188 protein-coding genes, 3 pseudogenes, 3 riboswitches and 2 other annotated features (1 of these 196 cut by a window edge) are annotated in these 230,686 nt (G+C 27.7%); of the genes and pseudogenes, 25 read left to right on the top strand and 166 right to left on the bottom strand.

Annotated elements, in window-relative coordinates:
• The 4 genes from BN6774_RS07315 to BN6774_RS07300 form a co-directional block, all read right to left on the bottom strand.
• Positions 1 to 189, bottom strand: the beginning of a protein-coding gene (locus tag BN6774_RS07315) for an LLM class flavin-dependent oxidoreductase (RefSeq protein ID WP_084766937.1). 813 nt of this gene lie to the left of the window's left edge; the window shows 189 of its 1,002 coding nt (coding positions 1-189); it begins with the start codon at positions 187 to 189; its stop codon lies off the left edge, out of view.
• Between the two features lie 107 nt (positions 190 to 296).
• A complete protein-coding gene (locus tag BN6774_RS07310) occupies positions 297 to 1,268 on the bottom strand; it encodes an ROK family protein (RefSeq protein ID WP_066896519.1) in 972 nt (323 codons plus the stop codon).
• A gap of 215 nt (positions 1,269 to 1,483) precedes the next feature.
• Positions 1,484 to 3,478 (bottom strand): ABC transporter permease, encoded by a 1,995-nt coding sequence (locus BN6774_RS07305; RefSeq protein WP_066891930.1) that lies wholly within the window; start codon positions 3,476 to 3,478, stop codon positions 1,484 to 1,486.
• The gene (locus BN6774_RS07300) at positions 3,468 to 4,238 is read right to left on the bottom strand and encodes an ABC transporter ATP-binding protein (RefSeq protein WP_066891927.1); all 771 of its coding nucleotides are present in this window, start codon (positions 4,236 to 4,238) and stop codon (positions 3,468 to 3,470) included. The genes BN6774_RS07305 and BN6774_RS07300 overlap by 11 nt, the downstream gene beginning before the upstream one ends.
• A 299-nt stretch (positions 4,239 to 4,537) precedes the next feature.
• On the opposite strand from BN6774_RS07300, the gene BN6774_RS07295 reads away from it, so the two are divergent.
• Both BN6774_RS07295 and BN6774_RS07290 read left to right on the top strand, forming a co-directional pair.
• Positions 4,538 to 5,359: a hypothetical protein gene (locus tag BN6774_RS07295; RefSeq protein ID WP_066891924.1), complete on the top strand. Its 822-nt coding sequence runs from the start codon at positions 4,538 to 4,540 to the stop codon at positions 5,357 to 5,359.
• Between the two features lie 274 nt (positions 5,360 to 5,633).
• Positions 5,634 to 6,374 (top strand): metalloprotease family protein, encoded by a 741-nt coding sequence (locus tag BN6774_RS07290; protein WP_066891920.1) that lies wholly within the window; start codon positions 5,634 to 5,636, stop codon positions 6,372 to 6,374.
• A 137-nt stretch (positions 6,375 to 6,511) separates the two neighbouring features.
• Here the strand turns inward: BN6774_RS07290 and BN6774_RS07285 are convergent, their stop codons facing one another.
• From BN6774_RS07285 to BN6774_RS07245, 10 genes are all read right to left on the bottom strand, one after another.
• Positions 6,512 to 7,501 carry a DUF4179 domain-containing protein gene (locus tag BN6774_RS07285; RefSeq protein ID WP_066891917.1) on the bottom strand — a complete coding sequence of 330 codons (990 nt, stop codon included), beginning with the start codon at positions 7,499 to 7,501 and terminating at the stop codon, positions 6,512 to 6,514.
• The gene (locus BN6774_RS07280) at positions 7,494 to 8,060 is read right to left on the bottom strand and encodes a sigma-70 family RNA polymerase sigma factor (protein WP_066891915.1); all 567 of its coding nucleotides are present in this window, start codon (positions 8,058 to 8,060) and stop codon (positions 7,494 to 7,496) included. Before BN6774_RS07280 ends, BN6774_RS07285 begins: the two co-directional genes overlap by 8 nt.
• 219 nt (positions 8,061 to 8,279) lie before the next feature.
• The gene (locus tag BN6774_RS07275; RefSeq protein WP_066891912.1) at positions 8,280 to 9,299 is read right to left on the bottom strand and encodes a sensor histidine kinase; all 1,020 of its coding nucleotides are present in this window, start codon (positions 9,297 to 9,299) and stop codon (positions 8,280 to 8,282) included.
• Complete coding sequence (locus BN6774_RS07270; protein WP_066891909.1) at positions 9,296 to 9,970, bottom strand: response regulator transcription factor; 675 nt, start codon at positions 9,968 to 9,970, stop codon at positions 9,296 to 9,298. Before BN6774_RS07270 ends, BN6774_RS07275 begins: the two co-directional genes overlap by 4 nt.
• A gap of 144 nt (positions 9,971 to 10,114) precedes the next feature.
• Entirely contained in the window at positions 10,115 to 10,633 is a 519-nt protein-coding gene (locus tag BN6774_RS07265) for a transcription elongation factor GreAB (RefSeq protein ID WP_066891906.1), read from the bottom strand.
• Between the two features lie 50 nt (positions 10,634 to 10,683).
• Positions 10,684 to 10,815, bottom strand: a complete 132-nt coding sequence (locus tag BN6774_RS18945; RefSeq protein WP_268873158.1) for a hypothetical protein — start codon at positions 10,813 to 10,815, stop codon at positions 10,684 to 10,686.
• Between the two features lie 17 nt (positions 10,816 to 10,832).
• Entirely contained in the window at positions 10,833 to 11,639 is an 807-nt protein-coding gene (locus BN6774_RS07260; RefSeq protein WP_066891903.1) for a class I SAM-dependent methyltransferase, read from the bottom strand.
• A 156-nt stretch (positions 11,640 to 11,795) separates the two neighbouring features.
• Complete coding sequence (locus tag BN6774_RS07255) at positions 11,796 to 12,248, bottom strand: hypothetical protein (protein WP_066891900.1); 453 nt, start codon at positions 12,246 to 12,248, stop codon at positions 11,796 to 11,798.
• A 29-nt stretch (positions 12,249 to 12,277) separates the two neighbouring features.
• The gene (locus tag BN6774_RS07250; RefSeq protein ID WP_207644569.1) at positions 12,278 to 12,781 is read right to left on the bottom strand and encodes a GNAT family N-acetyltransferase; all 504 of its coding nucleotides are present in this window, start codon (positions 12,779 to 12,781) and stop codon (positions 12,278 to 12,280) included.
• 74 nt (positions 12,782 to 12,855) lie between these two features.
• A complete protein-coding gene (locus BN6774_RS07245) occupies positions 12,856 to 13,047 on the bottom strand; it encodes a hypothetical protein (RefSeq protein WP_066891897.1) in 192 nt (63 codons plus the stop codon).
• Positions 13,048 to 13,392: 345 nt separating this feature from the next.
• On the opposite strand from BN6774_RS07245, the gene BN6774_RS18940 reads away from it, so the two are divergent.
• On the top strand, positions 13,393 to 13,524 hold the full coding sequence (locus BN6774_RS18940) for a hypothetical protein (RefSeq protein ID WP_268873131.1): 132 nt from the start codon (positions 13,393 to 13,395) through the stop codon (positions 13,522 to 13,524).
• Positions 13,525 to 13,573: 49 nt separating this feature from the next.
• Here the strand turns inward: BN6774_RS18940 and BN6774_RS07240 are convergent, their stop codons facing one another.
• Positions 13,574 to 14,338, bottom strand: coding sequence for a hypothetical protein (locus tag BN6774_RS07240; protein ID WP_066891892.1), 765 nt, complete (start codon positions 14,336 to 14,338; stop codon positions 13,574 to 13,576).
• A 352-nt stretch (positions 14,339 to 14,690) separates the two neighbouring features.
• On the opposite strand from BN6774_RS07240, the gene BN6774_RS07235 reads away from it, so the two are divergent.
• The gene (locus BN6774_RS07235) at positions 14,691 to 15,104 is read left to right on the top strand and encodes an EamA family transporter (RefSeq protein ID WP_066896513.1); all 414 of its coding nucleotides are present in this window, start codon (positions 14,691 to 14,693) and stop codon (positions 15,102 to 15,104) included.
• A gap of 44 nt (positions 15,105 to 15,148) precedes the next feature.
• Here the strand turns inward: BN6774_RS07235 and BN6774_RS07230 are convergent, their stop codons facing one another.
• The 6 genes from BN6774_RS07230 to BN6774_RS07205 form a co-directional block, all read right to left on the bottom strand.
• Positions 15,149 to 15,556 (bottom strand): secondary thiamine-phosphate synthase enzyme YjbQ, encoded by a 408-nt coding sequence (locus BN6774_RS07230; protein WP_084766935.1) that lies wholly within the window; start codon positions 15,554 to 15,556, stop codon positions 15,149 to 15,151.
• Positions 15,557 to 15,579: 23 nt separating this feature from the next.
• Positions 15,580 to 15,792: a hypothetical protein gene (locus BN6774_RS07225; protein WP_066891888.1), complete on the bottom strand. Its 213-nt coding sequence runs from the start codon at positions 15,790 to 15,792 to the stop codon at positions 15,580 to 15,582.
• Between the two features lie 30 nt (positions 15,793 to 15,822).
• On the bottom strand, positions 15,823 to 17,973 hold the full coding sequence (locus BN6774_RS07220; RefSeq protein WP_066891885.1) for a YhgE/Pip domain-containing protein: 2,151 nt from the start codon (positions 17,971 to 17,973) through the stop codon (positions 15,823 to 15,825).
• Positions 17,974 to 17,985: 12 nt separating this feature from the next.
• Positions 17,986 to 20,136 carry a YhgE/Pip domain-containing protein gene (locus BN6774_RS07215; protein WP_066891882.1) on the bottom strand — a complete coding sequence of 717 codons (2,151 nt, stop codon included), beginning with the start codon at positions 20,134 to 20,136 and terminating at the stop codon, positions 17,986 to 17,988.
• Positions 20,137 to 20,254: 118 nt separating this feature from the next.
• Complete coding sequence (locus BN6774_RS07210; RefSeq protein WP_066891879.1) at positions 20,255 to 21,454, bottom strand: sensor histidine kinase; 1,200 nt, start codon at positions 21,452 to 21,454, stop codon at positions 20,255 to 20,257.
• Between the two features lie 2 nt (positions 21,455 to 21,456).
• Positions 21,457 to 22,128: a response regulator transcription factor gene (locus tag BN6774_RS07205; RefSeq protein WP_066891876.1), complete on the bottom strand. Its 672-nt coding sequence runs from the start codon at positions 22,126 to 22,128 to the stop codon at positions 21,457 to 21,459.
• Between the two features lie 356 nt (positions 22,129 to 22,484).
• Between BN6774_RS07205 and BN6774_RS07200 the strand changes: the two genes are divergently transcribed.
• The 3 genes from BN6774_RS07200 to BN6774_RS07190 are packed head-to-tail and all read left to right on the top strand — an operon-like array spanning position 22,485 to position 26,152.
• Positions 22,485 to 23,168 carry a polyphosphate polymerase domain-containing protein gene (locus tag BN6774_RS07200; protein ID WP_066891873.1) on the top strand — a complete coding sequence of 228 codons (684 nt, stop codon included), beginning with the start codon at positions 22,485 to 22,487 and terminating at the stop codon, positions 23,166 to 23,168.
• A gap of 23 nt (positions 23,169 to 23,191) precedes the next feature.
• Positions 23,192 to 23,866, top strand: a complete 675-nt coding sequence (locus BN6774_RS07195; protein WP_066891870.1) for a DUF4956 domain-containing protein — start codon at positions 23,192 to 23,194, stop codon at positions 23,864 to 23,866.
• A 21-nt stretch (positions 23,867 to 23,887) separates the two neighbouring features.
• Complete coding sequence (locus BN6774_RS07190) at positions 23,888 to 26,152, top strand: CotH kinase family protein (RefSeq protein ID WP_084766933.1); 2,265 nt, start codon at positions 23,888 to 23,890, stop codon at positions 26,150 to 26,152.
• A 29-nt stretch (positions 26,153 to 26,181) separates the two neighbouring features.
• Here BN6774_RS07190 and BN6774_RS07185 read toward each other — a convergent pair whose 3' ends face one another.
• From BN6774_RS07185 to trpS, 4 genes are all read right to left on the bottom strand, one after another.
• The gene (locus BN6774_RS07185; protein ID WP_066891867.1) at positions 26,182 to 26,928 is read right to left on the bottom strand and encodes an ABC transporter permease; all 747 of its coding nucleotides are present in this window, start codon (positions 26,926 to 26,928) and stop codon (positions 26,182 to 26,184) included.
• Positions 26,921 to 27,619 (bottom strand): ABC transporter ATP-binding protein, encoded by a 699-nt coding sequence (locus BN6774_RS07180; protein ID WP_066891865.1) that lies wholly within the window; start codon positions 27,617 to 27,619, stop codon positions 26,921 to 26,923. Before BN6774_RS07180 ends, BN6774_RS07185 begins: the two co-directional genes overlap by 8 nt.
• A 1-nt stretch (position 27,620) precedes the next feature.
• Positions 27,621 to 28,547 (bottom strand): ABC transporter substrate-binding protein, encoded by a 927-nt coding sequence (locus tag BN6774_RS07175; RefSeq protein ID WP_066891862.1) that lies wholly within the window; start codon positions 28,545 to 28,547, stop codon positions 27,621 to 27,623.
• Between the two features lie 76 nt (positions 28,548 to 28,623).
• Complete coding sequence (gene trpS, locus BN6774_RS07170; protein WP_066891860.1) at positions 28,624 to 29,640, bottom strand: tryptophan--tRNA ligase; 1,017 nt, start codon at positions 29,638 to 29,640, stop codon at positions 28,624 to 28,626.
• Between the two features lie 47 nt (positions 29,641 to 29,687).
• Positions 29,688 to 29,936, bottom strand: a binding site (T-box leader).
• Between the two features lie 227 nt (positions 29,937 to 30,163).
• Between trpS and BN6774_RS07165 the strand changes: the two genes are divergently transcribed.
• Positions 30,164 to 31,276: a DEAD/DEAH box helicase gene (locus tag BN6774_RS07165; protein ID WP_066891857.1), complete on the top strand. Its 1,113-nt coding sequence runs from the start codon at positions 30,164 to 30,166 to the stop codon at positions 31,274 to 31,276.
• Between the two features lie 214 nt (positions 31,277 to 31,490).
• On the opposite strand, the pseudogene BN6774_RS07160 reads toward BN6774_RS07165, so the two are convergent.
• From BN6774_RS07160 to mgtA, 8 genes and pseudogenes are all read right to left on the bottom strand, one after another.
• Positions 31,491 to 33,749, bottom strand: a pseudogene (locus BN6774_RS07160) (glycogen/starch/alpha-glucan phosphorylase).
• A 318-nt stretch (positions 33,750 to 34,067) separates the two neighbouring features.
• On the bottom strand, positions 34,068 to 34,874 hold the full coding sequence (locus BN6774_RS07155) for a nitroreductase family protein (protein WP_066891851.1): 807 nt from the start codon (positions 34,872 to 34,874) through the stop codon (positions 34,068 to 34,070).
• Between the two features lie 125 nt (positions 34,875 to 34,999).
• Positions 35,000 to 35,713 carry a Crp/Fnr family transcriptional regulator gene (locus tag BN6774_RS07150; protein WP_066891848.1) on the bottom strand — a complete coding sequence of 238 codons (714 nt, stop codon included), beginning with the start codon at positions 35,711 to 35,713 and terminating at the stop codon, positions 35,000 to 35,002.
• A 134-nt stretch (positions 35,714 to 35,847) separates the two neighbouring features.
• Positions 35,848 to 36,654 carry a DUF438 domain-containing protein gene (locus BN6774_RS07145; protein WP_066891845.1) on the bottom strand — a complete coding sequence of 269 codons (807 nt, stop codon included), beginning with the start codon at positions 36,652 to 36,654 and terminating at the stop codon, positions 35,848 to 35,850.
• 19 nt (positions 36,655 to 36,673) lie between these two features.
• Positions 36,674 to 37,372, bottom strand: coding sequence for an iron-sulfur cluster repair di-iron protein (gene ric, locus BN6774_RS07140; protein ID WP_066891842.1), 699 nt, complete (start codon positions 37,370 to 37,372; stop codon positions 36,674 to 36,676).
• A 200-nt stretch (positions 37,373 to 37,572) separates the two neighbouring features.
• On the bottom strand, positions 37,573 to 38,595 hold the full coding sequence (locus tag BN6774_RS07135) for an ROK family protein (protein ID WP_066891839.1): 1,023 nt from the start codon (positions 38,593 to 38,595) through the stop codon (positions 37,573 to 37,575).
• Between the two features lie 2 nt (positions 38,596 to 38,597).
• Entirely contained in the window at positions 38,598 to 39,227 is a 630-nt protein-coding gene (locus tag BN6774_RS07130; protein WP_066891836.1) for an HAD family hydrolase, read from the bottom strand.
• 142 nt (positions 39,228 to 39,369) lie between these two features.
• Positions 39,370 to 42,060 (bottom strand): magnesium-translocating P-type ATPase, encoded by a 2,691-nt coding sequence (mgtA, locus tag BN6774_RS07125; RefSeq protein ID WP_066891833.1) that lies wholly within the window; start codon positions 42,058 to 42,060, stop codon positions 39,370 to 39,372.
• A 315-nt stretch (positions 42,061 to 42,375) separates the two neighbouring features.
• A riboswitch (M-box (ykoK) riboswitch) is annotated at positions 42,376 to 42,533 on the bottom strand.
• Between the two features lie 136 nt (positions 42,534 to 42,669).
• On the opposite strand from mgtA, the gene BN6774_RS07120 reads away from it, so the two are divergent.
• The gene (locus tag BN6774_RS07120) at positions 42,670 to 43,620 is read left to right on the top strand and encodes an alpha/beta hydrolase (protein WP_066891830.1); all 951 of its coding nucleotides are present in this window, start codon (positions 42,670 to 42,672) and stop codon (positions 43,618 to 43,620) included.
• A gap of 61 nt (positions 43,621 to 43,681) precedes the next feature.
• Here the strand turns inward: BN6774_RS07120 and BN6774_RS07115 are convergent, their stop codons facing one another.
• The gene (locus BN6774_RS07115) at positions 43,682 to 44,242 is read right to left on the bottom strand and encodes a beta-class carbonic anhydrase (protein WP_066891826.1); all 561 of its coding nucleotides are present in this window, start codon (positions 44,240 to 44,242) and stop codon (positions 43,682 to 43,684) included.
• Between the two features lie 237 nt (positions 44,243 to 44,479).
• Here BN6774_RS07115 and BN6774_RS07110 point away from each other — a divergent pair, with 237 nt between their 5' ends.
• Both BN6774_RS07110 and BN6774_RS07105 read left to right on the top strand, forming a co-directional pair.
• A complete protein-coding gene (locus BN6774_RS07110) occupies positions 44,480 to 44,788 on the top strand; it encodes a hypothetical protein (RefSeq protein ID WP_066891823.1) in 309 nt (102 codons plus the stop codon).
• 211 nt (positions 44,789 to 44,999) lie between these two features.
• Positions 45,000 to 45,518, top strand: a complete 519-nt coding sequence (locus BN6774_RS07105; protein WP_066891820.1) for a DUF5698 domain-containing protein — start codon at positions 45,000 to 45,002, stop codon at positions 45,516 to 45,518.
• 93 nt (positions 45,519 to 45,611) lie between these two features.
• Here the strand turns inward: BN6774_RS07105 and BN6774_RS07100 are convergent, their stop codons facing one another.
• The 8 genes from BN6774_RS07100 to BN6774_RS07065 all read right to left on the bottom strand — a co-directional run bounded on the left by BN6774_RS07100 (position 45,612) and on the right by BN6774_RS07065 (position 55,313).
• Positions 45,612 to 46,124 carry a hypothetical protein gene (locus tag BN6774_RS07100; RefSeq protein ID WP_066891817.1) on the bottom strand — a complete coding sequence of 171 codons (513 nt, stop codon included), beginning with the start codon at positions 46,122 to 46,124 and terminating at the stop codon, positions 45,612 to 45,614.
• A gap of 75 nt (positions 46,125 to 46,199) precedes the next feature.
• Positions 46,200 to 47,984 carry an ABC transporter ATP-binding protein gene (locus tag BN6774_RS07095; protein WP_066891814.1) on the bottom strand — a complete coding sequence of 595 codons (1,785 nt, stop codon included), beginning with the start codon at positions 47,982 to 47,984 and terminating at the stop codon, positions 46,200 to 46,202.
• On the bottom strand, positions 47,984 to 49,711 hold the full coding sequence (locus tag BN6774_RS07090; RefSeq protein WP_066891811.1) for an ABC transporter ATP-binding protein: 1,728 nt from the start codon (positions 49,709 to 49,711) through the stop codon (positions 47,984 to 47,986). Before BN6774_RS07090 ends, BN6774_RS07095 begins: the two co-directional genes overlap by 1 nt.
• A gap of 190 nt (positions 49,712 to 49,901) precedes the next feature.
• Positions 49,902 to 50,408 carry a GNAT family N-acetyltransferase gene (locus BN6774_RS07085; protein ID WP_066891808.1) on the bottom strand — a complete coding sequence of 169 codons (507 nt, stop codon included), beginning with the start codon at positions 50,406 to 50,408 and terminating at the stop codon, positions 49,902 to 49,904.
• Positions 50,409 to 50,509: 101 nt separating this feature from the next.
• Positions 50,510 to 51,514: a sugar kinase gene (locus BN6774_RS07080; RefSeq protein WP_066896507.1), complete on the bottom strand. Its 1,005-nt coding sequence runs from the start codon at positions 51,512 to 51,514 to the stop codon at positions 50,510 to 50,512.
• Between the two features lies 1 nt (position 51,515).
• Positions 51,516 to 52,163: a bifunctional 4-hydroxy-2-oxoglutarate aldolase/2-dehydro-3-deoxy-phosphogluconate aldolase gene (locus BN6774_RS07075; RefSeq protein ID WP_066891805.1), complete on the bottom strand. Its 648-nt coding sequence runs from the start codon at positions 52,161 to 52,163 to the stop codon at positions 51,516 to 51,518.
• 24 nt (positions 52,164 to 52,187) lie between these two features.
• Positions 52,188 to 53,903: a dihydroxy-acid dehydratase gene (gene ilvD, locus BN6774_RS07070; protein WP_066891802.1), complete on the bottom strand. Its 1,716-nt coding sequence runs from the start codon at positions 53,901 to 53,903 to the stop codon at positions 52,188 to 52,190.
• 78 nt (positions 53,904 to 53,981) lie between these two features.
• The gene (locus tag BN6774_RS07065; RefSeq protein ID WP_066891799.1) at positions 53,982 to 55,313 is read right to left on the bottom strand and encodes a 6-phospho-alpha-glucosidase; all 1,332 of its coding nucleotides are present in this window, start codon (positions 55,311 to 55,313) and stop codon (positions 53,982 to 53,984) included.
• Between the two features lie 266 nt (positions 55,314 to 55,579).
• Here BN6774_RS07065 and BN6774_RS07060 point away from each other — a divergent pair, with 266 nt between their 5' ends.
• A complete protein-coding gene (locus BN6774_RS07060; RefSeq protein ID WP_235829591.1) occupies positions 55,580 to 55,759 on the top strand; it encodes a hypothetical protein in 180 nt (59 codons plus the stop codon).
• Between the two features lie 15 nt (positions 55,760 to 55,774).
• Here the strand turns inward: BN6774_RS07060 and BN6774_RS07055 are convergent, their stop codons facing one another.
• The 3 genes from BN6774_RS07055 to BN6774_RS07045 form a co-directional block, all read right to left on the bottom strand.
• Entirely contained in the window at positions 55,775 to 57,355 is a 1,581-nt protein-coding gene (locus tag BN6774_RS07055) for a PTS transporter subunit EIIC (protein WP_066891793.1), read from the bottom strand.
• A gap of 125 nt (positions 57,356 to 57,480) precedes the next feature.
• Positions 57,481 to 58,233, bottom strand: coding sequence for a MurR/RpiR family transcriptional regulator (locus BN6774_RS07050; RefSeq protein ID WP_066891790.1), 753 nt, complete (start codon positions 58,231 to 58,233; stop codon positions 57,481 to 57,483).
• 89 nt (positions 58,234 to 58,322) lie between these two features.
• Positions 58,323 to 58,784: a YdeI/OmpD-associated family protein gene (locus BN6774_RS07045; RefSeq protein ID WP_066891787.1), complete on the bottom strand. Its 462-nt coding sequence runs from the start codon at positions 58,782 to 58,784 to the stop codon at positions 58,323 to 58,325.
• A 92-nt stretch (positions 58,785 to 58,876) separates the two neighbouring features.
• On the opposite strand from BN6774_RS07045, the gene BN6774_RS07040 reads away from it, so the two are divergent.
• The gene (locus tag BN6774_RS07040; RefSeq protein ID WP_066891784.1) at positions 58,877 to 59,674 is read left to right on the top strand and encodes a choline/ethanolamine kinase family protein; all 798 of its coding nucleotides are present in this window, start codon (positions 58,877 to 58,879) and stop codon (positions 59,672 to 59,674) included.
• Positions 59,675 to 59,690: 16 nt separating this feature from the next.
• Here BN6774_RS07040 and BN6774_RS07035 read toward each other — a convergent pair whose 3' ends face one another.
• The 3 genes from BN6774_RS07035 to BN6774_RS07025 form a co-directional block, all read right to left on the bottom strand.
• Positions 59,691 to 60,197 carry a GNAT family N-acetyltransferase gene (locus BN6774_RS07035; RefSeq protein ID WP_066891781.1) on the bottom strand — a complete coding sequence of 169 codons (507 nt, stop codon included), beginning with the start codon at positions 60,195 to 60,197 and terminating at the stop codon, positions 59,691 to 59,693.
• 213 nt (positions 60,198 to 60,410) lie between these two features.
• The gene (locus BN6774_RS07030) at positions 60,411 to 61,121 is read right to left on the bottom strand and encodes a gamma-glutamyl-gamma-aminobutyrate hydrolase family protein (RefSeq protein ID WP_066891778.1); all 711 of its coding nucleotides are present in this window, start codon (positions 61,119 to 61,121) and stop codon (positions 60,411 to 60,413) included.
• Positions 61,122 to 61,269: 148 nt separating this feature from the next.
• Complete coding sequence (locus tag BN6774_RS07025) at positions 61,270 to 61,650, bottom strand: SHOCT domain-containing protein (protein ID WP_066891775.1); 381 nt, start codon at positions 61,648 to 61,650, stop codon at positions 61,270 to 61,272.
• Between the two features lie 143 nt (positions 61,651 to 61,793).
• On the opposite strand from BN6774_RS07025, the gene BN6774_RS07020 reads away from it, so the two are divergent.
• A complete protein-coding gene (locus tag BN6774_RS07020) occupies positions 61,794 to 62,219 on the top strand; it encodes a hypothetical protein (RefSeq protein ID WP_066891772.1) in 426 nt (141 codons plus the stop codon).
• A 34-nt stretch (positions 62,220 to 62,253) separates the two neighbouring features.
• Here BN6774_RS07020 and BN6774_RS07015 read toward each other — a convergent pair whose 3' ends face one another.
• From BN6774_RS07015 to BN6774_RS07005, 3 genes are all read right to left on the bottom strand, one after another.
• A complete protein-coding gene (locus tag BN6774_RS07015) occupies positions 62,254 to 64,443 on the bottom strand; it encodes an alpha-galactosidase (RefSeq protein WP_066891769.1) in 2,190 nt (729 codons plus the stop codon).
• Positions 64,444 to 64,637: 194 nt separating this feature from the next.
• Entirely contained in the window at positions 64,638 to 65,486 is an 849-nt protein-coding gene (locus BN6774_RS07010) for a DegV family protein (RefSeq protein WP_066891766.1), read from the bottom strand.
• Positions 65,487 to 65,615: 129 nt separating this feature from the next.
• The gene (locus BN6774_RS07005) at positions 65,616 to 66,068 is read right to left on the bottom strand and encodes a L,D-transpeptidase (protein WP_066896504.1); all 453 of its coding nucleotides are present in this window, start codon (positions 66,066 to 66,068) and stop codon (positions 65,616 to 65,618) included.
• 179 nt (positions 66,069 to 66,247) lie between these two features.
• Here BN6774_RS07005 and BN6774_RS07000 point away from each other — a divergent pair, with 179 nt between their 5' ends.
• Together BN6774_RS07000 and BN6774_RS06995 are read left to right on the top strand one after the other, a co-directional pair.
• Complete coding sequence (locus BN6774_RS07000) at positions 66,248 to 66,871, top strand: YeeE/YedE thiosulfate transporter family protein (RefSeq protein WP_066891763.1); 624 nt, start codon at positions 66,248 to 66,250, stop codon at positions 66,869 to 66,871.
• Positions 66,872 to 66,873: 2 nt separating this feature from the next.
• Positions 66,874 to 67,446: a YeeE/YedE family protein gene (locus BN6774_RS06995; RefSeq protein WP_066891760.1), complete on the top strand. Its 573-nt coding sequence runs from the start codon at positions 66,874 to 66,876 to the stop codon at positions 67,444 to 67,446.
• 46 nt (positions 67,447 to 67,492) lie between these two features.
• Here the strand turns inward: BN6774_RS06995 and BN6774_RS06990 are convergent, their stop codons facing one another.
• Positions 67,493 to 71,626 (bottom strand): SpaA isopeptide-forming pilin-related protein, encoded by a 4,134-nt coding sequence (locus BN6774_RS06990; protein ID WP_066891757.1) that lies wholly within the window; start codon positions 71,624 to 71,626, stop codon positions 67,493 to 67,495.
• A gap of 106 nt (positions 71,627 to 71,732) precedes the next feature.
• A complete protein-coding gene (locus BN6774_RS06985) occupies positions 71,733 to 72,854 on the bottom strand; it encodes a response regulator (protein ID WP_066891755.1) in 1,122 nt (373 codons plus the stop codon).
• A gap of 431 nt (positions 72,855 to 73,285) precedes the next feature.
• Between BN6774_RS06985 and BN6774_RS06980 the strand changes: the two genes are divergently transcribed.
• Positions 73,286 to 73,837, top strand: coding sequence for a 50S ribosomal protein L25 (locus tag BN6774_RS06980; protein ID WP_066891752.1), 552 nt, complete (start codon positions 73,286 to 73,288; stop codon positions 73,835 to 73,837).
• Between the two features lie 191 nt (positions 73,838 to 74,028).
• Here BN6774_RS06980 and BN6774_RS06975 read toward each other — a convergent pair whose 3' ends face one another.
• From BN6774_RS06975 to BN6774_RS06825, 31 genes are all read right to left on the bottom strand, one after another.
• Positions 74,029 to 75,255 (bottom strand): 6-phosphofructokinase, encoded by a 1,227-nt coding sequence (locus tag BN6774_RS06975; protein ID WP_066891750.1) that lies wholly within the window; start codon positions 75,253 to 75,255, stop codon positions 74,029 to 74,031.
• Positions 75,256 to 75,287: 32 nt separating this feature from the next.
• The gene (locus BN6774_RS06970) at positions 75,288 to 75,941 is read right to left on the bottom strand and encodes a bifunctional 4-hydroxy-2-oxoglutarate aldolase/2-dehydro-3-deoxy-phosphogluconate aldolase (protein WP_066891747.1); all 654 of its coding nucleotides are present in this window, start codon (positions 75,939 to 75,941) and stop codon (positions 75,288 to 75,290) included.
• A gap of 27 nt (positions 75,942 to 75,968) precedes the next feature.
• A complete protein-coding gene (locus BN6774_RS06965; RefSeq protein ID WP_066891744.1) occupies positions 75,969 to 77,015 on the bottom strand; it encodes a PTS fructose transporter subunit IIC in 1,047 nt (348 codons plus the stop codon).
• 17 nt (positions 77,016 to 77,032) lie between these two features.
• A complete protein-coding gene (locus tag BN6774_RS06960; RefSeq protein ID WP_066891741.1) occupies positions 77,033 to 77,341 on the bottom strand; it encodes a PTS fructose transporter subunit IIB in 309 nt (102 codons plus the stop codon).
• A gap of 12 nt (positions 77,342 to 77,353) precedes the next feature.
• Positions 77,354 to 77,812 (bottom strand): PTS sugar transporter subunit IIA, encoded by a 459-nt coding sequence (locus tag BN6774_RS06955; protein WP_066891738.1) that lies wholly within the window; start codon positions 77,810 to 77,812, stop codon positions 77,354 to 77,356.
• Between the two features lie 2 nt (positions 77,813 to 77,814).
• Positions 77,815 to 79,788, bottom strand: a complete 1,974-nt coding sequence (locus BN6774_RS06950) for a BglG family transcription antiterminator (RefSeq protein ID WP_084766928.1) — start codon at positions 79,786 to 79,788, stop codon at positions 77,815 to 77,817.
• Between the two features lie 186 nt (positions 79,789 to 79,974).
• Positions 79,975 to 81,414 (bottom strand): 6-phospho-beta-glucosidase, encoded by a 1,440-nt coding sequence (gene ascB / locus BN6774_RS06945; RefSeq protein ID WP_066891735.1) that lies wholly within the window; start codon positions 81,412 to 81,414, stop codon positions 79,975 to 79,977.
• Between the two features lie 165 nt (positions 81,415 to 81,579).
• Positions 81,580 to 83,445 carry a beta-glucoside-specific PTS transporter subunit IIABC gene (locus tag BN6774_RS06940; RefSeq protein WP_066891732.1) on the bottom strand — a complete coding sequence of 622 codons (1,866 nt, stop codon included), beginning with the start codon at positions 83,443 to 83,445 and terminating at the stop codon, positions 81,580 to 81,582.
• A gap of 301 nt (positions 83,446 to 83,746) precedes the next feature.
• Positions 83,747 to 84,583, bottom strand: coding sequence for a BglG family transcription antiterminator LicT (gene licT / locus BN6774_RS06935; RefSeq protein WP_066891729.1), 837 nt, complete (start codon positions 84,581 to 84,583; stop codon positions 83,747 to 83,749).
• Positions 84,584 to 84,817: 234 nt separating this feature from the next.
• Positions 84,818 to 85,453, bottom strand: a complete 636-nt coding sequence (locus BN6774_RS06930) for a YczE/YyaS/YitT family protein (RefSeq protein WP_066891726.1) — start codon at positions 85,451 to 85,453, stop codon at positions 84,818 to 84,820.
• A gap of 221 nt (positions 85,454 to 85,674) precedes the next feature.
• On the bottom strand, positions 85,675 to 86,388 hold the full coding sequence (locus BN6774_RS06925) for a DsbA family oxidoreductase (RefSeq protein WP_066891723.1): 714 nt from the start codon (positions 86,386 to 86,388) through the stop codon (positions 85,675 to 85,677).
• A gap of 13 nt (positions 86,389 to 86,401) precedes the next feature.
• Complete coding sequence (locus tag BN6774_RS06920; RefSeq protein ID WP_066891720.1) at positions 86,402 to 87,499, bottom strand: hypothetical protein; 1,098 nt, start codon at positions 87,497 to 87,499, stop codon at positions 86,402 to 86,404.
• A 150-nt stretch (positions 87,500 to 87,649) separates the two neighbouring features.
• Positions 87,650 to 88,189 carry a 6-phospho-3-hexuloisomerase gene (gene hxlB / locus BN6774_RS06915; protein ID WP_066891716.1) on the bottom strand — a complete coding sequence of 180 codons (540 nt, stop codon included), beginning with the start codon at positions 88,187 to 88,189 and terminating at the stop codon, positions 87,650 to 87,652.
• A complete protein-coding gene (locus tag BN6774_RS06910; protein WP_066891712.1) occupies positions 88,189 to 88,815 on the bottom strand; it encodes an orotidine 5'-phosphate decarboxylase / HUMPS family protein in 627 nt (208 codons plus the stop codon). The genes hxlB and BN6774_RS06910 overlap by 1 nt, the downstream gene beginning before the upstream one ends.
• Position 88,816: 1 nt before the next feature.
• Positions 88,817 to 89,755, bottom strand: a complete 939-nt coding sequence (locus tag BN6774_RS06905) for a sugar kinase (RefSeq protein WP_066891710.1) — start codon at positions 89,753 to 89,755, stop codon at positions 88,817 to 88,819.
• A 1-nt stretch (position 89,756) separates the two neighbouring features.
• Positions 89,757 to 90,413, bottom strand: a complete 657-nt coding sequence (locus BN6774_RS06900) for a hypothetical protein (protein WP_066891707.1) — start codon at positions 90,411 to 90,413, stop codon at positions 89,757 to 89,759.
• A complete protein-coding gene (locus BN6774_RS06895) occupies positions 90,410 to 92,539 on the bottom strand; it encodes a hydantoinase/oxoprolinase family protein (RefSeq protein WP_066891704.1) in 2,130 nt (709 codons plus the stop codon). Before BN6774_RS06895 ends, BN6774_RS06900 begins: the two co-directional genes overlap by 4 nt.
• 58 nt (positions 92,540 to 92,597) lie before the next feature.
• Positions 92,598 to 93,887: a citrate transporter gene (locus BN6774_RS06890; RefSeq protein ID WP_066891700.1), complete on the bottom strand. Its 1,290-nt coding sequence runs from the start codon at positions 93,885 to 93,887 to the stop codon at positions 92,598 to 92,600.
• 107 nt (positions 93,888 to 93,994) lie between these two features.
• On the bottom strand, positions 93,995 to 94,732 hold the full coding sequence (locus tag BN6774_RS06885; RefSeq protein WP_066891695.1) for a sugar phosphate isomerase/epimerase family protein: 738 nt from the start codon (positions 94,730 to 94,732) through the stop codon (positions 93,995 to 93,997).
• A 13-nt stretch (positions 94,733 to 94,745) separates the two neighbouring features.
• Positions 94,746 to 95,375 (bottom strand): bifunctional 4-hydroxy-2-oxoglutarate aldolase/2-dehydro-3-deoxy-phosphogluconate aldolase, encoded by a 630-nt coding sequence (locus tag BN6774_RS06880; protein ID WP_235829590.1) that lies wholly within the window; start codon positions 95,373 to 95,375, stop codon positions 94,746 to 94,748.
• 11 nt (positions 95,376 to 95,386) lie between these two features.
• Positions 95,387 to 96,424, bottom strand: coding sequence for a LacI family DNA-binding transcriptional regulator (locus BN6774_RS06875; RefSeq protein ID WP_066891689.1), 1,038 nt, complete (start codon positions 96,422 to 96,424; stop codon positions 95,387 to 95,389).
• Positions 96,425 to 96,827: 403 nt separating this feature from the next.
• Positions 96,828 to 97,565, bottom strand: coding sequence for a sugar phosphate isomerase/epimerase family protein (locus BN6774_RS06870; RefSeq protein WP_066891685.1), 738 nt, complete (start codon positions 97,563 to 97,565; stop codon positions 96,828 to 96,830).
• Positions 97,566 to 97,723: 158 nt separating this feature from the next.
• On the bottom strand, positions 97,724 to 98,347 hold the full coding sequence (locus BN6774_RS06865; RefSeq protein ID WP_106404264.1) for a DUF47 domain-containing protein: 624 nt from the start codon (positions 98,345 to 98,347) through the stop codon (positions 97,724 to 97,726).
• A gap of 26 nt (positions 98,348 to 98,373) precedes the next feature.
• The gene (locus BN6774_RS06860; RefSeq protein ID WP_066891683.1) at positions 98,374 to 99,426 is read right to left on the bottom strand and encodes an inorganic phosphate transporter; all 1,053 of its coding nucleotides are present in this window, start codon (positions 99,424 to 99,426) and stop codon (positions 98,374 to 98,376) included.
• 173 nt (positions 99,427 to 99,599) lie between these two features.
• Positions 99,600 to 99,803, bottom strand: a complete 204-nt coding sequence (locus BN6774_RS06855; protein WP_066891680.1) for a heavy-metal-associated domain-containing protein — start codon at positions 99,801 to 99,803, stop codon at positions 99,600 to 99,602.
• Between the two features lie 51 nt (positions 99,804 to 99,854).
• The gene (locus BN6774_RS06850; RefSeq protein WP_066896495.1) at positions 99,855 to 101,444 is read right to left on the bottom strand and encodes a family 20 glycosylhydrolase; all 1,590 of its coding nucleotides are present in this window, start codon (positions 101,442 to 101,444) and stop codon (positions 99,855 to 99,857) included.
• Between the two features lie 357 nt (positions 101,445 to 101,801).
• Positions 101,802 to 104,084 (bottom strand): xanthine dehydrogenase family protein molybdopterin-binding subunit, encoded by a 2,283-nt coding sequence (locus tag BN6774_RS06845; RefSeq protein WP_066891678.1) that lies wholly within the window; start codon positions 104,082 to 104,084, stop codon positions 101,802 to 101,804.
• A gap of 4 nt (positions 104,085 to 104,088) precedes the next feature.
• Positions 104,089 to 104,547 carry a (2Fe-2S)-binding protein gene (locus tag BN6774_RS06840; RefSeq protein WP_066891674.1) on the bottom strand — a complete coding sequence of 153 codons (459 nt, stop codon included), beginning with the start codon at positions 104,545 to 104,547 and terminating at the stop codon, positions 104,089 to 104,091.
• Complete coding sequence (locus BN6774_RS06835) at positions 104,537 to 105,334, bottom strand: FAD binding domain-containing protein (RefSeq protein WP_353960927.1); 798 nt, start codon at positions 105,332 to 105,334, stop codon at positions 104,537 to 104,539. Before BN6774_RS06835 ends, BN6774_RS06840 begins: the two co-directional genes overlap by 11 nt.
• 44 nt (positions 105,335 to 105,378) lie before the next feature.
• Entirely contained in the window at positions 105,379 to 106,719 is a 1,341-nt protein-coding gene (locus BN6774_RS06830) for a uracil-xanthine permease family protein (protein ID WP_066891668.1), read from the bottom strand.
• A gap of 170 nt (positions 106,720 to 106,889) precedes the next feature.
• Positions 106,890 to 106,989: riboswitch (purine riboswitch) on the bottom strand.
• Positions 106,990 to 107,099: 110 nt separating this feature from the next.
• A complete protein-coding gene (locus BN6774_RS06825) occupies positions 107,100 to 108,614 on the bottom strand; it encodes a bifunctional metallophosphatase/5'-nucleotidase (protein WP_066891665.1) in 1,515 nt (504 codons plus the stop codon).
• Positions 108,615 to 108,867: 253 nt separating this feature from the next.
• On the opposite strand from BN6774_RS06825, the gene BN6774_RS06820 reads away from it, so the two are divergent.
• Positions 108,868 to 109,281: a (deoxy)nucleoside triphosphate pyrophosphohydrolase gene (locus tag BN6774_RS06820; RefSeq protein WP_066891662.1), complete on the top strand. Its 414-nt coding sequence runs from the start codon at positions 108,868 to 108,870 to the stop codon at positions 109,279 to 109,281.
• 12 nt (positions 109,282 to 109,293) lie between these two features.
• Here the strand turns inward: BN6774_RS06820 and BN6774_RS06815 are convergent, their stop codons facing one another.
• From BN6774_RS06815 to BN6774_RS06795, 5 genes are all read right to left on the bottom strand, one after another.
• Positions 109,294 to 109,902 (bottom strand): sugar O-acetyltransferase, encoded by a 609-nt coding sequence (locus BN6774_RS06815; RefSeq protein WP_066891658.1) that lies wholly within the window; start codon positions 109,900 to 109,902, stop codon positions 109,294 to 109,296.
• A 32-nt stretch (positions 109,903 to 109,934) separates the two neighbouring features.
• Complete coding sequence (locus tag BN6774_RS06810; RefSeq protein WP_066891655.1) at positions 109,935 to 110,597, bottom strand: HAD family hydrolase; 663 nt, start codon at positions 110,595 to 110,597, stop codon at positions 109,935 to 109,937.
• A gap of 81 nt (positions 110,598 to 110,678) precedes the next feature.
• Positions 110,679 to 111,560 carry a Cof-type HAD-IIB family hydrolase gene (locus BN6774_RS06805; RefSeq protein WP_066891652.1) on the bottom strand — a complete coding sequence of 294 codons (882 nt, stop codon included), beginning with the start codon at positions 111,558 to 111,560 and terminating at the stop codon, positions 110,679 to 110,681.
• 73 nt (positions 111,561 to 111,633) lie between these two features.
• On the bottom strand, positions 111,634 to 112,605 hold the full coding sequence (locus tag BN6774_RS06800; RefSeq protein WP_066891649.1) for a Gfo/Idh/MocA family protein: 972 nt from the start codon (positions 112,603 to 112,605) through the stop codon (positions 111,634 to 111,636).
• A 212-nt stretch (positions 112,606 to 112,817) separates the two neighbouring features.
• Positions 112,818 to 114,038 carry an amidohydrolase gene (locus tag BN6774_RS06795; RefSeq protein WP_066891646.1) on the bottom strand — a complete coding sequence of 407 codons (1,221 nt, stop codon included), beginning with the start codon at positions 114,036 to 114,038 and terminating at the stop codon, positions 112,818 to 112,820.
• A gap of 281 nt (positions 114,039 to 114,319) precedes the next feature.
• Between BN6774_RS06795 and BN6774_RS06790 the strand changes: the two genes are divergently transcribed.
• Positions 114,320 to 116,617 carry an EAL domain-containing protein gene (locus BN6774_RS06790; protein ID WP_066891643.1) on the top strand — a complete coding sequence of 766 codons (2,298 nt, stop codon included), beginning with the start codon at positions 114,320 to 114,322 and terminating at the stop codon, positions 116,615 to 116,617.
• 145 nt (positions 116,618 to 116,762) lie between these two features.
• Here the strand turns inward: BN6774_RS06790 and BN6774_RS06785 are convergent, their stop codons facing one another.
• The 20 genes from BN6774_RS06785 to BN6774_RS06695 form a co-directional block, all read right to left on the bottom strand.
• The gene (locus BN6774_RS06785; protein ID WP_235829589.1) at positions 116,763 to 118,562 is read right to left on the bottom strand and encodes a peptidoglycan-binding protein; all 1,800 of its coding nucleotides are present in this window, start codon (positions 118,560 to 118,562) and stop codon (positions 116,763 to 116,765) included.
• A 154-nt stretch (positions 118,563 to 118,716) separates the two neighbouring features.
• Complete coding sequence (gene treR, locus BN6774_RS06780; protein WP_066891640.1) at positions 118,717 to 119,427, bottom strand: trehalose operon repressor; 711 nt, start codon at positions 119,425 to 119,427, stop codon at positions 118,717 to 118,719.
• A gap of 34 nt (positions 119,428 to 119,461) precedes the next feature.
• Positions 119,462 to 121,126 (bottom strand): alpha,alpha-phosphotrehalase, encoded by a 1,665-nt coding sequence (gene treC / locus BN6774_RS06775; protein WP_066891637.1) that lies wholly within the window; start codon positions 121,124 to 121,126, stop codon positions 119,462 to 119,464.
• 74 nt (positions 121,127 to 121,200) lie between these two features.
• Positions 121,201 to 122,610 carry a PTS system trehalose-specific EIIBC component gene (gene treP, locus BN6774_RS06770; protein ID WP_066891634.1) on the bottom strand — a complete coding sequence of 470 codons (1,410 nt, stop codon included), beginning with the start codon at positions 122,608 to 122,610 and terminating at the stop codon, positions 121,201 to 121,203.
• A 250-nt stretch (positions 122,611 to 122,860) separates the two neighbouring features.
• A complete protein-coding gene (locus BN6774_RS06765) occupies positions 122,861 to 123,880 on the bottom strand; it encodes a glycoside hydrolase family 130 protein (protein WP_066891631.1) in 1,020 nt (339 codons plus the stop codon).
• A gap of 33 nt (positions 123,881 to 123,913) precedes the next feature.
• Positions 123,914 to 124,999, bottom strand: a complete 1,086-nt coding sequence (locus BN6774_RS06760; RefSeq protein ID WP_066891629.1) for an SGNH/GDSL hydrolase family protein — start codon at positions 124,997 to 124,999, stop codon at positions 123,914 to 123,916.
• 11 nt (positions 125,000 to 125,010) lie between these two features.
• A complete protein-coding gene (locus tag BN6774_RS06755) occupies positions 125,011 to 126,129 on the bottom strand; it encodes an SGNH/GDSL hydrolase family protein (protein WP_066891626.1) in 1,119 nt (372 codons plus the stop codon).
• A 195-nt stretch (positions 126,130 to 126,324) separates the two neighbouring features.
• A complete protein-coding gene (locus BN6774_RS06750; protein WP_066896489.1) occupies positions 126,325 to 128,244 on the bottom strand; it encodes an OPT family oligopeptide transporter in 1,920 nt (639 codons plus the stop codon).
• A 188-nt stretch (positions 128,245 to 128,432) separates the two neighbouring features.
• Positions 128,433 to 128,606 (bottom strand): hypothetical protein, encoded by a 174-nt coding sequence (locus tag BN6774_RS18495; protein WP_159426821.1) that lies wholly within the window; start codon positions 128,604 to 128,606, stop codon positions 128,433 to 128,435.
• A 144-nt stretch (positions 128,607 to 128,750) separates the two neighbouring features.
• Positions 128,751 to 129,302 (bottom strand): nitroreductase family protein, encoded by a 552-nt coding sequence (locus BN6774_RS06745; protein ID WP_066891623.1) that lies wholly within the window; start codon positions 129,300 to 129,302, stop codon positions 128,751 to 128,753.
• A gap of 211 nt (positions 129,303 to 129,513) precedes the next feature.
• The gene (locus BN6774_RS06740; protein WP_066891620.1) at positions 129,514 to 130,062 is read right to left on the bottom strand and encodes a TetR/AcrR family transcriptional regulator; all 549 of its coding nucleotides are present in this window, start codon (positions 130,060 to 130,062) and stop codon (positions 129,514 to 129,516) included.
• Complete coding sequence (locus BN6774_RS06735) at positions 130,052 to 131,233, bottom strand: MFS transporter (protein WP_066891617.1); 1,182 nt, start codon at positions 131,231 to 131,233, stop codon at positions 130,052 to 130,054. The genes BN6774_RS06740 and BN6774_RS06735 overlap by 11 nt, the downstream gene beginning before the upstream one ends.
• 184 nt (positions 131,234 to 131,417) lie before the next feature.
• On the bottom strand, positions 131,418 to 132,608 hold the full coding sequence (locus tag BN6774_RS06730) for a phosphoribosyltransferase domain-containing protein (RefSeq protein WP_066891615.1): 1,191 nt from the start codon (positions 132,606 to 132,608) through the stop codon (positions 131,418 to 131,420).
• Positions 132,598 to 133,695, bottom strand: a complete 1,098-nt coding sequence (locus BN6774_RS06725; protein ID WP_066891612.1) for an HpcH/HpaI aldolase/citrate lyase family protein — start codon at positions 133,693 to 133,695, stop codon at positions 132,598 to 132,600. The genes BN6774_RS06730 and BN6774_RS06725 overlap by 11 nt, the downstream gene beginning before the upstream one ends.
• A gap of 147 nt (positions 133,696 to 133,842) precedes the next feature.
• Entirely contained in the window at positions 133,843 to 134,802 is a 960-nt protein-coding gene (locus BN6774_RS06720; protein WP_066891609.1) for a tRNA dihydrouridine synthase, read from the bottom strand.
• 129 nt (positions 134,803 to 134,931) lie between these two features.
• Positions 134,932 to 136,410 carry a methyl-accepting chemotaxis protein gene (locus tag BN6774_RS06715; RefSeq protein ID WP_066891606.1) on the bottom strand — a complete coding sequence of 493 codons (1,479 nt, stop codon included), beginning with the start codon at positions 136,408 to 136,410 and terminating at the stop codon, positions 134,932 to 134,934.
• Between the two features lie 108 nt (positions 136,411 to 136,518).
• On the bottom strand, positions 136,519 to 137,961 hold the full coding sequence (locus tag BN6774_RS06710) for a DUF1254 domain-containing protein (RefSeq protein WP_066891603.1): 1,443 nt from the start codon (positions 137,959 to 137,961) through the stop codon (positions 136,519 to 136,521).
• 244 nt (positions 137,962 to 138,205) lie between these two features.
• Entirely contained in the window at positions 138,206 to 138,796 is a 591-nt protein-coding gene (locus tag BN6774_RS06705; protein ID WP_066891600.1) for an ECF transporter S component, read from the bottom strand.
• Positions 138,797 to 138,911: 115 nt separating this feature from the next.
• A complete protein-coding gene (locus BN6774_RS06700) occupies positions 138,912 to 140,582 on the bottom strand; it encodes a hypothetical protein (RefSeq protein WP_066891597.1) in 1,671 nt (556 codons plus the stop codon).
• 155 nt (positions 140,583 to 140,737) lie between these two features.
• A complete protein-coding gene (locus BN6774_RS06695; RefSeq protein WP_066891594.1) occupies positions 140,738 to 142,081 on the bottom strand; it encodes a dicarboxylate/amino acid:cation symporter in 1,344 nt (447 codons plus the stop codon).
• A gap of 503 nt (positions 142,082 to 142,584) precedes the next feature.
• On the opposite strand from BN6774_RS06695, the gene BN6774_RS06690 reads away from it, so the two are divergent.
• Positions 142,585 to 144,444 carry a glycosyltransferase gene (locus BN6774_RS06690; protein ID WP_066891591.1) on the top strand — a complete coding sequence of 620 codons (1,860 nt, stop codon included), beginning with the start codon at positions 142,585 to 142,587 and terminating at the stop codon, positions 144,442 to 144,444.
• A gap of 122 nt (positions 144,445 to 144,566) precedes the next feature.
• On the opposite strand, the gene BN6774_RS06685 is transcribed toward BN6774_RS06690, so the two are convergent.
• The 10 genes from BN6774_RS06685 to BN6774_RS06640 all read right to left on the bottom strand — a co-directional run bounded on the left by BN6774_RS06685 (position 144,567) and on the right by BN6774_RS06640 (position 161,026).
• Entirely contained in the window at positions 144,567 to 145,448 is an 882-nt protein-coding gene (locus BN6774_RS06685) for an ROK family protein (protein WP_066891588.1), read from the bottom strand.
• Between the two features lie 26 nt (positions 145,449 to 145,474).
• Positions 145,475 to 146,413 (bottom strand): type I phosphomannose isomerase catalytic subunit, encoded by a 939-nt coding sequence (locus tag BN6774_RS06680; RefSeq protein WP_066891584.1) that lies wholly within the window; start codon positions 146,411 to 146,413, stop codon positions 145,475 to 145,477.
• Between the two features lie 29 nt (positions 146,414 to 146,442).
• On the bottom strand, positions 146,443 to 147,840 hold the full coding sequence (locus BN6774_RS06675) for a glycoside hydrolase family 1 protein (RefSeq protein WP_066891581.1): 1,398 nt from the start codon (positions 147,838 to 147,840) through the stop codon (positions 146,443 to 146,445).
• A 17-nt stretch (positions 147,841 to 147,857) separates the two neighbouring features.
• Positions 147,858 to 149,711, bottom strand: a complete 1,854-nt coding sequence (locus BN6774_RS06670) for a beta-N-acetylhexosaminidase (protein ID WP_066891577.1) — start codon at positions 149,709 to 149,711, stop codon at positions 147,858 to 147,860.
• Positions 149,712 to 149,743: 32 nt separating this feature from the next.
• Complete coding sequence (locus BN6774_RS06665) at positions 149,744 to 152,149, bottom strand: FN3 associated domain-containing protein (RefSeq protein ID WP_084766925.1); 2,406 nt, start codon at positions 152,147 to 152,149, stop codon at positions 149,744 to 149,746.
• A gap of 121 nt (positions 152,150 to 152,270) precedes the next feature.
• On the bottom strand, positions 152,271 to 155,402 hold the full coding sequence (locus tag BN6774_RS06660; protein ID WP_066891574.1) for an alpha-mannosidase: 3,132 nt from the start codon (positions 155,400 to 155,402) through the stop codon (positions 152,271 to 152,273).
• 62 nt (positions 155,403 to 155,464) lie between these two features.
• Entirely contained in the window at positions 155,465 to 156,433 is a 969-nt protein-coding gene (locus BN6774_RS06655; protein ID WP_066891571.1) for a carbohydrate ABC transporter permease, read from the bottom strand.
• 18 nt (positions 156,434 to 156,451) lie between these two features.
• Entirely contained in the window at positions 156,452 to 157,411 is a 960-nt protein-coding gene (locus tag BN6774_RS06650; RefSeq protein WP_066891568.1) for an ABC transporter permease, read from the bottom strand.
• 360 nt (positions 157,412 to 157,771) lie between these two features.
• Positions 157,772 to 159,292, bottom strand: coding sequence for a response regulator transcription factor (locus BN6774_RS06645; RefSeq protein WP_066891566.1), 1,521 nt, complete (start codon positions 159,290 to 159,292; stop codon positions 157,772 to 157,774).
• Positions 159,293 to 159,295: 3 nt separating this feature from the next.
• A complete protein-coding gene (locus BN6774_RS06640) occupies positions 159,296 to 161,026 on the bottom strand; it encodes a sensor histidine kinase (protein ID WP_066891563.1) in 1,731 nt (576 codons plus the stop codon).
• Between the two features lie 197 nt (positions 161,027 to 161,223).
• Between BN6774_RS06640 and BN6774_RS06635 the strand changes: the two genes are divergently transcribed.
• The gene (locus BN6774_RS06635; RefSeq protein WP_066891562.1) at positions 161,224 to 161,913 is read left to right on the top strand and encodes a DUF624 domain-containing protein; all 690 of its coding nucleotides are present in this window, start codon (positions 161,224 to 161,226) and stop codon (positions 161,911 to 161,913) included.
• Between the two features lie 147 nt (positions 161,914 to 162,060).
• Entirely contained in the window at positions 162,061 to 163,359 is a 1,299-nt protein-coding gene (locus tag BN6774_RS06630) for a glycoside hydrolase family 125 protein (protein ID WP_066891559.1), read from the top strand.
• A gap of 80 nt (positions 163,360 to 163,439) precedes the next feature.
• Here BN6774_RS06630 and BN6774_RS06625 read toward each other — a convergent pair whose 3' ends face one another.
• Positions 163,440 to 165,209 (bottom strand): ABC transporter ATP-binding protein, encoded by a 1,770-nt coding sequence (locus BN6774_RS06625; RefSeq protein WP_066891557.1) that lies wholly within the window; start codon positions 165,207 to 165,209, stop codon positions 163,440 to 163,442.
• A 1-nt stretch (position 165,210) separates the two neighbouring features.
• Complete coding sequence (locus BN6774_RS06620) at positions 165,211 to 166,953, bottom strand: ABC transporter ATP-binding protein (protein ID WP_066891554.1); 1,743 nt, start codon at positions 166,951 to 166,953, stop codon at positions 165,211 to 165,213.
• A gap of 227 nt (positions 166,954 to 167,180) precedes the next feature.
• On the opposite strand from BN6774_RS06620, the gene BN6774_RS06615 reads away from it, so the two are divergent.
• The gene (locus BN6774_RS06615; protein ID WP_066891551.1) at positions 167,181 to 168,029 is read left to right on the top strand and encodes an AraC family transcriptional regulator; all 849 of its coding nucleotides are present in this window, start codon (positions 167,181 to 167,183) and stop codon (positions 168,027 to 168,029) included.
• A gap of 96 nt (positions 168,030 to 168,125) precedes the next feature.
• On the opposite strand, the gene BN6774_RS06610 is transcribed toward BN6774_RS06615, so the two are convergent.
• The gene (locus BN6774_RS06610; protein ID WP_066891548.1) at positions 168,126 to 169,025 is read right to left on the bottom strand and encodes an ROK family protein; all 900 of its coding nucleotides are present in this window, start codon (positions 169,023 to 169,025) and stop codon (positions 168,126 to 168,128) included.
• Between the two features lie 150 nt (positions 169,026 to 169,175).
• Positions 169,176 to 170,624, bottom strand: a complete 1,449-nt coding sequence (locus BN6774_RS06605; protein WP_066891546.1) for an ABC transporter substrate-binding protein — start codon at positions 170,622 to 170,624, stop codon at positions 169,176 to 169,178.
• Between the two features lie 302 nt (positions 170,625 to 170,926).
• Between BN6774_RS06605 and BN6774_RS06600 the strand changes: the two genes are divergently transcribed.
• Positions 170,927 to 173,752, top strand: a complete 2,826-nt coding sequence (locus tag BN6774_RS06600; protein WP_066891543.1) for an endo-beta-N-acetylglucosaminidase — start codon at positions 170,927 to 170,929, stop codon at positions 173,750 to 173,752.
• 92 nt (positions 173,753 to 173,844) lie between these two features.
• On the opposite strand, the gene BN6774_RS06595 is transcribed toward BN6774_RS06600, so the two are convergent.
• The 17 genes from BN6774_RS06595 to BN6774_RS06515 form a co-directional block, all read right to left on the bottom strand.
• Complete coding sequence (locus tag BN6774_RS06595; RefSeq protein WP_066891540.1) at positions 173,845 to 174,795, bottom strand: flavodoxin family protein; 951 nt, start codon at positions 174,793 to 174,795, stop codon at positions 173,845 to 173,847.
• A gap of 38 nt (positions 174,796 to 174,833) precedes the next feature.
• Positions 174,834 to 176,834, bottom strand: coding sequence for an oxidoreductase (locus BN6774_RS06590; RefSeq protein WP_066891537.1), 2,001 nt, complete (start codon positions 176,832 to 176,834; stop codon positions 174,834 to 174,836).
• Between the two features lie 55 nt (positions 176,835 to 176,889).
• On the bottom strand, positions 176,890 to 177,711 hold the full coding sequence (locus BN6774_RS06585) for a DAPG hydrolase family protein (RefSeq protein WP_066891534.1): 822 nt from the start codon (positions 177,709 to 177,711) through the stop codon (positions 176,890 to 176,892).
• A gap of 249 nt (positions 177,712 to 177,960) precedes the next feature.
• Positions 177,961 to 178,869 carry a LysR substrate-binding domain-containing protein gene (locus BN6774_RS06580; protein WP_066891530.1) on the bottom strand — a complete coding sequence of 303 codons (909 nt, stop codon included), beginning with the start codon at positions 178,867 to 178,869 and terminating at the stop codon, positions 177,961 to 177,963.
• 231 nt (positions 178,870 to 179,100) lie between these two features.
• Positions 179,101 to 180,474, bottom strand: a complete 1,374-nt coding sequence (locus BN6774_RS06575; RefSeq protein WP_066891527.1) for a bifunctional metallophosphatase/5'-nucleotidase — start codon at positions 180,472 to 180,474, stop codon at positions 179,101 to 179,103.
• A 121-nt stretch (positions 180,475 to 180,595) separates the two neighbouring features.
• Positions 180,596 to 181,573 carry a diaminopimelate dehydrogenase gene (locus tag BN6774_RS06570; protein ID WP_066891524.1) on the bottom strand — a complete coding sequence of 326 codons (978 nt, stop codon included), beginning with the start codon at positions 181,571 to 181,573 and terminating at the stop codon, positions 180,596 to 180,598.
• A 150-nt stretch (positions 181,574 to 181,723) separates the two neighbouring features.
• The gene (locus tag BN6774_RS06565; protein WP_066891521.1) at positions 181,724 to 182,311 is read right to left on the bottom strand and encodes a DUF1919 domain-containing protein; all 588 of its coding nucleotides are present in this window, start codon (positions 182,309 to 182,311) and stop codon (positions 181,724 to 181,726) included.
• A gap of 51 nt (positions 182,312 to 182,362) precedes the next feature.
• Positions 182,363 to 182,665: a hypothetical protein gene (locus tag BN6774_RS06560; protein WP_066891518.1), complete on the bottom strand. Its 303-nt coding sequence runs from the start codon at positions 182,663 to 182,665 to the stop codon at positions 182,363 to 182,365.
• Between the two features lie 156 nt (positions 182,666 to 182,821).
• The gene (locus BN6774_RS06555) at positions 182,822 to 183,985 is read right to left on the bottom strand and encodes a DUF7852 domain-containing protein (RefSeq protein ID WP_066891515.1); all 1,164 of its coding nucleotides are present in this window, start codon (positions 183,983 to 183,985) and stop codon (positions 182,822 to 182,824) included.
• A gap of 133 nt (positions 183,986 to 184,118) precedes the next feature.
• Positions 184,119 to 184,889: a CsxC family protein gene (locus tag BN6774_RS06550; RefSeq protein ID WP_066891512.1), complete on the bottom strand. Its 771-nt coding sequence runs from the start codon at positions 184,887 to 184,889 to the stop codon at positions 184,119 to 184,121.
• Between the two features lie 198 nt (positions 184,890 to 185,087).
• A complete protein-coding gene (locus BN6774_RS06545; RefSeq protein WP_066891509.1) occupies positions 185,088 to 185,858 on the bottom strand; it encodes a CsxC family protein in 771 nt (256 codons plus the stop codon).
• Positions 185,859 to 186,153: 295 nt separating this feature from the next.
• Positions 186,154 to 192,480: an NPCBM/NEW2 domain-containing protein gene (locus BN6774_RS06540; RefSeq protein WP_066891506.1), complete on the bottom strand. Its 6,327-nt coding sequence runs from the start codon at positions 192,478 to 192,480 to the stop codon at positions 186,154 to 186,156.
• Between the two features lie 163 nt (positions 192,481 to 192,643).
• Positions 192,644 to 192,727, bottom strand: a riboswitch (cyclic di-GMP riboswitch).
• A 292-nt stretch (positions 192,728 to 193,019) separates the two neighbouring features.
• Positions 193,020 to 194,429, bottom strand: coding sequence for a PTS transporter subunit EIIC (locus BN6774_RS06535; RefSeq protein WP_066891503.1), 1,410 nt, complete (start codon positions 194,427 to 194,429; stop codon positions 193,020 to 193,022).
• 4 nt (positions 194,430 to 194,433) lie between these two features.
• A complete protein-coding gene (locus BN6774_RS06530) occupies positions 194,434 to 196,116 on the bottom strand; it encodes a glycoside hydrolase family 13 protein (RefSeq protein WP_066891501.1) in 1,683 nt (560 codons plus the stop codon).
• A gap of 15 nt (positions 196,117 to 196,131) precedes the next feature.
• Positions 196,132 to 196,977 (bottom strand): Cof-type HAD-IIB family hydrolase, encoded by an 846-nt coding sequence (locus tag BN6774_RS06525; protein ID WP_066891498.1) that lies wholly within the window; start codon positions 196,975 to 196,977, stop codon positions 196,132 to 196,134.
• A gap of 154 nt (positions 196,978 to 197,131) precedes the next feature.
• Positions 197,132 to 197,881, bottom strand: coding sequence for a MurR/RpiR family transcriptional regulator (locus tag BN6774_RS06520; protein WP_407922091.1), 750 nt, complete (start codon positions 197,879 to 197,881; stop codon positions 197,132 to 197,134).
• Entirely contained in the window at positions 197,878 to 198,639 is a 762-nt protein-coding gene (locus BN6774_RS06515) for a MurR/RpiR family transcriptional regulator (protein ID WP_066891492.1), read from the bottom strand. Before BN6774_RS06515 ends, BN6774_RS06520 begins: the two co-directional genes overlap by 4 nt.
• A gap of 345 nt (positions 198,640 to 198,984) precedes the next feature.
• Here BN6774_RS06515 and BN6774_RS06510 point away from each other — a divergent pair, with 345 nt between their 5' ends.
• Entirely contained in the window at positions 198,985 to 199,431 is a 447-nt protein-coding gene (locus tag BN6774_RS06510) for a hypothetical protein (RefSeq protein WP_066891488.1), read from the top strand.
• A gap of 128 nt (positions 199,432 to 199,559) precedes the next feature.
• Here BN6774_RS06510 and BN6774_RS06505 read toward each other — a convergent pair whose 3' ends face one another.
• The 26 genes and pseudogenes from BN6774_RS06505 to BN6774_RS06390 all read right to left on the bottom strand — a co-directional run.
• The gene (locus BN6774_RS06505; RefSeq protein WP_066891485.1) at positions 199,560 to 200,984 is read right to left on the bottom strand and encodes a 6-phospho-beta-glucosidase; all 1,425 of its coding nucleotides are present in this window, start codon (positions 200,982 to 200,984) and stop codon (positions 199,560 to 199,562) included.
• A gap of 60 nt (positions 200,985 to 201,044) precedes the next feature.
• Positions 201,045 to 202,973: a beta-glucoside-specific PTS transporter subunit IIABC gene (locus BN6774_RS06500; RefSeq protein ID WP_066891482.1), complete on the bottom strand. Its 1,929-nt coding sequence runs from the start codon at positions 202,971 to 202,973 to the stop codon at positions 201,045 to 201,047.
• A gap of 126 nt (positions 202,974 to 203,099) precedes the next feature.
• Positions 203,100 to 203,942 (bottom strand): BglG family transcription antiterminator LicT, encoded by an 843-nt coding sequence (gene licT / locus BN6774_RS06495; protein WP_066891479.1) that lies wholly within the window; start codon positions 203,940 to 203,942, stop codon positions 203,100 to 203,102.
• Positions 203,943 to 204,273: 331 nt separating this feature from the next.
• Positions 204,274 to 204,960 carry a Dph6-related ATP pyrophosphatase gene (locus BN6774_RS06490; protein ID WP_066891476.1) on the bottom strand — a complete coding sequence of 229 codons (687 nt, stop codon included), beginning with the start codon at positions 204,958 to 204,960 and terminating at the stop codon, positions 204,274 to 204,276.
• A gap of 21 nt (positions 204,961 to 204,981) precedes the next feature.
• Positions 204,982 to 206,124 (bottom strand): toxic anion resistance protein, encoded by a 1,143-nt coding sequence (locus BN6774_RS06485; RefSeq protein ID WP_066891474.1) that lies wholly within the window; start codon positions 206,122 to 206,124, stop codon positions 204,982 to 204,984.
• A gap of 27 nt (positions 206,125 to 206,151) precedes the next feature.
• Positions 206,152 to 207,312, bottom strand: coding sequence for a 5-bromo-4-chloroindolyl phosphate hydrolysis family protein (locus BN6774_RS06480; RefSeq protein ID WP_066891470.1), 1,161 nt, complete (start codon positions 207,310 to 207,312; stop codon positions 206,152 to 206,154).
• Positions 207,313 to 207,703: 391 nt separating this feature from the next.
• Complete coding sequence (locus BN6774_RS06475) at positions 207,704 to 213,382, bottom strand: beta-N-acetylglucosaminidase domain-containing protein (RefSeq protein ID WP_066891467.1); 5,679 nt, start codon at positions 213,380 to 213,382, stop codon at positions 207,704 to 207,706.
• Between the two features lie 668 nt (positions 213,383 to 214,050).
• Positions 214,051 to 214,898 (bottom strand): annotated as a pseudogene (locus BN6774_RS19120) (IS30 family transposase); the annotation flags it as partial.
• Positions 214,899 to 215,203: 305 nt separating this feature from the next.
• Positions 215,204 to 215,473, bottom strand: a complete 270-nt coding sequence (locus BN6774_RS18730) for a hypothetical protein (RefSeq protein WP_066891460.1) — start codon at positions 215,471 to 215,473, stop codon at positions 215,204 to 215,206.
• 236 nt (positions 215,474 to 215,709) lie between these two features.
• On the bottom strand, positions 215,710 to 216,618 hold the full coding sequence (locus BN6774_RS06460) for a PLP-dependent cysteine synthase family protein (protein ID WP_066891457.1): 909 nt from the start codon (positions 216,616 to 216,618) through the stop codon (positions 215,710 to 215,712).
• Positions 216,602 to 217,054 (bottom strand): S-ribosylhomocysteine lyase, encoded by a 453-nt coding sequence (locus BN6774_RS06455; RefSeq protein WP_066891454.1) that lies wholly within the window; start codon positions 217,052 to 217,054, stop codon positions 216,602 to 216,604. Before BN6774_RS06455 ends, BN6774_RS06460 begins: the two co-directional genes overlap by 17 nt.
• A 1-nt stretch (position 217,055) precedes the next feature.
• Positions 217,056 to 218,198, bottom strand: a complete 1,143-nt coding sequence (locus tag BN6774_RS06450; protein WP_066891451.1) for a trans-sulfuration enzyme family protein — start codon at positions 218,196 to 218,198, stop codon at positions 217,056 to 217,058.
• 17 nt (positions 218,199 to 218,215) lie between these two features.
• Positions 218,216 to 218,842, bottom strand: a complete 627-nt coding sequence (locus BN6774_RS06445; RefSeq protein ID WP_066891448.1) for a class I SAM-dependent methyltransferase — start codon at positions 218,840 to 218,842, stop codon at positions 218,216 to 218,218.
• Between the two features lie 99 nt (positions 218,843 to 218,941).
• Positions 218,942 to 219,200 (bottom strand) — a binding site (T-box leader).
• Positions 219,201 to 219,367: 167 nt separating this feature from the next.
• Positions 219,368 to 219,769: a hypothetical protein gene (locus BN6774_RS06440; RefSeq protein WP_066891445.1), complete on the bottom strand. Its 402-nt coding sequence runs from the start codon at positions 219,767 to 219,769 to the stop codon at positions 219,368 to 219,370.
• Positions 219,770 to 219,867: 98 nt separating this feature from the next.
• Positions 219,868 to 221,007 (bottom strand): glycerate kinase family protein, encoded by a 1,140-nt coding sequence (locus BN6774_RS06435; RefSeq protein ID WP_066891442.1) that lies wholly within the window; start codon positions 221,005 to 221,007, stop codon positions 219,868 to 219,870.
• A gap of 74 nt (positions 221,008 to 221,081) precedes the next feature.
• Complete coding sequence (locus BN6774_RS06430) at positions 221,082 to 222,344, bottom strand: GntP family permease (protein ID WP_066891439.1); 1,263 nt, start codon at positions 222,342 to 222,344, stop codon at positions 221,082 to 221,084.
• A gap of 108 nt (positions 222,345 to 222,452) precedes the next feature.
• Positions 222,453 to 223,517, bottom strand: coding sequence for a CdaR family transcriptional regulator (locus tag BN6774_RS06425; RefSeq protein WP_066891436.1), 1,065 nt, complete (start codon positions 223,515 to 223,517; stop codon positions 222,453 to 222,455).
• A gap of 163 nt (positions 223,518 to 223,680) precedes the next feature.
• A pseudogene (locus BN6774_RS18125) lies at positions 223,681 to 223,890 on the bottom strand (DUF3427 domain-containing protein); the annotation flags it as partial.
• Positions 223,891 to 223,948: 58 nt separating this feature from the next.
• Positions 223,949 to 224,800: a DegV family protein gene (locus tag BN6774_RS06420; protein WP_066891433.1), complete on the bottom strand. Its 852-nt coding sequence runs from the start codon at positions 224,798 to 224,800 to the stop codon at positions 223,949 to 223,951.
• A 291-nt stretch (positions 224,801 to 225,091) separates the two neighbouring features.
• Positions 225,092 to 225,229: a hypothetical protein gene (locus tag BN6774_RS18490; RefSeq protein WP_159426820.1), complete on the bottom strand. Its 138-nt coding sequence runs from the start codon at positions 225,227 to 225,229 to the stop codon at positions 225,092 to 225,094.
• A 96-nt stretch (positions 225,230 to 225,325) separates the two neighbouring features.
• Positions 225,326 to 225,949: a hypothetical protein gene (locus BN6774_RS06415; protein ID WP_066891430.1), complete on the bottom strand. Its 624-nt coding sequence runs from the start codon at positions 225,947 to 225,949 to the stop codon at positions 225,326 to 225,328.
• A gap of 113 nt (positions 225,950 to 226,062) precedes the next feature.
• Complete coding sequence (locus BN6774_RS18305) at positions 226,063 to 226,314, bottom strand: hypothetical protein (RefSeq protein WP_066891394.1); 252 nt, start codon at positions 226,312 to 226,314, stop codon at positions 226,063 to 226,065.
• Between the two features lie 309 nt (positions 226,315 to 226,623).
• On the bottom strand, positions 226,624 to 227,109 hold the full coding sequence (locus BN6774_RS06405) for a hypothetical protein (protein WP_066891392.1): 486 nt from the start codon (positions 227,107 to 227,109) through the stop codon (positions 226,624 to 226,626).
• Between the two features lie 10 nt (positions 227,110 to 227,119).
• Positions 227,120 to 227,665 carry a hypothetical protein gene (locus tag BN6774_RS06400; protein ID WP_235829588.1) on the bottom strand — a complete coding sequence of 182 codons (546 nt, stop codon included), beginning with the start codon at positions 227,663 to 227,665 and terminating at the stop codon, positions 227,120 to 227,122.
• 623 nt (positions 227,666 to 228,288) lie between these two features.
• Entirely contained in the window at positions 228,289 to 228,735 is a 447-nt protein-coding gene (locus tag BN6774_RS06395) for a hypothetical protein (protein ID WP_066891389.1), read from the bottom strand.
• 16 nt (positions 228,736 to 228,751) lie between these two features.
• Positions 228,752 to 230,686, bottom strand: a 1,935-nt coding sequence (locus tag BN6774_RS06390) for a T7SS effector LXG polymorphic toxin (RefSeq protein ID WP_207644568.1), incomplete at its 5' end; no start/stop codon positions are given.

The following is a 230,686-nucleotide window of genomic DNA, read 5'->3' as shown; positions in this document are numbered from 1 at the left end:
GCTAGAAATAAGAATTTCTGGACTTGATCCTGCTAGGCTTTTTGTATCATGATGCTCTGATACCCAAAATCTATGATATCCAAGTTTTTCTAACTCTTGTGCAAGAACTATACTATTATTTAATGCTTCTGTAGAAGTTGAACCTTCTCTTATCGGAGATTGATCTAAAGCACTTAATTTAATATTCAAATCTACATACCTCCTTTGAATATTTATTTTAAATTCTTATTATAAACTATAACTCTTTGATAAATATTTTCAAGTATCAATTTTAACTACAAATAGTATATTATTAGTTATTCATCCCCAATAATATTTTTTGCATAAATTGCAGCCCCTAGAATTCCAGAGGCATCCCCTAATAAAGAGGTTACAATTTCACAAGCATTTTTAGATATTTGTAGAGCCTTTCTCTCCACAATTTCTCTTGCAGACTTTAATAATCTTTCCCCAGCTAGAGATACACCACCACCTATTATTATACATTCAGGGTTATATAAATTTATTATATTTACAAGAGCATATCCTAATACTTCTCCAGTTTCATGCAAAGTATTTATTGCTACTGCATCACCTTTATCAAAAGCTTCTGAAACCATTTTGGCTGTAATTTTATTATAGTCACCATTTATCCAATCATATATAACGCTTTGTTCTCCATCTTGCATTTTTTCCCTTAAAGTTCTTAATATCCCAATAGCAGAAACATATCTACCTAAACAGCCAGAGCTCCCACAACGGCATTCACGCCCTGACCGATACATATTCATATGACCAATTTCTCCAATACTTCCTGTAGCCCCGTATAACACTTTACCATCTACAATAACCCCAGAACCTAATCCAGTACCTAAAGTTATTAAAACAACATTTCTTTTACCTTTACCTGCTCCGAAATACCATTCTCCATATAAATTCATACGAACATCATTATCAATAAATGTAGGAATTCTCAATTTACTTTCAAACCACTCTGAGACATGAACATTTTCCCATTTAGGAAAGTTTGGAGAAAATTTTGATATCCCAGTTTTATTATCTAATAATCCAGGAACTCCGATTCCAATACAGAGTATTTCGCTTGCATTAATATTTGTAATGCTAAATAACTCTTGAATGCTTTCTAAAATTCTTAATAGAACAATTTCTGAACCTTTTTCTGCCTGTGTACTCATACGATATTCTGCTACTTTTTCAAAATTACTTGTAAATATAGAAGACTTAATATTTGTTCCACCTAAATCAATACCAATTAAATACTTTCTCATATTAAATATCTCCTTCATTTCCTTTTTACCATATAATAATTGCAAAATTTTCCTCATATTAAAATTATACGTATTCTTTATATTTATACATAATACATTCATTTATTTACTTAAAAAAAATTAATTATATCCATTAAAATTAATTCTGAGCCTTCTATTTTTTATATTCTTAAAAAAATACCGTATATTCTTATTGAATAATACGGTATTTAAATCTAAATTAAATTATTTATATTTTTCTTAGCTCCAAAGTAAGTAGCAATAAAATAGCCTCCATAAATTATAATTAATACGAATAAAGCAATTAAGATATTTTTCATAATGCTTATACTACCAAATAAAGTTATAATTCTCTTTGAAAATTCTAATCCTGCTATTGAATGTATTAAAGCTAATGATAAAGGCATTAAGAAATATATTGCTATTTGAGTTAATAAAGACTTATTAATAATCTTTTCATCTACCCCTATCTTCTTTAATAAGTTATACCTTGAAATGTTATCTGTAGATTCCGATAGTTGTTGTAATGCTAATACAGCTGCTGAAACAATTAAGAAAATTCCTCCCATATATATTCCTAAGTAAGATATTATAGCCCCAGTACTAGTAGAACTTGCAATTAATTCTTCTTTTGTAATAGAGTATAGTATATTATCCTTTCCCTTTATAGCCTCTTCTCTAATGCTATTTAGTTTTTCATTAATAATAATTCCATTATCTTCATTATAATTAAAGTTTAAAAATGATGTCCACGGAGTAAGTCCACTAACAATATTATCTTTTACTATTACAGTACAAAGATTACTTTTCATCATTTGGTTATAAGCTACTACTTCTATAGTCTTATTAATACCTGGCTTTAAAATATTGCCATTAATATTAATTTCTCTATTATCCTCTAACACATTATTTAGTGGATTTATTAAACTATCTATATCTGAGAACAAAGCATATTCTCCGTCATTTAATGTTATAGGACTCTTATTAACCATTTCTAATATTTCATTAAACTTTGTTAATGGAATAATTTGAACTTCGGCATCTGTTGCAATAGGATATAAATCTTTTGAATTATTAATATCTTTTTCAGATAATAAATCACTATATTTAAGATCTCCCTTATAATTTATATAGCTTACATAGTTCTTTGAATAATCTCTAATATCAATATTTCTATTACTTAAATATTCTTCTATATCCTCTCCCTCAAAGCTCCAAATTGTCTCATCATATTGAGTTAGGTCTTTTAATTCAGCATTTATAGCACTATTAATTCCAAGTCCTCCTGCAAGCATACATATCCCTACAAATAATGATAAGCATATAAAGGACATCGAAACAAATACAGTATTTATTTTGCTATTAATTTGTCTTAAAACAAACATATTTAAGTCCTTTAAATAAAACTTCTTATTTGATTGAACTAGCTTCAATAAGAATCCTGACAATGAAAAGAAAAATAAAAATGTCCCCATAATTCCAAGCAAAATACTTGGTCCATTTACGTTAATACCAATTGTTGAAGCTCCTTTGTCTAGTACAATATAATAAGCTGAGCCAAGCATTATTAAACTTACTATAAATACAACTACAGAAACCCAAACATTTCTTACTTTTATAGTTTCATTTTTCTTTGAAGAATTTAATAAATCTATTAATTGAATTTTTCTAATAGATATTGAATTAAACATAAGAACTAATATATATATAATTCCAAAAGATTTAAAAGTTTTTATCATTGCATTATATGAAAAAACAAACTTAAACTTAAGGAAGTTAACTTGAAACATCTTTGCAGTTAATACTGATAATCCTTGAGATAAAACAATGCCTATTCCTAAACCAACTGCTAAAGATATTACCCCTACTAATAAGGTTTCAAAAAATATAATTGTAGATAAATTACCTTTATCCATACCTAAGGTCATATATATTCCAAATTCTTTTTTTCTTCTCTTTATTAAATAATTATTTGCATAAACAATTAAAAAGGCTAATACAAAGGATACAAATATTGATGCATATCCCATTATTGAATCTACTTGCTCAAATGCAGCAGCTTGAACTTCATTTAATTCAAGCATAATACTTTGAGATTGTATTGAGTTAAATGTATAAAATATACAAACACCAAAAACTAATGTTAAGAAATAAATTGCATAATCTTTAAAACTTCTTTTTAAATTTCTAAAAGCTAACTTAGAATACATTATTTTGGTCACCTCCAAGAAGCGTAATCACTTCAATTATCTTATCGAAGAATTCCTTTCTTGAATCATTTCCTCTTACTAATTCATTAAATATCCTGCCATCTTTAATAAACAAAATTCTTCTTGCATAACTAGCTGAAAAGGCATCATGAGTAACCATCATAATAGTTGCATTTAAGTTTTTATTTAAGTCTTCCATACTTTCAAGTAGCATTTTTGCTGCTTTAGAATCTAAAGCCCCTGTTGGCTCATCTGCTAAAATTAATGAAGGTTTGGTTATAATTGCTCTTGCTGATGCAACTCTTTGCTTTTGTCCACCGGACATCTCATAAGGATATTTATTTAAAACCTCTTCTATATTTAGTTTTTTAGCTATATCTTTAACTCTTTTATCTATTTCCTTATGATTAACTTTCATTATAGTTAATGCAAGAGCTATATTTTCATAAGCTGTTAATGTATCTAGCAAGTTAAAATCTTGAAATATAAATCCAAGTTCTTCTCTTCTAAATTTTGATATTTTTTTAGAATTTAATTTTGTAATATCATTTCCAGAAATATAAATATGTCCACTACTTACTTTATCAATAGTTGATATACAATTTAAAAGTGTAGTTTTACCACTTCCTGAAGCACCCATTACTCCAACAAACTCTCCTTCTTCTACAGTGAAGCTTATATTGTCTATAGCCTTAGTTACATTTCCTTTTCTACCATAGTACTTTTCTATATTATCTACTTTTAGTATTTCCTTTCCCATAATTACTCCTCCTATTTCTTACTATAGGACTATTGTATTGTTATTTTTATCTTACATCCATTGAATTATATAACATAAACCTTACAGTTTTGTAATATAAGATATTTCCATTTGTTTATAATTATAATGCTTGCTTTAAATAAATAAAAGGAACCATTACTTTCTTTAATAAAATTTATATTTAATCTAAAATTTACTAGTTATAGTAGATTTATTTTAATATTGCATTAAAATAAATCTAGGAGTATCTTTTTAATAGACCTAATATACTACTTTAAAAAGGAGATGTGATATATACAATGAATAAAAGGCTAACTTTAAAATTAATATTATTATTATCTTTATCACTTATCTCATGTGGGAAAAAAGATATTATTTCTAAATCTAATAATGAAACTCAAGATACTAACCATCCTGAATTATTTAGTGTTGCAGGAGAAGGACTTAATAAAGTACCTGGAATTTGTGAATATTCTTTACATGAAATTAATATTACTCCAATAATTAAACCTTCAATTATTACTAAAAACTCTTCCTACTATGATGTGGAAACTGCTGATAATATTTATATAGATGTAATTCTTGATGTATATAGTTTGGATAATGAAGCTAAACTGGCTGACGATATAATAACTACAAAAATAAAAATCAAAAATAATGAGTATTCTTGTTTTTCTCTTGTAGAGAGTACTGATGGATTAGATTTAGAAAAATATGCTTCAATAAACCCACTAGAAACAAGAAAAATTCATTACGTAGCCGAAATACCTATAGCCGACTCCACTACTGGTGAATTAGAGATTATATTAACTATAAACGGAAAGGATTTTAGTAATAAATTTAGTTTAGACAGTCTTCAAAGTTCACTAAAAGAAAATACACAACAAAACACTCAACCAGACGTAAAACAAGGCTTAACTGAAGAAGAATACTATATGATAATAAAAGAAGCTAAACAACGTCAACAGGATTATATTGATTCTATTGATGACCCTAAAGTTAAACAATCAGTACAAACCTCATATTCTGCTGCTATTGCAGAATCAACAGCATTATATATAAAATATCCAGAAGATACTGATACTATAGATGCAGCTCTAAAGAGAGTTCTTAATGATTAATATAAAAAAGGTACTATTTCGTAACTTAGGCTATGAAATAGTACCTTCTTCATCATGTCTTAATTGTATATTATTTAAACATCTTTAGTTAGATTTTTTATAATGATCCTTTTCGTAAAATCAATCATAAGTATCATCCCCTAAATTTTATATTATACAAAGTTATATAACATAAAATTACCTGATTTCATTAAAAAATTGGACTAAAATATAATATTGTTATAAAATTTAATTTGACAATTAATTCAATTTATAATAAGGAAGTGATTAGTTTATGAAAACTGAAAATATATTATTAAAGACGTTAGTAGATTTATCCTGGTTTATTGGTGTTATAGTTATAATTGGACTAATACTTGGTTTTTTAAGAAATAAATCTATGAATAACTACCAACAAAAGTTTGGTAGAAAAGCTATTTATATTACAGGTATCCTTGGAGTTCCAATTCATGAACTTAGCCACCTTATTATAGCTAAAATCTTTGGACATAAAATTAAAGAAGTTAAGTTCTTTCGAGCTAATAATGGAGATGGAACTTTAGGCTATGTTAATCACTCATATAATCCTAAGAATATATATCATCAAATCGGAAACTTCTTTATAGGTATAGCACCTATTCTATGTGGAAGCTTACTAATAATTCTGCTACTTAAAATATTTATTCCAACTTCTTTAGAATCTACAAATGATTTATTAAGTATTAATGGTTTATTTATATTTTTAAAAAATATATTTTCATTATCAAATTTTAAAAGACCAGAATTTTATTTATTTTTATATATAGTATTTAGTATATGCTCTCATATTTCTTTAAGTAAAGCAGATATTAAAGGAGCATCTATAGGTATTATATTTATCTTCTTAATATTATTGATATTTAATATACTTAATTTAAACTTATTATCTTATTTAAATATGATTAAATATAATTTACTTTTAACTAATGTATTAATAACTTCAGTAATATTTTCCTCACTAAATCTATTAATTAGCTTTTTATTAAAGAAAATTTAGTTAAAAAATACCGTATATTCACCTCTGTAATATTACGGTATTTTATTTATTGCTTATCTCTATGATTTTTATTAGTATTATCTACGTAATATTATCTTTATTCTTCCATTAATTTCATTAACTCTTCGTTAATAAAATCATTTTATATTAACTTCCTTTTCAAGTAATAACTCACCTTTAGAAGAATTGCAGTAGATACTAATTATTAATTCATTACCTTCCAAATTAATATTATTAAATACAGTTTCAGATGAGGTTTCACCCCACTTTCCTTCTTTTGGATTAATGGTATTTCCATATTTATCAGCAACTCTTACATCATATGAACCAGGGTCTGTTCCATCTTGATGCAAAGTTGTTACATTTAATTCAAAAGGAGTTATAATAACCTCTCCAATACCAAATCCATCATTATTAGTAGAGTTTATTTCAATCTTCTTAGATAAGTTTTCTTCTCTATTTATTTTAGCTTTAAATCCCCAATCTCCTACTCTCATCAATTCAGCTCTATCATCACCAACCTTAGGAAAACATCTAAATAAGTTGATTAATATTTCAAACTCAAAAGACTCTGGTATTGGAGTTTTTAATGAACTTAAATTGTATTTTTGCACACCTTTAAATGTATTATCATCTGTAAAAATACCTATAAGACCAGATAGCCCTGAGTAATCTGGCTTCTCATCTGTGAAACTTAACTTTTCATTGTGTTCATATAAGAGTTGTTTTTCATTAATTTCTATTTCTTTTGTTTTAAAAGGAGTATCACTTTTTACAATATATGATGCATATAAATATTTACCATCAAATATAACATCTTCTAGTGTTACCTCAACACCATTATTCTTTATTGATTCATTTACAGTTGCATAATTAACACCTTTCCCACCATTGATTAATCTATCCTGCAACTGCTCAAATAATTTTTCTAATGGTGGTATTACACTTGCAATAGTTGGCTTAGTGACTCCTAAGATAATAAAACAAGTTAATCCAGCCACTATTATCGTTGAAATCTTCTTAGTTCTTTTTTTATTTTTCAATTTATATGCATTTTTAAATGAATCTTCTATAAATCCATCTATATTTTTAGGTATTTTTATATTATTAAAACCTTTTTTATTCATTTAAATAATCCTCCTTTAATATCTTCTTTAATGAAGCTTTTGCTCTAGTAAGATATGTTTTAACTGTATTTTCAGGAAGATTCATTATTTCAGAAATATCCTTAATCTTCATATCATTGAAATACTTCATTATTATTACAGTTTTATAATTATCTTTAAGCAAATCAACTGCATTATATAAATCTATTTTTTCTTCTACGGAAATACCTACAATATATTCTATAACATTATGTTCTTCTCTTAATTGTTCCGTTTTAGAATTTCTTCTGTTCATATCAATAGCTACGTTTATTAATACTCTAGTTATCCAAGTTTTAAAATAACTTGGATTTTTTAGTTTATGAATACTAAAAACTCCTTTTACTATTGTTTCTTGCAGTATTTCTAACGCCTTTTCCTCATCTTTTACATACATATATGCTATTTTATATAAATCAACTTTATATTTTTTAAAAATGCAAATAAAAGAGTTCTTCTCTCCATTTATAGCTTTTTTTACAAGCATATTTTCATCAAAAATAGTGGTTACATTATTCTTTACATTTAGAATATTATCCATATTTCCCTCCTTAGCATTGATGCTTTCACTTATTAGACTTTTCAAAACTCATAAATGTTTCAAAATTTTTACTTTTATTTATATTCAATAAATAATTTTCTTGTAATCACTAGTGATATAAATATGTATTTCTAAGGACAATAAAAAAATAGAGCCGGATGGCTCCATTTATTTGTTATTACGTTACCAGTTCCTATTTTATTATGTATCTTTAAATTCTTATTCAAATATCATCATTTTATTTATGGGAAATATTATTGCTATTCTTGTTCCTTTATTAATTTCTGATTCTACATTAATTCCTAATCCAAGTTTTTGCGTTAATTTTTTGCATAGATATAATCCAATTCCTGTAGACTTTCCAAATCTACGTCCATTTTCACCTGTATATCCTTTTTCAAAAGCTTTAATTACATCCTTTTCATTCATTCCAATTCCATTATCCTCTATATAAAGAACTATATTTTCCCCAATATTTCTTGTATAGAATTTAATTTTATTTTCTAGCTTTTTATTATCAACATACTTAATTGAGTTAGATATTATTTGATTTATAATAAATTCTAACCACTTATTATCTGTATAAACTATTTTTTCCGTATCTAAGATTTCAATTTTAATTTTTTTCTCAATTAATACCTTGGAGTTTCTTCTTATTACTTTATTTACTACTGATTTTAAATCAAGCTCCTTAATAATATAGTCTTTTTCTAAGGTATTGCTTCTTGCATAAAACAATGCCTGCTCAATATAGCTTTCAACCTTACTTAGATCTTCTCCAATGCTTTCAGTTAATTCTGATTTATTATTTTCTATTAAGAGCTTACTACTTGCAATTGGTGTCTTTATCTCATGAACCCAAAGCTCAATATATTCCCTATACTCTTTATTGTTTATTCTTAGATAAGAGATATCGTCTTTCATAGATTTAGTTGTTTCATTAATAATATAGTATAAAATTTTACTTTCTAAAAAACTTCCCTCATCAATTACATCAGAAATTAAGTATTTTTTATCTAAAGCCCCTAAATTATTAATTAATTCATTATAATATTTTTTTCTATTAAAATAATCATAAATATGATAAATTAAGATGCCTATGAAATTTATTAAAAATATAAATACAATTGCATAAAAATCTACTTTTAAAGCTAAGAGTAAAATTGAAGTAAATACTAATATCATTAAGCTAATAATTATAAATAATATTCTTTCTTTTAAAAAATCCATCAACTTCATATTAGAATATAACCTTGCCCTCTCTTAGTTTTCAGAAAATCTACTGCACCTATTTCTTCCAATTTTTTTCTAAGTCTATTGATATTTACAGTTAATGTATTGTCATCAATAAAATCATCTGACTCCCATAATGACTCTATAATTTCATTTCTAGATACTATCTTTTCTTTGTTTTTCATAAGTACATATAAAATTTTACTTTCATTTTTACTTAATTCTATTTTATTTCTATTATAATCTACTTCACTTTTAGATAAGTTAAGTTGAAGATTCTTGTATTCGAGAATTTCTGATTCATGATTATTATAAGTTCTTCTTAATAATGATGATATCCTTGCTAAAAGAATTTGTGTATTATAAGGTTTTGTTATAAAATCATCAGCTCCTAAATTCATACTCATAAGCTCATCAACTTCACTATCTCTACTAGTCACCACTATTATAGGTACTGAACTTATCTTCCTTATTTCTCTACAAATATAATACCCATCAAAATAAGGTAAGTTAATGTCTAATAAAATTAAATGATATTTTTCCCGTAAAACTTCATCTATAATATGTTCAAAATCTAATGAATATGTGGTTTCATAACCATATCTATTTAGAAATGTACATAATTCATTTCTTATTTTATTGTCATCTTCTATAATGAAAATCTTTTTTGTATCCATTTTCCCACCTTCTAAAGCTTTATTTTATTAAATTATATAATACTTTTTAATACTTTCAAAATCTAATTATGAATATCAATATTTCACAAAATAATAAACAAAAATACCGCATTTAATTATTAATAATACGGTATTTATATAAATTTAAATTTTACTTATTTCCGAAATGGTAGTAAAAACCCTAGAGTATACATCTTTAATATTTTTTTCATTCTTTATGTCATTATATAATCCATATCCATAAGTTTTAAAAGTTTCATCGCCATTAAATACTAATCCAGTAATATAATATTTAGAATTACCATTAGGAATATCTTCATATGATAAATTTTCAATAGTATATGGAATATGGCCCTTTTCATTTTCTATAAAAAAGAATGGGATACTAGCATTTTTATAAATATTAATATATTTTTTATTAGCTGCTTCTTCTAAATTGTCCTTAGTAATAAAAATAGCATCATACTTTTCTAAAGTATCGTTACTTTGCATATCTGAAAACCCTATTTCTTTAAACTCTATATTATTTTCTCTTATCTTAGGTATTTCCCCTATAATTGCAATACTCAAAGGTTTACCATTATATTCTTTTAAATTTATAGAATTACACCCTATAAGTCCAAAAAAGCTTGCTATAATTAATAAAGCTATAGTTTTTTTCATATATTCCCTCCATCCTTATAGATATATTTTTACTTATATTTTAATAAATCCTAGGAGTTTTTATTTATATAAATTTTTAAAGCTTTTATTGCAAGTATCAGTACATATATTCCTAATCCTAAAATTGTAACTAAAATTGCAATATTTATGATTGACCACATAGATATAAATAACATTTTCATAACACATCTCCTTTTATTTACTTTACTCCAATTCTCATATGGTAGCAGAAGTCTATTTCAAATTTTTTTTCTCTAAAAATATCATTAATTTTCTCTTTAAAAGATTTTAAATAAGGATTGATTTCTTCTATATTTGATTTAATTATAGCTTGTAACCCGCCTTGACTTAACGCAATTGAAATAAATCTATTAGCATCACACATTTCTATATTTGAAAATACTATTTCTCTCACATATCTAAACTTATTACTATTTTTTATATTCATCAGATGATCTTCTTTATCCCATTTGATAGATTTACTTTTTAACTCTAGATTCATTGATTCAATTTTATTTACCTTTTTAAAAAGCTTATTGTATTCAAGTTCAGCCTCCCAATTAAATACTGGTGGCCAATCACAATCATAGATTGCAAAAACTCCTCCACTTTTTAATATCCTTGCCACTTCATTAAGAGTAGTTTCTGGATTCATCCAGTGAAATGATTGAGAGCATGTAACAACATCTACAGAATCACTCTCTAAACCAGTATCATCTGAAAAAGCAGAAATAAATTTTACATTCTTTAAATTCTCCAATTTTTTCATTGCTACTTTAATCATATCTGCACTTGGTTCTATCCCAATAACATTCTCACATATATCATTCCAAATTATTGTAGAGAGTCCAGTTCCGCATCCTATATCTACAACAAAATCAGGATTCTTTTGTAAATATTTTATTATTATTTCTTTAGCCTTTTTAGGACACTTAGGTCGTGCACCATCATATATATCAGCAAATCCAAGAAATCTATCTGCGTTAATCTGTAAATTTTCTTTCATAAATACACTCTCCCCTAAAAGTTTTTCGACTAATCTACTATTTAACAAACTTATTGTAACATATTTTCCATTATAATCCTATTTAAAGCCCCAAAAAATACTGCATATCATATTTTAATACGCAGCATATAAGTTGCTCTTATTTTATATTGTTTATTAAAATCTCGAATTATCATAATTATATGAAATACTTGTACCTACTACTACATCTTCAATTTTATTGATAATTATCCAATCATCCATATTACTTTGACGATCAAATTCTAAAGGAGTTATCTCTTCTAAATCTTCAAACTCTACTAAACACAAACACTTTTTATGCCATCTTTGCTTTTGCTTTTCTGTTAATTGTAGTTTATTATTATTATTTTCAATATTTTGAGTTATTTCTTCATCATTTAACTTAACGAAGTTTTGAACATCAGATACTACTGCTTTAGCAGTTATTCTCTTAGACCCTTTTTCCATAAAATATAACATCTCATCCTTAAATACCCTGCTATGTGGAATTTTTCTACCGGCTGCTCCCCTAATAACCATAGTTTTGCTTCCATCTAAAATTTTTGATAATTCCTTAGTTTTATCATCGCAATAAACCAAATGTACCATTCTCTCTACCCTTTTTTTAAAAATTATTTTTACAATTCTCTACAATACATAACCTCAATAGCATCACAGAATTTTTTCGATTTATCATTTAAAACAAACCTATGATTTTCATAAAATTTACGAGCCCTATTATTTTCTTTAAATACCCATAACATTACTTTTTTAAATCCAGCTTGTTTTATTTCATTCAATATATACTCCATCATCATTGAACCATATCCCTTTCCCCAGTTAGAAGATAAACTATGTATACAGATTATTTCTGCATAATCCTTAAATTCATCATCTCTACACTTATCCCAATACGCTATACAATGTGGATTCCCATCAATAGATAAAATAAACCCATTTCCAATATTTTCACTAAGTATCATGCTATACATTTCTTTTGCCCTATTAATATCTGCATATTTTTTCATATCTTCATGAGATATAATTGTACTAAATGCTTCCCTCCATGCTTCTGTTTGTATATGAGCTAATATATTTTCATCCCCTATTTTCACCTTACGTATATTAATATTATTCTTCACCTATATTCTCCTTATAAACTTTTTTTTATTATTATACTATTTGGTCTCCAAATTTCTACTCTTATATTTACTACTTAATTTCTTATATAAGCCTCATAGATACAAATACCAAATCCTGTTATTAATAACAAAGTTAATGTAACTATAATAACACTTGTTATATCTGTTGATAATGTCCAATATCCTATTGATGCAGTAATAGGAAATAATAGTAAACCTAGTAGTCCCCCAATAAAAAGTAAACAACCAAAGATAAACTTTTTCATATATTCCCCCCCTTGCATATATACTTTTATCAATTATGCTAATGAAAAAAGAATAGAATTAAATATATTATAAGCCAAAAGTGATGATTGCTATTAATAATATAAATGGTAATATAAATTTTTTCAATTTCATTACTTTCACCCTAAATTAATAAATATATTTTTAAAGTATTCATATTACTTCTCTTTAGCAACAATGTAGCCTTTTATAACTAACTTGTAATATTATACAATTATAACTTAATTATGCACTAAATAATCTGCTATGAAAAGTTAAATACTTAAATATTTTTTTATAATTGGGACAGTCTAAATATTGATATCTATATTAAGGAGGAATTCTAAATGAAAACTAATGGATCTAAAAATAATATTAATCCAAATTCACCAAAATATAATGAGAAAATACGTAATAAAGCCATAGAAAAAACTCCTACTGGAGAAAATGAACCTTCTGTAAATACTACTTATAAATAAAAGTAAAAGTATAAAATACCGTTTATATAATAAACGGTATTTTATACTTTTACCCTATTAATCTACTTACCATTTCATTGGCTCCCTGTGCTATTGGTACTATATTTTTAACAAAGGAAATTGTAGTATTAATACTTGTAAATAGACTTAAAATCCTTTTAATATTTTCTCTAAATCCCCTATTCTTAGAGGCTTCTTCGCAAACTTTTTTATTAAGCATTATACTCCCTAATCCTTGTTCAATAGAAAACTTCAATCCATCTATACCATATATCTTATATTCATCTATTTTATAATATAAATCTCTAAGTACATTGTTAAGAAATGATTTTAGATCTTCATTTATTTCTAATTCTATTAATTCTTCTATTAAAATTTCTATCTTATCTTTAAATTTAATTAGATTTTCTTCCTCAATATTTCTATATTGATTACATACATCTAAGGCTAAAGCTAATCCATTAATAGATATCAATATTTCCTTTGTAATTATAATATCTAATTTGTGTATATCATCTTCTAACCCTATTGCCATAATTCTTTTTTCAAAATTAGTCAAAGATATAATAAGCTCTTCCTTTGAACTACTTTCAACTTTGCTAATTTGTTTTTTTATATTTTCTATTATTTCAATAATTTGAAGTATAGCTTTAAATATTTTTTCATCATCATTTATATCTATATCAAGCACTCGAGCAAGAACTGATGCTACAGATCTAAATCTACCTTGCTTGTTAGTATGATTAATACAAAACTCTTTTGATTCACTTAAAATTTCGTATAGTCTAACTGCCGGATTAGTTGATAATACCATACTATCCCCTCCATAATATTTGTTACAGTTATTCCCTCTATACTATAAGTTTGTCTCGTACTTTTTTTATATATTTTTTTATTAATTAAATATTATTACATTATAAATAATATTTAATTCTATCTTTAATATATATAATGCTTAAAATATATAATATATGCATATTTTTTTGATTTATTAAAATAAAATTTTAGTTTCTACTATAATAATACTTAGTTGACATCTATAACTCCAAAATTTTCCTCACCTTTTCTAATTCTTAACTATATTATATAATAATATTAAAATTACACTATATAGATGGAGGATATTTATATTGTTAGAAAAATTTAAATTAAAAGGAGTTATTCATATGTGGGTTATCTACGCTTTATTATCAGCTTTTTTTGCTGCCTTTACTTCTATTTTAGCTAAAATAGGTATTGAAAACATAAATTCAAATCTTGCTACTGCAATACGTACTGTTGTTGTTTTAGTAATGGCATGGGGAATTGTATTAATAAATGGTAGTATAAATCAAATTAGCAATATAAGCCAAAAAAGTTGGTTATTTTTAATTTTATCAGGTATTGCTACAGGACTTTCTTGGTTATTTTACTATAAAGCCTTGCAAATTGGAGAAGCTTCTAAAGTAGTTCCTATAGACAAATTTAGTGTTGTTATAACTATGATTTTAGCCTTCGTTATATTAAAAGAAGCAGCTAGCGTAAAAACAGTTATAGGTGGCATATTCATTACTATTGGAACATTTATAATGATTCTATAAAAAAACTCAGCTAAAGCTGAGTTTTTTTATTATCAATTATTAAACTATCCTTCTACTATTTTAACATAAAAGCTTCTTTTTCTAGGTCCATCAAATTCACAGAAATATATATCTTGCCATCTTCCAAGAATCAACTTCCCTTCATTTATTATCAAACTTTGTGAAGCTCCCATAGTCGAAGACTTCATATGAGCATGGGAGTTTCCTTCAAAATGTCTATAATTTTTATCATGTGTAGGATATACATTTTCAAATCCATAGACCAAATCTCTAACCACATCTGGATCTGCATTTTCATTTATAGTAATTCCTGCTGTTGTATGAGGACAATAAATTACTGCTATTCCATCCTTAACTCCTGAATTTCTAATATCTTCTTTTATTATTTCTGTAATATTAATCATTGTTTGTCTATCATTTATAGATAGACTATGTTTAAATGGCTTTAACACCACTTCACCACCTTATAACTTATTTAACTTTCTACAACATTCTTTATTATATCTCTTATTTCAGTTAATGATAAGTCTAAAGTTTCAATGCCTCCAATATCACATTCAGCTGTACTCTTTATACTATTTAATATTCTTGCATATAATTGTTTCTTATTATCAAATTTTTCATTATCTTCAACTATATATTTATAAATTAACTTTGCTTCTTTTTCTATATACTCTCTCTCACTCATAAATATTCTCCATTATCTTATTTTATATATTTATAAATCTGATTCCTCAAATTTATGCTCCATAAAGTGAGTTATCTTATGCAATGGTTTCTTTAAAACTGAAAGAATACCAAAAATCATACAGTAAATTAATAATGCTCTAACACTTATCCACACATTATTCCAAACTGGCCCTGATATAGCTTCTCTAAAACTATTTATTGAATAAGTAAATGGCCAAAGTGGATATAAAATACCAAATATCTCTGGGTTTGTTTGAATAGGATATATTCCTCCTGCACCTGCTATTTGAAATACCATTATTATAACAGCTATAGCCTTCCCCACATTACCTAAAATAGAAACTAAAGTGAATATTATTATTGTAAAAGTAATTGAAGTTAACATTGCTAGTCCAAATAATAAAGGCACATTATAGACAGGGACCTTAAGAAGTAACCAATCTCCCAAAACTATTATAAATGATTGAATTAAACTTATGCTTAAAAACAATAACATTTTCCCAAAATGCCTTTGAATCATATTAGGTTGCTTTCCTTCATCAAAGTCCTCACAATTTGTTGTAAGTAATGCCCCAGCTAAAAGAGCTCCTACCCAAATTGCTAAAACTGAATAGAATGGAGTAAGTCCTACACCAAATATTCCTTCCCCGTACACATCAACTTGTTTAACATTTATAGGTGATGATATAAAATCAGCTATTTCACTAGAATCTTTTGTAAGTAACTCTATTATTTGATTTAAACTATCATCATTTAAATTTTCTAACTTTGAATCCAGATCTGAAATATTTTTTTGAATATCAGCTATCTTATTACTTAGCTCCTCTGCATCTTCAATAGCTTCATTACTTGATGCAATTCCATAGTTCGCCAATGCATTTAATTGAGGAACTATTATTTTTGAAGTTTCAAGTATAGAGTTTAAGGCATCTAAATTATTAGAATATTCATCTGAAATGTTACTAATAACATTACTGCTGTTTTTATAGTAGTTATTTGAAATAGTAACAATATTATTCATTACTTCATCATTAACCTTAATTATTGCATCTATTTTTTTAGTTAATTCTTCATCTACTGTACCATTATTCACTAATTTTTTTAGTTCAATAATAGAATCTTTTTGATTGTATAAAATATCATTTAATTTACTTAATTCATCTACTAATTTATTTAGATTTTCATTATTTAAATGTTCATTAATTTCATTTATTTCTTTAATTGATATATCAACTATGCTTTGCATTTCATTTATATAGTTGTAAGCTTCATCTAAATTTTTATTTATTTCATCTTTAGTTGCAGATGATAACTTAATATTTGTTAATGAATTATCTATTTTTTTAGATAAAGATTGAAGTTCTATTATATTACTATTTATATCATTATTTATAGTATTTAAATTGTTCTTATTTTCATTTACCAAAGTTTTACTTGAGCTTGCTGCTTTTTGTAAATCATTTATTTGCTCAGTAATAATAGGTAAATCATTCTTTATACTATAAATATATTCTTTTAAACTCTCTGAATTTTCAGCTGAAGTATTAATAAAATCTTGTATACTTGCTAAATCCGTTTTTGCTGTAGTAACTACATCTTTTATAGCTAATACCTTTGAACGATTATTATCTAAATGTAATCCTAACTTATTTAGCTCATTAAAGGCTTCCTCATTTACTGTTTCTACAAAATTTAATTTTATTTCCTTTGTTAATTTATCCTTAGCCACATTAGTTATTTTTGTTGCTATTGCATTTGCTTTTTCATTTACCTTATATATTATATTGGGCTTTTTAGGATTACTAGTTGTTAAACTTACTAACCCATTTGAGAAATTTTGTGGTATTTCTATTATTGCATAATATGTTCCTTGATTTAAAGCATTATTTGCTTGCCATTCATCTATTATTTCCCACTTTATAGACTTATTTTCTTTTAAATTTTCTATAACCTGGTCTCCTACATTTATTTCCTTTGAATTTACTACTGCTCCTTCATCTTTATTTACTACCGCAACCGGTAAATTGCCTGTATTAGCATATGGATCCCAACATGCTAATATATTTATCCAAGCATATAAAGAAGGAATAATACAAAGACCTATAACTATAATTAGTGCTGCATAATTTTTTTTAATTTTAAATAAATCTCTTTTAAATATTTTAAATAACATCTTCATAATATAACCTCACTATTCTCCTATTCCAGACTCGTGGAATTTCTTCTCAAATCTTTTTACTACGCTCTTTAATCTTGGCTTAAATACAAAGCCTAACATTACATATAGAATTGAGAATAGTACTAAAATACTTATATCTAAAATCACACTACTTATAAGCGGACCTGCAATGGCTTCTCTAAATCCACCTACAGCATAAGTAAATGGGAAAAATGGTTGTAAAATTCTAAATATAAGTGGATCTACTTGTATTGGATAACTCCCACCACAACCAGCTAATTGAACTATCATAAAAACAATATTTATAGCTTTTCCAACATTTCCAAGTAAAGATACATTTGTAAAAATAATTATAGAAAATGTTACAGCTGATAGCACTGAAAAAATCACCATTAAAACTGGAGACACAGAATATACTTTTAATAAAAGTATATTTCCTAAAGCTATTATAAGACCTTGTATTGCTGCTAATAATACAAAAGTAAACATCTTTCCAAAATGCTTTTCTCTTATATTTGGCTCATCTCCCCAATCAATTTTAGGAGTTTCAGTTTTTAATATTGAAGTTAGTATTAACCCTCCAACCCATATTGCTAAAACAGAATATATAGGAGCCATAGCTGAACCATAATTAGGTACGGAATATACCTCTACTTCTTTAATATTAAATGGATCTGCAATAAAATTTGAAATTAAATCTGGATTACTTTGTAATATTGCAAGAATACTCTTTAAGTCCTCATTATTTACCTTAGATAATTCTTCACCTAAGCTTTTAATATCCTCTCTATAGTATTCTAATTCTTCTAAAAGATTTCCCGATACCTGAGATGCAAGTCCACTTCCTTGCTCTGCTGTATTTAATAAATTTGTTATACCATCAACAGATTTTTGAGAATGATCCAAAAGCTCATATGCTTTTTTAGTGGCATTTATCAAATTATTATTTATATCATTTAAAATAGGAATTGTTCCACTTTCAAAGCTATTTTGAAGATTTTCAATATTATTAGAAATATGTTTTAAATTTTCCTTTAGCTCATTTATTACTTCCTCATTTTCTTTATTTTCGTTAGAATAATTATTCCAAATTGATTCAATTAAACTTTCTTGCTTACTAATATCACTTTGCAATACTTTTAAATCAGAAATATTATTCGCTATATTTTCATTTGGCTTTTCTTTATTTACAGATTCTAAGTAATTTATATTAGAAGTTGTTGAATTATTTATAAAAGTCAATGTGTTTTTAGCCTCACTGATTTGACTATTAATTTCAACATTACTTTTGTTATCCTTTAAACTGTCTAAAATTGATATAATTTTGTCCACACTAATTTTACTTTGACTTAAATTTTCATTTAATATAGAAACTGAATTAGTAAAACTATCAGTTGTAGACTTTATTAAATTTTCTGCATTTTTGATTATGGACTCATCTGTAGACATTCCGCTTGTTAATAATGGTAATGTTGATTTAACTTCCTTTAAATAATTATTTAGATTTCCAGAATTTGAATTTACTCCATCTAAAATATCTATAACAGAATCTATTTCTTTAGATGCAGTTATTACGAGATCCTTAAGCTTTATAATGTCAACTTTATTTTTATCAATTTTTTCTTCATAACCATCAATTTTATCAAAAACCTTTTTATTTACAGTTTCAATAAAATTTGATGTAACTTCATCAATTAAGGTCTCTTCTGCAACACCTGCTATTTTTCCTGCAACAGGATTTGCCTTAGTATCTAATTTATAAATTATCTCAGCCTTCTTACTCCTGTCCGTTGTTATACTAACTAAATCTTCAGAAAAGCTTTCTGGAATTTCTATAGATGCAAAATAAGTACCATCTACTACTCCAGAATCGGCATTCTCTTTACTTACAAATTTCCATCCTATATTTTTATTGTTTTTAAGTTCCTCAATAATCTCTTGTCCAACATTTAGTTCTTCTCCCAAAACTTCTGTGCCTTTATCACTATTAACAACTGCTATAGGAATTGTACTTGTATTTCCATATGGATCCCAACATGCCTTTATATTTACCCAAGCATATAAGGCTGGTATAACACATACACCAGCCACAATGATTAAGGCTATTGGATTTTTTACAATACTTTTTAAATCTCTCTTGAATACCTTGATTATATTTTTCATACTGCCTCTTTCCTTTTGCTACTTATACTTTTACATTTTGACTGACTAGTACAATTTTAACTCCACAGTATAAAAAATTCAACAAAGATTATTAATTATTTTAGCCTTTAAAAAGCTATTAAATATTAAATTCTATTATAAACGTAGTATCTTTCCCAATATTGCTTTCCGCATATATTTTCCCTTTATGACTATCTACTATTGATTTAGCTATAGATAATCCAAGACCATATCCTCCTGTTTCTCTTGCTCTTGATGAGTCCACTCTATAAAATCTTTCAAATATTTTTTCTAAATCTTCTTTTTTAATTCCTTCTCCTGTATTTTTAATCTTAAGCTTTATTTTATTTTTTTCCTGTTGTAAATTAACATTAATCTTGCCACTTTTATTAGTATACTTAATAGCATTATCTAATAATATTATAACTACCTTTTTTATACTCTCCTTATCACCCTTTAATGAAACATTTTCTGAAATATTAGATTCTAATTCTATTCTATTCTCAAAAATAACAGCTTCAAAGGTTAATAAAATACTGTTTAATAATTTACTTAAATCAAAATCTTTAAATTCTTGAAGTTCTCTATTTGTATCAAGCTTTGCTAATGATAGCATTTCATCTAATAATTCTGTCATTCTTCCTATTTGATTATTAATATAATTAAGCCACTTACTTTGACTTTCCACAGTGGCCCCTTTATTAGATAATACTAATGAAGTATTGGTTCTTATAATGGCAAGTGGGGTTTTAAGTTCATGAGAAGCATCTGCTATAAATTGTTTTTGCTTTTCAAAAGTTTCCTTTATTGGCTTTATAGTTTTATTAGTTAAATAAATACTTATTAAAAGCAATAAAATAAGACTTATACTTCCAATAAATATAAATACCTTTAGAAGATTATTTAATACATCTATTTGTGGTTGCCTACTCATAAGCACTATTTTTAATCCTTTTGCAGTATATTCCTTTAAATACCCATAACTACTTCCCTCTAACTTAACTTTATCATATTTTTTTCCATTCTTTATTATTTCATATATAGTATCTTTAAGTACATCTTCATCAACTTCCATAAAGGTTGTAACTTTTGCAATATTATAATCAGAATCTAAATCAATACTTATACTACTACTCATCATTGGTAAATCTGGTGCTGGTTTTTTTTGATTATATATAATCCCCCGTAATTCGTGTTCTAAGTCTCTATCCATACTTATAGTCGTAAAAATATATATACTTCCAAAAATCAGTATAAAAACTACTGTTAATAAAGACATATTTATTAATATAAATTTTTTCTTTAACTTATCAAACAAAGTTAATCCTCCATTCTATAACCGACACCTCTTATTGTAACTATATTTACCTTTGATTTTAAATAAGATAATTTTTTTCTAATAAAAGAAATGTAAACCTCTATATTGTTATATTCTACTTCTGAATCAAACCCCCAAAGTTTAGTTATTAAATCATCTTTACTAACTACACATTTAGGTCTTTCCATAAAATATTTGATAATTTCAAACTCCTTTAATGTTAATCTAATACTTTCATCATTTACATCTAAATCATAAGTATTTATATTTAAACGTATGTCTCCATAAGTTAATATGTTATCATTAACAACAGTTCCTTTTCTTCTAGTTATGGACCTAAGCCTTGCTAGTAGCTCTTCAACTGCGAAAGGTTTAGTTAAATAATCATCTGCTCCTAAATCTAATCCAACAACTCTATCTTCTATTTGACTTTTTGCAGTCAGCATTATTACAGGAGTTAAAATTCCTTCTTTTCTTATCTTTTTTAATAAACTTAATCCATCTAGTTTAGGTAACATTATATCTAAAATTATAACATCATATATTCCTGTTAATGCATAATCAAGTCCATCTTCCCCATCGTAGACAGAATCAACAAAATATTTATTTTTAGTTAGTATTTGAAATAAAGCCTCTGAAAGCTCTTTCTCATCTTCAATTAAAAGTAGTTTCATTTAATTACCTCCATATAAACTATCTGAAACTGTTAATAAAACAGCCTAATAAAAAGATATAAAATTATTAATTAATAAAATTCTATCATAGAAACCTTAAAATAGAATTAAATTTAAAACAAAAATTAGAATAATAATCATTAAAATTACTCTACCCTTTATTAACTATATCTATTTTTCCATATATATTTTTGTATTGATGTAGTTTCCTTTATATTTTTACCAAAATTATTATCGCCAAATCTTAGCATTAAATTGTTTCACTTTTATGTCAGTTATAAAATTTAATTTTTTAAATTTAAGACTAATTTAAGCTTAATGAATTAATATTACTTTCGAACAGGAGGTGATAATTTATGGTAAAACCTAGACATGAAATAAAAGTTTTTATTACTCTATCTGACTATATATCTATAAAAAATAGATTGAAAAATTTCGCAACTCTAGATAAAAATGCAGGAGATAGTGGTATTTATCATATAAGAAGTTTATACTTTGATAATTTTAATGACAAAGCTCTAATGGAAAAAATAAGTGGTTTTAATAATAGAGAAAAATTTAGAATTAGATTTTATAATCACAATCACTCTTTTATTAGACTTGAAAAAAAAAGTAAATTAAATGGATTATGTTATAAATCTTCTGCTCCATTAACTAAAGAAGAATGTCAAAAAATATTAAATGGAGATATTAATTTTTTAAAAGATTCTAACAAAGATGTACTTAAAGAATTTTATTGTAAGTTAAAATATCAATGTCTTAAACCTAAAACTATAGTTGACTATACTAGAGAAGCCTATATATTTAATGCTGGAAATGTAAGGATAACAGTTGATCGTAATATAAAAAGTGGTTTATATTCTACGAATATATTTGATCCAAACTTACCAACATTAGGCTTAGTAAATGATAATCCTATAATTTTAGAAATTAAATATGATAATTTTCTCCCTGATATTATTAGGGATCTTGTACAAACCAATACACGTAGGCAAACTGCTGTTTCAAAATATGCAGCTTGTAGATTATTTACAGTATAATTTATATTTTGGAGGTAACAAAAATGACTTTTAATGATATTTTTAAATCTAGTTTTTTAGAAAAAACAACATCTTTTAATATGCTCGATATGGTTATTGCTCTTGCACTTGCTTTTGCAATAGGATTATTTATTTTCTTAGTTTATAAAAAAACTTTCAGAGGAGTTATGTATTCTGAAAATTTTGGTGTATCACTACTTGCAATGACTTTAGTTACAACTCTTATAATCTTAGCTGTAACTTCAAACGTTGTATTATCTCTTGGTATGGTTGGTGCTTTATCTATAGTAAGATTTAGATCTGCTGTTAAAGAACCTCTAGATATTGCTTTTGTTTTTTGGTCAGTTAGTATTGGTATAGTTCTTGGTGCTGGACTTATTCCTCTTGCTGTATTTGGATCTGTATTTATAGGAATTATAATGCTTGTATTTGTTAATAAGAAAAGTACAGATAATCCTTATATTTTAGTAATAAACTGTGAAGATGAACATAGTGAAAATTTAGTAATGAACAATATTAACAAATCAGTAAAGAAACATGTTATTAAATCAAAAACTGTATCAGGTAGTAATGGTATAGAGCTTACTGTTGAAATAAAATTAAAAGAAATGTCAACTAAATTTGTAAATGAAATTAATAAATTAGAAGGAGTTAATAATGTTGTTTTAGTAAGCTACAATGGTGACTATATGAGTTAACCCTTAAGGTGGTGTTATGAAATGATTTCAAATAAATATATAAATGCTATTATAGCTACAATAACAGCTATAGCTATACTTTTTACTTCTTTATTTTATATAAAATCTAAAAATATAACTATTAGCAATGCTACTTCTTCTAGTAACTTTAACTATGTTGATACTGTTTTCGATAAAGAAAACATAACTGAAATAGATATAGAAGTTGACGAGGATAATTGGAATTATCTTTTAGAAAATGCTACAGATGAAGAATATATAAACTCTAATATAACTGTAAACGGAACAAAATATTATAATGTAGGTATTAGAGCAAAAGGAAATTCAAGCCTTTCTACAGTTGCAAGTGACGACACTACTGATAGATTTAGCTTCAAAGTAAAATTTGATGAATATGTTGATGGACAAACAATGGATGGCTTAAGTAAAATAGCCTTAAATAATATTATTTCTGATGCTACTTATATGAAAGAATATCTATCTTATGACTTACTAGATAAAATGGGTGTTCCAACTCCAGCCTTTGCATTTACTAATATAACTCTTAATGGAGAAGAATGGGGATTATATTTTGCAGTTGAAGTAATTGAAGAAGAATTTATCGAAAGAAATTATGGTTCTTTATCAGGAAACCTATATAAACCTGAAGGTAATGAAATAGGTGGAAAGAAAGATAATAATGAAAATATGAAACCTAATATGGGTGAGATACCTAATGGAGATAATATTAATCCTCCTAATATGGGCAACATGCCTTCTGGAGATAACACTACTCCTCCTAATATAGGTAATATGCCTAATGGAGATAATGCTAATCCTCCTGACATGGGCAATATTCCTAATGGAGATAATGCTAATCCTCCTGACATAGGAAATATGCCTAATAGCGATAATACTAATCCTCCTGATATTAGTAATATAACTAATAACGATAATGCTAATACAAATGATAGCCAAACAAATAACAATACTCAAGAAAATCAAGCTAATAATAATGGCTTTAGAGGTGGTATGATGGGTGGAGGCGGAGGAATGGGTTCCTCCAACGGTGGAAGTTTAGTGTATACCGATGATAATAAAGAATCCTACTCAGATATATTTGATAATAATATATTTAAAACAACTACTGATTCAGATAAAGAAAAAGTTATTGAAATGATTAAAAATCTTAATGAAGGAACTAACTTAGAAGAATACCTTAATGTAGATGAGATCCTTAGATATTTTGCAGTAAATACTTTCCTTGTAAATTTAGATAGCTATGCTTCTAATATGAAACATAATTATTATCTTTATGAACGAGATGGTGTTTTTGAAATACTTCCTTGGGACTACAACCTATCCTTTGGAGGATTTACTATAGGAAGTGCTAGTAACGCTATAAACTTCCCGATAGATAGTCCTGTTACAGATACTACTGGAAATAGTCCTTTAATAGAAAAATTATTAGAAGTTGATGAATACAAAGAAACTTATCATAAATATCTTCAAGAAATTGTTGATTACGTTAATGATGGAACTTATGAAAATACAATTAATTCAGTAAATTCTCTTATATCTGAATATGTAAAAAATGATGCTACAGCATTCTATACTTATGAAGAATATGAAGCTTCACTTCCTGAATTAATAAACTTTGGAATTAATAGAGCAAAAAGTATAGCTGCCCAACTTGATGGAAGTCAACCTTCGACTAGCTATGGAACTATTGAAACTACTGTTAATCTAACAGCAATGGGTAGCCAAGGCGGTGGTGCTAGGGATAAAAATATGAATATGCAAAAGCCTAATGATATAAACAATATGGATGCACCTACTAGCTCTAGTATGGAAACTAGTGCAGATAATAATGGTGAAATTAATAATATAATTAATAATAATGAAGGTCCAATTCAACCTCCTAATAATAACAATCAGGAAGATAATCTACAGCAAAATCCCATGCAAAGACCTGCTAATAATAACAATGTAGATACAAATACTAGTGCTAGTATAGAAAATAGTACAAATAATAATGAAGAAATGCAAAATCCTAATACTAGTAATCAAGAATCTAATACACAACAAAATCAAATGCAAAAACCTAATAATGATAGTACAGTTAATACTAATCAAGCTAATATAGATAATAAACAAGAAAGACCTACTAATATCAATGATTTTTCTAATAATCAAATAAATATTAAAGGAAAAATATTTGAATTTTGCGGATACTTAGGCGTTATGTTATTCGGTATAGTTTTTGCACTTCTATTTAAAAGAAGAAAATTTAAATCTATAAAATAAAAGATTGGGACTGCTTTTAGCAGCCCCAATTATATCCATGAACATATTTTTTTCTCTAAAATATCTATAATCTTAAAAATTATCAATGACATTATACTAAGTGCAAGTACTCCAGCAAACATACCTTTATAATCAACCATAGCCCAAGAATTCATTATAAAATACCCAATTCCATATTTAGTTGCATAATTCTCACTAAAGAATAAAGCAGATATAGCAATACCAATACTTACTCTTAGTGCTGAAAATACTTTGGGTAAAATACTAGGCAATATAACCTTTGTTATTGTATCAAATTTATTAAATTTCATAACTTTCGCCGATATTAATATATCTTTATCTATTTCCTTTACTGCATCTCTTGTAACTATTAAAATTTGAAATACTATGATTGTTACCATAAGTATTATTTTTGATTTATCTCCTATACCAAACATAACCATAAAAATTGGAAGAAAGGCTATTTTAGGTATTGGATATAATAAATATATAGCAGGTGAAATTATTTTATCTACTAGGTTACTTCTTCCTAAAATAATTCCAATAGGAATACCTATTACTAATGAAATTAATATTGACCCTAGTATTCTATATAAACTATATAAAATATGATATAAAAAATCATTTTGTAATAATCTAACAAGCTCTATTATTGACATTTTAGGAGTAGGTACCATATTTGTTCCAATTATAGCACTTAAAATATACCATAATATTAATACTATAATTACTCCATAAAAGCTTTTTAATACTTTGATAAATATATTTTTAATCATAAAGCTTACCTCTTACTTCATTACATATCTCTATATATTCTTTTTTCATTCTAATATTCTTATCACCAAAATACTTATTAGAAATAATACTCTTTATATTTCCATCTTTCATAACTATTATTTCTTCGCCTAAAAATACAGCTTCTTCAATATTATGAGTTACTAAGATCATTGTAATTTTCTTTTTATTTTTTATATCTAAAAGTAGTTCTTGAATTTTCTCCTTATTAATTGAGTCTAAAGCTGATGTTGCTTCGTCTAACAATAAAATTTCTGGATTACTTATAATAGTTCTAGCTATTGCAACTCTTTGCTTCTGACCACCACTAAGTTCTTTAGGATATTTATTCTTAACCTCATTAAGATCTAATTCTTCAATTATATTATTTACTAATTTATTTTTTTCTTCTTTTGTAAGACTACTTTTATTTAAACCTAATAGTATGTTCTTATATACATTAAACCAATTAAAAAGCCCCAAATTTTGTAGTATTAGCGATGATTCCCCTTCTATTTCTAACTTCCCTTCATAATTAGAAATAATCCCTGCCATAGTATATAGCAGGGTTGTTTTTCCACATCCAGATTTACCTATAATAGCATAAGATTTTCCCTTTTCTATAGATAAATTTAAGTTTTCTATAGCAGTTTCATCCTTATATCTTACAGTTAAATTTTTAATTTTTATCATATTATTTTACAAACTGTCCTTCTAATAAATCTGCTGCTTTAACATTTAAATCTTTATTTAATGTTTTTTCAGTCCAGTCTATTATACTTTGTAAATATTCATCACTTGGAAGGGCAGTTTTTTTATATGTTGGTAAAACCATTATATCTTTAACATCAGGATTAGTGTTTGGTATTTTTTCTATTAGTATCTCCTTAGCAATTTCAGGATTCTTATTTATTTCATCTACAGCCTTATTGTATGCTTCATGGAATGCTTTTATTGTATTTGGCTTTTCAGATATAGCTTTACCTGTGAATACTAAACAATCTGGCGAATATTCATCATCCATTCCATAAATATTTTTAGTTAATCCTTGTAATTCCCCATTTGAAGCTACAGGTTCTGGGAATAAACTCATATCAACATCACCACTTTTTAAAGCAGCAAGTCTTGCAGGTATTTCATTAATAAATACCTTTTCTACATTATAGTCTTGTCCTAACCACTTATCTATTAAATAATTAGAAACGCTAACTTCCATCATTCCTACTTTAATATCTTTCTTTTCAGTAGCACCCTCATTTGCTAAAACTGGGAACATTCCATCTGTCATAGTTGTAGCTTTTATATCAAAGCCACCGTTTACATTTGTTGCAACTGCTATAAAATCTGTCATCGCACCATCTATTGAATAGCTTTGAAGAGCGCTTTGTCTATTTTGTGCATTGTTATAAATTTCTATTTCAACATTTATTCCTGCATCTTTAAAATATCCATTTTTCTCTGCAATAAGAATTGGAGCCGTATCAACAGCAGGCATTAAGCCTATTTTAAGTGTTGGATCTTCCTTAATTTCATCTACTTTATCTTTATTACCACAGCCAATCAAAAAAACTGAAAATATTGATAATAAAATTAATGATAATTTTTTATTTACAAATTTCATTTGTTAAACCTCCTACAATCTTTTCCTTTCTAATTATATTTAGTTACTACCTATTTTTCAACTATAAATACATATTTTAGTTAAAATAATTTATTCCTATAGCATTTCTAACTTCATCTAATGTATTAGTAGCTATATTTCTTGCTATTAGACTTCCTTCCCTTAATATTTCATATAGATAATCTTTATTTTTTTCAAAGTCATTGCGTCTTACTCTTATAGGTTTAAGTTCAGCTTGCAATATTTCATTTAAATATTTCTTTATTTTTACGTCTCCTAAGCCACCCCTTTTATAATGTTCCTTCATTTCATTTAACAGTATCTTATCTTTACAAAAAATTTCTAAATAAGTAAACACAACATTTCCTTCAATATTTCCTGGATCTTCAACTCTTATATGATTAGGATCAGTGTACATACTCATAATTTTCTTTCTTATTGTATCTTCATCATCTGATAAATAAATTGTGTTTCCTAATGATTTACTCATCTTACTTTTTCCATCTATTCCTGGAAGCCTTGCTGAAATTCCCTCTGGAATAATCGCTTTTGGCTCAATTAATATATTAGTCTTATAAATACTATTAAAACTTCTAACAATTTCCCTTGTTTGTTCTATCATAGGAAGTTGATCTTCTCCAACTGGAACTAACTCTGCTTTAAATGCTGTTATATCAGCAGCTTGACTAACTGGATAAATTAAAAACCCTGCTGGGATACTATTTTCAAATCCTCTTTCTTTAATTTCGTTTTTTACTGTTGGATTTCTCTCTAATCTAGATAAAGAAACTAAATTTAAATAATGCATAGTCAGCTCATTAAGCTCTGGTATTTGAGATTGAATAAATATATTAGATTTTTTAGGATCTATTCCTACCGCTAAATAATCTAATAAAACTTCTAATAAACTATTTCTAATTTTTTCTGGATTCCTTGCATTATCTGTTAATGCTTGAGTATCAGCAATCATTATATTCATATCGTAATCATTTGTATCTTGTAGTTTAACCCTATTAATCAAAGAACCTACATAATGCCCTATATGAAGTTTTCCTGTTGGCCTATCTCCTGTTAAAATAACTTCTTTTTTCATATTTAATCCTCCTGCTACTACATAAAATAAAAAACTTCGCCCTAAATTAATAGGACGAAGTATAATATCCGTGATACCACCTAAATTGCATAACCTTAAAGTTACACCACTCATTTTCAAGTACAAACATACTCTATCTGCTATAAGGTGCAGCCCACCATATCAGATACTTTCTTTCAAGTTCTCCTTATTCCTCTAAGATCCATTCATTAAACTTCTTCTTGCTAAGATCTCACCATTCTTAACTCTCTTTAATGAAGCTTTATTTAACTACTCCTTCTTTTCATAGGATTTCTAGTATTTACTTTTATTAATATCTTATTCCTGTATTTTATTTATGTCAATACACACTTAAATAAAAAATATAAATAAATATAAAATTTATGTTGCTATTTCTTAATTTTAATGTTATTCTATTTAAGCAGTTGGTACGTAAGTGCTAATTACTTGAGGAGCTTGGGTTGTCTTTCGCCGGATACCAAGCTCCTCTCTATTTATATGGATTTAAAGAAAGGACAAATTTATGAATTTTATAGATTTAAAAGTAAATGAAAAAATAATTAACTTATTAAATAAAAACGGAATAAATTCTCCTACAGAAGTACAAGAAGAAGTTATTCCTAAAATTATTAACAAAAATGATTTAATAGTAAAATCTAAAACTGGTTCTGGTAAAACTTTATCTTTTTTACTTCCTATTTTACAAAGCATAAATCCTAACTCTAAAAATACAGAGGTGTTAATCTTATCTCCTACTAGAGAATTAGCTATTCAAATTAGTGATGAAGCAAGTAAATATAACATAAACACTTTAGGGATATTAGCTGCCTATGGCGGTAAAGATATTGGTGCTCAACTAAAGAAACTTAATAAAGGCATTAATATAATAATTGCAACTCCAGGAAGACTATTAGATCATTTAGAGAGAAAAAGTATAAATCTAAACAAGGTTACTACAGTTGTTATAGATGAGGCAGATCAAATGCTTTTAATGGGCTTTAAAAATGAAATAGAAAAAATAATGTCTTATGCTTCTAAAAAGGTTCAAACTCTTTGCTTTTCTGCTACAATAGATTCTAAAGTGAAAAAATTAGCTTATAGATATATGGCTAATCCAGCTATTATTGATATTACAGAAAATGAAGAATCAGAAATTCCTAATATTAAACAAGAAGTTGTTAAAACTACTGATAGATGGAAGGTTGATGCTTTATGTAAAATTATAGAAGAAGATAATCCATTTATGGCTATAATTTTCTGTAGAACTAAAAGACGTGCTGATGAATTAGAAATTAAGCTTGCAGCTAAAGGTATTCATGCTTCAAAAATACATAGTGATGTTCCTCAAAATAAAAGAGAAAAAATCATGAAATCTTTTAGAAATTGTGATATACAATTTTTAATAGCAACAGATGTAGCTTCAAGAGGTATTGATGTTACAGGAGTTACCCATATATATAATTACGATGCTCCTGAAAATGTTGAAAGCTATATACATAGAATAGGAAGAACAGCTCGTGCTGGTGACAGTGGCTATACTTGCCTTATTACAGACCCTAAGAATTATGATATTTTAGAAGAAATCGAAGAATACTTAAAATTTAAAATTCCAGAAAGAGAAGTTAAGTTTAAATAGAAAAAGAAGATAAATGTTATACTCCTTGTTCCGTTGTAAGCTCCAAGTCGCCATCATATAACATTTATCTTCTTTCTTACTAATTCTATTTATTAAATAAACTTAATTTACATTTATTCCAAGCTTCTTTTATTCAAAAATCCGAAGGATTTTTTTCCTTGATTCTACATTCTTAATTATTCATTTTACATTATAAAAATGCTTGCATTTTTATCTATAGTTTCCAAATATCATTATTATATTCTTCAATAGTTCTATCTGATGAGAAGAATCCTGCTTTAGCAATATTAATTAAAACTTTTTTGTTCCAAGTATCTCTATCTTCATAATCCTTAAATACTAGTTCTTTAGTCTTAATATAGTCTTCTAAATCTAATAATGTCATAAACCAATCTTTATTAATTAACTCTTTATGAAGCCTGGATAAATTTTCTTTATCCCCAACAGCTATCATTTTATCACTTACAATAAAGTCAACCAACTCTTTAATTTCTGGCTTTTCATAATACTCTTTAGAAACGTAGTCTGCTTTCTTATAATGCTCAATAACTTCTTCACTTGACTCACCAAAAATATAAATATTATCATCTCCAACTAGTTCATGTATTTCAACATTTGCTCCATCTTCAGTACCTAAAGTTAATGCACCATTAAGCATAAACTTCATATTTCCTGTTCCTGAAGCTTCTTTTGAAGCTAATGAAATTTGTTCTGAAACATCACAAGCTGGAATTAATTTTGAAGCTTTAGTTACATTATAATTCTCAATCATTACAACCTTTAAATACTCATTTACTTCTGGGTCATTTTCTATTATTTCTTGTAAACATAAGATAGTATGAATTATATCTTGAGCAATTATATAGGCTGGTGCTGCCTTAGCACCAAATATCATTGTAATTGGTCTTTCAGGAATATTTCCATTTTTAATATCTAAATACTTATGAATTATATATAATACATTCATTTGTTGTCTTTTATATTCATGAAGTCTTTTAATTTGTATATCAAATATAGAATTTTCATCGATATCTATACCTTGAGTGTCTTTTAAATATTTCTTTAGTTCAACTTTATTATTCTTTTTAATTTTTTCAATTTTATTTAATACTTCTTTATTATCAATATATTTTAATAAACTTTCTAACTTTGTAGCATCATTTTTATAATCTTCTCCAATTAATTCAGTTATATAATTTGAAAGTTCATTATTACAATGAATTAACCATCTTCTAAAAGTTATTCCATTAGTTTTATTATTAAATTTTTCTGGATATATATCATAGAATGGTTTAAGTTCTTCATTTTTTAATATTTCAGTATGAAGTGCAGCAACTCCATTTACACTAAATCCGTAGTGAATGTCCATATGAGCCATATGCACTCTAGAATCTTCATCTATAATTTGCACTTTTTCATCACTATATTTATTCTTTATTCTATTATCTAATTCTCTTATTATTGGCATTAATTGAGGCACAACTTGATTTAAATATTCTATCGGCCATTTTTCTAAGGCTTCAGCTAATATAGTATGATTCGTATAAGCACATGTTTTTGTTACTATTTCTATAGCTTCATCCATTCCTATTCCTCTTTGTCCTAAAAGTCTTATTAATTCAGGAATAACCATAGATGGATGTGTATCATTTATTTGTATTACAACATGATCATACAACTTATGAAGATCATATCCATTTTCTTCAGCTTCTAGTAATATTAATTGTGCTGCATTACTTACCATAAAATATTGTTGATAAATTCTTAATAGATGCCCAGCCTTATCACTATCATCTGGATATAAGAATAAAGTTAAGTTTTTCTTTATTTCTTCCTTATCAAAGTTAATTCCATCTTTAACTAAAGTCTCATCTATTGTATCTATATCAAATAAGTGAAGCTTATTTCATCCTTTATTATATCCAGTAACATCTATATCATATAAGCTTGATACTACTTTAAATCCACCAAATAAAATCTCAAATTTTATATCTGTTTTATTTAACCAACTATTACTAGTTATCCAAGGATTTTTAATTGCCTTTTGCTTATTATCCTCAAATACTTGTCTAAATAAACCAAAATGATAGTTTAAACCTATTCCATCACCATTTAATCCTAGAGTTGCAATTGAATCTAAGAAACAAGCAGCAAGTCTTCCAAGACCTCCATTTCCTAACGACGGCTCTAATTCTATTTCTTCAATTTCCATAAGTTCTTTTCCATTTTCTAATAAAACTTTTTTAACCTCTTCATATAATCCTAGATTAATTAAGTTATTAGATAACAATTTTCCAATTAAAAATTCTGCAGAAATATAATAAAGTTTCTTTTTTCCCTTATTCTCTCCTTTGCTCTTAATCGAATCCTTTGTTAATTCTAATAAAGCTAAATAGATTTCTTCATTACTTGCTTCTTTTAATGTCTTTCCAAATCTCTTATCTAGAATTTTTGATAAAATTTCTTGTACCATCTTTCTATCCCACCCTTAAATTAATTTATTTAATAATAATATTATTATTTGTTAACGTTATTAGTTACTCAGTCAATTAAATCCTTTACAAGTATAATATTATCAATTTTAAATAAAAGAATTTGTTTATTTATATTTTTATTTGTATATTCTTCATATATAATTATAAAATAAAACATAGATTGTATTATTTACTTCGTTGATTCTACAAGTCTCAATAATATAATCTATGTTTTTCAATACTAAAGGTAATGATTTCTCTTATCCCTGAATTTTAAAATATCACGTTATAAACTTATTCTTATTATATATACATTACTATTTTGTAATCCAACTAACTACATATTTATATTTAGTTTTTAAATTAGGATTTTTAAATTCAAATTTCCCATTTATTCCTTTTTCCTTAAAATATAAATCCAGATGACAAAGTGCAATTCCTATGTCTATTCTATTCATTTTTCTTTTTCCACTATTATATATATGAAAACTGTTACTATCTCTAACTATCCTCCAAGGTTGACTATTCATTGATGATGGTGCAATCCTTACCATTTCTAAAGCTTCACTATATTTATCAGCTTCTCTATTTAGGCTTTTATCAAAATCTTTATGAAAAAATAATTCATTAAAAGACTTTCTAATATTCCTATGCTCCTTAATAAAGGATCCAATAAATGATTTTTCATTTCCTTCGTATCCAATTGGAGATATTACAGGTAAAATTTCATCCTCTCTTAAGTTAATTGTCTTTTCGAAACTACTTTTACTAAATGTTCCTCCAAGCCATACAGTACCAAGTCCTAAAGAAGTACAATATAAAATTGCTTTTTCAAAGGTGTATCCTAATGCCTCTAAGGCAAAATTCTTATCTTCGCATACTCCTATTAAATAATAGCTAGCCCCATTAATTACTCCATAAGTTCCTAATCTAACTACACCATCATACTTTTCTTTCTTTACTAATCTTATTCTCATCTTTACATTAAAAGGATTATCTAATTCATGTATGTAACTTTCTATTTTATCTATAATCTCTTCTGATAGAGAATCTTCCTTATAACTTCTTACTGAATATCTACTTTTTATAATTTCTGTTATTGACCTAACACATAAGCTATTCACTACTAATACCTTCCCCCCTATACTGAAATTCCAAATATTCTCATTTAATTTTAACATTTTAAATTTTAAATATCTATTGTATAAAGGTTAAAAGTTATTAACAATATATTGTGTAATTTATAGATTTAAATTATTTCTTCCTCTAATAATCTTAAGTTTTTTATTTTTATCTTTTTAGTTCCTATAATTTCAATTATATTTTTATGCTCCAAATAGCTTAATTTTCTACTTAATGTTTCTCTGGCTATCCCACAATAATTTGCCATTCCCTCTCTATTTAAAGGCAAATCTATTTCAATTTCTCCATTTTTTTCTTTTCCATACTTTTCACTAAATTCAATTAACATATAGCATATTCTTGATTCTGGATTATTATTTGATAAATTTTTACTCAAATTTTCTACTACTATAAGCCTCTTATTTAATTCAGCTAAGATCTTTAAAGCTATTTCAGGATTTGAATATAATATTTCCTTTAAATCCTTTCTTGATATAGTACATAAGTCTGTATCCTTAACTGCAATAGCAGAAACATTACTTTCTTGTGTTTCACCTAATATATTGCTCTCTCCAAGAAAGTCTCCTACTGATAATATATTTATAATCTGCTCTTTTCCATCAATTGTAGACTTACTTATCTTAATCATACCTTCGCTAATAATAAACAACTTAGATACCTTATCTCCCTCTATAAACAAGCTCTCTCCCTTTTTTATAGACAAATGCTTTCTAATAGAAATTATTCTATCTAATTCATCTTCAGATAAAGATTCAAATATAGGCACTTCTCTGGCATATAATCTACTTGCACATCTTTCACAACAGCAATCACAATTCAAAATATTCCCTCCTTACTAATAAATTTTATTTATATTATACTACAATAAAATTTATTAGTGTTTAAAAGGACCTATCTTACCTAAACAAAAAAACTCCCCAAGGAGTTTTTAAATTATTTTTTTATTATTAACTTCTATTTACATTCTTCCGGTGTAAAATCACAATATCCTATTTTATCACATTTTTCTTTTATATTACTCCAATTATTTTTATCATCTATACTTTCTAAAGCAGTTGGATATAATATATAGTTTTCCTTGTAAATATGATCTCTCAATTCAAAGCAAATGTCATTTGAAAGCTTTGAAAGCTTTTCCTTATATTCATTAAAATCTATATTTTCAACACTTTCTCCTAAATCTCTTAGTGACCTCTTTTTCTTTCTTAAATCCTCATGTTCAAGCCTCATTATTCTTGTAGGTCCTGTTATCCCCCTAATTTCTAATTCAGGAAATAATGCATCCTCTTCCCTTTTATGGTGTGGCTCTGCTGATAATAAGCTGTTTGCTAATTTAACTATTTCTTTAAATTCTTCTCTATTTTTATCATATGCTTCCATATTTATTATATTCTTTGTTGTTAAATCTAATTTATCTAAAAAGCCTAATATTAATTCATGTTCCTTTATCAATGTATGAAGAACGTGTCCTTCACTTATTTTTCCTTGTAATTTTTCTAATTCTCCCTTTAAAATTAACATATGAATTTCGCATAAATGTCTAAGCTCACTTGGATCCATTCCCTCTTCTACTAAGCTTTGCTCTGCCATAGAAAGTTCAAGAGGACTTATTGACCTAACTAATTTCAAGCCTTTTTTCTTTAAGTCATCTGTTAATCCTTTTTCATTAAGATTTCTTAATAGCTCAGTTAACTCTTTAATTTTATCTTCCTTAACTTCTCTATTTATACCATTATCTAAAATAAATCTCTTCTTTTCCATTAAATCATCCTCCACATTATTAAAATCTCTTAAATAAAATATTATTTTCCTTATGAATATGAATAAATAAGTCTTCTTCTAATTCATGCATTTTCATATAAACTAATTTAAAGCTTGTACACGCCCACTCTGGCAATTTATAATCCTCTGTTATATTTGCTAATTCTTTCAATATATCTCCAGCAGCTTCATGCTCTCCTATAAAACTTTGAATTTCTTTTTTTAAAGTTTCTTTTCCATTATTATTTTTAGTGCTTTCAAGTTCTATAATTTTAGGAAATAAAATTCTTTCTTCTTTAATTAAGTGTTCTTCTAATTCACATTTTAGTTCTCCAAAAAGCTTATGAATTTTTGTTAAAAGCTCTGGATCATGATAATAATGAACTTTAAAGATTTTTACCAATAATGGATCAATTTCTTTTAATAATTGAAATGTCTTTGAATGGTGAGTATTTATGATATGCTCTATAAGTTTTTCTGAAGCTTCTACATTCCAATCGATATAATCAGAATTATCTATAATAAATTTTTCATATTCCTTATTTACTTCTTCTATAAATTTATCCACATTTATTCCTTTTTCTATTAATGCTAATTCTATATTTTTAGATCCACCACAGCAATAATCTAATTGCATATCATTGAATTTTTCTACAATAGCAGGATAAATCACAACAATTTCACCTAAACTTAAATTTCTATTTATTTTATTATTCATATTAAAACCTCCAACCTTTTTCTAACTTGTCTATGATCAAATTATATACATATTTAAAATATAAAAATGTGACTACAATCAAAATTTGAAAATAAAAAAGCTATGACTTAATTAATTGTCATAGCTTAAATTTATTAAAAAGTACTTTGGTAACGCTAGAAATAACTATTACGCCCTCTGTACTAATAATAACCTAATATTTAATTTTTAATCAGCTTAACCTCTTTATTTATTAAGCATAAAGCTTTTTCCTTTATGCCTTCTAAAGAATAATTACCTTCATTTTCTTTTACTAATATCTTTGTCTTTATTTTAAATTCTCTATTATATCTATTTATAATTTCATCTCTTAAATTATATCTAAAACTACTCCCGCCTAAAACCACAACACTCGGATTAATAACAGCTGAAATTGTTTTAATAGTATTTATAATTGTGCTACAATACTCATATTCTTTTAAACTATTAAGTATTTTTACATTTAGATAAGTGTCCTCAACTGGTATAAATCCAATTTCTCCTGCATATCCATTGTCACCCTTTATAACATTTCCATTTACTATTATTCCAGAACCTACTCCTAATGAAGAAAAGCTTATATATACTAAACTTATAGGTCCACAATTATTTTTTTCTATATAATCATTATAAAATGCTATTGCAGCAGAGTTTATATCATTTTCTATTACTATTGGAATATTAAATTTTTCTTTAATTAGTTTTTTTATTTTAATTTCTTTCCATTCTTCCATTCTAATTCCTGTTAAGTATCCATCTTCTGTAATAACTCCAGGAACACTAATTCCAATGCCTTCTATATTATGATGAACTTTATATAAATTATCGATAGCTTTTATAATTACAGAAATATTATTTAATGAATTTATAATTATATTATCTTCTTCTATTACTTCTCCTAAAGTGTTTACAACTCTATAAATTATTTTATTTTCTTCTATTGAAATAGCTATTAAATATCTTTTGTTAGGGTTAACTTCATATCTTTCAGCCCTTCTCCCTCCACTAGATATATCTAGCCCTACAGATAATATTTCATTCATATCTAATAAATCAGTAAGAATTGCTCTTACCGTTGTATGACTTAAACCTGTATCATTAGAAATTTCTCCTCTAGTTGCACTACCTCTAGTTCTTATTGATTTCATAATTAGAGATGTATTAACATTCTTAAGTTCCGTTGGCTTTCCTGTAATTTGCCTCATGATTAAAGATCTATCTCCTTTAAAATATCTTTAGGCTCATTAAAATTAAAATCTGCATCTATACCTTCTAAACTATCAGCTCCCCATATTGCAAGTCCAAAATCCATCCCTGCAGCTTTAGTTGCCTTAAAGTCAAATATTGTATCTCCAATATAAATACATTCCTTTGGAGGAATATCTAGTATTTCAGTTACTTTTAATAATGGATCTGGATATGGTTTATGCCTTTCTGTATCTTCTGCTAAAACCTTACATTTAATATATTTATTTAATCCAGTAGGGTTGAAATCTATTTCATACTGTTTTCTCATCTTTGAGCTTGCTACAGCACATATAATTCCTTTTGAACTTAAAGTCTTTATAACTTCATAAATATCTTCATATAAGGTAGCTCCCTCTTCAAAGCTATTTACATACTCAACCCATTTATTATAAGCTTTTTCTATATCCTTAAATCCTAATTCTTCTATAGTTCTTTTTCCTGCATAGGCTTTATATTTTAGCAAATCATTATATGCTATTTCAAATCCTAATTCTTCTCTAACTAATCTTTGCAAAGGAATAAGATTCATTCTTTCAGTATTTAAAATTGTTCCATCAATATCAAATATTATACATTTATATCTTCTCATAATATTTCTCCTATACCCATTATACTTTTGAAAGTTTATTTCAAAAGTATAATAACATATCTAAATAAAATAATCAATATTATAATTATTTATTCTAAAAAAGAAAAGTTCTAGCTAATTAAGCTAAAACTTTTCTTAAATCCTATAATAATTCTCCATATCTATTTATAAATCTCTTTTTTAAAATCGTTACTAAAGACATATATAAAATAATAATTGTAACTAAGCATATAAAATAAACTAAAGGCATTGCTACCATTTGTAATGTTTTTCCTAAGGCAGTATATGGTATAACTGTTCCAACTATTATTCCTAAAGTAGTTAAAGAAGTTAATTGCCAAGATGCTCTACTTTTAATAAATGGGATTTCCGGTGTTCTAATCATATGAATCACAAGAGTTTGAGACCATAGAGATTCAACAAACCATCCTGCATGGAATAGTCCTATAAAGCCTATTTGTTGTATTTCATTTAAGCTATGAAACTGTCCTCCAAATACAAATGGACAAATAAAGAAATACATTAATATAAATGTTATAACATCAAATACTGAGCTTGTAGGTCCCATCCAAAGCATGAATTTACTTATAGAACTTGCATCCCATTTACGTGGCTCTTTAAGATATTCTTCATCAACATTATCCCATGGAATAGTTATACAAGAAATATCGTAAATTAAATTTAGCATTAATAATTGTATTGGTAGCATTGGTATAAATGGTAGAAATATACTTGCTATTAATACTGAAAATATATTTCCAAAATTAGAACTTGCTGTCATTTTAATATATTTAATAATATTAGCGTAAATTTTTCTTCCTTCAATTACACCATCTTCTAATACCATAAGATCTTTTTCTAATAAAATTATATCTGCTGACTCCTTTGCAATATCAACAGCTGTATCTACTGATATGCCAACATCAGCTTCTGTCATTGCAGCTGCATCATTTATTCCATCCCCCATAAATCCTACAGTATGACCATTTGCTCTTAATGCAGAAACAACTTTAGTCTTTTGGATAGGTGATAGTTTTGCAAATACATTTGTTTCTTCAACTGCTTCTCTTAATAACTCGTCATCCATTTCTTCTATATCAGAACCTAGTAATAAATTATTGACCTTGATTCCAACTTGCTTACAAACAGCCGCAGTAACCTTATCATTATCACCAGTTAGAATTTTTACATTTACTCCATACTCATTTAATATATTAATTGCACTAGCAGTACTTTCCTTTGGTGGATCTAAGAATGCTAAGAATCCCATTAAAACCATATCTTTTTCATCCTTTGCTGAAAGTTCATCAGCTCTTGGAGGATTATTTTTTTGAGATATACCTAATATTCTCATACCTTGACTATTATACTTAGAAACTCTCTCTAAAATTTCATTTCTAATTTCTTCTGTAATAACCTTTATTTCTCCGTAATACTCTACATGAGTAGATACTTCTAACATTTCTTCAATAGCGCCTTTGGTAATAAGTTGAGTTTTCCCATCTTTACTTTCAACTACAACACTCATACGACGACGGCTAAAGTCAAAAGGTATTTCATCAACCTTCTTATAATCTCTCCATAGTTCTATCATATCACTTTCATTTGCATGGTTTATTATTGCTATATCCATTAAGTTTTTAAGCCCTGTTTGATGATAGCTATTAAGAAAAGCATGTCTTAATACTCTGCTATCATCTTTTCCATGAATATTTAATGAATACTCTAAAACTACTTTATCTTGAGTAATGGTTCCAGTTTTATCTGTACAAAGAATATCCATAGCACCAAAATTTTGTATCGCACTTAAATCCTTAACTATTACTTTTTTCTTTGACATGGATACTGCTCCCTTAGCAAGGTTTGCAGAAACTATCATTGGTAACATTTCAGGAGTTAATCCTACTGCTACTGATACTGCAAATAAAAATGCTTCCATCCAGTCACCCTTAGTAAATCCATTCATAAATAAAACTACTGGAACCATAACTAGCATAAGTCTTATTAATACCCAAGAAACTGAGTTTATTCCTTTTTCAAAACTAGTTATTACCTTTTTATTTGATAAATCTTTTGCTATGCCACCAAAAATTGTATTATCTCCAACATTAATTGCAATAGCTATTGCAGAACCACTAATAACATTACTTCCCATAAAAGCTAAATTTTCTAACTCTAATGGATTTTTACAATCAGTCAATAATGGTGAACTTATTTTTTCTACTGGTTCACTTTCACCAGTTAAAGATGATTGACTTATAAATAAATCCTTAGATTTTAATATTCTAACATCAGCGGGTATCATATCTCCCGCTGCTAAATGAATTATATCTCCAACTACTATTTCATTTATTGGAATCTCTTTATTTCCTTCCTCAAGCCTAGAAACACTTATAGTAGTCTCAACCATTTCACCTAACTTTTCAGCAGCTTTATTAGACTTTGTTTCTTGAACAAATCTTAGTACACCGCTAACCAAAACCATAGATGTAACTATAATTACTGATGTTCCATCCTGATTTCCTGGTTCAGCCATAATAATATCAGTAATAAACGAAATTATTGCTAATATTAATAAAATTATAGTAAAGGGATTGATAAATGCTTCTATTAATCTTTTTATTATAGAATCACCTTTTTTATGAGTAATTTCATTTCTCCCATACTCTTCCCTCATTAATTCTACTTTACTTTCTTCATAACCTGAGTAGCTATTATTGTATTTCTTTAAAACCTCTTTTTCCTTTAGTTTTGAAACAACTACTAAGTTATTAGATGATTGGTTATTTCTTACTTCCCCTGTAATCACTTTTTTAAATAATTTCTTTTTCATAAGTCTTACCTCCTATTTTAAATAATTTTAGATGTAAGACATAAATCCAAAAGAAGTATTATAATAAATATTTAATTTTAACTAGTGAGAGGAATGGAATCCTCCCTTTTAAATAATCTTATATTTTCTCCCAAAGGATTTATGACCTTACTACTCCCCTCTTCCATTCCTCTTCACCTCCTAAAATCAAATTTTTTAATAATGGATATTGGGAATAAAAAAACCTTACCAAATAAATGGTAAGGTGAATTAACTTATAAATTATATTATAAAAATATAACAAAAAAGTTTGCGCAAAATATAAAGTAAATAATTTACTTTATTCTCGTTCAAGCTTCAATTTCACAAGGCGATGAAATTGCATTAGTCTATGCCTTGGATTCGACATAGACTGCTAACCTTCTCATAGTGTCTCCACTATTTTGCGGCAGCAACCCTTATCCTTGTGGTAACCTCACCTACCGAAATATTTAATTCTTACTACACTTACATCATATGCACAATATTATAAATTGTCAAGGTTTTTACAAATTTCATTCAATATTGTTATCTTAATTTATTAGTGTTAAAATTATTCTTAATATATATTATTAATTAAGGTGATGTTATATGAACAAGAAAAAAGCTATATTAATTTCTACTGGAGTTTTAGGAACTCTATCCCTTGGAGCTCTAAGTATTATAGGTAATTATTTTTATAATTTAGCTCTTAATCCTAGTACTTCTAAAGAATCTATATTTGGATCTAAAAAAGACGCCGAATCTACTAGTGGAGAGTTAATTAATGAGGATTTAAATTGGCTTTTAAATTACTCTAAATATTCTAATGTACACATTAAATCCTTTGATAACTTAAAGCTTCATGGATATAAAATATTAAATCACGATTCTAATAATACATGGGTTATAACAGTCCATGGATATACAAGTAAAGGAACTGATATGAGTAGTTATGCTAGAAAATTTTATGATATGGGCTATAATGTATTAATTCCTGACTTAAGAGCGCATGGTAAAAGTGAAGGAAGTTCTATTGGCATGGGCTGGATAGATAGATTAGATGTTTTAATGTGGATAGACCTTATCCTCAAGGAAAATAAAAATGCTAAAATTATACTTCATGGAGTATCTATGGGAGCTGCAACTGTAAGTATGGTTTCTGGAGAAATCTTACCTACTAATGTTAAAGCAATAATAGCTGACTGTGGTTATACCTCTGTTTGGGATCAATTTTCTCACAAGTTAAAAGCCATGTATTCATTACATGATTTTCCTATAATGAATGCATCTTCTGTTATTGCTAAATTTAAAGCTGGTTATGGACTAAGAGAAGCTTCTTCCTTAAATCAGGTTGCAAAATCTAAAACTCCTATTTTATTTATCCATGGAGATCAAGATGATTTTGTTCCATATAAAATGATGGATTCTCTATATAATGCTACTAAATGTGAAAAAGAAAAATTAACTATTAAAAATGCAGGACATGCAAAAGCTTCAAAGGTAGATCCTAATCTTTATTGGACAACAATTAATACTTTTATAAATAAATACTTAACTTAAGGGATTGATTAACCCAACCCCTTAAGTTTATACTTTTATATTTAATTACACTTTTAATCCTTTATTTATATCCATTGATTATTAAATCTAATTTTCCAGTCTCAGGATCTATTGCTAATCCATGCACCGTAATATCCTTTGGTATTAAAGGATGCTTCTTTATTGTATTCACACTATCTTCTATAGATTTTTCTACTGAATCAAATCCATGAAGCCAATTTTTAATATCTATTCCTCCATTTTCAAGAATTTCTATTGTTTCTAAAGGAATTCCTCTACCTATTATTTTTTCTATTAATTTATCAGTACTTAAATTACACATCCCACAGCTATGATGTCCAATAACAAATATTTCATCTACATCAAATTCATATATAGCAACGACGATACTCCTAATTACACTACCAAAAGGATGCATAATTGCAGCTCCTGCATTTTTTACTATTTTAACATCGCCATTTTTTATATTTAAAGCTTTAGGTAATAAATCTGTAAGTCTTGTATCCATACATGATAAAATTAATATTTTTTTATCTGGTTCTTTAGATGTTTTGTATATTTCATAACCCTTGTTCTCAACAAATTTTTTATTAAATTCTAGTATTTCATCTAATTTGCTCATTAGCTTCCCCCTTTATTTTAAATATTTATTTTTTATATTCTACAACATAATTGTAGAATTTCATATATTTATTATGTTTATTATTTGTATAATTATAGTTTTAAAAACTAACTAAAAATAATTCTCTAGCTTTTATTTGAATTATATATTATTATATAAACAACTATAAAAGAAGATTATATACAATATAAGATTTATAGTTTTCTAAATAATAAAACATATTTTAAGGTGGTAATTATGGAAACTTATGCAATAACATTTTATTTAAACGAACATTCTCATTCATGTGGATGTGAAAATCATGATCATGAACATCATCACCATCATCGTGATGATTATGATATAGTTTCAACTATAAAATCTCTTGGATCTTGGGCTAACTTTATGCCTGATAGTTATTTAGTTAAAACTGATATTTCAGCTAAAGATATATCAGAAAAAATCAAAGTATTTCTAGAAACTGGTGATTTACTATTTGTAACTAAAGTTTGTAAAGATGATGTCGCTTCATTAACTCCAGGGGTAGTTGAATGGATTAATTCCTAATAACAAGGAGGCTGCTTTTAGTAGCCTCTTTGTTATTTTACTAATGATTCTTTTAAAAATATTAATTTTATAATACTTACGCAATTCTTTAAATTTTAGTATTATCTAACTTATTATCTTGAATTCTATTCTTTACTGTATATAATTAGGATTTCCTAATATGCAAATTCTAGTTAATTCAACTATAATTATTCAAAAAGGAGGGATCAATTTGCTAAATGCATTAGCTATTTTTATTTTACAATTGATTTATGTTCCACTTCTAACATTAAGAACTACTTTTGTTGTTAAAGGTAAAAAAGTTCAAGCATCTATGGTTGCCTTTTTAGAGGCTATAATTTACATAGTTAGTCTAGGAATTGTATTTTCTGACTTGAAGAATTTTTTAAATATAGGCGCTTACATTTTAGGTTATGGAATTGGTATCTATCTTGGAGGTAGAATCGAAGAAAAACTTGCAATTGGATATAGATCAATTCATGTAAATTTAACACAATATAATTCTGAGTTAGTAAGTAAACTAAGAGAGCTTAAATTTGGAGTAACTACATATGAAGGTGAGGGGATGAATAAAGAAAAAAGATACAAGCTTGAAATAGTTTCTCATAGAAGTAGAGAAAATGAAGTTATATCTTTAATTCAATCCTTTGAAAAAAATGCCTTTATAGTTTCTTATGAACCTACTCAATTTAAGGGTGGATATATTACTAAGCAATTTAAAAAACTATAAAAAATACCTTATCTTTATATTATTACATATAACTTTATTAGTAACTTATTAATGCATAAAAATAGCCATATAGAATACATCCTATGGCTATTTTTAAAGTTCTAAATTATTTCTACTTGTTATTACTGCTAAGAATGTAAATAAACTTGCTAAAAAGGATCTCCAAGCAACTAATACTTCTTTATTGTTCATATCATTTATGTTATCACATTTAATTTCTTGTAAAAGAGTATAGTTTAAAGTTAAAAAAACTCCAGTTCCATATAAAAATAGAGTATTAATTATTTTAGGGAAATCAGTTGTATCTATGAAGTTACCTTCAAAATTTGTATTATATAATTCATCCAAAACCTGTGCCTTTAAGCTATTGACATAATAAAAATTTAAAAATGTAGCAAAAAGTATTACAGCTACTGTATCTATACTTAAATTTAAAATTCCTAATTCCTTTAGTAATTCTTCTCTGGTTTGTTGCCCTTCAGTTGTTGCTCCTTCTTCTACTTCTTCAATAATAGGTTCATTATTATCTACAATAGGCTCTTTATTTCTGTATGCTTTTCTTCCTCCAAATAAGTCTGCTGCTTTACGCCTTCTTTTTTTAGCCAAAAATACCCCACCTTAAAGACATAGTATAATATAAACTATGCATTTCCTTTTTGTGGGGTACTAAATTATAAATATTTAATTTACTTCCTCTTTATCTGCAAACTGGCTATTATATAGATTTTCATAAAAACCACCTTGCTTCATTAATTCTTCATGAGTTCCTTGTTCAATAATATTTCCATCATTAATAACTAAAATTAAATCTGCACTCTTTATAGTTGAAAGTCTATGAGCTATAACAAAGCTTGTTCTTCCCTTCATTATATTTCTCATGGCTTTTTGAAGTAGCAATTCTAATCTAGTATCTACAGAGCTTGTAGCTTCATCTAAAATTAATATAGCTGGATCCTTTAAAATTGCTCTAGCTATAGTTAAAAGTTGTTTCTCACCTTGAGATATATTTGATGCTTCTTCATTTAAGAACATATTATATCCTTCAGGTAGAGTTTTTATGAAATGATGAACATTGGCTATCTTCGCTGCCTCTATTATTTCTTCTTTAGTTGCACCAAATCTACCATATTCGATATTATCATAAATAGTTCCATTATATAGCCAAGTATCTTGTAAAACCATACCAAATATAGAACGTAGATCTTCACGTTTCATATCCCTTATGTCTACACCATCTATTTTTATTGATCCACCTTTAATTTCATAAAATCTCATTAAGAGATTAATTAATGTAGTTTTTCCAGCTCCAGTTGGTCCAACTATTGCAACCATTTGACCACTTTTAACTTCTGCACTTAAGTCTTCTATTAAAATTTTATCATCGCTATACCCAAATTTTACATGTTCAAAACTAACATTTCCTTTTGGATTTTCTAATTTAATAGGATTTTCTGAATCCTTAGTTTCTTCTTCCTCATCTAAGAATTCAAATACTCTATGTGCTGCTGCTACTGCAGATTGAATTGCAGAAGATAATTGAGTTACTTGTGATAAAGGTTGATTTATTTGCCAAATATAACGAATAAAAGCTTGGAGATTACCCACTGTAATACCACCACCGATTGCAATTATAGCTCCAGTAACACCTACAAAAGCTATTCCTAAATAACTCACAAGTCCTACTAAAGGAGACATTATACTTGATATAAATTGAGCCTTAAATCCTGTAGCCCTTAATTCTTCATTAGCTTCCATAAAGTCCTTTATAGAATCTTCTTCTTTACCATATAATTTTATTTCATTAAACCCAGTGTACATTTCTTGTACTCTACCATTAAGTTTACCTAGAGCTTTTTGCTGACTATTAAATAAACTTTGAGATTTATTTACAATTATTTTAGTAATCAATATACTTAAAGGAATGATTAATGTAGCCATTATTGCTAACTTAAAGTTAATAGAATACATCATTATTAATGCTAAACTTAATGATAAAATTGCATTTACAACTTGAACAAAACTTTGTTGTAAAGCATTTGAAATAGTATCTACGTCATTAGTAATTCTACTTAATACATCTCCATAGCTGTTACTATCAAAATATCTTATAGGAAGCTTACTTATTTTTCTTTGAACTGCATTTCTTATATCTTTCATTGTGTTTTGAATTGCATTAGTTAATAAAAAGCTAGCTATAAAAGTGGATCCTGTACTACCTATATAAACAAAGAATAATAATATTAGCACCTTTATTATATAATTAAAATTTACAGTGGCTCCTGTAATTCCTTTTACTATTGCTTCAAAATCTTTAGTTAATTGTGTAATTATAAGTCCTTCTGTTCTTGGTGCTATAGCTGTAAAAACAGCAGCTGAAATTATGAATAAAATTGCACCAAAAAATGACCATTTATATTTTTTAACAAAAGGAGAGATTTTATTTATTACTGCTTTAAATTTATTCATTATGCTAACTCCTCCTCTGTCAATTGTGATAATGCAATTTCATGGTATATTTCACAAGTCTTTAGTAATTCCTTATGCTTACCAATACCTACTACTTCACCTTCATTTAAGACTATTATTTTATCAGCATCCATTATTGATCCAATTCTTTGAGCTACTATTAATACTACTGACTCTTTAGTTTCAGATTTAAGTTTCTTTCTTAATATAGCATCTGTTTTAAAATCTAATGCTGAAAAACTATCATCAAATATATATATTTCTGGTTTTCTAACTAAGGCTCTAGCAATTGAAAGTCTTTGTTTTTGTCCACCAGATACATTTGAGCCACCTTCACTTATTGGTTCATCAAACTTTCTAGGTTTACGAGAAATAAAGTCATAAGCCTGTGCAACTTTAGCTGAGTATTCTACCTCTCCAGTCTCAGCATTTTTTTTACCAAATCTAATATTAGTAGCAATACTACCTGTAAATAAAAGAGTCTTTTGTGGAATAAATCCTATCTTCTTTCTTAATGCTTTTAGGTCATAGTCTCTAACATCTACTCCATCAATTTTTATACTTCCTTTTGTTACGTCATAAAATCTTGGTATTAAATTAATTAATGTACTTTTACCACTACCAGTACTTCCTATAAAAGCAATAGTTTCACCCTTCTTAGCCTTGAAAGAGATATCTTTAAGAACAGGTGCTTCTCCATTTGGATAAGTAAATGTTACATTATCAAATTCTACAACACCCTTAATTTCTGTTTCTTTCACTCCATTTTCTGGACTTTTTATTATTGGTTCTTCATCTAGAATCTCTTTAATTCTATTTGCAGATACTTGTGCCTTTGGATACATTACAAAGACTAATGAAAATAGCATAATAGAAAACATTGCATGGAATAGATATTCTATAAATGCAACTAATTGACCAACTTGAAGAGTTCCTACATTAATCATCTTACTTGATACCCAGAATATTGCTATTATAGCCATATTAAGTAAGAAAAAGAAGGTTGGTTGTGAAACTGCCATAAGCTTGTTTAATTTTTTAGATACATCAGCATATAGCTCATTAGTTTCATCGAATCTTTCTGCCTCATGTTTATCATTTCCAAATGCTCTAATAACCCTTATTCCTGTTAAATTTTCTCTAGAAATTCTATTTAATTTATCTAATCTTTTTTGTAATTTTTCAGATAAAGGCTCTGAAGTTTTTGCAATTATAAGAACCCCAATAATTATAAATGGAATTACTATAGCTAATACTAAAGATAATGAAGGACTAGTCCTTAATATCATTATTAAACTTACAGTAAACATTACTGGAGTAAGTAACGCTGTTCTTAAAAGTGTATTAGTAAATTGTAAAAGAACAAAAGCATCATTTGTAGTTCTGGTTATCATTGAAGATACTCCAAACTTATCATACTCTGTATGAGAAAACTCTTGAGCTTTTTTAAATATATCATTCCTCATGTCCCTAGTAATTCCTGTTGAAATTCTAGATGAGCAATATCCTAATAATATAGTTCCAAGAACACCTATTATAGAAATAAGGGCTATAACTAATCCCATTCTTTTAATATAATTAACATCATTATTAATTATTCCAGTATCTATAACCTTGGCCATAATAGTAGGTATTCCAAGTTCTACTAAAGCAAAACCAAATACAGATATTACATTTAAGATAAGAATTAACTTATAATTTTTTAAATATTTTAGTATTAATTTCATTGCTGTATTTCCTTTCTTAAATTTATATATACTAAAAATAAAATAATTCAATTAATATTATTTTAATTTTATTATTCCATCTTATTTTATTTCACATACAAAATATCTCAATATTTTATCATAATTCAAAAGAAAAATCCACAGCATTTACTATGGATTAATATTTATTATTATATAATAATATTATATTTTATAAAAGTTCTTTTTCAAAAGCTATTCTCTTGCTTCCATCTTCTAAATAAATTACACCACAATGCTCATATTTGTTTTTTAATAATAATCCTTGCATTGCTTTATTATCTTCATGAGTATCTATTTTTATATTTTTTATATTTTTCAATAAACATATTTTTTCTGCTTCTTTTAGAATCTCACTGCCAACACTTTTAATTTCCTCTACTTTAGCTACAGCTATTCTATGAATAACAGCATATTTACCATTTGATATCCATTTACCTTCATAAATATTATCATATGTTTTTTCTCCTCTAAATGAAAGTGCAGTTGTACCTATAATTTCATTATTATATTCTAATACGAAACTTTCACCATTATCAATATCTTTTAATATGACATCTTCATTTGGATATCCATTTTGCCATTGATCAACATTGCTATTTTTTAAAGATATTTTTCCTTCATTAATTATATCCATAATTCTATTTACATCTTCTTTTTTTGTAATTCTTAAAACCATCTCTTTACTCCTTTTAGAAAATTATCTAAATAGTATTATACAATAAATAATAAGAAACCATAAAGATATTTTTCATTATGGTTTCTTACTCCTTTAATTATTTATCTACCTACCCTACTTACACCATTATTCATTATATTTTCAATGTCTTCTATACTTACTAAATTAGCATCACCATAAATACTATGCTTCAATACTGATGCTACTACAGAAAACTCACTTATATATTCAGATGACTTATTAGCTATAATTCCATATAGTATTCCTGAAGTTAGAGCATCTCCCCCTCCAATTCTATCTACTATATCATCTATTTCATATATTTTTGAAGAATGTAGTTTTCCTTCTTTATAGTAATTCGATTGAAGAGTATTTACTGATGCAGATTTAATTTCTCTAATAGAAGAATAAATATGTTTTATATTGGTATATTTTTTAGTTATCTCATCATAATAATATTCTAACTTTTTATATTTATCCTCTAAATCACATCTCATATTTAATATATTTTCAGCATCAAGTATTCCTGCTGATAATATATTCACATATGGCAAAATCATTTTGGTAGCATTGCTAGCTTCTTCTAAACTCCACATCTTTGCTCTATAATTTGAATCATAACTGACTAAAATATTATTTTTTTTACAATGCTCAAGTATCTTAAATGTTAACTTTCTGACCTCTTCTGATATTGCTAATGTTATCCCGGAAAAATGTAATATATCAATATCTCTTAACGCTTCTTCAATTTCTATTTCTTCACTACAAATTGAAGAAAAAACTGAATTTTTTCTATCATATATTACTTTAGAATTTCTATTTCCACTCCCTACTTCTAAAAAATATATTGGAGTTCTACCTTCCCCTCTTATAATATAATTAGTATCGATAGATTTTGATTTTAAATATGATAACATTCCATCACCAAAGCTATCTTCAGAAATTTTAGTTATCATCCTTGTTTCAACTCCAAAGTTAGATAAAGATACTAGTACATTAGTTTCCCCGCCACCAAAATTCAAATTAAATTCATTACTATTTGAAATTAAAACTCCTTTTTTAGTAGCTAATCTAAGTAATACTTCTCCAAACGCAGCAATCTTCATACTACTTACTCCTTGCTTCATTAAATTTATTAACATATTCTTTACAAACTAATGATATTTCGTTAAATTTCCCCTCTTCTCCTAACTTATTCAATTCTCCACCTATACCTACTATTTCTGCTCCTGCTTTTGACCAATCACTTATATTTTCTAAATTTACTCCTCCAGTCACCATTATACTCACATGTGGAAGTGGTGCTTTAACTGAAGATATATATCCTTTTCCAAATGCATTTCCTGGGAATAATTTAATTATATCTACTCCACTTTCGTAAGCAGATACTATTTCGTTTATAGTCATAACTCCAGGTATGTATGGTATATTATATCTATTACAAAGCCTTGCTGTTTCTTGATTAAAAGATGGAGAAACTATATATTGTGCTCCTGCCAATATAGCCATTCTAGCAGTTTCAGCATCTAATACTGTTCCAGCTCCAATTACTATATCTTCATAGTTTATATACCTATCTGAAAGTTCTTTAATAATTTCATTAGCAAATTTATTGGTATATGTTATCTCTATAGCTCTAACTCCACCATTAATACAACTCTCTGTTATTTTTATTCCTATTTCCTTAGTTGTACCACGAACAACTGCAACTACTCCACATTTATATAATGCTTCTAATACTTTCATCTTAACCATTCTAGTTCCTCCTTATTATTTTAATTATTCCATATATCCACCCTTCATTGGTGATACAGCTCTATCTGAAAAAATCTTTAATATTCCTGATTCATATTTATTTTTTCTTGGTTTCCACATTTTTTTACGTTCAATTAGAATCTTATCAATTTCCTCAAGACTTAATTTTATTCCATTAACACCTACCAATTGTAGTATTCTATTTTCAATATCTATTTCTATTAAATCATTTTCATTAACTAATGCTATAGGGCCTCCAACTGCTGCTTCTGGAGATACATGGCCTATTGCAGGTCCTCTTGAAGCTCCAGAAAATCTTCCATCAGTAATAAGCGCAATACTTGCTGACAACTCTTTATCTGAAGAAATTGCTTCTGTTGTATAAAACATTTCTGGCATTCCACTTCCCTTTGGCCCTTCGTATCTTATAAAAACTGCATCTCCTGGTTTTATATTTTTTGAAAGTATTGCTTCTATTGCATCTTCTTCACTATCAAAAGGTCTAGCTCGTAATATTGCATTGTGCATTTCCTTTGGCACAGCTGAATGTTTTACTACAGCACCATCTGGAGCAATATTTCCCTTCAATATAGCAATAGCACCATTTTTCCCTATTGGTTTATCAATAGATTTAATAATTTCTTCTTTTCTAATCCCAAGCTTTTCTAAGTATTGATTACATCTTCTATAAAACCCATTTTTCTTTAATTCATTTAAATTCTCACCTAATGTCTTTCCAGTTACAGTCATTACATCTAAGTGCAATAATTCTTTAACCTCTTCCATTATAGCTGGTACACCACCAGCATAATAAAAATATTCAGCTGGCCACTTTCCAGCTGGTCTTATATTTAGTAAATATGGTGAAACCTTATGTATTCTATCAAAAGTTTCCTCATCAATTTCTATTCCAAATTCATGTGCTATAGCAGGAATATGTAGTAATGAATTGCTTGATCCCGATATGGCAGCATGTATAACTATAGCATTTTCAAACGATTTTTTTGTTACTATATCTCTTGCTTTTAAATTATTTTTTGCTAACTCTATTATTTTTTTTCCTGCTTCAACTGAAACTTCCTCTAACTCTTTACAAGTTGCTGGCATTAATGCACTTCCTGGAAGCATTAAACCTAAAGCTTCAGCCATAACTTGCATAGTTGCTGCCGTTCCCATAAAAGAACAAGCTCCACATGATGGACATGCATTATGTTTATAGTATGTTAACTCCTCTTCACTAATTTCCCCACGTCTTTGCATTGCACTATAAGCCCCTATTTGTTCTAGAGTTAAAAGATTAGGACCTGCTTCCATAACTCCTCCAGTAACAATAATAGCTGGTATATTTATTCTTCCTATAGCCATTAAATGCGCTGGAACAGCTTTATCACAACTTGATATAAAAACTCCTCCATCAAAAGGAGTTGCATTAGCATGTATTTCTATAAGCGAAGCAATAGTATCTCTAGATGCTAATGAATAATTTATTCCATCATGTCCTTGTGCCATACCATCACATATATCTGTTGCAAAATATCTAGCTGCCTTTCCACCCTTTTCATTTACTCCAATAACGGCATTGTTGGCAAACTTTAAAAGATGTGCACTACCTGGATGGCTATCCCCAAAAGTACTTTCTATTATAATTTGAGGTTTAGATAAATCTTCAACAGACCATCCCATTCCTCTGCGTAGCGGGTCCATTTCTGGAGCTATTTCCCTTACTCTCTGACTAATCATTCTACCATCTCCAATACTTCTCAATTAAAGCATAGCTCGGATAATGGAAATCCATATTCCGAGCTATCTTATATAATATTATTTTAATTCTGGCCAATACTCTCTATTTGCCTCTATTAAATCATCTAAAATTTCCTTAGCAACTTTTGCACTTGGAACTGTTTTTGATAAAGTTAAAGCTTGCCATAACTTTTGATAGCTTCCTTCTATCCATGCTTCAACAACTAACTTTTCTACAGCTACTTGCTGCTCCATTAATCCTTTTTCAAATCTTGGAATACTCCCTTGAACTAAAGGTTCAGGCCCATTGCTTCCAACTATACATGGAACTTCTACCATTGCTGTTGGGTCAAAATTTTCAATAGCTCCTTTATTTTCTACTATACACAACATTCTTTCATGAGTGTTGTATGCTATTGCTCTAGCTAAATCAACTATAAATGTTGCATGAGCATCTATATGAAATTCTCCACCTTTAGCGGTACCAGCTTTTATTATATTTCTAGCAGCTTCAAATACGTTTTTTTCTCTTCCATTCATAACTTCATTTGCTCTAGTGTAATCTTTGTTAGAATGTTCCACTACATAATCTGGATATAAATAATACTTTAAGTATGTGTTTGGTAAGAAATTTGGATCTAATGCAATTAAATCTTTTGCCTTCTTATGAGTTTCTTGCCAACTTGGTTCTGTATGCTGAGTATCTACTTCTATTTGATTTAAATATCCATTTTCAGCAACATATTCTCTTAGTTTTGGCATTAAATCATTTCCTTGCTTATCTCTAACACTTGTCCACCAGCCAAAGTGATTTAATCCAAAATAATTCACTTCTAAATCTGCTGGTGTTAAGCCGACTATTTGAGACATACGACGTAATGTTCCTACAGGCATATCACAAATATTTAATACCTTTGATTTTGGCTTTAATACACGACACGCTTCTGCAACTATTGCTGCTGGATTTGAATAATTTAACATCCAACAATTAGGTGAATATTTTTCCATCATTTCTATCAATTCTAACATTCCACCTATAGAACGCATTCCATATGCTATCCCTCCTGGACCACAAGTTTCCTGTCCTACAACACCATGCTTTAATGGTATTTTTTCATCCTTTTCACGCATTTCATACTTACCAACTCTTATATGTGCCATACAAAAATCAACATCTGTAAATGCTTCTTCAGGATCTGTTGTATATAAAAACTCCACTTCTGGATAGCTTTCTTTTAATAATATTTTAAGGGCTTCCCCAATTACCTCTTGTCGTTCTTTATCATTATCATATAATTTTAACTTACGTAATGGAAAACGATGTGCATTATCTAAAAGCATCATTACTATTCCTGGCGTAAATGTGCTTCCTCCTCCTGCTATTACTACAGAAAATTTTCTATTATCCATATTACTTTCCACCTTTCATTATTTCCATATATAAAAATTAGTTTATATATATTTGAATTTTTTGTTATTTTTATTCCTTACAAGCACATTATAAAACAGTAAAATACCATGGTAAACAATTTCGAAACTCAAAGAAACAGGTTACCTCATGTTGTAACCTGTTCCTCATATATATCCTATATTAGTCCATTATTTTAACTAAATTTCCATCTAAAAAAATCTTATGATATAATTAAATAAATATATAAATGGGGGGTAGTTATGTCTTGGAAGTAATTGCAATATTAATATTGGCTGGACTATTTATATTTAATATTGTATTTTATATTCCTTATCTACTTAAAAAACAAGAAGAAAAACTTTCTCTACATTTTCAAGAAATCCAAATGAGACTTAATAGACTTGATAAATCAATTCAAGAAACAAAAAATAGGAGTGAAAATTAATCACTCCTATTTTTATTAATTTGCTTCTATTCCAAGAAATTCATCAACGCTTTTTCTAACTCCGTTAACTTTTAATCCATATACTACTTGAACGTTCTCACCCTTTATAATAACCCCATTTGCTTGTGTTTCATTCTTTAATAGATTTTCATTAACTAGTGATGAATCCTTTACTATTAATCTTAATCTTGTATAACAATTATCAACTTTTACTATATTATCTGCTCCACCTAAACCTTCTACTATTATAGGAGCCATTCCATCATTTCCTTTGATATCTTTTGACGCTGCCTTTGCCTTGTAATCGCTTTTTGTATACAGTTTAGTATCTCCATCTTCTTCTCTTCCTGGAGTTCTTAACTTAAATTTAGTTATAACAAATCTGAATATTACATAATAAACAACGAACTGTCCTAATCCAACTAAAATATACATTGGCCAGCCTGTCTTTTCTATTCCTAATGGTAAGTTATATAGTAAGAAATCTATTAACCCATTTGGACCTATTGCAGTAACTCCTAGTATATTTAATACAACCATACCTAATCCACTTAATAAACCATGTATCACAAATAATACTGGCGCTGCAAACATAAATGAAAATTCAATTGGTTCCGTAACACCTGCTAATATAGATGTAACAGCTGCTGGTATTAATATAGCTTTTATCTTAGTTTTATTTTGTGGTAATGCTGTATGGTACATTGCTAAACATGCACCTATTAAACCAAACATTTTAGAAAGTCCTCTAGCATCCCAAATTACTGATGCTGAAAGTTTAGCTATTGTTGGATCTGCCATTTCTGCAAAGTATATGTTTCTAGCTCCTTCAAAAACTTGTCCCCCAATCTCTGCAACCCCACCTAAAGAACTATATAAAAATGGTGTATAAACTAAGTGATGCAATCCTGTTGGAATTAGTAATCTTTCTAATGCTCCATATGTGAATATACCAAAATTTCCCGAGCCTTGTATAAACTCCCCAAGACTATTAATTACGCTTTGTACTGGTGGCCATACGTAGCTAAATAATATTGCTAACCCAACAGTAACAGGTATTAGTATTATAAATACTAATCTAGAACCACCATATATTTGGAAAGCTCCGTCAAATTCTTTCTCACAAAATTTATTATGAATATACGCAACAACAATACCTAATATAATACCTAAAAATACCCCCATATCAAGGATTTGAACCCCTAAAACTGTTGTCTGTCCACTTCCCCTTAAAGCATCTGCTGGTGCTAACTTTTCCGTTAAAGTTAAAAATATATTCATTGCATTTATAAATACTAAAAATACTAAAAGTGAAGTAAAACCTGCTTCTGCCTTTTTCTTCTTTGCAAGACCAACTGATAAACCTACACAAAATATAATGCCTAAATTAGTTAATATTGAAACTAATGATCCTGATAGCATCTTTCCAAGTCCATATACTAAATCATTTTTAAGAAATGGTAAGTACTCTGCTAACCTTGCATTTGTTAATATATTACCAATAGCTATTATTATACCTGCTATTGGCAATATTAAAACTGGTACAAACATTCCTTTAGAAAAGTCTTGCAACTTTGTCATTATCTTTTCCTTCATTATTATCTCCTCCATCGTTTCCCAGAAATCATTTACATTTTCATTATAATTAGCCTTTATATTTCTGTATATAGATTTTGTCTTCAAAAAAACGTGTTACCCAATTAGATAACACGTTACTTAGATTAATTGTTTTTTTGCCTATAATATTCATATATTAATAGCTCAACTAAAACTAATACTTTTGGAAAGAAAGTATTAGGCATTAAATTTCTATCGTCTAACTTATTTGTATCATCAATTTTAAAGCTTATATCAGCAAGCCTACTTATACTATTTTCTCTTTCGTTTGTAAAAGATACTACTTCTATTCCATATTCCTTTGCTGTTTTTACTTTATTTAAAACCATAGGAGTTTCTCCAGATTTTGAAATTACTATAATTGAACTTATATAATCTAAATTATTTTCAAAGACACCTATAGAATCTGTTCCATTAGATAAAATACATCTTTTCCCCATTACCAAAAGCTTTTTATTAATATATTCTGCAACTATTCCAGAAAAACCATTAGCATATATAAATATAAACTTATGATCATCTTTAAATAATATATCAATAAACCTATCAATACTCTCTTTACTATTTTCTTTTAAAAGACTATCCATATTTAAACTATCTACAAATCCTCGTTCATTTAAAGTATCTCCTAATTCATTTCTCTTTAAAGTAGCTAAATTATACTGCATTTCTAAAAATCCAGAATAGCCCAACTTTTTGGAAAGCCTCATAATTGTTGATGTAGAAGTAAAATTATTTTTAGCTATACCTCTTACTCCCAGTTTATTTACTTCATCTATATTATCCACTATATAATTTAATACTTTTATTTCTATCTCTGTAAGGCCTTTATTTTCTATAAACTTTGATAAATCCATTCTCTATATTCCTCCATTATTATAAGAAGATTATACAGTAATTAGTTAAAATTTTCACTCTTTTATTCTATCTATAGTTTCCTAAGTTATTAAATCTTTATATTTAATTCTAGTTTTTCTATAGCTTCTTCCTGCCTTTTTATTTTTGTTTCCTCTTTTTTAGCTGAAGTTATCCACTGAAAATACTTTCTTTTTTGAGAGTAAGATAAACTCTCGTAAAATTTATATGCATCATTATTTTTTATAAGCTTTTCTTTAAATTCTTTTGGAAGTTCTACTATTCTCTCATCTTCATCTTTTTCTATCTCTACACTTATAATATCACCATAGCTTTTTCCAATTTTATTTCTTATCTCTTTTGTTATACCTATCATATAACATGGTAAGCCCATTTTTACTATGGACCCCCTATAATCTATATTATCAAACTTCACTCTTACCTTTACTCTTTTTGAACCAAACTCCTTTTCAACATCTAACGGCACTTCTATATATGTAGCATCTTTATCTTTATGTTTTTTTATTTCAGCCTTAAAATTATATTTTTTCATGTATATCTCCTATTTTATTTAAGTATTAATTTATTTTATTATTATCTATTATATCTGATATAATAGATAATAATAAATACGTAGGTGAATTTATGAATAAAAAATTTAAGAAAATCCCTCTAATGAGAATTGGCGGTTTAAATAATTCTAATTATTTAGTTAAAATACAAGATGAAAAATATGTTTTAAGAATTCCTAGTAAAGATAATAAAAATAACTTTCACAATGAAAATGAAATATTAAATTTAATTAAACCTTTAAATATTTCCCCAGAAATAATTTATCATAACAAAGATAATGGAATATTATTAAGTAAATATATTGAAAGTAACAAATTTGATATTAATTTTTATAATTCAACTAATTTCGTTAATTTAATAGTTCATAGACTAAATATACTTCATAAACAAAAAAGTAATAACTACTTTAATCCTTTTAAAGAGATTTATGATAATATAAATTTCTTAAAAAGTATAAATTTCGCTTTTAATCATGACATAAATATATTAGTGAAAAAATTAAAAGACCTTGAAAAAGATTTGAACAAAAAAATTCATTATGGTCTGTGCCATAATGATTTAAATACTTCTAATATTTTATATTGCAGTAATTTAGTTTATCTAATAGATTTTGAATTTTCAGGAATGGGTGATGTTTTTTTTGATCTTGCAACCATATCATGGTTTCTAAAAGATAAGCTTCAAGATGAGCTAATTAAATCATACTTTGGCTATTGTAATATTGAGTTAAAAAATAAATTGAAAAATTATCTATTTGTGGTGAAATTATGGAATGCCACGTGGAGTTACGTAAAATCAATAAATAGTAAGTCAAGTTATGATTATAAACTTGGTGGAAATATAATATTAGACGATTTAATTAAATATTAAATCGTCTAATTATTTATTAAGCTGCTTTCTTTATAAAAGAGCTTATATCTATATGAAATTCAATTTCATTATCTAATTTTTTTACTTCTTTAAATCCAATTCCCTTAAATAAATTTTGGGATCTTTTATTAACCTTTTTTATTTTTGCAACTACACTACTAGCTCTCATTTCAAAGAAAGCAACTTTTAATGCCTCTATAACGGCATTATGACCAATTCCTATTCCCCATAGATCCTTTTCACCAACTGCAATTACAATTTCTACAAACTCGCCTTTAGGAACTAATCTCAAAAAGCCTATTGTTCCATATAGATTCTTTATAGTAAAAAATCTACAATTATTATTAAATAGATGAGTCAATATAGGCATATTTATCCTATTTACAACACTCATTAAATTTTTTTGTACGTTAGCTTCCTCATTTAAAAAACTAATTATTTCCTTATCACTAAGCCAATGACATATTTTTTCCGCATCAGCTCTATAAACCTCCTGACTCAGGATAACATTACTAATTTCCACAAAGAACACTCCTTAGTTAATATATTATAAAACAACACTCCTATATTAACTCCATTACTAATATAAGTAAAAATCAGTATTCTTTATTAAATAAGTTTATCTCATTTTTCTTAACTTTTCATCATTTTTCCAATGATTTTATACATTGTTTATATTTCCCATTTTTAGTTTTTTATTTACATTTAAAGTTATTAAAAGTATTTTTTTGTAAATTTATTTACAACTATTTATAAAGGCTTCAATTATTTTAAATTGCTCATTGTAATTTTTATATAATAATTCAGGATGCCATTGTACACCTAAAACAAATTTCTTATCCTCTAGATATATACTTTCTATAATATTATCTTCTGTTATTCCAGCTATCTTGATATTTGATGCTGTCCTTTTTATAGCTTGATGATGCATACTATTTACCATTATCTCTTCTTTTTTAATTATATTATATAGCATAGAATCTTGAATAATATTAACTTTATGAACTGGATTAGTATAAGGCTTTTCTTGCCTATGAATACTACCTTTCCCGTTATTTTTCTCTATACTTATATCTTGAAATAAGTTACCTCCTAAATACGAATTTAACAGCTGAAATCCTCTACAGATAGCTAATATAGGCTTGTCTACTTTCAGTATCTTCTGAATTAAAATTCTCTCCATAGTATCTCTATCATCATTAACCTCTCCACAATGCTCTAATTTTTTATCATTATAAATTTTAGGATTTATATCTTGCCCACCAGTTAATAAAAAACCATCAAATCTTTTAACTAAATTCTCTATATCTTCTTTATCATCTATTAATGGTAAAATAACTGGAGTTCCCCCTGAATCTATAATTGCATCTAAATACTCCTGTAGCATCCAAATACTTTCTTTTTCATCATCATATAATGCAGTTACTGCTATAATTGGTTTCTTCATAAAATCTCTTCTCCTTTATAAAGTAATTATTTAATATATTATGAAATAACTATATTTATATTTCAAGTGTCTTAATATAAATAAAAAGAAACTCAACTTAAGTTGAATTTCTTTTTATTTTTCCTCATTAAATTAGAATTTATAAAAATTATTTTATATTATTTAATATTTCAACTCTTTTGATTTCATATTCAGTATCTGTTATAATTCCATCATCTTTTAATGCCTTTAATTTTCTAAGCTTTTCCTCAAAGTCCATTTCTTTTTCATATAATCTTTCTGTACTTTTCAAAATACTATCATCATAATCATCTTCTATATATATTTCTTCAGTTGGTATTCCTTTGCTTCCAAAAGCATTCACTCCATTAGTTATAGTAATAACTATGGCAATTATAGTCCATAAGAGGCCAAAAGCCCCTGCATCAGGTATTATAACAAAAATACCTATTCCAACAAATATTAGTCCTACTATAAATCCTGGTATAGACGCTTGCTTACTAGGTTTCACCTTAATATTTCTTCTCATATAAATTCCCTCCAATAATATTAAGTATATTCTATCATTTTCTATATAATAATTAAATCTAATATTACTAAATATAAGTCTTTAACAATACAAGTTAGTTTATCATATACTATTTTGAAAGATTCTAAGGAGGTTATATTACCTTGGAAACAAATGAATTTATTAATTGTATTGAGGAATATATAAAAAATTTAGATTTAAGTGTTGCAGATTTAGAAGCCCTTGGTGCCTCCTTAAATGCGCTTGGATATTTAATAATCTATTATGGTGCTAGAACAGAAACTTGTGATTTAATTACTAACAACGAAGTAGATATAACACCTGCTAAATTACTATTACTAGGACAAGTAATTATAGTAGTTGGATACTTAATTTTATGGTTAGCTAGTACTAAAAGGTTTTATTCTATTAAACTTAAAGTTGATTATTTAGAAAGACTTAGATGGTTATCTTCATATAAAAAACTTGAAAGATCTTATATAATAAGCTCTTTTGCAAACTTTTTAAGACTTGAAGCATTCTATGAAATCTTTATAGAAAGAAATTTAAATGTTAATAAAGATGAGTAATCCACCAATATAATTATATTGGTGGATTACTTTTCTATACCTCTTTTAAATATATAATTTTGCCTTTAAAATCTCCATATAAACTAGTTAAGTTTATTCCTGCATTCATTAATGCTGATCCTGATAAGACTTCTTCCGTTTCTATATTTTTATATAATTTACTTTTTTCTAAGCCTTTCAGCTTTATTCTTCTACTATGGTAATTAGGTCTTCCAAGAACTTGAATACAAGTAACTAAAACTTCATCCTTTTCCTTAGAAACCACTTGCCAAGCATCAAACTCGTTGTTCTCCGAATAATTTTCTAATCTATAATAATCTCCTCTTCTAATTAGATCATTATATTTATGATACATTTCTACTTGTTTAGGAATCATTTTTCTATCTTCTTCAGGTATTCTAGTTACATCTAATTCATATCCAAAAGTACCTGCTAATGCCACATATCCTCTAGTTTCAAATGGAGTTGTTCTTCCTACTGTATGATTAGGACAATCACTTACATGAGCCCCTATTGTTGATAAAGGATATACCATTGAAGTGCCTTCTTGAATTTTTAATCTTTCAATAGCATCTGTATCGTCAGAACACCAAATTTGAGGACTATAATAAAGCATTCCTGGATCAAATCTAGCCCCTCCACCTGAGCAATTTTCTAGTAATATATCTGGAAAATCCTTTGTTAATTTATCCATCATATAGTAAACACCTAAAACATATCTATGGAATAACTCCCCCTGATGTTCTTTATCTAATAAATAACTACCTAAATCACTTAACTGCCTATTCATATCCCACTTAATGTATTTTATATTTGCACTTGATATAACATTTTTTATTTCCTTATAAATATGGTCAACTATCTCTTTTCGAGAAAAATCTAAAACATATTGTTCCCTACATAATGCTGGTTTTCTACCTGGAATTTGTATGCACCAGTCTGGATGTTTTTTGAAAAGCTGTGATTCTTCTGATATCATTTCTGGTTCGATCCATATTCCAAAATCCATTCCAAGCTTATTTACTTCATCTACTAAATATTTTAACCCTCCACTTATCTTTTCTTCATTAATAAACCAATCTCCTAGTGATGAATTGTCAGCATTACGTTTTCCAAACCATCCATCATCCATAACAAGCATTTCTATTCCTAAAGAGGATGCTTCCTTTGCTATATCTATAAGTTTGCTAGTATTAAAATCAAAATAAGTAGCTTCCCAATTATTAATTAATATTGGTCTCTTTTTATCCTTATACTCTCCTCTTATTAAATTATTTCTGTATAAATCATGGAAGGTTCTGGTCATTTTACCTGTCCCTTCATTTGAATATACCATAACTACTTCAGGTGCTATAAATTCTTCATTTTTATTTAAAATCCATCTAAAATCTTCTGGATTTATTCCCATTACCACTCTAGTTGTATCAAATTGACATCCTTCAGCCTGTGCAATAAAATTTCCAGAGTAAACAAAATTAAAGCCGTACACATTACCATAATCATCTGTCGCGTTTTTATCTACTAAAGCTATAAAGGGATTATGCTGATGACTTGATTCACCTCTTATGCTAGATACCCCTTGCTTCCCATAGCCTATTGCCTTTCTTTGAATATGTCTCTCTCTTGCCCATGAACCATTTAATGTAATCATGTCATAATCTACTCCCTCCAGAGTAACGCAAGTTGATAAAACCTTTTCTAATATTATATTATCTTCACCTAAATTTTTAACTTTTACACTTCTAGTAATTACATCTAAATTTTCAAAAACAGTATAAATAAGTATAACTTCTATGTTTAAAAAACTATCTATACAATTTATTTCAAGACTTGTACACTCCTCTTCATTGCCATAAGTAGAAGGTAAATCTTTAATTTCTTTTTTTCCTTTGTAAATCTCATGAGATTTATACTGAAGTTTAATATATGAATGTCCATTTTTATCTAATATTTTTATAGCAGATTCTCTGTAATCACCAATTCCATGATTGGAATATTCAAAAGGAAAACTATCATAAAAAGGCACTCTATCTCTATTATTTTTAGATGGTACAAATGGAGCTTCATAAATTCTCATCAAATAGTTTAAATCATCATCTGTAACTTTTTCTCCGAAATAGACATGCCCTAAAAAATTTTCATCATCAACAATTGCTATTATATAAGATGTATTTTTCGCATCTAACTTAAAACTTCTATTTTTCTCAATAAATCTAATTCCCATTGTTCTTCCTCCAAATTTGATTTTGTGAAATTCACCTTCATTATACTATCTTAATTTTATATTTTAAATGTTTTCATAACCTTTATTATAACTTACTATATTTTGCATAGATATTAATTATTATATTTATAAAAAAGCACAGTATTTTTGTTTTTACCAAAAATACTATGCTCTAATTTCTTATATATTAAGTTTTAATCTAATAACTCATGTTTTTTTATACTTTGTATAGCTACACAGCCTGGACCACCTTGAGTTATAAATGCAGGTCCCAATTCCTTTATCTCAACTTCTACATCCATTTCTTCTAAAATAATATTCTTTGCTTCTGTAGCTAATTCTAAATTTAAAGCATGAGAAACATAAATTTTATATTTACTATCAATGTTATTTTCTATTAAATGCTCTGTTATCTTTTTAATAGCTTTTTTAAAGGTACGTTTAGCTGTAAACTTAGTTAAAGATTTACTATCATCTGAAAGTGCCATAACAGGTACTAATTTTATTGCACTACCAATTTTTCCAACTAATGATGATATTCTTCCTCCCCTTACTAAAAAGTCAAAGTCATGAGGAATTAAAAAAGATTCAGATGTTTCAATATATTTTTCTATTTCTTTAATTATTTCATCTTTACTATAGCCATTATCAACTAACTTAACTGCCAAATCTACTAAATATCTTTGAGGTCCACATAATGTTCTAGAATTAATTACCTCTATTCTATCAGGATTGCTATCCATATTCTTTGCCATACATGCAGAGCTATAGGTTCCTGATAAGCCATCAGCCATAGAAATATTTATAATTTCGTCTTCAGGATATTTGTTATATAAGTCAATTACCTGTCCAATTGGAGGCTGAGAAGACTTAGGCACATGCCCCTTATTTATTAAGTCAATAAACTCTTCTGAACATATTTCTTCATATTCCATGTAAGTTCTATCATTAATTGTAACAACTAGTGGTGAAATATCTACCTTATTCGCTTGTCCTTCTTTAATTGAATAAAGGGTAGATGAATCTGATATAATTTTAATCATCTTTTGTCTCCAATTCATAATTTATAATTTGCTAAATAATTAATTCACTCTTTCAGATTATCATTGTAACACCTTTAGGTCAATAGATTTTTTGTAAACATTTAAGCAATTAATATTTACATAAATATTTTAACTAATAAAAACCTTAGTACCTTCTAAAATATTATCATATATCCATTTTGCATTGGTTTTATCCAGTCTAATACATCCATCAGATAAAGCCATTCCAAGCCTTCCATCTCTAATACTTCCATCTAAATTATATAGAATTGAATGAAATAAATAATTACCTTTAAACTGGGTGTAATACCAACATTTATAGCCTTTCTCAACTCCAAAATAAAGCCCCTTAATTCCTATCGTAAAATTCCCTTTAGGTGTAGGTGTAGATTTTTTTCCTATTGTGCAAAGATAGCTATGCAATAATGTCCAATTATTTTTTGATCCCATAAAAATATTAACCTTAAAGTTTCTTAAATCAACCCAAATAAAATACTTAGTATTACTTGTAAAGCTACTTGAATTAACATACTTTGTAGCATTTTCTATATAATTTTTATCTCCTCTAAGCTTCCCCAACATCTTATTAAAAATTTTCAATTTAAATACCTCTATATATTTATTTATAAGTTATACTATGCATTAAGAAGTAAAATTTCTAAAAAAATTCACTTTTATATCACTATGTGATTAAGTTACATACAAATATTTCTTTCCATTATATATTTATATCAAGAAATAAATTTCAGGAGGAAATATAAATGAAAAATAAAAAATGGTTATTAGGAGCTTTGATTTTAGGTTTTTCCTTTTTCATATCAGTCTTTTTAGTAAAACCTATAGGAGTATCAACTCAATTTTCTGTATTATCAGGTATAATTCATAGTTCAATTGATAAAGATGTTATAAAAGAAGATCCTACAAGAGAAAGTGGTTATATAAGCTCAAATAAATATTATGATAAATCTGAAGGTAAACTAGCAAAATCAATTAAAAACCCAATAAATTATGATTTTATATTTGTTTTAGCTATACCTTTAGGAGGATATTTAGGGTACACATTGTTAAAGAAGAAAAATTTAATACAAACCTCTGAATTTGAAGATGAAGAATTTCAAAGTTGTCCTGTTGAAGAAAACAAGTCAACTTCTACATGTAGTACAGGAGAAAAATGTTTTGTTAAAAAATATGGTCCTAGTTTCTTAGGTGGAGCAATACTATTATTTGGTGCAAGGCTTGCGGATGGATGTACTAGTGGACATATGATGAGTGGAATGATGCAAGGAAGTGTAAGTGGATATATATTTGCTATTTCTGTATTTGCAACTGCAATTCCAACTGCAATTATTTTAAATAAAATAAGAACTAATAAAAGGAGGGCTTAACTATGGAAATTATATTAGCAATATTATTAGGTGGATTTTTTGGATTTGCTCTTTCCCTAGCAAAAGCTACTAATTTTAATAAAATACTTAAAATGTTACGATTAGAAGATTTATCTCTTGCCAAAATAATACTTTTTGCAATAGGGTTTTCAAGTGTACTATTATCTCTATCTAATGCTTTAGGAATCTTTGATATATCTAATTTAAGTGTAAAAACTATGAATCTTGGAGTAATATTAGGAGGACTTTTATTTGGATTTGCCTTTGGCTCAATTGGGACATGCCCTGGAACTTGCCTTGGAGCTATTACTAATAAGAATACTCTAAAGAAAGCATTAGCTGCAGTTTTAGGTGGATTATTTGGTGCATTCTTATTCTCACTTTCATATGCTCCTTTAGAAGAAATGGGAGTGTTCGATAGTCTAAACCTTGGTAAGATGACATTATTTAATTTATCTGAAAAATTCCCATCAGTATTTGATTTTGGTTTTACTGGATTATTCTTGGTAGGTATATTATTTATGATAGCAGCATACTTTTTACCAATGTCTATTTTAAAAACTGAAGAAAGATAATATAACAAAAAGCTTTTGCATAACACTATGCAAAAGCTTTTATTTTTTATTTATTTAACTTTAATTTCTTCTTAAATAATAATCCACTTCCTACTACTATTAATGCTAATCCAACTAATATAAATAGTCTTAAATCAAATACATCCCCTGTTGAAGGAAGATCACCCTTACCTAAACTATTATTGCTATCTATATTACCATTGTCTACATCCTCTTTTATCTTCACATTCTTGAAAGTAAATACTTGAGTCTTTGATGAATCTATAATAACCTCCACTTCAATATAATCTTTTATATAGCCCTCTGGAGCTTTAGTTTCTTTTAAAAGATACTTACCATAATCAACATCTTCAAATCTTACTAATCCATTTTCATCACTAATTGATTTTGATATTTCCTTACCTTCTTTGTTATATAGAGTAAACTCTGCTCCCTTTAGTGGATTTCCATCTTCATCAACTTTTTTAATTTCTATTGTTCCTTTTATTCTAGTATTTTCAACTTCATATAAATATACTAAATTATTTTCTTTAACACTTACTTCGATTTTTTCATCACTACCAATATAACCTTCTGGAGTTTTGGTTTCTTTAATATAATACTCCCCATATACTATATCTTTAAATAATGCTATTCCATCTTCATTAGTTACTGAAGTTTCAATAACTTCATCATCATTATTATAAAGAGTAAATTCTGCTCCAGTTACCTTATTTCCATCTTGATCTAACTTCTTAATCTTTATGTTAGCTCTAATTTTAGTATTAGTAATTGTTCCTGCTTCATAAAGTAATCCTGTTTCTTCTTTATCTACACTAACCTTTAATACTTCTTCTGAAAGGTTGTACCCCTCTGGAGCTATAGTTTCTTTTACTTGATAATTTCCATAAGGTACATTCGTAAATGTAACTAGTCCATTTTCATCTGTTACTCCCTTTTGAACTACATTACCTTCTAAGTCATATAAGGTAATTTCTGCATTTGCTAAGAAATTATTATCTTCACTTATCTTTACTACTTTAATATTTCCTAATATTTTTTCGTTACTTATGGTTTCTTTTAAAACTACTCCATTTTCACTAATAGTAAAATAATGTCTAGAACTATTTAATACATAACCTTTTGGCGCCTTAGTCTCAACATAATAATAGTTTCCGTAAAGTAATTTTTCAAATTTAACTATTCCATTTTCATCTGTTATTCCTTTAGCTACTTCATTTTCAGAATCTTTTTTATAAATAGTAAATTCTGCTCCCCCTAATGCCATATTATTTTCATCTAATTTTAATAATTCTAAATTAGCTTTAATAATACTGTTTTCAAAAACACGAGTTATATTTTTACTATCATCTACACTTTTTATAGTGAACTCATGAATACTATTCTTATTTAACATATACCCTTCTGGTGGAGCTACCTCTTCTAGGTAATATGGAATATCAAATTTAATTTTATTAAACATTAAGCTTCCATTTTCATCTGTTTCACCTGTAACTATTATATTTTTGTACTTATCTAATAAATTAAACTTTGCCCCCTTAAGCTTTATATTATTTCTATCCTTATCAACTTTTATTACAGTTATAGTACCTCTTGTACCTACAGCACTCCCACCACCTGATTGAAATTCTACTCTAATATCGCTTATAGTACTTTCTTCCTTAGTTTTTTCTCCTTTAAAATTCACCGTATTAGTAAATGGTTGTTTATTTTTATCTACAATATTTGTTCTAAAAGTTAATAAATATGGTGAATTCACTTCATCTAGAAAATTAAATATAAACTTTCTAGTATTAACATCATATTTAACGCTATTTTCATCTAATTCAACAGGATAACCCTTAACTAAACTTCCATCCTCATTTAACGTTTGCTTATATAATACTATAGATGTTGTATCTAGCTCTAACCCTTCTTGTAAGTCATCTTCAATAATTACATTTCCCATAGAAATTGAATTAGAGTTTATTACTACATTCCAATCAATATAGTCTTTCCCACTTTCATAATCTGCTGATTTGTTAATTACTGAGTTTTCAATTTTTCTCTCTGCCTCTGTAGATACATTTGGAGGGATAACATCACCTGTTATTTCAGCCTTATTATTAATAGTCTTTTGCCCATTGGTATAAAAAATAGAATCATCTGTCACCTTAGTTCTAAAAGTAATTTCATAAGTATCACTTATTTCATCTTTAAATGTATATGTTAAAGTGCCTGTTTTTTCTTTATCATCCTTATTTGCCTTTGTATAAACAAACCCATTATTATCAGCATTATTATTTATAGCTGCAGAACCTTCAACATATTCTTGTCCTACTTTAATATTATCAGTAACAACTACTTCTCCTAAGTCTGTCTTGTTTTTATTAACAATTATCTTCCAAGTAATTTCTTTATCTACATAATTATAACTTAATGATTGTTTATCAATAACATTACTTGTAACTTTTTGTTCTGCTGTACTATTAACTTCATCTATATTACTTCCATTCATAGTTGCAGTATTTCTATATTCTTCACTAACATTTCCTGCATAAATACTACTATCAGTTATTTCAGTTTTAAATGTAATGACATATTTTTTGTTAATTGTCTCATTAAAACTATAAGTAATAGTTCCAGTTTTATCTATAATTCCTTCTAAAGCTGGTTCATATTTGAATTTATTAGTATCAGCATCTAGTCCATCTATTTTAAAACTTCCATCAACATACTTTTGCCCTACGGGTATATTATCTGTTACTACTGGATTTACAAGCTCTACTTCATTACTATTAACCTCTATCTTCCATGTTAGATAATGATTTGCCGCATCATATTTCTCTACAGAACTTTTTCTTAAAATATTGCTAACTACTCCCACAGTAGCATCTGAATGGGGTTTTCCTTCTAATCCTTCAACTATAGTTGCAGTATTCTTAAAATTAGTAGTATCATTTGACTGATAAACTTTTTCATTTACAACTTTAGTAGAATACCTAATTATTTGTTGAGTATTAATTATTCCCTTAAATGTATACTCTAATTTTTTATTAATCTCATTATAATTGTAATTATTATTTACTTCATTATTTACTTTAAATGAGTCTTTTATTAATTCTAACCCAGTTGGTATAACATCTTCTATCTTTAAATTCTTAATCTCTAAAGCATTGTTATTTACTTTAATAGTCCAATCTATCTTTTTTTCACTTGAATTATATTTACCATATTTTTCAATATAGTTAGTCTTAACATTTACTGAAGCTTCGTTTGACTCCCTACTTCCACTATCTATATCAAGGATTGCCTTATTATATAATTTTATGCTTTCACCTTGTTCTTTTGGTAAAACACTTATATCACTTATTCTAGTTTTAAAAGAAATTATGTGTTTTTTATTAACTTCTTCATCAAATTTATAAGTTAGTGTTCCAGACTTACTACTATCATTTTGGGCAACTTCATATAAAAACCCACTTTTATCAGCCCCATTATCTATTGTGGCTGATCCTTCAATGTACTCTTGTCCCAAAGGAATATTATCTATTATTTTTGCACTTTTTACATTAACATTTTCTTTATTAAATTCAATATTCCATGTAATTTCATTTTTAGTTCCATCATAACCAATACCTTTTTTTGATATAGAAGCTTCTGGAATTGGATCTTGCTTGAACTTAACTTCAATTACAATTGGTTCAGATTGCCCAAATAAAATAAATTCTATTTTTTCACTAGGCCCATTTCCAATATTATTTCTATCAAATTTTGTTTTTAAATAAAAATTACCTTTTACATTTGAATAACTTCCAGTATATTCAGTAAATTCTATATCTATTTGACCCCCCTTTTTAAAATGAGCTATAGCAACAACTTTCCCCTCTTCATCAGATAGATTTTCATCAAAATCACTTATAAGCTCTATTTGCTTTGGTATCCTAACAGTAAAAAACTCCCCGGCCTTTACATCTTCAACATTTGGAATTTCAAAATTAAAATTAATACGTACCTCTGAAGATTTATCTATTTCTTCTCCTAGAGGTTTACCTTTAAAATCTGTTAATTCAATTGATGTAATAAATTTAAACTCTTTAATTTCTTCAGCTCTTACTATATCTGTATAACTAATGCCCGAAAATAATTGTAAAATTACTGTTATTAATATAAAAAAAGCTGGCTTTCTAAATTTTCTCATATTCTCCTCCATTATAAATCATAATTATTATTATCAAATAATAATTATATAGGAGGATTCTCACAAATAACTCACAAGTAAGTTATAAAGGAAAATATAATTTCTTTTACAAATTATTTATTAAATATAAATAAAGTTTTTCTGTTGACTTCCTTGGAGAAACATTTAATTCTTTCTTTAAATAATTTTTCAAACCATTAAAAGTATTTATTATGCCCATTTTATTTTCAAACTTAAAATCATTTTTCATGGCTAAATCAGTTAGGTCTTCATCCAATGGATTGTCTTTTAAAAGTTTTCTTAAAACTTCTTCCGATTTATAATATTCTTCTTTATTATAAAAATACTCACTTATATTTTTTCCTATATTTAAGAAAAATTTATCTAACTCCTCTTTTATATCAATAGACCATACATAATCTTTATTTCTAAATAAACTACCCTTATATATTTTATTAATTTTTTCAAATTTTTCTATATTATCATCATTTAACTCTAAATTTAGCATAATAAAATCTTCACATTCCCAAAGATCACACTCAAAATGATTTAAATCAATTTTATAACATCCTTTTTCATAAGAAACAATGTTTTCTATTCTATTTATTTTTAATGTTTGCTTTAATCTATAAATACTATTATGTAAGCTGTGCAATGCTTTCTCTGGAGATGCTTCTGGCCAAAAAAGTACACTAAGATACCATCTATCAAGTGAATTACCTCTTGCAACAATAAAACGTGCAAATAATTCTTCAACCTTTGCAGTTGGCCATTTTATTATTTCATTTTCATTATTCCCATAAACTTTAAAATCTCCTAATGTACAAATTTTATTCCTATTTTTTTCTTTTTCTAAAAATCTTATTCCATCTTTAAATTTTAATAATTTTTTTACTGTTTCATTTACTGAATCTTTAGTTATTGGCTTTAATATATAATCAATTGCGCTAACCTTAAATGCATCTAACGCATACTTCTCATGAGCTGTTACAAAAACTATTTGTATATTACTGTTAAATTCCTTTAATTTTTTGGATACTTCAATTCCACTTAAGCTAGGCATTTCAATATCTAAAAAAACAATTTCCGGGGATAACTCTTTTAATCTTTGTAAGGCTTCATTGGCATCAACAAAACTTCCTACAATATTAAAATATTTATTTTCCCCTATAATTAACTTAGCTGCTTCTAACATTAAATTATCATCTTCAATAATTATAGTTCTCATAACAATCTCTTCCCTCCATTAAATAATATCAAAACATCTATATACCTATATCTTACACTTTTTTTAATATTTAGAAAATATTATTCTATAAATTTAATTTCATCTTTAAAATTGAAAATTTACTACTTTTTGAAAATATTTATTCTTATTTCACATTTTAATAATAAATATGGTTTTTATTTGATTTCTTGTAATTTTTCTTAATATAAATTGATATTCACTTAACTTTCTTAATTTAATTTGCCAAAACAACATTCCCAATATTTGCTTTTTTTGATGTTCTTATGTAAAATTATAATGATATGAAGGAGGATGATGCATATGTGGGGCTTAGATTAAGCTCTATTATTGTTTTATAAGAGTAATTACCTTAACTTTATAGAGCTTAATAAATTATTTATTAAATTAGCTATTTAAGGAGGTATTTATAAATGTCAAATTTAGCCTTTAAGGTATATGAAAGAAATGTAAAAGAAAATCAAAATAGACTTAGAAAAACTGGACAAATTCCAGGAATAATATATGGTGAATTCCTTGATGAAACTATACCAGTAAAAATGTGTAATGCAGAACTTAGAAGAATGCTTAGAAAAAATAGTAGTGGATCTATAATAGAAGTTTCACTTGAAGATAAAAAAATCAACTGTGTTGTAAAAGAAGTACAAAAAAATGAAAGACATGAAATTATTCACGTAGATTTTCAATATATAAAACCTAATGAAGTAATCAAGATGAGGATTCCTATTAGATTTATCGGACAAGACCTCTTAGAATCTAAAAGACTTACATTAGAAACTCATAATTTATATATAGATTTGCAAGGAGACGTTGAAAAAATTCCTGAATCTATTGAATTAGATGCATCTGATATGAAGTTAGATGATAAGGTATTTATTGAAGATATTGTTATTCCACAGGATATAACAATTTTAAGCGACCCTAAAACTTTGCTAGCAGTGGTAAGTAGTCAATATTTTAATTAAATTATAGTTTATAATTTAAAAAGGATGATTCTTAAACTTATAAGGATCATCCTTTTAGTTATGAAATCATTTTACTATATAGTTTTATTTTAAAAAATCCCATTTAAATAAAAAAGCCTCATAGTCATATGCTACGAAGCTTTTATAACAATTGCATTTTATTTTTATAGATATTAATGAAAAATAAAGTTTTAATACAAAGCTATATGTTTTGGAATTCCATTAATATATTGAATTTTAACTTCTCCTTGAATAAGTGGAAAGATATAATCAATCAATTCCTCCTTGACATAATTCCCCTTTTCATTTATCCATTCTATTGGTACTCTCTTTTCTTTATTAGCTATTTTACTAACTGGAACTGATGTTAATTCGATTTCATATGGATTATTTCCTTTTCTAACTATACTTGCCATAACACCAGTATTACCTTCAATAGCGCATTGACATGACTTCATTCCTAAAAGTTTTGATTCTTCAATATCTGTTTTACTTAAGATATGTCCACTACATCTTTGCATTAAATTAAGTTCTATTGATCTAACCTTACACCCTAATTCTTTTCTAACAATGTTCTCCAATACTTTTCCTGCACCAGATATATACTTATGTCCAAAAGAATCTATTGAATCACTTTGTACTATTTCTGATATATACTTTCCATCTTTATCTTTTATTCCTTCACTTATTGCAACTATTATATTATTTTTATTACTTAACTCTTCTTCTATATCTTTCAAAAAGCTACTTATATCAAAATATTTTTCGCATAAATATATTAAATTAGGGCCACTTCCTGAAGCTTCCCTACTTAATGCTGATGCTGCTGTAAGCCATCCTACATTGCGCCCCATAACTTCTACTATAGTTACTGATTTAGTATCGTAAACACTTATATCTCGTTCTAATTCAGAAAAAGTTGTGGCAATGTATTTTGCAGCTGATCCAAAACCTGGACAATGATCAATTGACTCTAAATCATTATCTATAGTTTTTGGTGCTCCTACTACAGTAATATCTTTTATATTATTTTTATAACAATATTCACTTATCTTGCTAACAGTATCCATAGAATCATTGCCACCTATATATATGAAATAACCTATATTGTATTTTCTAAAAATCTTTATAATATTTTTAATTGTGTCACTATCCCTATCTTCATTTTTTATCTTATACCTACATGAACCTAGTGCAGAAGATGGTGTATTACAAAGCAATTCCATTGATTGCACATCTTTAACTTTTTTTGTTATATCTATAAATTTTTCTTTTAAAACACCTTCTATTCCATTAATCGCACCATATACTCTGTTTATTTTTTCTTGTTGCGTGTACGCATAAGTTAAAATACCAACTAAAGTTGAATTAATCGCAGCTGTTGGTCCTCCAGATTGTGCTACTAAAAGACTTTTCATTTCAACTCTCCTCTTCTGCTATAATAAATACTCTAAATCTTGTTCACAATTTCAACTAGTTCCTTTGCATGCTCAGTTAATATTTCAAAATCTCCCGATTCTACCATATTCTTATTAGTTATATAGCTACTTATTCCTGCTCCTGAAAAACCTAACTTAAGAAACTCTCCTAAGTTATCTGGTGTAATACCTGCAGTTGCAATAAATTTAACATTATTTATAGGACCTAGTAAATCCTTTGCATATTTTAATCCTAGTGTTCCTGCAGGAAATAGTTTTATAAAGTCTGCTCCCGCATGATGCGCCTCTAATATTTCTGTAGGCGTCATGGCTCCTGGTATTGTTACTAAATCCAATTCATTTGCAATCTTTAATATATCAATATCCGCATTAGGTGATAATATATATTCTGCTCCTGCTGATTTTGCTTCAAACACTTGTTCCGAAGTAATAACAGTTCCTGCTCCAACTTTTATTTTACCATTAAACTTTGAATTTAACATTCTTATAGCTTCTGAAGTCTTTTCTAGGCAGTTACAATCATTTTGATCAAATGTAACTTCAACTAACTTCACTCCACCTTTATATAACGCTTCGACTAATTGTAATAATTTTTCTCCATATAATCCCCTACATATTGCTATAATTTTATTTTCTTCTATAAATTTAACTACATCTTTTTTCATTTAAAACACCTTCTTTTTATCATATTACTAGTCTATCTTTTCAATATTTGGCTTTAATAAACCTAACATTAATGCTGTAACTATTGACCCAATAATTATAGCTGCTATAAACCATAACTTTTGTTCTACAACTGGTAAAACTATAAATCCACCATGAGGAACATAACATTTTACTCCTCCAATAGCCCCTATAATAGCTCCAACAGAAGCACCTACCATAGTAGATGGAATTACTCTCTTAAAGTCACTTACTGCAAATGGTATAGCCCCTTCAGTAATACCTATACACCCCATTATGCCAGCTGCTAAACCAGCCTCTCTATCTCCTTGAGTAAATTTATTTCTAAATATCATTGTTGCTAAAAATATACCAATTGGAGGAATTGCAACTGTTATACGGAACATACCATTTGGCTCATAAACCCCTTCGTTCATTAAAGCTAATGTAAACATAGAAACTGCTTTTGTTACAGGTCCCCCCATATCTAAAGCATTCATACAACCAATACAAATTGCTAACAATACTTTATTTGTCCCATTCATATTTCCTAAGAAAATAGTTAAATTATTCATTAATGCTGCTAGTGGTTCAGCTATTAAATATATATAAACAACCCCTATTACAAATACAGTAACAGTAGGAATTATTAATATTGGCATAATGGTTTTAATAGTTTTGGGAACTTTAAATCCCTTAATCCACTTAACCATATATCCAGCTACTATACCAAGCAACATAGCTCCTAAGAAACCTGATTTTGCTCCATTTTCTCCAATTGCATTATTTGCTAAATACCCAAGAATCATACCAGGTGCTAGACCAGGCTTACCAGCAATTGTGTAAGCTATATATCCAGCTAATATTGGTATCATCATCGCAAATGCTGCTTTACCTAATACATTAATATTAGACATAAACTGGTTAGTTATAGCTATTCCACCCTCAGCTTTTTCTCCTGTTGCAAGCGAAATTGCTAACATCAATCCCCCTGCTACAACGGCTGGCATCATAAATGATACACCACTTAAAAGAGCTTTTTGTATCTCTTTCAATATTTTCTTAGACTTTTCCATTATCTTAATCCCCCTCATTATCCTACTAATTTCTCAGCCTTATCAATAACTTCAGCAGTTTTTGAAATAGCATCGTTTACATCAATTTCTAAAATTAATTTATCTTCAAAGCGTTCTTCTCCTTCTACAAATACAGCAACTGCCATTATTACAATATCTGCTTCATCTACTTCTTCTTGGCTTAATTCATTTTCAATACCGATACTTCCTTGAGTTTCTATCTTTACATCATAACCTCTTTTTCTACATTCTCTTTCTAAAGCCTCTTGAGCCATATAAGTATGTGCTACTCCTGTTGGACAAGCTGTTACTCCTACTACTTTCATTTTCCATTCCTCCTAATTCTCAGATGAAATATTTTGTTCAATCTCATTTAATAATTGAAATACTTTTTCTGTATCATTGCATAATAATTTTTTTCTAAACTCCTCATCCATTAATTTTCTACTTATTTGTGCTAATATTTTTAAGTGAAGAGTTTCTTTTTTATTTTCTGGTACTCCTAGCAAAAATATTAATCTTACCTTTTCTTTTTGATCTTCAGACCATTTTATTTCTTCTCTACACCTTAAAAATCCAATAAAAGCTCTATCTACAGCTGATGACTTTCCATGGGGAATACTAACTCCATATCCTATCGCTGTTGAAAATTCACTTTCTCTTTTTTTTACTGCATCTATATACTCATCTAGGCTAGATATATATCCAATATTTAAAGCTTTATTTGCTAAAAATTCTATTATATCTTCTCTATCTTTTAGCTCTGAATCTAAAACTATTAATTCTCTATTTATCAACTTTAAAATCCCCCTAATTCATCAAAGATTTCCTTTCTACTTTTTCCTTTAAATATCTTTTCAACCTTATCTTTCGATTCCACAATATCATATACCTCTGATAAGATATTTTTTACATTTTTAATATCATTTTCTGAAATACATATTAAAATAACAGTATTTATATTTTTTCCACTCCATTTTATGCAACTATCTAAGGTCATAATTCCTATCACGCTTTTCTTAACAGTTGAAGGTAATGCATGTGGTATAGCTACTGCTGAATCTAATGATGTTGACCCAAGTTTTTCTCTTTCCATAATTGATTCTTTAAATCCATTATTTATCATAGATTTTTTAGTGAATTCATCTATAATATATGTTAAGCACTCTTCTTTATTTTTAAATTTACAATTTGTGAAAATAAAGTCCTCTCCTATTAATTTATTTATATACTTAAATTCTTTTTTATCTTCAATATCAGTCAATTTAAATTTGTTGGTATCTATAAATATATCTGCATAAATTTGTGATATATTTTTTAAATCTTCATTAGATACTAAAGGAGAAACATAAATAATAGGTTTATTCTTTATTTCTAGTTCTACAGAAGATATTATTAAATCTACATTTTTAGTGTTATTCTCATATATTTTTCTTATAGGAACCACTTCAATAATATCCTTAGAAGGTAAAAATCTTTTAATTTTATTAGCGATTAGCTCAGAAGATCCTATACCTGTAGGACAAACAATTAATATCTTTTTTACTTGAGCATTTCTATCTATTCCAGCTTGAAAATGAACCATTATAAAAGCTACTTCATCTTCATTTAAAATAATATTAAGCTTTTCAGATACTTTTGACATAACATACCAAGTAGCATTAAAAGTTACTGAATATTGTTCTTTAATTTCATTTAATAATGGATTTTCTATCCTAATTCCTATATGCAGTCTATAAATCATAGGAACTATGTGAAACAAAAGTCCTTCATAAAGTTTTTTATCGCTTTTTAAATTAATATTCATTATTTGACTCATTTCAGAAATTGCTTCTTTAACTATACTCTCATACATATCTGTTTGTTCAATACAACTGAATTCTGGTTTTATACAATGCGCTATTAATTGTTTGTTCAAATAATCTATATCTTCATTATTAGTAATAATATTTAATCTCCTGGAAATATTCTCTAATGTACTTTTGGCTATGAAATAAGTTTCTAAAGATTTTATTTCTTCAAATATAAAGCTTTTTTTAAATTTTATATGATGCATTTTACTTAATCTAAAAATAAAAACAATTAAAGTAATTATTAAAGATTTTAAGTAGTAATATGTTAATGGACTATTTAATGTCTTCTCAAAATTAGTTACTTCATTAAATATTATATCTACTATGTTTTCCGGATAAACTTCTTTTAATATTATAGGAGCATATTTCAAAAAATCTTTTTCATTCACAATATTTTTTTTAGTAAGTAATTCCTCAGTATATATTTTTAGGGTATATTGCTTTTGAGATTCGCTTCCAACTATTCTCGTCCCTTTTTTGTCTGACTCTATTTTTACTGTATTTTCATTTAAAAGAGATTCTATATTCTCTATATCCTTTGATATTGATGTTTTACTAACCCAAAAATTCTCTGAAAGCATTTGGTATGAAATTGTTTTTTCATTAACTAACAGTAATCTCATTATTTCTAATTGTCTTTCATCAGAACTATACTCCTTATTACAACTATTTTTATCATTAGAAGTTTCGATTGCTTTCATTCTATTTTCAATGCTACCATTTAGCTTTATTCCTACTCTTGGTTTCTTTTCAATTTGAATATTAAAATCTTTTAGATAATCATTTATTTTTTGTACATCAGTATATAATGTTCGAGGTGATACTTTTATTAAAGCCGAATAATAACTCATAGTTTTATAATCAACTTCATTTATCATCATCTTTATTAAATCTTTTTGTCTAGAATTTAGATTTATCAAGTTTACCCCCTCCAGTAATAAAAAAGTACTTTCTTATGCTTATACTTTAACATGTTTTCTTGTAGTAATATATAACATATCTTTGCAACATTATTGTCGCAATTCGCAAACCAAACCTTTACATTTAGCAAAATTCGTTATTATGAAAATAAAAAAAGTTTGAACTATTGTTCAAACTTTTTATACTTATAAGTTTTCTCCATTACTATTTATAACTTCTTTGTACCAATAGAAACTCTTTTTCTTTCTTCTTTCTAGTGTTCCATTTCCATCATTATCTTTATCAACATAAATAAACCCATAACGCTTTTTCATTTCCCCTGTAGATGCAGAAACTATATCTATACATCCCCATGGCGTATATCCTATTAAATCTACACCATCAATTATTGCTTCTTTCATTGCTTTTATGTGCTCTCTTAAGTATTCTATTCTATAATCATCATTTATAGAGCCATCTTCTTCTATTACATCATTAGCTCCAAGTCCATTTTCTACTATAAATAAAGGCTTTTGATATCTATCGTATAGAGAATTACATGTTATTCTAAGGCCCAATGGATCTATTTGCCATCCCCATTCTGATACTTTTAAATTAGGATTTCTAACAGTCTTAAATACATTCCCTGCAGTTTGCCCCTTTAATATTTCTGGATCTGAGCTTGCACATCTACTTGAGTAATAACTAAATCCTATAAAATCTACAGTATTATTTTTTAATATTTCCTCATCATTTTCTCCAAATGATATCTCAATTCCATTTTCTCTTAAAAACCTTTTTGCATATCCAGGATATTCCCCTCTTGATTGTACATCTATGAAAAATAAATTTTCTCTATCTTTTTCTTTTGCCAAGATTACATCTTCTGGATTACATGAATATGGATAGAATTCTCCAGCTGCAAGCATACAACCTACCATAGAACCAGGAATAATTTCATGAGCCAATTTTGTAGCTAAAGCACTTGCTATAAGTTCATGATGAGCTGATTGATATTTAATTTGAAGTTCATTTTCACCCTCTTCAAATCTAACTCCTGCACCCATAAAAGGTAAGTGTAATATCATATTTATTTCATTAAATGTCATCCAGTACTTAACTTTATTCTTATACCTAGTAAATATTGCCTTGCAGTAATTTAAATAAAAATTTATAAATTTTCTATTTTTCCATCCACCAAACTTTTCTATTATTCCTATTGGAGTATCAAAATGGCATATAGTTACAACAGGCTCTATTCCATATTTTATCATTTCATCGAACATAGAGTCATAAAATTTTAATCCTTCTTCATTTGGAGTTTCTTCATCTCCATTAGGGAAAATTCTTGACCAAGCTATAGAAACTCTTAAACATTTAAATCCCATTTCTGCAAATAAAGCAATATCTTCCTTATACCTATGATAAAAATCTATAGCTTCATGAGATGGATAATACTCATTTTCTAAAGGTCTTAATACATCTATGTTACCTTCCATAACTTTTCTACGATTAACACCAGCTGGACATAAATCTACAGTTGTTAAGCCTTTTCCACCTTCTTTATATCCACCTTCACACTGGTTAGCTGCTAATGCACCACCCCAAAGAAATTTTTTTGGAAATTCATTAAATTCTTTATTCATATTTTTACCTCCTCATATGTTTAAGTTATATTGTAAGTTTAAAACACACATTAAATTAATATATTAATAATTTAAATCTAACTTTGTTTTAAAACTCACATAGGAGTTCTTTACATCATCTATTTTTCACTAAAGGGACTGTCGCACAGACAGCCCCGTTAACTTTTAGATTATGCTTATAATAGTATCTCCTAAATTAGCTTCTTTTTTCTCACTTGCTATAACTTCTAAATAATCCATAGTGTTTGTTACTATAATAGGTGTTACTAATTCATAACCTTCATTTTTTATAGCTTCCATATCAAATTCTACTAAAGTATCTCCAATTTTTACTGTATCTCCATCCTTAACATGTGCTGTAAAGTGCTTTCCTTCTAATTGAACTGTATCCATTCCTATATGAATTAAAATTTCTGCTCCATCATCAGATTTTAAACCAATAGCATGTTTAGTTTTAAAAAGCATTTGAACCTTTCCATTAATAGGTGATACAACTTTCCCTTCTTTTGGATTTATTGCAACACCTTTTCCCATCATTTCTGAAGCAAAAGTTTCATCATTTACTTTATTTAAAGGTAGGATTTCTCCTTTTATTGGACTAGATATAGTAATTTTATTAACTAAAGGCTTTTTATTTTCATTAACTATAACTTCTTCTTTAACTTCTTCTTCAGCATCCTTGTATAGTACTAAACAAGCTACAAATGAAACAACAACACTTATTACTGCTCCTATGCATGCATATACAAAGTTCATCATTGATTCTCCACCAATATAACTTGGTAAAGTTAAGAATCCTGGAGATCCTCCTGAGTAGTTACATACACGGAATATTCCTAAGAATAATCCACCAACTGCTCCACCTATCATTGATGCATATAGAGGTGTTTTAAATCTTAAGTTAACACCATATAATGCTGGTTCTGTAATACCACAAACTCCTGTAATACCTGCTGATGATGCTAATTGTTTAATTTCTGAATTCTTAGTTTTAAATGCTACTGCTAAAGCAGCTGCACCTTGAGATACATTTGATGCTAACATACCTGGGTATATTATTGTATCATATCCCATAGTCATACGATTGTTTATTCCTATTGGAATAAGTCCATAATGAGTTCCTGTCATAACTAATAATGGAGTTAATCCACCTATTAGTGTTGGAACTAACCAACTAGCATAGGATTCAATTGTCTTAATTGCTAAACCTACTTTATCACTGACAATATAACCTATTGGTCCAATTACTACTAATAAAACTATTCCTGTTACTAATGCTGTAATTAAAGGCTTTGTAAAGAATTTTATAGCCTTTGGTGATACTTTATCTGCTATTGGTTCTACATATGACATAAACCAAACACCAAGTATTATTGGTAATACACTTGAACTATATGTAGCTAGTGATATAGGTAATCCAAATACCCCTATAGAGGTTCCTGCTTCTTTAGCAGTGCTTACCATAGATACAAATGTTGGATGTAATAACATTCCTCCAAGCATCATTGCTAAATATTGATTACATTTAAACTTCTTAGCTGCTGAGCTTGCTAATAATATTGGCAAGAAGTAAAATGCAGCATCAGCCATAAAATCTATAACTTGATAACTTTGAGATTGTGGTGTTAATAAATTAAAAGCCTTTAATAAAGCAAGTACTGCTTTCATCATACCTGCTGCTGTTATTGCTGGTAAAATAGGTGTAAATATCCCTGTAATAGTATCTATTACTTTAGCAATTGTTTTTCTATCATCTACTTCTTCTGAAGCATTTTCTTTTCCTTCTATATTGCTAATCTTCATTATTTCTTTATATACATTATTTACATCATTTCCTATAATAACTTGGTATTGTCCACCTTTGTCCACAACACCCATAACTCCATTCAAAGCTTTTATTCCATCTGTGTTAGCTTTTGTTTTGTCCTTTAAATTAAATCTTAGTCTTGTTGCACAATGTGTTAAATTTGATACGTTTTTTTCTCCGCCTACTTTTTCTAAAATTGATTTAGCTAAATTTTCATAATTCATAGCTTAATTCCTCACTTTCAAAATTTATTATTAGTAAAATTTGAAGAATTAAGGTTTTGCCTGATCGAATCAGTTACAATCCTATGAAACTTCTTGTTATAAATTTAAATACCTATTATCCCCTCCATCCATAAATTATTATCAGTTTTTTTATATAAAAAAACCTAAATTAACAAAATACTTAAACCTTAAAATTATATGATAATGCGCAAATATATTATCTACTTTCTTTAGGTAAATATTCCTGTTAACTTAGGTTTTGCCTGATCGAATCAGTTACAATCCAAAAGTTTGTATTAAATTATTGATTTTCTTTTACAACTCTTGCAGTATGTACTATTAAATATAATTTTTCTTCTTTAGTCAACTCACTATTAAACTTTTGATTTATAAATCCTTCTATCTTCTTTGTACACTCATAAGATTTTGGATACTTGTTTTTTATAATTTCAAATAATTCATTATCATTATCTTCATAATAATTCCCATTTACTAGTCTTTGAGCAAAGAATTTTAAATGGGTAATAAATCTATAATAGTTTATTGATTCCTCATCAAACTCTATATTAAAATGATACTTAACTATTTTCAACATTTCATTTATTAAGTTTATTATATCTACTATTTGCGGCATATCTTGACTTAATTCACCATTTAAAATATGCATGGCTATTGTTGCTGCCTCATCTTCTGAAAGCTCTATACCCAGTTTGTTTTTTATAAATTCTAATGCTTTAATACCTATAGCAAATTCTTTTTGATGAAGTCTTTTTATATCCCATAACAAGACATTTTTCATTTCCAAATTACTTTTATACCTTGAAACTGCAAAACTTATATGGTCAGTAAGTGTTAAATATATATTTTCATTTAATTTAGTATCTAACTTTTCTTCAGCGTACTTTATTATTTCTTCTGCCACTTCTAAGTTTTCAGATGGGGTATCTTTTATTAACTCAACTAACTTATTATTTATACTCTTATTTTTTAGTACAAATATTTTATCAACCTTCTCTTCATCTATGACATCACCCTTCTTTTTTTGAAAGGCTATCCCTCTTCCCATAACTACTGCTTCTTCACCATTTTCGTTTATACTGGTTACTACATTATTATTTAGCACCTTGTTTATGAGCATTCCATTTAACTCCTTTCTAATAATTTTTATTAGAAACATTTAATACAAAAAAACCCAAATTAATACCAAATAGTTATAGTTTACCCCTTAACCAACTTGATATCAATTTAGGTTTTGCCTGCGTTCCAGTAACAATCCTTAAATGAATCATTATTAATATGAATTTATTTTAATATATGCTGTAAACATTGTCAATATCTTTATATAATAAATTTAATTCAAATATAAATATTTTTATAAAAAGATAATTTTTTCGACCTTTTCCTTAAAATTTTTATTTATAAAAAATACTATTCTCCCAACAAATATAGCGGCTAGTAAGGTACCAACCCCTATTCCCTCCAAGCTTTTACCTGAAAATATTAGTAACAAGGCTGACAATGTTACTATTGTACAATCAAAGTATATCTTTATTTTTCCAAAGTCTTTATTTCTTTTTATGCTAATAACATTAGTTAAACCATCTGGAGCCACAGGCACAATATTTGCTGTTATAGTTAAAAATACTCCTATTGCAGTAATAAAAAGACTTCCTATACATAATATTATTCTAATAGTATAACTTTCTAAATTTATATTAATAATAGTATTAAAAAAATTTACTAACTGTCCAAATAGTATGGCAAATATAATTTGAAGTAATTGTATCTTGTCAAAATCTTTTTTTAAAATAATAATTTGGATAATGACATAAACTATAAATAACATTGTTGAAGCAACTCCCAAACTTATATTACTTATTTTAGTTAAACTAAAAGGAAGTGAGTTTATTGGAGATACTCCTAGTTTAGATTTAATAGCCAAAACGCTTCCTAGAGATATTAAAAATATCCCTAAAATATAGAAGACTACTCTATTTAAATGCTTCATTATTTTCTCCTAAATTTATTAAATTTATATTTGCGCATTACCAATTAAAAATTATACTAAAATCTTCTTCTTATTTCTATGATAATTTACACATAATACTATGAAATTTAATATAATCTCCATGATCTTAATTTAAACACACCTCATATTTTTAGCTATTATTAACTAAATTTATTTCTTGTTAAAGTATAAAAAATCCAGGAATTAATCCTGGATTCTTATTAAAGACTACATTTTCCATCAATACAAACATTATTACCTTGATTATCATTTTCCTTATCTCGTAAATCTAATAAAGTCTTTTCTTCTTCTATGGCTTTATTTAATGCCATTAAGAATATATCCTCTGGTTGAGCTCCTGTAACCTTAAATTTATCATTAAAAATGAAAGTTGGTACTGAAGTAATCCCGTATCTTCTAGCTAAACTTTCATCTTCTCTAACCTGGTTTTTATACTTATCACTTTGCAGAATTTTTATAGCATCTTCTTTATTCAAACCTATACTCTCTGCAATATTACCTAATGAATCAATATCACTAATATTTTTTGAATCTATAAAATATGCTTTAAATAAAGCTTCTGTCATCTCCTCCATTTTACCATATTCCTTGGCAAAATGAATCATACGATGAGCATCAAAAGAATTAGTTAAAACTAAAGAATCAAAATTGTAATCTAGTCCCAAAGCTTTAGCTTGATTAACTATATTTTCATTATTAAGTTTTGCTTCCTCAAGACTTATTCCATACTTTTCTGAAATAGCTTCATGTATTGATTTATCATTAAATTTAGGTGCATCAGGATTTAATTCAAAACTTCTAAATACTACCTCTACCTTTTCTTTATCTTTAAAATTACTTAAAGCATTTTCAAATCTACGTTTTCCAATATAACAAAATGGACAAAATATATCTGACCAAATTTCTATTTTCATTTTTCTACCTCCCTTATTTCTTTAAATAACTCTTTAATTTATTAATAAATAATTCTTTATCTTCTATATTATTGAAAGCTTTTGCAGGAATATACGCAATTATAGTTATATCATCAATTAAAAAATAATTATCATTATTCTTGTCTAAAACTAAGTTTTCATTCCATACTGAGCCCATTAGTAGCTTTTCTTTAAAATTATATATACCATATTCATTTATATATATTCTATATCCATTTTCATCTTTCTCTTCTTTATAAAGCATTTTTCTAAATAACTTTTTAATAAATTTCGGTAATAAAATAAAGTTCATTATTATAAATAATATGGTTAAAATTAAAATAATACTAATAGTTTTTAAATTCAAAATATAAAGAAGTGCATAGATTAAAATAAATTCTATTATTTCAATAAATATTATAGGTAAGAAGATTTTTAACATCTTACTTTTAAACTCTTTCTTATGCATTAGATAATTAATTACTTCATTAATATCACTATCATCTAATAATATTTTTTCAGTACTAATACCATCAAAACTATCTCTTATAGCTTCACAATTGCTCTCTTTATAACTATTAATTTTATTTACAAATTCCTGCTCTTCATTATAGGAATTTATAACTCTAAGTGGAAGATATATATTAGAATCTAGATATGTTATAATTAAAAATTTTTCATTCTTATCAATATTATTTATTAAATTACAGTTAATTTCACAAATCTCATTCCCAGAATAATACTTTAAAAAAGGACCATCTAAGACTATTCTTTTTCTTCCTTTCTCTTTTAAATTTAATTCATATATAGATTTATATCCATTATTAGAGACATATCTTGAAAATTTACTTCTAATTTTTTTAATAAAAAAATATGTTAATGCAGCCATTACTGTAGCAAATATAGCAGAAATAATTAAACTAAAATCTTCAATAATCATTAAAATAAATGTTAATAAATATATACATATAATTAAAATAACTAAAGCAATCTTCTGTATTTTTTTCATCCTATTTATTAAATTAAAATTTGTGTACTTCTTATTTTTTTCTATGCTTTCTTTTACATAAAAATCATATTCCTCTTCAGTAAAATTATATGAATACTCCATAAAACCTCTCCCCTCCATATTTTCTCAAGAATAGTATATAACTTTTGGAAACTTTATTCAAATCAATGAAAAATACAAAATATAATTGAAACTTAATTATAAGCAAAAAAAGGCTACCTTAAGATAGCCTAACTTTAACATTCAATTTTATTACCAATGAGTTTTAGTAGCTGAATCATTAGATATTTTATCTCTTTGACTTAGATATAAACATAATCCATCTAAAACTATGTGAATACTTTGATCGAACAATGAACTTAATAATTGTATTGATTTTCTTTCTGAGCCTGCATCTCCTTTAACTGTTCCTGGAACAACAACTATCTTATCTGCATCATTAGCCATATCTGATTCTTTATTACTTGTAAATACTAATATTTCACATCCAGCATTCTTAGCTTTTTTCATGTCAGCAACTATATTAGGACTTTTACCTGAACCTGAAATACCAATAAAAAGATCTCCTTTACTTACAGCAGGAGTAATAGTTTCCCCTACCACATAAACATTATAACCTAAATGCATAAGTCTCATAGCAAAGCCTTTAGCCATAAGTCCTGAACGACCTTCACCATCAACAAATATTCTTCGTTCTTTATTTATTGTTGATGCTGCTTTGATAAAATCACTTTCATTTACTTTAGAAATAACTTCTTTTATTTCTTCTAATATAACACTAAATAGTTCCATTATTTATCATCCTCCATAAATGCTTTAAAATCCTTAGCAGCTTCTTTTATATCTTCTGCTTTAGTAATAGCTCCACCAACTACAGCTATATGAAACTTTGCTTTTTTGATTGTACTAATGCTATCTTTGCTAACCCCTCCAGCAACAGCTAATCTATTAAAATCCTTTAAACTTCCTATTGTTGAGTTAATTAAATCTTCAAGTCCACATTTTCCATTATCAGAAGGTAAGTGAACACAAATTATTCCATCTGAAAATTCTTTAAGGGATTCTTGTTTTTCCTTTGAAACTTCAATTAAGTCAATTAAATAATCTTTTTTATATTTATTAGCCACTCTTCTACAAATTCTCAATGTTTCTAATGAAGCTCCTCCAAGTACTGTAGCAATATCAGCTCCAGCATTGTACACTGCTTCAAACTCATATTCTGCTTCATCTACTGTTTTAATATCAGCTAAAATTATTTTATTGGGAAACTCTTTTTTTATTCTACGAACTGATTCTAATCCAAAGTCCTTAATTAAAGATGTTCCTATTTCAATAATATCTGCATATTCTTCTACTTCTTTTATTATATAAATTGCTTTTTCTATAGATACTCTATCTACAGCTACTTGAAGTTTCATACTAATTCTCCTTTATAAACTCTTCTAATTCCTCTCTTGTAGGTAGTCCTTCATTATCACTTACAAAGGTAACTTGAATTGCTCCAATAGCATTTGCTCTTATTACCGATTCCTTAAGTCCTAGTCCTTCTAACTTACTACTTATTATCCCTACAGCAAAACCATCACCTGCTCCTACTGTATCAACAACTTTATCAACTTTAAAACCTTCTTGTCTCAAGCTTTGAGAGCCACTTCTTACATATGCTCCCTTACTACCTTCTTTTATAATAACATCTTTAACACCTAATTTTTGATAGAAATCCGCAATTTTTTCTGGTTCGCTACTTCCTGTTAATACTAATCCTTCAGATACACCTGGTAATATTAAGTCACACTTAGACGCTAGCTCATTTATAACCTTTATCATTACTTCTTCACTTTCCCATAAAGCTGGTCTTAAGTTAGGATCGAAAGTTATATAGCAATTGTTTTCCTTAGCTCTTTCAATTAATCTATAGGTAGCCTCTCTACAACTTAAAGACAATGCTGGTGGGATACCTGTAACATGAATTAAAGAAACACCATCAAAATTTATTTTATCTATATCTTCTTTTTTCATATGGGAAAAAGCTGAACCTTTACGATAGTATGCAGTTATAGGATCTCCAGATGAAACCTTACTCTTAAGCATAGTTCCTGTTTTGTATATAGGATCAAATGTTATAAATTCTGTTCCTATTCCTTCTCTATCTAAAAATTTTTTTACGTACATCCCCAATGGGTCTTCTCCAAGTTTAGTTACATATGTTACTTTATGGCCTAATCTGGTTAGACCAGTACAAACATTAACTTCTGCTCCTGCTAATGATCTTCTAAACACTTCTACTTCATCAAGAGGACCCTCTTCTTCAGCTGTAAACATAGCCATAGGTTCTCCGAATAATATTACTTTACTCATATTAAAGCCCTCCTTTAAATTCTTCTATTTCTTTATATAATTCAGTAGCCTTATTTTTATCATGTGGATATAGCATTAAAACATCAAATACATATGGATTATAATTTATTGATAATAATTCTTTTGCAAATGCCATGGCAGCAATTTCTCCAATACATACTAATCCTGATTTATACTTATAGCTACCTATTTTCCATAAAACTACCTTTTCATTTTTTGTATAAATGTCTTTATTATTTTCTTCAATATGATGAAATAATTCATGAGCAAGTAACACACTTTCAACATCAATATATTCTAACTTACTGCTAAGATCATTTTCTTTAATAAATTCTTCTACCATTGTTTTATTTTTTTTAAATATTGTTATTTTATTTGGACTGTTGTAACAAGCAAACATGATATATGTTTCAGTTACGTTTGAATTCTTCTCTATATAATCTATATTCATTCTTTTAATAATCTTTTTTATAGGAACATCTTTATATTTTTCTTTTAATTTTATAGCTTCCTTCTTGCCACACTCATTTGCTTTTTCTATCATTTCTTTTCTTAACTCATATGAAACTTTACCTTTAAGGGGGTCTCTGCTAAAAGCATATTGACCCCACTCTTCATCATTCATACTAATAAGAAAATCTACCTTTTCTTTAATCATATATCATTTTTAGCTCCAATTAGAATTACTTCTTCATCTTCTTCTAATGTTATTAATTCTGTATCCACAACTAGATAAAGTTGATCTAGATCCATCATTCCAGCATAATCAAGGACTTTACCACCTGTACATAAATACATATCTGGTGTTAACTTAATATCATTTTTAAATACCGATAATTGTTCCCACATTTCCTCTATTACTTTTTGTGCTTCTTTAACTGTACATTTTCTAGCATCACCATCACCACGTTGAACTTTTATAAACCCTTTTTTATCTACAATTCTTATTTGATCAGAACCATCTTTCTTTTTAGAAGTAAATACATAAAATACATTACTCTTAGTTATTAATTTTGTTTCTTCAACAGATACTCCCATTGACTTTGCTGCAATATCTCTTGCTTCTTCTTCACTACAAGCTTTTAATAAATCTGTAGTTTGAACCTCTGAGGATCCTAACGCTATAGCTGTTACCCTTGAAGTTTGTGAATCGATTTCTATTTGAACTTCAACAGTATCCGGAACTGCTCCATTAGCAATAGCCATATTAGCAGCTTCTTTTTTAATGTCTGCAATATCTTTCTTAGTTGGAGACGGAATAACACGTTCAACAACATCTCTTATCATTGACAAAGCAACACCTATGGATGAAATAACTTCTGCATTTTCTGGAATACTATATCCTAATTCCATAAGCTTAGAAGTATATGGTAGTAATGCTGAAACGCCACCACCAACTCCCACTAGGGATATTTGATCTTTTTCTAATTTATATTTTTCAGCAAGTTCTAAAATAACTGGTTTAATTTTTTCGTAAGATTTTCTTAAAATTTGTTCACAAACATCTTCAACAGTAGTATTCATGTATTTAGCTAATGGTTCAATAGCTTTTCGAGCAGCTTCAGGATTTCCATATGAATAATGCTCTGGCTTTACATAACCTAAAACATTAGCAGCACAACTATTAGTTATTGTAATTTTCTTTCCATTTTTCAATCTAATATAAACATAATCTGAAGGATCTCCATCTTTAGGCCTAAAGAACTCAACTTGTGGATCTTCTATTTCTTCAATTGGAGTATATACTGCATAAGGCATACCTGCTATATGAGCACTTCTTGGACCAACATCAACAACTCCATCTTTTGATGCTCTAACCATGCTTCCCCCTGCAACTCCTAGTACACGAACATCTAAAGAGTTCACATAAGTTGGATGTCCACCTATTATTGAATAATCAACTGCTGGTCTACCATTTTTTATTACTCCAATATTAGTGCTTGTACCACCAACTTCAAAATATATACCATTTGAAGCTCTTAAATACATTAATGCACCAACAACACTGGCGGCTGGACCAGATAACATGGTTAATACTGGACGTTTTTTCATTTCACCAATATCCATTACACCACCATCACCACGCATAATCATTAATGGAACTTTAATTCCAGCTTTACGAACACTATCCTCAGTACTATTAGCAGTTTCAAGCATCTTTGGAAGAATACTAGCATTAATAGCAGCAGTTCTTGTTCTTCTTGTAAGTCCATATAATTTACTTATTTCAGATGCTACTGAAACAGGAATATTATATTTTTCTGCCACTTTTTTCACTTCATTTTCTTCAGTTAAATCATCGACACCAAAGGCTTTAGAGGCAACGATTACATTAGAACCTTGATCTTTTAATTCATTAAGTGCTTTTTCAATACTAACTTCATTTACATCCTTTTGTTTTAAATATGTGTGATGCACTTTAATTATTCTTCCCGTTCCTAAGTCAATATCGTCAATTTTACTTTGCTTTTTAGCTAAAAGTCCACCTATACCACCTTTTCCCATTCCAATAATACCAACTTCAGCAACGTCACCTTCTAAGAGTGCATTAGTAGCTTGAGTCGTACTATGAGCTATAAATATAACATCATTAGGATCAATATTATTTGCATTTAAACATAATTTAAATGCTTCAATAACTCCAGTTGCAACTCCCATTTCGTCATCATGAGTAGTCATAACTGATCCCTTTCCAATAATTTCATGTGTTTCATTATCTATTGCTACTGCTTTAGTATGAGTTCCTCCAACATCTATACCCACACGAATTGCTCTATTTGCCACAATTATTCCTCCATTCCAATTTTATTATTAGTTTATTAATATCTTTTGTATAAATTACTTACATCCCATACATAAAGTAAACTACTAATGAGTTTAATAAACAAATTATCCAACCCCAAACTACACCTGAACGTAAGAAATCCTTTGTATTTGTCTTTGAATAGTTAATTGCCCATAAATTCCAAGATTGTGTTGGACAACAAGAAATATTCATTGTAATTGTTGGGATATATATTAATGGGAATAATAGTTCTGCTGAGAAAATTCCCATTCCATTTAAAATACCTAATGTTGCAGCTCCAGCACCAAATACTGTTAATGGTCCACGGAATAATCCAAGTGGAGCAATTACTGCAAATAATATACATAATAACAATGTACTAGTTGGCATAATTCCTCCTAATATACTTTGGAAGAATACTGAGTTAAAGCCTGCAACTTTATTGAACATAGGTAGTATAAATAAGAATCCTAATAATGAAGCAACGTCTACAACACCGTCATAGAATGTTTTTGAAATAACTTTTTCACACTCTTTATATGATTTAATTTTTCCACAAACAAATAATGCATAAAATGAAGCCACTATAAATGCAGGAATAGGTTGCCATTTAAATGCTATAGCTAATATAACTGGTAATACTGGAGTTATTAAAGCTATTCCAGGTACATGCTCTTCAGTTACTGTCTTTGTTGCATTAGCTGCCCACGCATGGCTTACTTTAGTCTTTCTAAGTCTTACAGCTAACATTATAATTATAACTAAAACTTGTAATGCCATTGCAGTAAATCCAAACTTCAAGTAATTTGCATCATATTGAAATCCTTCGAATATACCTTGCATTTGCTTGAAAAGTACTATATTAACATACATTCCTGAACCAACAGACATAAGATAAGATGAAACTGCTAGAGCTTTTGGTACTCCAAGAGATAATAATATTGGTAATACGATTACACCAATTGCAACAACTGCTCCTGCTCCAAATGTACTTGTAAATATAAGTGATGTTACTATTGAAATTAATATTGTTGTAATTAGTGGTTTATCCCCACCTAATTCAACTGCTAATCTAATAATCTTAGCTGCAATTCCTGTTTTAACAAGAACTTGTCCAAACCAGCTACCAAATATAACTACAACTGCTGTAGCTCCCCAGCTTTCTGGTCCACCTTGAAATATTTTAGTTTGAGCATCTGCCCATGTAATTTGGCCACCTATTATTCCTAAGGCTGTCCATATTATTGCCATTACTAAGAAACCAATCATCATGTTTCCACCCTTAACAGCATATACTATGAATCCAATAAAAGTAAGTAATAATAAAATTCCAATAACCATATCCATAATCTTTTCTCCCCTTTAAAATAAATATTAAATATTAAAAATATAAATTGATTAAATATAATATTTCTTCATAAATCACCTTCTTAAATAATTATTTTATAATTAAGTTAAAATTTTAAAGCCTTTTTTATTTCTAGTTTTATTTCTTCCATGGAACAACATGGGTACTCTAAAGCCATGGGTAAATCTTTAGGTAATTTATTTAATATATCTTTTAAACTTAATATACCTTTATCTATTAAAGTATTTCCTCTAGATTCATCTATATTTTTTAAGTGAACATATGTAACAAAGCTATTTAATATTTCAGCATTTTTTATAGGATCTTCATCCTGAAATATCCAATTCCCTACATCAAAAGTGAAAGAAATATTACCTCCTAATTCTCTGTTCCTTTTTAAAAAATTATATATTTTTTCTACTCTACCATTTTCAGCTGTTTGATCATTTTCTACAGTAAGCTTTATAGAATATCTTTCACATAAATCATTTATAATTTTGGAATCTTCTTTTGTTATTTCATTAACTTCACCTATAATCATCTTAATATTATGACAATTCATTTTATAAGCTTCATTAAAAAATCCTTCTATTTCATTGATTCTTAGATTATTTTCTTTAAACAACCATTCTGGAACTGAATAAAATAATTTCATATTATTTTTATTTGCTTTTTCCCTTATTCTTATAATTTCTTCATGGAAATCTTTTATAAACTCACGTCTAATCTCTACATTTTTTATTCCCATTTCGTTGATTTTATCCATTATATCGCTTTGAGAAATACCTTTTTTCAAATCATCAAGTAATACTAAAGTATTTATTACTAATTTGTCACTTTTCATATTTTTCTTCTCCTTATTTAGCTGCATTTATCAATATTTTACATCTTTCTTTTAGCAGCCCAAGATTAGATGAATTAATTCCTTTTGTTAGATATCCACCAAATCCTATAGCATAAGCACCACTTTCAAACCACTCTTTAACATTTTTATCATCAACTCCACCTGTTGGCATCATTTCAATAAAAGGCATTGGAGCTTTTATTCCTTTAATCATCTTCATTGATAAACAATCTCCTGGAAAAAGTTTCACCACATCACTACCTGCTAAATATGAGTCATATGCTTCTGTAGGTGTAGCTGCACCCATTGAACAAAAAACATCTTTTTCTTTGCAGTAATCACCAACTTCTTTTACTATACAAGGAGATACTATAAAATCTGCTCCATTTGCTACTGCTAACTCTGCTTGTCCTTTATTTAGGACTGTACCTGCGCCTATTAGTGCATGTGGCATTTCATTTTTCAGTTCTTTTATTAATTTTTCTGCCCTTGGTAAGCTAAAAGTGATTTCTAACGTTGTTATTCCAGACTCAATAATAGTTTTGCATATAAGCTTTGCCTCTTCTAAGTCCTCACCTCTGATAACTGCAATCAATTTACCCTTTAGTAATTTTTTAACTTCTTGTTTATTCAATAATCCCATCTCCTTTATTATTATTTAGGATCTGTTGATCCTCTTACAACAAGTTCAGCTGGTATTTCAATGAACTTAGGCTCACTATTATCTTCTTTATTAATTCTATTAATTAGAAGCTTTGCAGATTGAACCCCACATTCATAAGAATCCTGAGTAATTGTAGTTATTCCTGGTGGTATTAAAGATGCCCAACCCCAGTCATCATATCCACAAACCCCTAAGTCATCTCTGATTTTTATATCTAAATTTTTCATACCATGAAGCACATTAAGAAGAGTAACACCATTAACTGTAAAAATAACTCCAGGTTCCCCATTACATTTTTTATTGAAATCATTTAGTCCCTTCTCGCAAGTTTCCATATTCTTTTCATCTATTAAATAAGTAAATTCATTACCATCTATACCATATAGTTTTTTTATTGCATCATTGTAAGCATCGTGTCTAAAATAACGACTACTATTACCTGATATATCTTGAGTAAAAAAGGCTATTTTTTTATATCCTTGATTATATAAGAACTCCATGCATTTATAAGTTGCTCTATAATTATCAGTAGTAACAGTATCTATTTCATTTATTTTACTTAAGCAACGGTCAGCTAAAACTATCTTAACTCCACATTTATTAAGTTCTAACAAGTAGTCATCAATTTTTCCAGTTGTGTTAATAATAAGACCATCTACCTTATTATCCATTAAGGATTTGATGCTATCTTTTTCGCTTTCAGGATTGTTATCTGTATTTGCAAATAACACATCATATCCCATATTTTTGCAAACATCATTTATTCCTTTTACTACAATAGATGAAAATGGGCTACCTATATCAGCAATTATGCAACCTATAACTCCGGTTTTTTGACTTTTTAAACTTCGCGCAATATTACTAGGACGATAATTAAGTTCTTCTATGATTTTCTCTATTCTATCCTTGGTTTCTGTAGACATGTATTCATATTGTCCATTTAAGTATCTTGATATAGTTGTTTTTGAAACTTGTGCCATTTCTGCTACATCTTTTATAGTTGACCTTTTACTACTTGTAGATTTCATCTAATTCATCCTTCCTAAAGCATAGTTAATCGGTTAATATATTATAAATTTAGGTGAACCGGTTAACATAAATTTATAATAATTATATTTAAATTTATGTGTATTTATATTTTTAGAAACCGGTTAACATAATACAAAAACAAATTAATTTATATTTTTAGAAACCGATTAACTAAAGTAATAAATATTTTATTTCTTTGTTATCGATTTCATTTATGAATTTATTATATAACTAAATTTTTCTAAATGCAACAGCAATTTGTAAATATTTAAAATTTTCTAAATTTATATTCACCTTTGTATTTTCTCCAAATATATGTAATATCGCATAAAAAAGTCAAGCAATAAACCATATATAAATTAACTGCTTGACCATTTCTATTTTTTATGAATTTATCTAAAATTAAAATTTTAGAATTTTTTCTATTTCTGAATTAATTTCCTCTATTGAATTGCATGGATACTCCAATGCCATAGGTAAATTATTAGGTAGATTAATTAATATCTTTTCTATATTTAAGATACCTTTATCTATTAAGGTATTTTTTCTATCTTCAGTTGCATTTTTTAAATGAACATATGTAACAAATTCTTTTAATCTCTCAGCATTTTTAATTGGATCCTCATCTTGGAATATCCAATTGCCTACGTCAAAAGTAAATGAAATATTTCCTCCTAGTTCCTTATTTCTTTTTAAGAAATTATATATTTTTTCTACTCTACCATTTTCAGGAGTTTGATCATTTTCCACAGTAAGTTCTATAGAATACTTTTCACATAAGTCATTTATAATATTTACATCCTCTTCTGTTAACTCATCAATTTCTCCTATAATCATCTTAATATTATGAGAACTCATATTATATGCTTCATTAAAAAAGCCCTCTATTTCTTTGACTCTAAGTTTATTAGCCTTAAACAATAATTCTGGTACTGAATAAAATATTCTCATATTATATTTATTTGCCTTTTCTCTTATATTTAAAACTTCTTCATTGAAATTTTTTATAAACTCACGCCTAATTTCTACATTCTTTATTCCTATATCATTAACCTTGTCCATTATTAAACTTTGAGGAACTCCACTTTTTAAATCCTCAAGTAATACTAGTGTATTTATAACTATTTTTTCTCTTTTCATTTTGTACTCTCCTTATTATAATTTTTTCTAACCCTTTGTTATCGATTTCATTTTATGAAATAATTATATATTCATTTTTTAATTAATACAATACTTAGTAAAATTCAAAATATTTTATTATAATAAAAAGAGCTGTTTGTTTAACAGCTCTTTATGTATTATGAATTTTTCATTACAACACTTTCAACTACATTTGCAACATTTTCACAAACATCACAACATCTTTCAAAATACTTAAAGGTATCAGTCCAAGTCATTAATTCAATAGGATCCTTTGAACTTAAGTAAAGATTTCTCATCCCATTAATATATAATTTATCTCCCTCTTCTTCTAAATCATTAATATCTATGATTAGCTTTTGAATTTTTGAAGATTTTTTAAAGTTATAGAATTCCTTCAATATTTCTTTTAATACATTACAATTTTTTATAATAACATTAGAAAATTCTAATGCTTCATTTTTTATTTCAACTATATTATACATATATATTCTAGTTAATACATCTTCTATAGCATCTGTAACATTATCTATTTGATGTGCTAAATCTATAATATCTCCTCTTTCAATTGGAGTAATAAATTCTTTAGCTAATTTATTCATCATATCATGCTTTTTTAAATCTGCATTATGTTCAATTGAGTGCATTTCTTTTATTTTATCTTCTATTTCATTTGCATTAAAATTTACTAATGTGCTATTAAGCAGACTTGCCGCATTACAAGAATACTCTACTAATTCCGCTAACATTTCAAAATAATTATTATCTTTTTTACCTATCACTAAATATCACTCCTGTATATTCGTTTTTAAAATATCCAAATAAATAATTCTGCCATTAAAAATCCTATTATTCCACATCCAGGAAAGGTTAAAACCCATGTCCATACCATTTCTTTAACAACACCCCAATTAACGGAACTTAATCTTTTAGCAGCCCCTACTCCCATTATTGCTGTAGTTTTTGTATGGGTTGTACTAACTGGAATACCTGTTACTGAAGATAATAATAGACATCCAGCACCAGCTAAATCAGCTGCAAAACCTTGATACTGCTCAAGCTTGACCATATCCATTCCAACAGCCTTTATTATCTTATATCCACCTATAGATGTTCCTAGAGCCATAACTAATGAACAAAGTACCATTAACCACACTGGTATAATGAAATTTTCAATATCTCCTCTTCCATTAGCTAGAAAAATACCTAACATAAATACTCCCATAAATTTTTGTCCATCTTGAGCTCCATGCATAAATGCCATAGCAGCTCCTCCTCCAATTTGAGAATATTTAAAAAATCCACTAGTTTTTCTACGGTCAAATCCCTTAAATATAAAACCAATTATTTTAACAATAATCCATCCCATAAAAAATCCTAAAAACGTAGAAAGTAACAATCCATATATTACTTTCATCCACTCATTCCCATTTATTCCTTTTAGTCCACCTTGAAGTGCAATAGCAGCACCTGAAATACCAGCTATTAATGCATGGCTTTCACTAGTTGGAATTCCAAAATACCAAGCAGTTGTAGCCCAAACAACTATAGCAAATAATGCAGCACATAAGGCTATTAAAGCATAGTGTGGATCTCCCCTAAAATCAACCATATTATATATGGTTTGTGCAACATTTGCATTTATCATAGTCATTACAAATACACCTAAAAAATTAAAAATTGTAGCCATTAAAATAGCTGCTTTTGGTCCTATTGCTCTTGTAGATACACATGTAGCAATTGCATTAGGTGCATCAGTCCATCCGTTTACTAAGATTACTCCTAATGTTAAAATTACTGTTATTAATAATGGTATATTGTTAAATAATTGCCCTAAAAAATCAAAAAAAGAAATAGTCATTAGATATCTCCTTTCGCATTATTGCGTGTTAATATATATGTCACATATATATTAACATGTTATATTTTAACATTAAATATTTTTAATCAAATTTTAACATTAGAATTTTAAAAATTTTTTATATATTAAAAAAATAAAAAAGTCTATGATTTTTACATAGACTTTTTTACTATTTATATAATTTCATGTCCTGAATTTTTTAGGCAAGTTTTTATTTTAACTTCTGTAGCAGGTTCATTATATATTACTTCAACACTTCCTCTTGCCATATCAACACAAACTTGATTAACTCCATCTATATTTTCTAGTGAATTTTTGACTTGTGTTTTCATATTCTCATTGGCTATTCCATCAATTTTGTAATGTACTCTTTCCATTATAAATCTCCTTTCGTAAATTAATACAAGTATATTATGCTCAGTTTTTCTTTAATTATTTTTCCATATTTCTTTATCTTTATAATAATTTATTCCCTGATATTCCATTCTATTTCCCTGTTTTTCTAATCTTAATTTATATTCAGTCCAATTTCTTTCTATTTTAGGTGTCCAACCAATTTCAGCATAGCCTAATAATCTTGGATAAATCATATATTCCATTTCTTCCACATCACTTATAGTTTCTGTCCATAGCGGTGCTTCAATTCCTAAAACTAAATCTTTTGGTGCATAATCTGTGGGATCCCAATTATATGCAGTCTCTATTGGAATAAAGCCAGCCCATGTTAATCCATAAGGAGTGCTAGGATTGTATTTCATATCTAAATATGCTTTACTAGCAATAGAAATTATCATCTTCATATTCTTGTTCCTGGCCGCTTCATTTGAATCTTTCCAATTTTGAAGTATAACACTTGAATTAATTTCTGGTGCAGTATCTATAGGATCCCATCCTATAGGAGTCTTACCATACTTTTCAACTATCTTTGATACTCTACCTACAAAATAATCATAATCCTCTTTTTTAGTACTATCCGCCTCATCTCCTCCCATATGAAAATATTTCGAAGGAGAAATTTCAGAAATCTCTTTTACTACAGTTTCTATGAATTCATAGGTTTTCTCGCTATCAGTCATTAATGTACTAAAACCTACATTTATTCCAGTATATAAAGGCTTTCTTTTTCCATCTGGATTTAAAAATCCATAAGAAGCTAATGCTGCATTTGTATGCCCTGGCATATCTATTTCTGGAATAACTTCTATATATCTATCTGTTGCATAGTTCACTATACTTTTAAATTGCTCTTGAGTATAATAACCTCCAGGTCCTCCATCAACTTCAGTACTTCCACCTATAAGAGTTAAATCTGGATATGCTTTAATTTCAATACGCCATCCTTGATCATCTGAAAGGTGTAAATGAACTTTATTAATTTTATATTGAGCTGCATAATCTATTTGCTTTTTTATTTCTTCTTCAGTAAAGAAATGCCTAGCTACATCAATCATTATACCTCTATAACTATACTCTGGCTTATCATAAACTCTTGATATAGGAATACTCCATTCCACGTCACTAACCAAAGATAACTGTTCAATTTGCGGTGGTAATAACTGCCTAATAGTTTGAATTCCTCTAAATAGCCCTTCTGGTTTATAAGCTATAACTTTAATCCCTTCATTAGTTATATTTATTTCATACCCCTCATTACCTAATTCTTCTTTTCCTTCTAACGTGCTTAAATAAATATAATTTTGAGTTGGATTTTCATTTTTATTTATAGTAAAGTTATATCCTGTAGATGGTTTCAATTTTTCCTTTAAATATTCTGCTATTTTATTTATCTCTTCTGTTTCAGCTTCATTATTTCCTTTTATAAATACAGTAGTATCTTTATTAACTATAAACTTACCTTCTTTTTCCTCATATGATAAAGGTTTAGGAATAATATTATTAATATTTTCTACTTGCACTGATACTTCTGCATCCTTATTACTATTATTAATTATTATTAATCCACCAATACAAATAATAATTAAACATAATGTACATATTAATACTTTCTTATTTTTCACAAACAAATTCTCTCCTCCTTACAATTTATTTTAAACATTATTTATCATACTAAGAGTCCACCAAATATTTTCTTTTTTTATTATCTTTCCTATAATAATTATTCCCTTACAATTTTATTATTTGAGTTTTTTTAGAAATAATTCCTTTAAACATAATTTATAATTTATTTTTGTTTTTATTATTTTAATATTTATTGAATACTTCTTAGTATTTACTATTATATCCCTACAAAGATAATTGATTTGCTTAGTATTATATTTATTATATAAAGCCACTAATATTAATAAATAAACAAAAGTTCAATAACATTATCTACAGAGATAACATTATTGAACTTTATTGTAATTACTTAATTATTAAATATCTTTTTTTAACATTGCTAAAGCTATTTTTTCTGCTGTAATTGGAAGTGTTCTAATATTTACTCCTGAAGCATTATACACTGCATTAGCTAGTGCTGGAGATGGTGTATTAATTACAACTTCTCCTATGGATTTTGCTCCAAAAGGACCTGTTTCTTCATAACTACTTTCAAAGTCTACAGTTATTGTTCCTACATCTAATCTTGTTGGAATCTTATATTGCATAAATGAACTATTTCTCATTTTACCATTTGCATCATATGTTATATCTTCATATAATGCCATTCCTATCCCTTGTGCTATTCCACCTTCTGCCTGTATTTTAGCAAGAGCTGGATTAATTACTGTACCACAGTCTACTACACCCACATAATTAATAATTTCTATATTCCCCGTTTCCTTGTCTAATTCTATTTCAACAAGTCCAACCATAAATGGTGGTGGTGAATATGGACTTGAATGTGATTCAAGTGCTGATATACATCTTCCACTTCCACCTGCAATTTTATAAGCTAAGTCTCTTCTACTTATTTCATTACTACCATCTAATGCAAATACTTTTTTACCATCAAAATCCACTTCCTCTATTGATAAATCTAAAGCTTTTGCTCCTTCTTGAATAATTTGTTCTCTTATTTTATCACAAGTTTTAAGAAGTGCCATACCAGTTACATAAGTGGTACTTGAAGCATAAGAACCTGTATCATATGGTGATTGATCAGTGTCTACACCATTTACAACTATATCACTCATTTCACATTCTAAACTTTCTGCAAGCATTTGAGATAATATAGTATCACACCCTGTTCCCATATCTGCTGCTCCTATATTTAATGTATAGAACCCATCATCATTTAATTTTACTTCAACTGATGCTATATCTACATTAGATATTCCAGATCCTTGCATTGTCATGGCAACACCAACTGAACGTACCTTACCATTGCCCATATCTTTACATGGATATTTTTCATCCCATCCAATTAATTTCTTACCTTTTTCAAGACATTTATCTAATGCACAGCTTCTTAAAAGTTCATCATAATAAGCTGGCATAACTTCTCCAACTTTAACCATATTAATAGCTCTTATTACTGTTGGATCCATTTTTAATCTTGCTGCTAATTCATTAACTGCTGACTCTAAAGCAAAACACCCTTGCGTAGCTCCATAACCTCTAAATGCTCCAGCAGACATTGTATTTGAATAAACAACATCGTATTTAAATCTAATAGCCTTTGCTCTATTATATAAAGGCATACTTTTATGTCCTGAAAGACCTACTGTTGTAGGACCATGTTCACCATAAGCCCCTGTATTAGATAAAGTATACATATCTATAGCCTTAATAATTCCATTTTTATCTGCACCTAATTTAACCTTTATTTTCATTTCATGTCTTGATGTAGAAGCTCTAAAAGTTTCTTCTCTATCAAATATCATAAGAGCTGGTTTTCCTGTTTTCATAGTAACTAAAGCTGGGAATATTTCACTAACAACAGTTTGTTTAGCTCCAAAGCCCCCACCTATTCTTGGCTTAATTACTCTCACCTTTGATTTAGGAATATCTAATGCATTTGCAAGTATTCTTCTAACATGGAATGGAATTTGTGTTGCACTTACTATATTTAATCTTCCATAGACATCTAAATGAGTAAAGGTTCTAAAAGTCTCCATCATTGCTTGTGCATTAGCCTTTGTATGATAAGTTTCTTCTATAACTACATCACAATTTTTAAATTCCTTTTCTACATCTCCATTTTCAAAAGTATCTGAAGCACATATATTTCTTTTAACTTCATTTCCTATTGGAAAATTAACATGATAATCTTCCTCATTATGTATAATAACTTTATTATCTATAGCCTCTTCAAAGTTTAATATTGCATCAAGTTTTTCATATTTTACTTTAATAAGTTTCATAGCCTTTTTAACAGCCTTTTCATTTTCACCTGCAACTATTGCTACAGGATCACCTACATATCTAACTACATTATCTAATATTAATCTATCATAAGGACTTGGTTCTGGATAAGATTGACCAGCCATAGTAAATCTAGATTTAGGCGCATCTTCATATGTTAAAATACATTCAATTCCCGGAACCTTCATAGCCACGTCTTTATTTATTTCTAAAATTTTAGCATGAGCATGTGGACTTCTAAGTACTTTAACTACTAGACATTCTTTAGGAGCTAAATCTTCAGTATAAACTGGCTTACCTGTTACTAAGGCCATAGCATCTACTTTTGCTATTCCCTTATTTACTATCTTCATAAAATTATACCTCCTTATCCATAGATAAGTATTTTTTTATTGCTCTTAATTGTCCCATATAACCTGTGCATCTACATAAGTTACCAGATAGATAATTTTTTATTTCTTCTTCAGTAGGATTTTCAAGTTCTCTTTTCATTGCTATAACATTCATTATAAATCCTGGACTACAAAAACCACATTGTTCAGATCCTTCACTCGCCATGAATCTTCCAAACTCTAAAACTTCTTCCTCTAAACCTTCTAAAGTAGTAACTTTCTTACAATTAGCTCTTACTGCTAAAGTTGAACAAGATAATACTGGAGTGCCATCTAACCAAACTGTACATAATCCACAATTAGATGTTTCACAACCTCTTTTAACACTTAAATATCCTTTAGATCTTACATAATCTATTAAAAGCATGTCTGCCTCAATATCATCAGTATATAATTTTGAGTTTATCCATATCTTAATTTGCATATGATGTTCCTCCAATTATCTTTTCTATACATCTTTTTACTAATACCTTTGCAAGTATTTCTCTATATTCCTTTGTTCCTCTCATATTTGTCCCATAAACCAATTCTTTAACTACTAAGTCTAAAGCTTTTTGAATTTCTTCATTTGTAGGATTATTGGATAACGTACTTTGAGCCTTATATGCAAGTTCAGCTTTTATAGGTCTTCCTCCTACAGCTATTTTCCATTCATTCTCACATTTACTAACAGCAACTGCTAATACAGGGAAATCAGTTTTCGATTTTCTATGAGTTAAATATGCTGCTTTACAATTATTTTTCTTTATAATTATATTAACTAGGATATCCTTCTCATATGGCATATTGCAGAAATCTTCTAATGAAATTATTCCACCGTTATACATTTCTACCTTAGTATCCAATGCTAAAAGTGCTGTTAAAATATCTGAGAAACCAAATCTTGAATATATACTTCCACCAATAGTAGCTGAATTTCTAAACTGAACTCCAACTATATTCTCAACTGATTCCTTAAGTATATTATTAAAATATTTATTTAAACTTTTATTAATTTCTATATCTCTAAGAGTTGTCATACAACCAATTTTAAATTCTTCTTCATTTTCTTCTATCTTATTTAATCCTAAATTAGATAGATCTATCCCTGTTCCAATTGCTTTGTTCCCCATTTTCATCCAAAGCAATCCACCTAAAATGCAATTTGATTTTCCCTTTGTTAATAATCCATAGGCTTGTTCTAAACTTTCCGCTAGAACATATTCCCTCATTGTAAACAAATTTATTCCTCCCCACATTAATAAATAATTGTATATTAACTTACTAGTTCTTCTTTATCTATTGAAAATTTTATGCTTTCTTCTAATTTTTCTTTTGGTAATATAAAATTCATAACTGCTGCTACTATAAATGAAACTACTATTCCACTTTGAGAAAATATAAGCTTAATCCAATTTGGTAAATGTTGTAGTGCATCTGGAACTGATCCCAGTCCAAAGCCTAATCCTAAAGCAACTGCTATTATAATTGAATTTCTTCCATTCATATTTTGTTTAAATACTAATTGCATTCCACTAACCGCAATCATTGAAAACATTATTATCGATGCTCCCCCTAAAACTGATTGTGGAACTGCTGAAACAATAGCTCCAAGCTTTGGTATAAAACCTGATAATATTAAAAATATTGCTCCAGTCATAATAGCAAACTTATTAACTACCTTTGTCATCGCTACTAAACCAACATTTTGGCTAAAAGATGTGTTTGGTAGAATTCCAAAACATGCTGCTATAAAAGAACCAACTCCATCTGCTAAAACTGCACCTGATAATTCTCTATCTGTTGCATCTCTATCAAGACCACCAACTGTTATTCCTGACACATCTCCTATAGTTTCTACTGCTGTTGCTATGTACATAATTACCATAGGTATTATAACTTCTATTTTAAAATCAAATCCAAACACAAAAGGTCTTGGAACACTTATCCATCCAGCTGTTGCTACTCCAGAAAAATCTACTTTTCCCATAAAAATTGCTACTATATAACCAACTATAATTCCAATTAATATTGCAGATGTCTTTGCAAAACCTTTTGTAAATTGCATCAAAAATATAATAATTGCCATTACTAAAAATCCTAAAAATAAATTACTTGGTGAACCAAAGTCTTTCGCTCCAACTCCACCTGCAAAGAATTTTATTCCTGTTGGAATAAGTGAAAGGCCTATAGAAATAACAACTACCCCTGTAACTACTGGCGGAAAATACTTTTTTAATGGTTTTATAAAAAATCCTAATATAATTTCTAATAATGCTCCTATTAAAGATGCTCCCATAACAGATGAATATCCAAAAGTAACTGCTGTTGCTTGTACAGTTGGCACAAATCCAGAACTTGTCCCCATTACTATTGGAAGTCCAGCTCCAACTTTCCATATTGGATACAGTTGAATTAAAGTTACTATTCCTGCTATAAACATTGCATTTTGTATTAACATAGTTTTTTGTTCTGCTGGCATTTGTAATAATCCACAAACAATAATAAGTGGTGATACATTCCCAACAAACATTGATAATACATGCTGCATTCCTAATGGAATTGCTTGTTTTAAAGATACCCTTCCATCTAGTTGATAAATACTACCTGTCTTCACGTTTAAATCCCCCTAAGTAACCTCATATATCTCCTCCAACCTTCATTTGCATTTATATATTATTACAAATAATAAAGTTAATAAAACAATTCCCTAAAGAATAAAAACATCCTCTTACAAGGATGTTTTCTAAAGCAAAAATAAATGTTAATTTAATAACACTAAATTTTGTTCGGAAATATTAACCTCGTAGTCTCCTAAATATACGGTAGGAGGTAGAAACTTCAGCCCATTTTGCTGATATATACGATTTATTTGTTTTTTACACGAATAATAATACCACATTTTTCTTTATTGTTCTACAATTTAATTTAAATTTTTAAATTTTTGCATAAATTAATAAAAAACGTTAGGAATTAACCTAACGCTTTAAAACCTAATTAGTATTTAATTTCATAACAACTTCCATCTGGAATGTCTACTTCTTTGTGTCTTTGGAAATAATTTATTATAAGTTCACTCATATCCATATTTATTTCTTTTACTACTTCTGCATTTTTATAAGCTGGATATATAGCTGTGTTACTTGCTCTATAATTATTTAAAACTATAGTATAATACTTATTTAAATCTATATCTTCACCATCTTTTTTCATTGAGGTTACTCTATTTCCAAAATCTTTAGTTAAATCTATTTCATAAGTTAAACCTGAAAATGTATCATAATTATAATTTTGAACCTTTGGAACTAAAAATTCTTCATTTATTTTGACTTCATTATTTTCTAATACAAAATATGTTGCACTCTTTTCAATAGCTTCTTTTATTTTACTACCTGTAACCTTAAGTACCTTTAGAGTATTAGGGTAAGGATAGTTAATTAAAACATCTCTAATAGAAACATTCTTTTTAAAGCCAATTGCTGTATCAAATAATGATAAAGCAGAAAAATCAGCATTAGAAACCTCTAATTGAACTTCATGTAAAAAGTTTATAAATGGATGACCTTTAAGTCTTGCAATAAAGATATCATCTAAAATTATATCGTTTTTAAAATGACCTATTTCCTTATCTAAATATTCTTCTAATTCTTCATTAATCTTAGTAAATCTATTTTCTAAGTTACTATTTATTTCATTATCTAGCTTTGATACATCAACTAACTCATAAGTAGCTTCCTTTGTTTCTGTATCAATAACAATCTTAGTAAAATTTTGTCCATTATGCATAGGTTGAGCACAAATAATTCCATTTAATTTTGTTATAAAAGATCTATGTTGATGCCCACTTAGCACTATATCTATAGAATCATACTTTTCTAACAATTCACTTGCTTGATTTTCTTTTGTTAATTTTTCAGTTGGCATATTATTACCATCAATACTTTTTTCAAATCCTCCATGATAACATACTATTATCATATCACTTTGCTCTTTTAGTTCTTTTTCATACTTTCCATACATCTCTACTGGATCTAAAAATTCTAGACCTTTTATATTTTTTTCTTGCTCCCAATTAGGAATAAAAGAAGTTGTAAAACCAATACATCCGATTTTAAAACCATTGATATTAAAAATCTTATAAGGATTACTATTAAAAGGTAATCCAGTAATATTCGCATTTATAACCTTATCAGAAATATCATTATAGGCAGTATTTAAATAATCTAATCCATAATTAAATTCATGATTTCCTAATACATATCCATCATATCCAAGGTCTTTTAATAACTCTACAATAGGATTTGTATCCATACTTTGCTTAGACAAATAGTGAGTTAAAGCAGAACCTTGAACTAAATCACCACAATCTATCTTTAAAGCTGCATCATAATTTTTTTCATCTTTTATAATATAGCTTCCTATTTTTAATATTCCAAGAGACTGCTTTGTAACATAATTAGTAGGATACACATATCCATGCAAATCACTTGTTTGATAAATAACTAATTTCATAGTACCTCCTTTTTCAATTACCAACTATCAATTAAGAGTTAATTTTTGATAATTACAAATTAATAATTAATGCTGAACTCATTAAAGCTAATTTATATTATATTTAAATCATTCTGCAATATTTAAATATAACATAAATTTATGAAAAAAGATTTATTTTTTCTTAAAATAAAATCTTATTTTTAACATCTAAATTTTAATATATTAAATACGATATTTATATGATAGTATTAAATTTAGAGGTGAATTAAAATTGAAAAAAATTATAAAAGTTGTAGGAGCAATTATTCAAAATAATAATTCAGAAATATTGTGTGCCTTACGTTCAAAAGATATGAATCTCTCTGGATTTTGGGAATTTCCTGGTGGAAAATTAGAAGAAGGTGAAACACCAGAAAAAGCTATTATTAGAGAAATATTTGAAGAATTAAACTGTACTATACAATTTAATTCGCTTTTTAGTGCAACTACATATGAATATGATGAATACATACTTAATCTAATGGTAGCTAAATGCACTTTAGTAAAAGGACAACCTGTAGCTAAAGAACATGCTAAATTATTATGGCTTCCAATAGAATACATAGAAAGTTTAAACTGGGCTCCTGCTGATATTCCAACAGTAAAAAAACTTATTTTAAAACATAATAAAATGGGCTGTTTATAGCAGCCCATTTCATTATAAAGTACTATAATATTCCTCTTTTTGTTTTTCCCAATAAATTTTATCTTCTTCAGTAATTTCCCTTAAAACTCTACAAGGATTACCTACAGCTATAACATTATCAGGAATATCTTTAGTTACTACAGAACCAGAGCCTATAACTACATTATCTCCAATAGTTACCCCAGGATTTATTACAGCGCTTCCCCCTATCCAAACATTATTACCTATCTTAACACTTTTTCCAAACTCTAACCCTGAATTTCTAATCTCTGCATCAATAGGATGACCAGCTGTATAAATACATACTTTTGGTGCAAACATTACATTTTCTCCAATTTCTACTTTACATACATCTAAAATTACACAATCAAAATTAGCGTAAAAATTATTTCCAACAGAAATATTAGAACCATAATCACATCTAAATGGTGGTTCAATATATATACTTTCTCCTGTTTTCTCAAACAATTCTTTTAGTAATTCTACTCTATATTTTTGTTGCTCTTCAGTAGTATTATTAAATAACCTAGTTAACATTCTTGATTTTTTTGCATCAGCTTTAAGTTCTGAATCATTAGCAATATACAATTTTTCAGATAACATTCTTTCCTTTTCGGTCATACCACACCTCTTATAAAAATATTAATATTTAATCATTGAAATATTTCTTTTTTTATTTCACTTAAACTTTTAAAACTTTTATAGCAATACTTTTTTATTTCTTTATCAGCCTCTTTTAAATCAATAACATGAATAGGAATCATATTTCCCTTATAAGCTGCTTTTATTCCAGCTAAAGAATCTTCTATTACAATACATTCTTTAGGCTCTACTCCAAGTTTATCAGCCGCCTTTAAAAATATTTCTGGATTAGGCTTTGTTTCTTTAACTTCATCTCTACAAACTAGTTCATCAAACATATTTTTAAAATTACTTTTATTTAACTGCTTTTGCATTCTTTCTTTGGATGCAGAAGTAGCTAAAGCTAAATTATAATTTTCATTTTTTAGATATGTAATTAATTCATAAGCACCATCTTTTACAGGAATATTTTTATCTAGCTCTATTTTTAACTCTTTATCTTTTTCTATATACATTTCTTCAATAGGAATATTCTCTCCAAACTCTTCTTTGAATACTCTCTTTACATTTTCTCTACCGGTAGCAATTACCTTAGAATAAATTTCCTTAGTCATTTTGTAACCATATTTTTCGCAGACCCTTGTCCAAACATCTAAATAAACTTTTTCTGTATCAAACAATACTCCATCCATATCAAATATTACTGTTTTTATATTCTTTAAATTATGCTGCATATAATCCTCCATTTATAACTAAATCTATTACTATTTATATTATATATGGAGGATAAATTCAATAATTAAGCCCTATTTTCATTATTTTAGCATTCTGTCCATTTCATTGTTTAAGACATTATAAATAGCCTTTGCAACTCCTAAATTATCATTAGTGTCAGTTACATACTTAGCTATTGCCTTTACTTCTGGTATAGCATTTTTCATAGCTACAGTTTCTTCAAATATTTCAAACATAGAATAATCATTAAAGCTATCCCCTAATATCATAACTTCTTCTCTAGCAATATTCATTTTAGTAGCTACTTTTTCTAGTATTATTCCTTTTTGTGCATTAATATCAGTTATTTCTATATTATCACTAAAAGAAGATGATATAGCTAAACCTTCTATTTCACTTATTACTTTTTTCATATTGTTTATAAGATCTATATTATTATGAAATGCTACAAACTTTCTTACCTCTATACCTTCCTCAAAAAATTTATTAATATCTTCAATGTATTGTAGTACTGTAAAGAAACCTAAGTTTTCAGAAATCTCTCTAGCTTCATCTTCACTTATTCCTGGATTAAAGCTCATAGTTCTATATATAATCTCTTTTAAAGCCTCTTCTCTAGTTGAAGTAGTAAAAATACCTTTATTTGTGAATATACGTGCAGAAAGTTTATTTTCATCTAAAATATTTATAATCTTTCTAGCACTTTCTTCTTTAATATTTATTATATCTAAAATTTTACCTTCTTCATCTCTATATTCAGCTCCATTAGATAGTACGCATTGAGCCTTAATGTTATGTCTATCCAATACTTCCTTAACACTTTCATACTCTCTACCTGTTGATATTGCAAATATTATTCCTGCTTCCTCTGCCTTTCTAATTGCCTCAACAGTTTCCTTGTCTATATCATGGTTACTATTTAATAAAGTACCATCCATATCCGATGCAATAAGTTTTATCATTATATCTTCCTCCTACTGTTACTTATACTCACTATATTTTATCATATATTTTTGATAAATTAATGTTATTTGTTTATTCAAATGGATATATTAAGCCTATCTCTTTTCTTATCTTATCCATAATTTCAGCTAACTTTAGTGTTACATTGTGAGTTGCTACTTCACTTTCTATTAATTTATTTTTTATACAATCATTAACTTCATCTATTTCATATTTGTAGCCAGATTCTTTATAATCATCAAGATATTTTTCTACGCTATCCTCTAAATATAAGTAGCACTCTTTTGCACTCCAAAACTTAGGTACAACTATCTTCCCTTTTTCTCCATAGATAATAGCTGTATTATCAGTATCAGAAGAAATTGAACAAGTTAATGATGCCAAAGTTCCATCATCATATTTTAAATTAATAATATCACTTTCATCTACATTTGTATTTGTAAATTCAGCACTTGCTTTTATTTCTGTAGGGAAACTATCTTTTACATAGTTAGAAAATAATATAGGGTAAATTCCTACATCTAATAAAGCTCCTCCAGCTAAATTTGGATTATATAACCTAGAATTTGAATCTTTTTCACTTTTAAATCCAAAGTTAGCCGTAATTAATTTTATTTTTCCTATTTTATCTTCTTCAATCCATCTTTTTGCTTGATTTACAGCTGGTAAAAATAAAGTCCAAAGTGCTTCCATTATAAAAATATTATTTTCCTTTGCTAATTTTAAAACCTCTTCACTAGTTTTAAAATTGTAAGAAAAAGGCTTCTCACATAAGATATGTTTCTTTGCTTCTATACATTTTTTAGCATATTCCATATGATAATTATGTGGAGTAGCTATATATACTGCATCTATATTATCATCCTTTAAAAAATCATCCACATTACTATAGTATCTTTCAATATTATGTAATTTGGCAAACTCCTTTACCTTATTTTCATTTCTTCCAAACACTGCTGTAAGAATTCCATCATTAGTATTTTTAACTTCTAATGCGAATTCATTTGCTATATTCCCAGGTGCTATAATTCCCCATTTTATCATGATATCACTTCTCCTCTTAAATTTATTGATAATTTCATATTACATATACTTATCAAATACTCAATATAGTATTCCATAATTTAAATATCAAAATTATCATTTTATTTTATAAAAAAAATAATCTTTCTATATAATATTATACTAAAAAATAATTTTCTAAAATGAAAGGTTGATTTAATCCTGTTATTAGATTAAATCAACCACTATTTTAACTATATGTTTTTAAATATAAATCTACCATCTTTCATAAGTGCATTTCTTTTTGATATCCTTGCTATTGCTTCTGCTGAACAAGATGCATCACAAAATACTATGTCTGCTTTATCATCAGCTTTAGGCCATAATACCTTACCATCTTTATCTAAAATTGATACCCCATTTGTTATTAATTTTAGATATTTATTTAAATTATACTCTTCTATTACTCCAAATTTCTCACACATTCTACTTAACCTTTGTAATAAGTCACCACTACCAAAAGGACTCCAATGATCATTAATATTATCATTTATTATATTAACTTTAACTCCATAATCACTTATAAAAGGAACTGGTGGGCAAGCTACATCTATAGGTGATGTTGTAGATAACTCTACACCTAATTCTTTCATAGATTCGCATATATCAGCTAAATCATTCTGTTCTAAGTCTCCTAGACAATAACCATGACTTATAGTAACTCTATTTTGCCACTTTGCTTCTTCTACAACTTTTAAAAGTCTTTTTATAACATAAGCTCCTAATGTTCCTCTTTCATGCAAATGTATATCTATATCTGAATTAAACTCTACAGCAATATTCATCATTTCATCTATAGATTTATTTATATTATCATCTATAGTTGCTGGATCTAATCCACCTACTATATTAGCTCCATTTCTCATAGCATCTTTCATATAACTTATACTATTACTTCTTAAAAGACCATGCTGTGGAAAGGCTACCATTTCATAATTAACCTTATCTTTATAATCCTCTAAAGCTCTAATTACTCTCTCCATATTTCCCAGTCCTATTATAGGATCAACATTGCATTGAACTCTAGTTTCAGTTACTCCATTTTCTATAAGTAAATCTAATAATCTTTTTGCCTTAACTTCTGTATCATCTAAAAAATTAGGTAAAAATTCTTCCTCTTCTTTTATTCTATCAAATACACTAGTAAACGGTGTACAAGCACTCCATTTACCACCATAATAGCCTTTATCAAGATGTATATGCCTGTCCTTAAATGATGGCACAGCTAGCATACCCTTCATATCTATCTTTTCAATTTTTTCTTTAAAAGTATTTTTTTCATATATTCCTTCAATTTTTTCATTACATATTAATATATCTTTACTTTTAGTCTTTGTGCCTATGACAATATTTTTGTCATATATAAAACCATCTTCTAATAATACGTTTTCTAATAAAACCTTTTGTTTATTCATTTCAAACACCCTTTATCTATTTTATTATATATTTATTATGAATATATTTTATCATCTTTTGAATATATTTTCACTCACTATCTATTAAATATTATCTATGATACCTTAAAGTTTATATTTATTTTATAAATTCTCTCATTCAATTATAGACTTAAACTTTAATTCGAGAACAATTTGTGTTATAATTCTATTAAATATTTGTTATGATTTGGGATTATTTTTTTCTTTAATTTATAAATTATCATTTTTTCTTTAGGGTAATTTTATTAAAGGAGTTAATTATGCAAAAATATTTAAATGAAAATATTGTTCAAAAAAATCTTTTTAGAAGAACAATTATAACGATCACTATAAGTTTGCTACTAATAATTTTTTCTTTTATCGAGATATTGGCACTTCAAAAAGCTAATACTAAATCATTTTATATAAATTTAAAAGCTTTAATAAATGAATATAAAATAAACTTAAAAAATCAGTTTAACTCAGACTTTCAATCCTTAAGAGCATTAAGTTCATTTATAGATAATAATAATTTACTCAACTTTGCTACTTTACAAGATGGAAGCTATTATAAAAATACACAAAATGAATTTGAAAGAATTTGCTATTTTTCTATTGATGGATCTAATACTCATTTAACTTTTCCTCAAACAATTGAAACCAATTTAGATATAAATGATTTGAATCCTGAATCAAAATTAGTTATAGAAAAAGCTTTGAAAGGTGAAAATTCAATTTCTGAAGTTTTTTATGATAGTGACTTAGGTATAAATATTATAATTTACGCAATTCCTATATATGATAATAATGGTAACATAATTGGTTGTCTAACTGGTTCTAAAAAACTAGATATATTTCAAAATATATTAAATCAAAAAACTCTTTCTAATTATGTCCTTGACATTGATTGGATTAATAGTAAAGGTGAGTTTATTACTTGGTCAAAGCACAGTCTCATAGAAGAAAAAATTCAATCTATATATTCTGATTCTTATATATCAGATAATGAAAAGTTAAATATACAAAAAAAAATTAAAGAAAGAGAATCATATAAATCTGAAATCAATTATGAAGGTAATAGCTATCCTTTATATATAGAGCCTCTTAATTTGAATAATTGGAATTTAATTTATGTTGATAAATATAATAACTTTAAAAGTCCTGTTTACTCCTTAATACAAACTATTATTGTTACATTGTTAATTGTTACTATAATAATAATTTTTTTAATTTTATTCTTATATAAAAGCTTATTAATATATAATAATGATTTAATAAAATTAGTCTGTTATGATGAAACGGTGGGATGTTACAACTTTAAAAAATTTAAATACGAATGTTCTAAATTATTATTAAAAGATAAAAAATATAGTATAGCTACACTAAACATTAGAAATTTTCAATACATAAATGAAATAATAGGACGTCATAATTCAGATTTATTATTAATGAAAATCTCTAAGGTTTTAGAATCAAGTATAAATGTCAAAGAAGTTTATTGTCGTTATAATTCCGATCAATTTTACTTATTAATTAATGATATTGATAAAGCTAATATTAAAAGACGTTTAACTAATATAATGAATAATATTTGCAATTCAATTTCCGATATAAATATAAAATATCCACTTACTTTATACTCTGCAGTAGCTATAAATGATTTAAACTCTTCTTTCATAGATATAAATAAAGATTTGCTAACTAATTTGATCAGTAATGCGGACTTTGTTCAAAAACATATAAAAAAACGTTATGTAAATATAATAAATTTTTACGATAAAAAAATGCACGAAACTGAAAACTTCAATAACTTAATAGAAAGTACTATGGAAAATGCTTTAAAAAATAATGAGTTCAAATTATTTTTACAACCTAAAACTGATTTAAAAACAGGTAATGTTTTAGGAGCAGAAGCTTTAGTTAGATGGATAACTAATGATAGAACTATAATCTTTCCTGATAAGTTCATTTCTCTATTTGAGAATAACGGTTTTTGTATTCAACTAGATTTGTACATGTTTGAAAAGGTATGTGAAAAAATTCGTTACTGGATAGATTCGAATATTCAACCAATAACAATATCAGTAAATCAAAGTAAACTTCTATTTTATAGAACAGATTATGTAGATAATATCATGAAAATAATATCCAAATATAATATACCAAGAAACTTAATTACTTTAGAAGTTCTTGAAGGTATGGCTATTGAGAATTTAGATGAATTTAATAAAACAATAAAACAATTACGTTCTAATGGCCTTAAAATATCTATGGATGACTTTGGAAGTGGTTACTCTTCATTAAATACTCTAACAAGTATTGATATAGACGAAATTAAATTTGATCGTAGTTTTCTTAATGAAAAATCTCCTAATAAGAGAACAAAACTTGAGTTTACCTTTAAAAATATTGTTAATTTGGCTAAAGACTTAAAAATCTCTACTGTTGTTGAGGGTATCGAAAGTAAAGAAGATGAAATATTAGTGAAACGTATGGGATGTGATTATGGACAAGGTTATTATTATAGTAAACCTCTTAGTTCAGAAGAATTCGATTTAAAGTTTATGAAAAAAATATAATATATATTAACTGGGTTATTTAAATAGCCCAGTTAATATATATTTAAAATTATAATGCTATTTGATATTTAGACACTTTATTTTTAATTTTTATATTAACTCGTAATTTCTTTATATACTTCTAATTCTTTATAAATTTCATTAATTAGCTAAAATTCTCCTTAATTACCTCTCTATAAATTTCATATAATTTGTCCCACGTTAATGGTCCTACTATTCCATCTGCTATAAGACCTTGCCATCTTTGAAAGATCATTATAGCTTCTTTAGTTTTCTCTCCAAATATACCATCAACACTTACCTCTGGAATAAACTGATACTTTTTGTGTATTTCATTTAACCATTCTTGAATTAACCTTACATCCTCTCCTCTTTTTCCCTTCTTTATTAAGTATCCTGGATATTTAATAAATTCTCCTGAACCAGTTAATATATATGGTTCTATAATTTTATAAACTTCTATTAGTTTACTCCAAGTCTTTGGTCCTATAATTCCATCATCATCTAGGCCAAACTCACTTTGAAACGACTTAACAACTTCCTCCATATTCTTATCAAATTCTCCTGTTACTTCTATTGGAAGAATATTATCATAAAAAGTTCCTATAGCCTTTAATAGGAATTGAGCATTTTTTACTTCTTCACCTTTATCGCCTAACCTCAAAATATTAGTTGGTACTTTATCTGGTAATGGTAATTTTTCTCCTTCAGAATTAAGTTCTGCTAACTTTTTTACTCCTACATATATTTGAGATATTTTATACCATGTTTTCTTTCCAACAATTCCATCTGGTGTTAAATTAAATATCTTTTGAAATGTCTTAACAGCATTTTTAGTTGCTTCATTAAATTCTCCATTTTCATTTGTTATCTCTGGAATTCCAGGATAATTCTTTCTTATTCTATTTAATTGTTGTTGTATTATTTTAACATCCTCACCCTTATCCCCTAACTTCAATGCTTTTCCAGGATAAGACTCAATAGCCCCTTCAACGTAATCAGCAGTTCTTATTTCAATATTATCTCCATAATATTTTTTTAATATTTGATATGCAGAATCACCATTATTAGCATAAGTCACTGTCCCCCATTGTGATAATCCATCACAAGTAACAGTTGTTCCATTGCAATATTGAGCAAGTAAAGGCTCCTTAAAACCTTTTCTACTTATATACTCATTAAATATCTCATCCACAACATCACTTATTGTATCAAAATAATTTCTTCCATTTACAAAATAATGATCATATGCTGTTGAGTTTGTTATGTCAAAATCATATCCTCTACTTCTATACCATTCAGTATAAATTCTATTTAATGTAAAAGATATTTCAGCATATATATTACTTTTTAAAGCCTCTTTCGGCCATGTAGGATATATTTCACTTGATGCAACATTCTTTATATAATCAGTAAATGGAACCGTCACATTCTCAGCATATGATGTAGGCGTTCCTAAATGAACTGTAATATATTCAGGAATAACTACATCCTTTAGTAATTTTGAAGAAGCATCACTCTTCAAATTCTCAAAATCCTTTTCTTTTTTTAACAAGCTAGGTGGTAAAGTCAAAGCATTAGGTGGAATATCTATAACATCTATAGAGCTTTCTCCCCTAACTTTTGGTGTCATTTGAACCTTTTGAATTGATGTTACACCACTAAATATAGGTATTCCCTTTATATATTTGTTTTGAAATTTATTACTTAAAATAATTGCATCATAGGTTTTATATGGTTTAATTGCCACATCTGGTTCTTCTGAAAGATATTTATCATAAGTATATAAACTTATTGGTTTAGTTTTTCCATCATTATCAACCTTTACAACCTTATTGCTAACTAACTCGGCTGTATCTGTGTTAATTATAATTATTTCTGCATCAGTTACAGGTAAAGATTCTTCACCAACAAATAAAATAAATTGTAATTTACCAAAACTCATTTAATCACCTTAATTTACTAATTTTATACCAATATATTAAATTTTTATTCTTATGTGATTTTTTAAATATACAAAAAAGAGTATTAACAATTTAATTTTGTTAATACTCTAAATTAATTTCTTAAAATATAATAAACTCTCTCTAATACTATAATTAATGTCTTCTTGCAAAATCTACAAAAACAAACTTATCTGGTCTATGTCTTGACTCCGTATATTGAAAAAGACTTGTGTCATCTAAATAAGTATAGCTTTTAACTACAACTATCATTTCAAAACCCTTCATATCTAGATATTTTTTGTCTTCTTCCGTTACATTTTGAACTGTTATTTCTTTTTTTGCATATGCAATTCTTAATCCTAATACATTTTCAAAATACTCATATAAAGAATCTCTACATATTTCTTCTGTAAGATTTTCAACAAACTTCTGAGCAATATAATCCTTATCTAATATTACTTTTTCACCATCTATTGATCTGGATCTTATTATATCCCAAACCTTATCTTCACTATTTAGTTCTAGACTTGTTAGTATGTTTTTATTAGGATTAATGCATTCAAATCTTTCTACTATAGTCTCTATTCTTCTTCCCAATTTACTTGAAAGCTCTTTAAAACTTACTACACCTGATACAGGAAAGTTAAACTTATTAATATCCAAAACAAAGGAGCCTTTCCCCTTATTTTTTTGGATATAGCCATTTTGCTCTAACATATTTAAAGACTTTCTTACAGTATCTCTTGATACATTATACTCATCCATTAATTCCTTTTCAGATGGTAATTTATCATTAGGTTCATATTCCTTATTTTCTATCTTATTAACTATGATATTATATATATTTAAATACTTTCTATCCATTTTATCACCATAGTTATTTTATCATATATTCCATCTAATTCTCAATATAATATGCTATAGATTCATAAGGTCTAAGTAATATTTCTTCTGAAAGTTCTTTAGAGTTCTCATAGTTAGACAAAAGTACTGTTGATTTTTTACTTTCCTTTAATAAATCTTTTGGAAGATTTACTATAGTTTCTTTTGGATAAAAATTATTTAAAACCACTAATATTTTATTTTCATATTTTCTTGTGTAAGCTAATACTGTATCACTATCCTCTAGTATCATTTTAATACTACCTTTTGAAATAACATCATATTTTTTTCTTAATGATATAAGCTTTTTATAATGATAAAATACTGAATCCTTATCTTCTAAAGCATTTTTAGCATTTATACTTTTATAATTTTTAGCTACTGGGATCCAAGGTGTACCTTTAGAAAACCCTGCATTTAAATCATCATTCCATTGTACTGGTGTTCTTGAATTATCTCTTGATTTAGACTTCAATATTTCTAAAATCTTATCTTCATTTTCTCCCTTTTCTTTTAAAATATTATAATAATTTATAGACTCTACATCTCTATATTCTTCTATAGTGTCAAAATATGGATTGGTCATTCCGAATTCTTCACCTTGATAAATATATGGAGTCCCCCTCATCATGTGTACTGTAGTTGCAAGCATCTTAGCGCTTTCTTTATGATATTCTTTATCATCTCCAAGTCTTGATACTATTCTTGGCTGATCATGATTGCACCAGAATACTGCACTCCATCCATTACCCTCTTGCATTTCTTCTTGCCACTTCTTAAATATATCCTTAAGCATCTTAAAGTCAAAATCCATTAAAGTCCATTTGTCTCCATTTTCATAATCAACCTTTAAGTGATGGAAATTAAATACCATAGAAAGTTCTTTTTCATCTGGATTAGAATACCTTATACAGTTTTCTACTGAAGTTGATGACATTTCTCCCACTGTTATGATGTCTTCATATTTACCAAAAGTATTTTTATTAAGCTCTTTTAAATACTTATGAATATTTGGCCCATCTGTATAAAATTTTCTTCCATCTCCAACGTAATCATCTTCAAAGTTTTCTGGCTTAGATATAAGATTTATAACATCTAATCTAAATCCTTTTATCCCTTTTTCAATCCAGAAATTAACTACTTTAAATATTTCATTTCTTACTTCTTCGTTATCCCAATTTAAATCACCTTGAGTTATATCAAACAAATGTAAATAGTATTCATTAAATTTCTCTACATATTTCCATGCACTTCCACCAAATTTAGAAATCCAATTTGTTGGAGGTTCACTGCCATTACCTTCTTTAAATATATAGAAATTCTTATATTTTTCATCACCTTCCATAGCTTTTTTAAACCAATTATGTTCAGTTGATGTATGATTAAATACCATATCTAGCATTATTTCTATATTTCTCTTTTTAGCTTCTTTAACTAAGTTATCAAAATCCTCCATAGTTCCCATTCTTGGGTCTATATTATAATAATCTTCTATATCATATCCATTATCCTTTTGTGGAGATACATAAACTGGAGTTAACCATATATAATCTACACCTAATTCTTTCAAATAATCTAATTTTTCTATTACTCCGTTTATATCTCCAATTCCATCTCCATTTGAGTCATTAAATGATTTAGGGTATATTTGATAAACTACACTTTCTTTAAAGTTTTTCATGTTAAATCTCCTTTGTTTAGCAAATAAGGACAATGGAGCTATTATACTAACAGCACCATTATCCAAGATTTATTTTATATTTCTAATTTTTTCTTACCAACAACTAAAGTTAATACAAATGGTACTACTATGGCTACTAACATAGCTACTAAAAACATAAGCATATGTTGTGGCTTAATTGAAAGAATTCCTGGAAGTCCTCCTATTCCAATTGCATTAGCCATAACACCACTACCTACTGATATTATTGCTGCTATTCCCGAGCCTATCATTCCACATATAAATGGGAATCCATATTTTAAGTTAACTCCAAATAATGCAGGTTCTGTTACACCCAAGTAAGCTGAAATACATGCTGGTATTGAAACTTGTTTTTCTTCTTCTTTTTTTCTTTGTAAGTAAATCATCGCAAGTACTGCAGAACCTTGAGCTATATTAGATAAAGCTATCATCGGCCATAAAGATGTTCCTCCTACTTGAGCCATTAATTGTAAATCTATTGCATTGGTCATATGGTGTAATCCAGTAATAACTAACGGCGCATAAACAAAGCCAAAAATTCCTGCAAATAACCATCTAAATGATGAAGTTAATCCTGAGTACACTACTTGTGAAATAACGTCTCCTATTTTCCAACCAATTGGTCCAAGTATTGTATGTGCTACAATAACTGCTGGTATTAAAGCAAAAAATGGAACAATTATCATAGAAATTGATGCTGGCGATATTTTTCTAAAGAATTTTTCAAGATATACAAGTACAAACCCTGCAAGTATTGCTGGTATAACTTGTGCTTGATATCCAATCATATTTACCTTTGCAAAACCAAAGTCCCAAAATGGAATTTCTGCTCCACTTGAAACAGCATAGGCATTTAATAGTTGTGGTGATACTAATGTAATTCCTAGTACAATTCCTAAAATTTGAGTAGTACCCATCTTCTTAGATATAGCCCATGTAATTCCCACAGGTAGGAAGTGGAATATAGCCTCTCCTATTAACCACAAGAAATTATAAGTACCAGCCCAAAATTGTGATACTTCAATTAAGGTTTTAGTTCCATCTTCAAACATCTTAACATCACCAATGATGTTTCTAAATCCTAATATTAATCCTCCAACTATAATTGCTGGTATAAGAGGTGAAAATATTTCAGCTAAATTTGCCATAAGCCTTTGCATAAATGTCATATTTGACTTAGCTGCATCCTTTGCATTTTCTTTGCTAACTCCCTCTACTCCAGAAACTTTTACAAAGTCATTATAAAAATCTCCTACAGTATTTCCTATTATTACTTGAAACTGTCCTGCTTGAATAAAAGTTCCTTTAACAGACTTTAAACCTTCTATTTTTTCTTTGTCAGCCTTAGTAGTATCCTTTAATACAAATCTCATACGAGTTACACAATGTGTTACCGCACTAATATTTTCTTTACCACCTACGTACTTTAATAATTCTTTTGAATCATCAATATACTTTCCCATATAATTTCCTCCCTTAAAACTTGTACGTACATCTTCTTTATGACTCTATATTAACTTATACGTACATGTTTGTCAACACTTTTTGAAACCATTTTCATTTTTTTAATATTTATTTTAACCATTTTATGAAAATTAATGTTATAACTCTAAATATTATAAATAATAAAAAATTAAAGAGCTGTTAAAAACAGCTCTCAAGGTTAAAATATTATATTTTCTTATTTTGATTTTATGATACGACTTTTATTTTTTATTTAAATTCTATATTATCTCCATCTACTAACTCAGAATTTTCTTTTATATATTGTACTAATTCTTCTACTTGAGCATATGCTACTGCTACGTAGGTATCTGCTGCCCCATAGTAAATTGCAATTCTTCCTGTTTCAGCATCATGTAATGTTGCACATGGAAAAGCTACATTAGGAACAAATCCTGTTGTTTCATAATCCTTTTCTGGTGTTAATAAATAATCTCTTGTTCTATATAAAACTTTTGATGGATTTTCCTTATCTAGTAAAGCTGCTCCCATACTATATACAAATCCATTACAAGTTCCAGATACACCATGATAGAATAATAACCATCCTTCAGTTGTTTCTATTGGAGTTGCTCCACCACCAATTTTAGTAGCTTGCCACCAGCCAGATCCACCTTTACTCATAACTCTTCTATGTCTTCCCCAGTGAACTAAATCTGGACTTTCACTTATAAATATATCTCCAAAAGGAGTATGTCCACTATCACTTGGTCTGCTTAAAAGCATATACTTTCCATTAATTTTTCTTGGAAATAAAACTCCATTTCTGTTAAATGGAATAAATGGATTCTCAAGTCTAACAAATTCTTTAAAATCTTTTGTTGTACCAAGTCCTAGAGATGCTCCACCAAATTCAGCACACCATATTATATAATAAGTATCTTCAATTTTTACTAATCTTGGATCATATGAATAATTAGGTTGATACTCATTTCCCTCTTCGTCTTTCCAATGTATTTCCTCATCTTCAATATCCCAAACTAATCCATCTTTACTTCTACCAACATGTAATTGTGGTTTTCCATTTTTATGATCAGCTCTTAATATTCCAATAAATCCTTCTTTATATGGTAATACTGCACTGTTAAATATTCTTGCAGTTTTCTTTGTAGGATTCCAATTTATAATTGGATTTCCTTCATGCCTCCATACAACACCTTCAAAACCTTCTGGTTTATCTTGCCACGGCATTTCCTTTAAATTTTCACCTATTATTTTTACCTTTTGCATAATTAACCTCCCAAAAATTTAATTTATATTAATTTATATTTTCCAAATATCCTCACCAAAAGATTTAATAAAATCTATTAGTTCATCTGCCATCTCCTCAGCCTCTGATATTCTAATATGCCCAGGAGTACCAGCTCCATTTCTTTTAAATTTAAATCTAACTATTTTTTTATCATTTAAAGATTCAACCATTTCATCTAGAGCATCATCCCACCCCTTGCTATGACACAAAATAGTTGTTATAACTATAAACAAAGCATTTTCATATTTACTTCTTAAATCTCTTATTATTTCAGCATATTTAGATTTCCATACTTCTCTCTTCTCTTTATCTTCATCTATATAATTATTAGGGTGTGCATCATTTTGCCCTAAAGCCATAATCACTACATGAGGAGTATATTTTGAAAAATCCCAATTATTACACTCTCCTAATTCTGGATTATATCTTAACTTATCATAAGTAGACTCTAATCCTAAATAACCTTTTGATGGCACAAAATAACCACTTCCGTCCATTACCGCAATTCCACCTTGTGCATTATTATTTATTTCTGCATCTAACTTTCTTGCTGTTATCATTGAGTAGGAATACCACGAATTAGAATAAATCCCTTCATGACCTTCTGGATCAATTTTCCCCACACAATTTATTGCTTCAGAAACTTCTCCTGCCGATACTGAATCTCCAAAGCATTCAATTTTTCTATCTTTTCTTTCTCCATATGACTCAATATAGCAATCTTTATCAAGTACTAAACCATAAAAATCAAAGTAATGTGCAGAATCAGATCTTTTATATAAAATTAAATCATGTATCTTATTTTCTAATCCTTCTGCAATATCTATTACAATAACTTTATGATGTTCTTCAATTACTACTTTTCCTTTTATTTTCTCATCAATTATATATCCAATAGCATTTTCATAATGATTATGATAATTTTTAATTACTATTTTTAAGCTTGTACCACTAAACTTAACCTTTATATTACTACCGGCATAAATAATAGTAGGTGCTTTAGGATTCTCAAAATCCACTCTTCCCATATATTGATATTTATAGTTATCTCCCTCTATAAATTCACACTTTCCTCTATCAATATTTTCTAAATACATTTAATCACCTCTTAAGAGACTAAAAATCCCATTATATATATTTCATTTTTATATTCATCATCAATTAAATTTATTTCTATACTATGATTATCAAAAGAATCTCCTTGTGCTAAGAGCTCTGTTGCTGAATAATCTCCCCATCCATTATCAAAATAAGTATCTATAATAATTGGTTCATTTCCATCTACAGTAACCTGCATTTTACCAGCTGTTTTTTTAATAGATTTTTTATATAATAAGAATATATTTTTTCCTTTTAAATCTACTCTTATTACTGCCTTATCACCTTTAACCCTACTACTATTCCATCCGTCACAAAAAACTTGGAACCCTTTAAAATCTTCAAGAATTCCTTTACTTTTATCAACCTTCAAATTTTTATTATTTTTTATTTCTCCACAAATATAGTCTTCTCCAAAAACTGGGTCTCCTAATTCTATTAATTTATAATTTACTTCATTATTAAATTCTTTATCTAAGTCATTATATATATTTTTTATAAAATCGATTAACAGTTCTGATATTATAAAATGCCCATAGTCATTTGGATGAACTTCATCTGTAGCTACATCTTGCCACTTAAATCTTCCATTTTTAATTTCTTTCTGTATGGTATCTCTAAAGCTTATCATTGGAATATTATATTTTTTCCCTATTTCTATTTGTTGTTCTTGCACATTACTTCCATCAAAATTACTCATAAATACTTCTATTATTGCTGGGTGATTTTCATTAGATAATATTCTTCTTACTAAGCTTTCATAAGCTATTTTGTCATAAATGCTACTCTTATCGTTTACAGCAAAATCAATAAATACTATATCTGGATTATGTGATAGCACTTTTTTTACTCTATGTACTCCAATTATTGATCCTGTTGCTCCAACACCAGAATTAATACAATTTATATTTATATTTTTAAAGGTCTCTTTAAACCAAGAATAAGTTCTACTTACATAGCAATTTTCCTTAGTTGTAGCATTACAACCTTGTGTTATTGATCCTCCCACAAAAGCTATAGTTATATCTTGTCCATTTTTAGCTTTATCTATAACCCTTATAAGTCTTGATATATCCCCCTTACTAACTAATGAATTCTTTATCATTTCCTTTGTAATTATATATTTCATATTAAACCTCCATTAAAAACGCTCCCCTGAATTAGTATACTTCAATTATACATAAAATATATATCTATATCAATAAAAATATATATTTATATTATTTTTATATATTCCTACTATAAAATATAAATTTTTTTATAAATTTATAAAAAAAGAAACTGTACACTATGTGTACAGTTATCTATAATAATATTTATTTCATTACTTATTATTTGATTTTGATATCATAATTGGAATTGTAGTTGCAATTACTAGTATTACTAATAATAAAATCGCCATTATATTAGTTGAAGCAAATCCCACTGGTGTTTTTGGAGTTATTATACCTGAAACCTGCAATATTATTCCCAGTAATCCAATAATGGAACCACCTGCTACAAGCCCTGAGGATAAACTAATTCCATTAGAAACTCTAGTTTCCTTCTCATTTTCGTTTTTACTCATTTTTTCAACAAATACACGTATTAATGCTCCAACTAATATTATTGAAGTAGTTGATATTGGTAGGTAGAACCCTATAGCTATTGTCATTATTGGTAGATTTAATAAAAATAAGAATAAAGCTATAACTACCCCAACTAATATCATAGGCCATGGTAAATCACCAGACATTATACCCGAAGTTAATGTAGCCATTAAATTTGCTTGTGGTAAAGCAAACTGAGCATCTGCACCAGTAACTGCTAGCTGACTAGATAATACCATTATCGTTCCTGTAACTACTACAACTCCCACTATACTAGATATTATAAATGTATTTAACATTTCTTTTCTACTGCCACCTATTATGTATGTAACCTTTTGAGATTGGCTATATCCACCTGCTACTGATATAGCTACAACCATAAATGCTGCAAACAATAATAATGATTTATTATCTGCGTTAGTAGTCCATCCCATAATAACAAATACGAGGGTTAGTATAACTAATGAAGCTATAGTCATTCCGGATACTGGAAGATTAGATGTACCTATTGTTCCTGTTAATCTACCCGATACTATTACAAATAATAGTGATAATATAAGAGATACTATAGTTGCTACTATTGCCATCTTAATACTTTGTGAAATTATAAATGCTGCTACAAATGCAATTATTACTCCTGCTAAAAGTACTATTATTTCTCCAGAACTTTTTTCTATGTTAGAATCATTGCTAGACTTTGCTTTCATTGTTTCTTTTATAGATACTATAATTGTTGGTATAAGCTTTAAAGCTCCTATTAAGCCTCCACAAAGCATCATCCCAGCTCCTATATATTTCACATAACTTCCTGATATTGCATTTACATCCATTTGATGAAGTAATATTGATGCATCATTCCAAGATTGAATATTTTTATCTGCAAAATCAGTAAAATATCCTATTAAAGGGGCAATTCCAAAGTTAGCAAGAACTGATCCTGCAAACATAGTTAAAGATACTTCTAATCCAACTATAAATCCTATTCCTAATAAAAGAGGATTTACTTCTGTGGAAAACTTCCACTTGTAAAATTTACTTCCTAAATAAGTAATACTGTTGTTAATCAAATTTAGAAATGATCCAGTTAAAAGATTTATAACACCACTTATTGCAAATCCTATTCCCATAAATTTGATAGCATCTCCGCCACCTTCTGAAGCAACTAATGTTTCAGATATAGCCATAGACTCTGGATACATAAGATTCCCATGTTCCTCAACTATTAAATAGTTATAAACTAAAGACAGACACCCTATTCCAAATAAAAGTCCACCTACGCCTACTATTACTCCTTCTAAAAAAGTAACTTTATTTCCTATTAAAATAATTGCTGGTAAAACGTATATCATACCACTTGCTATAGATTCTCCACCACTTGACATTCCTTGGGTTATATTTTTGCCAAGGATACCCTTACTACGTGCGAATACACCTATAAGCATAGAGCCAATTATAGCTCCTGGAATTCCAGCTGCCACAGTTAATCCAGATTTCATACCTGAATATGCAGTAGATGCTGCAAATATAGCTGATAAAATTGCTCCTATAATTATTACTGAAATATTAGTTCCCTTCTTTGACTTATCATTCAAATATGGAACATAATCTTTTCCATGCACGCCACCATAAGCTTCTTTAGGTAATCTCTTCTTCATATGTATTTCTCCTTCTTTTGTTTTATTAATCTTTAGTATACCCATTTTATAAATTAACATAATTACTCATTATATTATTTATAAAATCCTTATTAATTATGCCAATAATAAGTAAAAAAGAAAATACCTTTAATGCTAAAATTTAGCCAAAATCAAAAAATAATACTATTTATTATTTTTTGAAAATATTAAAATTTTGTTCTTTTATTTCTCTTTTGAAAATTTCTATATCTATTTGCATAAATAGATCCTTCTGTTCCAAAAAGCATAGTTTCTCTAAATTGATTATTTAATGCATAATTTCCATATACATATCTTCCTCTAGATCTAGCCCCTATAACAGCAACTTTTATAAAATTCACAATATCAATCCCCCGATATACTTTATTGTTAAATTCTCACTAATGTAAACGGTAAAAATTTACATTTAATTATATCACTTAATTATAACCACAAAAATAGCCAGAATTGCTTTGTTTCAATCCTGACTTTTTATAGCCTTGTTATTATTCAATATTTTTATCTATTAATTTTATTCTTTCTGATATATTTACTCTTTGTACTGCCTTGGGAATAATATCTGGATAACCAACTTGTAAAAGAGCCGCTATTTTTTCTCCCGGTTTTACTTCAACTCCATTTCTAAATTCTGTTGAAGTAAGAAAGGCATCTGCCTTCCATAAGACTCCAAGACCTCTTTCCCATGCCGCTAATTGAAAATTTTGTATTAATGCACAAGTAGCAGCATAATCCTCTTCTCTTACAAAATAATTAGAATCCTCATTTATTACCACTAGTATATGAACTGGAATAGATTCGAATCTAGCTTTTACTTCTTCCGGAGACTTCTTTTTAGGCCCCTTCGCCACTGTTTCTGCCATTATATTAGCTAATACTTTGCTTCCCTCATCCTTATAAATTATGAATCTCCACGGTTGTGTTAATTTATGGTTAGGAGCATAACTAGCTATTTCAAGTAATTCATCTAATATTTCATTTGAAACTTTATCTGATTTAAATTTCCTTATTGATCTTCTATCTTTAATTAACTGTGACATCGGATATTGTGTTAATATATAACCATCCCTTTCAAAATTTTGTAATCTTTATTATTAATTTTAAATTGTTAGATATCTAACAATTATATTATAATTTAATCAATATCAATTAAAACCACCTCTTTATAATTGATATTGATTATCATTAACTGTATTTTACTACTCTTTTATTGTATTTGCAATAAGTTTTTTTATTTTTTAATACTAAATTTTATTTAATTATTCCTAATAATATTATTTCAATTACTTGATTCATTACTTCATTAAGCTTTAAATTATTAGCCTTAAGTGTTTTATTATCTAAAAGTTTTTCACTTACTTCATCAATAATCAAAGATACAATTGATATATCTATATCTTCCCTTATTTCTCCTTTTTTCTTTGCTTCTTCAAGAAGACTACAAATCTCTGATATTTTGAATTTTTTCAGCTCATTTATTAAGTTCCATTCTTCTTTATAATATAGTTGTATTTCATCCATAATAATAAAGGGTAATTTGTATTTATGATATGTATATATAATTTTATTGCATTTTTCTTTTAAAGAAATATCTTCATTTATTATATTCATTGTACTTTCTCTATCTGTCTCTAAAATTATTCTTATATATTCTTTTATAATTTCATCTTTATTTTTAAAATATTTATATATAGTTTTTTTACTTATTTTTAAGTCTTTACAAATCAAATCTAAATTCAATTTCTTTATTCCATATATTTCAATATTTTCAGAAACACTCTGTAATATTTTATCTTTCATTAAATCTCTCCTTATCTACATACTTCTTGATTAAAAAGCCACCTAGTAAACCAACTATTAAAATAATTATAAAAGATAATTTTTCACTTTTACTCCAAATAGCTGATATAACTAACGATCCTAAAAAAGATCCTATATATTGTAGGCTGTTTATTATTCCATTACCTGTCCCCCTATATTCATCCCTTAATATAAAGTTTCCAAGGCTAGGTATTATAGTTCCAATTGAAATATAACCTGACATAAATAATAAAGTTCCTATAAATAATGAAGCAAAGGAATTTTTATTTAAGTAAAACAACATACCAACTGAAGATACTATAAAGGCTAATATTAAAAACTTTATACTACTTACATTATTTAATTTTTTTACAGCTATTCTCATTATAATTATAGCAATTATAACTGTTGGCATAAATATCTTCCACATATCATCTATGCCAGTTATATTTTCTAAATATTGAGGAATAGCAAAAAACACTCCTGTCATTATAAAATTATTAATTAACGCTGCTATATTTAAAGCAAAAAAAGCTTTATCCTTAGATAATATCTTAATTGCTTCTTTACTTGATACAACATTCTCATTAGTAACATTTTTAGAATCTTTTAAAAATATTATTATAATTAACCAGGCTATTAAAATTATAATTGCAGAATATAAAAACATATTTTTAACTGATACAAATCTATGGATTAAAGGCCCAAAAGCAAATGATGATGCTGCAGCTGCACCAACTATAGTACCTATTATACTCATAGAATTCATTCTTTCTTTAGAATCCGTTACAGTACTTGATATCCATGAATATCCAACCGCTATAATTGCCCCACTTCCTTGCATTGCTCTTGCAAATATTAATAAATATATATTATTTGCAAAGTATGCAATAACAAGTCCCAATATAACTTGCATAAGTCCTACTACCATTACTATCTTATTTCCCTTTTTATCACTCCAAATGCCATATGGTATTTGAAAAATAGCCTGCATTAAACCAAATATCCCTAGTGCAATTCCAGCTAAAATAGGAGTATTGTGTTCTAAAGTTTTACTATATGTGCTTAAGAATGGCATTACCATAGTCATTGCCATCTGCCTAATACCTAGTGCAAATCCTAATGTTGATATAAATATAGTATTTACCTTTTTATTGTTAATTTCTCCCATAGCAATCTCCTTCCAAAGAAACTTATTTTTTATTTTAAGTTTCCACATCTTAAAATTAAGGAAACTATTTTTATAAATATAGTTTCCTTAGATTGTATTATACTCTTTTAAAAATTATTTTTCTATATTAATAATAAAAAATGTAGTAAATTTAAAATTTAAAATTTACTACATACTTTATTTTCTATGGTTTTACTATAATTAAATTATTAGTTAGTTTTATCTTTAAGTCATCTTCTACAATTAATACTACTTTATCATAGTTGTTTTCTATATAAGATTTATTATAAAAATAATACTTTACTCCATTATGATAAAAACTACTTTTTTCATTAAGTAAATATTTTTCTTCATTACTACAATAAATGGAGCTTCTTGTAGTGCTTTTAAAATAAACATCACCTTTTATATAAGCTGCAATTCTTGACGGAATATAAATATTTTCACCATGACCTAATACTAATATTTTTTCATTTCCCTCTATTAACTTCTGAATTTCATTTGCTATTTTAAGGCAATCTTCTTCCAATGCTTTAATCTCTTCAAAGGTAATCCCAAACCGTCCTGTAAATTTAAAGTATTCTCCAAATCTTTGTAATATATTAAGATTAGTGATATCAATAATTTCATTTGTTATTTTACAATTTGTATCATAATAAATTTTATTATTCTCATTTTCAATTTCTCCAGATATTAATGATTTTACTTCTATATTTATACCTTTTTCTTTTTTAAACACCTCATATAATTCTCTATTTTCAAAGTTTCTCCAATCTAAAATACTTAAAATAGTGTAATTTTTAACTCCTGTTGTTCTTATTAGTTCCCTTATTATATTTATCATAGATTTCCCAGTTGTTATTTCATCATCAACTAAAATTATTCTATTTACATTCTTTAATTTATAAGGTTCTATTGGAAAGCAATTATGAGTAGTTGCATGAGAATGCTCCTCTTCAAAATTGAATAAGGATTTTATATTTTTAATGTTCTCTCTTGTTGTTGTTATATAATAAGAACCCTCTATAGTTGAAGCCACTGCCATACCAAGTCCTGTTGCTGTTTCTGCAAATCCTAAGACTGCTATTTTTTCATCACTTCTATAATTTATATTAATACCATTCTCTATATTAATATTGATTTCTGGATTATTTATATAACTAACTAGAGATTTAATTTCTTCACTTCCAGCAAAGATAGTAGAAGCTAATATTACCCCAATAGCTTTACAAACATCTGGCCTTACTTCTAAATGTTTACCTAAGACCTTACTTATAAATAAAAAATTACGCTTACTATTATTTTCTCTATACCCTGTAAAAACTAACCTATTTATATCTATTCCATAAATATTTTCCTTTATATTAATCTTCACTTCTATAATCTACCTCTCTAAATAAATCATAATAAGAAATATTTTCATTTAATACACCATATACTTTTGCCATATTACAGATTCTATTCGCCCAATTATAATGTGGAGAAACTTCATTCATCTTATTGTTCTTGTACCCTTTAAACACTCCACCTTCTTTTTTTAATCTTATGATATTAGTGGCATCTATATAATCTTCGTAACTGACTGAATACATTGAGTTTACGTATATTCCTTGTGATGGATGAATTATTGTTTTCCCACAAAATCCATTTTCTTTATCCATTTCAATTTCTTTAATTAAGCCTTTAACTTCCTTTGAATTAATATCATTTGAAAAGTATTCCCATACTGGGGCTGAAATTATATATTCTTCGTTACACCTTCCAAATATATTTACTATATCAGAAAGACAATTACTTATAACCCCTATATCATATATGCTCCTGCCCCTACTTCTTCTTAATCCAAACTTAGAAGAGAAGTCAGTTCCTCCCACCCTAATATTTAATATTGAGCCTTTATATTCATCTATTAAAGTTTTTAACTTTAATATTTCTTTAATCCTATTTTCTTTATATAAAACTTCTTCACTTTCAAGTATTGGCATCCCATATACTTTTTCGCTAAACTCTTTTTCTATATCTACTAAATGTTCTAAATAATTTAAGCCATTATTACTATTAAATTTAGGAAATATAAAACCTGTAATTAACTCTAAATTTTCTTTAGATAATTTATATGAAAAATTAATAAACTGAGTTATGTTTCTTACCCTAATAAAAATTAAAGGAAGTTTGTCCATATTTGATTTTCCAATTAATATCCTCTTATAAAGTTTATTTAATGATGCTATTACATTATCTTCTCCTGCCTCAATGTCTATTTCTCTTAATGAATCTTCAAAGCAAATTGTAATTGTCCCTATATTTTTTAGTTTATCTATTTTCTTTAATATATCCATCAGTGCATTCATATACAAATTAGAGCCTACTGCATATTTTAATAAATCTTTATTAGTATATTTATTAAAATTCATAGGCTCTTTTAAAAATTTATCTTTACTAATACTGTTTAAATGTCTCATACTATCTCCTTCACCCTTATAAAAATAACTCTGCTATTTATATGCTATTATATTTAAGCCATTAATTTTTTATTCTAAGATATAAATAAAAAACGACTATAAAAAGCGTTACGCTAATTATAGTCATTTTAAATTATTATATTACTCTTAATTACTAAATAAACCTGCTCCTTTAATGATTTCCTCTTCATTAAATAAATTTTGTATAGCTTCATTATAATCAGTTAATTTTTGTGATTTTTTAATTTTTTTAGAATGCTTCTTATTATTTGAGAAAATATATATCATGTATCCCCATAATTCCTTCATTCTATATAAAGCAATATTTTCATCCTTAAAGACTTGTACATGATTAAATAAAATTTCATCATGAAATTCCTTTAGTAACTTCTTATCTAGTACTATAGCATTATTTATTTCATTAATTAATCCTGGATTAGCTAATATTCCTCTTCCTAGCATTAACTTGTCTAAGTTTGGAAAAGCTTCCATTATCATATTAAAATCATTAACTGTAAAAATGTCTCCATTATAGCATATTGGATGAACACTTAGTTCTATTGCAGCTTTGAAAACTTCTAAATTAGGTTTGTTTCCATAAAAATCTTTTTGAGTTCTAGGATGAATTATTAGTTCCTTTATTGGATATTTATTATAAATTTTTATTAAATCATAAAATTCATCTGGATTGTCTTTTCCTATTCTAGTTTTTATAGATATTTCTATATCATCTTTTTTAAATATATTATCTAAAAAAATGTCTAGTTCTTCTTTTTTAGCTAAAAATCCTGAACCTCTGCCCTTTGATACAACTGTACCAGAAGGACATCCTAAATTCAAATTTATTTCATTATATCCTAATTGTTGTAACTTTGTTGCAGTATAAATAAATCCTTCTGCATCATTAGTGAGTATTTGAGGTACTATATTCATATCAATATTATTTTCAGGTAAAACATCTCTTAGTTCTTTAGTTTTAAAACTTTTACTACTAGTTGGAACAATAAAAGGTGTAAAGTATTTATCTATGTTATTAAAAAATTTCTTATGAGCATTTCTATATACATGCCCTGTAATTCCTTCCATTGGTGCTAAATAATACTTCATTTAATAACTCCTTTGTATTTAATCTAGAAATATTATATCAGCATTAATTTTTCTTATCTACATATTATTTAATACAGAAGCAAAAAACTGTACAAAATTGTACAGTTTTAAATATAAAGTATATATTAACTAATTTATATTATTTAATATTTCTGATAAAGTTATAGTTAAATCATCTAGTTCATTTGCATCTCTACTTACTTCATTTATTGAAGCAGTTTCTTCTTCTATTTTAGCCATAATTTCTTGAATAAGAGCAGAGTTATTATTTGTTGAATCAGTAATTTCATTCATATTTTCGTTAATCATTCTAGAAAGTCCATTTAGCTCACTTATTCTACCTTGAACCAAACTTATTTTGTCAATAGTTCTATTTATAGTGCTTTTCATTTCTACTAATATTTCCTCGACTGCTTTTCTAGAACCTTCGCTTTCTAGTACACTTTGTTTTCCTTGCTCTACATTAGTATTCACTAAACTTATCATAGAGTATAATTTAACGATAATATTTGAAATATTTTTAGTAGCCTCTTTTGATTGAGTTGCAAGTGATCTAATATTATTAGCTACAACACTAAAACCTCTGCCATGCTCGCCAGCTCTAGCAGATTCAATAGCTGCATTTAAGGATAATAAATTTGTTTGTTCAGAAATATTTTCTATTGTTTGTACTATTGAATGAACGTTAGTCATTTGTTTATTTAATTCATCCATTACATCTTTAGTATTGTTCACTACATTTTTCACATCATCCATACTTTTAAATAGTATACTAACTTTATTTATTCCATTATCTATGGCATCTTTTGTATTACTAGAATACGAAATCATTTCTTTTGAATCTCTTAAAGCTTCTTTAATATTAATATCTATTTCTTCTATTGATTTATTTGTATTTCTAATATTTTCAGTTTCATCTATTATTCTCTCTGTAAAAACAGCCACTGAGTTAGTAACATATTGAGATGTTTCTTCTATATCTTCTATACTATTTTTAACTGTAGAACTGATGTTATTAATTACTTCTGTACTATTTTCTATTTTGGATAATAGTATTTCAATTTTTTTATTTTTTTCTTCAGCATCTTTAGCTGCAATTTCAGCTTCCAATCTAAGTTTAGTACTTATTTTATTAGACAATATTAAAAAGGTACACATTAATATGTAATATATGGTTATAGTTGATACTATATTTGAATTTGATAGCCTAAATGCCGTATCCTTGTAATATATACTACCAAAAATAATTATAATAACACCTAAAATCATATTCAACAAAGTTACTTTATAATCATTATATAAAGTAAGTATCCCAACTCCTGCAAATACATTGATTACTACCGCAAACTCTACATTAGGATTACAAGCTAAGAAGAAAAATGATATTATTGCATATATAATTGTTAAAACATACTTTGATGATTTTTCCATTCTTTCTTTATAAACAGCTACTCCAACAAATGCTATAGCAATTAAAGATCCCAATCCAACTATAATTTTAATTATATTGCTTGGATGCTGTAATATTATAACAATTGCAGTAAATACCATTAATGAAGCTGCTAAATTGAATATTAGCTTATTATTAATTGAATATCCCTTTGACATATTTTCACCTTATTATTATTTCCTTTATTTTTTATTTACACTTAAAATAAACTTTATCTAGATATAGTTAAAAACCTCTATAGCTAAAAAGCCATAGAAGTTTTTTAATTAATTTACCTTTTGTACTCCAGGTAATGAGTAATTTCCTGTAAACCATTCTTGCCCTGGCATATAAGCTCTAAAAATAAGATGGAAATCCTTACCCTTAGGTGATGGTAACCAGTTACCTTCAAAACCTACTGGTGCTTCACTTTGTATATATAGAGTTAATGAACCATCTTCATTGTATTTAAGATCAGTATCAACATCTCTAATTGCATATTTATTAATTGGATTATCTACTAAACATTGAGTTTCTGAATCATATATAGTTAATGACCAGAAAGCTTTAACTGGTGGAATACTTCCAGCTGGGAATGTTAAAGTATAATTATTTGAACCATTATATCTTTCATTATTTCCATCAAAATATGAAGTTGGATAATATGCTTCTTCAGCTGTATTTCCACCAATTCCTCCTCTTGCACATAAAGTACGTAAGAAGTAGTTAGTTCCAAATAAACCTACATCCTTAGATCCACCCCATCCATTAACAGTTTCTCTTGGTCCATTTAAAATGTATGTTATTAATTGTTCTGTTTGCACAGCAACATTAGTAAATATTGTTTTTAATTCTGGTGAAAGTGTAGATACGTTGAATTCTGAATTAGGACCAACTCCTATTGAATCAAATCTATCCATTAAAGCTGATTCTGATTCTGGCATTCCAATATCCTTTAAAATGTCATTTAATACTTCAAAGTATTCTATTTTTCCATATGGATCTTCTTCTAATTGCATTCCTCTATCCTTTTGTGGATATGTCTTCTTAAAGGCTTTGATACCTTGACTTTCATACTTATCTAATGGTGCTATTCTATATTTGTCTTGTAGAGCATGTACAACTTCTAAATCTTGTGCGTCTTTTGCAAAAGTTCTTGGGAATAACCATGTGTAGTTTGTGTTAACCTTTATAACTCCATCTACATCAACTCCAACTTCTTCATCCCATTCAGGTCCAACTATTGCATAGACACCTTCTTTATTTCCAGTAGCTCTAGTTCCTATATACCCTGAAATATTACTATACATATCATTTACTTGAATTGAATAGTATCTATCTCCCATATCTGGAACGTAAACTACTACAGGTTGATCCTTTAAGTTTACCCAAGCTCCTGAATATAAAACATCTATATTTGGTGCTCTTAATCTAGTAGTTGATGGATCCGCAAAATTACGAACATGATAGAATTCTCCTAGTGGAGCCCATTCTGTATCTCCTTCGTATTGAGGATGTGTCATTTGATTTTTTGATCTTTCCATTTCTACAAGTGCAACACCATAGATGTATGCTTCTTGTGCAATTTTTGCTACTTCTTCATTGCTTACAGTTATGTCAGTAGCTTCTTCATCTTTGTTCTTTGCATAGGCATTACTAGGTGAAACATTTGTAATTAATAATGTACTTGCTAATAATGCCATGCAAATTTTTGTCAATGCTTTCTTCATTATTACATATCTCCTTTTTTATAATTTTATAATGCTCCCTATAACTATTTCGTTCCTAGCTAAGTAAACTTTAGCAAATTTAGCCATAATATTCTATGATTATCCATTTTTTTCGTTATTTTGACATAAAATTAGCTAATCAAAAATGCTTTCTATTAAAGTTATATTAATTTAATAATATAAGCTACTTAAATAAGGGGAGTTGCATAAAAACAACTCCCCTTATTTAAAATAGTTTAATATTTTATTCTACTTTTAATAATAATCCTGACTTCTTCAATATTGGTCTTATTGCATTATATATTACTACTACTAATATTGTAGAAACTACTGCATTAATAAAGGTAGTAACCGCACTTAATTTAGCTAAAATAGCAGCTGCATCTTGAGGTTGTCCCAATATAAATTGTTTATAGAAAAAACCAACTATAGGATCTGCAATTACATTAAAAGCTAATCCTCCAATAGATGCAATTATACTCCACTTTAAAATATATTTTTTATCATTACTTTCACTGATATTAGCAATTTTATGTGCAATTAATCCAGTAATTAATCCAATACATAATTTTAAAATAAAAGTTTTAGGCGCTACCATTATATATACAGGATCTATTATATCTGCAATAGTCATACCTATTGCTCCTGCTAATCCTCCATACCATCCCCCAAGTAACAATGCAGCTAAAACACAAAATGTATTTCCAATATGAAGTGAAGTTGCATCACCTCCAGGTACAGGTATTTTAATTTGTAAATAGGTAAATGATACGAAGCATAATGCTGCTAATAATGCTGTTTGACTTATTTTTTTTAATCTTGTTTGTTTATTCAAAACAATTGCCCCCTTCTGGTAAAACTTACTATAAGTTTACAACCTTATAAAGTTTCAGTCAATTGTATCGATACAAGTTTCTTGATGTATTTCTATTTTATTAAAAACTATAGTATTAATCCATTTTGAGTATAAATACAGCTAAAGAAAGTGATATTATTGTAGATAAAACTATAGTTATAAATGTAGAAAATAATATATTTACTCTAAATTTATTTATTTCAATCAACATAAATCCTATAAAAATACCATATGCTATTATAATATTTTTTACAGTTTTAAATGTAATCTTATTATTAATAATAGATTTATATCCAAAGTATATAAAAACATATGCCATAAGTATAATTGGAACATATGCTTGATTGAGTGACAAACTTTCAACTTTTATAAAAGTACTAAATTTATATATTTCCATATGAAGTTTTAGAATTGGAATATATGATAAAATTAGCATTAATATTGATAAAAACCATGAAAATAAATATCCTTTTTTCTTTAATATGAAAAATAATGCACAAGATATTATTCCAGTAAAAATTGATATTTTTATAATATCTTTTTCGGCTTCTCTATCTTCTCTTGAAAATAAGGTATTGTCATTATTTAATATAATAGAAACTTCATCTGATGGAGCAATTTTTTTAAAATTTTTAAATTGAAGAAAATTACTACTACTTTTTAAAAAGTATTTTTCTGTATCATTTGGATTAGATTCTCTACCAAAAGTTATAATATTATCTAATATAGGTACTTCAGAACTTATATTAACTGTTAAATTCTTTACACAGTAATAATTACTTATACCTTTTAATATAAATTTGGAATCTTTCTTTATATCTGGCCTTACTTTGTAAGTTACAGTAAATTTATAATTACCAGGAGTTTTAGGAATTTTCATATATATATCATCTACAATTTCTACTTCACTATTACTTATATTAACATCACTTATTATATCTTCAAAATTACCTTTCCAGAGAGTTATATAATCATCGTAAGGGTAGAAACTATCTCCAGAAACATTTATCTCAAAATTTCTTTCAATTATATAATCTTTAGATTTAGTAATATTAATATTTATACTATCATTATTCACAAAATAAGGATATTTTCTAAGTGGGGCATTTTTAAAGGTTCCATTACTTAATTTTCCTTGTAATATAATACTATTAACATTTGTTGATTCTATAATAATTTTATTATCTTTTACATAATATCGAGCTAAATTATTTTTTATATTCTCATATGATCTATTAATTAATCTCATCTCCGAATACTTCCACTCATCAATATACCTTATTTCAGCTTTAAATTTCTCCACCTTTGTATTTAAATAATCTAGCAAGTCTAAATCTATATAATCTCCATCCTCTTCTTCATCATCATAATAATTAAGAGTATATTTAATTACATATCTTTTATCTCCTTCTATTAATTCATTTGCATCTCCTAATCTTAAGCATATATTACCTCCATATGAATCCATTTCAACAGAAGCTCCTTCAACCAATACATCAGATATCTCCCACTTATCATCCATATTAGATAATCTAATATCTCTTCTTATACCTTCACTTGCTTTATTAAAATATGCATCAATTACTTCTGTAATAAAAAATTGTTTTTTATCATTTACTTCTATACTTAAATTTACATTCTTTATATAATAACTATCATTATAATAGATCTCATCATCAGCTTTAACTTTAATTGTTGTTGATAAAAAATTTATTATAAACAAACCCATCAACATTACCCTTATTAACCTTTTAAACTTTCTCATATTTACATCCCCCTCATTAAATACCCTATGTAATAATTATTACATAAAAATATTTTAAATGATATTTAACATTCTATATTTTTTAAGAATAAAAAAAGTACACCAATTACTTTTAATAATTGATGTACTTTTTTTATTATTTATAATTTTATAAATTAATTTGCATTATATACTTTCTCATCTAACATATCTTCAGATTTTGCAACTACTACACTTGTTGCAGCATCTCCTACTACATTTAAAGAGGTTACTAGCATTTCTATTGGTCTGTTTATAGCAAGTATTAATGAATAAGCAAGTATTGCTCCGTCATTATTATATCCCATTCCTGATAATACTGTGAAAAGTATTATAGCTCCTGCTCCTGGTGCTGCCGGAGTACCAACTGATGCTATCAATGCTATTAATGCTATTACTATTATATTACCTACTGTTACATTATACCCTGCTGATGATGCTATGAATATTGTTGCTATAACTTGCATTATAGCAGTACCATTCATGTTTACTGTCATTCCAAGTGGTAATATAAATGAAGCTATATCCTTATCAACACCTAGTTCTTCAGTAGTAGTTTTTGTATTTAAAGGTAATGTTGCTGCTGAAGATGAAGTTGAGAATCCAAATAAAGCAACCTTCCCCATTTTCTTTACGAAATTAATTGGATTCAGTCTAGCCCCTACAGCTACAAATATTGCATATCCAAATATTAAGAATAATAATAAAGTAAATATTGTAACTACTACATATACTAAAGCTGGTTTTAAATTATCTATACCATATATTGCAAAAGTTCTTGTTATAAGAACAAATATTGCTATTGGTCCAAACTTTGTTATTACAAAAGTTAAAAATACAGTGATAATAGAATTAACTTCTTCTAATACAGTCTTTAAAACTTTAATTTTATCTCCTAAGTTATTAATACATAAACCCGTAACTACAGCTATAAATACTACAGCTAACACTTCGCTATTTTTTGAAAAAACAGATAAAATATTATTAGGTATTACATTTACTATTACAAGTAATGGATTAGTAGAACTTGCTACTCCTGCTTTTGCAGCTACATTTTCTACATTTGCTGTAAATAGCCCTAAATTTTTAATTATAAATCCTATTACCCCAGCTAATGCTAATGCGAAAAATGAAGTTATTAAAAATCCTGATATAGTTTTAAATGAAATACGTCCAAGCTTCTTTGTATCACTTATTTTACACATAGCTAGTGCAATAGAAGTAAATACCATTGGCACAATTATAAGCTGAAGAGAATTAACAAATAATTGACCTATAATATAAAATATTCCTATGGCACTTGTGGCCCCTTCTGCTGATATATCTTGGAATAAAATATTATTTATCTTTGTCCAAATATCTGCATTTCCGTTTGCAATTAAATTTTCTCTTAGTAATAAGCATCCTATACCTGCAATTAGTCCTAAAACTAAAGCAATTGCCATTTTTATAGCTACTCTGTTATTGTTGTTTACTTTCATCTTACCTTCTCCTAATTAGTTATTTCCCTATTTGTGAGACCTAAACAACTACATAAGGTTTAATATACTTAACTTATGACTTTCTTATTACTTTGTTTTTACTTTTGTTTACTTAAGTAAAAAAAGCCTTCCTAATAAGGAAGGCTATGATAACTCTTTCATTTGCTTTTCATTGTAATTTGTACACAATTAAAAAGCTTAAATTTATAAGTATACTATAACTTCCTTGCTGATTTCTCGAATCAATTTAAAGGGATTTTTTTATTATATTATCATTGAACACAAGGCTTGTCAATCTCTGTCGAAGTTCTTTTTTAAATTATAAATAAATTTAAATTTTCTAAATATTCCTTTAATATATATTTATTTTTCAATTCAAATTCTAAAAGTTATATTAATTTTATATATCCTCATCTTATAGTTATTTCTTAATAATTAAAATTGACACATCTTTTTTATGTTTTTATAATAAATATTGATTTTTTTATAAGTAGGTGATTTATTTGTATTTAATTATTTCAGTAACATTATTAATTGTAGTATTTACTTTAGCTGTATTTAGACCATCCCTTAGAAAATTATTAATACTTATTAACGCCCTTATATCTTTAGTTTATATTCTTTGGAGAATTACAGCTATTCCCCATAATACTATTACAAGTTTTATATTAGGATTAATATTATACTCAGCAGAATTACTAGGATTAATATCCTTTTTAAACTTTCAATTTTTATTTACTAAGCGATATAATCTTATTCCTAAATCACTATCAGATTTTAAAGATGGATATATTCCTACTGTTGACGTATTAATTTGTACATATAACGAACCTCTAGATTTGTTAAAAAAGACTATAGTAGCAAGTAAAAACCTAAATTATCCTAAAAGTAAATTTAAAGTTTATATTTGTGATGACGGCAAAAGAAATGAACTTAAAAAATTATGTGAAAATTTTAATGTTAACTATATTACTAGAGAAGATAATAAAGGTGCTAAAGCAGGTAATATTAATAATGCTCTTAATAATATAGATGGAGATTTATTTGCAGTTTTAGATGCAGATATGATTCCTAAAAAAGACTTCTTAAATAAAACAGTTGGTTATTTTTCTAATAAAAACACCGCTTTTGTACAAGCTCCTCAGGTTTATTACAATCAAGATATGTATCAATATAATTTAAGTAAACATATACCAAACGAACAAGATTTTTTTATGAGGGATATAGAAGAAGCAAGGGCAGCAATTAATGCAGTATTACACGTTGGTACTAATGCTGTTTTTAATAGACAATATGTTTTAGATATTGGTGGTTATCCAACATGCTCAATTACAGAAGATATGGCTGTTGGTATGCTACTTCAAGCTCAAGGGTATGAGTCAGTTTTTATTAACAAAGAATTGGTTCTTGGTTTAAGCGCTACAACCTTTTCTGAGTTAGTTAAGCAAAGAGATAGATGGTGCAGAGGAAATTTACAGGTAATAAAACATTTTAATATCTTCTTTAATAAAGGGCTTACTTTTCCTCAAAAAATAGCTTATTTTGATGGAGTTGTTTATTGGTTATCAAGTATTCAAAAACTTATTTACATATTATGTCCTATAGTTTATCTTTTAACATCTAATTTAATTATTGATGCAACTATAAAAGATTTATTAACTATGTTTACTCCTTTTATTTTAGGGCAGTTTTTAGTATTTAAAACACTATCTTCTAAAACACGAAGCGTAAAATGGTCTCATTACTATGAAATTGCAATGGCACCACATATATCCCTTTCTGTTCTAAAAGAATTATTAGCTATTAAAATTAATTTTAATGTTACTTCAAAAGATATAACTTCAAACAAAAAATATTTTCAATTTAAGATTGCTCTTCCCCATATTATTATAGGAATTATAACTATAATATCATGGATAGTAGGTACTCTTTCTCTAAACGGTGAAATAGGCAACTTTTCTGCTTATTTAATTAATATATTTTGGAGTTTTTATAATTTGTTGGGAATTATAACATCAATAAAGGTTGCTTACCAAAAGCCAATATATAGAAAAAGCGAAAGAATAAAAATATCAGGTACAATACATACTAAAATAATTCATAATAACAATTTATTTGAAGGTAATCTACATGATATATCTGAAACTGGATTGGGCATATTATTAAATTCACCTTATAACTTTAAAGAAAATTCTCTTGTAACTGTTGAATTTAATAACATATGTTTAAATTGTAAAGTTAATAGAGTAAATAAAAACTTACTTGGATTAACTTATGTATCACTTACCGATAATAATTACGAAAACATTATGGATATATATGTAAATAACATATCTTCACATTACAACACAAAAATTAGCTAAAATAACAAAATTCCCATAATAGATAATTAATTATCTATTATGGGAATTACTAATAGCTAGTTAAAACTAATACTTTAACTTATCTATAATTTTCTTGTAGTTTTAATTCTATTTTTTTATTTCTATATAAGAAGACTTGCTCCTTTTAATCCTGCATCATCACCAATTTCTGCAACTCTTATATCTAAGGTATCTGGATTTAAAATTTTATCCTTAACTTTTTCTTCAATTATTGGAATAAGTGATGTATTATATAAAATTACAGAACCACCTAATACTATAACTTCAGGATCTGCAACAGATATTACATTGGAGATTCCCTTTGCTAAATTATCACATAACTCATCAACTAACTTTTTGATTTCTCTATTATTGTTTTTATATAGTTCAAATACTTCTGGTGTTTCTATCTTTTTCCCTAAAATATCACTAGCTTTTCTTGCTATATTAGGTCCACTACATTGCCCCTCTAGTCCACCTTGAACTAATCCTGAGTGACTATATTTATCTTCATTTATTATTAAATTGCAAATTTCTCCTGCAGAACTATTTGCCCCATTTACTATCTTATTATTTATAATTAAAGCTCCACCTACACCAGTTGATACAGTAATATAAAATACACTTTCAGCTCCCTTTGCAGAACCTACCACAGCTTCTGCTAATCCAGCTACATTAGCATCATTATTTATTTCCGTCTTTAAAGAAGTTTTTTCTTCAATATATCCTTTAACACTAAAGTTTTCCCACCCCTTTAAATTTGGTGCTTTAAGTATCTTTCCTTCCTTTATGTTTAAAGGTCCTGGGCATCCAATTCCTATACCCTTTATCCCTTTACTCTTCCAATTAATATTTATATAATCTATAACCTTATCTAAGTTGTATTCTGGACCTTTTTCCACTTCATTTTTTATTTTAAATTTATCTATTATATTTCTTTCTTCATCTAATAAAGCTGTTCTTACATTTGTTCCGCCTATATCTATACCTACTATATAATTCATATATTTTCTCCTCTTTTACATTTTATCTATACAACTGGATAACTCTTTAATACAGTAATATTTCCTTTAATTACATAATCACCTAGGTTTGCTGGAATTAAAAGACTATCGCCCATTTTTATTTCTTCTTTAAAATCTTTACCTTCTATAATTCCATTACCTTCTACACAAGTATACATATCAAACTTTTCTATATCACTTGAATCTTTATAATCTGATTCTATAGTTATTTTTTCTATACCAAAGTACTCATTTTTACATAATAAACTATGATTATATCCCTCATATTTAACTTCTTCTCTTTCACTTAAGTTTTCACATTGAATATTAAAATTTATAACATCTAATGCTTTTTCAACATGAATTTCTCTTGGTCTTCCATAATCATAAACTCTATATGTCACATCGCTATTTTGCTGAATTTCTGCAATTATAACCCCCTCACATATGGCATGGACTAATCCACTATTTATTAAGAAACAATCGCCTTTTTTAACTTCTATTTTATTTAAATAACTTTCTACATCATTATTTTTTATAGATTCTTCAAATTCTTCCTTAGTACATTTTTTAGTTCCTACTATTAAAGAAGCTCCTGGTTTTGCATCCATTACATACCAAGCTTCTGTCTTACCATAATCTCCTTCGTATTTAGCTGCATATTCATCACCTGGATGAACTTGAACTGATAACTTTTCCTTGGAATTAATTAATTTGATAAGTAGTGGGAATTTTTCTAATGTTACTTTTTCTCCAACTAATCCATGTCCATATTCCTTTATTAAATCATCGAATCTTTTACCTCTTAATTCTCCATTTTCTACTACACCTGTGCCATTTGGATGACATGCTATATCCCAAGTTTCTCCTATATTTCCTTCTGGCATATTATCTCTAAAGGCTTCAAAATCTCTTCCACCCCATATTTTTTCATAATATAAATTTTCAAATTTAATTGGGTACATAAAACCACTCCTTATCTAACGTTAATTATTTAAAATCCATTATTTTTTGAAACTTCTTTTATCCAATTTCCTGATTTTTTAATTTTCTTTTCTTGAGTTTTTAAATCTACTGAAATAAAACCATATCTGTTTTTGTAAGCATTACACCATGACCAACAATCTATAGGTGTCCAAGTATGATAACCAAAACAATTAGAACCTTCTTCTATTCCCTTATGAAGATATTCCAAATGCTCTTTAAAGAAATCTATTCTATAATCATCATCTATAAATCCCTTTTCATTAATATATTTCTCTTCACCTTCTACTCCCATTCCATTCTCAGATATAAACCATGGTATATTATTATAATTATCTCTTATATTTATGGAAATATCATAAATAGCCTTAGGATATATCTCCCACCCCCTATAAGGGTTCATTCTTCTTCCTGGCATTTCATAATTATCAAAGTATTTATCCGGCATCCACCCTAATGAATCATCATAATTTGATTCTTTTGCCTTTACTCTTCTTGGCTGATAATAATTTACCCCTAAAAAATCTACAGTATTATTTTTAATAATACTCATTTCCTCTTCAGTAGATTCCCACATTACATTATCATCTTCTAGTAACTCTACTAATACCTTTGGAAACTCTCCCTTTACAGCTGGATCTAAAAATGAATTATTAAAAAAGCTATCTACAATTTTAGCAGCCTTTAAGTCTTCAATATTTTCTGTGCTTCTTGGATATGCCGGAGTAAGATTTAGAATTATACCTATTTTACCATCCTTACTACATTCTAAAGTTCTAAATCTTTCTATAGCCTTTGCTGAAGCTAAATTTAAATTATAAAGAGTTTGAACTGCTTTTTTACCATCGACTAATTTAGGATAGTGAAATTTATATAAATATTGACCTTCAACAACAACTATTGGCTCATTGAATGTTGCCCAAAACTTCACTCTATCTCCAAATAATTCAAAGGCTGTTTCTGCAAATTTTACAAATAAATCTACAACGTGCTTTGATGTCCATCCCCCATACTTATTATATAATTCTACTGGTAAGTCAAAGTGATGTAAATTCATTACTGGAATCATTCCATTTTTTATTATTTCATCTATTACACCATTGTAAAATCTAACTCCATCCTCATCTGGTTCTCCAGTTTCTAAATCTTTTATAAGCCTTGTCCATTGAATTGATGTTCTAAAACTATTTAGACCTATTTCCTTAAGCATAGCTATATCAGACTTATAACTATTATAAAAATTAGAAGTAACCTGTGGTCCTACATTATCAAAGAATATTTCAGGTTCAACTTCATACCAATAATCAAATACATTTTTATGTTTCTTATTAAAACTTCCTTCAGATTGTGGTCCTGATGTAGCTGATCCCCACCAAAATCCTTCTGGAAATATATATTTATTGCCCATGTTTTTACCTCCTACAATTATATTTCTCTCAAATAATCACAAGTATATTTTACAACTTCTCTTATTCTATATAATTCACTTTCCTTATTTGTTTTTCTCCATATAACCGAATAATCATAAAACCATTCTTCAAACTTTTCTGCTAAATTCTTAGCACTATACTCCTTGCTACTTTCATTATATATTTCATTCATTATTATTATAAAAAATATAATATTTATTAATGAAATTCCTCTTGCAGCAATTATAAATTCTTGTATATCTTCTTTTTTACTTGAACTTAATAATAACAGTCCTAGTTTTTCTTCTATTTCTAAGGCATTTTTATATTTACTTAATAAATCCTCTGTATTTATTCTTTTCATTTTTTCAAGAAGTTCATCTTTTATAGTCTCATTAGTATTGAATTTTTCCTTCCATATAACTAATTCTGACCATCCCATTTCTTGACATTTACTTAACTCAGATAATAATGAAACTAATTTACCACTATCATCTTTAAACTCTAAAATGGAAATATTTTTATACATTTCTTCAAAGTTTTTTTCTATCTCTGGATTCCAAGATAATGCTGCTCCATATATCATAGCTGGAATAGAGCTTGGCCATAAATTAACATGTCCATAATCTCCCCAATTAGTATTTGAAACTCCTATCGCATTATATTTTACCCCAAAGGATACCATCCTATAGATGTTTTCAAATGCATTATCCATAAGATTCATTAAATGGCTCCATCCACCTACTCCAGGACATACATATTGTTTTCTTCCACTATCTGCAATTATCTTCGTATCTTTTTCTGTTACACCACACCAATAATTCCAATTTAAGCATATAACATCTTTATCTATCTCATTTATTAACTCAGGATGATTTAATATAACATCTCCCCAAAACATTATTTTCTTATCATACTTTTTCACTATTGAAATTACTTGATTTAAAAAGTTAATATATAATCTTCCTACACCAAGCTTATTAGCTAAATCTAAGCTTTTTTTCTTTCCTAAATCAAAGGTCTCATCGCAGCATATATTAAATTTATTAGATGTAAATAAAGGAATAAATTCCTCCAGCATATTTTTTACTAATTTTATACTATTATCATTACTAACATCTAAGGTATGATGAGCCATTCTATCAACAAAGGAATACTCATTGTCATCATTACCCATTTCACATAAATCTCTAAAAGATTTACTTCTTAATACCTCATATAAATGACCAAAAGTAGATATTGACGGTATAAGCTCTATATGCCTTTCTTTACAATATTTATCTAATAAAATAATTTCCTCTGAAGTTAGTGGATCCTTGTCTAACCATACTTCACTCATTCCCTTAAAAGCAAAGGTATGCTCTATATATAATTGAATTTCATTAATTTTATATGAAGCAGCCTTATCTACTATATCCATTAAAGTTTCTAACTTAGGCACTTTTCCTCTAGTAACATCATGGTAAAATCCTCTGTGTTTAAAATAAGGTTTATCTTCAATTAATACTCCAGGTAAACTTGATCCATTTTCCTTTATTATTTGTATTAAAGTTTGAACTCCATAAAAAATACCACTTGCACTTCCTGCACTTATTTCTATATGGCTATTAGTTATTTCTAAGTTATAAGCTTCCTTATCCATCAAAAAGTTTTTCTTTAAAACTATATAGTTTTTATAAAGTTCTTCATTGAAGGCTTTTCTTATATTAGCTTTAAACCCTAAAATACCTTGAATTTCTTTTTGCAATAATAAAGCGGATTCTAAATCACTAAAGTCACATTTATAATCTAGTATTATTTCTAAATCTCTTTTTATCTTAAAAATACCATCTATATTTTTAATTTTTCTAGGCATAGGAATTAAATTCATACTTACATCTCCTCTTTTAGCTGGCATTAAAATTATTCAACTGTAATTTCATCAACAAACATAAATGCCGGTCCCTCGCCTGCCATAATACTCCACTCTGGACATATCTCTTCATTTTTTGCAAATATCCTTATATATCTTGCTTTTCCAATATAGCTTGCAGAAATATCTTCTACTGCAACTTCTTTTCTTGGAATAGAATTTTTATAATAAATTCTTTTTATATCTGTAAAGACTTCTCCATCTGATGAAACCTTAAAATCTATAAATCTAGGATAATAAATCCATGCTCTAGTATCCTGCAGAAAACCTACAGTTACTTTTCTTATATTTTTTTCCTCTCCTAAATCCACTATTACATTTAAATCTTCATGATATCCAAGCCAGTTACCATCTGTGTAATCCTCACTACCTTTTTTTCTATCTATTAAATCATATACACCATTTTTATTATATTTCTTTATATCTACTGGAGTCGTAAAACTCTTTATATCTTTAATTAATAAAGATGAATAAAATCTTCCCTCTTCTATTTCACTTTCTTTGTATCCTTTTCTAAAAGCCTTAGCCTTAATTATTAAAGGTTCTTTTATTACTATAGGCTCCTTATAAAGTAAAGAGCTTAAATTAGGCTCACTTCCATCTAAAGTATATCTAATTTCTCCTTCTTTATTAGGATTTTCTATTATAACTTTTTCAGTTATAGAGGGTCTCATTACCAGTGTCTTTGGAAAAATTCTAGGTCTTAATGCCCTTGGAAGTAATTTTGATTTAACTTTTATTCTTTTATATTTGGGTATATATTCATCTACTTCTTTTTTGTTTTTTAAATAATAATCTGAATAAAATACCTTATTATCTGCTACTTCTTCCTTCTCTACTGAAATTCTTATTTCATTATCTTCTGAATTAATTATAATGGAGGAATCTTCTTTTAATATAAACTCACCTTTTATTAAATAAAGAGAGTATGTAAAATTATTATGCTCACATATTATTTCCTTTTTATTTGCATACTTTAAGATAGGAAATTTATTAATATGTAACCCTAAATTCTTGTTTATATCTTCCTTTATTATAATTTCAGATTCCTTACATAAGATTTCTATAGTTGAATTATCAATAGTTTTCCAAAGTGTTTTATAAGTAGCATCATCTAATACAGAAAAATTTGGTTCATATCCTTTTATATAATCTAATTCCTTTAAATTATTTATTCTTATCAAATCTATTGACGCTCTTTTGTTATCATCACTCCAGTAATGAGCATTTAATATTGGAAGAGCATCAAATATACTTTCATTAGATTCTAATGTATTATCATAATATCTTGATTTATAATTTTCATTAAAAATATGCATATCTCTTATAGATAGATTCATATTTTCATAAAGAAAACTTATTCTATAAAATCTACTGTTATACCACATAATCCTTAAGTTATCTTTATTCCAATCCTCTGATGCGGTTAAAGTTGTTGGAGGTGTAAGCTTATACTTGTTCTTAAACCATCTTCCTGTTTCCTTTAAGGTTTCTACTCTAATCTTTCCTTCACTTGCTAGGGATTTTATATATGGAATTTGAAGTTCATACCCCTTTCTCATTGTATTCCATAAAAAAGTATTTTCTTGACCAGCTTGTACATAAGAAAATCCTAATACTTCTTCATTAGTATGCCTTTCAAATAACCATTTGACCCAATCCTTATTTTGAGCAATTACTGCTGCTGGTTCTAAAGTATAAACACCATTTACAGATTTTCTTAATCCATCCTCAAATGCATATATAGGATCTGGTGCTAACATTCTAAAAATAGGTAAATCTAATTGCATTTCCTTATTTTGAGATGGCATATATTCATTTATTTTACTAGGGTAATACCCTTGATTAAAATATCCACCCCATAATGTAAATCCATCTGTTCCAATTTGATCTCTACATATAGCAACAGCTTCAATACTATACTTTTCTTTTAAATACTCTAAGGTCACTATATCTATTACCCAAGACCCCACTGACTTAGGATAGTAACCAAAGATTTCTTTAAAATCTTTCATATAAACATCTACCATTTTTATTCTATCTTCTATAGAGTAACCTAATGAATACCCTATGTTTACATGATCATCTACTGGAGTATTTCCCTTCCACTTAACCCCTGATTTTTCAGCTAGTTGTTTATCTATTTCCCACCATATTCCAACTTCATCATAATCATCAATGCTTTCCTTTATTAAATTACTAAATCTTTCATCTATTAAAGCATCATATTTTAGTGCATAAGTTGCTGGAAGTCCATATTCTTTTAATATTTCTAACTGATGAATTATAGTTTTAAAATCATCATAAACAAATTCACCACTTGGATATACTGTTTTTCTTATAAAATTATATATATTTACTATTGTAGGAGCCTTTATTTCATTTTTATTATACATATATCAAAAATCCATTTTATCCTTAACTATATTAAAATTTAAAGGTAATAAAATACCTTAATTTTAGTAAAAAAATCTAGATATAGTATTACCTTTATTGTCTAATAATTTATTATAGTAATTATTTTAACTTAACTTTAAATGTCTTTATTTCAAAAGGATTTATTGTAAAGTTAATTCTATTTCCATCTACATTTACATTTTCTAAATCTCTTTCTAATAAGTTACATTCTATAGCATTTTCTATATCATTTAAGAATGTTAATGTAGCATTTGTCTTTTTATTGTGGAATTCATACATTCTAACTATTAAATGATCAGTATCTTCTGCTTTCTTTATAACTTCTATCATTATATTTTCTTTATTTACTTTAGCTAAGCTTAGTTCACTTGGTAACTTACCTGAATGCGCTTCTTCAACCTTAGCAAATAGAGGTACATTTAGTTGATAAGCTTGGTTTGCAGTCTTAGCTTCCTTCCATGTTCCTGTATGTGCGTATATTGAATATGTGAAGAAGTGTTCTTCCTTATCCGCATCTGGATTTGGATCACATGATGATTTTAATAATGTTAATCTCATGTTACCATCTTTTATATCATGTCCATACTTAGAATCATTTAATAATGAAACTCCAAAATCCCCTTCAGATAAATCTGCCCATTTATGTCCACAAACTTCAAATGCTGCTACATCCCAAGATGTATTATTATGAGTTGGTCTAGTTACATTTCCATATTGTATTTCATAAGTTGCTTCCTTAGCATTTATTTCTACTGGGAATGCTGCTTTCACTAACACATCTCTTTCTTTCCAATCAGCATAAGTATTGAAATCTATTCTTGGAATATCATTATAAACATATATCTTTTGAACTATTGTTGATTCAAGGAACTTTCTTTCTATCTTTAATGTACTTCTTACTGGTCCTCTTTCTATAACTTCAATGTTTTGAACATCATCTATTTTCCACATTTTTTCCTTATAATAAATATCTATATCCCAGTTATCAAAGCACATTGGCTTATCTTCAAAAGCTTGAATTTCATTAGCTACTGTTCCAGCTTTTAATATTTCTCTATTAGCTTCTTTATTTATAAAGGAAGTAATTTGTCCTTTTTCATCAAATATTACTTTAAAGAATTTATTTTCTGCATGAGAGTTAGTTACATCTACAACGTCCTTTGATGTTTTAGTAGCTTCAACTATTTCAAATGATTTATATCCATTAGCAGGTATTCCTTTTGCAAAGAATATTGCTTTATTTTCTTCTATTCTTTGACATACTACTTCTTCACCATTTTCATCTAATATAGCTGGATTTGTTATATCACTTGGAACTTCAAATGTTACAATATCATCTCTATCAAAACCTAAAGTATTATTTACTACAACACTTCTCTTAGATAAATTAATATTGTTATTGATGTTATCCATACCACTATCTATTAACCCATTAACATTTTCTAATAATTCCTTATATTCTACCTCTGTAACATCATAAACTTCTTTAATTGATGATCCTGGTATAATGTCATGGAATTGATTTAATAAAATTGTTTCCCATGAATTATTTATACTTTCTTGAGGATAGTTATTTCCAAGTAACATAGATAATGAATTAACTTTTTCAGCTGCAGTATATAGGTTTTCACATTTTCTGTTATCTCTCTTATTTCTTGCCATTGATGTATAAGTTCCTCTATGGTATTCAAGATATAATTCTCCAACCCACTTTGGTAACTTCTTATTACCTGAAACTTTTTCTTCTAATCTCTTGAAGTAATCTAAAGACGTACCCATTTTAACTCTTGGAGCTCCTGGAATTCCCTTTGATAATCTTCTTGCATTTTCAAGCATTTCTAAAGTAGCTCCGCCGCCACCATCTCCCCATCCAAAGGAAATTAAAACATCATTATTTAAATTCTTGTTTTGGTATCTTCTCCAAGCACCCATTACAGCATCTGGTTGAACGTGTCCGTTATATGTTGTAAAGTGTGAGTCTCTATCTTGTCCAGGTCCTGTAGTTGTTATAAAGTGTGTTAACACTTCACTTCCGTCTATACCTCTCCACATAAATGTATCATTTGGTATTTTATTAAATTGGTTCCAAGCTATCTTAGTTGTCATAAAATAATCAACATCAGACTTTTTAAGAATTTGAGGTAGTGCTGCTGAATAACCAAATACGTCTGGTAACCATAGTATCTTGTTATCTACATTAAATTCTTCCTTAAAGAATCTCTTTCCATGAAGTATTTGTCTTACTAGTGATTCTCCAGATGTAACATTACAATCTGCTTCAAGCCACATTGCACCTTCTGGTTCCCATACACCTTCTTTTACTTTTTCCTTTACTTTCTCATATACCTTTGGATGATCTTCTTTTAACATCTTATATAATTGAGGCTGAGAAGACATAAATATATATTCAGGATATTCTTCCATTAGTTTTAATACTGTTGAGAAGCTTCTTGCAACTTTTTCTCTAGTTTGAGCTACAGTCCACATCCAAGCTACATCTATATGTGTATGTCCTACGCAAGTTGCAATTACATCTTCGTGTCCACATAATTCCCCATAGAATTTATCATTTAAGAATTCATTTGCCTTCTTAACACTTTCATCATATTCTTTTGATTTTGGTCTTCTTAAATCAATTAAGTTTATAGCATCATTTAAAACAGTTATCATATCTACTCTGTTTTTATCTTCTTTGTCTAATTCCTTACAAACATCTACAGGAACTTTTAAATTCCAGTATAGTTCTCTTGAATCCATATCTATTTCTACTAATTTACCATGTAAAGTAGCTTTTTTATCAGCTAACATTCCAGCATAAGCATGTAAATCTATTTCATATTTTGTTCCTGGAACAGCATCATGAGTTAAGATAACTTCTCTATGATTAATATCTACTCCTTGTATATGCTCTCCATTTACATATAGAATAAATTGAGGATTAGTAGCATCCCAACCTTCTTCGAAAGTATGGAAGTTAAGGGCTATAGTTTTCCCTGCAAATTCTTCTGGAACTTCTACAGAGCACTTAAACCATCCATGCTTATCTCTTCCTCCCCATAAATCTCCAGTTTTAAATTCTCTCCAACCATCCTTTGGAGCATCCTTAATTAAATCTATATTATGATAGTTACCATCTATATACATATAGTTTTCAAGATTCACTTGATTTCTATATACATTTTTCGCAATTTCGTTGCAAGTCTTGTCAATTCTTTCTAATAAATAAAACATATTCTACTCTCCTATGATCATTATTTTATATTATTATTTTTTATTATTTTTATTATTATTTACTATTCTTTTACAGCTCCAACTGTTAATCCACTTACAAAGTATCTTTGGAAGAATGGATATGCACATACAATTGGTAGTGTACTTATAACTACTATAGCCATTTTCACTGTTTCCTTCGGCATTTTAGCAGCTTCTTGAACTGCTGTAGTTCCTAATATTGCAGAATTATTAACTAAGAACTCTATAGAAGTTTCCAGTTTAATTAGAAGGTATTGTAATGGTATTAAATTATTTTTATCTATATAAAGCATTGCATTAAACCAGTCATTCCAAAATCCTAGGGTTAAAAATAATGCTATAGTAGCTATTGCTGGAAGTGATATTGGTAAAACTATTTTTACAAATAGTAGAAACTCTGAAGCACCATCTATTTTTGCTGATTCTATAATGGCATCGGGTACAGTAGTCTTAAAGAATGTTCTTAGTATTATAATATTAAAAGAACTTACGCAAATTGGAAGTATAAGTGCTAATAAATTATTTTTAAGCCCTAAGAACCTTGTTACTACTAAATATGATGCAACCATACCACCTGAAAATAACATTGGAATAAATATTAATTTTGTAAAGAAACCTCTAAAGGCAAAGTTTTTTCTTGATAATGCATAAGCATAAGTTGTCATTATTGTTAATCCTAAAAGTGTTCCTGTTACTGTTACGAATATAGTTATTCCATAAGATCTAAGTATATTACTACCAGACTCAAATATATATCTATAAGCTTCTAAGCTCCACTCATCTGGCCAAAATTTATATCCATTAGCCTGCAAAGCTTGTTCACTAGTTAACGAAATAATTAAAACGAATAAAAATGGTAATATACAAAGTGCTGCTAAAGTAGCAAATAATATATTTAAAAGTACATTAGTTGATTTTGATATTGAGTTAAATTTAGTTACATGTTCTGTTTCTTCATTTAGATTCTTTTCCTTTTTAATTCCGAATCTATGCTTTATTTTTTCTATCATTTTTACACCACCTTTATTTTAGAAGAATGCATTTTCATTATCTACTTTTCTAACAATTCCATTAGTAACCAAGATTAAAACAAGTCCTACAAAGGATTGATATAGAGCTGCTGCTGAACTCATTCCAATGTTACCTAAGTTTGTTAATCCTCTATAAACATAAGTATCTATAACGTTAGTTACTGAATATAATGCTCCTGAGTTCTTTGGAAGTTGATAGAATAATCCGAAGTCTGCTCTAAACATTCCTCCAATAGCAGTTATAAACATTATTATTAAAACTGGTTTTAATGATGGAAGAGTTATATACTTTATTTGTTGCCATTTACTTGCTCCATCTATCATTGCTGCCTCATAATAAGACTTGTCTATTCCGCAAATAGATGCTAAGTAAATAACTGTTCCATATCCAATGCCTTTCCATTGACTCATAAAGATTAGTATGAAAATCCAGTATTTAGATTCCGTATACCAAGATATCTTTTCTCCACCTAAAGATGTAATAATTCCATTTATATATCCTTTTTCTGGACTTAAAAATGCAAATAAGCAATAGCTTACAACAACCCAAGATAAGAAATAAGGTAGAAACATTGAACTTTGATAAAATTTTGATAGTCTCTTGTTTAGTAATTCCTTTAGCAATATAGCTAATGTAACCGGAAGAACTATTCCTAATATTATAAATACAAGATTATATAAAACTGTATTTCTTGTAATAAGCCAAGCATCACTACTATTAAATAAGAACTTGAAATTATCCAATCCTACCCATTCACTTTTTATTAAGCTTTCTATAAAGCCTCCACTTATTTTCCAATTCTTAAAAGCAATTATAATCCCTACCATAGGTAAATAAGCAAATATTAAAAACCATATGGTTCCCGGTAACGTCAAAAATAAGAATTCCCTATTATCTTTTAATTTTTTAAGCCATGATTTATTGTTCTTTTTATCTAATTTTTTAACTTTAGACATTGCTTTAACTCCTCCCTTTGTAAACGTTTCTTGAGCTACTTAAAATATATCACAGATACTATTTACCTTTAAAGTTGAAATAATTTAGATTTAGTGAATAAATTAAAGAAATAAAAGAGATAAATATTATATTCCTTGCTCCGTCGTAAACTCCAAGTCGCCGTCATACAATATTTATCTCTTTACACACCGAAGGTAATAATTCCTCATTCCTCGGAATTATAAATTTTTTCTCTGTTCTATGTTTATGGCAAGCTACAAGTCACTCTTCAAGATATTTTAATACTTCAAAGCCGAAAAAAAGAATTTATAAAAAGTTATCCAAAGAATAATCTTTTTATAAATTCCTCATATCTTTATTTAGTAGTTTTTCATTTCTCTTAAAGTAGATGGAGAAACTCCATAATACTTTTTAAATTTTCTATAAAAATAACTTGTATCCGCATATCCAACTTCTTTTGATATATCATTTATCCTCATGTTGGTATTTAGTATTAATTCCTTAGCTTTCATATTTCTTGTTTTATTTAAATACTCTGAAAAAGAATTGTCTGTTTCTTTAGAAAAAATTTGACCTAAATAAGAACTATTAATATTATATTGATTTGCTAAAGTTTTCAAACTAAGCTCCTCATAATATCTATCATTTATTACATTAACTATTTGCTGAACTATAGGGCTGTACTTAACAGTGTTCATATACATAGATTCTATAAGTTCTTCCAACTCTCTTATTATAAATGACTGTACACTTTCTCTAGTGCTTTCATTACATAACTGAATTATAGTGTTACTTAAACTATCTTTTCCATATTTTTGATCAAGCTTTAATTCATTTGATATATTATCAATTAATATTATTACCTTTATTGAAAAATCATATATATTTTTAGGAGTTAATTTTTTATCATCTAATATATCAACTATAAACTTTTCTAAATCTTTAATATTTTTTTCAATAATTAACTTATTAATATAATCTATTTCCTCTTTAAAATTTCTATTATCTTCTTTCACTTCTTTAATTTTTTCTTTATATATACATTGATTAGTACCCTCTGTTAAGATATACTTTTTCAAATTATTTGCAGTATTATAGCTTTTACTCAATTCTTTTATATCTAAGACCAAGTCACCAATTGATATGAATATGGATTCATTAGACTCCTTAGAAAGCTTGTCCTTAATATCTTCATAGTATTCAATTACTTTGTTTCTACTTATATCTTTGTCCCAAGAGTTTATTAAAATAGCCTGGTCATTATATTTATGTAAAACTTCATAATTATCCTCTGTGTATTTTTCTATTATTTCGCTTATATTTATATAAGGACTTTCCTTATCTTTTTTAGCTATAATTATATTAGCTATAGTATAGGCTTTATTTTCTATATCAATAGATATTGAGTCTTTTATATCATAAATATAATTTTCATTTAATTTATTCTCTATATACTCTATTAGTTTTGTATTTTTATCTAATATTTTATTTTTTTCTTGCTTTTTATCATCTAAATCTTTAACTATATTAATAAGAGTTTCTTGAAGTTCTTCTTCATTTATAGGCTTTAAAATGTAACTTTCTACTCCATATTTTATAGCTTCCTTTGCATAGGTAAATTCATCATATCCAGTTAAAATTATAAATTTAGTTTTTGAATTTATTTTTCTAACTTCTCTAATCAATTCTAGTCCTGTTAGTCTTGGCATACTAATATCAGTTACTATAATATCTACAGGCTTGGACTTAAATTTTTCTAAGGCATCATATCCATTTTGAGCAGTTTCTACTACCTTTAACCTAATATCCTCCCATTCAATTATGTTCATTAAACCTTGTATTATTAATTTTTCATCATCAACTAACATTACATTATACATTCTCTACACCTCTTTACATGATATCTTTACAATCAAAGTAATACCTCTATCTTCATTTGCTTCTAATCTTACACCATAACCTTCACCGTATTCATTTATTAATCTTTCATTAACATTAGATATACCAATTGAACTTCCTAATTGTTCTCTTTGAAGTAATTTATAGTTTATAATTTCTAAAGCTGTTTTTGTAATACCTTTACCATTATCAATTATTTTTATAAAAATATCATTTTCTTCCTTCGCTACTTGTATTTTTAATAAGTTATCACAATCCTCAAGTCTTATTCCATGAACAAAATAATTTTCAATTAAGGGTTGTATTGTAAATTTTATTATCTTATAGTTTTCTAATTCTTTTGGACAATTTATTTCAAAGTTAAAACTATCATAGTATCTAAATTTAAATATTTCGATATATTTACTACAATAATTCAATTCATCCTTTAAAGTTATTATATTACTATCCTTTACTTGCTTTCTAAACAAGAATGAAAGAGTATATAACATCTTACCTACTTCTTTATCACCATTGCATATAGCCTTCATTCTTATAGATTCTAATGTATTATATAAAAAATGTGGATTTATCTGATTTTGAAGTGCCGTCATTTCAGCCTTTTTCTGTTCAATTTGGGATAAATATATTTTTTTAATATATTCATTTAAATCCTTACACATTTTATTAAAATTCTCAGATATATAATTAATCTCATCATTATCTGAAGTAATAGGAATTTCCACTTCTAAGTTACCATTTTTAACTTCTTCCATTGCCACTAATATTTTATCGGTCCTATCACTTAAAAACTTTAATTTTATATATATTATAGATAAAGATATAATTAATACTAAAGCATCTACAAATACTATAGAGTTTATCAACCCAATTGGAACTTTATTAACTTCTCTTTTTGCTATCTTAGCTACTGAAGTTATCCCTAGGGGATTAGTTGTTTTATTTATATAATATCCTTTATCTAATTTTGCTTCTTTATCACTATTCACTATTTCATTATAATATTTATATTTTTCATATTCATATTCTTTGTTTGAACTATGAACAATGTATCCATCATTATTTAATATAATTATTTCATACTTATTTTCATATTTCTTAAATACATCTTTTATATGGTTTAGATTATACTTAAGTACTATTACACCTTGACCTTTTAAATTAATAGGGTTTCTAATTTCTCTAACAAATTCTATTGTATTTTTATCTGTAAAAATATTATTAAAGTTTCCCTCAACCAAAAGATCTTTTGGATCTGTTTTTTTAGTTTTAATTTGATTTTTTCTATTAAAAGAATTTATTTCATTTCTATCATAACTAATAAATGATATTTCCTCCAAACTATCATTTAATCCAAATGATAGCCATACAAATCTCTCTATTCCATTATAATAATAGCTACTACTATCTGAAAATTTATCTAATTTATTCTTTAAATAAGAAACACTATCAGTACTCATAAAAAGTAATATATCTTCCAGTACACTAATATCACTATACATATTTTCAATTATACTATTACTTGAATTACTTATTTTATTTATCTCATCATTAACATCATATACAACCTTTTCATTAATGTAGGTATTTCTTTCTACATTATTTTTGAAGAATCTATTAATAAAATAAAAATCTAGTGTTCCTATTAAAAAAATAGTAACTAACATATATGTTGCAAATAATCTTTTGTATATTGTTGATTTTTTTATCTCCATTGTATTTATCCTTTCAAAACTTCTATAAGTATATTTAATCATATTAAATTCCATAGTAAAAGCTTTTCATAAGTGCTAATTTATATTTTTAGTGAACTTTTTCTATATATTAATGCAATTTATACATTAAAAATTGAATTTATTAATTTAATAAATTATACTTACTTATACAAGTAAACATTTACGGAGGGTTTTTTATGTTTAATAATTTTTTTAACTTTGAAAAGATCTTCGATGCATTTAACTATGTATTTTGGTTTTTTCTATTAAATTTAATCTTTATGCTCTTCAATATTCCTATATTACTTTTCATTTTATTTATTGGTATCAGTAATTTATTTAACTATTTTCCTTTATTTTTAATTTGTTTACTTCCAACAATGCCAAGCCTTACTATCCTTCTTTATTGTATGAATAAAATAATAGTAAATAAAGACTTAAATATTATAAAAGATTTTACAAATGGATTTAAACTAAATTTTAAGCAAGGATTTATTATTTGGTTCTTTGAAGTTATTATATTTTTGACACTTTATTTTAATATTCGATTTTTTTCAACAATTAAATATAACCTTATTTTAGTTTGTATATTTTATGGAATAACTACTATTTTAATTGCTGTTACTCCATTTATATTTATACTTCTTAGTAAGTTTAAAATGAAGAGTATTGATTTATTAAGAACTTCTTTTATTCTATGTTTTACAAGACCTATACTATCAATAACAAACTTATTATTATTTGTGATTATGCTTATATTATTTGAGATAACACCTGGAACAACAATACTTTTTATTTCTAGTTTATTATCTTTCTCATTGATGTTTATTAATAAGTCATTATTAACGGAACTTGAAGACTTATCAAAAGAACAAAATATAGCTTAACTTATTTTAAAAGTTTTATATTGTACAAACTCTTAAAAGATAGAATTTTTTATAGAAATATACCTTTATATACTTTATTATTTGCTGAAAACATCTACAATGTAGATGTAAACTTCTTGTATATTTTTATTTTTAGGAGGAAACTTAATGGAAAACAACACTAACGAAAAACTAGTCCTTTTTAATGATGTAATAAAAAACATTGGTTTGAATTTATCAAAATCAATTGAAGATGAGAAGCTTAGAAAATTATTTTATAATTGCTTTATAGATACAATTGATACTACAGTTATTTATAATGAAGAAGAAAAAGATACCTTTGTAATAACAGGAGATATACCTGCAATGTGGCTTAGAGATTCAACATCTCAAGTAGAACATTACTTACCTTTTATAAATGAATATCCTGTATTAAAGGATTTATTTGTTGGACTTATTAATAGACAAATGAAATGTATTATGATTGATCCATATGCTAATGCCTTTAATAAAGAAGCTAACGGCAAAAAGTGGGACAATGATATAACTAAAGATAGCCCTTGGGTTTGGGAAAGAAAATATGAAATTGATTCACTTTGCTTTCCTATAAGATTAATATATAAATATTGGAAAAAATCTAATGATTCAAGTTTCTTTAACGAAGATATAAAAACTGTTTTTAATACAATAATAGACTTATGGCAAACAGAACAATATCACTTTGAAAAATCAGATTATTCCTTTCAAAGATTAAACTGTGCTCCAAGTGATACCTTATGCAATAACGGACTTGGAAATCCAGTTTCATATACTGGTATGACATGGTCAGGTTTTAGACCTAGTGATGATGCTTGTAAATATGGGTACTTAATACCTTCAAATATGTTTGCATCAGTAGTATTAAAGTATGTTGAAGAAATTGCAGAAGTTATTTATAAAGATTCAGAACTAGTTTTAAAGTCTAAAAATTTAAGAACTCAAATAGAAAAAGGAATTGAAAAGTTCGGCATAATTGAAAATAAAGATTTTGGCAAAATCTATGCTTATGAAACAGATGGACTTGGAAATTATAATTTTATGGATGATGCTAATGTTCCTAGTCTTTTATCTATTCCTTATATTGAATATAAACCAATTGATGATGAAATTTATCAAAACACTAGAAAGTTCATTTTGAGTAAAAATAATCCTTATTACTATGAAGGTAAAGTAGCTTCTGGTATTGGAAGTCCTCATACTCCAGATCAATATATCTGGCATATAGCTCTTTCAATGCAAGGTTTGACTTCTAATAATGAGGAAGAAATTAAATCTCTAATTGAAACTTTGATAAAATGCGATGGTAATACAAATTACATGCATGAAGGTTTCCATTGTGATGATTCGAAAAAGTTCACAAGAGACTGGTTTGCATGGTCCAATTCTCTATTTGCTGATTTTATATATAAAAAAATTCTTAAAAAATAATATTAAGGAGCTGTGTTATAAAGCAGCTCCTTTTCTTAATTTAATTATTCTTAACTATTTTTAAAGTTATCATTTATCTATTAAATTTCAATATATTGAGATTTATATAAGTTATAATAAAGTCCCTTCTCTTTAATCAATTCTTCATGAGTGCCCTCTTCTAATATATTTTTATTTCCTATAAACATTATCTTATCTGAATTAACTATGGTAGAAAGTCTATGAGCTATAACAAAGGAGGTTCTTCCTTTTAATAATTCCTCTATTCCTTCTTGAAGTAATGCTTCTGTTTCTGTATCTATACTTGAAGTTGCTTCATCTAAAATTAAAATCTTTGGATTTGATAATAAAACTCTTGCAAAGGATATAAGTTGCTTTTGTCCTACAGAAAGTCCATTTCCTTGTTCATTTAAGTATGTGTTGTATCCATCTTTAAATTCTCTTATAAAATCATCTGCTTTAACTATTTTAGCTGCCTCAATAACTTCTTCATCACTTGCATCTAACTTTCCATATCGTATATTATCCATTATTGTTCCAGAAAAAACAAAGGGATCTTGTAACATAACTCCTATTTCTTTTCTTAAAGATTTTAAAGTTACGTCATTTATATTTACACCATCAATTAAAATTTCTCCTGATTTTATATTATAAAATCTAGAAAGTAAGTTTACTATAGTAGTTTTCCCTGCTCCAGTTGGTCCTACTAAAGCTATTTTTTCTCCTTCCTTTATATTCATATTGATGTTTTCTAATATTAGAATGTCTTTTTCATATTCGAAACATACATCTTTAAAAGTTACATTTCCTTTAATATCACCTAATTCTATTGCATCTTCCTTATCATACTCTGGTTCTTCGTCCATAGCTTCAAAGATTCTCTCTAAGTAAGCCATAGCATTTATTAATGTGTTATAAAAGTTACCTATATTAGTTATTGGAGCCCAGAATATCCATACATATGCTATGAAAGCTGTTAAAAGTCCTAAAGAAACTGTATCTTTAAATATTAATATTCCAAAAATATATATAAGTGAAATAGAAAATACCGATATAGTTTCAATACTCGGCCAGATTAAAAAGTTCAGTTTAACTGCATTCATCCATGAATCACTACACTCCATAGAAAGTTCGTTGAATACCTCCATATTCTCTTTCTTTCTTGAAAAAGATTGGGTTACTTTTATACCATTTATACTTTCATGAATATAAGCATTTAAATTAGACTGTTTTGAGCTTAACTTTTGATGTGCTCTTCTTTGAGCATTTTTAATTGATAACATTACTAAAAGCAATAATGGAATACCTATTAAAGTTATAAGTGTAAGCTTTATGCTTAAAAATGACATGAAAACTATAGTCATAATAAGGGTAACCATGTCTGCAATTAAATTTACAAAACCATTTGATAAAATATCACTTAGTGAGTTTATATAATTAACAACTCTAACTAAAATTTTTCCATGTGGCCTTGAATCATAATAGTTAAAAGGTACATATTGAAGCTTTTTAAATAAATCATGTCTCATATCTACTAATATATTTTGCCCAACCTCACCCATAGTGTACATTCTATGCTTCATAATCTTTGCAATAGTTATAAAAATTAATACATATACTATAGAAATCAAGACTAACCCTTTAATATTTTTATTAGGTATATAATTATCTAAAGCTGTTTTTACAATAACTGGCCCAATAAGAGATATTGCACTAGATAACAACATTAAAAATACTGAAATAAATACTTTTGCCTTATATGGCTCCATATATTTTAATAATCTTTTTAAGTATCCTAAATTAAATCCAGCTTCCAATTCTTCATCTACGTTATATTTATTTCTTGCCATTTTATACTCCCTCCGCTCTTAAATCTAAATTTCCATATTGAGTATAAAAAATACTAGAATAGTAACCACCTTTTTTAATAAGGTCTTTGTGATTTCCTCTTTCAACTATTTTTCCATTGTCTAATACTAAAATTAAATCAGCTTGCTTTAAAGATGAAATTCTGTGAGCTATTATAAAAGTTGTTTTCTTTTCTTCCATATTCTTAAGTTCATATTGTATTTTTTTCTCTGTTTCCATATCTACAGCCGAAGTTACATCATCCAAAACAAATATTGATGAATCTTTCATCATAGCTCTTGCTAACGAAACTCTTTGTTTTTGTCCTCCTGAAAGGCCTACACCTCTTTCCCCTACAATAGTTTCATACCCATCTTCAAGCCTTTTTATAAATCCATGAGCCTGTGCTTTTTTAGCTATTTCTTTTATTTCATTAATATTTGCTTTTGGATTTCCATAAGCTATATTATCCTTAATTGTATCTGAAAATAAGAATATGTCTTGCATAGCAGTTGCTATATTTCTTCTTAATACATCTAATTCAATTTCCTTTATATTTACTCCATCAATATAAATTTCACCTTCTGTTGCATCGTAAAATCTTGATAATAAATTTATTATTAATGATTTTCCAGAACCCGTATGACCAACTAATCCTATAGTTTCTCCAGCCCTTACAGTAAATGAAACATTGTTTATAACTCTTCTTCCATCTAAATCTAAACTCACATTTTTAAATTCAATATTTCCTTTAAACTTTTTAACCTTAACTGTATCCACATTATTTTTTATATTACTTTCTGTGTTTAAAAGCTCTATTATCTTCTCTGAAGATGCTATAAACCTTTGAGTATCATTAATTAAATATCCACACATCCTCATAGGATTATTTAAAGCCCAAAGTAAACTATTAAAAATAACAAGTTCTCCAAAGGTTATTTTATTTATAATTACTAATATTCCTCCAACTAAAACCATAACTATAGTTAAACTATTTGATAAGAACTCTAACTTAGGAATATACTTTCTTGTAACTCTTATTGTATCTAAGTTTCTATCTCTATAATTTTTATTTTCCTTATTAAACTTATCTACTTCAAAATTTTCTCTACTAAAGGCCCTAACTACTCTATTACCACTTATATTTTCTTGAACTAATGAATTTAACCTTGAATAAGCTTCTCTAATATTATGAAAAGTAGGTGAAATTTCATTACTCATTTTAAATGTTAAAAATCCAATCATAGGAGATACAAGTAACATAAATATAGTTAAAGTAGAATTAACATACATCATTGATATAATGGCAAATAAAAATGTTGTAATACATGAAATAATATTATATACAACCCAGGCAATAAAATGTCTTATGGCATCTGTATCCCCTGTCATTCTAGCCATTAAATCTCCAGTTCTGACTTTACTATAAAAGTTAACATCAAGCTCCATTAACTTATCATATAAATCCGTTCTGATTTTAAATAATACATCCTGAGATATTTTTTCTAATATCATTTGAAAAATATATGCTATAATTCCTTTAAATACAACAATAAAAATCATAATGGATAAAAGAGGAAGTAATAAATTAGTTTCATTTTTTCCTAAAACCTTATCTACTATTTTTCCTGATATAAATGGATTAATCATATTAATCGCTGATGTAAATAATACTAATAATAATGCAAAGATGTATTTGTACTTATACTTCTTTAAATAACTAAATATCCATTTTAAGCTGTCCATAAATTAACTTCTCCTTATATTATTTATTTCTAACTTAGATTATAAAGAAGTTATTGAAAATAAAAATGTATTATATTAAACTTTAAATGTATATTATTATACTAATGAAAAATGTACTATTTAACTTCACTTATTATGATGTATACGTTATAAGTCACAATTGCCTTATGTAGTACATTTTAAATTTAAAATGAGTGAATTATAAAACTTTTAAGGAGATTTAGGATATGAGTAATATATACGCCAATATAGATAGCTATAATCCCCAAATTCTTTTTGTAATAGATGGTTACTGTTCTCCTGAAATACCAGTACCTGAAACTACTTATCACTGCCATGATGATTTCATTGAACTATCTTTTGTAACTTCAGGTTCTGTTGATTACTTAATTGAAGGTGATGAATATACATTAAAAAAAGGACAAGTTTTAATTTCTAATCCTGGAATTTATCATAAAGAATTATTTAATTCAAATACAAATTGCAGAGAACTTCATCTTGGTTTGACTAATGTTAATATATTTAATAATTATAAAAAAGATTTTATAGATATAGGAGATAAAAATGTATTAACTCTTAATACTTACAAAGATGAAATTTTAAAAACCTGTGAAGAAATAGTTGAAGAACAAAAAAATCATAAACAAACTTCTCCCTTTATGCTTAAATCACTTGTTATGAAGGTTCTTGTTCTTCTTCATAGAGAAATAAATGAAGAAATTCCAAACTTAAACTCACAAGAATTTTCCTTTAAATCTCGTGAAAAAAAAGCTATTGTTGAAACCATAACAAAATATCTAAATGAAAACTATACTCAAGATATTTCCTTGTACACCTTATCAAAAAATATGTACTTAAGCCCTGTGTATATTTCTAAGATATTTAAAGAAATTATGGGAGACTCACCTATAAATTATTTAATACAAATTAGACTTACTAAAGCAAAGGACTTATTAAAAGATAGCGAACTTTCTATAAAAACTATTGCTAAGATGGTAGGATACAATGATCCCTATTATTTCAGTAAACTATATAAAAAGTACTATGGAATATCTCCAAATAAAGTAAGATCTTAAGTAATGATTAAACAATTATCTATAAAGATAAAAAATATGTTAGTATTTTTCCATATACTAACATATTTTTGAATTTATTATTATATTATTAATAATTTAATTTTCTATTGATGAACTACCATGTTCTCCTAAAAAGTTTGCTAAAGCTCCAATTAAATTTGCATCTTTTTTATGTGTACATGTTGCTATATTAGGTTTTACCTTAGCAATTTTTATTTTACCTAATAAGTAATCCAACCTGTTGTTAATTTCACTAACAAAGTCTTCTCTCTCTGAAATTGCACCACCTAAAAGGATTATATCTGGATCATATATATATTGAAGATTAAATATTCCCTTTGCTAAATTCAAATAAAATCTATCTATTACTTCCTCACATATTTTATTTCCTTTTTTCGCTTCCTCAAAAACTTTTTTTCCATCCCAGGAATCATCATTGTAATATTTTCTTACCTTTCTAACAAAAGACATTGTAGAAGCCACTTCACTAAAGTTATAAAACTCTCCTGATTCTTCTTCCATTAACATATACCCAAACTCTCCACCATGAAGATTTTTACCATGATGTATTTCACCATTGTGAATTATAGCTCCACCTATTCCTGTACCACAAACTACAAACATAATATCCTTTATATCTTTTCCTGCTCCATTAAAAGCCTCTGCTAAAGCTGCACAATTAGCATCATTTTCAATACTTACCTTCAAGTTAAACTTGTTAAACAATATTTCCTTCCAATTAGGACCATGAATACAAGGTATAGCACTAGCTCCACCTATAATTCCCACTTTAGAATCTACAGCTCCAGGAGAGCTTATAGCTATGCCCTCTATATCATATCTTTCCTTTATATCTTCTATCCACTTAAATATTGTATCTTTAAATAATTCTATTTCATGGTAAACCTTAAGTTCATCTTTATAATATATTTTCCCTAAATTATCTAAAACTCCAACCTTTATTGAAGTTCCTCCTATATCTATACATGCTATCATTTATATCCCTCCTAAATTTATAATAATTAAATAAAAAGCTTCAACTTAAATTTCACAATTAAAAATCTATATTAGAATAAATAATTAATGAAAGGGGCTGTCTTAAACAGCCCCTTAATGTATGATTTTTAATTGTGAATTTAAACACTCTTATTTATTTGCTTTCCATGCATCTACTTGTTTTTGCATTTCAGCAATAACCTTATCTATGCCTTGTTCCTTTAATTTAGAATTCAATTTACCTAAATATTCATCAATATCTACAGAACCACTATAAATTGTTGCTTTAAATTCTTCAAGAACATTATTTATTGCAGCAATTTCAGTTGAAACACTTGAAGAATCAAATTTAAATCCTAAAGCTGGTGATACCTTTGCTTTATTGTTAAAGTCTTGGAAATCATCCCATTTAGTATCTGGTTCATTTTCTAATTTATAAGTTATAAATAAGTTTCCTAATGAGAAATATGGTACATCATAATTTTTTTGATCTGGGTTAAGTATCTTTATGTGTTCAGAATCAACCTTCTCATAGTGAACTCCTTCAACACCATAGTTAATTAAGTTTCTTAAATATTCATCAGTATTTAATAATGATAAGAATTCAAATGCTTTATCTTTATTCTTTGAGTTACTTGATACAGCTATTAATGAACCAGTTGTTGAACCATTAGTTATTACTGTATCATCTATAGGAGAGGATACTACTGGATAATTTAATGATTTTGACCATAGAGTATCTGCATATGGTTGACCATCACCCTTTGACACAAAACGCTTAACAGCTTTATCGTCTTGAGCTGTTGCAGCATCGGCATTTATATATCCTGCTTTATAGTATCTTCTTAAAGTTTCTAAACTCTTTTTCATTTCATTTGTTTCAAACATATTCTTAATAGTTAGTGAATCATCATTAATTTCTACACCAACAGGATCAACTAATTGATCAAAGAAAACTGTGTAAGAGAATCCTTTAGTTATATATAAAGGAGTTACATCTGGTTCATTTTCCTTTATCACCTTTAACCATGGTTCTAAATCTTCTAAACTGTGGATATCTTGGTATGGTATATTATATTTATCAACATATTCTTTAGTAAATACCCACATTGGCGCTACACCAAGTTCTTTTTGGTTTGGAACTCCATATATTTTTCCGTCTATAGTTGCACCTTCCCAGAATCTTGGATCAACTGTATCCTTTAATTCTTTTCCAGCATCTGAATTTAAATAATCATCTAAAGCTAAGAATGCACCCTTTCTTGAATTGCCTAAATAATCTCCAGCCCATGAGCAAGTAAATGCTAAATCATAGTCTTCTCCTGAGTTTATTATTACTGACATTTTTTGATTGTAATCACCAAAGCCTATAAACTTCATGTCTATATTAGCATTGATTTTTTCTTCTAAATATTTATTAGCTTCAGCTAAAACTTTATCTAGATCCTTTGGTTCCTCGCCGATTGCATACCAAGTTAATGTTGTTGGTGCGCCACCTTTTGAACCTGAATCTCCTGAAGACTTAGCACAGCCTGTAAAGATTGAAGTTGCCATTAATGCACAAGTTGCTAAGGCAAGCATCTTTTTTATTTTTATCATGGTTTTTATTCCCCCTTGTTTAATAACGTTTACAACTTGATTATAGTATTTAACTTTAACATTTTATAGTGTACTTATTTTATATTTTATTAACAAAATCTAGGTTGTTTTATTTTATTAATTCTATAATACTATAATAAAATTTTCTCTATTATTCAAATTTAATGTACAAATTTTTTATATAAAATTTTTCCACTTTTTATAAAATTAATACACTTATTCTCAAAAATTTCTTATGTTAAACTTGTAATAATCGTTTACATAGTAAAAGATTTTAATTTAAAATTACAAGGGGGATAAAAATGATTTCCAAAAAGTCAAAAGTAATAATTACTCTAACTCTTGCTTGTTCATTAACAGCAGGATTAATTTCATGCTCAGACTCTTCTTCTTTTAGTAGAGATTCTAAAATTAAATACTCTATTACTGCTGAAGCTGGTGATGCAGCTGAATTAAAAATGAATAACATGCCAACAGCACCATATTGGTTTCCAAATCAATTATTAGAATGGGATCCAAGTACAGATGAAAACATTGAATTTAATAAAAGTGTTGTTCCACTTGCCACTAGGGCTTCAAAGGATAAGTTAGAAGCTGTTAACTCAACTCAAAACAAAGATTTCAATGTTGTGGCATTATCAATCATGAACTCTAGTACAAGCGGTAATCCATCTCAAGGTTCAAATAAATTTGGTGCTAATACATTTTCCTATTGGCAATATATAGATAAACTTGTTTATTGGGGTGGATCATCAGGTGAAGGAATAATAGTTCCTCCTAGTGCTGATGTAATAGATTCTGCTCATAAAAATGGTGTTCCTGTTCTTGGAACTATATTTTTCCCTATGGTACAACATGGTGGTAAACCTCAATGGTTAGATGAGTTTTTACAAAAAGATAGTGATGGGAACTTCCCTATGGTTGATAAGCTAATAGAGGTTTGTGAAACTATAGGATTTGATGGTTGGTTCATAAATGAAGAAACTGGATTAAGTAAAGATGATAATGATGATATATCGAAAGAATCTTCTAAAATAACTAAAGAACATGCTAAGCTTATGCAAGAGTTTATTAAAGCCTTCAAGAAAAAGTCTGAAAATAAACTAGAAGTAATGTGGTATGATTCATTAACAAAAGATGGTGAAATGGATTGGCAAAATGCATTAACAGATAAAAATGACTACTTCTTAATTGATGGAGATAAAGAAAAAGTTGCTGATAGCATGTTCCTAAACTTCTGGTGGACAAATAAAAAGCTTGCAGAAAAACAACTTTTAAAAGCATCTAACGATAAAGCAAAGGAAATTGGAATAAATCCTTATGATCTTTATGCTGGAATTGATCTTCAAGCAAATGGTATAGCTACTCCTATACGCTGGGACTTATTTGAAGGAGAAAATAAATCTCCTTATACTTCTCTTGGGCTATACTGTCCAAGCTGGACATATTACTCTGCAAGTAATATAGATGAATTCCATTCTAAAGAAAATAGGTTATGGGTAAATGAATTTGGCAACCCATCTAAAGGAACTGAAGTTACAGGAACAGATTTTAGAGGAATATCAACTTATGCTATAGAAAAAACTTCTATAACTTCATTACCTTTTAATACTAACTTTAACTTCGGTAATGGTTATAATTTCTTTATTAATGGAGAAAAAGTTTCTAATCTTGATTGGAATAATAGAAGTCTTGCAGATATAATGCCAACTTATAGATGGATAATAGATAATGCAGGTTCAAATACAATTAAAGCTTCAATAGATTATGCTAATGCTTACTATGGTGGTAATTCAATAAAACTTGCTGGTAATTTGGGGGCAAATGAATCATCAACAATAAAATTATTTAGCGCTGATTTAATATTAGAAAAAGGAAGCAAGTTTACAACAATAGCAAAATCTAGCTCAGATGTATCCCTTGATTTAATATTAAATTTCCATGATGGTAGCACTGAAGAAATTAAGGGTAAATCCAAAGTTGGTACTGAATGGACTACTGTAGAATATGATATTTCTAAATTTACAGGAAAATCTATTAAAACTATATCCTATAAACTTTCAAGTAAAGATGCTATATCTAACTTAAGTTTAAATTTAGGTAATATACACATTACAGGTTCAGAAAAACTAAAAGCTGTTGATGTTAAAAATGTTACGGTGGATAATACAATATTTGAAGAAGATAATATGTATGCAGGAGTTAGACTTTCCTTTGAAGGTTCTAATAAAGAAAATTTAAGCCATTATGAAATATATAAAGTAAATGATGATAAAACAAGAACATTCTTAGGCGCTACTCCAAATAGTAAATATTTTATTAATGCACTTCCAAGAGATGAAAAATCTAATACTACTACTTTTGAAGTTGTTGCTATAAATAAAAACATGACTGTTGGAAAATCTAGCACAGTAAAAATGGAATGGCCTGATAATAGTATCCCAAGAGCTAACTTTAAGGCTTCAAAAACATTAGTTGCTCCAGGAGAAGAAATACAATTTGAAAACTTAAGTTCTAAAGTAACTGAATCCGTTGAATGGAAATTTGAAGGTGCAACTACTGAATCAAGTACTGAAATGTCCCCAAAGGTTAAATATGATAAAGAAGGTACCTATACTGTTACATTAACAGCTAAAAGTAAATCTGGTGAAGATGTTAAGGTAATGGAAGAATTAATAACAGTATCAAATGATGCTAAAGATAACTTTAAAAACCTTTCTCTTAACAAAACTGCTGAAGCTTCTAGTTATGTAAATCCAAATGAAGCTCCTAAGTTTGCCTTTGATGGAAAACTAGATACTAAATGGTGTGCTGTCGGTACTCCTCCTCACAATATAGTAGTTGATCTTGGTAAAGTAATGACTGTAAGTGAAGTTAGAATAGCACATGCTGAAGCAGGTAAGGAAAGCCCTGATATGAATACTTCTGATTATACTATAGAAGTTAGTGAAGATGGAAAGAACTTTACTGAAGTTACTTCTATAAAAAAGAATACAAAAAGTAATACTATAGATACTTTTAAAGCTACTAAAGCTCAATACGTAAGAATAACTGCAACAAAACCAACTCAAGGTTCAGACTCTGCAGTAAGACTTTATGAAATTGAAGTTTATGGTATTAATAAATAGTTTCTTATTATAGGTAAAAAATATAAGGACAGTATTTAGTTTTATATAAATCTAAATACTGTCCTTTTCAATAATTATAAACTTTACTTATACTACTTAATTCTTTTTACCTCTATTGTTTTTGGATTATAATCCACATATTTTTTACGCTTTTTATTTATTTCTTCTATATTAGTAAAATATTTTCTCATAGTATCTTGTATTTCAAAGAAATGATCCTTAGCTCCACTTCCATCTAACATAGATTTTCTTTTTCCATCTTCCTCTATTATAAATTTCCATTTTCCATTTTCATCTTTTTTTATATCTCCACCACAATGACATATTGGACATTCTATTATAAAACCATCTTCATTCCAATGTGGCTCTCCTAATGATAAAACATTAGAATGACAAATAGGACACCACCCAAGATTCTCATCTCCAAGAAAATCTACTTCATTATAATTTTTAATTCCATTAACTATATTTTCTCCAAGCTTAGCTGCTCTTTCTAAATTTTCCTCATTAAGAACAACTTGTCCAGGTCTTGGTGCACGATTTATCATAACTTGATCAACTACCTTAATATCTTGTGTCAATAATGTTATATTTATGCTTTCTAAGGTAATTGACATCCAACTCCTAGTAGAACCTCCATTTGCAATAATTCCACCAACTCTATGTTTAAAGTAAGCAGGATTATTTACTTGCTTATGAAAATTAGGTTCATATGCTAAATGACGATCTGTAAAAATTCTATATAAACCTGAAGGCATAAAGGAATATGATGGTACAACTACAATTACTCCATCTGCATCTAACCATTCTTTCATAATTGTGTCCATATCATCTTTATCTTTGTAAACACATTCAGGTGCTTCCCCCTTTTGTGTAAACTTTACTGTACAAGATTCACAACCAGAACAAGGTGTAATATTATAATTATGAAGGTTAATCATCTTAACCTCTGCTCCCAATTCTTCTGCTCTCATTAAGGCTGCTTTAGCTAATATTTCACCATTGCCATTTTTCCTACCTGCAGTAACTGCTAAAATCTTCATAAATCCTTCCTCCATACTCTAAGATTAAAAATCATTTATTATATTTCTGCTGCTGTATCAAAACCAGAATGAACAGCAGAATAAACATTTCCTATTTCTTTTCCATCTCCAATTATATAAACTTCTGTTTCTGGAAGTGCACATCTAAGATTATTTATGACATCTTTACGTGGTCTCATTCCTAGTGCTAAAACAACTGTATCTGCTTCATATTCTACCCATTGGAATCTAGAATTAATTGTCTTAATTCCTTTATCAGTTATTTCTTCTAATTTAGTATTTGTTACAACCTTAACTCCATATTTCATTAATAAAGATTGTAATGAAAATCTATTAATTAGTGATGAACCATTAAGTAATGCTTCTGGTCCCTTCATTTCTATAAGTGTCACATCCTTACCTTTCATAGCTAAATCAACAGCAGATTCAGCTCCTGTAAGTCCTCCACCAACAACTACTACTTTATCTCTCACAGGTACTCTTCCACAATCAACGTCCCCTGACCAATGAACGTATTCTTTATCAATCCCTGGTATATTAGGTATAATTGGTGTAGCTCCAACAGCTAAAATTAATGCATCTGGATTTTCTTTCTTAATAATTTCTTCAGTAGCTTCTTGATTTAGCTTTATTCTTGCACCAGATTTTAATGTTTGAGCCACTATCCAATGTAAATAATTCTTTAAATCTTTTTTAAATTCTAGATCTGTAGCATGTTTCAAAGTTCCTCCTAAGCTATTTTCTTTTTCAAAAAGTACAACCTCATGCCCTCTTTCAATAGCTGTAAGTGCAGCTTGCATCCCCGCTGGACCTCCACCAACTATTACAACCTTTTTCTTAACATCTGCCTTTTGAACTTTTCCATCTGGATACCTTGTTTCACGTCCATTAGTAGGGTTAACAGCACATCTAGTTTTCTTAAAAAATGCTGAACGTCCACAACAAGTATTGCAACGAACACATGGACGTACATCTTCAACTTTACCAAGAGCAGTTTTTCTCATAAACTCTGGATCCGCTACAAAAGGTCTTGCCATAGAAACAAAGTCCACTAAACCTCTTCCTAGTATTTCTTCTGCATTGTCTAAAGTCATAACAGAACCAACAGTTGCTACATATAAATCGTTACCTACTGCCTTTTTAATTTCTTCAGCCAAATGTACATTTAACATATATGGTACATATAATGGCTGAATCATATATTGAATTGTAAATGGATTTGGAAGCATTCCCGCTGAAACATGAAGTATATCTATTTTATCTTTTATTAATTTTACAAATTCAATAACTTCCTGAAGCTTCATTCCACCTTCTACTAATTCATCGGCACTAATTCTATATTCTATTATAAAATCTTGTCCAACTCTTCTACGTACAGCATCTAATAATTCAATACAAAAACGTGCTCTATTTTCGAAACTTCCACCATATCTATCAGTACGTTTATTTACATATTGAGATAAAAATTGTGATGGTAGCATACCATGAGCTCCATGAATCATAACCATTTTAAATCCACTATCTTTACATCTTCCAGCTGCATCTGCATAATCTTGAATTGTCTTATTTATTAATGAAATACTCATTTCCTCAACTTCGGCTGGTGTTTTTCCTTGAAGCTTAGAAAAGTACTCGTCAATTTCAGCTGGTTTTGGAGTAGAGCTAACTGGTTTTAAACCCTTAGATGCTAAATTCATTGAATTAGCAAAACGTCCTCCATGATTTAACTCTATAGATATTAATGCTCCATATCTTTGTATTTCATCTGCTAAATCATCTAATCCCATTTTAACATTATCATCACCTAAATTAATTTGTCCTTCATGATCCATTGCATGTTGCCAGTTTACTGCTGAATCTCCTACTGTAACTATTGCTGCTCCTCCTCTAGCAAAAGGTCTATAAAATTCAATTACTTCCTTTGTAACCCACCCTTCCGGTGTTGCCATACATGGCACCATAGGCGCTACTTCTATCCTATTTTTAAATTCTACTCCTTTTATTGTAATTGGTGAAAATACATTTTTATATTTACTCATTATTTCTTCCTCCTTTTTAATTTTTCAACATATTGTTAGCAAATTTTATTAAAAACTAAACTATTTCCCCATTCATTTCTCTATATAAACTTGGTAAAATATTAGCTAAATTGGTATATTCCTCAACATTGTGGAAAGCTAGTCCCATCGGTGCCTGAATTGGAATTTGTACTCCATCTGGAATAAGCTTACAAAACTTTTTATCAATTATGTTGTAACCCATCCAAAATCTAGTACGGGATTCTATTCCACCAGGTACTTCTCTAAATAAATGCATCATTACTGCTGGTGCTTTAGGTCCACCTACTCTTGATTGAGCTAATCCATTACCGCATACTATTGTAATATTTTTTTCTTTAAGCTCCTTTGAATCAAAACCTATTTCTTCTGGAGTTAAAAATGAAATTCGGATATCTTCTGGTCCATTCCCTGTGTCCTCTATTACATAATGTACACGTCCTTGAAATTTTTCTAACATTGGTGTTTCTGGATTAAGTATTTTTTCTCTATCTTCGTCACTTATAGATATTCCATAATGCCCAGTTCTAAACCAAAGCATATATCTTAAGTCCTCTAATGCATGCCAAGCAAACCACCAATTAATCATATCTATTGAAACACCTGGAAACTTATTATTTACAGCTACATAAGCTGCTCCATTTGGTAAAGTACAATATCCAGTTTCCACTTCATCATATCCAGCCTCAAGTAATTTTTTTATATTTTCTGGATTTAATGCTTTATCAGGATTCATAGGTCCTTTCTTCAAAATTCCCATTAATTCTTCATTTGGAGTTGCAATGGGTTTATAAAAATACTTGGAATATGACTTTTCTTTTTCCTCTTTTTTTAATTCTCTTTTTAACTCCTTTATCATAGCTATCTCTCCTTATTTATTAATATTTAGTAATCCTTTTCAAAATTAAATACATTCACTTCCTTGTTTATATTTTATCAATGTTAATGATTTAATTAAAATGCTTCTTTGTTATCACTGTGATACTTTAATAACATAATGCTTTGATAAAATAATACTTTTTTGTATTAAATAAATAATACTTATATATAATTTCTTAAAAAGCAAAAAGCTAGTAGATATAATAATTACTATCTACTAGCTTAAATTTTATAAATTTATTAATTTCACTTCACTTAAAACTCCATTTACAAAATGCGGAATGCTTGAATTCATATTTTCTTTTTTCCATGCCATTATAACATCTATATAATCATTTTCTACTTTGAAAACTTTTATATTTTTATTATTATATCTTACTTGTGAGTCAAATAATGCAACTCCTAATCCAGCTTCTACACATAATAATACCGATTCTACATTTGGAAGCTGCTTTACTATTTTAGGTTCAAAACCATTCTTTCTACATATATTTATTATTGCATCAAATCCTTTAGGTGATTCATCCCTAGAAATTATAACAAATTTTTCATTTTTAAGATCTTGGATACTTAAATTAGAATAGCTAGCTAATGGATTAGATGAATCCATTACAATATAAGAATTCCCTCTATATACTGTATCCCATAAAATTCCTAATGAATCATCAATTTCGAAGGAAAGTGTAAATATTATATCTAGTTTCCCATTTATCATTTTTTCTCTTAGTTCTCTGAAACTATGACTCTCTAAAATTAAATTAATATTCTTATGTTTCTCTTTAAATTTTCTAATAATATTTGGTAAAAATGTACTAGTATTCATGGATTCTAAACATCCAATAGTTAAAGTACAATTCTCACCTAAATTAGGTTCTTTAGCATTTTCTATAGCATTTTCTATATAGTCTATAACTCCATTAATTTCATTAAATAGAACTATTCCTGCAGATGTTAATCTTACATTCCTATTTGTTCTAAAAAAAAGTTTAGTTCCTATCTCATTTTCTAAGATTGCAATTTGTCTACTTAAAGAGGGTTGCGAAACATATAAACTTTTAGCTGCTTCTGTAAAGTTTAAATGTTTTGCTGTAGCAAGAAAGTATTCAATCTGAAGTAAGGTAACTTTTTCGTATTTCACATAACTCCCCCCGATATACCCTTGGTTTCTATAAGAATTAATAACACATTAATTATACCATAAATTGTAATCAATATGAATTCTATATATACTTAAACCTCATACTTTAGACACTGTTCTCTGTAAAATCTTCTATACTATATCTTTTATTTATAATAATTCTTTAACACAAGCTATATAGTAACGTCTTCCGTTAGCACTAGTTTGAAGCTTTGATAAAGCCATTTTAATTTATTTTTTAATCCATCTATCAATATATGAATTGTCTAAAAAATTATTTTTATATAAATAATCCCTAAGTGTTATTCTAAGATATTCTACATTATATCTCACATTTATATTATTAGCTAAATCTCTATAACCAGTACCTCTTTGCAAATAATCTGAAGTAGCAACACTATAATATTTCTCTTCATCTAGCTCTTTGCCATTTATAATTATTTTATTAATTTTATTACCATCATGTTCAATTAAGGCACCTGAAATATGGAGCCTTCCTAAAAATCTTCCCCTAAAGCCTGATCCAGCTCCATCTTTATAACAAAACTCTGGATCTAATGATTGCTCTAAAGCTTTCTTTATATACTTCCCTTGTATCTCCATATATGTTGGATTTAATGGTGATGGACATATTTCAATTAATTTCTTAAAGGATACTTCCCCTTTTCTTATACCACTATTTATAATTCCACTATTAATTAAACCAATATCACAATTAAGTACATCCCTAACAGCATCAGCTAACAAATTAGTTATGGGATTTTCCTCTACTACATCATGCCACATATCTCTATCAATACTGTAAAGAGGTAATCCAAGGTTATCATTTGCAGTTTTTTTATTTTTCTCAATTATCTTGATAATATTTTCATCCATTTCTACATCTTTTATATTAATATTTATTCCATTAATTTCACTTATATTTCCATTATACTCGAATTCTAAAAGACCTAAATTTTCACCATAACATCCTGACATATGAACAACAGTATTTTTTATTACTCTAGGCTCTGCCATAAGTTCATGACTATGACCATCAATTATAATGTCTATTCCCTCCATAGTATTAGCTATATCAGTATCTTCAATGAGACCCAAATGAGAAAGTAAAATACATATATCATATTTTCCTTTATTATCACTTAATTCTTTTTGAATCTGCTCTTTATAATCAAGAGTATTCATCCCTAAAAGATGAAGAAATATTTTAAAGTTAGGTGATGTTCCTATTATTAAAAATCTTACACCAGATTTAGTAACTATAATACTTCTCTTAACACCTAAAATCATACTTCCATCCAATTTAACTAAGTTACATGATAAAAATGGTAAACAATCATTCTTCACCATAAAACCTAATGTGTCTAAACCTTCAAACGCTTCATTATTACCAATTGCAATAGCTTCATACCCTGCCTCCAAAAGCAACTCTCTTCCTGCTTTTCCACTTGTTCCTTGAAGCATTACATCTTTAAAATCATGATAATCTCCTGCATCTAAAACTAATGTGTTTTCATCTTTTAACTCTTTTATTTTAGTAGTAAGTTTAGCAAAGTTTTCAAATCTACTGTGAACATCATTAGTATGTAATATCTTAAATCTCATAATTCTATGCCCCTTTTAATTCCTTTTATTCTTAACCATTATATTAAGTTCCACTACTCTAAACAAAAAGAGGACATATCAAAATTATAAAATACTAATTCTGATATATCCAATTTTAATTTTATAACAACTCTTTTCTTAACTCTTCTCCTGATTTTGGAGATAAATAACTAAAAGGAATGTCTAAAACCGTACGAGCTCCCTTTTGTCCTTCTTTATACAATCTATAAACAGCTCTTGCATAAGCTACTAAAACACTAGAGGTAAACTCTGGATTACTATCAAGTTTTAAACTAAATTCCATCCTTTGATTTGTACCTTCCCCAGTAACTCCTGTACGAATAACAAATCCACCATGAGGCATTCCCCTATGATTTTTATTCATTTCTTCTTCAGTAATAAAGTTAACTGTAGTATTATAATCTGAAAAATAATTTGGCATATTTATAATTTCATTCTTAATATACTCTAAATTAGCATCTTCTTTAGGTACAATATAACATATTCTTTCATGCTTTTCTCTAGCTGAAAGTTCTATATTTTTTCCTGTACGTACCATATTAATAGCACTTTCTATAGGCACAGTATATTGAACTCCATCTTTAACACCTTCTACTCTTCTAATAGCATCAGAATGTCCTTGACTTACACCTTTTCCCCAAAAAGTATAATCCTTTCCTTTTGGAAGTATTGCCTGACCTAAAAGACGATTTAATGAAAATAATCCCGGATCCCAACCAACGGAAATAAGTCCGATAGTACCAGAATTTTTTGTTATATCATCTAACTTATTAAAATATTCCGGTATATTAGCATGAGTATCAAAACTATCTACTGTATTAAACATCTTTGCAATTTCTGGTGTTTGTTGTGGTAAGTCTGTAGCTGAACCTCCACACATAATCATAACATCAATTTTATCTCTATAATCTTCAATCTTTGAAATATGTACCATTTTTGAGGTACCTAATAATTTTTCTGGATTTCTTCTTGTAAAAATAGCCTCTAACTGAAAATCATCATTTTGATCTAAAGCTAGTTCTACTCCTTTTCCTAGGTTTCCATAGCCTACTATACCTACTCTTATCTTATTGCTCATATATTTCCTTGGCTATAAAGCCAAGCACCCCCTTTTTATATAATTTAAATTTATTTTTATAACAACATTATCATACTTTTTTAATTTTTTCCATATTTTATACTTAAAGACTTTACATTTACTTTATATTTATTCTTATAAAAATTTAAACTAATTATTAATAAAATTTGTTATATTAAAATGATTCGTTATTAATTCTACTGTCCATTGTGCTCCACTTTTATTCATTTCTTCTATACAACATGATGATTTTATGTCTAGATACTCATCTTTTGTAAAACATATCTTTTTAGTAAATGGAAGAGAATCAAACTTTCTTATTACTTCATAATCACAGGTTTCATTTTCTGCCATAATAACTATTAAATTATTCCAATTAATTTTATTTAGTCTTCTGTACCATTTATCTATTACTTCCTCTTTGTTCTTGTAATGCATAAAAAATATTTCTACATCTTCTAATCTAGCAATAGGGAAATTAATCTCTTCTTCGAAAGCTTTAAAATTATCATAATAGATTGATTCTTTTACTGTAATAAATTCTAATTTACCTGAAATATAAAACTTTATATTTTCTAAAAATTTAATATAATCCTTTGAAAGAAAAAACAATCCTAATGTAGGTGTTCTATATTCAATATTATAATATTGATATATATAACCTCCTAAACAATTATTGCATATAATACTAAAGTCTTTATTTTTCAACTGTGATGTTAACTTAATTTTTGTATCCATCTAAAAACACATCCCTTTTTAATATCCAGTATACTGACTTGTACACCAATCTTATTCTTTATATCCACCTACTGTATATTTATATCCTTCTACCACACTACCGTTTATTACTGGAACAATATTAATAGCTAAGGTATCAATTCTAGGAATATTTTTTATAGCTTCCATTATAAGTGTATTTTCAACAATCATAGATTTTCTTATATCCTTTTCTTCTGCTGATATTTGGGAATCAAAAAAAATTCTAATGCCTTCAGTTTTTATATGCTTAAAAACATTTCCTCCCTTATATTGTACGGCTTCAATAACATCTATTATATCTTTTTGCATCCACGGACAGTTTACCAATATCATAATAGGCCCTCCTATATATTTTATTATTTCATTCTTCTTCTCACTACAACTATACCTTTATAATATACTTATATGGAAATAATTTCAAACTCAAATTTGCTCTTTACTTTTAAAATTAAGTTTACAAAAAAAGCAGATAAATTTTTTACAATTTATCTACTTTTTATTTTCTATAGCTACTTTTACTTGTTGTTTTTGCAATACCTTTAGTACTACATTTAAAATTGTTTTTTCAGTCATCTCAGTTAAAATTTTTTCTGAGTTAGCTTCTTTGCTTAAAATTAGATTTTTATTAATACCAATTTGAATAAATGTTACTTTTACTATTTCAACATAAGGCTTTTCATTAATGTTTTCATTAAAAATTGGTTGTTTAAGAAAGTTAACTCTAGTAGTAACTTTAAAAGGAATTTCAACAATACACTGTTTTACATTTCCATTCCTATTTATCTTTTCTCCATCATTATAAATTGGAACTGCATATTCAATATTCTTTCTTATAAAACCTTCTATAAATAATACTCCTGAATTAGGTTCTATAATACTTGCGGAAAAAGGAATAAGATTATATTTAGTTAAAAATAAATTTTTTTTAATCTCTTTAATTTCTATAACTTCTTGTTCTAAGGTAATAGTATCTTCCACAGGCACTTCTATACTTACCTCTGCCAATATAACTGGAAAATTAGCAAATAAAATATTATAATCTTCTAAGAATTCTTCTTTCTTTGAATCCTTACTACTAGTAGAACTTTTATTTATTAAATAATCATATTGACCTGCTTCCTCAATACTAGTATTATTACTATTATTACTATTATTTAAGTATTCACATTTCTCTTTTTTATCTTCCTTAACTTTTGAATTATTTACTACAATATCATTTTCAAAAAAGTCATTAATATGATTATCTGGAAGGTTGTCTTTTATTTGATTATCTTCTATACTTACGTTATTTAAAGAATTAATTAATTTATCCTCTTGAGTATTTATTTTATCTTCTTTTATTTTATTCTCAAAACTATCCTTATTTTTCACATTATTTTCTTCATAATATTTTTTTAGATATAAATAATATCTACTTTGTTTTTTAATATATTCCTCATAATATTTTCTCATATTTATATATTGATTATTTTGCCTTTTAATATATTCTTCATAATATCTTTTCATATTTATATATTGACTACTTTGATTTTTAATATATTTCTCATAATGAATTTTCATATATATATAATAATAATTCTGCCTTCTAATATATTCTTCATACTGTCTTATCTTAAGTTGGTTATAATTGGGGTTGGAATAGTATCTTTCCATAATCTCTCCTCCACTTAAGAATTTAATATTTATATTATCTTAAAAACAGACCTAAAACCTCCCTATTGAGTTTTAGGTCTGTTTTATATTATTAAATAATATTAAAATTATTAGATTTAGATTTATTTAATAATTATAATGCTGTTATTTTTATTTGCTGTTTTTGTAGTACTTTTAATGTTAAATTTAGTACTACTTTTTCTGTGAATTTAGTAAAAACTTGTTCAGTAGGAGTTTGGCAGTTTGAAGTTGGATTGGTATGAATATCAACTTCAGTAATATCAGCTCTTACTAATTCAGTAAATGGTTTTTCATTAAAGAATTCTGTAAAGAAAGAACTTTTATCACAAGGATTTTGTCCAATAACTGGGTCTGAACAAACATCACACCCCTCAAGTTTATCTGTAAAGAATTCTAATTCACTTGGAGTAGTATTTTCATCAAAAACAGGTTCTCTTATGAAATTAATTCTTGTTGTAATGTTAAAAGGTACTTCAACAGTACAATGTCTTATATCTCCACAAATATTTGGACTTCCAGTTATACTACAAGTTTTAGTTGCATATTCAATATTTTTTCTTATAAAACCTGCTATAAATAAAATTCCAGTGTCAGGTCTACAATCTTGAGAAAATGGAATAACACGAGATTGAGTTAAAAATACATTTTTTTTAATTCTTTTAATTTCCATAGCTTCTTGATCTAATGTTATAGTAGCTTCAACAGGAATAGTTACATTTAATTCTGCTAATACTACTGGAACCTTAACATATACAGGTCCACATTCAATGACATTAGGTATTACAGGAATTTGTTTGGTTAATGATTGTACTTGAGAGGTAATAGTTACACAAGGATCTGCTGTAATGTCACAATCATTTGTGTTTTTTTTATCATCATTCATTATAAGGTTTCCTCCCTCTTTATCTTATTAAAATATGACTAGTTTAATCTATTTAATGTATAATATACAATTTTCACCTTTTTTGTACACTAATAAATAAAAACAGACCTAAAGCTTTTTAGTAAACTTTAGGTCTGTAACATATTATTTAATACTATTAATTTTCAATCAAATTTAATATTTACTATATTTTCATACTTATAGTGCTGTAATATTTACTTGTTGTTTTTGTAATACTTTCAATGTTAAATTAACTACCACTTTTTCAGTAAGCATAGTAAATCTTTGTTCTGTTGGAGTTGTGCAGCTTATAATTGGATTTGTGTTAATATCTACTTCAACGATATCTGCCCTTTCTAATTCAGTAAATGGTTTTTCATTAAAGATTTCTGTGAATCGAGAACTCCTATCGCAAGGATTACGTCCAATAACTCTATCTGCACAAGTATCACAGCCTTGAAGTTTATCTGTAAAGAATTCTAACTCAGTTGGAGTAGTATTTTCAGCAAAAACCGGAGGTCTAATGAAAGTAATTCTTGTTGTAAAATTGAAAGGTACTTCAACTGTACATTGTCTTATATCTCCACATACATTTGCAGTTCCAGCTGTGCTACAAGTTTGAGTTGCATATTCAATATTTTTTCTTATAAAACCAGCTATAAATAATATTCCTGTTCCAGGTCTAGCATCTTGAGAAAATGGAATAATACGAGATTGATTTAAAAATACATTTTTTCTAATTCTTTTTATTTCAATAGCTTCTTGATCTAATGTGATAGTCGCTTCAACAGGAATAGTTATATTTAATTCTGCTAATACAACTGGAATCTTAACAAATACTGGTCCAGCTGCAATAACAGTAGGAGTTACAGCAATTTGTTCAGTTAAAGATTGAGGTAAAGTTTCAACAGTTGCACAAGGGTCTACTAAATTTACATTATCATTTGTACATATTTTGTTATTATTCATAATAACATTTCCTCCATTATCATCTAATTTAGATATAGTCAGTGAAATCTTATATTACATAATATAAAAAATACCCTTCTTTTGTGCATACATAGCTAAAAATATTTTTTATTAACACAAAGCATTTCTTTTTTTCTCATTTTCTTATTTTAACTTCTTTTAAATCAACTAGTTCTAAAAGTTCATCAATAATTTCTATTGCTTTTAATTTTTTCTTTTTAAGTCATAATTCTTAATTAAAAATAAATCAGTAGTTAGCCCTTATAAAAGCTAACTACTGATTTATTTTTTATATTTACTTTAACTCGCCCTTCATGTATTCAAGTGTAAACAATGCTGAACTAATATTTGCATCAGTTGCATCGATATTCTTATATATTCCTTCTGCATAATCTATGCCCCAAAGGAAATTATCCCATCTTATCTTTTGATAATTATCATTTTTAATTTCTTTAGCTTCTTTTATTTTCTTTTCAAGCTCTATTTTATTTTCTCTAACTACTAACTTTTTAGATGATTCATTTATTTTTGCTACTATTTTATCAATTTCTTCTTGAGTAGCATTTTCATTAGCTAAAACTTTCTTAGCTTCTTCTACTAGAGCTTTATGAGCAGTAATTGCATCTTTATAATAATGCAATTCATTTAAATTACTATTTTTAGATATTACTTCCTTAAGTGCTGAAAAATCAGTTGCTTTAACTAAAGCATCATAAGCTTGTTTTAAGTTATTATATAACTTATCAATTTCTTCTTGATTATATCCATCTGCTAGATTAGTATTAACATCTTTTAAAACTAAAGTTAAATTATTAAAGCTATCTTCAGTATATATTTTTGAATCTAATTCACTTACAGTTTTAATTAATTCATTTAATTCTATTCTATTTATTGATGCTCCATTTTCCTTTGCATAGTGTAATTTAGTATCTCCCCAAGCTCCATGGTCTGATCCTATTCCATTTCCACCATCAGTTACAACTAGCTTTAATTCTTTTGCATCATTAATATCTACTTGTACAAATTTCATTGGCATTTTAGATGTCATTAATCCACTTGTATATTTTAATACCCCATCAACATATACTTGGAATTCAATAGAAGCTATACTATTATACATATTTCTATTTACACCTATATAGGACGTAAAGTATGAATAATTTTCACTACTTAAATCATAAGTTATTGTTGATGTAGCATGAGAACCAATACCTCTGTTAAAAGTAGCTTCTCTTCCATCCTCATTTGTTAACTTAATTGCTCCACCACTTATAGCGCTATCCTTTACTGGAGTTGTATAACTATAGCTAACAGATTTCCAATTTAAATCAGTTAAATAATTATAATCATTCATATCAACAACTGCTATTGTTCTAGTCTTTACAACTTTATTTCCATCACTATCTACTACTGTATATGTTATTTCATATTTACCTGTTTTATCAAAGTTAACACTGCCTTCAACTTTAACATTGTCAGTTAAATTTCCATCTTCTATATCACTCGCACTATATTCTTGATTAATGTCAATAGGATGTCCTAAAGTTGTTGATATTGACTCTGGTATAGTTAATTTAGGTATAGAGTTTGTTATTAAAAATTTAGCATCGCCAAAATCAGCATGATCTGATGAATTACCATTACCTGCATTATCAACTACTAATTTTAACTCTTTTACTCCATTAACTGGTATTCTTACAAAATTAGCTTCTGTATTGTACTTCATTAATCCACTATTATAAACCTCTACTCCATCAGCATAAATTTTAAATATAATACTTGAATTATTTTGTTCTTGAATATTTCTATCTACTCCAACATAAGTTTCGAAATACTCATAGTTTTTGCCTTCTAAATTATATACTATTTCTGAATTTGCATGAGTTCCTATTCCTTTTGTAAACTCTTTAACTTCACCATTTAGTAGTAACTTAATATTAGAATTTACAGAAGCTTTATCCTTTCTTACTGAACCATAATCAGTTCTAGCTGATATCCAATCTGTATCAGATAAATATTTTTTCTCGCTATAAACTAAAACTTTCTTAGATGCATTTGTTATATTTCCATCACTATCTTTTACTGAATACTCAATTGTGTATTCTCCAGTTTTATTTGTATTAAATCCATTATCATTTACTGCAACCGAATCAGTTAAAATACCATCTTCAATATCAGTTGCTTCAACTGAATCCATTAAGTTATATTCGCTTCTTAGTTCTATGCTTTCATCTTTTCCAACTTCTAATATTGGTTTTACATTATTATTTGTAAGTATTGGATTTCCAATAACACCATGATCTGATGATATTCCATTTCCACCATCATTGATAACTATCTTTAATTCTTTTACACCCTTAATATCTACACTTACATATTTAGCTTGTGTTTCGTATTTCATTAATCCACTATTATAAATTTCACTACCATCAGCTAATATACTAAATATTATACTTGAATTATTTTGTGCTGATATTGATCTACTAACTCCAACAAAAGCTTCAAACTTATCATAGTTTTTTCCTGACAAATCATAAACTATTTCTCCATTTGCATGAATTCCAAAGCCTTTGTTAAAACTCTTTACTTTTCCATTTACAAGTAATTTCAAATCATTATTCTTTCTTACAGTATCATATTGAGTACTAGCAGAAGTCCAATCACTATCTGATAAATAATCATAATCACTAACAACTTCTACAACTGAATTTTTAGCTACTTTAATACCATTAGATACTACTTCATATGATGCATTATAAATTCCCTTCTTTGTTGTATCAACATTATTCGTAACCTTAATATCTTCTATATTATTTCCTAAATAATCAAAAGAATTGACATACTCTAAAGGATTAAACTCTTCATTTAATTTTATAGTAATTTTTTCATTTGAAATCAAAGTAGGAGTTTTAGATGAAATAGCTACCTTCTTAGATGTAGTTAAGTTCTTCGCATATGCTACAATTTCATAAGTATAATCCTTGTTTACATCTATATTTTTATCTACAAATGAATTACTTACTGTATAACCTACAACTTCTCCATCTCTAAGTATTTCATAACCCATAATATCATTTTTATCTTTTTCATCTACACTGAAAGTAATAGTATTTTGTTTTAATTCACTATTTGCTGAGAAACTATTTATATTAACATTAGTTTCATCTGTAAATCCTTCACCTTTATAATCTATACCTGAAGTATTCATATACTCAAGTTTTACAGTAGGCTTTGGTAAATTAGATACTTTACTCTTCATTAAATCTGTAGCTTTGCAATATCCCCATCCATCAAAGAAATCTGTTAAATCATATCCTACAGCTAAAGAATATGTTATAACCAATCTTTGTTGGTTGCTTGTTAATCCATTTAAAATTCCATCTGGATTAGTTCTAGCAATTCTAGATGCTTTTCCATAAGTATCTGTTCCGTAATAATATAATGGTTGGCTTATCATTCCTAAACTAGTCCAAAATCCTAATGAAACAGTATTTCCTGAGAATCTTGAGTATAAAGTGTTCCAATCAATACGATCGTCTTTGCCACCTGTTCCAAATACCCTTCTCAATTGTGCAGAATATAAATTATTTGTAACTTCAGTATATTCTGTTGATGAGTTGTTAATATTATGTCCCCACTCATGGAAATATAGCCAATCATCACCTATAGAAAATGGTTTTACTATATTCTTAAAAGTACCTGTATCTCTTCTTGTTGCATTTCCACCATTATATCCAGTATATCCCCAATCTGACCAACCTGTTGGTCCTTTAGTAAATACCCTTGAGATAAATTTTACATTAAATAAATCATTCCTTGGATCTTCATCGCCTTCAACAAATCCACTAAACTTTTGGAACTCATACCACATTTTTTCCCAGTCATCCATAGTATCTTTTACTGTTTTATTTGCTGATTTCATTTCTTTTATTCCCTTAATCGCACCAGCAGCACTTGTTGTTATCAAGTTGTTTTCTGATACTAACTCTGTAACATTATAATAAACATCATCTCTTAATCCATTTGCAAAATCATTATCATCTGTGCTTATTTTTTTATTATATTCTTCTAATTCTTTCTCATATTCTGCTGGATCAGTTACACCATGATAATAAACTGGGAATGCTGTTCCCCCTTCGAGTCTTACCTTTGGTGCATATGCTTGATCACTTGGTAATGCTGGATTATAAACATATATTACAGCTGGCGACATATTATTAAACTGTGGAGCTATAATAGTGTTTAAACCTGGTTTTAGATCATAAAATCTAGTCCAACCATTTTTATCATTTGCAAGTTGTCCAAATACTAATTTAGGCATAACGCCCTTTTCATCTGCATCAACATATACACTAATAATTTCACCTGGTGTTACATATTTACCAAATGTGTCAAGATTATATGATGTTCTTGCTATTTGATGCTGACTTGCTTCTTTATTAGAATCTCCTCTTTGAGAAGCAGTTAAAATTCCTTCTTGATATTTAGATGGATTTTCTAAAATCTTCTTAGCTAATTCTATTCTTGAAGTATAATCTTCTTTTAATGGATAATTAACTAATTCATTTTCTAAAGCTTGTATTTTTTCTAATGTATTTGCATTTTCTGTTAATTCATTCATAAGACCATTAGTAAATATATTATTTACCTTTTCATATACTTCATCCTTTTGATAGAATATTATTTCGCTTAAACTTGCCCAGTTTTGATCTGATTTTTTAAACTTAAACTTAAGTCTCTTAAATTCTGTTTCATTAAACTTAGCTTCAACTAATCCCGAAACCTTACTTGATGTCCCTGCTGCCACTAATTGATACGTATCTCCTTGACTAGTTCTTGATGCGTAAATTTCAAATTCTTGCGCAAATCCTTTTAAATCACTTTGTCTTGGAGCATATACTACTCTGTTAATTTTTACTGGCTCTTTAAATGTAACTTCTACCTCATTATTGAAGTTATTATTATTTGCAGTATTTGTTTCCCAATAGGTATCTAATTTTCCATCTATAGCATTATTAATTACTTGATTCCAATAATGTCCTCCATTATTAGTTATTGATTCTATATTATCCATTGATACTTTATATAGTTTATTATATTCATCATTTTCTCCGTAAGTTATTTTTCTTGTAATTGCTGTTGTAGTTTCAACTTCTTTATTTTCAACAATTGCTTTAGCATCAGCTATTGATTCTTTAAATTTAGTATACAATGGATGGGTCTTAACACTTTCTTCAAGTTTATTTAATTTATCTAAACTATTAAACTCTTCATTTACTTTACTTAAAGTACTATCTGTAAATAATTTAGCCATTTGGTCTGACCCTTTATCTTCTTTATAGAACATAAATTCTGAAGCTGTCGCTGTTCCATTGTTCTTAAATATGAATTTAATTCTTTTAAAGCTTGTTGGGTTAAACTTTATTTCTACTAAATCTGCTGTTTTACTTGCTGTAGCACTTGTCACTAATTGGAACGTGTCTCCCTTAGTTGTATTAGATGCCCAAATCTCAAAATTTTCGGCAAAGCCTACTGTATTCCAAGCAGATCTATATGCTATTCTATTTAAAACTGTATTCTCTTTTAATGTAAATATTAACTCATTTTTAAAGCTATCTGTTGTGCCCTTTCCAGTTTCCCAGTAAGTATCTAAATTACCATCTGTCATATTTGATATTGTTGAATAATAATTTAAATATCCTCCATTAGCATATACATTGTCTATATTAGTATTACTCATTTTGAAAACTTCATCATATGCTTGTCTATAATCTGAATAATATGTATCAAACTTTGAAACCTGAGCTTCAGTTGGTACTATTGATTCCTGATTCAAAAGAATTCTTGCATTTTCAAAGTTCTCTTTATAATCATTATATAAAGGATGATTTTTAAACTCTTGTTCTAATAAATTCACTTTATCTATACTATTAAACTCTTGTGAAACATCAGCCATAGTATTATCTTTAAACAGGTTTTTAACCTTATCTAGAATTGAGTCTTCTTTATAAAACATGAATTCTGCAGCTGATGCCCAATTATTATATGCATTCTTAAATTTAAATTTTAATCTTTTAAACTTTGTTGGATTAAATTTTATTTCTATTGTATCTAAAGTTGAACCATTATAACTACCATCTGATATTAGTTTAAAGTCATCTTCATTATCTGTTAATGAACTATAGATTTCAAATTCCTTTGCAAAGCCTTTTCCACTTGCATCTCTTCTAGCCAAATATAATATTTTGTCTATAGTTATCTCTTCTGTAAATTTAAATTCAACTTCATTAGTAAAATTATTTGTATTTTCCTTTCCAGTTTCCCAATGGGTATTTAAATTTCCATCAATAGCTCTATCTATACTTGAACTTGCATATTGACCACCATTATTTGATATTGAAGCTATTTTTTCATTATTAATTTTAAACACATCATTATATTTATCCTTATATTGACTGTTTGTTAAATCAATTTTAGTTACTTTTGCTTCCTTTAATTGATTCACATCTTCTTGTATGACATTGTTAGTTGTTAAAGTTTCTGCTAGAACACTTAGTGGTGTAGCAGCTAAATTAGTCATTATTGCAACAATAATCACTGCTGATAATTTTTTTCTTAACATTATTATTTATCCCACCTTCTGGCAATCTTAAAGTTTTAGAGAACAAAAAACACCACCTTTTAGGTAGTGTCATATAAGTTTGCACAAAAATAAATCCCATCTAAAATAAATTTCAAATGAAGGTAATATTTTAATAAAACAAAAAGCATTTATATAAATACTTTTTGGCAACTGGCTGACTTAGATTAACACTTTAGTCCCTATAGCTTTGCGTCCTTAAATTTCTTTAAGTTTGCCTATTAATTTTTATAGATAAATATTACCATATTGTTCATAAAATATTCAAAACATTTTTTCCCAATTTTCATGTATTTTTTTAATTTTATAATATAATGCATTTAATATTAAATAATAATAAATATTATCGCTTGTTACTAGCATACATTTTACCATATTTTAATTACTTCATCTTCTAGCACTTCAATTCTTGAAGGTTTATCATAATCAATATATATTTTTTACTTTGCTTTCTACTAATCATAAAAACACCTACTTTAGCAAATATATTACTAAAGTAGGTGTTTTTTATTCTTCTCTATTTATTCTTCTATTGTAAGTTCCTTTGGAACTGCAAATATGCATGTTAACACAAAAGCTAAAGCTACACATCCTAATGATATTAATGTATAAAATAATAGTTGACGTCCTTCATAAATATACATTAAATATGATGGAACAACTGCTAATCCATAAGAATTAGATTGAACTCTAAATATTGATAAAAGCGCTGCTCCTATTCCTGAAGTTAATAATGTAACATATAATGGTTTAAATTTATATCTAATTAATAATCCAAATAAAACAGGTTCACTAATTCCAAATAATTGTGAAAGCATAGCGCCAATACTTGTAGCCTTAACACTTTCCTTTTTAGATCTTAATGCAAATCCTAAACATACGCCAACATTTGCAAATCCATACATTGCACATAATGTAATAAGAGGGTTAAATCCAGTATTAGCAAGCAATGAAGTTTCTATCATTACAAAAGTATGATGTAATCCAGTTAAAACTGATAATGGATAGATAACCCCTATTGCAAACCCACCAATACCAAAAGGTAATTCAATTAATTTTTCTATTAGTCCAACCATTCCAAGTTCTATATTATGCATTACTGGACCTATACCAAGGAATACAACTACTAACATAACTAGCATAACTATAAAAGGAGTAAAAATTAGATCTAAAACATTTGGCATTATTTTTCTTAACTTCTTTTCTAAGTTTGCACCTAAAAATCCTGTTATAATTGCTGTAATAACACTACCTTGACATCCTACTATTGGAATACCAAAAATTCTTAATGCTTCAACACCACTATTTGGATCCGCCACTGCATAAGCATTTGGTAAAATAGGAGAAACTAACATCAAACCAATTACTATACCGATTACAGGAGTGCCACCAAAAACTTTAAAAGCAGACCAACAAATTATTGCAGGTAAGAAAGCAAATGCTGTATCTGTTAATACTGATACTAAGGATTGAACTGATTCTGGTATTCCAGCACTTGTTGCTCCAAATAAAGAAAGTACGGAATCATTAAATACAACTCCTTTCAATCCTAAGAAAAGACCCGTTGCTGCTATAATTGGAATTATAGGTACAAATATATCAGCTAAAATTCTCATTAACCTTCTCAAACCCTTTTCATTATCCTTAACAGCTGCATCTTGCTCTGCTTTTGAAAGAGTTTTAAGCCCTAACCCATTAAGCTCCACATATACTTTATTAACTATTCCTGTTCCTAAAATAATTTGATATTGCCCTGAAGTATAAAATACTCCTTTTACTTCATCAATCTTCTCAACCTCTTCATCCTTTATTGCTTTATTATCCTTTACAATTAAACGTAACCTTGTAGCACAGTGAGTAGCAGAAAGAATATTATCTTTCCCTACTACTGCTATAATTTCTTTTGCAATTTTTAAATACTTATCACTCATTTTATTACACCTCTCCCATGTTGTTAATAGTAACTAATAAAGCTTGATGTGGCTTCAATACTATTCCCTCTTCATTAACTTCATAATCCTTAAGATTATTAAATATAACTTTTTTATTTTTCATATCTAAAGGTTCAAAAACACCTTTTTTACTAAAATTAAAGTAGCAATATATAATTTCATTATTATTATGCCTTGTATATGCTATTACATCATCATTTTTTGTATCTATTGGGGCAATATCACCGTATATCAAACAATCTGAATATACACTATTTTGCCTGAAGTCTATAAGATTTTTATAAAATTCATAGATACTATCTTCTTGTCCAACTTGAGCTTTTGCATTTATTTCTTTATAGTTTTCTATCATGCCAAGCCATGGCTTCTTCTTTGAAAATCCCCCATATTCTGATGAATTCCAAGGAAATGGAGTTCTAGAATTATCTCTACTTCTAAGGTTAACAATTTTTAATGCTTCCTCTTTGCTAAATCCCTCTTCTATGGATCTATAATATTGATCAATACTTGAAATATCATTAAATTCCTCTATTGATTTTCTTTCAAAATTTGTCATTCCAAGCTCTTGACCTTGATAGATAAATGGAGTTCCCCTTAATAAGAAATACATAGCTCCCATCATTTTTATAGCATCTTCATTATTTGCTTCATTTAATAAATACTTTGTTGTAGATCTTGGTTGATCATGGTTTTCAATAAAGTTTGCAGCCCATCCATACTTTTGAACAGCCATTTGACTTGTCATAATTTTTTCTCTTAATTCCTTAACAGTCCATGGAACTCTCTTAAACCACTCACTTCCAGATGCTACATCTAAATCAGCATATTTAAAATCAAATATCATTGAAAAATATCCATTTTCACCAATAAAATCACCAAGTTCATCATAAGATACCCCTGGAGCCTCTGCTACAGTTACGCAGTTATATTTATCAAAGCTTTCTCTCTTAAGTTCATGTAAAAACTCTTCTATACCTGGTTGATTTCTAGATGCCTTTGTACACTTTGCTAACCCATCTACACCATCTGCGTCTAAATTCTTATAAGTCAAATCCTTCTTTATAAATGTAATTGCATCTATTCTAAATCCAGCAATACCTTTTTCTAACCAATGATTAACCATCTTATATAAAGCTTCACGAACCTCTTTATTTTCCCAATTTAAATCAGGTTGTTTTTTCCCAAAGGCATGAAAATAGTATTCATCTCTTCCTTCTACCTTTTCCCATACACTACCACCAAAAACTGATCTCCAATTGTTAGGTACTTCTTGTCCTTCTTTAAAAATATAGTAATCATGATATTTACTTTTTGGATTACTTATGGCTTCCATAAACCATTTATGTTCATCAGATGTATGGTTAATAACTAAATCTAAAATTATTTTAATTCCTTTGTCCTTGGCTTTTTCTATAAGTTCATCTAAGTCCTCCATAGTTCCAAACTCAGGTGCTAAATCAAAATAATCACTTATGTCATATCCATTATCATCCATAGGAGATTTATAAATTGGACAAATCCAAAGCATTGTTACACCTAAGTTACTTAAATAATCTAATTTTTCAGTTATTCCTTTAATGTCTCCAATCCCATCATTATTACTATCATTGAAGCTTTTGGGGTAAATTTGATATACAACTTCTTTTTGCCACCATTGTTTTTTCATTCTACACCTTCTCCTTTATATAAGATTTCTTCTCTTTAGTTCTAAATAAATTCCATCTTTCATTGGCTCTTCACATATTGAATCAACATATTGAAATATTTCATTACTTCCACCTTGTACACCTACTGCACTTCCTACAACCTTAAGCATATCAATATCATTTCTTCCATCACCAAAACCTATAGTTTTATTTGAATCAATACCTAAATGTTTACACAAACTAAGTATTGCCTCTCCTTTGTTACACTCTTTTTGTATTATTTCATAATAATTACGAGAGTCAAACTTAAAACTTTGAGCTAACTGAATTTCATTTTCTGAAAAAATGCTTTTTAAACTTTTAAATACTTCTTCATTTGACCATAAGCATATTTTATTTATTCCATGAAGATTTTCATTAAAATCATGAATATTTTCCTCATATATTATCTTTTGTTTTAATATAGCACTTTTTCTGTCTTCTTCATTTAATAGTTTAAACTTTTCATTATTTAGAGAGGTTAATATTTCTACTGCAGTCTTATTCATAAAAACGATATCATCACTTTCAAAAGTAAATGCCGTTTCACTATTTAGATTTTTTAAATAGAAACTGGCTTCTTTCATTTTACTTATGTTAAAAAAAGATTTTTTTATAACTTCATTTTGAAACTCAATGTAAGATCCCCCACCTGCAATAATTCCATCAGTTGATAAGTCTAATACATCATCTGTTATTGTTCCAATAGTTCTTCCTGTACATAAACAAGTATAAATACTATTTTCCCTGCACATCTTTATTGCATTTCTAGCAGTTTCAGGTACCCCATAAACTTCATCCCTTAAGGTTCCATCAATATCAAAAAATATTATTTGTTGCATATACTGATCACCTCTCTTAATGTCATCATTATAGTAACAAATAAAAAAAAGCCAATCAATAATATTAGCTCTTTTAAAAAATATGTACAAACTCTGTTCGAAATTTCAATTTATGAAAAATTGTACATCCAAATTTGAAGTTAGTTATTGTAATTTATAGTAGTGTTAAATATTTCTGATATTTTAAAAATAATAACTCTATTAAAATAAAATATGGAGTTGATATTTCATAATCTAAAATATATTCCTTAGGTAATGGTATTGAATTTATATAAAGATTCTCATCACATAAAGCTGCTAAAGAATTATTAATCATTCTTGTTATTGATAGAGTTTTTATTCCATTTAATCTTAATGTTTCTGCTAATTTAATTACTCCCTTTGATTCTCCTGATAACGAAATAATAATTACAAAATCATCTTCCTTTGCCAATTTTCCAACAGCATCAACCATATCGTACCCATGCATATTGAAAATAATCTTTTCTGTTGGTAAAAATATTCTTTTAAATTCACTTGCAACTCTAGCTTGTGAATATCCACTACCAAATACAATAATTCTTTTAGCCTTATATATATTATCAAATATATTATCACAATCACGATTTTTAATATCTTCAACTAACTTATGATAACTAGAAGTAACAGTAGTTAAAAAATCACTTCCATCATTAGCTTTAGACTCTACTTCTAAGCGTAATCTTGCTTTTAACTCACTAAATCCTGGTAAAGATATTTTTTTTGCAAACCTAAATAAGGTAGTAGTTGAAACATTACATTTTGAAGCAAACTCTTCTATAGAAAGCTTATAGCAAGTATTTTTATTATTTATAATGTACTTACAAATAAGCTTATCATTTTCATTTAAGTTCTTATAGTACCTGTTCATTAACTCTTCAATCATAATAACTCTCTCCCCCTTACATACTCTAAGTAATTTACAAATAATATATCTAAAAGGACATAAAAGGCAGCAGTAAGCTCATACGAAATATCTTTAAATCCTTGTAACATCTTTGTTGATACATAAAGATTATCTTTACACATTCTAGCTATAGTGTTATTTTGAAAACGTGTAATAGATAATGTATTTATTTCTGTACTTTCAATAGATTTTAGCACCTTAATTCCTTCTGCTGTTTCTCCTGACAGAGAAATTATTACAAATAAGTCCTTACTAGTAAACTTCTTTTGCATAAGCTTAACTTCACCTAAGTCAAATAAGTCAATAACACATTTTCCTGCTGATAGAAATATTCTTTTAAACTCTTCTCCTTCTGCTTTTTGAGCATTTCCAGTTCCATAAATATAAATATTTTCTGCATTATATATCAAAGAGCAAATATCATTGTATTTATGCTCTTTAATTTCATCAATTATCTTATGATATGTTTTGCAGGCTTCTTCTATATCTAAATTTGATTTTTCATAGGCTTTAGAATCTGATGATTTCAATAAATATTTTAATTCAGCAAAAGAATTTAATCCCACCTTACGACAAAATCTAAGCAATGTTGTTCTAGATATATGGCATTTTTCAGCAAGCTGTTCGCATGTCATTTCTTTACAAGCTTCTTTATTATTTATTATATAATTGAAAATTTGATGATCATTTTGCGTTAATTTATCATAATTATTATTTATTAATTCTTCAATTTTCATAAAGTACCTCTATTTATCACTATTGTTTTAATATAATTATATATAAATTTACTTTATTTCTACAACTTACATTTATCTTTTACAAATACAATAAATTATATTAAACCCCCATAGAATAGACTTGCATTATATTATCTTAGCCACTCTACAAGTCACTTTTTAATTTACTTCCATTCTATGTTGTTGATAATTATTAATTTTTTTCTAGCTAAGGTATATTGCCTCTATTCCTTATGGAATTATATCCTAAATAAATGTATAATAAAAGTATATATTATTACGCAATTGTATTAAAAGACGAACTATACGATATAAGTGTATAAAACACTTCCAAGGAGATTTGATATGGAAGAAATTTTTTCAATGTTATTTTTAGGTTATTTTATGTATGTAGGATATATTACATATTGTTTAATTGCAATAAGTGCTCAAGTTGTATTTTCATTTTTTATAGAGAAAAAGCAGATTTGGAAAATTTCTATTATGGCTTTTCTTACTCAAGGTGTCGTAGTACCAATAGCGGAAATGAGTTATGATATGATACATAGCATTTATAACTATACAAATTTAGGATTTAAGGAGATTATTATGTCAACTAATTTTAAGTTTGATATTTTTTATACGTTAATAATGCTTGGAATAATAATTATGATTGGCTTTCTTACGTACAGAAGTATAGAGGGAAAGATGAATTATAAAAAATGGTCTGCCTTACTAATTGGTTATTTAATTAATATACTAATTATGATATTTATGATTTTTAGATTTGGTATAATTGTCGGTGAATTTTAAAATATTGTTATAAATTTCTTTAATATAGATTAATGAATAATCTTAATATATTGCGAATTAAAAGTGGATAAATAAATTTATCCACTTTTATACTTTCAATTATCAATAATCAGTTTAAAACTGATTATTTAATTTAAATCTTCTCCATTTGAAGCTATAACTTTTTTATACCAATAGAAACTCTTCTTCTTACTTCTTTTTAGTGTTCCATTTCCCTTATTATCTCTATCAACATAAATAAAACCATAACGCTTTTCCATTTCTCCTGAACCAGCGCTTACTAGGTCTATTGGACCCCAGCTTGTATATCCCATTAAATCTACTCCATCAAGTACAACAGCATCTCTCATGGCTTTAATATGTTCTCTTAAATAATTAATTCTATAATCATCATTAATATTTCCATTTTCATCAGGTATATCTTTTGCACCTAACCCATTTTCTACAATAAATAATGGTTTTTGATATCTATCATATACATGGTTTAATGTAATTCTTAATCCTAGAGGATCTATTGGCCATCCCCATTCACTAAATTCAAGATATGGATTTTTAGCTGATGCAAATAAATTTCCTTCTGCTAAATCATCATTATTATCAGTTCTTACACAACGACTGTTATAATATGAAAAAGCTATAAAATCTACTGGATACTTTTCTAGTAGTTCCTTATCTCGCTCTTCCATTGTTGGTGTAATTCCCTTACGCTCCATTTCCTTTAAGGCATAGTTTGGATACTTTCCTCTTGCTTGAACATCTACAAAGAAATAACTTTCACGATCTACCTTTGTAGCTTCCCAAACATCATTAGGATTACAGCTATATGGATATACACTCCCAGCTGCAAACATACATCCAACTTTATTCTTTTCATCCACTTCATGAGCAATCTTAGTTGCTATAGCACTTGCTACTAATTCATGATGAGCTGCTTGATATTTCACTTTTTCTTCGTTTTCACCTTCTTCAAAGCAAATACCAGCTCCCATAAATGGAGCATGTAAAATCATATTTATTTCATTAAATGTAAGCCAATATTTAACTAAACCTTTATATCTTTTAAAAATAACATTACAAAGATTCTCATAAAAGCCTATCATTTTACGATTACGCCATCCACCATACTTTTCAATTAAATGCATAGGACAATCAAAATGAGTAATTGTCACCAGTGGTTCTATTCCATATTTATGGCACTCTTCAAATATATCTTCATAAAATTTAAGACCTTTTTCATTTGGAGTTTCTTCATCTCCCATTGGAAAAATTCTACTCCAAGCTATACTCATTCTATAAACCTTAAATCCCATTTCTGCAAATAATTTTATATCTTCTTTAAAGTTATGATACATGTCAATTGCAACTTTTGCTGGATAGAAATGATCATCATCAAAGTTGTACATTTTCAATTTACCTGTAATAACAGCTGATCTATCCTTTCCTGTTGGACATAAGTCAACATTTGCTAATCCTCTTCCACCTTCATTATATCCACCTTCACATTGGTTTGCTGCAGTTGCACCACCCCATAAAAAGTCATTTCTAAATTTCATACAATTTTCCTCCTCTATTTAAAAAGGCTGCCTATTGACAGCCTAATTAAAAATTAATTATTAAAATATTACAGTGATTAGACTATTTCCCCTGTCTACATTTTCACTTTTAGTTTCTGCAACCTCTAAATATTCTGCAGTATTTGTAATAACCACAGGAGTTACAACTGAATAACCGGAATTTTTAATTTCTTCTATATTAAAATCTAATAAATGTTGTCCTTTTTTAACCTTATCACCTTGTTTTACATAAGCCTTAAAGCCTTTTCCACCAAGCTGAACTGTATCTAAACCAACATGAATAAGTAATTCTACTCCCTTTTCAGAAGTTATTCCAATAGCATGTAAACTTGGGAATAATGTTGTAATTTCTCCATCGACAGGAGCAACGACAATCCCTTCAGTTGGCATAATAGCAACACCACTACCTAATACCCCAGATGCAAAAGCATCATCTTGTATATTACTTAATTTAATTACTTCTCCTTTTATAGGACTATCTATTACTTCTTTATTAATCATATTATTATTTTTTTCTTCTGTTGCAACTTCTTTGATTTCTTCCTTTGGTTCTTCATTAACTTCTTCTTTATCTTTATATAAAATCATAGTTAATACAAAAGCTATAACCATAGTAATTGCAATCCCACTAAGAGCTACAATTAAATTACCCATAGAACCATCTGGTTCAATCATTGCTGGTAATTCAAAAATACCCATTCCGCCAACCATAAACTTTCTAAAGTTAAAGAATCCATAGAATCCACCACCAATAGCACCTGCTATACAGCTAATAATAAATGGTTTCTTTAAAGGTAATAAAATACCATAAATAGCTGGTTCTGTTACACCAAATATACCTGATATAAAGTTTGGTAATGCCATTTCTTTTAGTTTCTTATCTTTTGTCTTAAATAATATTGCTAGTACTACCGCTGAAGTTGCAAATGTACATGCAAAGAAAGGCATCATAACATTATCGTATCCCATAGTCATAATATTATTTATGTACACAGGTATAAATCCCCAGTGCATTCCAAATATAACAAGTATTTGCCATGTACCACCTACAATTGCACCTGCTAATAATGGACTAAAATCTCTTATTGCAAATACAAACTCTGATATAATCGTAGATCCAAAAGTTGCAATAGGTCCAATAACTATAAATGCTACTGGTAATGCGACTAATAAAGTAAGCATTGGTACAAAGAAGAATTTAACTAAGTCTGGTATAAATTTGTTAAATAATTTTTCACATTTTGAAGCAAAATAAACTGCTAAAATAACGGGAATAACTGTTCCTGTATAATCCATAGAAATTACAGGTATTCCAAAGAAATCTATATAAACTGGTGATGCAAACATTGTTCCTTGAAATAAAGTGAAGATTGCATCCTTATTTGCTGATATTGAGCTTGCCTGAATTCCAGGATAGCACATAATTGCACCTACAACTAATCCTATCATTGGTTTTAACCCAAATTTCTTAGCTGAAGTATAACCTAGGAATAAAGGTAGGAATGTAAATAAGGCATCGCCTATAGCATTTATCATCAAATATCCACCACTTGTATCGCTATATAATCCCATAGCAACAAATAGTGCATTTAATCCCTTTACCATTCCACAAGCAGCCATAATACCTAATATAGGTTGGAATATTCCTGATACTACATCAATTGCCTTATCTAATAACTTTCCTGGCTTTTTCTCCTGAGAGCTAGTGTTTAAATTATCAACATCAATTAATGCAGTTACATCATTGTAAACATCCTGTACATTATTTCCAATAACTACTTGATACTGTCCTCCACTTTTCATAACCGTAACTATGCCTTGCATATTCTTTAACACATCATCATTAGCTTTACCTTCATCCTTTAATTTAAAACGTAATCTAGTAACGCAGTGTGTTAATCCATTAATATTTTCTTTTCCACCAACATTTTTTATAATGTCTTTTGCTAAATCATTGTATTTTCCCATTTGTATTCCTCCATTTTCCTTTTAAATATATGAAATTTGAAGGTTTGGCCAACTTAATGTTACCATCCAGTTATAAGTTTTAATTTTTTATAATTATCACCGCCTTTCAAAGATATAATTTTTATATTAAAGCCTTGAATCTTGTATAACTTTTTCTACATGAATAGTTAAATATATCATTTCATCAGAAGTTAAATCATAATCATACTTCTTTTTAATAAAGGTTTTGATTTTTAAGATACATTCAAAGGCTTCACTATACTTACATTTAATAACATCTAACAAATCATCATCTGAATCTCCATTGTATGTATTATGTTGAAACAAACGTTGAGAGAAAAATTTTAAATGTGTAATAAATCTATAATAAAATACTGATTCCTCTTTAAATTCAACTCCAAAATGAATTCTAACTATAGTAAGTATTTCATGAATTAGCTTAGTAATTCCTTCTACCATAGGCTGTTCTTCATTTAATTGAGCATTCACAATATGAAGTGCAATAAATCCCGCTTCATCATCAGGAAGTCTAACCCTTGTTTTCTTTTCTATAATTTCAAGGGCCTTCATACCAATTTCAAACTCCTCTTTATAAAAACGCTTAATCTCCCAAAGGAGAGCATTCTTTACTGTTACTCCATTTTTTATTCTTTTAACTGCTGTATATATATGATCACTTAATGAAATATAAATACTTTCATTTAACTTTTTATCTAATACTTCTTGCGCATATTCAATAATAGCATTACTTAGCTTAACAAATTCCATTGGAATACTATCAAGTAATTCTTGTAATTTATTAGAAACATCTTTATTAGAAATTCTAAATATCTTATTTATTTTTTCTTCGTCAATGGTATCGCCCTTTGCTTTTTGATATCCGATACCCTTACCCATAACAATTATCTCTTCACCATTAGAGTCAACTGTAATTACAACATTATTATTTAAGAGCCTATTAATTACCATACTTTTTTCCTCCCTTTAAGGATTTTTAACTTTTTAGGAATTTATAAAAAGCTATTAAAAAAGTAAACTTACTTGTTCACTTTTTATGGTTAACCTAGTTGCCTCTCATCAAAATTACAAATTTTGTAATCGAGAAAATATAAAAAGCCCATTCATTATAATGCACAAAAAACCCAAAGGTATTCTCTGCATAGTAATGAATAGGCTTAGCTTGTACTTAAACAATTACTACCCAATTCCAATTAATATATTAACTCAAAATTTTAATACGGTCAACGTTTTCTTATAATTATTTCTTTAAATTATTTAAATTTATCTATACGTCCATTGACTATTTATTGTTCTCAAGCTCTAACTCTAAATACATATAATGATCTTTTGTAGTAATTTCTCCATGTTTTACTTTTAAGTTTTCTTTAAAAATTGGACCACCTATTACTGTAGTATGAAACTCTCCAGCTTCTCCGCATGGATCAATTCCTCTTTCTTCTAACTCTTTCATATATTCTAATGTCATTATACGTCCAAGATCATCTTTTTTCATTCCCTTTTTTAAGTTTATTGTAACTACCTTTGTTAAAAAGCCTAAGTTAATAAACTCTTCTACAACTTCTTTATGATCTTTTTTCCAAAGTGGCATTCCTAGAGAAAGACCTACACTATTTGTAACCCTTTCGTGCCAACAATCCTTTTCTGGCACATCTATGTCCCCTGTTAAAAGAACTTCTGCCCCAGATTTTTTGGCATCATTTAGAAGTTTTACAAATACTTCTTCATAGCCTTCCCAAGTTGCAGAACCTGTATAAAGTGGAAGTCCAATAGCATCAGCTTGTGCTTTTAAAAATGTAGGACTAATACTATGTGCTCTAGATCTTTCGCCATCTTCCTCCATCATAACAATAAGTCCTATAGCTGTTCCTTCAGCCATAGCCTTATATAGTGCTAAAGTACTATCTTTTCCTCCACTATATGAAGCTACAAATCTTTTGTTTTTTGCACCGTAACTCCAGTTTTTCATCCTATTAGCTTCCCCTTTATATTAATATTTAAAATCTAAAAGCTTGTTTTTTAATTGATTTTCAATATTTCTTAATTCTACTTCAGCTTCTCTACGCTTTTGACGTCCTTCTGTTTGTATATGAAGTATTTCGTCAAGAGTTGATATTAATGATTCATTAGTAATTCTCAGTGTTTCAATATCAACAATTCCTCTTTCAGATTCTTTAGCAGTTTCTATAGTTGAAGTTTTTAAAATTTCAGCATTTTTACGTAAAAGTTCATTTGTCATATCTGTTACTTCTCTTTGAACTCTTGCTGCATTAGTAGAATGAGCAACTCCAAGAGCTAAAACTATTTGACTTTTCCAAAGTGGAATTGTATTTACAATTGTTGATTGTATTTTTTCAGACATTAAGGAGTCATTATTTTGAATTAAACGAATTTGAGGAGCCATTTGCAAGGAAATCATCTTCGTTAATTCTAAATCATGAATTTTCTTTTCAAAGCGATTGCAAAGAGCAATAAAGTCATTAACTTCTTGAGCATCCTGAGGAAGACCACTTCTTCTTGCTTTTTCTTGTAATTTAGGAAGCTCTTCTTTTTCTAATTTTTGAAGCTTCTTTTTACCAGCTAAGATATACATAGAAAGCTCTTTAAAATATACTTTATTTATTTCATACATCTTATCTAACATAGCAATATCTTTTAAAAGCTGTATTTGATGCTTCTCAAGAATATTGCACATTTTACCAATATTATTTTCTACCTTATCATACTTTACTTTCATTTGCGAAATCTTATCCTGACCTTTTTTAAAGAATCCTAAAATCCCCTTTTTTTCTTCTGATTCTTCAAAGTTCTTTAACTCATGAACTACACTAGATAGCATTTCCCCAACTTCACCTAGATCTTTGGTTTTCACATTGTTTAATGCTGACTCTGAAAAATCTGATATTTTCTTTTGAGCTCCTACTCCATATTGTAAAATGGAGTTTGAATTAGTTATTTCTATTTTATCTACAAATTGATCTACCATCTTTTTTTCTTCTTCTGTTAATTGTATTTCCTCAATTACCTCTTCTACCTTTTCTTCTTTTATCTTTACATCAACAACTTCATCTTGAAATGGTTCAAAAGTTAATTCTGGTTTTAAATTAATATCTTCTTTAAATTCGTCACTCATTTTAAATGCCTCCCCTTTATTTCAAACTTACTTTTTAAAATCTTCCTCTGTTAGCCCCTCTTGTTTAAATAATGTTTTAAGAACAGAAATATCTGTAGAAATATCTAAAACAACATCTTCAAATAAATCATCCAATAAATTTTCGAAGGCATTATTTATAAGATCAATGCTCTTTTCAATTTCACTTTTAGCATTTTTTATATTATCACCTTGAACTAACTGATTATTTAAATCTTTATATGAATTAATTAATTTTATAGTAATAGGTAGATAATGATTTATAAACTTATTTACCTCTTGTATCTTATTAGGATTTTTTTCAACATGATCAAGAATTTGACTTGCAATATTTTGTAATTTATCTAGCTTTATAGCTACTTCTTCTTTATAAAGATCATTTCTTACAGTTCTTACTTGTTCAATATAATTTCTTCCTATCTTAATTACATGTTCTAGTTCTTCTTTTTCCGGATCATTTATTTCTTTATTTACTTCTTCTTTTTTATTTAATTTTTCTTTATCCATTTGTTGTTTTTTCAAATTTAAATAGTCTCCATAAACTTCATCATTTAAAATGAAATAAGTTTTTTCTTCATCTATGTGACCTTCTAAAAACATTCCTAAATCAATCATTTTATTTAAGTCTTTAACAACAAAATCTTCTTTTTCTTTAACAAATTTAGCTAAATCTTTAATTAAAAAATAGCTATTATCTTCAATAAATCTTACATACTTTTTAAATCTCTTTACTCTTTTTCTTAAATTTGTTCCCCTTAAAAGTAAGCATATACTTATTGCAAAGAAGGCAAATATAACACCAAATGCAATATAAATATTGGCTATAATACCGCCAAAAAAAATCATAAATATTAGAAATATAAATACTAAAAAGCCAAAAATCAAACTTCCAATTAACCCAAATACCGTATAAAGTATTCCTGATATACTTCCTGCTGGTTTTTTACTGATGTATTCTGATATATCCTTTTTAGATTTTTTATTTAAGTTTATATATTTATTTTCTAATTTTTCACTATACTCATTAAACTTTGATTTAAACTCATTCAAAGTATCCTCAGTTTTATCGCTAATGCCCCTTTTTAAATTAGCAAAATCAATAGCATTAAGAGCATTTGTAACTGTTGACATAATTTGATCTTCTAAATCTGAAAAATCCTTTTTCCCCATTATCTTTCCTCCAGATCATTTTTCTTATATTTAATATAAATTTAAATATATAAAATAATATATCTCTATTATAATATTTCAGATTAATTATATCTTATTATTAGGTCAATTACAATTTATAACAACTGTATATGTTCATTTTTCTTAACAAACATAAAATTACTTGTCAAAGTGATATTTAGAAACTTATAATTAGTTAGTTAAAATTAAATTAAGAAACTCTATAATAAAATAAAAGCCTATAATAGCACCTAAATCACTATCATAGGCTTTCATTTAGTAATGCTATCATCAATCATCATTATTATAGATGAAATAAAAATGGACTATATCCTTAAAATTAAAGGTATAATCCATTTTTATTTTAATTAATTATTATTTAAAGTTTTCATTACTTTACAAGTTTTCTTTTCTTTTCAAATATAAATACTACACCTGCAGCTACTAATATAAATCCAAATAATAATACATTTGTAGAGTTTACTCCACCTGTTCCTGGAAGTGCTTCTTCATTTTTACCATTATTATTTTCAGAAGAATTTTCTCCACTTCCTGGAATGTTCTCTCCAGTTCCTGGATTTTCTTCTCCTGTTCCTGGATTTCCTTCTCCACCAACTGGATTCTCTTCTCCTGTTCCTGGATTACCTTCCCCTTCTCCTGGGTTAGTATCAGATTTTAGCTCTAAGTTTTCCTTTGCATTTTCAAAATTGTTCTTAGCTTTTACAAAATCTGTAGCAGCAATATTATCATAATTTTCTAACATTGATTTTAATATTGATAATGCTTCCGCATATTTAGCTGCACTTTCTTCTGTATATTTAGTTAAATCAATCTCTTCGATACCATTAACATAATCTACAAGCTCTTTATTATCTACTCTTGTAACTAAGTTTTTAATAGCTATATCAATCTTGTTAATTAAATCTTCTATGCTATCTGCACTACCTGAAACAAATTCTTCATTCGCTGCATTAACTAATTCCATTAATGTATTGTAGCTGCTTACAGTATATAAGTCAGCTTTAAATCCTTTAGCTGTCTCAACTTTAGCATATAATGCACTTACATTAACTAAGTTATTTCTTAAGCTTAATAGCTCTTTTTCAAATCCTTTTAATTCTTCTTCAGTCATTCCATCTAAGTTCATAGCTTCAATTTCAGCTACTCTATCCATTAATGCTTTATAAGAATTAATAGTATAATTAACTTTATTTAATTTCTTTAATTCAGAAATGTATTTTTTAATGCTATCACTTGAACCTACTAATTCTAAGTTATTCTTTGTATTTTTAATATCAGTTTCTGCTTGTTTAACTGTTTCAACTGTACCATTAATCATAACTTCTTTACCCTTGTTAACTGCATTTTCATAAGCTGCATAAGAAGTTTCTGCATAAATACTTGAATCAGTTATTTCATTAAATTCATCAATTAATGATGATAGAGATGCAACATTTACTAAAGAATTCTTAGCATTTATCATAGTATCTTTTATAGATTCAAATGTTGCAGGATCTTGAGGCTCTGTTTTATTTAATTCAATTAAGTCTTCTAATTCTGCCTTTGTATCCTTTAATAAGTTCCAAGAATTTATAGTATATGTTTTTTCTGGAGTTGTAATATTATTCATAAACTCATTAACATCTTCTACTATAATTTCTGCTTCTTCTCTATTAGTAGGATTATATACTAAAGCTTCCTTTGCTGAATTTAATTCATCTACTAACTTTGTGATACTAGCTTCTGATAAATTATTAGCATCTTCCATAGCTTTCTTAGCTGAGTTTAAAGCTTTTTGATAGTTAGCCCAAGTTTTACCTGTATATTTTGAACTATCAGCAATAGCATTATCAATTTTATCTTGTAAAACAGTGCTATCACCCTTTATTGCTTTATTTTCTTTTGCTTTTTCTATTTCTTTTACAGCACTATCTACAGTTGCTTGTGCTACATAATTATTTCCTTTAATTTCTTTAGCTACTTCTATAGCTTCCTTATATGCATTTGAGCTATTAGTAGTCCAATCTTCAGTATTTAAATTCTCATTTATTAATTCTTCTAGTTTTTGCTTATCTACATTTACATCTAACACTGAATCCATAGATAATTCTACTAGATTTGGAGTAACTCCATTCCACTCAAACTTAACCTCTAAAACATCAGTTCCAACTGGTAAAATAAATTCATTTGTAGCTTTATTTAATCTTCCTAATGTTATCCACTCATCAGCATTCTTATTAGTTTTAGCAATTCTAACCTTTACTTCTGCATTTGAAATTTGTTTAGCACTTTGCATAACTCTAATATGATTTACTTCAGTTTTTTCAGATATTGAATATACAAGATATCCTGTCTCTGACTTTGGAATATACATTGTAGTAATATCCCCATCTATTAAGTATTCATATAATCCTTTTTCTGTATCTGTTGTATCTGAATCAAATGTTGGATCATTTACTGTTGGAATATATGCTCCATTGTTTATTTCAACTTCATTAAGCTTTATCCATCTATAAGTATAAGGTTGTGTGATTTCAATTTTAATGTAACGAGCTTTTTTATTAATTTCATTTGCTTTTGCTACATTATATGAAATTTCATGTTCTGGGAAACTTTCATTAATAGTTGAATCATCAGATGCTGTATTAGCCACTTGATCTCCTAGTGTAATGATTGGTTCTCCCCATTCAGTTTTATTCGTTGAAGCATAAACCTTTCCATCACGGATATAGTCTTTATCTGAATCATGAGTTACTAGCTTTAATTCATTTAAGTCTATTTCTTGACCTAGATCAAGAATCATATAATCTCCAATAGCTTGTGTCTTTTGATATTTTAAACCTGTTGTACGATCTTTATCAAATAAATTTTCAATTTTACCCTCAGCAATTGTTCCCATATTAGTTTCACTTACTGTAGGTTGTCCAAATTCTCTTGATAATACTTTAAATTCTCCTACATCAAAAGTAACTGCATTATCTGTTAAATTAACTAAACGAATATATCTAGCATCAATATTTTCAATTAAGCTTCCACTTTCTACGTCAGTCCATTCATGAGAATTTTTAGAAACTTGTAGTGTAAGATTTTCTAATGAAGAACCATTTACAATAGTTTCAGTTAATTCATGAATACGATCTAACTTTAATCCAATATATTCTCCATTTTCTAATGTAATATTTTGAAGTTCAACCATGCTAGCATTATCATTATAATAATCTGCTGGATGCTCTTTGTAATTTTCTACATTAGTAAATACTTTACCATTATGATAAACTTTTGAATTCACATCAAATTCTCTAAATCCAATCCAAGTTCCTTGATTCACATTATTTCTTAAACGTACATATTGTGCTTCAATCTCCTGATCTGAAAGGTCTAATCTAATTTCTTTTTCATTTACACATTGTTTAATTGGTGTATAATTTTTACCATCTAAAGAGTACTCTAAGGTAGCATTCTTAAACCAATCTCCTGAGCTTGCATTTGGTCCCTGAATAATATTAATTTTCCCTAATATAATTGGCTCACTTAACTTTACTCCTACATAATCTCCTGCAATAGTAGTATTAGCAGGACTTCCACCTTGTCTAACATTATAGTGAACACCTGTATTTTCGTCTTCATCTATAATATTTGCTTCGTTTCCAGAATATAAACTCCAACCATCAGTTGTACGTATTACTTCCTTTGTAAATGTTGGTGCTTCTGAAGATTCTGGAGAAGTTAAAAGTGAGAATTCTCTCATAGCTGGCCATTTGTTATCACTTCCAACTGCAGTACTAATATACCTTACCCCAACAACATTATCTATTTCTACTCCAGTAATTTTAACTGATGTAGCGTATGGTCCATATGTTTTACTATTAATGTCATTCCATTTTACTCCATCACTTGTATATTGTACTTTTGCAGTACCAAATGTATCATCTTTCTTACTTGTAGTTCCATTTAATATATCTACTCCATAAATTGTAGTTGGCTTACTTAATGATAATTGATAATATTGACCTACAGCCTCGTATTGCCCATTCCATATAAATGTATCTGTCTTACCATCAACAATATTTTCAATTTTTCCTGAATATATATTAGATATATTAGTCGAAGGTGTAATCACTAAATTATCTCCACCATTAACTAAAGCATTAATTTTATTAGAAATCCCATTTCTAACAGCTTCTGCAAATGGAACTAAACGCTTTGATCCAGGCTGAGCTTTAGTACTTCCACTAATAGTTGGTCTATCATGTTTTTTACTATTCTCATATGCAACAGTTCCATCAGCGAAGTTTTGAATTGCTAAATCATTATCCTTTTCTTCCAAATTCATTGCTGCATTAACATAATCTTTAATAGAAGTTGCTAAATCTTTTAATGAATTTGCAAATGGTGTAATTTGTTCAACCATTCTTGCATTATTGCTAGTATTAATAAACTCATCACTAGCTTCAATTATTATATCCATTTCATTTACTAATTTAGTACCGACTTCAATAATTGAATCTCCACTACTTAATTTACTTTTAAATTCATCTAATAAAGGTTTTAACTCTTCTGATTCTTCTAATACTAATCCATGTCCATTCGGTGCTGGATCTGAAGTATGTTTTGCTATTGTGTGTAACGCTTCTGAAGCATCACTATCTATATATTTGAATGAATCTTCCCAACTTTTATCATCATCAAATCCTTTTAAATTCCAAGCATAATCTGCAATAGCAAAAAGAGATACTTTTGATGGCTCGGCATCTTGCATAGGATTTGTTACTACTCCAGCTAAATCATCGATATTGATATCAGTGTGTAATAAACTTCCTTTTCCCATCATTAATCTTTTCATATTAATATCATTAACTGGCCAGTTTAACCAGAACAAAGGACTTCTTCTGCTTTCTTTACCTTCTTCTAATCTATGTGTTTTAAAGTTAGTTAAAGTTTCTTGGCTAATAGGTGCACATACTGAATTACCAGTCCAGAAAATTTGAACATCATCTGGGAATTGGTCATCATAGATGTTTAATTCTGAGTAGTCGCCTTGCCAACTAGCATTATATCCTGCAGGACAGAATACGAAATCGTAAACATCGCCCTTTTCTTTACCCCACTCTGATAATTTAGTCATCATATCAACAACAATTTTCTTATCTAGATTACCAACATCATCTCCAAGAATACCAAATTGTCTAACACCAACTGAATATAATTGATCAAATTTTGCTTTTAACTTAATCATTTCATTATCATAATCATTTGCATTAAATCCACCCATAAAAGGATGCGCTGTCCAAACAAATTTTGTTTTTGTATCAATACCTACTTGTACCATTTCAGCAATTGCTGCTAATTCTTCTTCTGGATATAATTCTCTCCACTTACGTGTATGATATAAGTCATCTTTAGGTGCGAAAATATAAGATGTCATCTTAAACTCTCCACCAAATTCCATTAATGACATACGATCTTCATTAGTCCATGGAATACCATAATATCCTTCGATAAATCCACGAATTGGTGTATCAGCGTAATCCTTAATTTCAAAGTTAAGGATTGTTGATCCATCCATTTGACTAAATATATGTTTTAATGATGTGATTCCATAAAATGCAGCATCTGTATTCTTTCCTAAAATAGAAATTATTCCATTTTCTGATGCTATATAATAAGAATCATTTTTTTCAAATAATTTAGTATCTAATTCATAATTGCTTTGTACATACTTGTCTACATATTCACCTGATGAGTATGTTCCTACTAGTATATTTGTTTTTCCATTTGTAATTTCATCTGAAACTGTAATATTCTTATCCTTTGATTCTAAAACTTCAGTCATACGCTTTTTAGTAGAATTATCAATTGTACTATCATATACTACGTTAACATCTTTACGTATTACAAATTCGTCTCCTGTATATTTTACTTCATGAGGGTTTGGATAAATTTCATATCCAGCTTTTTCTTCATTTTCCTCTACTCTTGTTACTCCATGAGCCACAGATGGTTGAACCAAACCGAAAGTCATAGCAACAGCTAAAATAAAACTCAGTAATTTCTTACCTTTAATCCTCATTTTTTTTCCTCCTTTTAATAAAGTGAAATTAAATTGCATAATATCTTGTAGTATTGTTACCTATGTTCTTCTATTCGCATTATCCTTTATATAAATTCATTTAAAATATATATATTTATATAAAAAAAAGCTCCCTTACAAATCTTGTAAGAAAGCTAATGCCCAATTGGTTGCACGCTATACAAATTATACACAAATATTTCCTTTTGTTCTATATTATATAATGAAAACGTATTTTTGTAAACATTTTTCTTATTTTTCATTATTTTTTTAAAAATTATAATTTTCTGCTAAATTTACATAATAAAAATATTATATCAATAAAAGCCATTATTTTTATTGTAGTTAAAGTATACTTCAAGCCCATGTTCCATCCAAAATTTTTTCATTTATTTGATTTAATACTTATTGCTATACGCATATTATCACCTTATTTTTATAAATTTTATTTCTATATCTTATTAAGCTATTAGTTTACTTAAATATGTAAAAATATAAATTAAATAGTCTGTGCACTAATATTCATTATTATCTAAAAATTGATCATAAAACCTTTAATATTACCTTCATCTACATCTTCTTTGTTCATATTAATAACTTATTTTTTTTATTTGTATAAATTGTAATAACAAATTGAACTAATTTGTATTTATGACTTAAATACTTATATTAGTTCCTTTTTCAAAAGATGAAAAAGGATGAGTAAAATACACCTTTGTATTAGTTTCATATTCTATTGTAGATAAATTTGCAAACTCTGAGCCGTTATCACTTGTTATGCTCTTTGATACTTTACTGAAATGTTAACCAAACATGTACGAAGCCCTTTGATGGCATCCGTAACTGCTGTAGCGGCTTTAGCTACGATATCAAGAACAATATCATACGAGTTTTTATGCTCTATAATAGTTAAAAGTACACAGTCAGTATTAGATTTTTGACCAATAACTGTGTCCATCTCCCAATGCCCAAATTCATCGCGACTATTTATATCAGTTGATCGCTTAGCGATGCTAGTGACAAGGTTTTTCCTATGTTTTTTACCCTAGTTGTCTTGGTATTCCTACGCTGTATTTTTAACTTATAGTAAACCAAGATCAATATAGTTATAAAGGGTTTTCGACAAACCATTTTTCAACACTCAAATGTACCATTAGCGATAGCTCTGCCAACACAAGCATCAGGGTACCAAGAATAATTTTTTATATTATCAACAACGTTATTAATAAATTCACTACATTCAAGGCGTTTAAAAGTACGACGAGCCTTTAGACAATGCTTCTTTTAAGCGGCTTCGCCAGCATCGGCAAGATATATCACAATATACTTTCCTTGATTTAGCTGAGTAGTAGTTCCACGACGTATTTCATTTAGAACAGTTTTTATAGGCTATATAGCTCTTTTGCTATTTTATATGGTGTAAAGCCATCCTTAATACGAATTTGAATAGTCATGCGCTATTCAAATTTAAGTGTTTATTTTTACGTGATTCTATGTTATGGTTTTGATGTTTCATAGTGCTTATCCTACGTGTTGAATTTTGTTTAGCGATTAAATCATAACAAAGATAATCCACTATGGATTTTTTTATTTTCAATTGGTTCAATTTCATTTTACAACAAGTCGATTTTATTTTTTAATATTTACTATATTTGTTTTTTAGTATATCTATTTCTCAGTTTTACAGCTATAGCAAGATACACTTTTAAATTCTCATCAAAAAAACCATATCATGTGATTTTTCAATTATTTGAGTAGCTGAAGTATTACTTTTTATTTTCCCATCATTTATTATTATTATATAACTTTCACACATATCTACTATGTATTCAGAGAAATCCTGAAAAAAGCAAACATTTCTCCTTTAATTATTCTATTATTGTTTTTCTTATATTCCTTTATAGCTTCTTTAAGGTCTTCTAAATTATCATATGCACTTTGATATTTCTCCAAAAACTTTTCTTTCTTATATCTATCGTAAGACTCATCGATAACACTTCCAAAATAACTATATTGCTCATCTATTTTTAAGGTTTTCTCTAACTTCTCATTATGTATTAAAATCTGTAAATAATTGTGGAAGTATTCCATATCTTATTTTTTCAAAAGTACTACATCCCGCTGCATCTAAAGATTCTAATATCTTAGTATCTAAATCTTCTATATTTTAACATTTGGATTTATATAGAGTTAATTTTTGTTATAATGTAAATTTATGTTTTATAATATTTGTATTATTAAAGATATTTAGTGAAAAAATAAAGGTATATCTAAAATATACCTCTAATGCTAATTATTTTTAAAAAACTTCTTTTGGGATTACTTATTTAGTATATATTTTTACTAAAATATCTATCTCCTCTATCAGGTAAAATGGTAATTATATTACCTTTTTCTATTTTATCTGATAATCTCAAAGCAGCAGATAAGGCTGCTCCAGATGAACTTCCTACTATAAGTCCTTCCTTTAATGCAATTAGTTTCACCATATCATAAGCATCTTTATCAGAAACCTTTATAACATCATCAACTAATTTCATATCCATGGTACTTGGAATAAAGTTATTTCCTATACCTTCAATATCATAACAACTTTCGATACCACCACCCATAGTAGAACCTTCTGGATCTGCTAGTATAGCTTTTATATTTTTATTTTTTTCTTTTAAATATTTTACTACTCCAGTAAAGGTTCCTCCACTTCCAGCACCTGAAATAAAATAATCTATTTTTCCATCCATAGCTTCGCATATTTCTGGACCGGTTTTTTCATAATGAGCAAGGGGATTTGCTTGGTTTTCAAATTGCTTTAAGCTTATTGAATTTTCTATAGTCATAAGTAATTCATCAGCCTTCTTTACTGCGCCAAGCATTCCATCTTCTCTTGGAGTATTTATAATTTTAGCTCCTAAAGCCCTCATTAACGTTTGCTTCTCTATAGAAAACTTAGTTGGAACTACAAATATTATATTATAGCCTTTATTTATTGCAGCAATAGCTATTCCAAGACCAGTATTTCCAGCAGTTGCTTCAATTATCGTATATCCTTGCTTTAACTTTCCTTCTTTCTCTGCTGATTCAATCATATAAATTCCTATTCTATCTTTAACACTTCCTCCAGGGTTATTACTTTCAAGCTTTGCAAAAATATTTACTCCATCTTTAATATTTAAATTATTAAGTTTAATTATTGGGGTATTCCCTATTAACTCTTGAATATTATTTAAATATTTCACTACTAAATCCCTTCTTTATTGCTTTATTTGCATATTCATGTGCAAGTTCTATAGAATGATCTCTGTAATTACCACATTGAAGTTCATTAGCTGCTGGAACTTCTTCTGTATCTAATACTTTATTCAAGCTATATTCTAATGCTTCTATTACATCTTCTACTTCAACTTCTCCCCAAGCAGTTAAATAAAAACCAGTTCTGCATCCCATTGGGGAAATATCTATTATAGTATCTATTTTTTCTCTCATAAATCCTGCTAGTAAATGTTCTAAGCTATGGATTGCAGCAGTTGGCATGACTTCTTCATTAGGCTGTAAAAATCTTAAATCAAATTTAGATATACTATCTCCATTAACTCCTTTTTGAGCTCCACATTTTCTAACATAGGGTGCCTTTACCTTTGTATGATCTAGTGAAAAGCTTTCTACTTTAACCATTTTACTTACTCTCCTTTAATGCATTTTCTATATCTTTTATTAAATCTTCAACATTTTCTATACCAATAGATAATCTTATTAAATTATCAACTATTCCAACCTCTTGCCTTATTTCATAAGGTATTGAAGCATGAGTCATTGAAGCTGGATGACAAACTAATGATTCTACGCCTCCCAAACTTTCTGCAAAAGTTATTATCTTAAGACTTTCAAAAAACTTTTTATAATCATATCCTTCTTTTATAACAAAGGATATTATTCCACCAAAGCCTTTAGCTTGTTTCTTTTGAATTTGATATCCTAAGTGATCTTTAAAACCTGGATAATATACCTTTTCTATTTCTTCTCTATTTCTTAAAAATTCGGCAATTATTTTTGTATTCTCATTATGTCTATCCATTCTAACTGCTAATGTCTTAATACCTTTTATTAACATGAATGAATCAAATGGTGACAAAACTCCACCTGTTGAGTTTTGAATAAAGTGGAGTCTTTCTGCTAAATCTTCACTATTAACAACAACTACTCCGGAAACCGTGTCACTATGTCCACCAAGATACTTAGTAGCACTATGAATAACTATATCAGCCCCAAGTTTAATTGGTTTTTGGAGATAAGGAGTCATAAATGTGTTATCAACTATAGTATATATACCTTTTTCCTTAGCTATATTTGAAACAGCTTCAATATCAGTTATATCCATTAAAGGATTTGTTGGACTTTCTATAAATATAGCCCTTACAGTTTCGTCAATAATATTTTTTACTTCATCTAAATTAGAAGTATCAACTATTTCATATTTAATTTCAAAATGGTTAAAGACCTTATCTAAAACTCTAAAGGTTCCTCCATACACATTATTTGAAATAACTATCTTGTCTCCTGATTTAAAAAGAGAAAGAACGGCAGTAGTAGCTGCCATTCCAGAGGCAAATCCAAAACCTGCATAACCTTCTTCAAGATCTGAAACAAGTTTTTCTAATGCCTCCCTCGTTGGATTCCCTGTTCTTGAATATTCATATCCTTTATTTACACCGAACTTCGGTTGTTTATAAGTTGAAGTCTGATATATAGGTATATTTACCGCTCCCGTTTTTTCATCTCCATCTATTCCCCCATGAATTAATAATGATTCTATTTTCATCCTCTAACTACCTCCTATTACTTTTTAATTGCTTTAGCTATAAAAATTCCTGTTTCAGTATATTCTCCCTTGCTTGAATAACCTTTGCAGCTTAAATCTGTATTCTCTATTTCTACATTATTAAATCCAGCTTCTTCTAGCCAACTTTTTATTTGATCATTAGAAAAACCAAGCCATTCATCAAACATTTCTTCTCTCGCCCACTCACCATCATGCTCCATAACATCAGATATAATTACTACACCATCTCTTTTTAGTGCTCTATGCATTTCTGATATAGCCTTTTTTGCATCCTTTATATGATGTAGTGCCATATTTATAAAAATAATATCTACAGATTCATCGAAAAGTGATAAATTATCAAGTGATGATTTTATAAGATATAAGTTTTTATAATTTTTATCTGCTGCATTAATCTTTAACTGCTTAAGCATATTACTTGAATTATCTACAGAAAATACTATACTTGCGTCATTTGCTAAAGCTAAAGAAACAAAACCAGTTCCACATCCTAAATCAGCTATAATCTTATCCTTTATATTAGTTATTGATAAAAGTTTATATTTTAACCTCTCCTCAAAATACTCACTACGTATAACATTCCATTCTTCAGCTATGGAATCAAAATATTGTACAGAATTCATAATAATCCTCCTTTGCTTCAATTAATAATATTTATTTGAACTTATTTACTTTCATATAATTTAACTCGTATTTAAAAATAAAAAACTTCTACCTCTAAGCTTAGAGGCAGAAGTAAACTTCCACGGTTCCACTCTAATTATCTTTTATATAATAAAAAATTATATAAAAAGACATCTTGATCTTTTTGGTACAAATATACCTCAACGCTTTAACGGGCGTTCCCGCTGAAGTCTACTAAAGCTTCGATTCAGAGCTCAGAGATGCACTTCAATTAATATCCACTTAAAATCTCTTACACCCAAGGAGATTTCTCTCTGCAAGCTTTTATTAATTTACTCTTCTCGTCTTAGCCGTTATTTCCTATCGGATTACTTTTTGTCTTTATACCATCATTATATAAAATAATTATATATATGTGATTAAAAATAAAAATAATTTAATTTAAATGTTCAAAAAATCCATCCCTTATTGTTTGGGATGAACAAAATACCATGCCGTAAATGGCTTAATAATCTTTTACCTTTTTAAATAATTTTAACACCATTCTTCTTCATATATTCATTTAAATATTCCTTGCATTCACAAAAATCATTACAATTACATATTTTAAGAATCATTTTATTTCTAAAAAGCTCTATTTCACCTTTCACTTCCTTTTCTAATTCTTTAACCCTTTTTTCAATAGTAATAATATAAATAAACACTACAATTACTACTATATAAAATTCGTATCTTGTAACAGCCATATCTAAACTATAATTGCCACTTGTAAAAAAATAATAAATTATTGCTCCTAATATAACTATTACAGGAACATAAAATTGACTATTCTTATAAAAATTTAATATTCTATTTTTCTTAATTAACTTATCTGCTCTATCTTTAATCTCATCTCTTATTTTCTCTTTATTTTTATATTTTTTCAAAAATTATTCCCCCTAAAATATCTATTTAATAAATATTACTTAGGAGGAAAAATAAATATGATATATTCTTATAATTATTGATAAATTAATTATAAGATTTATTTGTAATTTGCATATAATATCCTAACAACATTCTCTACAGTCTTCTCTAAATTTCTTGCTCCATCTTTTAGTGCTTCATCTAAAGATGTTACTCCTCTCAATATGCCAAAGATAGAAGTTATTCCTATGTCATATAGATTTTCTGATCCCTCTTCTACTTTTCCTGCAAAGGCAATAGTTTTTACACCTTGCCTTTTTGCAGCGGATGCTACTCCCATAGGTGTTTTTCCAAAGATAGTTTGACTATCTATACCGCCTTCACCAGTAAATACGAAATCTGCACCTTTTATTTTTTCTTCAAGCTCTGTATGCTTAATTATTAGCTCTATTCCTCTCAAAAGTTTTGCATTAAGAAATGCTAAAAGTGCTGCACCAAGTCCTCCCGCTGCCCCTGCTCCTTCTATATTAACAACATCTTTTCCTAAATCTTTTTTTATTACATTAGCATAATTTTCTAAGGCTTCATCCAAAGATATTATCATTTCTTCTGTAGCACCTTTTTGTGGTCCAAATATTCTTGATGCCCCCTTTTCACCTATTAATGGATTGTTAACATCACAAGCAACTTCAAAGGTAACACCTTTAAGACTTTCATTTAAGTTACTTAAATCTATCTTATCTAGTTTGGATAAAGCTAATCCTCCAAATGGAAGCTCCCTTCCCTCACTATCTAATAAGTGTCCACCTAAAGCTTGTATCATCCCTGCTCCACCATCATTAGTAGCACTTCCACCTATTCCAATTAATATGTGTTTTGCTCCATTCTTTATAGCATCTAATATTAATTCACCCGTACCAAATGTTGTGGCTATTAAAGGATTTCTTTCTTCTCTTTTTACAAGTTGTATTCCACTTGCACTTGCCATTTCTATTATAGCCTTACTTCCATCTCCAAGAAGTCCATAGATTGCTTTTACTTTTTCTTTTCCAATTGGAGGAGTTACAAATGTTTCTACAAGCTTTCCTTCTGTAGCCATAACTAAAGCTTCTACAGTACCTTCTCCACCATCTGCCATTGGAACCTTTATACATTCTGCCTCTTTAACAACTTTTTTTATACCTCTTTCCATTGCATCACAGGCTTCTTTCGCTGTCATACTTTCTTTAAATGAGTCTGGTGCTAATACGAATTTCATTTTTCTACCTCCACTTTTAGCAAATTAACTATTAATACTTATTGATGTCTTTTATTATAAGTCTCTAAAATATTTTATAAAATTACTCCAAATACTATTGTTGATACTATTGTCATTACTAAACCTATTAAAGATTCATAAGGTATAAGTTTTAATCTTTCTTTTATTTCCATACCTACACTTCCACCTGTTGCATGAAAGAAGCTTCCATGAGGAAGATGATCTAATACTGTAGCTCCACTATGAATCATAGCTGCTGCATTTAATCCAGGTATTCCAAGTTCAAGAATTGTAGGACCAAATACAGATGTTCCAACTGCTGTTCCTGAAGTAGTTGATGCTGTTGCAGCTGACATTAATATACCAGCTATTGGCGCTAATAATATGCTAGGTAATCCAACTTTATCAACACCATTTATTATTAAATCTTTTAATTGTGAATTGGAAATTATACCTGCTAAAGTTCCTGTTCCAAGTAAAAGAATTGCAACACCGCTCATTTTGTTTAAACCAACTACTGCATAATCAGAAATATGCTTTCCCTTGCCCATTATTATAGCTCCAATTATACCTCCAACTGGTAGTGCTATTAATGGATCTATAACTATTCCTGAAACAGGTCTTAACATAAGTAATATTATTGTTATTATAGGACCTGAAATTGCTGCTATAAAGCTTGGCAATTCTTTAGCTTCCTTTTCTTCACTATCTGTATCTTGGATTTTCACTCCTTTTTTATCTATCCATTTTGCTAGCATACAAGTTACTATAACTCCAAATATTGCTGGTATAATACCTGCAATCATTAAACTTGTTAATGGAACTTGTAAGTTTTCTGATGCAACAATAGCATTTGGATTTGGTGACATTAAGTTTCCTGCTTTTCCTCCACCTATCATAGCTAATAAAATTGCTGGCTTACTAAGTCCTGCTTTTTTCGCAATTGCTATAGCTATTGGAGAAACTGTAATAACTGCTACGTCTATAAATACTCCAACCATTGTTAAAAGCATTGTGGCTATTGCTAATGCTATCAGTGCTCTTTGCTGACCAATTTTGCTAACTATTGTTTCTGCTATTTTAATGGCTGCTCCTGATTCAATAAGAACTCCTGCTAAAACACCAGCTGTTAAAATTCTAAGAATGGCAGTTATCATTCCCTTCGCACCGTCCATCATAAAATTAACAGTATTAACTAATGAAACTCCACCTACTAAACCTCCAATTAATGCTCCTAAAATTAGTGCATATGCTGGATGAATTTTTTTAATAATTAAAGTAATTGAAATTATAAGTGCAACTATTGCACCTAATGCTGATACTGAAACAACATCCATTTTCTAAACCCTTCTTTCAAACTTTTATTAATAATTACAGTCTTATTTTATCTTCATTAGAAAATGTTTTCATTGTGAATTTGCATAATCTTTCTTTCAAAAACTTTGTTAATCAGAATATATATTATAATAAATATATGTACTTATTAATCTAAACATATCTATAGAACTGTTAAAGGATAATCCTGTTAAATCTTCAATTCTAGATAATCTATAACTTAAAGTGTTTCTGTGAATGTGTAGTAGGTCTGCTGTTTTTCCTCTTTCAAAATTTTCTCTTATAAAAACTTTAAAAGTTTCAATAAGTTCTTCTCCACCATCTCTTATTTTTCTTAATACTTCCCTTGCATCTTTATTTTTTACTATCTTTTCTATTTCAGAATAAAATATAGCATCTTCATCTCTTATTACTTTTTTCTTTATATCTAAAGCCATTGCAATATTTACAGTACTTATACCCTTATAAAAAGCCTTAGATAATATATCTGATTTCTTTAAAAATATTATTATATTTATTTCTTCTTTTCCTTTAGAAAGTAATTCATCTATTAAACTATCATTTTTTTCTATGTTGTTGTTAAGAACAATACATATTCTAGATGAATTTAAACTAATTATATTTACTTCTTTATTAAAATAATTTTCTATTACCTTTTTAATTTTTTTACTATATTCCTTTTGATAATCAATTATTAAAAGATAACCTTCCTCTTCTATATTGATATTAAGCTCCTTACCTCTATCTATAAATTCATCATCATATATTTCTTTTCTATGAAGCCATTCATATAAGTATTCTTCCTTTAATTTATTTTTAATTATAAATTTTTCAATGCTATATTCTTGTTGAATCAAAAGTTCTGTTGTAACCTTAACTAACTCAGCAAAAGCTCTTACTTTTTTAGGGTTTCCAGTTATACCAATTACACCTATACTTCGTTTATTAAACATTATAGGCATATTCACCCCTGGTTTTACACCTTCTCTTTCTTCATACACTTCTATATCCGAAGTTCCTTGCAATGCTTCTTGAGCACCTAAATGTAATGTATTAATTCTATCCCTATCACCACTAGCTATAATTATTCCATCCTTATCCATAAGATTTACGTTATAAGGTATTATATCCATCATTCTATCAACTATTTTTTGTGCTAAAGATTTACTAAGCATAATCTAATTCCCCCATAAAATATTGTCAATTTTACAATTTAATAATTTAAATTAATATTATATTTAAAAGTACTTTTCATTTTATCATAATTTATATTATTATATATATTTTTCCAAGAAAAAAGTCACAATCAAGTGACTTTTTACTCTTAAATTACCATAGTGATGTTAATCCATCTTTTAATTTATATTCTCTAACAAACAAAGCTATCTTATTTCCTGTTTTTAAGTGATTTATATATCTTTGTCCTGTTGAGCTTTCAACTGAAGTTCTAGATTGTGTTTGCCAATGAAATAACTTTTCGTTTATTGCATAATCTTCATATAATGTTGAAGGTGAAAAATCTCTATCACTTTTATTTAATGTAATAAAAGAAGATAACTATTTTCTTTTAAAGAACGAATACCTACTAAAATATTTTTGGAAAAAATCACTTAGAAAATCCTACAATTCCAAAAGAACCAGGTCCCCCATGAGTTGTAATTACACAGCCTGTCTGCATCCATCTAATCTTTTCAAAGCCTATTTCCTTGGCTTTATCTTCAGCTGCTTTACGAACTGTATCTGGTAAACCTATTGACCATATTAAATATACTTCTTTTTTATCTAAGTTTTGCATATTGCTATATTCCTCTATTAGCTTTGTTACTATACCTTCTATTTTTCCTCTATACTTTTTCTTAGCTACTAAATATCCATTTTCAATTTCAATTGATGGATGAACTCTTAGTATTTTTCCACCTATAAAGACTGCATTACTAACGCGTCCACCAGCTCTAAGGTATTCTAATTTACCTGGAATAAAACTCATCCTTGTACTACTACATATATTTCTAACTTCCTTTATTAATTCATCCATTGTTACATTAGGATTTTCTTTTAAATATCTTGCTGTTTGTATTACAACGGCTCCTTGTCCAATTGAAACTTGCTTAGTATCAATACTTGTAACATAATCTCTGTTTTCTGAAGCTATTAATGCACTTTGATATGAGCAAGTTGTTACAGCTGAATAGGCTAAGTGTAATATCTGCTTATCTGGATATAGTCTATGAATTTCATCAAATACTTTTATAAAATCCTGTGGTGAGCTTCCACTTGTCTTTGGTATTTTATTAGTATCGTTGTAATACTCACAAATTTTCTCAACCGGAAAAGTTCCATCATCAAAAGTATTTTCTCCCATAGTAACATGCATTGGAACAAGAAAAATTCCCATTTCCTCTGCAATATCTTTTGGAATATCTGAACCTGTTTCTGCCACCAATATAATATTGTTCATTTAAATTCCCCCTTTATCATCCAATTATTTTATATTGCTAAAGCTATTTAATAATCTAATATATTCGTCATAAAGCAATTCATTTCTTTGTAAATATTTTACTAAATATCCATAATTATATTATATCACTTTTTTAATAATTTTATATTTTTTTCTAACCTTATTTTTTATACAGTCTATAAAAAATTGCTCCTATATACTCTCCTAAAGAGTAAAGAAAAACCAAGAAGTTACCTTCTTGGTTTACAAAAATACCATATAATCTTTCTATAGAATTCTATCTTTATAAATTTAATTCTCCTTTAAATCTACAATAACTTCACCACTTAATTGCACCCTATTATTTTCTAACACTTTAAGTGAAACTTCTCCAACTCTATCTGAATTTTGATACGCTACCATTTCAGTCTTATTTAATATACTATTCATCTATACCACTATATTTTCCTGTACCTTGCCAACTTTTAGCCAACTACTATGGTGTAGCATTTTCCTATACCACATTATCAGTACCGTAGGTTTCTCTTAAATATCTGCGCCACTCTTCTCCTGAATATGTTGAATTACTAATACCTTACTAGCTTTACTTGCTACCTTATCAACTACTTTTAGTCTATTCTCTAATTCCAGAGCCTTCATCCTAAGGTTTACAACTTCATTTGGATCTACCTTATTTAATGCTATACGAGTATTTAGTTTATTGTCTGCAAACTTCCATAATTTAATATCTGCATCGCTAAGTCCTGGATATCCTGTGTTATTTCCTGATTCTACTTGTTTCCAATAATCATTATATCTTTTAGCATCATCATAACTCATTCCTTTTGCAAATGATGCTTCTCCAAAGAATTTCCTTCTAAGTTTATAACCACCAATTCCAATTCCAAAATTCAAGCCTAAATTAAGGAGAGTTGACTCTGTTTGATTTAATTCTAACTCGCCGACTGCAAAATTAGTAATATTACTACTTACCCAGTTTACTCCTATAGCAAAACTTGTTTCCTTTCCAATTGCCTTTACTGCTTCTTTAGCTATGATAGATTTACTTGCTCCTGCCACTCCATTTACTGCCTGCGAAACTGGAATACATAAACCTGCAACTGCCATATTAAGGTTTCCCCATAAATCATAGGCACCTTGATTTCCCATAAATAATGAAGGATTGTATTACATCATATCCACCACAATACGTACCTCCTTGAGATCCAACTGGACCTGTATAAACCTTGGTCCCCTTAGGTATTTAATAGCATATACTGTATCTACCACTGACTTACTGTCAGTTCTCCTGTAATTGGGTCAATCCACTGTGGTTTTACTGCTGTATCAATTCTCACTTTTGCAACTGATTCCGGAAGTTCTGTAGTAAACCATTGACCTAATGCATTCTCTGAATTTCCTCCTCTATAATATATTCTGTCCTCTGTAAGAACTTCCACATTATATCTTCCACCATAAAAATTACTTGCTGGATTTCCTTGCATATCTACTAATGGCCCTGGATTCTCTATCATATTAAATTCATATTTTGCAATATCATCTGTTCCATTTATTACAGAACCATTTCCACCATTACTATGTTTATTTACCCACTTTGGGCTAAATCTGTTTTATTATATTTTACTACTACACACTAGTATTTCAAATAATTCTCTCAAGAAAAAATAGAAACTAGCCTATTTTATTTTTCAGCTAGTTTCTTTGTCTTTATCTCACTGCATTATTAATATTATACGGTGAATATTATTAATAATTTTATTAAATTTATAACCTCTTAAATCATTCTTTTTAATGCATTAAATTTATATTTAATTTTGCAGTAACTATAAAATAATATCTTCTAAATACTTTTTTATATACTTTTGTTCTATTCTAGTCCTTTCTTCTTTCATATGATTAAACTTTAGTATTGGTATTTTTATTTCAATTAAAGCTTCTATATCATTTAATTTTAATTCCTTCTTAAATACGAATTGTTCTTCTTTATTAAATCCATATAGTGATGCTAAATCTGAATTACTTGTAAACAATGAAATTTTTTCATTGTTTAATATGTGTTTTCCTATACACCATGGTTCAAATTCTATATTGTTATATATTACTTTATAATTTAATTCATAAGCAAATTCTAAGTCATCTACACTTACTTCTTTTACCAATATATCACTATGTTTATTTCCTAACACATCCACATACTCTTTAAATCCATTATTCATATCCTCCTTTTTACTACTAGTTAATTCCACTTTATTATTATAAATATTCATTAAAAATTTTTTACCTTTATATATGCAATATTCTTTAGACATTTTTCATACCTCACTTTAATTCAAGCCATCCAAGATTCTTATCATAGATAAATTGCTGCACTATATCTCCTGTTTTACTGTCTAGAATCTTAAATTTATCTCCATTAATAAATTTTCTAACTGATTGATAATATTCTGGTAGTACTACATCAGTACTACCTGTAAATGCTTTTCCTGTATAAGGATAATCATCTGGTTTCGGTGCCCAATCTGGAATAGATATTTTACTAACATCATTTACTTTATACTCTATTGTTCCGTAGAATTTATCTGGTAAGCCAACTGATTGTGAAATGCCATCAACGCCAGTTGTAGTCTTAAATGCTGTATTATTATAATCTAATCTTGCTCCATTATATTTATCAAATAGTGTTTTTAAATTAGCGCCATGCTCTTCTACCGCTGTAAAACCTCTAACTCCATCATAGTCAGGATTATATAAGTATTTATATATGTCACTTTGAGGTATTGTTTTACACATTAAAGTATCTGCTGATGGTAATCCTATCTCTTTTCTTATAGAATCAACTAACAATTCCTCTGAATCAGTTAACACTCTATCGGGATGTAGTAATTTAGCAAATTCATCTACTGAATATCCTTTTCCATTAATAATATTTTTAATACTTTCAGAAGTATTTACTTCAGCTTTACTTACCCCCTTGGGGCAGAGTCTGTCTTTTTATTTTTAGTATCAGAGTTGAGTACTTTCAACCATTTCCACAGTTTTAAGACCATTTCCAACTACTTGCACTCTGTTAAAGTGATTCACACCAAATCATAGATTTAGGTTCTCTACTTTTCATTTTTTTCTGATATGTATCTACTTTTTCAGTCTTTTTTTCCTTAATCTGTTAACTTAATTTTATCATGCAACCTCTTTAATTTCTACATTAGGTAATTTACATAAATAAAAAATACCGTTGTAATTGAAGTATCGACATTTCAGTTACAACGATATTTTCTTTAACTTTTAGGTTAAAAAGGGGTATAGGTATTTAAGATTTTAAAAAGTATTTTTAGTTTCATCAACTAGAATTTACTTTTTAATTTTATCTGCCACTCTCCCCCCTAAGTCAATTCATTATTAAAATTATGCATTGTTAAAATCAGTTATAATATTATTAATTTAAGCAACTTCATTTATTACTCTTTTTTATGAATTCAATTAATTCCTTATTATGCATTATTTCTATTATAAGTTATTAATATTCCACTATCTGCTGCTTTAGGGTCATAATATGATTCTATTTTCCCCCAACTATATCTATATATTAGTGCTACTGGTAATTTTTCATGAGCTTCTCCTAAATTATTTATTAACCAGTTATTATGACTTTCTCTTTTCAATTCTACTTTATCATCACTCCAATTATCATAAGAATTTTTCAATTTTAAATCTGCATTTTTCATTTCTATCGATGATAGGAAACTATCTTTAAATATAATTTTAACCCATAGTGATAATCCATCTATTATTTGTGGACTTTTAAAATTATATCTTTCAATATTTCCATTTGTATAACTATTTACATCTATTAAAAATATTTTTTTAAAACTTTCACTATCCATTCCACTATATATTTCTTTATTATTTATAACTATTTTGCCTTTATCTAGTCTCATCTATATCCTCCTATTTTTACTTTAGTCCTTCTAACACATCTAACATTTTATTGTAATCATCTAAGTGCATTTTATAATTATTCAACTCAACTGCCTTCAATTCAACTTTCCTTATTTTTCCACTACTCAATAACTCTTTAAAATCCGGAAGAAACATTTGAGGAAGTCCGCCACTTCCAAATTGCGGATTAGCCTTCGTTATTCCAAAGGCTACATCTATTGGTTCTGTTATTTCATAAGCCATCATTTTACCTCTATATTCAGCAACATCCATTCCATCTTCCCAGTAAGGTTTAACTTGTAGTCCTTCAAATAACTTCCTTGCGTCCCCATCTACTCTATCTAGAGCACTTTTAGTAGTTGCATATCCTGTTGGATATGGGTCTCCAACATATATTACTTTCCCCTTTTTCAAGGTTATGTTTTTATACTTATCAACGCCAACATACGGAAAACTCCCTTGCCAACTTTGAGCTACTTCCGCTGGACTAGCTTTACTTACCCCCTTATCAACTACTTTTAGGCTATTCTCTAATTCCAGAGCTTTTATCCTAAGCTTTACAACTTCATTTGGATCTACCTTATTTAAGGCTATACGAGTATTTAGTTTATTGTCTGCAAACTTCCATAATTTAATATCTGCATCGCTAAGTCCTGGATATCCTGTGTTATTTCCTGATTCTACTTGTTTCCAATAATCATTATATCTTTTAGCATCATCATAACTCATTCCTTTTGCAAATGATGCTTCTCCAAAGAATTTCCTTCTAAGTTTATAACCACCAATTCCAATTCCAAAATTCAAGCCTAAATTAAGGAGAGTTGACTCTGTTTGATTTAATTCTAACGCGCCGACTGCAAAATTAGTAATATTACTACTTACCCAGTTTACTCCTATAGCAAAACTTGTTTCCTTTCCAATTGCCTTTACTGCTTCTTTAGCTATGATAGATTTACTTGCTCCTACCACTCCATTTACTGCCTGAGAAACTGGAATACATAAACCTGCAACTGCCATATTAAGATTTACCCATAAATCATATGCACGATTTCCCATAAATACTTTATCTCTTATAGGATTTATAGCTACACTATTTAAATCTCCTATTGAAGCATAGTGGACATCTAATCCGCCTTCAACAATATTACTGATACCGTATACCCCACTACTTATTCCAGTTACTGCTGCAGTAACTACAATTGGGGTTGCTGCTCCTGCAGTGAAAAATATTGCTGCGCCACCTAATGCTATAGCTAGAGCTCCGGTAATCATCTTTACCCTACCTTCGTCTTTTCTAGCTTCCAATGCTTCTTCATAGTCTTTTTGCATTTGAGAAAATACTTTTTCTTGATTTAAAGCTGCAAGTTCAATTTCTTCTTTGTTATTCTCTACATACTCTACACTTGATTGTACCTTATTATATAAATCTAATACTTGTGTCTTATTAATTAAATCTCCACTCTTATATGATAACACTGAATTTGTTGTACCACTATATAGAACCACTGTACTTTTTAATATTTCCAATAGGCTTTTTAATTCTCCATTTGCTACAGCATATTGATTGTTTTCATAGTTTTCTATACTCCTATTAAAAACCACCAATGAATTTTTTTCAGAATTTAAATATCCTTCTATTATCGATTTTGATGGTCTCCCCCTCCAATAAATATCAGATATAGAATTAAGACTTCTGTCTATTTCATTAGATATGTTGTTTAAATATTTAATTTCATTGCTTAGCTTATCCTCAATGGATTTAATTGTCTCTCTTGACATAGTTGCATATATATTATTTTCAATAGCATAATATTGATTTTTATAAAGCAAAAAATCTGCTTGAAACCTACTAATAGCTACATAAATTGATTGTAACAAAAACTCATGGACTTCTCCAAGATAAGATTTTACAGCTGTTGCAGATTGTCCATTAAAACTCGTCATATTAAT

The sequence above is a fragment of the Clostridium nigeriense genome, assembly GCF_900086595.1.
Classification (GTDB): domain Bacteria; phylum Bacillota; class Clostridia; order Clostridiales; family Clostridiaceae; genus Clostridium; species Clostridium nigeriense.
The sequence above is the reverse complement of the archived record's forward strand: the minus strand, read 5'-3'. Positions and strand labels throughout refer to the sequence as shown.

Excerpts from the sequence above, each read along its gene's own strand:
- BN6774_RS07310 (WP_066896519.1), bottom strand. The coding sequence starts at position 1,268 with ATGAGAAAGTATTTAATTGGTATTGATTTAGGTGGAACAAATATTAAG.
- BN6774_RS07305 (WP_066891930.1), bottom strand. The coding sequence starts at position 3,478 with ATGTATTCTAAGTTAGCTTTTAGAAATTTAAAAAGAAGTTTTAAAGAT.
- BN6774_RS07300 (WP_066891927.1), bottom strand. The coding sequence starts at position 4,238 with ATGGGAAAGGAAATACTAAAAGTAGATAATATAGAAAAGTACTATGGT.
- BN6774_RS07295 (WP_066891924.1), top strand. The coding sequence starts at position 4,538 with ATGAATAAAAGGCTAACTTTAAAATTAATATTATTATTATCTTTATCA.
- BN6774_RS07290 (WP_066891920.1), top strand. The coding sequence starts at position 5,634 with ATGAAAACTGAAAATATATTATTAAAGACGTTAGTAGATTTATCCTGG.
- BN6774_RS07285 (WP_066891917.1), bottom strand. The coding sequence starts at position 7,501 with ATGAATAAAAAAGGTTTTAATAATATAAAAATACCTAAAAATATAGAT.
- BN6774_RS07280 (WP_066891915.1), bottom strand. The coding sequence starts at position 8,060 with ATGGATAATATTCTAAATGTAAAGAATAATGTAACCACTATTTTTGAT.
- BN6774_RS07275 (WP_066891912.1), bottom strand. The coding sequence starts at position 9,299 with ATGAAGTTGATGGATTTTTTAAAAGAAAGAATATTATTTATAATTATT.
- BN6774_RS07270 (WP_066891909.1), bottom strand. The coding sequence starts at position 9,970 with ATGGATACAAAAAAGATTTTCATTATAGAAGATGACAATAAAATAAGA.
- BN6774_RS07265 (WP_066891906.1), bottom strand. The coding sequence starts at position 10,633 with ATGAAAAAAACTATAGCTTTATTAATTATAGCAAGCTTTTTTGGACTT.
- BN6774_RS18945 (WP_268873158.1), bottom strand. The coding sequence starts at position 10,815 with ATGAAAATGTTATTTATATCTATGTGGTCAATCATAAATATTGCAATT.
- BN6774_RS07260 (WP_066891903.1), bottom strand. The coding sequence starts at position 11,639 with ATGAAAGAAAATTTACAGATTAACGCAGATAGATTTCTTGGATTTGCT.
- BN6774_RS07255 (WP_066891900.1), bottom strand. The coding sequence starts at position 12,248 with ATGGTACATTTGGTTTATTGCGATGATAAAACTAAGGAATTATCAAAA.
- BN6774_RS07245 (WP_066891897.1), bottom strand. The coding sequence starts at position 13,047 with ATGAAAAAGTTTATCTTTGGTTGTTTACTTTTTATTGGGGGACTACTA.
- BN6774_RS18940 (WP_268873131.1), top strand. The coding sequence starts at position 13,393 with ATGAAAACTAATGGATCTAAAAATAATATTAATCCAAATTCACCAAAA.
- BN6774_RS07240 (WP_066891892.1), bottom strand. The coding sequence starts at position 14,338 with ATGGTATTATCAACTAATCCGGCAGTTAGACTATACGAAATTTTAAGT.
- BN6774_RS07235 (WP_066896513.1), top strand. The coding sequence starts at position 14,691 with ATGTGGGTTATCTACGCTTTATTATCAGCTTTTTTTGCTGCCTTTACT.
- BN6774_RS07225 (WP_066891888.1), bottom strand. The coding sequence starts at position 15,792 with ATGAGTGAGAGAGAGTATATAGAAAAAGAAGCAAAGTTAATTTATAAA.
- BN6774_RS07220 (WP_066891885.1), bottom strand. The coding sequence starts at position 17,973 with ATGAAGATGTTATTTAAAATATTTAAAAGAGATTTATTTAAAATTAAA.
- BN6774_RS07215 (WP_066891882.1), bottom strand. The coding sequence starts at position 20,136 with ATGAAAAATATAATCAAGGTATTCAAGAGAGATTTAAAAAGTATTGTA.
- BN6774_RS07205 (WP_066891876.1), bottom strand. The coding sequence starts at position 22,128 with ATGAAACTACTTTTAATTGAAGATGAGAAAGAGCTTTCAGAGGCTTTA.
- BN6774_RS07200 (WP_066891873.1), top strand. The coding sequence starts at position 22,485 with ATGGTAAAACCTAGACATGAAATAAAAGTTTTTATTACTCTATCTGAC.
- BN6774_RS07195 (WP_066891870.1), top strand. The coding sequence starts at position 23,192 with ATGACTTTTAATGATATTTTTAAATCTAGTTTTTTAGAAAAAACAACA.
- BN6774_RS07190 (WP_084766933.1), top strand. The coding sequence starts at position 23,888 with ATGATTTCAAATAAATATATAAATGCTATTATAGCTACAATAACAGCT.
- BN6774_RS07185 (WP_066891867.1), bottom strand. The coding sequence starts at position 26,928 with ATGATTAAAAATATATTTATCAAAGTATTAAAAAGCTTTTATGGAGTA.
- BN6774_RS07180 (WP_066891865.1), bottom strand. The coding sequence starts at position 27,619 with ATGATAAAAATTAAAAATTTAACTGTAAGATATAAGGATGAAACTGCT.
- BN6774_RS07175 (WP_066891862.1), bottom strand. The coding sequence starts at position 28,547 with ATGAAATTTGTAAATAAAAAATTATCATTAATTTTATTATCAATATTT.
- trpS (WP_066891860.1), bottom strand. The coding sequence starts at position 29,640 with ATGAAAAAAGAAGTTATTTTAACAGGAGATAGGCCAACAGGAAAACTT.
- BN6774_RS07165 (WP_066891857.1), top strand. The coding sequence starts at position 30,164 with ATGAATTTTATAGATTTAAAAGTAAATGAAAAAATAATTAACTTATTA.
- BN6774_RS07145 (WP_066891845.1), bottom strand. The coding sequence starts at position 36,654 with ATGGAAAAGAAGAGATTTATTTTAGATAATGGTATAAATAGAGAAGTT.
- ric (WP_066891842.1), bottom strand. The coding sequence starts at position 37,372 with ATGAATAATAAAATAAATAGAAATTTAAGTTTAGGTGAAATTGTTGTG.
- BN6774_RS07135 (WP_066891839.1), bottom strand. The coding sequence starts at position 38,595 with ATGAGGCAAATTACAGGAAAGCCAACGGAACTTAAGAATGTTAATACA.
- BN6774_RS07130 (WP_066891836.1), bottom strand. The coding sequence starts at position 39,227 with ATGAGAAGATATAAATGTATAATATTTGATATTGATGGAACAATTTTA.
- mgtA (WP_066891833.1), bottom strand. The coding sequence starts at position 42,060 with ATGAAAAAGAAATTATTTAAAAAAGTGATTACAGGGGAAGTAAGAAAT.
- BN6774_RS07120 (WP_066891830.1), top strand. The coding sequence starts at position 42,670 with ATGAACAAGAAAAAAGCTATATTAATTTCTACTGGAGTTTTAGGAACT.
- BN6774_RS07115 (WP_066891826.1), bottom strand. The coding sequence starts at position 44,242 with ATGAGCAAATTAGATGAAATACTAGAATTTAATAAAAAATTTGTTGAG.
- BN6774_RS07110 (WP_066891823.1), top strand. The coding sequence starts at position 44,480 with ATGGAAACTTATGCAATAACATTTTATTTAAACGAACATTCTCATTCA.
- BN6774_RS07095 (WP_066891814.1), bottom strand. The coding sequence starts at position 47,984 with ATGAATAAATTTAAAGCAGTAATAAATAAAATCTCTCCTTTTGTTAAA.
- BN6774_RS07090 (WP_066891811.1), bottom strand. The coding sequence starts at position 49,711 with ATGAAATTAATACTAAAATATTTAAAAAATTATAAGTTAATTCTTATC.
- BN6774_RS07085 (WP_066891808.1), bottom strand. The coding sequence starts at position 50,408 with ATGGTTTTAAGAATTACAAAAAAAGAAGATGTAAATAGAATTATGGAT.
- BN6774_RS07080 (WP_066896507.1), bottom strand. The coding sequence starts at position 51,514 with ATGAAGATTGCTGCGTTTGGAGAAGTATTACTTAGATTAGCTACTAAA.
- BN6774_RS07075 (WP_066891805.1), bottom strand. The coding sequence starts at position 52,163 with ATGGTTAAGATGAAAGTATTAGAAGCATTATATAAATGTGGAGTAGTT.
- ilvD (WP_066891802.1), bottom strand. The coding sequence starts at position 53,903 with ATGATTAGTCAGAGAGTAAGGGAAATAGCTCCAGAAATGGACCCGCTA.
- BN6774_RS07065 (WP_066891799.1), bottom strand. The coding sequence starts at position 55,313 with ATGGATAATAGAAAATTTTCTGTAGTAATAGCAGGAGGAGGAAGCACA.
- BN6774_RS07055 (WP_066891793.1), bottom strand. The coding sequence starts at position 57,355 with ATGAAGGAAAAGATAATGACAAAGTTGCAAGACTTTTCTAAAGGAATG.
- BN6774_RS07050 (WP_066891790.1), bottom strand. The coding sequence starts at position 58,233 with ATGGATTTATCAAAGTTTATAGAAAATAAAGGCCTTACAGAGATAGAA.
- BN6774_RS07045 (WP_066891787.1), bottom strand. The coding sequence starts at position 58,784 with ATGAAAAAATATAATTTTAAGGCTGAAATAAAAAAACATAAAGATAAA.
- BN6774_RS07040 (WP_066891784.1), top strand. The coding sequence starts at position 58,877 with ATGAATAAAAAATTTAAGAAAATCCCTCTAATGAGAATTGGCGGTTTA.
- BN6774_RS07030 (WP_066891778.1), bottom strand. The coding sequence starts at position 61,121 with ATGAAGAAACCAATTATAGCAGTAACTGCATTATATGATGATGAAAAA.
- BN6774_RS07025 (WP_066891775.1), bottom strand. The coding sequence starts at position 61,650 with ATGAGAAGAAATATTAAGGTGAAACCTAGTAAGCAAGCGTCTATACCA.
- BN6774_RS07015 (WP_066891769.1), bottom strand. The coding sequence starts at position 64,443 with ATGGGAATTAGATTTATTGAGAAAAATAGAAGTTTTAAGTTAGATGCG.
- BN6774_RS07010 (WP_066891766.1), bottom strand. The coding sequence starts at position 65,486 with ATGATTAAAATTATATCAGATTCATCTACCCTTTATTCAATTAAAGAA.
- BN6774_RS07005 (WP_066896504.1), bottom strand. The coding sequence starts at position 66,068 with ATGTTGGGGAAGCTTAGAGGAGATAAAAATTATATAGAAAATGCTACA.
- BN6774_RS07000 (WP_066891763.1), top strand. The coding sequence starts at position 66,248 with ATGAAAAATAAAAAATGGTTATTAGGAGCTTTGATTTTAGGTTTTTCC.
- BN6774_RS06995 (WP_066891760.1), top strand. The coding sequence starts at position 66,874 with ATGGAAATTATATTAGCAATATTATTAGGTGGATTTTTTGGATTTGCT.
- BN6774_RS06990 (WP_066891757.1), bottom strand. The coding sequence starts at position 71,626 with ATGAGAAAATTTAGAAAGCCAGCTTTTTTTATATTAATAACAGTAATT.
- BN6774_RS06985 (WP_066891755.1), bottom strand. The coding sequence starts at position 72,854 with ATGAGAACTATAATTATTGAAGATGATAATTTAATGTTAGAAGCAGCT.
- BN6774_RS06980 (WP_066891752.1), top strand. The coding sequence starts at position 73,286 with ATGTCAAATTTAGCCTTTAAGGTATATGAAAGAAATGTAAAAGAAAAT.
- BN6774_RS06975 (WP_066891750.1), bottom strand. The coding sequence starts at position 75,255 with ATGAAAAGTCTTTTAGTAGCACAATCTGGAGGACCAACAGCTGCGATT.
- BN6774_RS06970 (WP_066891747.1), bottom strand. The coding sequence starts at position 75,941 with ATGAAAAAAGATGTAGTTAAATTTATAGAAGAAAATAAAATTATAGCA.
- BN6774_RS06965 (WP_066891744.1), bottom strand. The coding sequence starts at position 77,015 with ATGGAAAAGTCTAAGAAAATATTGAAAGAGATACAAAAAGCTCTTTTA.
- BN6774_RS06960 (WP_066891741.1), bottom strand. The coding sequence starts at position 77,341 with ATGAAAGTAGTAGGAGTAACAGCTTGTCCAACAGGAGTAGCACATACT.
- ascB (WP_066891735.1), bottom strand. The coding sequence starts at position 81,414 with ATGAATAAAGAATTTAATGAATTTCCAAAAAAATTTCTTTGGGGTGGT.
- BN6774_RS06940 (WP_066891732.1), bottom strand. The coding sequence starts at position 83,445 with ATGAATTATGAAAATTTAGCTAAATCAATTTTAGAAAAAGTAGGCGGA.
- licT (WP_066891729.1), bottom strand. The coding sequence starts at position 84,583 with ATGCTCATAAACAAGGTGCTAAATAATAATGTAGTAACCAGTATAAAC.
- BN6774_RS06930 (WP_066891726.1), bottom strand. The coding sequence starts at position 85,453 with ATGAAGCATTTAAATAGAGTAGTCTTCTATATTTTAGGGATATTTTTA.
- BN6774_RS06925 (WP_066891723.1), bottom strand. The coding sequence starts at position 86,388 with ATGAAAATAGAAATTTGGTCAGATATATTTTGTCCATTTTGTTATATT.
- BN6774_RS06920 (WP_066891720.1), bottom strand. The coding sequence starts at position 87,499 with ATGGAGTATTCATATAATTTTACTGAAGAGGAATATGATTTTTATGTA.
- hxlB (WP_066891716.1), bottom strand. The coding sequence starts at position 88,189 with ATGGAACTATTTAGTGTTATATTAGAAGAAATAAAAGAAGTTATTTCT.
- BN6774_RS06910 (WP_066891712.1), bottom strand. The coding sequence starts at position 88,815 with ATGAAACTTCAAGTAGCTGTAGATAGAGTATCTATAGAAAAAGCAATT.
- BN6774_RS06905 (WP_066891710.1), bottom strand. The coding sequence starts at position 89,755 with ATGAGTAAAGTAATATTATTCGGAGAACCTATGGCTATGTTTACAGCT.
- BN6774_RS06900 (WP_066891707.1), bottom strand. The coding sequence starts at position 90,413 with ATGATTAAAGAAAAGGTAGATTTTCTTATTAGTATGAATGATGAAGAG.
- BN6774_RS06890 (WP_066891700.1), bottom strand. The coding sequence starts at position 93,887 with ATGGATATGGTTATTGGAATTTTATTATTACTTACTTTTATTGGATTC.
- BN6774_RS06885 (WP_066891695.1), bottom strand. The coding sequence starts at position 94,732 with ATGAAAAGTGACAAATTAGTAATAAATACTTTAGTATTACTTGATGAT.
- BN6774_RS06880 (WP_235829590.1), bottom strand. The coding sequence starts at position 95,375 with ATGGGATTATTGAATAAACAAGAAGTTAAAAAATTACTAAAGGGTAAA.
- BN6774_RS06875 (WP_066891689.1), bottom strand. The coding sequence starts at position 96,424 with ATGAAATCTACAAGTAGTAAAAGGTCAACTATAAAAGATGTAGCAGAA.
- BN6774_RS06870 (WP_066891685.1), bottom strand. The coding sequence starts at position 97,565 with ATGAAAAGAGAAAAAATAGTTATAAATACACTAGTATTACTTGAGGAT.
- BN6774_RS06860 (WP_066891683.1), bottom strand. The coding sequence starts at position 99,426 with ATGACTATTTCTTTTTTTGATTTTTTAGGGCAATTATTTAACAATATA.
- BN6774_RS06855 (WP_066891680.1), bottom strand. The coding sequence starts at position 99,803 with ATGGAAAGAGTACATTACAAAATTGATGGAATAGCCAATGAGAATATG.
- BN6774_RS06845 (WP_066891678.1), bottom strand. The coding sequence starts at position 104,084 with ATGAAGATAGTAAATAAGGGAATAGCAAAAGTAGATGCTATGGCCTTA.
- BN6774_RS06840 (WP_066891674.1), bottom strand. The coding sequence starts at position 104,547 with ATGCAAATTAAGATATGGATAAACTCAAAATTATATACTGATGATATT.
- BN6774_RS06835 (WP_353960927.1), bottom strand. The coding sequence starts at position 105,334 with ATGAGGGAATATGTTCTAGCGGAAAGTTTAGAACAAGCCTATGGATTA.
- BN6774_RS06825 (WP_066891665.1), bottom strand. The coding sequence starts at position 108,614 with ATGAAATTAGTTATTTATCAAACAAGTGATTTGCATGGATATGTGTAT.
- BN6774_RS06815 (WP_066891658.1), bottom strand. The coding sequence starts at position 109,902 with ATGACCGAAAAGGAAAGAATGTTATCTGAAAAATTGTATATTGCTAAT.
- BN6774_RS06810 (WP_066891655.1), bottom strand. The coding sequence starts at position 110,597 with ATGCAGCATAATTTAAAGAATATAAAAACAGTAATATTTGATATGGAT.
- BN6774_RS06805 (WP_066891652.1), bottom strand. The coding sequence starts at position 111,560 with ATGATAAAACTTATTGCATCGGATATGGATGGTACTTTATTAAATAGT.
- BN6774_RS06800 (WP_066891649.1), bottom strand. The coding sequence starts at position 112,605 with ATGATAAAATGGGGAATTATAGCACCTGGGAATATAGCAAATGAATTC.
- BN6774_RS06795 (WP_066891646.1), bottom strand. The coding sequence starts at position 114,038 with ATGAATAAACAAAAGGTTTTATTAGAAAACGTATTATTAGAAGATGGT.
- BN6774_RS06790 (WP_066891643.1), top strand. The coding sequence starts at position 114,320 with ATGCAAAAATATTTAAATGAAAATATTGTTCAAAAAAATCTTTTTAGA.
- BN6774_RS06785 (WP_235829589.1), bottom strand. The coding sequence starts at position 118,562 with ATGAGTTTTGGTAAATTACAATTTATTTTATTTGTTGGTGAAGAATCT.
- treR (WP_066891640.1), bottom strand. The coding sequence starts at position 119,427 with ATGGATAGAAAGTATTTAAATATATATAATATCATAGTTAATAAGATA.
- treC (WP_066891637.1), bottom strand. The coding sequence starts at position 121,126 with ATGAAAAACTTTAAAGAAAGTGTAGTTTATCAAATATACCCTAAATCA.
- treP (WP_066891634.1), bottom strand. The coding sequence starts at position 122,610 with ATGGGAAAGTATATTGATGATTCAAAAGAATTATTAAAGTACGTAGGT.
- BN6774_RS06765 (WP_066891631.1), bottom strand. The coding sequence starts at position 123,880 with ATGCAAAAGGTAAAAATAATAGGTGAAAATTTAAAGGAAATGCCGTGG.
- BN6774_RS06760 (WP_066891629.1), bottom strand. The coding sequence starts at position 124,999 with ATGTATTTAGAAAATATTGATAGAGGAAAGTGTGAATTTATAGAGGGA.
- BN6774_RS06755 (WP_066891626.1), bottom strand. The coding sequence starts at position 126,129 with ATGAAATATATAATTACAAAGGAAATGATAAAGAATTCATTAGTTAGT.
- BN6774_RS06750 (WP_066896489.1), bottom strand. The coding sequence starts at position 128,244 with ATGAAGAAGAGATTACCTAAAGAAGCTTATGGTGGCGTGCATGGAAAA.
- BN6774_RS06745 (WP_066891623.1), bottom strand. The coding sequence starts at position 129,302 with ATGTCACAGTTAATTAAAGATAGAAGATCAATAAGGAAATTTAAATCA.
- BN6774_RS06740 (WP_066891620.1), bottom strand. The coding sequence starts at position 130,062 with ATGAAAGATAAAATATTACAGAGTGTTTCTGAAAATATTGAAATATAT.
- BN6774_RS06735 (WP_066891617.1), bottom strand. The coding sequence starts at position 131,233 with ATGGGAGAAATTAACAATAAAAAGGTAAATACTATATTTATATCAACA.
- BN6774_RS06725 (WP_066891612.1), bottom strand. The coding sequence starts at position 133,695 with ATGAGACATTTAAACAGTATTAGTAAAGATAAATTTTTAAAAGAGCCT.
- BN6774_RS06720 (WP_066891609.1), bottom strand. The coding sequence starts at position 134,802 with ATGAAGTATTATTTAGCACCAATGGAAGGAATTACAGGGCATGTATAT.
- BN6774_RS06715 (WP_066891606.1), bottom strand. The coding sequence starts at position 136,410 with ATGTCAAAGGGATATTCAATTAATAATAAGCTAATATTCAATTTAGCA.
- BN6774_RS06710 (WP_066891603.1), bottom strand. The coding sequence starts at position 137,961 with ATGAAGAAAGCATTGACAAAAATTTGCATGGCATTATTAGCAAGTACA.
- BN6774_RS06700 (WP_066891597.1), bottom strand. The coding sequence starts at position 140,582 with ATGAGAAAGTTTAAAAGGTTAATAAGGGTAATGTTGATGGGTTTGTTT.
- BN6774_RS06695 (WP_066891594.1), bottom strand. The coding sequence starts at position 142,081 with ATGAAAGTAAACAACAATAACAGAGTAGCTATAAAAATGGCAATTGCT.
- BN6774_RS06685 (WP_066891588.1), bottom strand. The coding sequence starts at position 145,448 with ATGAATTATATAGTAGGTATAGATATAGGCGGAACAAATGTAAGAACA.
- BN6774_RS06680 (WP_066891584.1), bottom strand. The coding sequence starts at position 146,413 with ATGTACCCAATTAAATTTGAAAATTTATATTATGAAAAAATATGGGGT.
- BN6774_RS06675 (WP_066891581.1), bottom strand. The coding sequence starts at position 147,840 with ATGGGCAATAAATATATATTTCCAGAAGGATTTTGGTGGGGATCAGCT.
- BN6774_RS06670 (WP_066891577.1), bottom strand. The coding sequence starts at position 149,711 with ATGAATTTAATTCCTATGCCTAGAAAAATTAAAAATATAGATGGTATT.
- BN6774_RS06665 (WP_084766925.1), bottom strand. The coding sequence starts at position 152,149 with ATGTATAATAAAAATGAAATAAAGGCTCCTACAATAGTAAATATATAT.
- BN6774_RS06660 (WP_066891574.1), bottom strand. The coding sequence starts at position 155,402 with ATGTTTTATTTATTAGAAAGAATTGACAAGACTTGCAACGAAATTGCG.
- BN6774_RS06655 (WP_066891571.1), bottom strand. The coding sequence starts at position 156,433 with ATGATAGAAAAAATAAAGCATAGATTCGGAATTAAAAAGGAAAAGAAT.
- BN6774_RS06650 (WP_066891568.1), bottom strand. The coding sequence starts at position 157,411 with ATGTCTAAAGTTAAAAAATTAGATAAAAAGAACAATAAATCATGGCTT.
- BN6774_RS06645 (WP_066891566.1), bottom strand. The coding sequence starts at position 159,292 with ATGTATAATGTAATGTTAGTTGATGATGAAAAATTAATAATACAAGGT.
- BN6774_RS06640 (WP_066891563.1), bottom strand. The coding sequence starts at position 161,026 with ATGGAGATAAAAAAATCAACAATATACAAAAGATTATTTGCAACATAT.
- BN6774_RS06635 (WP_066891562.1), top strand. The coding sequence starts at position 161,224 with ATGTTTAATAATTTTTTTAACTTTGAAAAGATCTTCGATGCATTTAAC.
- BN6774_RS06630 (WP_066891559.1), top strand. The coding sequence starts at position 162,061 with ATGGAAAACAACACTAACGAAAAACTAGTCCTTTTTAATGATGTAATA.
- BN6774_RS06625 (WP_066891557.1), bottom strand. The coding sequence starts at position 165,209 with ATGGCAAGAAATAAATATAACGTAGATGAAGAATTGGAAGCTGGATTT.
- BN6774_RS06620 (WP_066891554.1), bottom strand. The coding sequence starts at position 166,953 with ATGGACAGCTTAAAATGGATATTTAGTTATTTAAAGAAGTATAAGTAC.
- BN6774_RS06615 (WP_066891551.1), top strand. The coding sequence starts at position 167,181 with ATGAGTAATATATACGCCAATATAGATAGCTATAATCCCCAAATTCTT.
- BN6774_RS06610 (WP_066891548.1), bottom strand. The coding sequence starts at position 169,025 with ATGATAGCATGTATAGATATAGGAGGAACTTCAATAAAGGTTGGAGTT.
- BN6774_RS06605 (WP_066891546.1), bottom strand. The coding sequence starts at position 170,624 with ATGATAAAAATAAAAAAGATGCTTGCCTTAGCAACTTGTGCATTAATG.
- BN6774_RS06600 (WP_066891543.1), top strand. The coding sequence starts at position 170,927 with ATGATTTCCAAAAAGTCAAAAGTAATAATTACTCTAACTCTTGCTTGT.
- BN6774_RS06595 (WP_066891540.1), bottom strand. The coding sequence starts at position 174,795 with ATGAAGATTTTAGCAGTTACTGCAGGTAGGAAAAATGGCAATGGTGAA.
- BN6774_RS06590 (WP_066891537.1), bottom strand. The coding sequence starts at position 176,834 with ATGAGTAAATATAAAAATGTATTTTCACCAATTACAATAAAAGGAGTA.
- BN6774_RS06585 (WP_066891534.1), bottom strand. The coding sequence starts at position 177,711 with ATGATAAAGGAGTTAAAAAGAGAATTAAAAAAAGAGGAAAAAGAAAAG.
- BN6774_RS06575 (WP_066891527.1), bottom strand. The coding sequence starts at position 180,474 with ATGAGATTTAAGATATTACATACTAATGATGTTCACAGTAGATTTGAA.
- BN6774_RS06570 (WP_066891524.1), bottom strand. The coding sequence starts at position 181,573 with ATGAGCAATAAGATAAGAGTAGGTATAGTAGGCTATGGAAACCTAGGA.
- BN6774_RS06565 (WP_066891521.1), bottom strand. The coding sequence starts at position 182,311 with ATGGATACAAAAATTAAGTTAACATCACAGTTGAAAAATAAAGACTTT.
- BN6774_RS06560 (WP_066891518.1), bottom strand. The coding sequence starts at position 182,665 with ATGATATTGGTAAACTGTCCGTGGATGCAAAAAGATATAATAGATGTT.
- BN6774_RS06555 (WP_066891515.1), bottom strand. The coding sequence starts at position 183,985 with ATGGAAAGATACTATTCCAACCCCAATTATAACCAACTTAAGATAAGA.
- BN6774_RS06550 (WP_066891512.1), bottom strand. The coding sequence starts at position 184,889 with ATGAATGATGATAAAAAAAACACAAATGATTGTGACATTACAGCAGAT.
- BN6774_RS06545 (WP_066891509.1), bottom strand. The coding sequence starts at position 185,858 with ATGAATAATAACAAAATATGTACAAATGATAATGTAAATTTAGTAGAC.
- BN6774_RS06540 (WP_066891506.1), bottom strand. The coding sequence starts at position 192,480 with ATGTTAAGAAAAAAATTATCAGCAGTGATTATTGTTGCAATAATGACT.
- BN6774_RS06535 (WP_066891503.1), bottom strand. The coding sequence starts at position 194,429 with ATGAGTGATAAGTATTTAAAAATTGCAAAAGAAATTATAGCAGTAGTA.
- BN6774_RS06530 (WP_066891501.1), bottom strand. The coding sequence starts at position 196,116 with ATGAAAAAACAATGGTGGCAAAAAGAAGTTGTATATCAAATTTACCCC.
- BN6774_RS06525 (WP_066891498.1), bottom strand. The coding sequence starts at position 196,977 with ATGCAACAAATAATATTTTTTGATATTGATGGAACCTTAAGGGATGAA.
- BN6774_RS06520 (WP_407922091.1), bottom strand. The coding sequence starts at position 197,881 with ATGATTGAAGAGTTAATGAACAGGTACTATAAGAACTTAAATGAAAAT.
- BN6774_RS06515 (WP_066891492.1), bottom strand. The coding sequence starts at position 198,639 with ATGAAAATTGAAGAATTAATAAATAATAATTATGATAAATTAACGCAA.
- BN6774_RS06510 (WP_066891488.1), top strand. The coding sequence starts at position 198,985 with ATGGAAGAAATTTTTTCAATGTTATTTTTAGGTTATTTTATGTATGTA.
- BN6774_RS06505 (WP_066891485.1), bottom strand. The coding sequence starts at position 200,984 with ATGAAATTTAGAAATGACTTTTTATGGGGTGGTGCAACTGCAGCAAAC.
- BN6774_RS06500 (WP_066891482.1), bottom strand. The coding sequence starts at position 202,973 with ATGGGAAAATACAATGATTTAGCAAAAGACATTATAAAAAATGTTGGT.
- licT (WP_066891479.1), bottom strand. The coding sequence starts at position 203,942 with ATGGTAATTAATAGGCTCTTAAATAATAATGTTGTAATTACAGTTGAC.
- BN6774_RS06490 (WP_066891476.1), bottom strand. The coding sequence starts at position 204,960 with ATGAAAAACTGGAGTTACGGTGCAAAAAACAAAAGATTTGTAGCTTCA.
- BN6774_RS06485 (WP_066891474.1), bottom strand. The coding sequence starts at position 206,124 with ATGAGTGACGAATTTAAAGAAGATATTAATTTAAAACCAGAATTAACT.
- BN6774_RS06480 (WP_066891470.1), bottom strand. The coding sequence starts at position 207,312 with ATGGGGAAAAAGGATTTTTCAGATTTAGAAGATCAAATTATGTCAACA.
- BN6774_RS06475 (WP_066891467.1), bottom strand. The coding sequence starts at position 213,382 with ATGAGGATTAAAGGTAAGAAATTACTGAGTTTTATTTTAGCTGTTGCT.
- BN6774_RS18730 (WP_066891460.1), bottom strand. The coding sequence starts at position 215,473 with ATGGAATACTTCCACAATTATTTACAGATTTTAATACATAATGAGAAG.
- BN6774_RS06455 (WP_066891454.1), bottom strand. The coding sequence starts at position 217,054 with ATGGTTAAAGTAGAAAGCTTTTCACTAGATCATACAAAGGTAAAGGCA.
- BN6774_RS06450 (WP_066891451.1), bottom strand. The coding sequence starts at position 218,198 with ATGAAAATAGAATCATTATTAATTCATGGGGGAATAGATGGAGATGAA.
- BN6774_RS06445 (WP_066891448.1), bottom strand. The coding sequence starts at position 218,842 with ATGAATTCTGTACAATATTTTGATTCCATAGCTGAAGAATGGAATGTT.
- BN6774_RS06435 (WP_066891442.1), bottom strand. The coding sequence starts at position 221,007 with ATGAAATTCGTATTAGCACCAGACTCATTTAAAGAAAGTATGACAGCG.
- BN6774_RS06430 (WP_066891439.1), bottom strand. The coding sequence starts at position 222,344 with ATGGATGTTGTTTCAGTATCAGCATTAGGTGCAATAGTTGCACTTATA.
- BN6774_RS06425 (WP_066891436.1), bottom strand. The coding sequence starts at position 223,517 with ATGCTTAGTAAATCTTTAGCACAAAAAATAGTTGATAGAATGATGGAT.
- BN6774_RS06420 (WP_066891433.1), bottom strand. The coding sequence starts at position 224,800 with ATGAACAATATTATATTGGTGGCAGAAACAGGTTCAGATATTCCAAAA.
- BN6774_RS18490 (WP_159426820.1), bottom strand. The coding sequence starts at position 225,229 with ATGAATAGTATATTAAATAAGACTGAAATGGTAGCGTATCAAAATTCA.
- BN6774_RS06415 (WP_066891430.1), bottom strand. The coding sequence starts at position 225,949 with ATGGGAAATCAAGGTGCCTATGATTTATGGGGAAACCTTAATATGGCA.
- BN6774_RS18305 (WP_066891394.1), bottom strand. The coding sequence starts at position 226,314 with ATGATAGAGAATCCAGGGCCATTAGTAGATATGCAAGGAAATCCAGCA.
- BN6774_RS06405 (WP_066891392.1), bottom strand. The coding sequence starts at position 227,109 with ATGTCTAAAGAATATTGCATATATAAAGGTAAAAAATTTTTAATGAAT.
- BN6774_RS06395 (WP_066891389.1), bottom strand. The coding sequence starts at position 228,735 with ATGAGACTAGATAAAGGCAAAATAGTTATAAATAATAAAGAAATATAT.